This window comes from Stenotrophomonas sp. PAMC25021 (assembly GCF_004795795.1).
In the GTDB taxonomy this organism is placed as follows: domain Bacteria; phylum Pseudomonadota; class Gammaproteobacteria; order Xanthomonadales; family Xanthomonadaceae; genus Stenotrophomonas; species Stenotrophomonas muris.
This window is the reverse complement of the sequence record NZ_CP039255.1, coordinates 2,197,672-2,427,891: the sequence shown is the minus strand read 5'-3', so window position 1 is coordinate 2,427,891 and position 230,220 is coordinate 2,197,672. Positions and strand designations below refer to the sequence as shown.

Annotated in this window: 204 protein-coding genes and 2 tRNA genes (2 of these 206 cut by a window edge); 90 read left to right on the top strand and 116 right to left on the bottom strand. The window is 66.4% G+C overall.

The genetic code is table 11. The features are described from left to right. Both E5790_RS11370 and yidA read right to left on the bottom strand, forming a co-directional pair. Positions 1-127, bottom strand: partial view of a TonB-dependent receptor gene (locus E5790_RS11370; RefSeq protein ID WP_136191750.1) — the beginning only. 2,192 nt of this gene lie to the left of the window's left edge; only the first 127 of its 2,319 coding nucleotides appear in the window; the start codon lies at positions 125-127; the stop codon falls past the left edge of the window. A 580-nt stretch (positions 128-707) separates the two neighbouring features. Next, positions 708-1,541: a sugar-phosphatase gene (yidA, locus tag E5790_RS11365; protein ID WP_111205637.1), complete on the bottom strand. Its 834-nt coding sequence runs from the start codon at positions 1,539-1,541 to the stop codon at positions 708-710. A 149-nt stretch (positions 1,542-1,690) separates the two neighbouring features. On the opposite strand from yidA, the gene E5790_RS11360 reads away from it, so the two are divergent. Beyond that, positions 1,691-2,353, top strand: coding sequence for an exopolysaccharide biosynthesis protein (locus E5790_RS11360; RefSeq protein ID WP_032958795.1), 663 nt, complete (start codon positions 1,691-1,693; stop codon positions 2,351-2,353). Positions 2,354-2,484: 131 nt separating this feature from the next. Here E5790_RS11360 and E5790_RS11355 read toward each other — a convergent pair whose 3' ends face one another. From E5790_RS11355 to E5790_RS11345, 3 genes are all read right to left on the bottom strand, one after another. After that, complete coding sequence (locus tag E5790_RS11355) at positions 2,485-3,795, bottom strand: sorbosone dehydrogenase family protein (RefSeq protein ID WP_049441987.1); 1,311 nt, start codon at positions 3,793-3,795, stop codon at positions 2,485-2,487. Further along, positions 3,788-4,228, bottom strand: a complete 441-nt coding sequence (locus E5790_RS11350) for a DUF2231 domain-containing protein (protein WP_041863928.1) — start codon at positions 4,226-4,228, stop codon at positions 3,788-3,790. The genes E5790_RS11355 and E5790_RS11350 overlap by 8 nt, the downstream gene beginning before the upstream one ends. 108 nt (positions 4,229-4,336) lie before the next feature. Further along, positions 4,337-4,747 (bottom strand): hypothetical protein, encoded by a 411-nt coding sequence (locus E5790_RS11345; protein ID WP_075076244.1) that lies wholly within the window; start codon positions 4,745-4,747, stop codon positions 4,337-4,339. A gap of 248 nt (positions 4,748-4,995) precedes the next feature. Between E5790_RS11345 and E5790_RS11340 the strand changes: the two genes are divergently transcribed. Together E5790_RS11340 and E5790_RS11335 are read left to right on the top strand one after the other, a co-directional pair. Next, on the top strand, positions 4,996-6,762 hold the full coding sequence (locus tag E5790_RS11340) for a S8 family serine peptidase (RefSeq protein ID WP_111205638.1): 1,767 nt from the start codon (positions 4,996-4,998) through the stop codon (positions 6,760-6,762). Then, entirely contained in the window at positions 6,762-7,340 is a 579-nt protein-coding gene (locus E5790_RS11335) for a DNA breaking-rejoining protein (RefSeq protein WP_111205639.1), read from the top strand. The genes E5790_RS11340 and E5790_RS11335 overlap by 1 nt, the downstream gene beginning before the upstream one ends. A 259-nt stretch (positions 7,341-7,599) precedes the next feature. Here the strand turns inward: E5790_RS11335 and E5790_RS11330 are convergent, their stop codons facing one another. The 5 genes from E5790_RS11330 to cyoA are packed head-to-tail and all read right to left on the bottom strand — an operon-like array spanning position 7,600 to position 12,145. Next, positions 7,600-8,280, bottom strand: a complete 681-nt coding sequence (locus E5790_RS11330) for an SCO family protein (protein WP_014648727.1) — start codon at positions 8,278-8,280, stop codon at positions 7,600-7,602. An 11-nt stretch (positions 8,281-8,291) separates the two neighbouring features. Further along, positions 8,292-8,624: a cytochrome o ubiquinol oxidase subunit IV gene (gene cyoD, locus E5790_RS11325; protein WP_006399830.1), complete on the bottom strand. Its 333-nt coding sequence runs from the start codon at positions 8,622-8,624 to the stop codon at positions 8,292-8,294. A gap of 1 nt (position 8,625) precedes the next feature. Continuing rightward, positions 8,626-9,261: a cytochrome o ubiquinol oxidase subunit III gene (cyoC, locus tag E5790_RS11320; protein WP_014648729.1), complete on the bottom strand. Its 636-nt coding sequence runs from the start codon at positions 9,259-9,261 to the stop codon at positions 8,626-8,628. Next, the gene (gene cyoB / locus E5790_RS11315) at positions 9,258-11,234 is read right to left on the bottom strand and encodes a cytochrome o ubiquinol oxidase subunit I (RefSeq protein ID WP_032958781.1); all 1,977 of its coding nucleotides are present in this window, start codon (positions 11,232-11,234) and stop codon (positions 9,258-9,260) included. Before cyoB ends, cyoC begins: the two co-directional genes overlap by 4 nt. Positions 11,235-11,239: 5 nt before the next feature. Beyond that, positions 11,240-12,145, bottom strand: a complete 906-nt coding sequence (gene cyoA / locus E5790_RS11310) for a ubiquinol oxidase subunit II (RefSeq protein ID WP_111205640.1) — start codon at positions 12,143-12,145, stop codon at positions 11,240-11,242. Positions 12,146-12,327: 182 nt separating this feature from the next. Here cyoA and E5790_RS11305 point away from each other — a divergent pair, with 182 nt between their 5' ends. Genes E5790_RS11305 through E5790_RS11290 form a run of 4 tightly spaced genes read left to right on the top strand, consistent with a single transcriptional unit; the run spans position 12,328 to position 16,201 of the window. After that, positions 12,328-13,743, top strand: a complete 1,416-nt coding sequence (locus E5790_RS11305) for a PLP-dependent aminotransferase family protein (RefSeq protein ID WP_111205641.1) — start codon at positions 12,328-12,330, stop codon at positions 13,741-13,743. Positions 13,744-13,799: 56 nt separating this feature from the next. Further along, positions 13,800-14,078 (top strand): hypothetical protein, encoded by a 279-nt coding sequence (locus E5790_RS11300; protein WP_169411283.1) that lies wholly within the window; start codon positions 13,800-13,802, stop codon positions 14,076-14,078. Beyond that, on the top strand, positions 14,078-14,677 hold the full coding sequence (locus E5790_RS11295; protein ID WP_032958773.1) for a DUF6436 domain-containing protein: 600 nt from the start codon (positions 14,078-14,080) through the stop codon (positions 14,675-14,677). The genes E5790_RS11300 and E5790_RS11295 overlap by 1 nt, the downstream gene beginning before the upstream one ends. Before the next feature lie 9 nt (positions 14,678-14,686). Continuing rightward, a complete protein-coding gene (locus tag E5790_RS11290) occupies positions 14,687-16,201 on the top strand; it encodes a PLP-dependent aminotransferase family protein (RefSeq protein ID WP_111205642.1) in 1,515 nt (504 codons plus the stop codon). A gap of 367 nt (positions 16,202-16,568) precedes the next feature. Here the strand turns inward: E5790_RS11290 and E5790_RS11285 are convergent, their stop codons facing one another. The 3 genes from E5790_RS11285 to E5790_RS11275 all read right to left on the bottom strand — a co-directional run bounded on the left by E5790_RS11285 (position 16,569) and on the right by E5790_RS11275 (position 20,891). Beyond that, positions 16,569-17,870 carry an aminotransferase class V-fold PLP-dependent enzyme gene (locus E5790_RS11285; RefSeq protein ID WP_075076238.1) on the bottom strand — a complete coding sequence of 434 codons (1,302 nt, stop codon included), beginning with the start codon at positions 17,868-17,870 and terminating at the stop codon, positions 16,569-16,571. After that, positions 17,870-20,272 (bottom strand): TonB-dependent receptor, encoded by a 2,403-nt coding sequence (locus E5790_RS11280; protein WP_111205643.1) that lies wholly within the window; start codon positions 20,270-20,272, stop codon positions 17,870-17,872. The genes E5790_RS11285 and E5790_RS11280 overlap by 1 nt, the downstream gene beginning before the upstream one ends. A gap of 217 nt (positions 20,273-20,489) precedes the next feature. Next, positions 20,490-20,891: a hypothetical protein gene (locus E5790_RS11275; protein ID WP_111205644.1), complete on the bottom strand. Its 402-nt coding sequence runs from the start codon at positions 20,889-20,891 to the stop codon at positions 20,490-20,492. A 186-nt stretch (positions 20,892-21,077) separates the two neighbouring features. On the opposite strand from E5790_RS11275, the gene E5790_RS11270 reads away from it, so the two are divergent. Genes E5790_RS11270 through E5790_RS11260 form a run of 3 tightly spaced genes read left to right on the top strand, consistent with a single transcriptional unit; the run spans position 21,078 to position 23,724 of the window. After that, on the top strand, positions 21,078-21,905 hold the full coding sequence (locus E5790_RS11270) for an AraC family transcriptional regulator (protein ID WP_032958761.1): 828 nt from the start codon (positions 21,078-21,080) through the stop codon (positions 21,903-21,905). Between the two features lie 13 nt (positions 21,906-21,918). Further along, positions 21,919-22,998 carry an alpha/beta hydrolase gene (locus tag E5790_RS11265; RefSeq protein ID WP_049442000.1) on the top strand — a complete coding sequence of 360 codons (1,080 nt, stop codon included), beginning with the start codon at positions 21,919-21,921 and terminating at the stop codon, positions 22,996-22,998. Positions 22,999-23,052: 54 nt separating this feature from the next. Beyond that, positions 23,053-23,724, top strand: a complete 672-nt coding sequence (locus E5790_RS11260; RefSeq protein ID WP_111205645.1) for a VOC family protein — start codon at positions 23,053-23,055, stop codon at positions 23,722-23,724. A gap of 1 nt (position 23,725) precedes the next feature. Here the strand turns inward: E5790_RS11260 and E5790_RS11255 are convergent, their stop codons facing one another. The 3 genes from E5790_RS11255 to E5790_RS11245 all read right to left on the bottom strand — a co-directional run bounded on the left by E5790_RS11255 (position 23,726) and on the right by E5790_RS11245 (position 27,553). After that, positions 23,726-25,126 carry a TPM domain-containing protein gene (locus tag E5790_RS11255; protein WP_111205646.1) on the bottom strand — a complete coding sequence of 467 codons (1,401 nt, stop codon included), beginning with the start codon at positions 25,124-25,126 and terminating at the stop codon, positions 23,726-23,728. A 2-nt stretch (positions 25,127-25,128) separates the two neighbouring features. Then, on the bottom strand, positions 25,129-26,967 hold the full coding sequence (locus E5790_RS11250; RefSeq protein ID WP_111205647.1) for a M3 family metallopeptidase: 1,839 nt from the start codon (positions 26,965-26,967) through the stop codon (positions 25,129-25,131). 73 nt (positions 26,968-27,040) lie between these two features. Further along, entirely contained in the window at positions 27,041-27,553 is a 513-nt protein-coding gene (locus tag E5790_RS11245) for a hypothetical protein (protein WP_032958753.1), read from the bottom strand. 82 nt (positions 27,554-27,635) lie between these two features. Here E5790_RS11245 and E5790_RS11240 point away from each other — a divergent pair, with 82 nt between their 5' ends. Next, positions 27,636-28,262, top strand: coding sequence for a YiiX/YebB-like N1pC/P60 family cysteine hydrolase (locus tag E5790_RS11240; RefSeq protein ID WP_049408871.1), 627 nt, complete (start codon positions 27,636-27,638; stop codon positions 28,260-28,262). A gap of 54 nt (positions 28,263-28,316) precedes the next feature. On the opposite strand, the gene E5790_RS21915 is transcribed toward E5790_RS11240, so the two are convergent. Further along, on the bottom strand, positions 28,317-28,481 hold the full coding sequence (locus tag E5790_RS21915) for a hypothetical protein (RefSeq protein WP_005414774.1): 165 nt from the start codon (positions 28,479-28,481) through the stop codon (positions 28,317-28,319). A gap of 322 nt (positions 28,482-28,803) precedes the next feature. Here E5790_RS21915 and E5790_RS11235 point away from each other — a divergent pair, with 322 nt between their 5' ends. After that, on the top strand, positions 28,804-29,493 hold the full coding sequence (locus E5790_RS11235; protein ID WP_111205648.1) for an EcsC family protein: 690 nt from the start codon (positions 28,804-28,806) through the stop codon (positions 29,491-29,493). Between the two features lie 63 nt (positions 29,494-29,556). Here E5790_RS11235 and E5790_RS11230 read toward each other — a convergent pair whose 3' ends face one another. Together E5790_RS11230 and ubiA are read right to left on the bottom strand one after the other, a co-directional pair. Further along, complete coding sequence (locus tag E5790_RS11230) at positions 29,557-30,981, bottom strand: TIGR00366 family protein (protein ID WP_181454184.1); 1,425 nt, start codon at positions 30,979-30,981, stop codon at positions 29,557-29,559. A 188-nt stretch (positions 30,982-31,169) separates the two neighbouring features. Beyond that, positions 31,170-32,063 (bottom strand): 4-hydroxybenzoate octaprenyltransferase, encoded by an 894-nt coding sequence (ubiA, locus tag E5790_RS11225; protein ID WP_014648747.1) that lies wholly within the window; start codon positions 32,061-32,063, stop codon positions 31,170-31,172. Between the two features lie 150 nt (positions 32,064-32,213). On the opposite strand from ubiA, the gene E5790_RS11220 reads away from it, so the two are divergent. After that, positions 32,214-32,290: transfer RNA gene (locus E5790_RS11220), tRNA-Arg, on the top strand. Positions 32,291-32,417: 127 nt separating this feature from the next. Here the strand turns inward: E5790_RS11220 and E5790_RS11215 are convergent. From E5790_RS11215 to E5790_RS11160, 11 genes are all read right to left on the bottom strand, one after another. Next, complete coding sequence (locus E5790_RS11215; protein WP_032958744.1) at positions 32,418-32,867, bottom strand: hypothetical protein; 450 nt, start codon at positions 32,865-32,867, stop codon at positions 32,418-32,420. Then, on the bottom strand, positions 32,864-33,364 hold the full coding sequence (locus tag E5790_RS11210) for a hypothetical protein (protein WP_229653722.1): 501 nt from the start codon (positions 33,362-33,364) through the stop codon (positions 32,864-32,866). The genes E5790_RS11215 and E5790_RS11210 overlap by 4 nt, the downstream gene beginning before the upstream one ends. Before the next feature lie 892 nt (positions 33,365-34,256). After that, positions 34,257-34,754: a hypothetical protein gene (locus E5790_RS11205; protein WP_229653723.1), complete on the bottom strand. Its 498-nt coding sequence runs from the start codon at positions 34,752-34,754 to the stop codon at positions 34,257-34,259. A 545-nt stretch (positions 34,755-35,299) separates the two neighbouring features. Next, positions 35,300-35,689: an ankyrin repeat domain-containing protein gene (locus E5790_RS11195; protein WP_111205651.1), complete on the bottom strand. Its 390-nt coding sequence runs from the start codon at positions 35,687-35,689 to the stop codon at positions 35,300-35,302. Positions 35,690-35,828: 139 nt separating this feature from the next. Continuing rightward, a complete protein-coding gene (locus tag E5790_RS11190; RefSeq protein WP_111205652.1) occupies positions 35,829-36,194 on the bottom strand; it encodes a hypothetical protein in 366 nt (121 codons plus the stop codon). A gap of 287 nt (positions 36,195-36,481) precedes the next feature. Then, complete coding sequence (locus E5790_RS11185) at positions 36,482-36,703, bottom strand: hypothetical protein (protein WP_111205653.1); 222 nt, start codon at positions 36,701-36,703, stop codon at positions 36,482-36,484. A gap of 255 nt (positions 36,704-36,958) precedes the next feature. After that, positions 36,959-37,417, bottom strand: a complete 459-nt coding sequence (locus E5790_RS11180; RefSeq protein ID WP_111205654.1) for a hypothetical protein — start codon at positions 37,415-37,417, stop codon at positions 36,959-36,961. Then, the gene (locus E5790_RS11175; RefSeq protein ID WP_229653724.1) at positions 37,402-42,111 is read right to left on the bottom strand and encodes an RHS repeat-associated core domain-containing protein; all 4,710 of its coding nucleotides are present in this window, start codon (positions 42,109-42,111) and stop codon (positions 37,402-37,404) included. The genes E5790_RS11180 and E5790_RS11175 overlap by 16 nt, the downstream gene beginning before the upstream one ends. Positions 42,112-42,428: 317 nt before the next feature. Then, a complete protein-coding gene (locus E5790_RS11170; RefSeq protein WP_111205656.1) occupies positions 42,429-43,784 on the bottom strand; it encodes a Gfo/Idh/MocA family oxidoreductase in 1,356 nt (451 codons plus the stop codon). A gap of 65 nt (positions 43,785-43,849) precedes the next feature. Further along, positions 43,850-46,825, bottom strand: coding sequence for a TonB-dependent receptor (locus tag E5790_RS11165; protein WP_136191749.1), 2,976 nt, complete (start codon positions 46,823-46,825; stop codon positions 43,850-43,852). Between the two features lie 134 nt (positions 46,826-46,959). Then, the gene (locus E5790_RS11160; protein ID WP_111206575.1) at positions 46,960-50,319 is read right to left on the bottom strand and encodes a TIM-barrel domain-containing protein; all 3,360 of its coding nucleotides are present in this window, start codon (positions 50,317-50,319) and stop codon (positions 46,960-46,962) included. Positions 50,320-50,641: 322 nt separating this feature from the next. Here E5790_RS11160 and E5790_RS11155 point away from each other — a divergent pair, with 322 nt between their 5' ends. The 6 genes from E5790_RS11155 to E5790_RS11130 all read left to right on the top strand — a co-directional run bounded on the left by E5790_RS11155 (position 50,642) and on the right by E5790_RS11130 (position 57,971). Further along, positions 50,642-51,796, top strand: a complete 1,155-nt coding sequence (locus E5790_RS11155) for an SIS domain-containing protein (RefSeq protein WP_049405400.1) — start codon at positions 50,642-50,644, stop codon at positions 51,794-51,796. Further along, the gene (locus E5790_RS11150; RefSeq protein ID WP_111206573.1) at positions 51,789-52,727 is read left to right on the top strand and encodes an ROK family protein; all 939 of its coding nucleotides are present in this window, start codon (positions 51,789-51,791) and stop codon (positions 52,725-52,727) included. The genes E5790_RS11155 and E5790_RS11150 overlap by 8 nt, the downstream gene beginning before the upstream one ends. Before the next feature lie 16 nt (positions 52,728-52,743). Next, on the top strand, positions 52,744-54,078 hold the full coding sequence (locus E5790_RS11145; protein WP_111206572.1) for a D-tagatose-bisphosphate aldolase, class II, non-catalytic subunit: 1,335 nt from the start codon (positions 52,744-52,746) through the stop codon (positions 54,076-54,078). A 33-nt stretch (positions 54,079-54,111) separates the two neighbouring features. Continuing rightward, entirely contained in the window at positions 54,112-54,888 is a 777-nt protein-coding gene (locus E5790_RS11140) for a DeoR family transcriptional regulator (protein ID WP_014038836.1), read from the top strand. Then, the gene (gene nagA / locus E5790_RS11135; protein ID WP_046433040.1) at positions 54,885-56,000 is read left to right on the top strand and encodes an N-acetylglucosamine-6-phosphate deacetylase; all 1,116 of its coding nucleotides are present in this window, start codon (positions 54,885-54,887) and stop codon (positions 55,998-56,000) included. The genes E5790_RS11140 and nagA overlap by 4 nt, the downstream gene beginning before the upstream one ends. A 192-nt stretch (positions 56,001-56,192) precedes the next feature. Continuing rightward, positions 56,193-57,971, top strand: coding sequence for an MFS transporter (locus tag E5790_RS11130; RefSeq protein ID WP_111206570.1), 1,779 nt, complete (start codon positions 56,193-56,195; stop codon positions 57,969-57,971). 52 nt (positions 57,972-58,023) lie between these two features. Here E5790_RS11130 and E5790_RS11125 read toward each other — a convergent pair whose 3' ends face one another. The 6 genes from E5790_RS11125 to E5790_RS11100 all read right to left on the bottom strand — a co-directional run bounded on the left by E5790_RS11125 (position 58,024) and on the right by E5790_RS11100 (position 62,593). Beyond that, positions 58,024-58,494, bottom strand: coding sequence for a hypothetical protein (locus tag E5790_RS11125; RefSeq protein WP_032957521.1), 471 nt, complete (start codon positions 58,492-58,494; stop codon positions 58,024-58,026). Then, a complete protein-coding gene (locus E5790_RS11120) occupies positions 58,491-59,042 on the bottom strand; it encodes an HdeD family acid-resistance protein (protein WP_014648758.1) in 552 nt (183 codons plus the stop codon). The genes E5790_RS11125 and E5790_RS11120 overlap by 4 nt, the downstream gene beginning before the upstream one ends. A 58-nt stretch (positions 59,043-59,100) precedes the next feature. After that, positions 59,101-59,796: a ComF family protein gene (locus tag E5790_RS11115; protein WP_049442014.1), complete on the bottom strand. Its 696-nt coding sequence runs from the start codon at positions 59,794-59,796 to the stop codon at positions 59,101-59,103. Positions 59,797-59,889: 93 nt separating this feature from the next. Next, a complete protein-coding gene (locus tag E5790_RS11110) occupies positions 59,890-61,230 on the bottom strand; it encodes a chloride channel protein (RefSeq protein WP_014648760.1) in 1,341 nt (446 codons plus the stop codon). Between the two features lie 123 nt (positions 61,231-61,353). Then, positions 61,354-61,914, bottom strand: a complete 561-nt coding sequence (locus E5790_RS11105) for an HAD family hydrolase (protein ID WP_197607933.1) — start codon at positions 61,912-61,914, stop codon at positions 61,354-61,356. Between the two features lie 115 nt (positions 61,915-62,029). Further along, positions 62,030-62,593, bottom strand: coding sequence for a DUF3658 domain-containing protein (locus E5790_RS11100; protein WP_049442015.1), 564 nt, complete (start codon positions 62,591-62,593; stop codon positions 62,030-62,032). A gap of 160 nt (positions 62,594-62,753) precedes the next feature. Here E5790_RS11100 and bioB point away from each other — a divergent pair, with 160 nt between their 5' ends. From bioB to bioC, 5 genes are all read left to right on the top strand, one after another. After that, positions 62,754-63,797, top strand: a complete 1,044-nt coding sequence (gene bioB / locus E5790_RS11095) for a biotin synthase BioB (protein ID WP_049442017.1) — start codon at positions 62,754-62,756, stop codon at positions 63,795-63,797. 67 nt (positions 63,798-63,864) lie between these two features. Beyond that, entirely contained in the window at positions 63,865-65,088 is a 1,224-nt protein-coding gene (bioF, locus tag E5790_RS11090; protein ID WP_049405411.1) for an 8-amino-7-oxononanoate synthase, read from the top strand. Positions 65,089-65,106: 18 nt separating this feature from the next. Further along, entirely contained in the window at positions 65,107-65,886 is a 780-nt protein-coding gene (gene bioH / locus E5790_RS11085) for a pimeloyl-ACP methyl ester esterase BioH (RefSeq protein ID WP_046433055.1), read from the top strand. Positions 65,887-65,915: 29 nt separating this feature from the next. After that, entirely contained in the window at positions 65,916-66,695 is a 780-nt protein-coding gene (locus E5790_RS11080; RefSeq protein WP_111206568.1) for an SDR family oxidoreductase, read from the top strand. A 12-nt stretch (positions 66,696-66,707) separates the two neighbouring features. After that, positions 66,708-67,592, top strand: a complete 885-nt coding sequence (gene bioC, locus E5790_RS11075) for a malonyl-ACP O-methyltransferase BioC (protein WP_111206566.1) — start codon at positions 66,708-66,710, stop codon at positions 67,590-67,592. A 445-nt stretch (positions 67,593-68,037) separates the two neighbouring features. Here bioC and E5790_RS11070 read toward each other — a convergent pair whose 3' ends face one another. After that, on the bottom strand, positions 68,038-68,670 hold the full coding sequence (locus E5790_RS11070; protein WP_080281832.1) for a YdcF family protein: 633 nt from the start codon (positions 68,668-68,670) through the stop codon (positions 68,038-68,040). After that, positions 68,667-69,629, bottom strand: a complete 963-nt coding sequence (locus E5790_RS11065) for a pyridoxal-phosphate dependent enzyme (RefSeq protein WP_014648768.1) — start codon at positions 69,627-69,629, stop codon at positions 68,667-68,669. Before E5790_RS11065 ends, E5790_RS11070 begins: the two co-directional genes overlap by 4 nt. Positions 69,630-69,789: 160 nt before the next feature. Between E5790_RS11065 and E5790_RS11060 the strand changes: the two genes are divergently transcribed. Both E5790_RS11060 and mnmG read left to right on the top strand, forming a co-directional pair. Beyond that, the gene (locus E5790_RS11060) at positions 69,790-70,281 is read left to right on the top strand and encodes a hypothetical protein (RefSeq protein WP_032957537.1); all 492 of its coding nucleotides are present in this window, start codon (positions 69,790-69,792) and stop codon (positions 70,279-70,281) included. 547 nt (positions 70,282-70,828) lie between these two features. Further along, a complete protein-coding gene (gene mnmG / locus E5790_RS11050; RefSeq protein WP_111206564.1) occupies positions 70,829-72,718 on the top strand; it encodes a tRNA uridine-5-carboxymethylaminomethyl(34) synthesis enzyme MnmG in 1,890 nt (629 codons plus the stop codon). Positions 72,719-72,868: 150 nt separating this feature from the next. Here the strand turns inward: mnmG and smeC are convergent, their stop codons facing one another. The 3 genes from smeC to smeA are packed head-to-tail and all read right to left on the bottom strand — an operon-like array spanning position 72,869 to position 78,639. Further along, a complete protein-coding gene (smeC, locus tag E5790_RS11045) occupies positions 72,869-74,284 on the bottom strand; it encodes a multidrug efflux transporter outer membrane subunit SmeC (RefSeq protein ID WP_111206562.1) in 1,416 nt (471 codons plus the stop codon). Continuing rightward, positions 74,281-77,430 carry a multidrug efflux RND transporter permease subunit SmeB gene (gene smeB, locus E5790_RS11040; protein WP_111206560.1) on the bottom strand — a complete coding sequence of 1,050 codons (3,150 nt, stop codon included), beginning with the start codon at positions 77,428-77,430 and terminating at the stop codon, positions 74,281-74,283. The genes smeC and smeB overlap by 4 nt, the downstream gene beginning before the upstream one ends. 12 nt (positions 77,431-77,442) lie before the next feature. Next, positions 77,443-78,639, bottom strand: coding sequence for a multidrug efflux RND transporter periplasmic adaptor subunit SmeA (smeA, locus tag E5790_RS11035; protein WP_111206558.1), 1,197 nt, complete (start codon positions 78,637-78,639; stop codon positions 77,443-77,445). A gap of 128 nt (positions 78,640-78,767) precedes the next feature. On the opposite strand from smeA, the gene baeS reads away from it, so the two are divergent. The 10 genes from baeS (at position 78,768) to E5790_RS10985 (ending at position 89,341) form a co-directional block, all read left to right on the top strand. Next, positions 78,768-80,159: a sensor histidine kinase efflux regulator BaeS gene (gene baeS, locus E5790_RS11030; protein WP_111206556.1), complete on the top strand. Its 1,392-nt coding sequence runs from the start codon at positions 78,768-78,770 to the stop codon at positions 80,157-80,159. Next, positions 80,156-80,845, top strand: a complete 690-nt coding sequence (locus E5790_RS11025; protein ID WP_014648775.1) for a response regulator — start codon at positions 80,156-80,158, stop codon at positions 80,843-80,845. Before baeS ends, E5790_RS11025 begins: the two co-directional genes overlap by 4 nt. Before the next feature lie 135 nt (positions 80,846-80,980). Next, positions 80,981-81,802, top strand: coding sequence for a nucleotidyltransferase domain-containing protein (locus tag E5790_RS11020; RefSeq protein WP_111206554.1), 822 nt, complete (start codon positions 80,981-80,983; stop codon positions 81,800-81,802). Between the two features lie 141 nt (positions 81,803-81,943). Continuing rightward, positions 81,944-82,474 carry a gamma carbonic anhydrase family protein gene (locus tag E5790_RS11015; RefSeq protein WP_014648777.1) on the top strand — a complete coding sequence of 177 codons (531 nt, stop codon included), beginning with the start codon at positions 81,944-81,946 and terminating at the stop codon, positions 82,472-82,474. A gap of 123 nt (positions 82,475-82,597) precedes the next feature. After that, positions 82,598-83,287, top strand: a complete 690-nt coding sequence (locus tag E5790_RS11010) for an RDD family protein (RefSeq protein WP_014648778.1) — start codon at positions 82,598-82,600, stop codon at positions 83,285-83,287. Further along, positions 83,284-84,276, top strand: coding sequence for a stage II sporulation protein M (locus tag E5790_RS11005; protein WP_014648779.1), 993 nt, complete (start codon positions 83,284-83,286; stop codon positions 84,274-84,276). Before E5790_RS11010 ends, E5790_RS11005 begins: the two co-directional genes overlap by 4 nt. Further along, a complete protein-coding gene (locus E5790_RS11000; protein WP_049404932.1) occupies positions 84,266-85,882 on the top strand; it encodes a DUF4129 domain-containing protein in 1,617 nt (538 codons plus the stop codon). The genes E5790_RS11005 and E5790_RS11000 overlap by 11 nt, the downstream gene beginning before the upstream one ends. Further along, positions 85,879-87,063 carry a DUF4350 domain-containing protein gene (locus E5790_RS10995; protein ID WP_032957038.1) on the top strand — a complete coding sequence of 395 codons (1,185 nt, stop codon included), beginning with the start codon at positions 85,879-85,881 and terminating at the stop codon, positions 87,061-87,063. The genes E5790_RS11000 and E5790_RS10995 overlap by 4 nt, the downstream gene beginning before the upstream one ends. Continuing rightward, entirely contained in the window at positions 87,060-88,046 is a 987-nt protein-coding gene (locus E5790_RS10990) for a MoxR family ATPase (protein ID WP_014648782.1), read from the top strand. Before E5790_RS10995 ends, E5790_RS10990 begins: the two co-directional genes overlap by 4 nt. Then, a complete protein-coding gene (locus tag E5790_RS10985) occupies positions 88,043-89,341 on the top strand; it encodes a DUF58 domain-containing protein (protein ID WP_014648783.1) in 1,299 nt (432 codons plus the stop codon). Before E5790_RS10990 ends, E5790_RS10985 begins: the two co-directional genes overlap by 4 nt. 572 nt (positions 89,342-89,913) lie before the next feature. On the opposite strand, the gene E5790_RS10980 is transcribed toward E5790_RS10985, so the two are convergent. Genes E5790_RS10980 through E5790_RS10970 form a run of 3 tightly spaced genes read right to left on the bottom strand, consistent with a single transcriptional unit; the run spans position 89,914 to position 92,331 of the window. Beyond that, positions 89,914-90,573, bottom strand: a complete 660-nt coding sequence (locus E5790_RS10980) for a hypothetical protein (protein ID WP_032957033.1) — start codon at positions 90,571-90,573, stop codon at positions 89,914-89,916. After that, positions 90,573-91,751: a glutathionylspermidine synthase family protein gene (locus E5790_RS10975; RefSeq protein WP_032957032.1), complete on the bottom strand. Its 1,179-nt coding sequence runs from the start codon at positions 91,749-91,751 to the stop codon at positions 90,573-90,575. Before E5790_RS10975 ends, E5790_RS10980 begins: the two co-directional genes overlap by 1 nt. A gap of 7 nt (positions 91,752-91,758) precedes the next feature. Then, positions 91,759-92,331, bottom strand: a complete 573-nt coding sequence (locus E5790_RS10970; protein WP_005420172.1) for a DUF1190 domain-containing protein — start codon at positions 92,329-92,331, stop codon at positions 91,759-91,761. 409 nt (positions 92,332-92,740) lie between these two features. Between E5790_RS10970 and ilvD the strand changes: the two genes are divergently transcribed. Then, entirely contained in the window at positions 92,741-94,579 is a 1,839-nt protein-coding gene (ilvD, locus tag E5790_RS10965) for a dihydroxy-acid dehydratase (RefSeq protein ID WP_032959069.1), read from the top strand. A 105-nt stretch (positions 94,580-94,684) separates the two neighbouring features. Here ilvD and dinG read toward each other — a convergent pair whose 3' ends face one another. The 3 genes from dinG to aroE form a co-directional block, all read right to left on the bottom strand. After that, positions 94,685-96,787 (bottom strand): ATP-dependent DNA helicase DinG, encoded by a 2,103-nt coding sequence (dinG, locus tag E5790_RS10960; protein WP_049404916.1) that lies wholly within the window; start codon positions 96,785-96,787, stop codon positions 94,685-94,687. A 167-nt stretch (positions 96,788-96,954) separates the two neighbouring features. Further along, positions 96,955-97,308 carry a hypothetical protein gene (locus E5790_RS10955; protein WP_014648789.1) on the bottom strand — a complete coding sequence of 118 codons (354 nt, stop codon included), beginning with the start codon at positions 97,306-97,308 and terminating at the stop codon, positions 96,955-96,957. Between the two features lie 3 nt (positions 97,309-97,311). Next, positions 97,312-98,157, bottom strand: coding sequence for a shikimate dehydrogenase (aroE, locus tag E5790_RS10950; protein WP_032959067.1), 846 nt, complete (start codon positions 98,155-98,157; stop codon positions 97,312-97,314). 48 nt (positions 98,158-98,205) lie between these two features. Between aroE and E5790_RS10945 the strand changes: the two genes are divergently transcribed. Further along, positions 98,206-99,069 (top strand): PD40 domain-containing protein, encoded by an 864-nt coding sequence (locus E5790_RS10945; protein WP_111206068.1) that lies wholly within the window; start codon positions 98,206-98,208, stop codon positions 99,067-99,069. A gap of 120 nt (positions 99,070-99,189) precedes the next feature. Here the strand turns inward: E5790_RS10945 and E5790_RS10940 are convergent, their stop codons facing one another. From E5790_RS10940 to E5790_RS10925, 4 genes are all read right to left on the bottom strand, one after another. Further along, entirely contained in the window at positions 99,190-99,459 is a 270-nt protein-coding gene (locus E5790_RS10940; RefSeq protein WP_014648792.1) for a hypothetical protein, read from the bottom strand. 32 nt (positions 99,460-99,491) lie between these two features. Next, positions 99,492-100,481 (bottom strand): porphobilinogen synthase, encoded by a 990-nt coding sequence (gene hemB, locus E5790_RS10935; RefSeq protein ID WP_014648793.1) that lies wholly within the window; start codon positions 100,479-100,481, stop codon positions 99,492-99,494. A 19-nt stretch (positions 100,482-100,500) separates the two neighbouring features. Beyond that, complete coding sequence (locus E5790_RS10930; RefSeq protein ID WP_014038878.1) at positions 100,501-101,418, bottom strand: bestrophin family ion channel; 918 nt, start codon at positions 101,416-101,418, stop codon at positions 100,501-100,503. A gap of 122 nt (positions 101,419-101,540) precedes the next feature. Next, the gene (locus E5790_RS10925) at positions 101,541-101,789 is read right to left on the bottom strand and encodes a hypothetical protein (protein WP_005420185.1); all 249 of its coding nucleotides are present in this window, start codon (positions 101,787-101,789) and stop codon (positions 101,541-101,543) included. Positions 101,790-101,975: 186 nt separating this feature from the next. Here E5790_RS10925 and E5790_RS10920 point away from each other — a divergent pair, with 186 nt between their 5' ends. Beyond that, entirely contained in the window at positions 101,976-102,434 is a 459-nt protein-coding gene (locus E5790_RS10920) for a hypothetical protein (RefSeq protein WP_005420187.1), read from the top strand. A gap of 105 nt (positions 102,435-102,539) precedes the next feature. Here E5790_RS10920 and E5790_RS10915 read toward each other — a convergent pair whose 3' ends face one another. The 4 genes from E5790_RS10915 to E5790_RS10900 all read right to left on the bottom strand — a co-directional run bounded on the left by E5790_RS10915 (position 102,540) and on the right by E5790_RS10900 (position 108,026). Further along, positions 102,540-104,339 carry a DUF885 domain-containing protein gene (locus E5790_RS10915; RefSeq protein ID WP_053495951.1) on the bottom strand — a complete coding sequence of 600 codons (1,800 nt, stop codon included), beginning with the start codon at positions 104,337-104,339 and terminating at the stop codon, positions 102,540-102,542. A 67-nt stretch (positions 104,340-104,406) separates the two neighbouring features. Then, the gene (locus E5790_RS10910) at positions 104,407-104,922 is read right to left on the bottom strand and encodes a cytochrome c oxidase assembly factor Coa1 family protein (RefSeq protein WP_014648795.1); all 516 of its coding nucleotides are present in this window, start codon (positions 104,920-104,922) and stop codon (positions 104,407-104,409) included. Between the two features lie 25 nt (positions 104,923-104,947). After that, positions 104,948-107,173, bottom strand: coding sequence for a S9 family peptidase (locus E5790_RS10905; RefSeq protein WP_111206069.1), 2,226 nt, complete (start codon positions 107,171-107,173; stop codon positions 104,948-104,950). Positions 107,174-107,336: 163 nt separating this feature from the next. Then, positions 107,337-108,026, bottom strand: a complete 690-nt coding sequence (locus tag E5790_RS10900) for a glutathione binding-like protein (RefSeq protein ID WP_014648797.1) — start codon at positions 108,024-108,026, stop codon at positions 107,337-107,339. Between the two features lie 112 nt (positions 108,027-108,138). Here E5790_RS10900 and E5790_RS10895 point away from each other — a divergent pair, with 112 nt between their 5' ends. Next, positions 108,139-108,759, top strand: coding sequence for a TIGR00645 family protein (locus tag E5790_RS10895; RefSeq protein WP_041863948.1), 621 nt, complete (start codon positions 108,139-108,141; stop codon positions 108,757-108,759). 201 nt (positions 108,760-108,960) lie between these two features. After that, positions 108,961-109,974, top strand: coding sequence for an energy transducer TonB (locus tag E5790_RS10890; protein WP_014648799.1), 1,014 nt, complete (start codon positions 108,961-108,963; stop codon positions 109,972-109,974). Between the two features lie 83 nt (positions 109,975-110,057). Here E5790_RS10890 and E5790_RS10885 read toward each other — a convergent pair whose 3' ends face one another. Further along, entirely contained in the window at positions 110,058-110,312 is a 255-nt protein-coding gene (locus E5790_RS10885; protein ID WP_049442042.1) for a hypothetical protein, read from the bottom strand. 78 nt (positions 110,313-110,390) lie between these two features. Between E5790_RS10885 and E5790_RS10880 the strand changes: the two genes are divergently transcribed. Both E5790_RS10880 and E5790_RS10875 read left to right on the top strand, forming a co-directional pair. Next, the gene (locus E5790_RS10880; RefSeq protein ID WP_049442043.1) at positions 110,391-111,188 is read left to right on the top strand and encodes a helix-turn-helix transcriptional regulator; all 798 of its coding nucleotides are present in this window, start codon (positions 110,391-110,393) and stop codon (positions 111,186-111,188) included. A 99-nt stretch (positions 111,189-111,287) separates the two neighbouring features. After that, on the top strand, positions 111,288-111,998 hold the full coding sequence (locus tag E5790_RS10875) for a transposase (RefSeq protein ID WP_111206070.1): 711 nt from the start codon (positions 111,288-111,290) through the stop codon (positions 111,996-111,998). 24 nt (positions 111,999-112,022) lie between these two features. On the opposite strand, the gene E5790_RS10870 is transcribed toward E5790_RS10875, so the two are convergent. Genes E5790_RS10870 through E5790_RS10860 form a run of 3 tightly spaced genes read right to left on the bottom strand, consistent with a single transcriptional unit; the run spans position 112,023 to position 115,473 of the window. Continuing rightward, positions 112,023-113,207, bottom strand: coding sequence for an ABC transporter permease (locus tag E5790_RS10870; RefSeq protein ID WP_049404907.1), 1,185 nt, complete (start codon positions 113,205-113,207; stop codon positions 112,023-112,025). Beyond that, positions 113,204-113,950, bottom strand: a complete 747-nt coding sequence (locus tag E5790_RS10865; protein WP_049442045.1) for an ATP-binding cassette domain-containing protein — start codon at positions 113,948-113,950, stop codon at positions 113,204-113,206. The genes E5790_RS10870 and E5790_RS10865 overlap by 4 nt, the downstream gene beginning before the upstream one ends. Then, entirely contained in the window at positions 113,947-115,473 is a 1,527-nt protein-coding gene (locus E5790_RS10860) for an alpha/beta hydrolase (RefSeq protein WP_041863953.1), read from the bottom strand. Before E5790_RS10860 ends, E5790_RS10865 begins: the two co-directional genes overlap by 4 nt. 296 nt (positions 115,474-115,769) lie before the next feature. Here E5790_RS10860 and E5790_RS10855 point away from each other — a divergent pair, with 296 nt between their 5' ends. From E5790_RS10855 to E5790_RS10845, 3 genes are all read left to right on the top strand, one after another. Then, positions 115,770-116,297, top strand: coding sequence for a DUF1203 domain-containing protein (locus E5790_RS10855; RefSeq protein WP_111206071.1), 528 nt, complete (start codon positions 115,770-115,772; stop codon positions 116,295-116,297). 191 nt (positions 116,298-116,488) lie between these two features. Then, entirely contained in the window at positions 116,489-117,658 is a 1,170-nt protein-coding gene (locus E5790_RS10850) for a lytic polysaccharide monooxygenase (protein WP_111206072.1), read from the top strand. Between the two features lie 181 nt (positions 117,659-117,839). Next, positions 117,840-119,009 (top strand): lytic polysaccharide monooxygenase, encoded by a 1,170-nt coding sequence (locus tag E5790_RS10845; protein WP_111206073.1) that lies wholly within the window; start codon positions 117,840-117,842, stop codon positions 119,007-119,009. A 253-nt stretch (positions 119,010-119,262) separates the two neighbouring features. Here the strand turns inward: E5790_RS10845 and E5790_RS10840 are convergent, their stop codons facing one another. Continuing rightward, positions 119,263-119,532: a helix-turn-helix transcriptional regulator gene (locus tag E5790_RS10840; protein WP_111206074.1), complete on the bottom strand. Its 270-nt coding sequence runs from the start codon at positions 119,530-119,532 to the stop codon at positions 119,263-119,265. A gap of 120 nt (positions 119,533-119,652) precedes the next feature. Between E5790_RS10840 and E5790_RS10835 the strand changes: the two genes are divergently transcribed. From E5790_RS10835 to E5790_RS10790, 9 genes are all read left to right on the top strand, one after another. Then, positions 119,653-120,429: a hypothetical protein gene (locus E5790_RS10835; RefSeq protein WP_136191748.1), complete on the top strand. Its 777-nt coding sequence runs from the start codon at positions 119,653-119,655 to the stop codon at positions 120,427-120,429. A 68-nt stretch (positions 120,430-120,497) separates the two neighbouring features. Next, positions 120,498-120,953: an NIF family HAD-type phosphatase gene (locus E5790_RS10830; protein WP_111206075.1), complete on the top strand. Its 456-nt coding sequence runs from the start codon at positions 120,498-120,500 to the stop codon at positions 120,951-120,953. Between the two features lie 19 nt (positions 120,954-120,972). After that, positions 120,973-121,587 (top strand): cyclin-dependent kinase inhibitor 3 family protein, encoded by a 615-nt coding sequence (locus E5790_RS10825; protein ID WP_168708238.1) that lies wholly within the window; start codon positions 120,973-120,975, stop codon positions 121,585-121,587. A gap of 508 nt (positions 121,588-122,095) precedes the next feature. Then, positions 122,096-122,524, top strand: coding sequence for a periplasmic heavy metal sensor (locus E5790_RS10815; RefSeq protein WP_087948687.1), 429 nt, complete (start codon positions 122,096-122,098; stop codon positions 122,522-122,524). A gap of 14 nt (positions 122,525-122,538) precedes the next feature. After that, positions 122,539-123,102, top strand: a complete 564-nt coding sequence (locus E5790_RS10810; RefSeq protein WP_111206076.1) for a sigma-70 family RNA polymerase sigma factor — start codon at positions 122,539-122,541, stop codon at positions 123,100-123,102. Between the two features lie 87 nt (positions 123,103-123,189). After that, positions 123,190-124,413, top strand: a complete 1,224-nt coding sequence (locus tag E5790_RS10805; RefSeq protein ID WP_136191747.1) for a TolC family protein — start codon at positions 123,190-123,192, stop codon at positions 124,411-124,413. Then, the gene (locus tag E5790_RS10800) at positions 124,414-125,583 is read left to right on the top strand and encodes an efflux RND transporter periplasmic adaptor subunit (protein ID WP_111206077.1); all 1,170 of its coding nucleotides are present in this window, start codon (positions 124,414-124,416) and stop codon (positions 125,581-125,583) included. It abuts the gene before it with no gap. Then, positions 125,583-128,828: a CusA/CzcA family heavy metal efflux RND transporter gene (locus E5790_RS10795; protein WP_111206078.1), complete on the top strand. Its 3,246-nt coding sequence runs from the start codon at positions 125,583-125,585 to the stop codon at positions 128,826-128,828. The genes E5790_RS10800 and E5790_RS10795 overlap by 1 nt, the downstream gene beginning before the upstream one ends. A 97-nt stretch (positions 128,829-128,925) precedes the next feature. Then, positions 128,926-130,260, top strand: coding sequence for an MFS transporter (locus tag E5790_RS10790; protein WP_111206079.1), 1,335 nt, complete (start codon positions 128,926-128,928; stop codon positions 130,258-130,260). A 111-nt stretch (positions 130,261-130,371) separates the two neighbouring features. Here the strand turns inward: E5790_RS10790 and E5790_RS10785 are convergent, their stop codons facing one another. Beyond that, positions 130,372-130,695 carry a hypothetical protein gene (locus tag E5790_RS10785; protein WP_111206080.1) on the bottom strand — a complete coding sequence of 108 codons (324 nt, stop codon included), beginning with the start codon at positions 130,693-130,695 and terminating at the stop codon, positions 130,372-130,374. A 379-nt stretch (positions 130,696-131,074) separates the two neighbouring features. On the opposite strand from E5790_RS10785, the gene E5790_RS10780 reads away from it, so the two are divergent. The 9 genes from E5790_RS10780 to E5790_RS10740 all read left to right on the top strand — a co-directional run bounded on the left by E5790_RS10780 (position 131,075) and on the right by E5790_RS10740 (position 140,276). Further along, on the top strand, positions 131,075-131,725 hold the full coding sequence (locus tag E5790_RS10780; RefSeq protein ID WP_223224807.1) for a HupE/UreJ family protein: 651 nt from the start codon (positions 131,075-131,077) through the stop codon (positions 131,723-131,725). 19 nt (positions 131,726-131,744) lie between these two features. Beyond that, on the top strand, positions 131,745-132,395 hold the full coding sequence (locus E5790_RS10775) for a transmembrane anchor protein (protein ID WP_111206081.1): 651 nt from the start codon (positions 131,745-131,747) through the stop codon (positions 132,393-132,395). A gap of 129 nt (positions 132,396-132,524) precedes the next feature. Further along, the gene (locus tag E5790_RS10770; protein ID WP_111206082.1) at positions 132,525-132,890 is read left to right on the top strand and encodes a hypothetical protein; all 366 of its coding nucleotides are present in this window, start codon (positions 132,525-132,527) and stop codon (positions 132,888-132,890) included. A gap of 88 nt (positions 132,891-132,978) precedes the next feature. Beyond that, complete coding sequence (locus tag E5790_RS10765) at positions 132,979-134,229, top strand: TolC family protein (RefSeq protein ID WP_111206083.1); 1,251 nt, start codon at positions 132,979-132,981, stop codon at positions 134,227-134,229. Continuing rightward, the gene (locus E5790_RS10760) at positions 134,226-135,458 is read left to right on the top strand and encodes an efflux RND transporter periplasmic adaptor subunit (RefSeq protein ID WP_040006894.1); all 1,233 of its coding nucleotides are present in this window, start codon (positions 134,226-134,228) and stop codon (positions 135,456-135,458) included. The genes E5790_RS10765 and E5790_RS10760 overlap by 4 nt, the downstream gene beginning before the upstream one ends. Before the next feature lie 9 nt (positions 135,459-135,467). Continuing rightward, complete coding sequence (locus E5790_RS10755) at positions 135,468-138,605, top strand: CusA/CzcA family heavy metal efflux RND transporter (protein ID WP_111206084.1); 3,138 nt, start codon at positions 135,468-135,470, stop codon at positions 138,603-138,605. A gap of 29 nt (positions 138,606-138,634) precedes the next feature. Then, a complete protein-coding gene (locus E5790_RS10750; protein ID WP_008264906.1) occupies positions 138,635-139,333 on the top strand; it encodes a HupE/UreJ family protein in 699 nt (232 codons plus the stop codon). 16 nt (positions 139,334-139,349) lie between these two features. After that, positions 139,350-139,991 (top strand): hypothetical protein, encoded by a 642-nt coding sequence (locus E5790_RS10745; protein ID WP_111206085.1) that lies wholly within the window; start codon positions 139,350-139,352, stop codon positions 139,989-139,991. A gap of 39 nt (positions 139,992-140,030) precedes the next feature. After that, on the top strand, positions 140,031-140,276 hold the full coding sequence (locus tag E5790_RS10740) for a hypothetical protein (RefSeq protein WP_008267212.1): 246 nt from the start codon (positions 140,031-140,033) through the stop codon (positions 140,274-140,276). Positions 140,277-140,411: 135 nt separating this feature from the next. Here E5790_RS10740 and E5790_RS10735 read toward each other — a convergent pair whose 3' ends face one another. Beyond that, entirely contained in the window at positions 140,412-141,092 is a 681-nt protein-coding gene (locus tag E5790_RS10735; RefSeq protein WP_136191746.1) for a hypothetical protein, read from the bottom strand. Positions 141,093-141,501: 409 nt separating this feature from the next. Here E5790_RS10735 and dsr1 point away from each other — a divergent pair, with 409 nt between their 5' ends. Beyond that, a complete protein-coding gene (dsr1, locus tag E5790_RS10730) occupies positions 141,502-145,326 on the top strand; it encodes an anti-phage defense-associated sirtuin Dsr1 (RefSeq protein WP_136191745.1) in 3,825 nt (1,274 codons plus the stop codon). 42 nt (positions 145,327-145,368) lie between these two features. On the opposite strand, the gene E5790_RS10725 is transcribed toward dsr1, so the two are convergent. The 5 genes from E5790_RS10725 to E5790_RS10705 form a co-directional block, all read right to left on the bottom strand. Continuing rightward, complete coding sequence (locus tag E5790_RS10725; protein WP_136191744.1) at positions 145,369-145,875, bottom strand: hypothetical protein; 507 nt, start codon at positions 145,873-145,875, stop codon at positions 145,369-145,371. Then, positions 145,872-147,875 carry a hypothetical protein gene (locus tag E5790_RS10720; RefSeq protein WP_136191743.1) on the bottom strand — a complete coding sequence of 668 codons (2,004 nt, stop codon included), beginning with the start codon at positions 147,873-147,875 and terminating at the stop codon, positions 145,872-145,874. Before E5790_RS10720 ends, E5790_RS10725 begins: the two co-directional genes overlap by 4 nt. Continuing rightward, positions 147,875-149,872 (bottom strand): hypothetical protein, encoded by a 1,998-nt coding sequence (locus E5790_RS10715; protein ID WP_136191742.1) that lies wholly within the window; start codon positions 149,870-149,872, stop codon positions 147,875-147,877. Before E5790_RS10715 ends, E5790_RS10720 begins: the two co-directional genes overlap by 1 nt. A 2-nt stretch (positions 149,873-149,874) precedes the next feature. Further along, a complete protein-coding gene (locus tag E5790_RS10710) occupies positions 149,875-151,203 on the bottom strand; it encodes a site-specific integrase (RefSeq protein WP_136191741.1) in 1,329 nt (442 codons plus the stop codon). A 66-nt stretch (positions 151,204-151,269) separates the two neighbouring features. Beyond that, a complete protein-coding gene (locus E5790_RS10705) occupies positions 151,270-152,031 on the bottom strand; it encodes a ferredoxin--NADP reductase (RefSeq protein ID WP_075075814.1) in 762 nt (253 codons plus the stop codon). Between the two features lie 84 nt (positions 152,032-152,115). On the opposite strand from E5790_RS10705, the gene E5790_RS10700 reads away from it, so the two are divergent. The 5 genes from E5790_RS10700 (at position 152,116) to E5790_RS10680 (ending at position 156,996) form a co-directional block, all read left to right on the top strand. Beyond that, positions 152,116-153,084 carry an ABC transporter ATP-binding protein gene (locus tag E5790_RS10700; protein ID WP_005411567.1) on the top strand — a complete coding sequence of 323 codons (969 nt, stop codon included), beginning with the start codon at positions 152,116-152,118 and terminating at the stop codon, positions 153,082-153,084. After that, the gene (locus tag E5790_RS10695) at positions 153,081-153,872 is read left to right on the top strand and encodes an ABC transporter permease (protein ID WP_014038898.1); all 792 of its coding nucleotides are present in this window, start codon (positions 153,081-153,083) and stop codon (positions 153,870-153,872) included. Before E5790_RS10700 ends, E5790_RS10695 begins: the two co-directional genes overlap by 4 nt. Before the next feature lie 349 nt (positions 153,873-154,221). Continuing rightward, on the top strand, positions 154,222-154,989 hold the full coding sequence (locus E5790_RS10690; RefSeq protein WP_111205358.1) for a hypothetical protein: 768 nt from the start codon (positions 154,222-154,224) through the stop codon (positions 154,987-154,989). 187 nt (positions 154,990-155,176) lie between these two features. After that, positions 155,177-156,115 carry a 2-dehydropantoate 2-reductase gene (gene panE, locus E5790_RS10685; RefSeq protein WP_046433139.1) on the top strand — a complete coding sequence of 313 codons (939 nt, stop codon included), beginning with the start codon at positions 155,177-155,179 and terminating at the stop codon, positions 156,113-156,115. Further along, positions 156,112-156,996 carry an epimerase gene (locus E5790_RS10680; protein WP_049442054.1) on the top strand — a complete coding sequence of 295 codons (885 nt, stop codon included), beginning with the start codon at positions 156,112-156,114 and terminating at the stop codon, positions 156,994-156,996. The genes panE and E5790_RS10680 overlap by 4 nt, the downstream gene beginning before the upstream one ends. Positions 156,997-157,051: 55 nt before the next feature. Here E5790_RS10680 and E5790_RS10675 read toward each other — a convergent pair whose 3' ends face one another. After that, a complete protein-coding gene (locus E5790_RS10675; protein ID WP_046433165.1) occupies positions 157,052-157,849 on the bottom strand; it encodes a TatD family hydrolase in 798 nt (265 codons plus the stop codon). Positions 157,850-157,916: 67 nt separating this feature from the next. Here E5790_RS10675 and hrpB point away from each other — a divergent pair, with 67 nt between their 5' ends. Then, the gene (gene hrpB, locus E5790_RS10670) at positions 157,917-160,421 is read left to right on the top strand and encodes an ATP-dependent helicase HrpB (protein WP_111205359.1); all 2,505 of its coding nucleotides are present in this window, start codon (positions 157,917-157,919) and stop codon (positions 160,419-160,421) included. A 200-nt stretch (positions 160,422-160,621) separates the two neighbouring features. Further along, on the top strand, positions 160,622-160,996 hold the full coding sequence (locus tag E5790_RS10665; RefSeq protein ID WP_014648816.1) for a hypothetical protein: 375 nt from the start codon (positions 160,622-160,624) through the stop codon (positions 160,994-160,996). A gap of 93 nt (positions 160,997-161,089) precedes the next feature. Here the strand turns inward: E5790_RS10665 and E5790_RS10660 are convergent, their stop codons facing one another. Together E5790_RS10660 and E5790_RS10655 are read right to left on the bottom strand one after the other, a co-directional pair. Beyond that, positions 161,090-161,629 (bottom strand): pseudouridine synthase, encoded by a 540-nt coding sequence (locus E5790_RS10660; protein ID WP_111205360.1) that lies wholly within the window; start codon positions 161,627-161,629, stop codon positions 161,090-161,092. Positions 161,630-161,800: 171 nt separating this feature from the next. Next, positions 161,801-162,658 (bottom strand): class I SAM-dependent methyltransferase, encoded by an 858-nt coding sequence (locus tag E5790_RS10655; RefSeq protein WP_111205361.1) that lies wholly within the window; start codon positions 162,656-162,658, stop codon positions 161,801-161,803. 169 nt (positions 162,659-162,827) lie between these two features. Between E5790_RS10655 and E5790_RS10650 the strand changes: the two genes are divergently transcribed. The 4 genes from E5790_RS10650 (at position 162,828) to E5790_RS10635 (ending at position 167,264) form a co-directional block, all read left to right on the top strand. After that, the gene (locus E5790_RS10650; RefSeq protein WP_111205362.1) at positions 162,828-163,784 is read left to right on the top strand and encodes an aldo/keto reductase; all 957 of its coding nucleotides are present in this window, start codon (positions 162,828-162,830) and stop codon (positions 163,782-163,784) included. Positions 163,785-164,433: 649 nt separating this feature from the next. Beyond that, a tRNA-Gln gene (locus tag E5790_RS10645) sits at positions 164,434-164,506 on the top strand. A gap of 356 nt (positions 164,507-164,862) precedes the next feature. Further along, positions 164,863-165,987 (top strand): slipin family protein, encoded by a 1,125-nt coding sequence (locus E5790_RS10640; protein ID WP_014648820.1) that lies wholly within the window; start codon positions 164,863-164,865, stop codon positions 165,985-165,987. Between the two features lie 56 nt (positions 165,988-166,043). Next, positions 166,044-167,264, top strand: a complete 1,221-nt coding sequence (locus E5790_RS10635) for an RtcB family protein (RefSeq protein WP_014648821.1) — start codon at positions 166,044-166,046, stop codon at positions 167,262-167,264. Between the two features lie 95 nt (positions 167,265-167,359). Here the strand turns inward: E5790_RS10635 and E5790_RS10630 are convergent, their stop codons facing one another. Both E5790_RS10630 and E5790_RS10625 read right to left on the bottom strand, forming a co-directional pair. After that, positions 167,360-168,265 carry an NAD(P)/FAD-dependent oxidoreductase gene (locus E5790_RS10630; protein WP_049442056.1) on the bottom strand — a complete coding sequence of 302 codons (906 nt, stop codon included), beginning with the start codon at positions 168,263-168,265 and terminating at the stop codon, positions 167,360-167,362. Next, entirely contained in the window at positions 168,255-168,710 is a 456-nt protein-coding gene (locus E5790_RS10625; protein ID WP_014648823.1) for an Rrf2 family transcriptional regulator, read from the bottom strand. The genes E5790_RS10630 and E5790_RS10625 overlap by 11 nt, the downstream gene beginning before the upstream one ends. 183 nt (positions 168,711-168,893) lie before the next feature. Here E5790_RS10625 and E5790_RS10620 point away from each other — a divergent pair, with 183 nt between their 5' ends. Further along, positions 168,894-171,014, top strand: coding sequence for a methyl-accepting chemotaxis protein (locus E5790_RS10620; RefSeq protein ID WP_111205363.1), 2,121 nt, complete (start codon positions 168,894-168,896; stop codon positions 171,012-171,014). Positions 171,015-171,259: 245 nt separating this feature from the next. Continuing rightward, the gene (gene dkgB / locus E5790_RS10615; RefSeq protein ID WP_014648825.1) at positions 171,260-172,069 is read left to right on the top strand and encodes a 2,5-didehydrogluconate reductase DkgB; all 810 of its coding nucleotides are present in this window, start codon (positions 171,260-171,262) and stop codon (positions 172,067-172,069) included. 162 nt (positions 172,070-172,231) lie between these two features. Here dkgB and E5790_RS10610 read toward each other — a convergent pair whose 3' ends face one another. Beyond that, positions 172,232-172,939: an alpha/beta hydrolase gene (locus E5790_RS10610; RefSeq protein ID WP_032960593.1), complete on the bottom strand. Its 708-nt coding sequence runs from the start codon at positions 172,937-172,939 to the stop codon at positions 172,232-172,234. A 138-nt stretch (positions 172,940-173,077) separates the two neighbouring features. Between E5790_RS10610 and E5790_RS10605 the strand changes: the two genes are divergently transcribed. Further along, the gene (locus tag E5790_RS10605; protein ID WP_014648827.1) at positions 173,078-173,458 is read left to right on the top strand and encodes a YbjQ family protein; all 381 of its coding nucleotides are present in this window, start codon (positions 173,078-173,080) and stop codon (positions 173,456-173,458) included. A gap of 73 nt (positions 173,459-173,531) precedes the next feature. Here E5790_RS10605 and E5790_RS10600 read toward each other — a convergent pair whose 3' ends face one another. Continuing rightward, entirely contained in the window at positions 173,532-176,252 is a 2,721-nt protein-coding gene (locus tag E5790_RS10600) for a bifunctional acetate--CoA ligase family protein/GNAT family N-acetyltransferase (protein ID WP_111205364.1), read from the bottom strand. Between the two features lie 150 nt (positions 176,253-176,402). Then, positions 176,403-177,773 carry a magnesium transporter gene (gene mgtE, locus E5790_RS10595; protein ID WP_014648829.1) on the bottom strand — a complete coding sequence of 457 codons (1,371 nt, stop codon included), beginning with the start codon at positions 177,771-177,773 and terminating at the stop codon, positions 176,403-176,405. Positions 177,774-178,119: 346 nt separating this feature from the next. Here mgtE and E5790_RS10585 point away from each other — a divergent pair, with 346 nt between their 5' ends. After that, positions 178,120-179,898 (top strand): monovalent cation:proton antiporter-2 (CPA2) family protein, encoded by a 1,779-nt coding sequence (locus tag E5790_RS10585; RefSeq protein WP_014648831.1) that lies wholly within the window; start codon positions 178,120-178,122, stop codon positions 179,896-179,898. 190 nt (positions 179,899-180,088) lie between these two features. Here E5790_RS10585 and E5790_RS10580 read toward each other — a convergent pair whose 3' ends face one another. From E5790_RS10580 to E5790_RS22075, 28 genes are all read right to left on the bottom strand, one after another. Beyond that, the gene (locus E5790_RS10580; RefSeq protein ID WP_111205365.1) at positions 180,089-183,427 is read right to left on the bottom strand and encodes an ankyrin repeat domain-containing protein; all 3,339 of its coding nucleotides are present in this window, start codon (positions 183,425-183,427) and stop codon (positions 180,089-180,091) included. Next, the gene (locus tag E5790_RS10575; RefSeq protein ID WP_049404015.1) at positions 183,420-183,680 is read right to left on the bottom strand and encodes a YcgL domain-containing protein; all 261 of its coding nucleotides are present in this window, start codon (positions 183,678-183,680) and stop codon (positions 183,420-183,422) included. The genes E5790_RS10580 and E5790_RS10575 overlap by 8 nt, the downstream gene beginning before the upstream one ends. A gap of 160 nt (positions 183,681-183,840) precedes the next feature. Continuing rightward, positions 183,841-184,281 carry a hypothetical protein gene (locus tag E5790_RS10570; RefSeq protein WP_032960605.1) on the bottom strand — a complete coding sequence of 147 codons (441 nt, stop codon included), beginning with the start codon at positions 184,279-184,281 and terminating at the stop codon, positions 183,841-183,843. Positions 184,282-184,342: 61 nt separating this feature from the next. Next, on the bottom strand, positions 184,343-185,581 hold the full coding sequence (locus E5790_RS10565) for a beta-ketoacyl-ACP synthase (RefSeq protein WP_014648835.1): 1,239 nt from the start codon (positions 185,579-185,581) through the stop codon (positions 184,343-184,345). Continuing rightward, entirely contained in the window at positions 185,581-186,312 is a 732-nt protein-coding gene (locus tag E5790_RS10560; RefSeq protein ID WP_032960607.1) for a 3-ketoacyl-ACP reductase FabG2, read from the bottom strand. Before E5790_RS10560 ends, E5790_RS10565 begins: the two co-directional genes overlap by 1 nt. After that, the gene (locus tag E5790_RS10555) at positions 186,309-186,764 is read right to left on the bottom strand and encodes a dehydratase (protein ID WP_032960608.1); all 456 of its coding nucleotides are present in this window, start codon (positions 186,762-186,764) and stop codon (positions 186,309-186,311) included. The genes E5790_RS10560 and E5790_RS10555 overlap by 4 nt, the downstream gene beginning before the upstream one ends. After that, entirely contained in the window at positions 186,761-187,945 is a 1,185-nt protein-coding gene (locus E5790_RS10550; RefSeq protein ID WP_049442067.1) for a beta-ketoacyl-[acyl-carrier-protein] synthase family protein, read from the bottom strand. The genes E5790_RS10555 and E5790_RS10550 overlap by 4 nt, the downstream gene beginning before the upstream one ends. Beyond that, positions 187,942-188,499 carry a DUF3261 domain-containing protein gene (locus tag E5790_RS10545; RefSeq protein ID WP_014648839.1) on the bottom strand — a complete coding sequence of 186 codons (558 nt, stop codon included), beginning with the start codon at positions 188,497-188,499 and terminating at the stop codon, positions 187,942-187,944. The genes E5790_RS10550 and E5790_RS10545 overlap by 4 nt, the downstream gene beginning before the upstream one ends. After that, positions 188,487-189,737, bottom strand: coding sequence for an NAD(P)/FAD-dependent oxidoreductase (locus E5790_RS10540; protein WP_014648840.1), 1,251 nt, complete (start codon positions 189,735-189,737; stop codon positions 188,487-188,489). Before E5790_RS10540 ends, E5790_RS10545 begins: the two co-directional genes overlap by 13 nt. 52 nt (positions 189,738-189,789) lie before the next feature. Next, positions 189,790-192,144: an MMPL family transporter gene (locus E5790_RS10535; protein WP_032960614.1), complete on the bottom strand. Its 2,355-nt coding sequence runs from the start codon at positions 192,142-192,144 to the stop codon at positions 189,790-189,792. Then, positions 192,137-192,766 (bottom strand): outer membrane lipoprotein carrier protein LolA, encoded by a 630-nt coding sequence (locus tag E5790_RS10530; RefSeq protein ID WP_041863962.1) that lies wholly within the window; start codon positions 192,764-192,766, stop codon positions 192,137-192,139. Before E5790_RS10530 ends, E5790_RS10535 begins: the two co-directional genes overlap by 8 nt. Next, positions 192,763-193,194, bottom strand: coding sequence for an acyl-CoA thioesterase (locus E5790_RS10525; protein WP_032960618.1), 432 nt, complete (start codon positions 193,192-193,194; stop codon positions 192,763-192,765). The genes E5790_RS10530 and E5790_RS10525 overlap by 4 nt, the downstream gene beginning before the upstream one ends. Then, on the bottom strand, positions 193,181-194,731 hold the full coding sequence (locus E5790_RS10520) for an aromatic amino acid ammonia-lyase (protein ID WP_111205366.1): 1,551 nt from the start codon (positions 194,729-194,731) through the stop codon (positions 193,181-193,183). The genes E5790_RS10525 and E5790_RS10520 overlap by 14 nt, the downstream gene beginning before the upstream one ends. After that, positions 194,721-195,662, bottom strand: coding sequence for an acyltransferase (locus tag E5790_RS10515; protein ID WP_014648845.1), 942 nt, complete (start codon positions 195,660-195,662; stop codon positions 194,721-194,723). The genes E5790_RS10520 and E5790_RS10515 overlap by 11 nt, the downstream gene beginning before the upstream one ends. 1 nt (position 195,663) lies before the next feature. After that, complete coding sequence (locus E5790_RS10510) at positions 195,664-196,434, bottom strand: glycosyltransferase family 2 protein (RefSeq protein ID WP_014648846.1); 771 nt, start codon at positions 196,432-196,434, stop codon at positions 195,664-195,666. After that, positions 196,424-198,109 (bottom strand): AMP-binding protein, encoded by a 1,686-nt coding sequence (locus tag E5790_RS10505; protein ID WP_111205367.1) that lies wholly within the window; start codon positions 198,107-198,109, stop codon positions 196,424-196,426. Before E5790_RS10505 ends, E5790_RS10510 begins: the two co-directional genes overlap by 11 nt. Beyond that, a complete protein-coding gene (locus E5790_RS10500; RefSeq protein ID WP_046433259.1) occupies positions 198,102-198,653 on the bottom strand; it encodes a membrane protein in 552 nt (183 codons plus the stop codon). Before E5790_RS10500 ends, E5790_RS10505 begins: the two co-directional genes overlap by 8 nt. A gap of 22 nt (positions 198,654-198,675) precedes the next feature. Then, positions 198,676-198,933, bottom strand: coding sequence for an acyl carrier protein (locus tag E5790_RS10495; RefSeq protein ID WP_005411609.1), 258 nt, complete (start codon positions 198,931-198,933; stop codon positions 198,676-198,678). Positions 198,934-198,950: 17 nt separating this feature from the next. Then, positions 198,951-199,208: a phosphopantetheine-binding protein gene (locus tag E5790_RS10490; protein ID WP_005411610.1), complete on the bottom strand. Its 258-nt coding sequence runs from the start codon at positions 199,206-199,208 to the stop codon at positions 198,951-198,953. Then, entirely contained in the window at positions 199,195-199,992 is a 798-nt protein-coding gene (locus tag E5790_RS10485) for a lysophospholipid acyltransferase family protein (RefSeq protein ID WP_014038937.1), read from the bottom strand. Before E5790_RS10485 ends, E5790_RS10490 begins: the two co-directional genes overlap by 14 nt. Then, a complete protein-coding gene (locus E5790_RS10480; protein WP_014648849.1) occupies positions 199,985-200,728 on the bottom strand; it encodes a beta-ketoacyl synthase chain length factor in 744 nt (247 codons plus the stop codon). The genes E5790_RS10485 and E5790_RS10480 overlap by 8 nt, the downstream gene beginning before the upstream one ends. A 217-nt stretch (positions 200,729-200,945) precedes the next feature. Continuing rightward, a complete protein-coding gene (gene cydB, locus E5790_RS10475; protein WP_111205368.1) occupies positions 200,946-201,959 on the bottom strand; it encodes a cytochrome d ubiquinol oxidase subunit II in 1,014 nt (337 codons plus the stop codon). Position 201,960: 1 nt separating this feature from the next. Beyond that, complete coding sequence (locus E5790_RS10470; protein WP_111205369.1) at positions 201,961-203,358, bottom strand: cytochrome ubiquinol oxidase subunit I; 1,398 nt, start codon at positions 203,356-203,358, stop codon at positions 201,961-201,963. A gap of 213 nt (positions 203,359-203,571) precedes the next feature. Next, a complete protein-coding gene (locus E5790_RS10465) occupies positions 203,572-203,787 on the bottom strand; it encodes a hypothetical protein (protein WP_014648852.1) in 216 nt (71 codons plus the stop codon). Next, the gene (locus E5790_RS10460) at positions 203,784-204,437 is read right to left on the bottom strand and encodes a sigma-70 family RNA polymerase sigma factor (RefSeq protein ID WP_014648853.1); all 654 of its coding nucleotides are present in this window, start codon (positions 204,435-204,437) and stop codon (positions 203,784-203,786) included. Before E5790_RS10460 ends, E5790_RS10465 begins: the two co-directional genes overlap by 4 nt. 37 nt (positions 204,438-204,474) lie before the next feature. Continuing rightward, the gene (locus tag E5790_RS10455; RefSeq protein ID WP_005414880.1) at positions 204,475-204,804 is read right to left on the bottom strand and encodes a hypothetical protein; all 330 of its coding nucleotides are present in this window, start codon (positions 204,802-204,804) and stop codon (positions 204,475-204,477) included. A gap of 70 nt (positions 204,805-204,874) precedes the next feature. Then, positions 204,875-205,105, bottom strand: a complete 231-nt coding sequence (locus E5790_RS22080; protein WP_229653725.1) for a hypothetical protein — start codon at positions 205,103-205,105, stop codon at positions 204,875-204,877. 6 nt (positions 205,106-205,111) lie between these two features. After that, on the bottom strand, positions 205,112-205,327 hold the full coding sequence (locus E5790_RS22075; RefSeq protein WP_229653726.1) for a hypothetical protein: 216 nt from the start codon (positions 205,325-205,327) through the stop codon (positions 205,112-205,114). Positions 205,328-205,488: 161 nt separating this feature from the next. Between E5790_RS22075 and E5790_RS10445 the strand changes: the two genes are divergently transcribed. From E5790_RS10445 to E5790_RS10415, 7 genes are all read left to right on the top strand, one after another. Then, positions 205,489-207,858, top strand: coding sequence for a S9 family peptidase (locus tag E5790_RS10445; protein WP_111205370.1), 2,370 nt, complete (start codon positions 205,489-205,491; stop codon positions 207,856-207,858). Further along, entirely contained in the window at positions 207,855-208,274 is a 420-nt protein-coding gene (locus E5790_RS10440; RefSeq protein WP_111205371.1) for an NUDIX domain-containing protein, read from the top strand. Before E5790_RS10445 ends, E5790_RS10440 begins: the two co-directional genes overlap by 4 nt. Before the next feature lie 30 nt (positions 208,275-208,304). After that, a complete protein-coding gene (locus E5790_RS10435) occupies positions 208,305-208,865 on the top strand; it encodes a hypothetical protein (RefSeq protein WP_111205372.1) in 561 nt (186 codons plus the stop codon). Between the two features lie 34 nt (positions 208,866-208,899). Next, positions 208,900-210,012 carry a hypothetical protein gene (locus E5790_RS10430; RefSeq protein WP_111205373.1) on the top strand — a complete coding sequence of 371 codons (1,113 nt, stop codon included), beginning with the start codon at positions 208,900-208,902 and terminating at the stop codon, positions 210,010-210,012. A gap of 37 nt (positions 210,013-210,049) precedes the next feature. After that, positions 210,050-211,663, top strand: coding sequence for a hypothetical protein (locus E5790_RS10425; RefSeq protein ID WP_075075834.1), 1,614 nt, complete (start codon positions 210,050-210,052; stop codon positions 211,661-211,663). Positions 211,664-211,716: 53 nt separating this feature from the next. Beyond that, entirely contained in the window at positions 211,717-212,613 is an 897-nt protein-coding gene (hemF, locus tag E5790_RS10420; RefSeq protein WP_014648860.1) for an oxygen-dependent coproporphyrinogen oxidase, read from the top strand. 96 nt (positions 212,614-212,709) lie between these two features. Then, positions 212,710-214,230 carry a hypothetical protein gene (locus E5790_RS10415; protein ID WP_111205374.1) on the top strand — a complete coding sequence of 507 codons (1,521 nt, stop codon included), beginning with the start codon at positions 212,710-212,712 and terminating at the stop codon, positions 214,228-214,230. Positions 214,231-214,274: 44 nt separating this feature from the next. Here E5790_RS10415 and E5790_RS10410 read toward each other — a convergent pair whose 3' ends face one another. Together E5790_RS10410 and polA are read right to left on the bottom strand one after the other, a co-directional pair. Further along, entirely contained in the window at positions 214,275-214,754 is a 480-nt protein-coding gene (locus E5790_RS10410; protein WP_014648862.1) for a YetF domain-containing protein, read from the bottom strand. A 391-nt stretch (positions 214,755-215,145) separates the two neighbouring features. After that, positions 215,146-217,920 (bottom strand): DNA polymerase I, encoded by a 2,775-nt coding sequence (gene polA / locus E5790_RS10405; protein ID WP_111205375.1) that lies wholly within the window; start codon positions 217,918-217,920, stop codon positions 215,146-215,148. A gap of 97 nt (positions 217,921-218,017) precedes the next feature. On the opposite strand from polA, the gene E5790_RS10400 reads away from it, so the two are divergent. Beyond that, a complete protein-coding gene (locus tag E5790_RS10400) occupies positions 218,018-218,302 on the top strand; it encodes a DUF2782 domain-containing protein (RefSeq protein WP_111205376.1) in 285 nt (94 codons plus the stop codon). A gap of 170 nt (positions 218,303-218,472) precedes the next feature. On the opposite strand, the gene E5790_RS10395 is transcribed toward E5790_RS10400, so the two are convergent. The 9 genes from E5790_RS10395 to rpmB form a co-directional block, all read right to left on the bottom strand. Beyond that, the gene (locus E5790_RS10395; RefSeq protein ID WP_005411629.1) at positions 218,473-218,919 is read right to left on the bottom strand and encodes a universal stress protein; all 447 of its coding nucleotides are present in this window, start codon (positions 218,917-218,919) and stop codon (positions 218,473-218,475) included. A 301-nt stretch (positions 218,920-219,220) separates the two neighbouring features. Continuing rightward, positions 219,221-219,775 carry a hypothetical protein gene (locus E5790_RS10390; RefSeq protein ID WP_049442082.1) on the bottom strand — a complete coding sequence of 185 codons (555 nt, stop codon included), beginning with the start codon at positions 219,773-219,775 and terminating at the stop codon, positions 219,221-219,223. Between the two features lie 106 nt (positions 219,776-219,881). Next, positions 219,882-220,208: a low molecular weight protein tyrosine phosphatase family protein gene (locus tag E5790_RS10385; RefSeq protein WP_032960648.1), complete on the bottom strand. Its 327-nt coding sequence runs from the start codon at positions 220,206-220,208 to the stop codon at positions 219,882-219,884. A gap of 121 nt (positions 220,209-220,329) precedes the next feature. Continuing rightward, a complete protein-coding gene (uvrD, locus tag E5790_RS10380) occupies positions 220,330-222,522 on the bottom strand; it encodes a DNA helicase II (RefSeq protein WP_136191740.1) in 2,193 nt (730 codons plus the stop codon). Positions 222,523-222,531: 9 nt separating this feature from the next. After that, positions 222,532-223,953, bottom strand: coding sequence for an FAD/NAD(P)-binding protein (locus E5790_RS10375; protein ID WP_111205378.1), 1,422 nt, complete (start codon positions 223,951-223,953; stop codon positions 222,532-222,534). Positions 223,954-223,998: 45 nt separating this feature from the next. Continuing rightward, positions 223,999-225,417, bottom strand: a complete 1,419-nt coding sequence (gene cls / locus E5790_RS10370) for a cardiolipin synthase (RefSeq protein WP_014648869.1) — start codon at positions 225,415-225,417, stop codon at positions 223,999-224,001. Positions 225,418-225,542: 125 nt separating this feature from the next. After that, positions 225,543-225,791, bottom strand: coding sequence for a hypothetical protein (locus E5790_RS10365; RefSeq protein WP_032960654.1), 249 nt, complete (start codon positions 225,789-225,791; stop codon positions 225,543-225,545). A gap of 517 nt (positions 225,792-226,308) precedes the next feature. Continuing rightward, positions 226,309-226,476: a 50S ribosomal protein L33 gene (gene rpmG / locus E5790_RS10360; protein WP_169411268.1), complete on the bottom strand. Its 168-nt coding sequence runs from the start codon at positions 226,474-226,476 to the stop codon at positions 226,309-226,311. 10 nt (positions 226,477-226,486) lie between these two features. Then, complete coding sequence (gene rpmB, locus E5790_RS10355) at positions 226,487-226,723, bottom strand: 50S ribosomal protein L28 (protein ID WP_005411638.1); 237 nt, start codon at positions 226,721-226,723, stop codon at positions 226,487-226,489. A gap of 280 nt (positions 226,724-227,003) precedes the next feature. Here rpmB and E5790_RS10350 point away from each other — a divergent pair, with 280 nt between their 5' ends. Further along, positions 227,004-228,218: a glycosyltransferase gene (locus E5790_RS10350; RefSeq protein WP_111205379.1), complete on the top strand. Its 1,215-nt coding sequence runs from the start codon at positions 227,004-227,006 to the stop codon at positions 228,216-228,218. A gap of 13 nt (positions 228,219-228,231) precedes the next feature. On the opposite strand, the gene dnaQ is transcribed toward E5790_RS10350, so the two are convergent. Beyond that, positions 228,232-228,741 (bottom strand): DNA polymerase III subunit epsilon, encoded by a 510-nt coding sequence (gene dnaQ, locus E5790_RS10345; protein WP_049407177.1) that lies wholly within the window; start codon positions 228,739-228,741, stop codon positions 228,232-228,234. A 146-nt stretch (positions 228,742-228,887) separates the two neighbouring features. Continuing rightward, positions 228,888-229,781, bottom strand: coding sequence for a LysR family transcriptional regulator (locus E5790_RS10340; protein WP_111205380.1), 894 nt, complete (start codon positions 229,779-229,781; stop codon positions 228,888-228,890). A 108-nt stretch (positions 229,782-229,889) separates the two neighbouring features. On the opposite strand from E5790_RS10340, the gene E5790_RS10335 reads away from it, so the two are divergent. After that, positions 229,890-230,220, top strand: the 5' portion of a protein-coding gene (locus E5790_RS10335) for a RidA family protein (protein ID WP_014648873.1). Its footprint extends 59 nt past the window's final position; only the first 331 of its 390 coding nucleotides appear in the window; it begins with the start codon at positions 229,890-229,892; the stop codon falls past the right edge of the window.

Here is a 230,220-nt window from a genome sequence, read left to right as displayed (position 1 = left end):
TGACCTGCAGGGCGTTGAGCGTGGTGGGCGTGTCGAGCGCGGCGTCCTGCGTTTCTGCAGCGTACGCAGGTGCGGTGATGGCCGCGATGATGGCCAGGGCGAGGCGCGTCGTGGGTGGGGTGTTCATGGCAGTAGATCCAGGGTGCAGGGAGAGAGCCGCGCAGGCGCACGCCCAGCGCGTTGCAGCGCCGGTGTCGGCGCCCTGGCTGGCGGTGCGATTGCGTTGAGAGAGCGACGGCGCGGTGCGCGCCGGTCAGCAGAGGAAGACGATCATCTGCCGCAGGATTCGATGGCGTGATTTCGACGTGCGAAATTCTTGCATCGCGCTGCCGCATCCGCCATTGCGCGGTGGTACAGCGCCGATGGCGGTGGGGATGGGTGGGCTATACGTGGGTATAGACCCAGGTCGGCGCTGGCCGCCTGCGTGTGCCAACCAAGGTTGGCACCTGCCGGGGCGAATGGGGCCTGGTAGAGGCCGACCCTGGTCGGCGCTGGCCGCCTGCGTGTGCCAACCAAGGTTGGCACCTGCCGGGGCGAATGAGGCCTGGTAGAGGCCGACCTTGGTCGGCGCTTGCCGTCTGCGCGTGCCAACCAAGGTTGGCACCTACCGGGGCGAATGGGGCCTGGTAGAGGCCGACCTTGGTCGGCGCTTGCCGATTGTGTGTGCCAACCAAGGTTGGCAGCTACCAGAGCGTAGGGACGCGCGGTTACTGCAGGACGAAACGCTCGATCGCGCGCGCCACGCCTTCATCGGCATTGCTGCTGGTCTCAAACCGCGCCACCGCCTTCACCGCATCGATGGCATTGCCCATGGCCACGCTGGTACCGGCGTACTGCAGCATGGTGAGGTCGTTCTCCTGGTCGCCGATGGCCATCACGTTGGCGCGGTCGATGCCCAGGTGCTCGGCCAACTTCTGCAGGCTCGGCCCCTTGCCGGCGCGGTGGTCGAACACTTCCAGGAAGAACGGCGCGCTCTTCAATACCGCGAAGCGCTCGGTCAGCGCGCTGGGCAGGCGCGCGATGGCAGCGTCCAGCACCTCGGGTTCGTCGATCATCATCAGCTTGATGAAGGACATCGACGGGTCCATGTCTTCCACGCGGCGATACGACAGCGGCATCCGCGAAAGATGCGAGTCGGCCACGGTGTAGTAGCTGATGTCCTGGTTGGGCGTGTACATGCGCTGGCTGTCCAGCGCCTGGAAGTGCACGCCCAAGTCGCGGGCGACCTGCTCACAGAACAGGAAGTCGTCGAAGCTGAGCGGATACTCGACCACGGTTTCGCGCGTGCCGATGCGCTGCACCAGGCCGCCATTGCAGGCGATGCAGTAGTCGTCGTTGGCGGTGATGCCGAGCTCGTGCAGGTACGGCGCCAGGCCCGGAACCGGGCGGCCACTGGTCAGCACGATGTGCACGCCCAGCGCCCGCGCCTGCGCGATGGCCTTCCTGGCGCGGGGGGTGAGCTGGTGCGACGGGTCCAGCAGCGTGCCATCCATGTCGATGGCGACCAGTTCGATGGTCGATTGCCTGCGGCCCATGTCCATTGCGTTCAACTCGTGCGGGGCACGCCAGTTTACCCCCTCATGCCCGGTTCACCTCTTTGCCCACGTTGGCCAGGATACTGCAGGAGCCTGTGCGTCCCCCACCGCAGGACGGCCCGCTGACCGCCCTTCCCTGGAGAACCTTGCGACGCATGACCTACCGTGCCCCCGAAACCAACGACAGCGCCCCCCTGGCCCAGCAGATCGAGCAGATGATCGACGAGCTGCCCGGCGACCAGGTGAGCGTCGGCACCCTGCTCAGCGCGCTGGGCGATGAGGGCCTGCTGCTGGTCGTGATCCTGCTCTCGGCCATCTTCATCATTCCGGTGTCGATTCCCGGGCTGAGCACGGTGTTTGGCGCCTCAATCCTGCTGATCGGCCTGAGCCGGGTGCGCAACCGCCCGCTGTGGGTGCCGCAGAAGCTGGCGCGCCGCGGGATCGCCACCGACAAGCTGAAGGCCAACCTGGGCCGTGCGCTGAAATGGGTGCACCGCATGGAGCGGCTGTCGCGGCCGATGCGGCTGGCGGTGATGGTGCGCTCGAAGAAGATGATGCGCCTGAACAACCTGATGCTGGTGTTCGCGACCCTGCTGCTGATGGCGCCGGCCGGGCCGATTCCCTTCAGCAACACGCTGCCGGCGCTGGCGCTGATGTCGTTTGCGATTGGCTTCATCCAGCGCGATGGTGCGGCGGTGGCAGCCGGCTACGGCTTCGTGGTGGCCACGGTGGTGTACTTCGGCGTGCTGCTGGGCGGCGTGGGATTTGCCGCCGAATCGGTGTTCAGCGGGTTCCGCAGCAGTACCGCCGAACTGTAGAGCCGAGCCCATGCTCGGCTGCTGTTCGCTCGGTGCACGGAAACCCGCGCGCTGCGCGCGTAAGCCGAGCATGGGCTCGGCTCTACAAAGGCCGGATCCACAGCAGTCGAGCGTGGCTCGACGCTACACAGCTATTTCGCCGACACCCGCCACACCACGTCGCCCACGTCGTCGGCCACCAGCAGCGCACCCTCGGCGTCCATCGCCATGCCCACCGGCGCACCCATCAGGGTCTTCTCGTCCTTCGAGGTGAAGCCGCTGACCACGGTCTGCGGCCGCCCGGTCGGCTTGCCGTCCTTGAACGGTACGTAGACCACTTCGTAGCCACTCAGTGGCGAGCGGTCCCAGCTGCCGTGCTCGCCGATGAAGGCGCCGCCGTGGTACTGCGCCGGCAGTGCCTGGCCGGTGTAGAACAGCAGGCCCAGCGGTGCCACGTGCGAGCCGATGGCGTAGTCCGGCACGATCGCCTTGGCCACCAGGTCCGGCCGCTGCGGCTGCACGCGCTCGTCCACGTGCTGGCCGTAGTAGCTGTAGGGCCAGCCGTAGAAGCCATCTTCCTTCACCGAGGTGAGGTAATCCGGCACCAGGTCGGCACCGATCTCATCACGCTCGTTGGCCACGGCCCACAGCTGGCCAGTGCTCGGCTCCCAGTCCAGCCCGGTCGGGTTGCGGATGCCCGACGCGAAGATGCGGCTGCCACGGGTGGCTACGTCCACCTCCAGCACGACCGCGCGGCGGTATTCGACGGCCAGGCCATTTTCAGTAATGTTGCTGTTGGAGCCGACGCCCACGTACAGCTTGCTGCCATCGCGGCTGGCCAGCAGTTCCTTGGTCCAGTGGTGGTTGATGGTGCTGGGCAGGTCGGTGAACTCGCGGCCCTTGTCGGACATGCGGGTTTCGCCGGGCACGTAGTGGTACTGCATGATGTTGCCGGTGTTGGCCACATACAGCGTGTCACCGATCAGCTGGATGCCGAATGGCGAATGCAGGCCCTCGATGTAGACGTGCTGGGTCCAGGTGTTGGTGCCCGGCGAGCGGCGCAGCAGCGTGACGCGATTGCCGCCCTTGCCGGCCTTGCCCGAGCGCGCCTTCACCTTGCCGGCGATCCACTGCTTGGGTGTGGTGACCGGCTCTTCGCCGGGGCCATTGCCTTCCACCACCAGTACATCGCCGTTGGGCAGGGTCAGCAGCCGGCGCGGGTGCTGCAGGTTGGCGGCGATGCGCTCGATCTTCAGGCCTTCGGCCACCGTGGGGGCCTGGCCGTCGGCCCAGCCCACGCCCTTGGGCACCTGCATCGGCGGCATCAGGAAGTTGGCCGGCTTGGGCAGTGGCGGCTGCGGTCCCGACTGGTCGGCCGGATGGTATTCGGCCTTGCCGGCGCAGGCCGACAGGGTGACGGCCAGTGCCAGCGCGGCCACGGTGGGCAGGATGTGCTTAGCCATGACGACCTCCCTGCAGCACCGGTGGCTGCAATGACAACAGGATCAGGCCCAGGGCGATCAGGGCCACGGTCAGCGCCGACAGGATCGTGCCCGGCACAGCAACGGCATACGCATCGCGGCTGTGCACGAAGGCGTTCCAGATGGCCAGCACCACCGCGACCAGGTTGAGGAAGAAGTCGATGCGGTCGATGCGGGTGGCCGTGCCGTTGCGGCGCCAGACCGCGAACAGGTTGATCAGGCGCGGCACGATGGCGATCAGCAGGCCGAACGTGATCAGCCAAGCGGCGGCCTTGCCCCACATCACCTCGGCGCTGTTGAGATAGATCGCGTCGAAGATCAGTGCACCGACGAAGAAGCCGAAGGGTATCGGGTTCAACAGGCTGAACAGCGTGGTGCCGAGGCCGCGATGGGCCTGGGCGAGCGGATTGACCATCATCGTGCTCCGTGCGGAAGGGTGCACGGGCTGTAGTAGCACAGCGCGATGTGAGGGCGCGCGATGATGCCCCGGCGGCGCTGCCACACCCACCGGGCAGGCACCGCACTACGTGGGTTCGTCCTCGCGCACCTCGTGGAAGGGCAGCATCGTCTCGAAGCCGAATTCGTGTTCCATGCTGGTGCGGACCAGGCCGCCGATGGCGTAGTAGCTGGTATTGGCGTGTACATCGATGCCACAGGGACCATCCTCAGCCAGCAGGTGCAGTGTCTGCGCCCTACGCATCTTCACTCTTTCCTCCTGCAGCAGCGCGCGTCGGTGCCGCTTCATCAGCAAGCGCAACTGTTTGATCGTCGTGATATTGAATGTGGCGAGCGCCGGCAGCAGCTCGGCGATATCCGCATCGGTCCAGTAATCATGGCGACGGTGGTACATCGACAGCACCACCTTGCGGATGGCGGCAACCGAGAGCGGGGTCTGGTCTGCGCGCGCACGTGCACGCTGGCGTTCCTTCTTCATGTGTCTTCACCTGCATGTGGTTACCCGAGTTTCCCGCACCCGAAGCAAGCGCGCGAAGATGGCGTGAAGGCATTCGCGCGCCCTGTCATAACCTGACGTACTAAGTGTTTGTGACGCAATTTGCATATTCGTACATTGCGGATGTGAAGAGGTAGGGGGTTCTCCGTTGTGTCGCGTTTGGCTCGTTGCGATGGGGCAGTTCCGCCCCGCCGTCCTGCCATGCCGATTCACAACAGAAGGATTCGTGTATGAAGCGACACACGCAACGCTCCGCGCCACCGCGCTCTGCGCGCCTGGCCCTTGCCACTGCCCTGGTGCTGGGCAGCCTGGCCGCCACCGCGCAGGCCCAACAGGCCGATCCGCTGGCGGGTATCCAGTGGCACCTGCTCAACACCGGGCAGACCGTCCCGGCCGACACCCTGCCGGTGGCCGGCAACGACCTGAACGTGGATGGCCTGTTCCGCAACGGCATCCGCGGCCAGGGCGTCACCATCGCCATCGTCGACGATGGCCTGCAGATCGCGCATCCGGACCTGGCGGCCAACGTGGCCGCGGTGGCCGGCAAGAACTTCATCAACGGCTCGAACAACCCCACCCCGACCAACCCGGATGTCGACAACCACGGCACCATGGTCGGCGGCATTGCTGGCGCGGTGGGCGCCAACAACCTGGGCGTACGTGGTGTGGCGCCGGCGGCGACGCTGAAGGGCTTCAATCCGATTTCGCGCTCAGCCCTGGGCAACCAGCAGAGCAACATCGAGTACGCCTGGTGGGACGGCGCGGAGTCGGCCGACGTGCAGGTGTTCAACAACAGCTGGGGCGCCGGCCCGGGCAATCCGAACCTGCCGCTGGCGTACAGCGAAAACACGATTCGTTCGTATGAGCAGGCACTGTCTGGTACGCGCGGTGGCCGCGGCGGCATCTACGTGAAGTCGGCGGGCAACAACTTCAACAATGCCTCGATCAGCCAGACCCAGGATGTCTGCACCACCGACACCAAGAACCGCAACACCGGCTGCGTGCCGGCCGGACGCGATCCGCGCAACAACCTGTTCAACGTGATCACGGTAGGCGCGGTGCGTGCCGATGGCGTGCGCTCGTCGTATTCCTCCACCGGCTCGGCGCTGTGGGTGTCGGCCTTCGGCGGCGAATACGGCCTGCAGGCCCAGTACGCCCCCGGCCTGGTGGCACGCGCGTACGACCCCGCCATCGTCACCACCGACGTGACCGGATGCGCGCAGGGCAGCAACAAGAACACCAACCGCCAGAACACGCTGGACAGCAACCTGTCGGCCATCGACAGCACCTGCAACTACACCGCCAAGATGAACGGCACCTCGGCGTCAGCGCCGATGGTCTCGGGCGTGGCGGCACTGGTGCTGGAAGCCAATCCGAACCTGTCCTATCGCGATGTGAAGTACATCCTGGCCACCACCGCCACCCGCAACCACCCGAACCAGCCGGCGGTGACGCTGGCCGACGGGCGCACGCTGGTGCCAGGCTGGACGGTGAATGCTGCCGGCCGTGCCTACAGCAACTGGTATGGCTTCGGCGTGGTCAACGCTGCACGCGCGGTGCAGGTGGCCGAGAACTTCCAGTCGCTCGGTACGCTGGTCGACAGCGGCTGGCGCAACACCACGCGTACCGTGGCCATCGGCAACACCTCGGCCGCCGCTGCACGCCTGACCTTCCAGTTGGCCAACGGCGCGCGCAACATCGAAAGCGTGCAGCTGGGCTTCCGGGTCAACCACCGCAACACGCGCCAGCTGCAGTTCGTGCTGGTGTCACCCAGCGGTACCCGCAGCGTGGTGCAACCGGCGTTCACCGCGATCGGTTCGGGCACGGGTGGCGCGCAGAGCAACTTCACCAGCTGGGACCTGCTGTCCAGCAATGCCTTCCTGGATGAGAACGCCACGGGCACCTGGACGCTGGAAGTGACCGACATGGGGCAGGCCGCGACCGCTGCATCGCGTGGCAACCTCGAATTCTTCAAGATCCGCGTTCTGGGGCACTGATGATGAAGACCACCATTCTATTGAGCACGCTCGCCTTCGCGGCGATGACCTCCCCTGCCTGGGCACAGAGCTCGGGACAGACCCCTCCGGCCAGGACCCTGTCGACCGTGGATGCTCAGGAACTGAAGGCGTCCGCTACCGGCCGCTCGTTCGATGTGGGCGGCACGCGTTTCCAGCTGTCGCCCTCGGCAACGGTAAAGCAGGCCAGCGGCGGCCAGTTCACGATCACCCCGCAGGCGGCGGCGACCACCAGCGCGCGTACCAAGCGTTCGCTGGATGGCGCCGCGGCGGCGCCTGCTGATGCCGGTGCCGGCAAGTTCGCGGCGGCGGTCTCCCGTGACGGAGCGCCGGTGGTGGCGACCTCGCGGGTCAAGGTGTTCTTCACCGATGCAGCATCGGCCCAGCGCGCGGCTACGGCCACCGGTGGCACCGTGGTGAAGGTCTCCAAGGCGTCGGGCCAGGCGATCGTGGAGTACCCGTCGGTGAACGCGGCGCTGGATGCGAGCACCAAGCTGCTGTCCACCGCCGGTATCCGCGCCACCGAGCCGGACGTGGTGCAGTGGGAAGAGACCAAGTAAGGCGTTGAGCGGTGCCCCGGCCGGCTGGCTCTCCTGGCCGGCCGGGGATTGGTGTGAGGGTGTGCCGACCAACGGTCGGCACCTGCCGGGGCCGTGCGCGTGTAGAGCCGAGCCGATGCTCAGCTGCTGTCTACGGGGTGCCGCAGGCGCGGTGCGCGCGGCGCCGAGCATGGGCTCGGCTCTACAGCTGTGCCAACCAAGGCTGGCATCTACCAGGAGCAGATTCGGACGTGCCAACCAAGGTTGGCACCCACCGGCGTTACCGCGCGGCCAGTGTGCCGCTGTGCTTGAGGTGGCAGCTGGCCAGCGCGTCGTTGCCGGCGGCCGGGTGGCCGGGCTCGAGCAGCAGGCGCTGCACGTCCGAGAACAGCTTTTCCACCGGCATGCCGTACGGCGCGAACAGGCGCAGGCGGCCCTGGCGGTCGAACACGTAGCCGCCGGCAATGTGGCTCATGGTGTAGGTATCCGGTACCTGACCGGGTTCCTTTTCGTAGAACGCCTTGAAGTCGCTGGCCATCGCGGCCAGCTGCGCATCGTTGCCAACCAGCGCGATTGCCTTGGGATCGAACGCTTCCACATAGGTGCGCGCGACCTCGGGCGTGTCGCGGGCCGGGTCGACGCTGACGAACACCACCTGCAGCTGATCGGCATCCTTGCCCATCAGGTGCTTGACCTGGCTCAGCTCGACCATCGTGGTCGGGCACACGTCCGGGCAGCTGGTGAAGCCGAAGAACAGATAGGTCACCTGCCCCTGCAGGTCCTTCGGGCCGCGCACGGTGCCGTGGCTGTCGGGCATCGACCACTGCTGGCCGAGTTCTTCGCAGGCGATGTCCTTCGCATAGAAGTCCATGCGCGACTGCGCGCTGCAGCCGGCCAGCAGGCCGAGCAGCAGGCCTGCGGCCAGGCGCAGGCCACGATGGGGGAACGCAATGCCTTTCACGGTTCGCCAGCTCAGTTGATCATCATGTGGTAGTGCATGCTCCAGATGATCCAGACCGACAACGCGACGACGATGAACAGGATCACCAGGGTGAACACGAAGCTGGCCAGGTTCCAGCCACCTTCGGACTTGCGGTCCATGTGCAGGAAATAGACCAGCTGCACCAGGATCTGCGCCACTGCGAAGCCGACCAGCAGGAACAGCGTGAGCGGCCGCGACAGCACCGGATTCATCACCAGTGCGAACGGCACCACGGTCAGCAGCGCGCACAGCACGAAACCGATCAGGTAGGACTTGGTGGAGCCGTGCGCATTGCCGGCGCGCGAGGTTTCGACGTGGGCCATGTCAGAAGGCTCCGATCAGGTAGACGAAGGTGAAGACGCAGATCCACACCAGGTCCAGGAAGTGCCAGAACAGGCTCAGGCACGACACGCGGGTGATGTTGGTCGGGGTCAGGCCACGGCGGTAGACCTGGTGCATGACCACCGCCATCCAGATCAGGCCGCTGGCCACGTGCAGGCCGTGGGTGGCGACCAGCGCGAAGAACGCCGACAGGTAGGCACTGGTGCTCGGGCCCGCGCCTTCGTGGATCAGGTGCGAGAACTCGTAGATCTCCATGCCGATGAACGAGGCACCGAGCACGAAAGTCACGCCCAGCCAGCGCAGCACCGCCGAGGCATCGTGGCGATGCATGGCCAGCACGGCCTGGCCGTAGGTGATGCTGGAGACCAGCAGCAGGAAGGTCTCGGCCATCACGAACGGCAACGAGAACAGGTCCTTGCCGGTGGGGCCGCCGGCGTAGGCGGTGCTGAGCACCGCGTACGAGGCGAACAGGGAACCGAACAGCACCAGGTCGGACATGAGGTAGACCCACATGCCGAACACCTTCATGCCGCCCTGTTCGTGGCCATGGTCGTGCTCGTGGTGGTCCTCGTGCGCCTGCGTGTCGCTGGCCAGCTCCGGGCGGGTCAACAGGTTCATGCGCGTACCTCCTTCAGCTTGGCAAGGTTGGCCGCTTCGGTGCGCGCCACTTCTTCGGAACTGACGTAGTAATCCACGTCCTCGTCGTAGGACCGCACGATCAGGGTCACGATCATCGCGATGAAGCTGGCCGCGGCCATCCACCAGATGTGCCAGACCAGGGCGAAGCACAGCACCAGGATCCAGATGTTGAGGATCAGCGGCACGCCGGTGTTCTTCGGCATGTGGATGGGGGCGTACGTCTTCGGCGGCGGCGGCAGGCCGCGCTTCTTCGCTTCGTGGAAGGCATCCAGCTCATCGGCCTTGGGCACCACGGCGAAGTTGTAGAACGGCGGCGGCGACGGCGTGGCCCATTCCAGCGTGCGTGCGTTCCACGGGTCGCCGGTCAGGTCCAGGTTGCGCTTGCGGTCGCGCACGCTCACGTAGATCTGCACCAGCATCAGGATGATGCCCGCGAACACGAACAGTGCACCGATGAAGGCGGCGATCAGGTACGGCGTCCACGCCGGGTTGTCGTACTGGTTCATGCGGCGGGTCATGCCCATGAAGCCCAGCATGTACAGCGGCATGAAGGCCAGGTAGAAGCCGATCACCCAGCAGGCGAACGACCACTTGCCCAGGCGCTCGTTGAGGGTGAAGCCGAACACCTTCGGGAACCAGTAGGCGAAGCCGGCCAGGTAGCCGAACAGCGCGCCGCCGATGATGGTGTTATGGAAGTGGGCGACCAGGAACAGGCTGTTGTGCAGCAGGAAGTCCGCGCCCGGGATGGCCAGCAGCACGCCGGTCATGCCACCGATGGTGAAGGTGACCAGGAAGGCGATGGTCCACAGCATCGGTACGCTGAACTCGACGCGGCCGCCGTACATGGTGAACAGCCAGGTAAAGATCTTCACGCCGGTGGGGATGGCGATGATCATCGTCATGATGCCGAAGAAGGCATTGACGCTGGCACCCGAGCCCATGGTGAAGAAGTGGTGCAGCCAGACGATGAACGACAGGATGCCGATCGCCAGCGTGGCGCCCACCATCGACTTGTAGCCGAACAGCTTCTTGCGCGCGAACGTGGCGGTGACTTCAGAGAAGATGCCGAACGCCGGCAGCACCAGGATGTACACCTCCGGGTGGCCCCAGGCCCACACCAGGTTCACGTACATCATCGGGTTGCCACCCAACGTGTTGGTGTAGAAGTTGAAGTCCAGGTAGCGGTCCAGGGTGAGCGCACCCAGCGCCACGGTCAGGATCGGGAAGGCGGCGATGATGATCACGCTGGTGACCAGCACGGTCCAGGTGAACACCGGCATCTTCATCAGGGTCATGCCCGGCGCACGCATGCGCAGGATGGTGATGAACAGGTTGACGCCGGTCAGCAATGTGCCGATGCCCGAGGCCTGCAACGCCCAGATGTAGTAGTCCACGCCTACGCCCGGACTGAACTCGATGCCCGACAGCGGCGGATAGGCCACCCAGCCGGTCATCGCGAATTCGCCAACGCCCAGCGAGATCATCATCAGCGCAGCGCCAACCACGAAGATCCAGAAGCTGAAGGCGTTGAGGAACGGGAACGCCATGTCGCGTGCGCCGATCTGCAGCGGCACGATGATGTTCATCAGGCCGACCACGAACGGGGTGGCCACGAAGAAGATCATGATCACGCCATGCGCGGTGAAGATCTGGTCGTAGTGCTCCGGTGGCAGGAAGCCATCACTGCCTGGCCCGGCCGCGGCCAACTGCGCGCGCATCATCAGCGCGTCGGCGAAGCCACGCACCAGCATGACCAGCGCCACTACCACGTACATGATGCCGATCTTCTTGTGGTCCACGGTGGTGAACCAGTCGCGCCAGAGCACGCCCCATAGCTTGAAGTACGTCACCGCGCCAAGCAGCGCGAGGCCACCCAGCACCATGGCCGCCAGCGTGACCACGACGATCGGCTCGTGCAGCGGCACGGCCTCCCACGTCAATTTACCCAACATGTTCGTTACTCCTGGGAAACCTGGGCACCACCGGCAGCACCCGCCGGGGACGCAGCAGCGGTGTTCTCACCGACGCCGATGAACTGGTCGATGACCTTCTTGAACAGCAGCGGTTCGACGCTGGAGAAGTGCTGCACCGGCGCGTTCTTCGACGGTGCGGCCAGCGCCTTGAACTGGTTGAAGTCCAGCGCCTGTGGTGCGCTGCGTACCTCGGCCACCCAGCGCTCGAACTCCTCGTTGCTGCTGGCGGTGGCAATGAACTTCATGTTCGAGAAGCCATGCCCGCTGTAGTTGCCGGACATGCCACGGAACTGGCCTGGCTCGTTGGCGATCAGGTGCAGCTGCGTGCGCATGCCGGCCATCGCGTAGATCTGCCCACCCAGCTGCGGGATGAAGAAGGTATTCATCGTCGAGTTGGAGGTGATGTTGAACGCCAGCGGGCGGTTGGCCGGGAAGTTGAGCTGGTTGACCGTGGCGATGCCCAGGTCCGGGTATACGAACACCCATTTCCAGTCGGTGGCGATCACGTCCACGTGCAGCGGCTCACCGGCCACGTCCAGCGGCTTGTACGGGTCCAGTTCGTGGGTCGACTTCCACACGATCACGGCCAGGCCGGCAATGATCAGCAGCGGCACGCCCCAGACCACGATCTCCACCTTGGTGGAGTGCGACCACTCCGGCGTGTATTTCGCCTTGGTGCTGCCGGCGCGGAAGCGCCAGGCGAATACGAAGGTCAGCACGATGGCCGGTATCACCACGATCAGCATCAGGCCGATGCAGATCAGGATCAGGTCGCGCTGGGCGAGCCCGACCATGCCCTTCGAATCCAGCAGCACCCAGTCACAGCCCGACAGGCCGACGCAGGCCAGGGCGACCAGCGCCAGGCGGATGCGGTTCCAGCAGATATTCATTGGAGGTCAACCCTGTTGAAGAAGCGCGCTTGACCGGTTCGCCTGCGCGCAGCGCCCGGGCGTGGAGCGGCTACACTGTGGGTACGAGGTCGCCTACAAGAGAGCGATCCACTCCAATCAAGCCCATACAAGATACATCATTGTATGGACTTGTGCATCTGCACGTATGGAAAAACTGACCGATGACGCCACCTGCCGCCGGCCGCCGCCTGAAACACCCCAATCGCACCTGGGTTCGCCCCTTCCGCGAGGGCGCTGGCCCGCTGTACCTGCAGATCGCCCAGCAGGTGCGCGAGGCAGTGGATGACGGCGTGCTGCGTCCGGGCGACCGGCTGCCGCCGCAGCGCGACCTGGCCCAGCAGGTGGGCGTGGACCTGACCACGGTCACCCGGGCCTTTGCCGAGCTGCGCCAGGCTGGCCTGCTGGATGCGCAGGGCGCCGGCGGCACCTTCATCGCGCTGTCGGCCGGCAACCGCAGCACCTCGGTGGACCTGAGCATGAACATCCCGCCGCTGCTGGGCAGCGCGCCGTTCGCACAGGGCATGGAGGCCGGTTTCCAGCACGTGGGCCAGCAGCTGGGCCAGGGCGAACTGATGAGCTACCACGTCGGCGCCGGCACCCGCGAGGACCGCGCCGCCGCCGTGCAGTGGCTGTCACCGGTGCTGGGCACGGTGGGTGCCGACCAGGTGGTGATCTGCCCCGGCGCGCAGACCGCACTGTGCGCACTGATCCTGGCCCGCACACAGCCGGGCGAGCTGATCGCCGCCGAGCAGCTGACCTACCCGGGCCTGCTGGCCGCCGCGCGCGTGCTGCAGCGGGGCGTGGTGCCAGTGGCGATGGACGCCGAAGGCATGCTGCCCGACGCGCTGGAAGAGGCCTGCCAGCTGCGCCGCCCGCGCCTGCTGTACCTGGTACCGACCATCCAGAACCCGACCACGGCGACGATGTCGGCACAACGCCGGCAGGCCCTGCTGGCGGTTGCCAAGCGCCACGATCTGACCGTGATCGAAGACGATCCCTACTGGTTGCTGGCCGGGGACGCCGCACCGCCGCTGGCCGCCCACCGCGACGCCGGCTGCCCGGTGTATTACATCTCCACCCTGTCCAAGTGCCTGGCACCGGGCCTGCGCACCGCCTACCTGGTGGTGCCGGGCGGCGAACCGATGGAACCGGTGCTGGACGCCCTGCGTGCGATCGCGCTGATGCCGACCCAGTCAATGGTGGCGGTGGCGTCGCAGTGGATCCGCAGCGGCCAGGCCCAGGACATGGTGCAGCGCTTCAAGCAGGAGCTGCGCGAGCGCCAGGCGATTGCCGCGCAGTACCTGCCGTCCCGCGCGCGGGCGCACCCGGCCGGCCTGCACGTATGGCTGCCGCTACCGCCGCGGCTGGACCAGTACCGGCTGATCCAGGCCGCACAGGAACAGGGGCTGGGCATCGCCAGCTCGGACGCCTTCAGCGTGGAGGAACCGCCACCGGGCAACGCCATCCGCCTGTCGCTGGGCGGCGCAGTTGACCAGGATGCGCTGGCCGGGGCGCTGGCCAAACTGAACGAGATCCTGTCTGAGGCCCCCGGGGCCCGGCACAACGCCATCGTCTGAACCGGGCGCATGGCGCCTCATCCATACAATATGATATTTTTGTATGCAATGTATGGATGAAGGGACGTGCGTCGATGCGCGCCGAGAGACTGAAGTTCCACCTGGTAATGGCCGGCTGTGGTGGCTTTGTGGTGTTGATGCTGGCCGCGCTGGCCTGGGTCTGCCTGCAGCCGCAGACCGTGGATGTGCAGGCCGCCGAGCGCCACGCCATCGAGCAATGCGTGCAGCGCAGCGAGGATCCGTCGCGTAGCGAGATCCAGCGTCGCGCGCAGGCCGACTCCTGCCGCGAGATGCGCAAGCAGTACGTGCACAAGTTCGGCGGGGACGCGTCCTGATGGGCGCAGCCGCGCCGCGCCGCCGCTGGCTGCTGCCGACGATGATCGCCCTCGCCTGCCTGTTCATGGCCGGCGTGGCGGCTGCGCTGTGGCAGTACTTCGGCTACAGCGCGCAGTCGACGTTCACCGAACAGGCCATCGTCTTCGACGACTCGCAGCTGCGCCTGCCGTCCGATCTGGCCGGTGATACCGGCCGCATCCGCGTGGTGCACTTCTGGGACCCGGCGTGTGCCGTCTGCAACCGCGAAACCGGCGCACACCTGAGCTACCTGATCAGCATGTACCGCCGCGCCGGCATCGACTTCTATGCGATCCGCCGCCCCGGTACCCACGGCGAACTGCCTGAGCCGCTGCGCAACAAGGTGATCAACCTGCCGACCATCGACGGCATCGAACACATCCCGGCGAGCCCTGCCGTGGCGATCTGGGACCGGCAGGGCCACCTCGCCTATGCCGGCCCGTACAGCATCGGCATGGTCTGCAACTCGGCCAACAGCTTCGTCGAACCACTGCTGGACAGACTGGTGCGCGGCGAAACCGTGCGCCCGAAAGGACTGCTTGCCGTGGGCTGCTACTGCCCCTGGCAGGCCAAGCGCTGAGGACGCGCAATGACACCACTGACGCTGGCCGCTGTGGCCGCCACAAGCAACAACGGCGGTCACCTGTCCGAACCGACCGATGGTTATGGACAGGCTCCCGCCGTTGGAAGCAACGATACGCCCCGACATGCTCCGTACATGCCGCGACCGGATGTCGCAGCCCGCGAATGGGTGCAGGACGTGCTCGCGCACAACGGGCCGATCTACCTGCGCATCGTCAATTCGCTGGAGCGCACGGTACGTCGCGGTGGTCTTGCACCAGGACAACGCCTGCCCTCGCAGCGCGCGTTGGCGCAGCAGCTCGGCGTCGACCTGACCACGGTAACGCGGGCATTCGACGAAGCGCGCAAGCGCGGCCTGATCGAGGCGCGCGGGCCACAAGGCAGTTTCATCGCACCACCCAAGGCCGGCTTCGACCAGGTGGTGGACCTGAGCATGAACGTGCCGCCGGTGCCCGATGCCGATGCGCTGGCCGAGACCCTGCGCCGCGGTGCCGCCGCCGTGCTTGCGCGCAGCAACGCGCCGAACCTGATGACCTACCACCTGGGCGGCGGCAATCCCACCGACCGCCACGCGGCAGCGCGCTGGCTGCAACCGATGCTGGGCGCGGTGGAGGATGCCAGCCTGTTGCTGACCGAAGGCGCGCAGGTGGCGCTTGCCGCGATCCTGGTCAGCCAGGGCCGCGACGATGATGCGATCCTCTGCGATGCGCTGGTCTATCCGGGCCTGCTGCAGGCCGCCGCCGCACTGGGCCGGCGGCTGCTGCCGGTGGACAGCGACGAACACGGCATGTGCCCCGATGCGCTGGCCCGGCTGGCACGCGAAAGCGGCGCGCGGTTGGTCTATCTCAACCCCACCTGCCAGAACCCGACCGCGCTGACCCTGCCGCTGCAGCGGCGCGAAGCGCTGGCGCGTGTTCTGGAGAGGGAAGGCCTGCTGGCGATCGAAGACGATCCTTACTGGCACCTCGCCGAGGATGCACCGACACCGCTGGCGGCGCTGGCACCGCGCCATGTGTTCTACGTGGCGACGCTGTCGAAGGTGATCAGCCCCGGCCTGCGCACTGCGTTCGTGCAGTGCCCAAGCGCTGCGCACGCCGAGTCGATGACGGCTGCATTGCGGGCGACGCGGTTGATGGGTCATCCGCTGGTCTCGGCGTTGGCCAGCCAGCTGCTGCTGGATGGTTCGGCGCAGTCGCTGCTGGCGCAGGTGCGCAGCGAAGCGCACGAGCGCATGCGCATGGCGCGCTACCTGCTGGCGCCTTCGCTGCTGCTGCGCGCCGAAGGCCTGCATGCCTGGTGCCGGGTACCAGCGCCATGGACTGACGCCACCCTGGTGCGTACCGCACAGCTGCAGGGGCTGGCGATCGCGCCTTCATCGGCATTCTGCCCGCCGGGGGTGCAGCATCAGAACGGCGTGCGGCTGTCGCTGGGGCTGGCGGCCGATCGCCGGCAGCTGGAAAGTGCGCTGCAACGGATTGACCGGTTGTTGTTGTCGGACGCGTTGCCGGCGATCGAGCGGTAGCCCTGGAATGGGATGTGCCGACCAACGGTCGGCACCCACCCGACCGGTAGTGCCGGCCGCTGGCCGGCGGAAGATTCCTCAGCACGGTTGGAATGTGCCGACCAACGGTCGGCACCCACCCGACCGATAGTGCCGGCCGCTGGCCGGCGGAAGATTCCTCAGCACGGTTGGAATGTGCCAACCAACAGTTGGCACCCACCCGACCGGTAGTGCCGGCCGCTGGCCGGCGGAAGATTCCCCGGCACGGTTGGAATGTGCCAACCAAGGTTGGCACCCACCCGATCGGTAGCGCCGGCCGCTGGCCGGCGGAAGATTCCCCGGCACGGTTGGAATGTGCCAACCAAGGTTGGCACCCACCAAAGCAGGGTCAGGCCAAGGCGGAGAGCGCCTTCACCAGCGCATCCATCTGCTGCGGCCGGGTGAACACCGACGGCGTCACCCGCACGCAGGCGCCGGAGTCCAAGCCGTCGCGATGGGTGGTGAACACGCGATGTTCGTCCAGCAGGCGCTTCTGCAGCGCGATGTTGTCAGCCACGCTGGTGCGCCCGCGCAGGCGGAAGCTGGCCAATGCACTCGCCAACGCCGGATCCGGCGAAGACAGCACTTCGATGTGCGCCATCTGCCGCGCCGGCAGCGTCCAGCGCTCGCGCAGGTAACGCAGGCGCGCCTGCTTGTTGTCCGCACCGATGCGCTGGTGCAGGGCAATCGCCTCCGGAAGTGCCAGGTAAGCGGCGAAGTTGACCGTGCCGGTGTGTACGCGGCTGCCCACGCGGCCGTCGTCGGTCTCGCCCATGTACGGGTCGAGGTCCGCAACGCGGCCCCTGCGCACGTACATCGCGCCGACACCGACCGGTGCGCCGATCCACTTGTGCAGGTTGATGCCGACGAAATCGGCCTTGAGCTGCGGCACCGCGTAGTCGATCTGGCCGAACCCGTGCGCCGCATCGACGATCACGTCGATACCGCGTGCGCGTGCACGCTCGGCGATCTCGGCCACCGGCAGCACCAGCCCATGGCGATGGCTGACCTGGGTCAGCAGCACCAGCTTCAGGCGTGGCAGCCGCGCGAACGCGGCCTCGTAGGCCTGCAGGATCTGCGCATGGTCGGGCACCACCGGCAGCGCGATGCGCTCGACCTGCACGCCACGGCGCTGCTGCAGCCAACGCATCGCACCGATCATGCTGTCGTAGTCGATGTCGGCGTACAGCACCTGGTCGCCGGGCCGCAGGCGGTTGTAGCCACCGATCAGCGCCAGCATCGCTTCGGTGGCGCCACGGGTCAGTGCGATCTCGTCGGCGCCCACGCCCAGCAGTTCGGCCACCTGCCGCTGCACCGCCATGTACTGCACCGGGAACTCATGACGGCCGTACCAGGCGTTACCACGGTTCACCTCGGCGGTGTGGCGCTGGTAGCTGGCCAGCGTCTCGCGGCCCATCGCGCCCCAGTAGCCGTTCTCCAGGTGGTTCACTTCATCGGTGATGTCGAAGTGGCTGGCCACGGCGGCCCAGTAGCCTTCATCGCGGGCCAGCGCGTCCGGCGCTACGGTCGTTGCGGGAATCTGCATGGACGCAGCGTAACCCGCGGCAGCCATGGCGGGCAGTGAAGACAGCGCAGCTGCAGCCGGCAGCAGTGCACCGGCACGCAACAGGACGCGGCGGTTGCGGTCCATCAGAAGCTCAGCCGGTACTGTGCGTACAGGTTGGCACCGTCGGTGTCGTACGGCGCATTGCGCGAGTAGACCAGGCCGCGACTGGCCTGGAAGGTGGCTTCGTCCGGATAGCGGTCGAACACGTTGTCGGCACCCACGCGCAGGCTGTGATGTTCGTTGATGCGATAGCCGACGGCCAGGTCGAGGAAGCTCATCGCACCAAAGCGCTGGTAGATATCGCCCACCGCATTGCCGCTGGAATCGGTCCAGGCACCGTAGTAGCGCATGCGCGCCATCAGCGACCAGGCACCGATGTCCCAGCTGCCGGTCAGGCTGCCCTTGTGCTCGGGCAGGCGATCTTCGAACAGCACGCGCTGGGTCTCGTTGGTTGCCACCGAGGTGCTGCCGTTGTCCACGCGGGTGCGGTTGTAGTTGTAGGCCAGGGTCAGCGTCATGCGGCCCGCGCCGAGGTCGCGCAGGTAATTGCCGACCACGTCCACGCCGGTGGTGGTGGTGTCGAAGTCGTTGGTGAAGTAGTTCACCGAGGTATAGCCCAGCGGATTGGGCGTACCGGCCGGAATGGCGAAACTGGCCGACTGGCTGAAGCGGTCGGTGAGCTTGATCTGGTAGACATCCACCGAGCCGGACAGGCCCAGGTCGGTGCGCCAGGTCAGGCCCAGCGATGCGGTACGCGATTCTTCCGGCTTCAACGGCCTGGCACCGAGCAGCTGCGCCAGCGGATCGTTCGGCGACAGGCGGCCGCTGGTGAAGATCTGCAGCGTGCGCGTATCCAACCCCTGGGTGGTGCTGGTGGTGTTGAGCTGCGCCGGCGTCGGCGCGCGGAAGCCGGTGGACACGGTGCCGCGCAGGGCGACGTCCGGGGTGATCGCGAAGCGCGCCGACAGTTTGCCGTCCAGTGTGCTGCCGAAGCTGGAGAAGTCCTCATAGCGGCTGGCTGCACCGATGCTCCAGCGCTCGCCCAGCGGCACTTCCATGTCCACGTAGGCGGCCTTGCTGCGCTGGCTCCACTGCCCGGCCTGGCTGGCCGAGAAGCCCGGCGCGCCATTGGAGTTGGCCTCCAGGCCCCCGGCCGCGCCCGGACCCACCGCGTACGAGGCCGGATCACCGGCGCGCACCTGGTAGGTTTCCTGGCGGAACTCGCCACCGAAGGCGACGTTGATCGGCTTGGACAGCGCAGCCACGTCCCATTCGTAGTTGAAGTCGGCGTTGGCGTTCTTCTCGGTCTGGGTCAGGCGGCCGAGATCGAAGTCGGTCGGGCTGGCCGGGCCGAGCGAGGCATTGATCGAGTTCTTCAGGCGATAGTCGATGGCGTTGCGGCCATACGAGGCGCTGACATCCCAGCGCAGCTTCGGCGTGATCTCGCCGCGCAGGCCACCGACCAGCTGCAGGTCGTTCTGCACGTTGCCGTACTGCGGGCTGAAGCCGACCGGATACAGCGAGCGCAGGTTCCAGCCCGGGAAGATGGCGGTGGTGCGGTACGCGCCGGTGGTGGTGTCCGGGTTGCGCCAGTTGAAATCGCTGACGCCATCGCTGTGGCTGTACAGGCCAAAGGCATAGAGCTCCAGCGTATCGCTGGCGTTGGCCTTTACGTTGAAGCCGACGCGGCGGCTTTCCAGTTCCGGCTGGCCCCAGCGCTGCACCGGGTTGGGCACCTCCAGCTCCGGATGCGCGGCCTGGAAGGCGATGGCATCGGGGCGCTGGCGGGTGCGCGAGGTGGCGTCGGAGGTGGACGATTCGGCGAACAGCACCAGGCTGCCATAGTCGCCCAGCGACCAGCCGGTGCGCGCACTGAAATCGCGCGAAGCACCGTCGCCCTGCGCGTACTGCGAGTAGCCGGCGGTGATCTCGCTACCCGGCCCATCCTCCAGGATGATGTTGATGACGCCGGCGATGGCGTCCGAGCCGTACTGCGCCGACGCGCCATCACGCAGCACCTCGATGCGCTTGATCGCGCTGGTTGGAATCTGTGCCAGATCAGCGGCCTGTGCACCACGGTTGCCGAGCAGCGCGCTGCGGTGGAAGCGGCGGCCGTTCACCAGCACCAGGGTCTGGTCCGGCGACAGGCCACGCAGCGTGGCCGGACGCACGAACACCTGGCCGTCCGCCATCGGCAGGCGCTGCACCACGAACGACGGCACCAGCTGGGCCAGCACGTCCTTCAGGTCGGTGGATTCGACGGACGTGATGTCTTCCTTGGTGAACACGTCCACCGGCGCCAGCGTTTCGAACTGGGTGCGGTTGGACGCGCGGGTACCGGTGACCAGCATCGCGTCGAGCTGGGTGGGCGCGGCGCGGCTGCCGCCGGCGGCATCGACCGCATCGGCCTCCGTTGCGATCGCGCCTCCTGCGCTGGCCATGGAAAGGGCAAGGAGGATGGAACGCGAAAGCTTCGAACGATGCACGGCAGGGCTCCGGGAGGACGCGACAGGGCCAGCACCTGTGCGCACACAACAGGCCTGGACAAGGCGCGCAGTCTCGGCGCGATGTGTGAAGGAGGCATGACGTCAGTACGACAGCTTGATGCGCCAACCAAAGTTGGCCCCTGCCAGGGCTCATCCGTAGATCCACGCCATGCATGGGTGGCAATGCAGACCCACGCCCCATCCCCGCACACAGCGGCTAGCCGTTGGCGTCGTCGCCAAACCCGAATCGGGCCGGCCGTGCCGTTCGCAGCGGAACGAACATCATGGCGGCGAACACCACCAAGGCGGGGGTGGACATGATCCAGATGCCCCTGTTGCGAATCCCGATCCCCATGACGTCGACCTGCAGATCGCCGATCCATTGCAGCTGCGTCAGTATCATCACCAGCCCGCCGATAGTCGCGCACGGCAACCCACCGTGACCGGCCCCCAACAACGTCGGTGTCAGAAACCCGCCCAGCAACGCGAAGCCGACACGGTACACCCAGGGATTGCCGCGCCACCGTGGTGCGCCGAACAACATCAGCAGCATCAGCGCCAGGGTCAACAGACTGGGAAGTACCCAGAGGGCAAGCAGCATTTCGATCATCTCGATCATCGGCCGGGCTCCGCTGGCCTGGCATCCCCCGTCGTCGATCGCATCTCCCTGCCCCCCATCACGTCCATGAAGCGCGCATTGTTGCCGGTACGCAGGCAGACGCAAAGCCCCGGCAGCGCAAGAACTGCTAAACGCCGTGCCTGCCGATCCGCTACTGTGCCGGCATTGGATGCGGGGACCGGCAGGATGAGCGCGGCAGGCAAGGCGTTGTGGTACATCGAAACCCATGCGGACCAGCCATTGGCGCTGGCCGACATCGCCGCTGCGGCCGGCCTGTCGCCGTTTCATCTGTCACGCCTGTTCCAGGCCCGCACCGGCACCTCGGTGGTGCGCTACCTGCGCGGGCGCCGCCTGACCGCTGCCGCGCAGCGGTTGGCCAACGGCGCGGGCGACATCCTGCAGGTGGCGCTGGGGGCCGGCTACACCACCCATGCTGCCTTTACCCGTGCCTTCAGCGAACAGTTCGGGCAGACACCGGAACGGGTACGCGAACAGGGCACCGATGGGCTGACGCTGGTGCAGGCGATCCGCCTGGACGAGGCCCCGTCAGCCTGCATTGAAGCCCCCCGGCTGCTCGATACGCCCGCGTTCCAGCTGGCAGGCGTCGGCATGCGGCACACCCGCGACAGCAGCGGCGCGATTCCGGGCCAATGGGCCCAGCTCAACCGCGAGTGGCCGACGCCGGCACCGGTCAGCTTCGGCGTGTGCTGCAACAGTGATGACGATGGTGGCTTCGACTACATTGCGGCACTACCGGCAAGCACGGTGCCGAGCGTGCCTGCGCACTGGCGACGCGTGGACATCCCGGCGCGCCGCTACCTGGTGGCTTGGCACGGCGGACACATCTCGGCCATCCGCTCTACCTGGTTCTGGTTGCTGGATCACTACCTGCCCGGTTCCGGCCTCAGCCTGGCCGATGCACCCGATCTGGAACGCTACGACCTGCGTTTCGATGAGCACAGCGGCAACGGCGGCGTGGAGATCTGGCTGCCGGTGGAAGAACGTCCCCACTGACAAGGAGTTGAAGATGCGCATGACCGCTGCTGTGCTGGGAGGAATGCTGCTGGCGTTCGCGAGCGTCGGCGCCGCCCGCGAAAGCGGCGTCGCCGGCGAGCGCCACGGCACGACGACGCTGGCCAGCGCCGCCGTGCGCGACGCAGGGCACCGCGACGCGCTGCGCTACACGGTCTGGTATCCGGCACAGGCCGGCAGCCGCGAAAACGCGCTGACCATCGGTCCTCCCGACGCGCCGCTGTTCGACGCCGGCCGGTCGGCCAAGGATGCGCCGGTCGCGGGTGATCGCCTGCCGACCCTGCTGCTCTCGCATGGCAACGGCGGCAGCGCGCGCATGATGGGTTGGCTGGGCACGGCGCTGGCGCGGGCCGGGTATCTGGTGATTGCGGTGGATCATCCAGGCAACAACGGCGTTGACACCATGACCCTGCCCGGCAGCCTTCTGACCTGGTTGCGCGCCGATGACCTGCGTGCCGCACTGGCGGCCGTGCAAGCTGATCCGGTGCTGGGCCCGCATGTCGATCCTGAGCGCCTGGGGGTCGCCGGCTTCTCGGCCGGTGGCTACACCGCGCTGCTGGCAGCCGGTGCGCGACCGGACCTGCAGCGATTGCGGGACTTCTGCACCGCACATCCGGATGACGGCGTCTGCCAGCCCCAACAGGAGGCGGCAACGCACACGATGGAGGCGCGCGTTGCCGCTGCGGCGTCGCCCGAACTGTCGCCATGGATGTCCCACGCCAACGACGCACGCGCCATTCCCGGCGTGCGCGCGGTGTTCCTGCTGGCGCCGGCAATCGTGCAGGCCTTTGCGCCCGAGCAGCTCTCCTCGCTGAAACAGCCGGTGTCGATCGTGCTGGGCCAGGCGGACACGGTCGCGCCACCACAGACCAATGGCGAGGCTGCGCGTGCGGTGATTGCGGGCGCTGCACTGCAGGTGCTGCCCGGTGTCGGCCATTACGATTTCCTCGCCGCATGCACCCCGGCCGGACAACAGCGGCTGCAGGACCTGTGCAGCACATCGGTGCCGAAGGCGCAGACCCACGCGCAGGCAGCGGACGCGGCAATACGGTTCTTCAACCATTCGCTGCGCTAGTGGCCGCCGGGCATCGCCCGGCGCTACAGTGGGCGCGTCCACGGAGAATCGATCATGCGCCTGCTGCACCTCACTCTGCCGGTATCCGACGTCGCTTCCGTGGCCACATATTTCCACGATGTGCTGCAGCAGCGCGTGGTCGGCAACCATGTGCACATCGGCTGGAGCACCCTCGAACTTCAGCCTGCGGCGGGGCGTCCGGTGGGTGGCGTGCATCTGGCCTTCAACGTGCCGGACAACCGCTTCAGCGAGGCAATGACGTGGTTGCGTGAGCGCACGCCGCTGCAGCGCAATCCGGCGGGGCTGGACTACTTCGCGCTGGAGAGCAGCTGGCAGTCGCAGTCGGTGTACTTCACCGGCCCGGACGACCTGATCCTTGAACTGATCGGCCGCCGCCGCCTGCCGGCCAGCGCTCGCGAAGGCGTGTTCCATGGCAGCGAGCTGACCTGCCTGAGCGAAGTCGGCCTGCCCAGCCGCGATGTCGAGGCCGTACGCGAACTGTCCAACCAACGTTTCGGCCTGCAGCCGATCAGCCCGGCTTCGCCGCAGTTCGCACCGATGGGCGACGACGAGGGCCTGCTGATCGTGGTCGCGGCCGATCGACGGTGGTTTCCCGAGCAGAAGGACCTGCCCAATGCGCAGGGGCTGTTGCTGCAGGTGGGCGACGTGGCTGGCCCCGGTGTCGTGGAGGACGTTGTGCTCGGCTGGCGGGTACAGGCAGCCTGAACTACCAGCTGCCCGACGCACCACCTCCGCCGCTGCGGCCGCCGCCTCCGGACCAGCTGCTGGAGCTGCTCGCAGACGAACTTGATGACGGGGAGCTGGACGCACTGCGGTGGCCGACGGATGATCTGCGGCTGCCGCGTGCCTTCTCACCGGGCAGCATGGTGAAAATCCAGGCGAAGTACAGCACGACCGTGCCGGCACTCCACCCGATCGTCGCGGCAAGGCGTGCCACCGGGTCGGCGCGATCAATGGCCAGCAGTGCGAAGAGCACGTAGCCAGCGGTCAGCAGCAAGAGCACTGCGAACCTCACCCCGAAGCTGCTGCGGTCCTTGTGCCAGCGCGCGCGGCACGCCTGCACGAGGAAGAACAGCAGCATGGCTACGATGCCTGCCGCCAGGTCCAGCAACGTGTGCAGGGCCAGACTGGGCGGCAACTGGCCACGCAGCATCATCACCACCAAGAACCCCGAACTGACCCCGAGCATGCCGAGCAGCACCACGCGCACACCTCGGCTGCGGCGCCAGCACCAGCCAAGCAGGCTCGCCACCGGTACGCACAACGCCAATACGATGCAGACCGCTGCCAATGCCTGGCGTGGCGCCCACATAGCCGCCGACAGCAGACCCGCGGCTACCACAGCCGTCACCAGCAGCGGGCGACCCCAGGCCGGCAATCGCTTCGGGCGCGCCTGCGGCGTGGTGACCTCGCGTGGCGCTCCACGCTGGCGCTCGCGATGCCTGCGTGCGAGGTCGTCCGGCATCCTGGCCGCGGGCGCCGAGGGCGGTGAGCGCCACAGACCCGCAAGGAAGCCGGCCAGCAGCGTCATTGCAACCACGGAATCCGCGCTGCGCCAATCGGCCGGCAACACGTTGCGCATCGATGGCGCTTCCCAGGCCGGCAGGTCCTCGCCATCGATCAGCGCGACCACGACCTTCGTTCCATCCAGCAGGCCCTGGTCAAGGTCGCCATCGCGGAAACGCGGCACGATCGCCTTGTCGATGATGCGGGCGGCATAGGCATCTGGAATCGCGCCCTCCAGACCGTAACCGGTCTGGATGCGTACACGGCGGTCCTGCACGGCCACGAGCAGCAGCACGCCATCGTCAACGCCTTCCCGGCCAAGCTGCCACTGGTCGAACACCCGCTGTGCGTAGGCCTCGATGCCCTCTTCGCCAGCATGGTCGACCACCAGCACCTGCAGCTGCGCGCCGGTGCGCGCCTGCAACTTGAAGGCCTGCGTGCGCAGTATGTCGCGGGTATCCGCCGAAAGTGCGTTGGCGGCGTCCACCACCGGGTCATCCAGCGCAGGGACCGCAGCACCGGCCATCACCCTCATCGGCAACAGGCACAACAGCATCAACAGCCATGCCGTGACCCGGGTGCACGTCGTCCTGCGCAGCATCTTCACGTGCCCTGCCCTGCCTCGATCCGCGCATGCAGCGCCTGCAGCTGCGCGACCGCCTGGTTGAACACCTGCAGATCAGCATCAACCAGCGCCGGCCAGTCGGGCGCGTGCCCCAGCAACTGCGCCACCTGCTCGGTCGGCGCACGATCAAAGCCTTCACCCAGCACCGCGAGATAGCGTTCACGGAACCCTGCCGGGTCGCGTTGATCCTGCACGAACAGCTGCACGGCCAGCAGCCCTGCATAGAGGTAGTTCACCAGATAGTTGGGGTCGTCATACATCAGGCGCTTGCCGATCCAGCCGTTGCACAGCTGCGGATAGCGCTCCGGGTCCTGACCGAAGCGCGCCAGCACCCGGCCGGTCAACGCGTCCAGGTCATCGGCGGTACCCAGCGTGTTGTCCGCCACGCCCTCGTAGATCGACTGCTCCAGCTGCGCCTCTTCGGAAGACGTGAACAGCTGCAGCACCATATCGTCCAGCAGTGACTTCAGGTAATAGGCCTTGGCCCGCGGGTCCTCTGCCTGCTGGTACAGCTGGTCGCGGAAGCGCAGTTCGTTGTAGATGGCAAAGGCCTCGGTCAGCCACTGGCTGCCATTGCGCTGCAGCGGCGAGGCATGGCCGCGCTGCATCCACTCACCGTGCATGGCATGACCGGCTTCATGGGCGATCTCGACATCGCTTTCCAGATCACCACGGCGCACGCCAACGAACAGCATTGCCGGCACGCCGGGAGCGCTTACCGAGAACGCGTCCTGGCTGCGGTCACCACGTTCGGTGGCCAGATCCATGCGCCGGTTGGCCGGATCGAGCAGCGCACGCAGCTCACTGACGTATGCCGGCCCCAGGTGCTGCATGGCATCGGCGGCATTGTCGCGCAGCTGCGCCAGCGTCAGTACCGGCGGCATATAGCCGGCATCGGGCAACGTGGTATCCCAGAGCTGCGGCGCATCGATGCCTGAACGCGCGGCGTGGCGCAGCAGCATGTCCTGGTAGGCGCGACGGTCCCGTGCATGGCGTTCGATCGCCTGCAGCGTAGCATCCACCGCCGATGCATCCAGGCCCATGCGCTGGTAGCCCCGCGCCGGTGCAGAACCATCGCCCTGCAGGCGCGCGGCGGCATCGTTCACCTGCACCAGGCCCAGAAGCACCGAGGCCATCGGCTCGCGGCGCGAGTGCAGGCCCTGCCAGTAACCCTTCCAGCCCGCTTCCCGCAACGCGCGGTCCCGCTGCTGGGCCAGTGCCTGCTTGTCGTGCCCGGTGTCCCAGTGCCGACCATCACGCTCGATCTGCGGGTACTCGGCACTGCGCAGGATCTGCCCACGCAGCCGTGCGAAACTGTCCAGCGCCGGATCGGCCAGGGCCTCCACGGCCTCATCCAGTGCGGTACTGGCCGGTGCTGCGGCGTCCTTCAGCGCACGCGCGCGCAGGAAGGCATACGGTGCTGCCCACGCCGCGTCTGCGGGCGCTTCGCGCAGCGCCGCGCGGCCGGTGTGGGCGATGCGGCTGCACAGCCCCATCACCTGGTCCAGCGCCTGCGTCGGGCGATGGTCACGGGCGTTGCGTGCGGCCTGCAGATGCAGATAGCTGTGATGGCGCAGGCACTGCGCCTGCAGTGCCTCGGCCTGATGGAAGCGTTGCGCAGGTGCAAGCGCGGAAGCCTGCTGCAGGGCCTCGACACGCTTGCCCAGCTCGCCGCGCGCGGCCTGTTCGGCTGCCGCACTGGCGAAGTAGGCGCTATCGTCGGCCGGCAGCGACTGCGCCTGGACGCCGGTGAAGGGTGCCATTGCCAGCATGACAGTCATGGTGGCGGTGATGGTGCACATCCTGCGAGCCTGCATCGGCGTCTCCCTGCCTGGATCAGGCTCCGAGCCTAGCAGCCCCCGCCCGGCCGCGCCTGTGCCGGGACAGGCATCAGATCGACTCATCCTCGCGCTTGACCAGCGTCCAGCAGGGCGACTGCGCGAAGGTGTAGGTCTGCTGGTCGCTGCTGTCCGGCGTGCGGATCTGTACCTGTCGTTGCCCATCGGCCAGCGTGCTGACCTGCATCTCGCGGCCCTGCCCGGCCAACGCGGCGGGATCGGGCATCACCGGCCACTCGACATCGGCCAGCGCCAGGCGGCTTTCCACCTTGCGCGGTTCCGGCTCGGCCTCGGCATCGATGTAGCTGTCCAGCAGCGGATCGGCGGTGGCCTTTTCCTGCAGCGCGATCTCGTTGCCGAAGTGCTTCAGGAACGCATCGAACTGCGAGTAGGGGCATTCACCGCTGGCAGGCACCGGTGCGGGCTGGACCGCTGCCGCCGTGGACGACGGCGCGGGATGTGCAGGCGCCACTTCCGTGGGCGTCACCTGGGGCTCGGGCGTGCAGGCAACCAGGGCCACGCCACAGGCAAGCATCAGCACGGCAGCGGAACGGTTTCGACGCATGGGCTCATCCTGAATCCGGTTGGGTCGTCCCATGCTACCGCGCGCCCTACAATTCCGGCACTCCGCCTGTCCGAGACTCTCCATGCGTCGCCTCCTGCTCATGATCGGCCTGCTGTTGCCCGCCCTGTGGCCAGCGCTGGCGATGGCCGTCGATGTCCACGAAGGCGATCTGCTGTTCGTCACCGCCGGCCGCAGCGGCCTCAGTGCGGCCATCGACGATGCCACCGGCAAGCAGGGCGCGCCCAGCTTCGATCATGTGGCCCTGGTCGCTGTGGCGCCAAACGGCTGGGAGGTACTGCATGCGGACGAGAAGGGATCGCGTCGGCAATCGCTGGTCGAGTTCCGCCAGGACGCCCGGGCCAAGCAGCGGCAGATCGTGGTCTATCGCCTGCGGGCACCGCAGCAGGCGGCGATCAAGGATGCGGTCGCCACCGCGCGCATGATGCTGGGCAAGCCGTACAACACGTCGTATGTGTTGAACGAGGACAGCTACTACTGTTCCGACTTCATCGAGCGTGCGTTCCGTGCGCACCATGTGTTCGCGCTGCAGCCGATGAACTTCCGCAATCCGCAGACCGGGCAGATCGCACAGCACTGGGTCGATCTGTACCGCGGCATGGGCATGGAGGTGCCGCAGGATCAGCCCGGCACCAATCCCAATGACATGTCGGCCGCGCCGGTGCTGCAACGCATCGGCGTGCTGGAATAAGCGAAGCCCCGCGCGCGGCGGGGCTTCGGGGGGTGCCCAGGGTGGGTACCGACGTCACTCTTCCTCGTCCTGCCCACCTTGCTGCTGATTGCGCTGGTTGCGCTGCTGCTGTTCCTGCTGCTGTTGCTGCTGCTGGTCGCGGCCACGGCCCTGCTGCTGATCCTGCTGGTTCTGCTGGCCCTGCTGCTTCTGGTTCGGGTTCTGGTTCTGCTGTGCCATGTCCGATCTCCAAAGCCACGCGCGGAATGCGGTGGACGGGGCCATCGTCTGCAGCGAAGAGTTAATCGCGCGTTGGCGGACGGCTACACCTGTGTGTACGCGCGTGAATGAACGCGCGAAAGCCCTTGCGGCACAAGCCGCTGAAGGATTCATGCGGGTTCGGCATGTCCTTATGTGGTAATGACAGGAGCACGTATTCAGTGCTGTAGGGCGCACCGGAATGCGCGAGCGTTCGCTCAAGAATGGCTACCCGAAGCCGATAGGCTGCGGACGGGCTGCTATGGACGGCCCATCTTTCCAAGCATCAACAAGGAACGTCTAAATGAACGCCGTGGTTGCAGAAGCAAGTGACTCTCGCCTCCTCAAAGCGGTCGAGAGCATCGCGATCAGTCCCGCAGACGCGAAGACCCTCGTCGCCCAGTACAGGCGCCAGATTCTCTCCCGGGATCCAACACGCGGCCAGCACGAGGTTGCAGGGTTGGTGGCCGACAAGATCATCAGCCGTTATTGCCGGATGTCAGCCACCACGGGGGGAGCGACTGCTCTGACCGGGGTCATCCCGGGAATTGGTACGGCCCTGGCAATGGTTGGCGGTGGTCTCGCCGATGCAAGCATCAGCATGAAACTGCAGGTCGACATGACCATGTGCTTGGCTGAGGCCTATGGATGGGACGTGAATGGCGAAGACGCCAGGCACCTGGCTTTTCTCATCGCCGCAGGAGGTTCTCTGGAGAAGCTCGGCGTCGAAGCGTCGACTCGGATCGCCTCAAATGCTGGCGTAAAGATGGTCCGTCAGTACTTGAAGGGCGCCGTGTTGCAAGCTCTCAAGGAACTCTTCAAGAAGATCGGCATCACCTTTACCCGCAAGGCGCTGGAAAAAGCCATTCCGTTCGGCATCGGAGTCGTCATCGGCTCAGGGGCCAACTATGCGTTGACCAAGTATGTTGGCAATACTGCGCGAAGCTGGTTCGAAGCGGATGCCGCACTGGGCAACAAGCCCAATGAAATCTGAGCAGCGCGCGTTCTGGCCATGCGGCTTTCAAAGTAGGAAGCCGCATGATCCGGGGATACTGGACTACGGCATCACCGGTGGCACATACGCCAGGGTCATGCCCAGCAGCCACAACAGGCCCAGCACCAGCGGGATGTGCACCAGCAATTGGATGAAGGTGAAGCCCACGATGTCGCGTGCCTTCAGGCCCAGCACGCCCAGCAGCGGCAGCATCCAGAACGGGTTGATCAGGTTGGGCAGGGCTTCGGCCGCGTTGTAGACCTGCACCGCCCAGCCCAGGTGCGCCTTCAGTTCGTTGGCGGCCTGCATCACGTACGGCGCCTCGATGATCCACTTGCCGCCACCGGACGGCACGAAGAAGCCCAGCACGGCCGAATAGACGCCCATCACCAGCGCGAACGAATCGGTGCTGGCCACGTGCACGAACAGGCTCGACAGCCGGTGCGCCAGGGTCTGCCCGTCACCGCCAGCGGCGTGGGTGAGGATCATCGCGATGCCGCCGTACAGCGGGAACTGGATCAGCACGCCGGTGGTACTCGGCACCGCCTTGGCCACCGCGTTGAGGAAGCTGCGCGGGCGCCAGTGCAGCAGCAGGCCCAACGAGATGAACAGGAAGTTGTAGGTATTGAGGTTGGCGATGGCGGTGATCACCGGCTTGTTGGCGAACTCGTTGAACAGCCAGCCGAACGCCAGCAGCGAGAGCAGCACGGTCAGCAGCGGGCTGTATTCCAGCCATTCGCCCGGGCGCGTGCGTCGCTGCAGCGGTTCCGGCTCGGCCTGTGCAGCACCGGGGAACGCCTCGGCGGTACGCGCACTACCCGCCGCGGGTGCCGTCAGCCAGGCGATCAGCAGCGAGACCAGGATCAGCACCGAGGTCAGCGCGATCGACTGCCACAGGAAGATGGTTTCGGTGAACGGCAGCACGCCGGTGATCTCCACCAGCCCCGGCGGCATGCTGGCCGGGTTGGCCTGCAGCTGTGCGGCCGAGGAACTGAGCCCCATTGCCCACACCGCACCCAGGCCGAGGTACGCCGAAGCACCGGCGGCGCGGTAGTCCATGCGCAGTTCGGTACGACGGGCCAGCGCACGCACCAGCAGGCCACCGAACACCAGCGAGAACCCCCAGCTGAGCAGCGAGGCGAGCATGCTGACCAGGCCCACGTACACCACCGCACCGCGGCCGGTACGCGGCACCCGGGCGAGGAAATCGATGAAGCGTGCGACCACCGGCGCCGTCGCCACGGCGTAGCCACCGATGACCACGAAGGCCATCTGCATGGTGAAGGGAATCAGGCTCCAGAAGCCGTCACCGAAGGCGCTGGCGGTGGCCTGCGGGGTCGAGCCGAAGCCCATCGCGGCCAGCGCGACGATGACCACGCCCAGCACCGCGAACACATACGCGTCGGGGAACCACTTTTCCGCCCAGGCGGCCGAACGCAGCGCTGCGCGCGCCATCCAGCCGTCCTGTACTGCTGCCGTAGAGGCCATCGCCTACCCTCCCAGGTTCGATGGATCGATTCTGGGCGGTGGGGTGCGGGCTGTCAGCCACCTATTGGTCGTAGGTGGCGGGGTCGGATCCCTCTCCACAGGAGAGGGCTCTGACCCCGAGCCGGGTATCGGCGCGGCAGAAGGGTCAGAGCCCTTTCCCACAGGAAAAGGGATCCGACCCCGGGCAATCAACGCAGCGCCAGGTCCGCGGCGATGCCGGCAAACAGCGCGGCACCCACCCAGTTGTTGTGCAGGAACGCCTTGAAGCACGGGCCGCGTTCGCGGTTGCGGCAGATCCAGAACTCGTACACCACCAGCGCGGTGGCCACGGCCACGCCGGCCAGGTAGTACCCGCCCAGCCCGCCGCGCACGCCGACCAGCGCCATCGTGGCCAGGAACAGTGCGTACAGCACGCCCTGGATGACCAGGTCGAGATCACCGAACAGGATCGCGGTGGAGTGCGAGCCCATCTTCAGGTCGTCCTCGCGGTCGACCATGGCGTACCAGGTGTCGTAGGCGGTGGACCACAGGATGTTGCCGGCATACAGCAGCCAGCCCAGCATCGGCACCTCGCCCTGCACGGCGGCGAACGCCATCGGGATGCCCCAGCCGAACGACATGCCCAGGTAGACCTGCGGCAGATGGGTGTAGCGCTTCAGGTACGGATAGCTGGCAGCCAGGAACACGCCGATGAAGCTCAGGCCGATGGTCAGCCCGTTCAGGGTCAGCACCAGGCCGAACGCCACCAGCATCAGTACGGCGAACAGCGCCAGCGCGGCGCGGCCGCTGATCGCACCGGTGGCCAGCGGGCGCGCCTTGGTGCGCTCCACATGCGGGTCGAGCCAGCGGTCGGCGTAGTCGTTGATGACGCAACCGGCCGAGCGGGTCAGCCACACGCCGGCGGTAAACACGAACAGCGTCCACAGCGGCGGCAGGCCGCCCGCGGCCAGCCACAACGCCCACCAGGTGGGCCACAGCAGCAGCAGCGTGCCGATCGGGCGATCAGCGCGCATCAGACTCCAGTAATGCCGCCAACGCGGCGTCGCCGGCGACTGCGGCGAAGTGAGGGGGGTATCAGCCATGGCGATAGGATACTCCTGCCCCTCCCGGCACGGCTTTGCCCGTGGGGGGAGATTTGTTCGGCGAAACTGGATAGAATGCCGGTCCCGCACCGCTTCATGGCGCTGCGATGCCCGCCCCGGCACCGGCCGACGGCGCGGCGGTTCTACAACGCGCCCGTAGCTCAGCCGGATAGAGTAGTGGCTTCCGAAGCCATTGGTCGGGGGTTCGAATCCCTCCGGGCGCGCCATCTTCCCCTGTGTTGCCTGTACGCAGCGTCCCAACTGGGCGATGCTGCGATGTCGCGAGGAATCCGGCTCGCCTGCGGCGGAAGCTAGGGCGATGGTGGCCATGCATCCGGCACGCCACCAGGAACGTCAGGGAATGAACGTTGCCGAGCGATGCTCGCAACCGGCTGCATCCCTTACCACCATGGAGTACTCCTCACCCGCGCTGGATTGGCCGGGCAGGAACACGCCATCACCATCGAACAAAACGCTCTGCTGTTCACCCTGCCCGATCGACAGCCCGATCGCTCCCGGCGTGATTTCCTCAAGGATCACGTTGTAAGGCCGCCAGGCATCTCCGCCGGTTCGCCTCATCTCTGCGCGAGCGGTCCTTGAGTTCAACCTGCGTCTCTCATCCACCCACAGCTGAAGCGGCTGATCAGCATTGTGGGTGACCTGGAAGCGCCCGTAGGTCAGTCCGTCGACTCTCTCGGTGCCGACGTAGGTGAAATGGGCCGGTGGACACTTCGTGGTGCGGTTCGGATGCGCCGCACAGGATGTCAGTGCAACCACGAGGCAAAAGGCAGTCAGGCGCTTCATGGGTTCGAGGCCTGATGTGGGTTGTTGTCGCGGCGGCATGCGACGGTGAGGGCAACCAGCACTACGCCCCAGAGCGGCGTGAGCAGCACGACGCTCATCACCATCAGCGAAACCGCTACCTGCCAGAGCAGCGATGGCCTGAATCCGCTGAATCTATAGGCTTCCAGTACAAGCACCACGACCTGGGCCAGAAGGCCCGCGAGCAGCCCCAAGCCAGCCCCCTTGGCAAGCCGCCTGATCGTCAGGCGGCCAGCGGCGGGAACCCGTGCGCCAATTCCCAGCAACAGAAGGCTGACGGCCCATACAGCCAGAAGAAAACCTGATGTGAGTCGAAGGCGTAAAGCGCCCTGCCCACAAAGTGCAGGAACAGCCAGAGTGCTCCACACGACACCGCGTAGGCCAGCCCGTACCGAAGAATCTGCCTGGCTTTCATCTTGTACCTCTCCGAGGGCGTGCAGGCCGATCGCGTTCTTTGGTGGAGGAGCGCGGGAGCTCATGCACCTTGCATCCCGCTTGGCGCCCTACTCGCGCAACGCATCGCGCAGCGCTCGAGAGTACCTGCCTGCCTCCAGCGTTCGCAGCTGGGCCAGTGGAATCCGATACCTCCTGAACAGTGCGGCCAGTTCTCTTGCAAGCCCCTGGAGCGGAGCGCGTCGAACAATATTGATGAGACCTTTTCCAAGGTATCCAAATTCATCTTCATACTAGACGCCGAATTCGAGTTTCTTAAGGCCAGGCTGGCACTGAGAAGAAGATTGCGACTGCCGGCCCACAGCGGGCATCTGCGCCCCCCAACAGTGGAGGTCATACGGAGAATATCTGAAAATTACTATCTGCATATTTCCCGCGCCCTGCCGAGAACTGCCGCGCTTGCCCGTCCGACTTCGAGCTTCCGTATCAATCCAGCACATTCAGGCCGATCCCCAGTTTTCGCTCCATAGATCACGGGCTCACCCTCCCTATCTACTCCGTCCAAATAGAGCACTGCGCAATCACCAGCGATCGTACCAATGCGCACCGCACGAACCTTCTCGATACTGGCGTCTGGACCGGCTGCACCCTCGCACATCCCACCGTAATACGCACTACTCAGTTCCGCGTAGATGGGTTTCAGCTGCAGCTCCCCTAAGCGGTCATTCTCGCATGCGCTCAGGGCGAGCACACAGACGGACGCGACAGACAAAGCGCGCAGGAAGAAGCCTTTGGCATCGAGAGAACTCTTGAGCAACCCCGATTTCCTTTGACTGTTTTCCATTACCTCCCCAGAACGATCTGCTCGAACGCATTGGTCGCGCTGCGCCGATCTCCCTTGCGGTTGCCGAACGCGCCATTGGTCGCACACCTGGCGTCATCCGCCAGGCAGTAGGCGGAGCTCGGCGCTTCAGCGCACTATAGCGCCGCCGAGCATCGAGCGAATACGTTGGCGGGCTTCTCCCGAAGGCTCACGGCAACCACCCGTTGCTTCTGCTCACCGCAGCCCCCCATCACCCCGTACAGGATGAGAAGTCCCTTTTCGTTGACGTAACCGATGAACTTGCCCCTACCTTCATCCGAAGCGGCCCTGACGAAGTAGACGCTCTCCCCGGGCGCTGGCTTCAGGTCACTCAACGGCATTGGACCGATCTTCCCTTTAACCTCTGATGCCGATACCACGGCCAGCGAATGCTTCAACATCCACTCCGCAATGGCTGCTTCACTATCAGGATCAAGCGTGGAAATGCGGTCAAGCGGCAGAGTCGTTGAATTGCCAGGGAAAATCGCATCGGACGAAACATCTACCCAGTCCGACTTCCATTCCGTATGTTGAAACTGGTGAATGCTGCAGCCCCCTAGCATTGGCAAGAGCAGCACCGCTGCACGCAAGATACCAGCCTTCGGCATAGACATGAAAGCCCCAGAAAGGGCCGGCCAAATGCTAATTATCATCTGCAACCCGTTCTGCAAAATGATCTATGATTTGTACCTCGTGCCCAAGATGGCATGTCATTTCTTGACTTCCCTATCATGGGCTGGCGCTTGGCGTGTCGCTACTCTGCCCCGGGTTTGCGGCAGCGTGCGTAGTCGAAACACCCGGCCTGCGCGCATAACTGTAATCGGGATCCCGGCAAGCGCGCATGATCGGACTTCGTGCGTGCCTGATCGCGCCGGGGAACCAGCACAGCACCAGCACTACCAGACAGATCATTCCCAGCCGTGCCCATTCACCCGCGACACCGGCCCCGACCAGCGGCAATGCTGCCACCAGGATGATGACCTGTGTGTACAGAAGATAGAGCGTGTACGTGCCCAACCGCGGGTCTGAACGAAGCTCGACGCGACACCCTCGGCAGGACGTCTTCGATCGCAGGGGGAAGCTCTGTCCGCTAGCGCCACAAAGTGGGCAGATGAAGGTCATCAGGCGCATCGGTAGAACCTCTTTTCAGAAGTTTCCATCACCAGGCTCCATCTGCGGCGTCGACCATACGCACCGCATCATCAAACCTCGGGTCCTGGCACATCATTTCCAGTGGTGTCCGATCAAGCTCATTCCCTGCGTGCGGGTCTGCACCACACCAGAGGAGATAGGCCGCTGCCGCGACGCTGCCATGTGCCACCGCACTTGCCAGCGGCGTCAGATCAAGATCACCACGCACATCGATGTTGGTCACGAAGGGCATAAATGCGCTGAGGAGGGCCACATCGTTGTAATAGGCCACCACATGCAGGGGCGTGTCCTCATAGGCCCCTTGGGTCTCCGGACAAGTCAGCACCGCGTCGCCGAAGTCAGTGTCGACACCGAGCCGGGAAAGCAGTTCGCTGAGTACAGGATCGATGATGTTCATCGGGCTGCACGCACGGTAGAGCCCATTGCGTTGGCCCGATGGTGATCCGTCCTGTAATCCATCTCTCTGTCAGATCCCTGTCGACCTACAAGCCAGGCGGTGCGTGCGTCTTGGAGCGATGCATTCGACAGATCAAGAATCATGATTTGACCGGGATCAACCGGCTTTCCCAAGTCCCCTCTACTAGAAGTGCAATTTCTGCGCCGACAGAGGCCTCAATGAAGACCAAGGTGTCGCCATCGACAATTTCCCGGGCAGCCACTGGGTCTAGACCAAGGAGAAAGCAACACCGCTGGAATTCAAAGGAATCATCCTTTCGATGGAAGACCTTGAGATCGAGCACGACATTCTGGCTAGAGAAGCCATCAATGCTCGCCTTCCTGACTCGGCCAAAGACCAAATCATAGGATCCCTGCACAGAGTCATCAAACAGAGAAACAGTCACTCCGGACACCGGATCAAGACGAATTCCGGTCATCTTGAAATCATGGATAGTGATACCCATCGGCTCATCTCCTTGGCCAATCACTTGACGGATCCATACGTCGCGCGTGAACTTCCAGGTGGAATCTATTGATTGGATTTTACGTTCTTAAGAACAATTGCCACAAACATGCCGCAGATCAGGAGCGAACCCAGCGCCAGAGGCAACATTACAAAATAATCGCCCCTCTCAAGGTGACCAATCGCATACACCTTCAATGCGAGATAGGACGATGACCTCAGAAAAATTAGCGAAAAAAACACCAAACCGAGCCAATTCAGTATTCTATTGCGCATATGCATATCATCTCAATTATCTGCAATTGCACCCAGAAAAAACACGATCACAATCGAGAGAACCTGCGAAAGAAGCAACATCAACACCGGCCTATCCTTGATCAGCACGGCCGAAACTGTACTGGCAAGGAAGCAAAGGAAACCTTGCCCGATGGATTTCATCGCGAAGTCGAGGGTGAGGACGCCTTGCAAGTTCTGCGCCCCCACCAGGCCATCAGGATTACGGTCGAACACAGAGTCGCCAGAACGACCCTCTCTATGTAGCTCATTTCGGCTCGCCATTCATTGCCACGCTCTCCGAAACGACTGACGATTACCCACTCCTTCAGCGATACCAACGGATCGCTCTGCTGGGGCCACCCCACCACAGGGTCGGGTTTCCGATATTAGTTGAGGAAGGGGCCGCCAGAATTTTACGACTACTGATACGGGAAGCAGAACGGCAGCCCGAGAACGTTGCGCGCCAGCTTTGAATCCACCCAGTGCCAACTATTCTTCCCTCAAGAATTTCCTCGGCCGAGCTCCAAGCCTGATGATTTTTCGCGCAGGACCAAGATAGATATCACCGAATACAAATGAGAATGCGACAGCTGTATAGAAAACAAGTAGTGCACCAGGAATGGGAATCGCGCGAACGAAGCTATCGCATTCGAGGTTGCGGGCGACCAGCAACCCAATCATCAGCATCTCGGCCAGGAGCGCTATTGCGAACGCGAAACGCACCCGCCCAACCTCAATCGACAGAATTCCCCTTCTCGCCAGTTCGAACTTGGAATATACGAGCAACATCAGCAACGCGAAAAAAAGAGCAAACATAACTTCCGGAGAGTACCTAGCGACTGGACAGCGCATACTCAACATGGACGCGATCAGCGCGCAACAGATCCCCAGCGCTCCCGCCGCAGCTGCACCCTTCATGAACCTTATGAAAATCACTTCGCCGGACATTGGCATTTATTGTAGTTTGACCTGTAATTCACGATTGCTCCAAGGGGCCCCAGGATCTTCGACCCACCCCGCAAGAGATTGGCGTTCCCCGCATGCGCTGCAGCTCGATTAAGTCGACCGTTGGCAACCGAGTAGTGAATTCCGCGCTCTGCCGCCCCGCGCGTCCTTTTTGCCGCTTTGGCATCCTGACGCGACGCTGCTGCATCCAGCATGTGGCCCGCCGCTGCATACGGCGTCTTTGCGCCATACTCGCCAAAATGAACACCGGGATTCTCGTAGAAGTTTATGTCAACACCCACAGAATCCATTGCAAAGGACACCATAGAAGTAAGCGGAACGAGATCTATGAGCAGATCGGCAACAGCCTCCCGCTCACAATTGTTGGCGGGAACATAGCCGGTGACGTTATTCATTTCACCATTATTCCACGGCCCAATTCCCTCGAGCCCTTCTGGATCAATAGCCATTTGAGGATTGCTTCCAACATATGTGAACGTGCTGATTCCCCCTATCAGCCCAATCGGATCACTCTGTGTGTACCGCCCTACCCGTGACTCATACTCGCGCTGGTAGTTGTAGAACAACCCACTCGCATCCGTCGCCTGCTGGCCCGGGAAGCGGAGCGCCAGCTCGAACGCCACTCCATCACCATCCGGGTCGGTACTCGGAATCTGGTTGCCGAACACCTCGCTCTTGTTGCTCCACTGCCAGATCGAGACATTCCGTACCGGATCGATCACCACGCGCGGCGTGCCCAGATGATCCGGCTGCACGTAGGCCAGTTCAGGCACGCCGGTAGCCGGCATGTTGATCAACGCCACCGGGTAGTTGTCCAGCCAGATCGCCTGCTGCTGCGCCTGGCCCGTGGCCGAGTAGTTGCCCAGCCATTGCCCCGCCTCGTCATACAGGGTGATCTGAGCCGCGCCACCGGCCGGGGTACGCAGCACGCGCTCGCCGCGGTGGTTGTAACCGTAGCTTTCCAGCACGGCATCACCTTGCTTCACCGCGTTCATGCGGTTGGCATCGTTGTAGATGAACGACTTGCCGCCGATGCGGGTGGTGTTGCCCACCGCGTCATGGTCGCGCGCTTCGCCGTCCACGGCGGTCAGCCGGTGGCTGGTTGCGGGATAGGTGTAGCTGGCCGTGCCTGCCGAGGTGGTCAGCGCGGTGCGATTGCCGGTGGCGTCATAGGCATAGGTTTCGATCGGCGTGCCGGTCGTACCGTCCTGGGTCTGGGTCAGGCGACCCAGCGTGTCGTAGGCGTACTGGGCCAGCACCGTCGAGCCTGCGCCGTTCTTCAGCTCGGTGACCGAACCGACCGGGTCATAGCCGTAGCCCAGCGACAGGCCGCCTGCGGCTGGGTCATGCACCGCCTGCGGGCGGTAGTCGAGGTCCAACGGACGCTGCAGCTGGCGGCCGTTGCCGTAGGTCCAGCCGGTGGCCGGGCCGAAGGCCGCGTAGGTCACGTTGTTCACCACGATCTGGCGCGCCTGGCCGGGGCGGGTCAGGCCGATCTGACTGATGCGGCCCTGGGCATCACGCACGTAGTCGGCCACGCTGCCGTCGGGGTAGGTCAACGCAGTCAGGCGACCCGACTTGCTGTAGGCGTAGCGCAGCGTGCTGGCGACACCATTGATCGTCTGCACTTTACGGGTGACCTGGCCGAAGCGGTCGTGGCAGTACTGGGTGCTGCCATTGGCATGCAGCACCTGCCCAAGCCGTCCCTTGGCGAAGCGCTCGTCGGCGGCACAGGCGGCAGGCGCCACGTCATAGCTGTAGCCCACGTCCAGATTGGGGTTCGGATAGGCGATGCCGATCAGGCGGTTGAGCCCATCGTAGTGATAGGTGGCGGTGACGCCGCGTGCATCGGTGGCCGTCTTGCGGTTGCCGGCGGCGTCCACGGTGAAGCTGCTGGCGCCACTGTCCGGGCTGACCTGCCCGGTCAGGTCACCGAACCCGTTGTAGGCATAGGTCGTATGCAGGCCCTTCGGGTCGGTGACCTGGGTGACCTGGTCCAGCGCGTCGTACTGGCTGCGGATCTCCGCCGCGACGCCACCAACGTCCTGCAGGATTTGCGCCAGGCGGTTGAGCGGGTCGTACTGCTGGCTGGTCACGCGCTGCAGTGCGTCGGTCACCGTCTGCGGGTTGCCGTTGGCATCGTAGGTAAAGCCGGTAGCGTGATTGCCTGCGTCCTTCAGTGCGGTCAGCTGGCCGAGTGTGTTGAACGTCCGTGCCAGGGTACGGCGCAGCGTGCCGCCTGCATCCAGCGTGTCTTCCTTGAGGCGATTGCCGGCGTTGTCCAGCGCATAGTGAATGGTGTTGCCCGCACTGTCCGCGATATCCGTCAGCCGCTGGGCGGCGTCGTAGACATAGGTGACGCTGCTGCCGTCAGGCTCGGTGACCTGTTGCACCTGGCCGGTCGGCCAGTAGCTGATCTGGGTCACCCGATCCTCGGCTGTGGTGGCACCGCGCACGGTGACCGAGGTCGGCCAGCCGCGGGCATGGTAGGTGTAATCGGTGACCACGCCGTTGGCATCCTTGACCGACAGCGGCCTTCCGAAAGCGTCGTAGGCCAGGGTCTCAACCGTCTGGCCGAGCGCATTGGTCACACTGCGCAGGTCGCCCTTGCGATAACTGCAGGCACCATTGCCCGCGCATCCCGCGTCGTCCGCAGTGTAGTAGGCATAGGTGGAGACATCCGCCACATCACTGCGTGGGCCATCCACGCTACGCAGCAGTCCCACCAGCGGGCACTCCGGCCCTTCGGCCTCACAGTAGGTCTGCGTGGTGATGCGGGTATCACCGGTCACCCTGTCGCGCACGGTGATGGTGGTCGGCTGGAGGCGTGCATTGCGCGCGATGCGGATCTCACGGTTACCGACGGTCTGCTGCACCAGCCGATTGCTGTCCATGGCCACGCGCGTTTCGCTGACGCGCTGATCCGGAGTACCGGCCGCTTCGGTGGTGGTGGTCACGCTGACGGTGCCTGCGACAGCGTCGCTGGCCTCCGCATAGGCGTAGTTGGTGACGACACCACGGCGGTCGGTCGCCGACTGCAGCCGACGCCGGAAATCGGTGCCCTCGGGCAGATAGGTGCGAGTGATGCTGCCATTGCTTTCGGTGATGCCATTGACCTTGCGCGGAAGGCCACTGCTGCCGGTGGCAGTCAATGCGTACGTACTCTGCTTGCCCAGCGCGTCGGTGACGATGGTGGTGCCTGCCGGGGTGTACTCCAGGCGCACGCCATCAATGCCCACGTCGGCTTGACTGCAATCACCGGAATGGCGGCTGCAGCTGACCCGCCCCTTGGCGTCATAGCCAAACCAGCTGTAGCGCCGGGTGTCTTCGGCGGTCACGCCGGTCAGGTAGCCCGGGAAGCGTGTGTCCTCATAGTGGTATGTACGGCTGGCGCCGTCTGCATAGGTCGCAGTGGTCAGCTCGCCAGCAGGAGAGTACGTGTAGCTCACCACAGGCTGGCCGGCGACCACCAGGGCCGAGATCAGCGAATCGTCGCCCGGCGCGAGATACTGGACGTCTACGCGCCGACCGGTTGAATGGGTGATGCTGAGCAGGCGACCACGGCTGTCGTGTGCATAGGTCAGCGACGTTCCGTCTTCGAAATCGCGGCGCTGCATCAAGCCATCAGCATCAAAATGAATGCGCTCTCCGGCACGTGAAAGTTGCCAGTTGGTGCCCTGCTGGACCGCGCGATCGCCGCTTCCGTCCATGGCTTCGTAGCTTGCCCCCACTTTCTGGAATGCGGTCTGCCCGCCATCGGCGCCGATCAGCCCAACTTTCAGTTCGGGGCTGGGAGGGAAGGTGGAATCGTCTACGCCTGCGGTAAGCCGCAGATTGTGGGAATGGGTCCAGCCCGTGCCCAACGCGCCGCCCGCCGTGCTTGTCAGGGAGTGATAGTGGCGTTGGAAGCTCACCCATCCAAGGTTGAAATCCGGCTCAGGCTGGGATTTATCGCCAGTGGTCGGGTCACACGGGTTACCAACAGGACACTGCTGCGGCGGCAGCGGCGCGCTTGTGTAGGAGAGCATGGGCGACATGTGCGGCTCGTCCTGCTGGACCAGTGAGCACATCTGCAGGGCCTCATTCCACGTCAGGGACGGTCGATTCGGACAAAGCGCCGTTCTGGCCCGGCGCACACGCTCCCACCCCACTATCGACGAGCATTCTTGAGTGCTCTGATGATAGAAGTTCAAGGTGTAATGGAAATCCTTCTCCTCGTTGGTGACGCTACCGTCGTCGCCCCTGCCAAGTCCAAGGAGCTCCACCCAAGGATCCTCCGTGAGTGAAGTCGCCGGGCACTGCGGGTCGCTGACGCGGGTGGCGAGGATCACGCTACGAATCTGATCTTCGGAGGAGTACTCCTGCCCTGAGTGGATGTAGACCCAGTCGGTAGTAACGATCTTCTCGGGCCTCACCCGGTAGTCGTAGATGACCTTCTTTCCAAGGACGCGTTGGCGTTTGACATGCCAATCGAAGGGTTTGTCCTTTTCGTACTGGGAAAAGAGCAACTTGATGTCCTTCTGCACCGCCGCTTCGGTGGCTCGCGGCTGGCCCATCGACAGGTAGCTCTCCCACTTCTTCTGCACCTCCTGCGCCTGCGCAGCCCAAGGAGCCAAGCTCCCTAGCGCGATCATCGCCAGTGCGGCACACGAAATGGTCTTCAGTCGTTCCAACATCCCTGTTCTCCTTCCTGGACGAACACAGCTCCGGCGGGAACGAGAACGTGGGGCAGCTGTCTCACCACGTCATGCTTCGGATCGTCCCTGGTCCGGAATGCGGCCATGACCGCACGGGGAACGTTATCTCCGATGTGGTTTACACATTCAAGTCAGAAACTGTGGAGTGGGTCGGATTTCAGAGTTTTCTGATAAAGCGAGCGACCGACCGAACAAGCAGCCGGGCGTGGGCTCGGCTCTACAAGACGAATGCTTCCAGAAACAGAAACACCGGGCAGTGCCCGGCGTCTCCGTCACAGCGTGGAAGGGTGTAAACCTCAATACTTCCCGTCGAACGCGAAGATCGGCTTGCGCGTCTTCCACGCACCAGCAGTAAAGTCCGGGAACTCCAGCGTCTGGAAGCCGTTGGCGATCGACTGCTCGCTCAACGGGGTAATCGCACTCCAGGTCACCGCGTCGTAGATGTCGATCGGCATCGGTGCCTTGGCCTTCAGCGCTTCCACAAATGCATGGATGACGAACCAGTCCATGCCACCATGGCCGGCACTGGCGGCAGTGTCGGCATTCTGTTTCCACAGCGGGTGCTCGTACTCGTCCTGGTACTTCTTGAACTCTTCCCACTGGTGCGGCGGGCTGCGGCCTTCGATGTGGATCGAATGGTTCACGTCCATCCACAGGCCCTTGGTGCCTTGCACACGGAAACCCATTGAATACGGGCGCGGCAGCGAGGTGTCGTGCTGCAGCAGGATGGTCTCGCCGTTCTCGCAGGCCAGCGTGGTGGTGACGATATCGCCGAGCTTGAACTTCACCTTGGTGCTGGGGTGGGTGGTGCCGCCACTCTTGGCCACGGTGTATTCGTGCAGGCCGCGCGCCTTGGTCGCGAAGGCGTTGATGTGGGTGAAGCGGTTGCCACGGTTGATGCCGGTGTACATCGCGCACGGGCCGATGCCGTGACTGGGATACAGCTCGCCGTTGCGCTCCACCGAATGCTCGGTGCGCCAGCGTGCTTCGCTCCAGCCCTTGGGACCGAACTCCACGCCGCTGTCGTAGGGCTGGTTGGGATCGCCGGAATTGAACTTCACGCCGCGCAGGTCGTGCTGGTAGCCGGCCTGCAGATGCACCAGTTCGCCGAACAGGCCCTGGCGCACCATCTGCAACGCCGCCATCACGTCGCGGCGGTAGCAGACGTTCTCCAGCAGCATGTACGGGGTACCGGTGCTCAGTTGCGTCTTCAGCACGTCCCAGTGGTCCTGCAGGGTGATGCCAGCCACCACTTCGCAGCCGACGGCCACACCGGCCTGCATCGCGGCAATCGCCATCGGTGCGTGGTATTCCCACGGCGTGGCGATGATCACGCCATCGATGCCCTTCTGTTCCAGAAGTCGCTTCCAGGCGTTGGTGTCGCGGTCCTGGCCATAGGTCTTCGGCGCGGGCTTGCCGGCCTTCGCCACCATCTCTGTGGCACGGCCGAGCATGATCGGCTCGATATCGCAGACGGCAACCACTTCGACGTCGTCGCGACGCACCAGTTCCTTCAGCAGCACCAGCCCGCGCATGCCGGTGCCGATCATGGCCAGGCGCACCTTGCGCCCGCGTGCCCAGGCGGGGGTCTGCGGCAGCAGGCTGCTGGCGGCGACAGCGGCGCTGGCCGCGATGAATTCCCTACGCTTCATGGCAAACATCTCTCCTCTTGGCAGCGTGCCGGCCGCAGCCGGCACGCCAGGTCACGCAAACGGAATTACTTGAACCGGTAGCCGATGGTCACACTGTAACCACGGCCGAAGATGGTTGCGTAGTCACTGGAGTCACCCAGGAAGCTGTTCGGGTCGTAGAACGGCAGGCGGTTGAACAGGTTCTTGACGGTGAAGCTCAGGTTCCACGCATCATCCGGGCGCCAGGTGACGCTCATGTTGGCGGTCCACCACGACGGTGCACCATCGCACTTGCTCTTCTGCAGGGCCAGGTAGCCGCCGGTGCAGGTTTCCTTGTTGTTGCTCTCTTCGTCGATCTGGTCGGTGGCCCACTTGGTGCCGCCGACATAGTTGACGAACATGCTGGTGGTCACCTGCTTGTAGGTCCAGTCGGCATTGAGCGTGGCACGCAGGCGCGGGTTGTTGTAGTAGCCCACCACATCGCCGTAGTACCAGCCGTTCTCGGCATCCATGTAGAAGCGGTTGCGGTTGGCGATGGTGGCGGCCAGGCCGATGTTCAGGTTGCCCCAGTCACCCAGCGAGAAGCGGCTGCGCGCGTCGATGTCGAAGCCGTCGATCAGGGTCTTGCCGCGGTTCTTGTACTGGCCCACCACGCTGGCCACGTTGCCGGCGGAGTAGCCCGGCAGGTTCGCCGGGCAGCTCACACCGCTGGCCGGATCGGCGCACATCGCCGCCAGCTGCGCCAGGTTGGCGCGGTCACTGTCGGTGATCGGCGAGCGCGACATCGAGATGATGTCTTCCATGCGGCGATAGTCCGGCGCGACGATTTCATTGTTGCGGTAGATGAACCAGTAGTCGGCCGACACCGACAGCCAGCTGGCCGGCTCGTAGACGAAGCCGAGGGTGGCGATCTTCGCCTTCTCCGGCTTCAGGTCCTTGTTCGGCTGGGTCATGCGCGCCACGGTGCGGCTGCAGTCGACGTTCAGCAGGGTCTTGCCGAGGTCGACGTCACCCGGCCGCTGCGACTTCAGCAGCAGGTTGGCGATGGCGTTGGTCTCGCCGCAGCGCAGTTCGTCACGGAAGCCACCGAGCTGGGCGAACACGCCGCCGTTGCCGGACTCGGCCAGGCTCGGTGCGCGGAAGCCGGTGGAATAGGTGCCGCGCAGCATCAGCTGATCGAACGCCTGGTACTTGAAGCCGATCTTCGGCGCGATGTTGGCGCTGAAGTTCGGGTACTTGTCCACGCGCACCGCCGCATCCAGCTCCAGCTTGTCGGTGATCGGCGCCACGGTCTCGGCGAACAGCGCGTAGGTGTTGCGCTTGCCGTCGAACCACGAGCCGCCCTGCTGGGTGATCAGGCCATTGGCCGCATCGGCGTTGCCCGGGGTGTAGAAGGTCTCACGGCTGGCGTTGAAACCGAACGCGGCGCGCATCTCGCCGGCCGGCAGCTGGAACAGCGGTCCTTCGATCTTGCCGTCCAGGGTATGCAGGCGGGTCCACGACTGGATGTCGAAGGTCGGGAACGCTTCACGGATCAACGCGGCGTTGGCTTCGCTGATCTCGCCGAACTTGTACGCCGGATGGTCGGAGATGATCACCCGACCGGTACCTGGATCGATCGTGTACGGGCCGAAGGCCTTCTCGAAGCCCTTGGTGTTGACGTTGATCGTCTGGTAGGTGGTGGAGTGGGTACCCGCGCTGGCGAAGGCGGTTTCCCAGTTCCAGTCACCCCGGTTGCCACGCGCACCGGCCAGCACGCGGTAGCTCTTGTCGGTATTGCGCTGGCCGAAATAGTTCGGGCCGGCATCCTGCAGCAGGTAGTTCAGGCCGACCACCCCGCCCATCATCGCCTTCAGCTGCGGACTGGCATGGTTGTATTCGTTGTTGGGGCCCAGGAACGGGTACAGGAACTGGTTGACGGTGTTGCCGGTATTGCGCGAGAACCAGCTGGTCGGGTTGCCGGTGGTGGTGCCGTAGGTGCGCGGCGTGCCACCGTTGGCGCGCAGGTCGATGTCGGTGTAGGTCGCCTCGGCGAAGATCTCGGTGCTGTCACCCACCAGGAAGGTGCCGTTGAGGTAGGCGGTGTTGCGCTCGGACTTGGCACCGGCGTCGATCTCGTTGTTCATCCAGGTTTCCCAGACGCAACGCGGACCGGCCGCTTCACTGGTCAGCACGTTCCTGCAGCCCGGCGCAGCTTCCTGCACGCGGCGGCCGGTGACCGGATCGAAGGCGAAGTAGGTGCCCGGGTTGAACTCGCCCGGCTTGCTGCCCACGCCCAGGCGCAGGTTGTTGAGGTAGTTCGGGTTGTTGACGTAGTACTGGTCCGGACGCTTGTCGTAGAAATCGCTCAGCGGAATCGCGTCGCGGCGGTACATGTTCACCGCGCCGTAGATGTTGAAGCGGTTCTCGGCCAGGTCGCCGAAGCCGGCGGTGATGCTGGCCTGGCGTTCGCCATAGGAGTCGATGCGCGAGGAGGTGTCGTTGGTGAAGCTGATCTCGGCACCCTGGAAGTTGCGCTTGGTGATCACGTTGATCACGCCGGCCACCGCGTCGGTACCGTACACGGCCGACGCGCCGTCGGTCAGCACTTCCATGCGCTCGATGGCCGCCGCCGGGATCGCATCGATGTTGACGAACTGGGTCTGGAAGCCGGCCGGCGCACCGTAGTACGACAGGCGGCGACCGTTCAGCAGCACCAGCGTGCCCTGTGCGCCGAGCCCGCGCAGGTTGGCCTGCGAGGCACCATCGGAACCGGTGAACAGCGAGCGCGCATCCTGCTGCGCAGGGCGTGCGGCCGGCAGGTTGTCGAGCACCTGCAGCAGCGTGCGCGCACCCATGTTCTGGATGTCCTGCTTGCTGATCACCTGCACCGGCGAGGCGGTTTCAACGTCGGTGCGGCGGATGTTGGAGCCGGTGACCTCGATGCGGGCCAGGTCGGTGGCGTTGTCCTTGCTCTCCTGGGCGAAGGCAGGAGCGGCAAGCGAGAACAGCGCGCCGGCAATGGCCAGCGTCAGCGGAGCGATCGGGCGGCAGGGGGGGCGGTGGTGGCGGGCGGGCAACATCGGGGTTCTCTCCTGGCAAGGGTGCGGCGCAACTGAGTGAGCGCGTGGGCGTTCGGCGGGCAAAACGCTCCCGGGCCACGGCCATGAGGGCCGTAGTCGGGATGGGGCGGGGGAGGAGCGGTGTTACGTGGGGGTCATGGGGCGACGATGCTGGCGGAGTCGCCCTCCTGGCCGATCAGTACGGCGTTGGCCCAGTTGGCACAGACCTGGGCGGGTTGGCTGCCCTGCGCACCCAGCGTGCGCAGGCTCAGGGTGGAAAGGCCACGGATGTCCAGCTCCGGCTTGACCACGCCGGGCGCCTTCACCAGGCCGCTGTCGTACAGCAGGCGGTTGTCGCCCCAGACCTGGAACTGCAGGCCGCCGGCGTTGCGGCAGGCGTCGTCGATGCCGAGGTCGGCACGCAGCAGGTGCCAGCCGCCCTGCAGGCGCAGGTCGATGCGGCTGTTGGCGCCGACCCCCAGGCCACGGCGGAACTGCAGGCCGTTCATGCGCATGCCGGCGTCGCCACGGAAGGACTGGTCGGTACGCAGCTGGCTGGCCAGCGCGGCCGGCACCGGCAGCTCGGAGAGATAGCGCTGCCGGGCCGGTCGCTCCGGTTCCTGGTGTTCGAGAATGTGGAAGGTGGACAGGGCGATCGGGCCGACATCGCGCGGCTGCAGTGCATCGAACGCGCGGGCGCTGCCCTGTGCGGCGGTGACCATCGGGTCGGTGCTGCTGGCGCCGTCGCCTTCGGGGTTCTGCACGCTCAGCACGCGGAAGCGCAGCAGGCGGCCGGCGTGGGCCGGGAAGTCGATGCGCTGCACGCCTTCCTTCAACTGCAGGCGGCCACGGGCGATCGGCTCGCCCCACTCACCGTTGCTGTCGCCCAGGTAGACCTCATAGTCACGTACCTGCCCGTGCTTCCAGTTCTTGTCATTGCGTGGCGCGATGTCGATGCCATCGATCATCTTCCGCTCGCCGAAGCCGATCACCCACTCGTGGGCGCCGGTGCGCACGGCCTGGTTGCGCACGCTGCGGAACCAGGTGGCCGGATCGTCGTCGAAAGCATTTTCCAACGCATGGCCAGGCTCTTCGGCCGGGCGGTTGACCACCAGCAGGCTGTCGGCCGGCAGTTCGCGGCCCAGCACCGGTGCGGCCGGATAGGCATCATCGGTGGCTGCGGCAGCGACTGCGAAGTCCAGCTGCAGCTGCAGTGGCTGGCGGATGTCCTGGGTGGCAGTGCGCACATGCACGGTGCCGCGGCGGTCCTTGGCATCGAAGTACCAGCCCTCGTTGGCGCTGTTGAAGGCGGCAGCATCGGCCAGCGCCGGCAGCGCGCGGCCACCGGCCTGCACCGCACGTGGTGCCTGCCGGCTGAGTACGCGCAGGCCGTAGCGGCGCTGCGCCAGCTGGCCGTTGTACTGGCCCTGCACGGCGTCGATCTGCACCTGCACCGGGCCACTGCCCTGCGCCGGCGCCTGCACGCGGATTACCTGCGTGCTCGACTCGCCCTGCTGATAGCGGCGCGTGTTGCCATCGTCTTCGTACAACGTGTACTGCGAGTCGCCCTGCGGGTACAGGTCGAAGGTCACTTCATCGAGCGGTTTTTCGCCATCGAACAGCATCGACGGGTACATCGGCAGGATCGCACCGGCACGCACGAACACCGGCAGCGTGGCCAGGTCCACCTGGCGGTCGAGCTGGCGGCCATCGGCGGCGGCCTGCACGCGACGGCCATCCCAGTAGTCGATCCAGCCGCCGGCCGGCAGGTGGATGTCGCGGCGCCAGCCACGGCTGGCGGCCTGGCTGCGGTACACCGGCGCCACCAGCAGGTCGCGGCCGAGCAGGAACTGGTACTTGTAGGTTTCATCCTGCGCATGCGGATCGCGCGGGTTGTCCCACATCAGGCCACGCACCGGCGGTGCACCGGTCTGCGCGGCCTCGTGCACCAGCCCATACATGTATGGCGTCAGGCGCATCTTCAACTTCAGGTAGTCGCGGTTGATGCTGCGGTAGGGCTCGTCGTACCACCACGGGTGCTTGCGCGCGTTCGACGACCAGCCGCTCATGCCCATCAGCACCGGCGTGAACGCCTTCCACTGCAGGTCGCGGGTGAAGGTCTCGGCGCTTCCGCCGAAGATCGCATCCACATCGCCGCTGGCGTAGGCCATGCCGGACAGGCCCGAACCGACCAGGGTCGGCACGTGCCAGCGGATGTAATCCCAGCTGCTGCTCTGGTCGCCGGTCCATGCCACCGCGTAGCGCTGGATGCCGGCCCAGCCCATCACCGTCCACAGGAACGGGCGCGAATCGGAATTGTCGAGGATGCCGTTGAATGCCTGGCGGTTGGCGTCCATCGCGAACTGGTAGCCCTTGCCGGTCCAGGCCACGTCCAGCTTCTGCACGCGGCTGCCGGCCTTGCCCACTTCCCACGCGATCTTGTCGACGCCGTTCTCGGTCCACAGGCCGGTGCGGAAGCCATAGCCGGCCAGCCCCTTCACCGTTTCCGGCAGCTGCTTGTAGCCGCAGCCGTAGCCATCGTTGGGCAGGATCCAGCCACCGGGCATGTCGTGGGCGCGGTACTGCTTGGCCACGCTGTCGATCACATCGGGCGTGGTGCCGGTCGGGCCGTCGCTCCAGCCTTCGGGCACGGTGCCGGGCTTCCTGCTGTTGTCGCCGTCGTTGTAGCAATCGGCATCGCCGTAGGACAGCGCCCAGCGCGCGACCATGTTGGGGCGGCCGGTCAGCTGGGTGTAGCGTTCGATCAGCTTGGGCAGGTCGGCGCCCACGAAGTAGTACGCATCGAAGCGGTCTTCGCGATGCAGCAGCGTGGCCTGGTCGCTCTGGCGCAGGTCGTAGCTGCCATCGCTCCATGTATTGCGCAGCATGCCCCAGCCACGGCTGCTCAGCAGCATCGGCGCCGGGCTCGGCCGATCACCTTCTTCCCAGCCGCCGGAATAGGACACCTCCAGCTCGCGGCCCTTGAACTGGTAACGGCCGTTCTGCTGGCCACCACCGAAGTAGCCCTCATCGGCCTGCGAGGACAGCACCTGCACGCTCTGCGTGGCATCCAGGTCCAGCGGTTGCAGTTCCTGCCACAGCGCGGTGGGCTGGCCATTGTCCAGCCGTTCCAGGCGCAGGCGCAGCGGCTGCCGCTGTACACGCAGTACCAGTGCCTCGGTACGCACGCGGATTTCCTGTGCGTCTTCTTCCAGCTGCGCCTGCACGCTCGCCTTGGGCTGCGGCAGCACGATCGGCGCGGCCTTGTCGCCGGCGCCGGTCAACGTGCCGTTGCGGCCGGCCTGCACGCGGATGATGTCGGTCGCCGGCAGTTCAATGCGGATGCGCGCGCCCTTGTCGGTCTGCAGGTCCCAGCCCTGCACGCCGTCGCGGCTGGCGCTGGCGCGGACGGTACGCAGGTTGCCGACCGGCTCGGCGCGGGCCGTCATGGACGCCAGCATCAAGGCCGGCACCAGGGCCAGCATCAGCGGCGAGCGACGAACGCAGTTTTCCACGCGGACTCCCAACCCGTTCACCGGGCGTTTCGAAAGCGGTTGGGCCGACTCTAGGGCAGCGATTCGAAAGATGTCAACAAATTGAAAGGAAAAAGGAAGATATATTCCATTGAAACGAAAGTTGCTGCGCCGCAATACTTTGTGTAAACGCTTGCAGGTGCCTGTTAAGCATTGTGCGATACGGCATTCAGTCGGTCCTTTCGTTTTTCCCGGCATCGCGCGCAAGGCAAAGCCACCCACCTTTTTTCTTTCTTTTTACTTTCGATGTTTGACATTTCGAAAGAAAACGCAGATGGTGCGCTGGCCCAACTGGAACCTCCGAATGGACGTCACCCTGCTTTCCGATGTGTCCGCCTGGCAGCGCCTTGGCGGAGCCGATACCGCTACCGAAATCGCCCAGCAGCCTGCGCTGTGGGAAGCCCTGGCACAGGACCTGTCGCGTGCCCGCGACCGCCTGCAGGCCTTCCTCGGCGACAGCCTCAACGATCCCAACCAGCGCGTGCTGTTCACCGGCGCCGGCAGCTCCGGCTTCATCGCCGAAATGGTGGCCGACGCGATCAACGCGCAATGGCCCGCCGAGGTGCGCGTGGTGCACACCACCAGTCTGCTGACCCACCCGGCGCTGTACCTGCAGCGCGACCGTCCGACCCTGCTGGTCTCGTTCGGCCGCAGTGGCTCCAGCCCGGAGAGCGTGGCGGCGGTGGACCGCGTGCGCAGCGACGTGGATGACGCGCGCTTCCTCGACATCACCTGCAACGCCGATGGCGAGCTGGCCCGCCGTGGCGCCGGCCGTGCCGACACCTGCACCCTGCTGATGCCGTCGGCCAGCTGCGACCGCGCCTTCGCCATGACCAGCAGCCTGACCTGCATGCTGCTGGCCGCGCTGACCGTGTTCGATCGTTCGCCGTGGGATGCGCGCGTGACGCGCCTGAAGCAGATCGCCGCGCTGGCCCGCGAAGGCCTGGCGCAGTGGGATGCACCGGTGGCGACACTGGCGCAGCGCCCGTTCAACCGCATCATCTACCTCGGCAGCGGCCCGCTGGAAGCACTGGCACGCGAGTGCGCGCTGAAGGTGCTGGAGCTCACCGCTGGCCGCGTGCTGGCGCTGGCCAACACACCCCTGGGCTTCCGTCATGGCCCGAAGTCGACGCTGGATGGCAACACCCTGGTGGTGGTGCTGCGCAGCGTGCAGCCGCTGGCGCGCCGCTACGAACAGGACCTGCTGGAAGAACTGCGCCGCGACGGCGTGGCCGGCCAGGTGCTGGCGATCGGTCCGCATTCGGACATCGGCGCCGACGACGAATACACCCTCACCGTGCCGGCACTGGACGATCCGTGGCTGGCACCGGTGTGGCTGGGCTTTGCGCAGCTGTTCGCACTACAGCGCTCGGCCGCGCTGGGCCTGACCCCGGACAACCCGTTCCCGGACGGCACCGTCAACCGCGTCGTCAAGGGCGTCACCATCCACCATGGCTGAGCTGATCGCCCACGCCTGCTACGGCATCGACATCGGCGGCACCAAGATCGAGCTGGTGGCGTGCGATGTGGCGATGCAGGTTACCTGGCGCCGCCGCGTGGCCACCCCACAGGGTGACTACGACGGTTTCCTGCAGGCAGTCGTGGCGCTGGTCGCCGAGGCCGATGCCGCACTGGGCCGCAGTGATGCGGCGATCGGCATCGCCCTGCCCGGCGTGCGCGACCGCCGCAGCGGCCGCCAGCTCAGCGCGAACGTGCCTGCGTTGACCGGCCACAGGGTGGCCGCGGACCTGCAGGCGCGGCTGCAACGCCCGCTGCATTTCGGCAACGACCTGCAGTGTTTTGCCCTGTCTGAAGCACACGGCGGTGCCGCCGACGGCTACCCCAGCATGTTCGGCGCCATCCTCGGCACCGGTGCTGGCGGTGGTTTCTGCGTGCAGGGCCGCCTGCTGACCGGTTTCAACGGGCTGGCCGGCGAATGGGGCCACTGGAGCGTGCCCGGTCATCTGCTGCAGCGCCACGGCCTGCCGCTGATCGACTGCGCCTGCGGCCTGCAGGGCTGCGTGGAGCGTTATGTGTCCGGCAGTGGCGTGGCGATGATCGAGCGCCACCTTGGTGGCAGCGCCGCCGACGCCAGCGCGGTGATCGCCCTGGCCGAAGCCGGTGATGCCCGCGCGCGCAAGGCGCTGGACATCCATCGCGACCTGCTCGGCCACAGCCTGGCCGCGCTGGTGCTGGCGCTGGACCCGCACGTGATCGTGCTCGGCGGCGGCCTTTCGCAGTACGCGCCGCTGTACCAGCACCTGCCCGCCGCCATCGCCACCCACCTGTTCAAGGGTGTGCAGGTGCCACCGATCGTGCCGCCACGCTTCGGCGATGCCGGTGGCGCACGTGGTGCCGCCCTGCTCGCCTGCCAACCCTCCTTTTCCTGATGTCCGGAGCCTGACCATGTCCCCGTTGCAGACCCTGCTTGCTTCCCACCGCGCCGGTGCCAATGTCGGCCTGTACAGCGTCTGCTGCAGCAACGAGCAGGTGCTGCGCGCGGCCATGCACGTGGCACAGGCACATGGCACCGTGCTGCTGGTCGAGGCCACCTCCAACCAGGTCGACCAGTTCGGCGGCTACACCGGCATGACCCCGCCGCAGTACCGCGATTACGTCGGCGCCCTGGCCGATGAGGAAGGCTTCCCACGCGAACGGCTGATCCTGGGCGGCGACCATCTCGGCCCGAATGCCTGGCAGAAGCGCCCGGCGGCCGAAGCGATGACCCACGCGCGCGTGCTGATCGAAGCCTACGTCGCCGCCGGTTTCCACAAGATCCACCTCGACTGCAGCATGTCCTGCGCCGATGACCCGGTGCCGCTGCCCGATGCCATCGTCGCTGCGCGTTCGGCCGAGCTTGCCGAGATCGCCGAACGCACCGCCGCCGAACACGGCCTGCCGCCGCCGGTCTACGTGATCGGTACCGAGGTGCCGATTCCCGGCGGCGAAGCCTCGCTGGCCGAAGGCCTGCAGGTGACCACGCCGGCTGCCGCCGCGCAGACCCTGGCCATCCACCAGCAGGCGTTCGACACGCCACAGCTGCGCGATGCGTGGCAGCGCGTGATCGCGATGGTGGTGCAGCCGGGCGTGGACTTCGACCACAGCAGCGTGCATGAGTACAACCCGGACGCCGCCCATGCGCTGGCCGACTTCCTCGAGCGGCAGCCGCGCATCGTGTTCGAAGCGCATTCCACCGACTACCAGCGCGAAAGCGGCCTGCATGCGCTGGTACGCGACCACTTCGCCATCCTCAAGGTCGGCCCGGCGGCCACCTTCGCTTACCGCGAGGCGCTGTTCGCGCTGGCCGCGATCGAGGCCGAACTGCTGCCGGCCGCACAGTGCTCGCACCTGCCGCAGGTGCTGGACGAGGTGATGGTGGCGCAGCCGAAGTACTGGCAGTCCTACTACCAGGGCGATGCCGCCGCGCTGCGCCTGCTGCGCCGTTATTCCTTCAGCGACCGCTGCCGCTACTACTGGGGCGAGCCGGCGCTGGTACAGGCGGTGCAGACCCTGTTCGCCAACCTGGAGCAGCATGCGCCGCCGCTGGTGCTGCTCAGCCAGTACCTGCCGGAGCAGTACCGCGCCGTGCGCGAAGGCAGCCTGGCCAACACCCCCACCGCGCTGGTGCAGCACCGCATCGGCCTGTGCCTGGGTGAGTACGCCCGTGCCTGCAGCGCCAACCAGGCCGGACCCCGCACGCAGAACGCAGGTTCGGCTGCCGGCGTTCCTGCGAACGGCTAATCTCTACCTTTTCCCGCGAAACCGAGAATGGCCATGCGCAACACCCGCTCCCGCCGGCAACAGATCCTGCAGCTGCTGATCGAGCACGGCTCGGTGCAGGTGGCCGATCTGGTCGAGCGCTTCGGCGTGTCGGCGGTGACGATCCGTGCCGACCTGACCCACTTCGAATCGCAGGGCCTGGCCAACCGCACCCACGGCGGCGCGACCCTGGTGCGCACGCCGCCGCAGGAACAGGACATCCATGAGAAGGACGCGCTGAACCTGCCACTGAAGGAATCGATCGGTGCGCGCGCTGCGCGCCTGGTGCAGCCGGGCGACAACATCATCATCGATTCCGGCTCGACCACGATGACGCTGGCCCGCCACCTGCGCGCGCATCGCGACGTGACGGTGATGACCAACGGCCTGAACATCGCCTGGGAACTGGCCAATGCCGCGGGCATCACCGTGCTGCTGACAGGTGGCCTGCTGCGCCAGCAGTCGCTGTCGCTGCAGGGCAGCCAGGCCGAAGCCAGCCTCAACTCGTACAGCTTCGACACCCTGTTCCTGGGCGTGGACGGCCTGGACCTGCAGTTCGGCCTGACTACCCACGACGAGGCCGAAGCCCGCCTCAACCACCGCATGGTCGAGCGTGCGCGCCGCATCGTGGTGCTGACCGATGCCTCCAAGTTCGGCCGCGTCAGCCTGCACCGCATCGCCCTGCTGGACCAGATCCACGCCATCATCACCGACGCCGGCATCGACGATGCAACCCGCGAAGGGCTGCAGCGGCTGGGCATCGAAGTGATCATCGCCGAGCCCACCGCATGACCGACACCCGCACCCTGCATGGCCGCATCCTCACCCCGCTGGGCTGGCGGCGCGGGCACGTCCACTTCGATTCACGCGTGCGCCGGCTGCAGGTGGACGACCACAGCGGCGCCGACGACCTGCAGCTGCCGGTGATCCTGCCCGGCTTCGTCGACCTGCATGTGCATGGCGCGGCCGGCGTGGACCTGATGCAGGGCGGCGACGTGGCACGCACCATCGCCCGCACCCATCTGCGCTTCGGCACCACCACGCTGCTGGCGACCACCATGACCGCCGGGCTGGACGAGATCGAGCACGCGCTGCACGGCGTCGCTGCGGCAATGGCGGCGCCTGATACCGACGCCGCCAGCATCGTCGGCGTGCATCTGGAAGGACCGTTCATCAGCCCGCAGCGGCTGGGCGCACAGCCCAATCGTACGATCGAGGCGACGGTGGCACTGGTGCAGCAGCTGCACGCGCTGGCGCCGATCCGGGTGATGACGCTGGCACCGGAGATCGGCGAGCACACCGCGTTGATACCCGCGCTTTCGGCGATGGGCATCCGCGTGCAGCTGGGCCACAGCGCCGGCACCTACGAGGAGGGCGTGGCGGCGCTGCAGGCCGGTGCCTCCGGTTTCACCCATCTGTTCAACGGCATGACCGGCGTTGACCACTATCGCCCGGGCATTGCGGCGGCGGCGCTGGCGCATGCGCAGTACGCCGAGATCATCCCCGACCTGCAGCACATCCACCCCGGCGTTATCCGGCTGGCCGCGCGCGCGATCCCGCGCCTGTACGCGGTGACCGACGCGACTGCCGCCACCGGCATGCCCGACGGCGAGTACGCGCTGGGCGAGCAGCGCGTGCACAAGTGCGGCGGCTGCGTGCGCCTGGCGACGGGTTCGCTGGCCGGCAGCGCACTGACCATGGACCAGGCGCTGCGCAACCTGGTGCGCGTCGGCCTGGACCTGGCCGACGCCTCGCAGCGGGTTTCCACCTTCCCGGCCGACTATCTGGGCCTGGGCGATCGCGGCCGCATCGCGCCCGACGCCCGCGCCGACCTGGTGGTGCTGGACGCCGAACTGCGCCTGCAGCAGGTGGTCATTGGTGGGCGCGTGGTCGATCTGACCTGACGCAAGCGATGCGGCCCGGATGCCGCATGGGCTCCCTGTAGAGCCGAGCCATGCTCGGCTCACCGCGCGAAGCGCGGCATGGGGAACCTCGATATCGGAACGGAAAGCAGCCGAGCATGGCTCGGCTCTACAGAATGCACTCTGCGACGAACCGCCGCCGGGCCTGGCCCGGCGCTACCACAGGAACTGCCGATGACTGCAAGCACCGCCCCGCGCTGGCCCGTACGCTACCTGCTCTTCATCGGCGGCCTTGGCGGCCTGCTGTACGGCATCGACATCGGCATCATCGCCGGTGCCCTGCCCTACCTGGAGGCAACGGCCAGCCACGCCTGGCAGCTCAGCAGCCAGCAACTCGGCTTCGTGGTGGCGGCGGTACTGCTGGGCAGCGTGCTGTCCTCGCTGTTCGCCGGCATGGTCGCCGACCTGATCGGTCGCCGCGGTGCGATGCTGCTGGCCGGCCTGCTGTTCACCGCGTCGATTCCGATCATGGCGCTGGCCTCGGGCTACACGCCGCTGCTGCTCGGGCGGCTGCTGCAGGGCATCAGTGGCGGCCTGATCGGCGTGGTGATTCCACTGTACCTGGCCGAAGTGCTCAGCCCCGAGCGGCGTGGACGCGGTGCGGCGATGTTCCAGCTGCTGCTGACCATCGGCCTGGTGTTGGCGGCACTGATCGGGCTGTACCACGCACATGTGGTGGATGCCGCCGCCGAAGCCGTGCGCTCGCTGCCGCTGGCGCAGCAGGCGCAGGAACTGTTCACGGTGAAGGACCAGGCCTGGCGCACCATCTTCTGGAGCTGCCTGGCGCCAGGCCTGCTGTTCTGTGCCGGCATCTTCTGGCTGTCCGAATCGCCGCGCTGGCTGGTGCGCCGCGGCCGCGTCGATGATGCCCGCCGCAGCCTGCAGCGGGTGCTGCCTGCTGCCGACGTGGAACCCACCCTTGCACAGATCCAGGCGCCGGAATCGAGCAGCAGCGACGGCAAGCGCGACCCACTGCTCAGCCGACGCTACGTGGTGCCGTTCGTGCTGGCCTGCGTGGTGCTGGCCTGCACCCAGGCCACCGGCATCAATTCGGTGCTGGCCTACGCGGTGAACATCCTCAACCAGGCCGGCCTGTCCGGCTCGGTGGCCAACGGTGCCGACGTGGCGATCAAGCTGCTCAACGCGGTGATGACCGTGGTCGCGCTGCTGCTGGTCGACCGCAAGGGCCGCAAGTTCCTGCTGATGCTCGGCAGCGGCGGCATCTGCGTGGCCCTGCTGGCCGCCGCCACGCTGTTCTTCCAGGCCGAGCGTGGCCGCGCCGACGTGCAGCCGCAACTGCAGGCGGCGGTCAGCGCCGATGGCTTGCAGCTGGTGCTGGACGACGCACAGTGGCAGCGCCTGGGCGCCGGCATCGACAGCGAAGGCCGGCCGATGCAGCTGACCGTGTCGTACGCCTACGGTGACTTCACCAATGTGCGCGCCCTGCGCAGCGACAGCCTGACCGACCGCGAGCTGCGCATCGAGCGTGCCGGGACCGTGCAGCCGGACAGTGTGATCGGCGCGTTCTTCCGCAAGCTGCATCTGAACCCGTTCGCCGACCCGGCCAAGGCCGCACAGGCACCGCTGCGCATCGAGCAGGCCCGCATCGGCCCGGTGCCGCCGCCGGCGCATGGCTGGGCGGTAGCCGCCTGCATCCTGGTATTCGTCGCGTTCTTCGCGGTCGGCCCCGGCGTCTGCGTGTGGCTGGCACTGTCGGAACTGATGCCCAATCGCATCCGCTCCAACGGCATGAGCATCGCCCTGCTGATCAACCAGTTCGTGTCGACCACCATCGCGGCGATCTTCCTGCCCACGGTGGGCCACTACGGCTACGCCAGCATGTTCCTGTTCTGGGCGGCGTGCACGTTCGTGTTCTTCCTGGTAGCCGCGTTCTGGCTGCCGGAGACCAAGGGCAAGTCACTGGAGGAGATCGAGGCACGGTTCGCACGGTAGCGGTCGACCTTGGTCGACCTCCGCGCGTAGCGTGGTGGTGTTGGCGCGCCCGTCACTGACCGGTGATGTGCCTGGCCAGCGCCTGCGCCTCGGCAATGCTCGGCAGCCCGCTCAGCATCATCGATTCCCCGAAGGGGCCTTTCACCGTCGCCACCATCAGCACGCGGCCGTCCACGCTGATCGCCGCGCGCTGGCCCACCAGGGCCGAGGTGCCATCGTGGATGCGCTGATGCGCTTCTGGCCGATAGCGGATCTGCAGGCCTGGCTGCTTGGCATCGTCCAGCACGTAGCGCACATCGGCGATGTCCGCACTGCCGGCAATCGGCGGCTCGCGCAGGGCCAGGGTTTCACCTTGCCAGTGCGCCGGAGTGCCGTTGCCAGCCGCATCGACCGCGCTCAGGCGCACGTCCACGCCGGCGCGCGGCGCATGATCCTTGCCTGCCAGCGCACCGGGCGCGGCACCCGGCATGCATCCGGCCAGCACCAGCGCCGCGCCGAGCAGGAGCGGAAGCGCCCCCCTCATTTCAGCTTCCGCAGCTTGAACGCCACCAGCACCTGCAGCAGCCCGTACAGCAGGCTGCCAATGCCGATCCACAGCGTGGTCACCGCCACGCCTGCGTATGGATTGGCCGCGAACAGCAGCCCCAGCACCACCGCCAGCACGCCACTGAGGATCAGCAGCCACTCGCCCTGGATCTGCTTGCGCACGCGGATCGCGAAGACGATGCGATAGATGCCGGCTACCAGCAGCCACGCCGCCAGGAACAGCACCAGCACGCTGGCGGTGGCCAGCGGGTTGATCACCGCCAGGATGCCGAAGCCCAGCGAAGCGATGGCATACAGCGCCAGCCAGCCGCGCGAGGCGCCGCTGCCACCACTGATCAGTGCGAACAGGCTGATGACCCCTTCGATGATGGCCATCACGCCCAGCGTCCAGGCCAATGCCATGGCTGCGGACAGCGGCCAACCGATGGCGATGATGCCGAAGCCGAGCGCGACCAGGCCATACAGCAGCAGGATCCACCAGCTGCGGCCAACCGCTGACAACAAGGGAGACAAGGGGGAATTCATGGTCACTCCTTCGATCCGGAACCGGGTTCATCCTAGCCCGTTGCGATGAAGGGAGCGATCACGGCACCCGCGCGCACACCCATACCCGCACCTCTCTGGCGCCCACGCAGCGCAGGGTTTCGGCGATTTCCATCACCGTGCTGCCGGTGGTCATCACGTCGTCGACCACGGTCAGATGCGTGGGCACCGGCCCGTGGACATCGAACGCATCGAACAGGTTTTCCCTGCGCTGTTCGGCCGTGCGTTCGGACTGCGGTGCGGTGTGCCGCCGCCGGTACAGCCCCTGCCAGACCGGCAACGGCAGCAGCCGGCAGAGCTCGGCAGCCTGGTTGTAGCCGCGCTGGCGCAGGCGCCGGCGGTGCAGCGGCACCGGCACCAGCGGCGGGCAGGACCAGGGCGGTGGTGCGCGCTGCATCAACTGCGCCAGCAGGCGACCGGCCGCCAGGTCCTGATGGAACTTGTAGCGCAGCAGCAGCTGGTCCACCGGCGGCAGGTACAGCAGGCTGGCGTGCGTGGCCGTCTGCGGTGGTGCTTCCTCGCGGCAGCTGCCGCAGACGATCAGGGCCTCATCCGGCAACGGCAGTGCACACCGCAGGCAGGCGCGACCGGCCCAGGGCAGTCCGGCGAGGCAGGCGCGGCACAGATCGAGATCATCATGGCCCGGATCGCCGCAGACCAGGCAGCGCAGTGGCAGCAGGACACCCAGCAGTGCGCGGGAGACACGGGTTGCCGAATGCAGGAGATCAATACGCATTGCCCATGCTTCATCGCGCTGCCCATGTGCGGCCATCGGCGAAGCACCGATCGCAGTGTCGGGACTGCCCGCAACTGCAGAGGGTGCTGCCGATCAGGAAAGGCGTCCGCCCTGCCCAGGCCCGGTTGATGCAACGGCCGACGCCGTCAACACCTCCGCCAACCCACGATAGATCGGCACCCGGCATACCAGACCGGACACGCCCCGCGCGATCAGCACCGTGGCCAGGATCGGCAGGAGCAGATCGCCGCTGTCGGTCAGCTCTAGCGAGATCACCGCCGAGGTCAGCGGTGCCTGGGTGACGCCGGTCAGGTACGCGCACATGCCCAGCAGCACGAACGCGCGCGGATCCACGCCCGGCATCAGCACCGCCAGGTTGTGGCCCAGCCCCGCACCGACCGCCAACGCGGGCGAGAACAGGCCGCCGGGTATGCCGGCCACGTACGATGCCAGGTTGGCCAGCAGCTTCATCAACCCGAACTCGTGGCCGACCAACGCCTGCCCCTGCACCAGGCTGCGCGCCTGCTCGTAGCCGGTGCCGAACGCGCCGTCGCCGAACGTCAAAGCCAGTGCCACCACCGCCAGGCCGCAGCCTGCGGCCAGCAGCACCGGATGCCGCTGGCGCAGCTGGCCCAGCCAACGCGGGCGGCCCGCCGCACTGGCCAGCACCGCGCGCGCGAACAGGCCGCCCAGCAACCCGGCCACCACGCCGCACAGCAGGATCGCCAGCCAGCCCTGCCCCAGCGGCAACCGCGCGCTCACATGGCCGAAGTAGGTGTAGTTGCCGAGCAGGCCCAGCGACACCACGCCACCGACGATCACCGCCGTCAGCAGGGTGCCGGAGAAGCGATGCTCGAAACGGCCGCTGAGCTCCTCGATGGCGAATACGATGCCAGCCAGCGGCGTGTTGAACGCCGCGGCAATGCCCGCTGCACCACCGGCCAGCAGGAAGTGCGAGAGCTCGCGAGGATCCTTGAAGCCGAACCAGCGGCCGAACAGGTACATCAGGCTGGCACCCACATGCACCGTGGGACCTTCGCGTCCGACGGACGCGCCGCCGAGCAGCGACAACGAGGTCAGCAGCAGCTTGCCGGCTGAGACCGCAGGCGAAAGATTGGTCTTCCGGAATGGCTCATCGGGCTTGTCCAACGCAGCGATGACCTGCGGAATGCCGCTGCCCCGCGTGGGCTTCAGCACGCCACTGGTCAACCAGGCCAGCAGCGCGAAGATGCCCGGCGTGAGCAGCAGGGCCCACCACGGCGAGTGCGCGGTGATGCGCTGGAACAGATGGAAGGCCGCGTCGCTGGCCTTGGCGAACAGGATGGCCACCAACGCCACGGCCACCGCGCCGCCCCAGAGCGCGGCACGGCGGCGCCAGGCCTCGCTGAGAACCAGCGCGGTGATGCGGCCGCGGAGGCGATGGAGATCGGTCATGGGGCACAGTCTGCGCGCCAGCGCTTGCGTTGGGCAGCGGTTATTGTGGCTGCAGGCCTTGCAGGATGCGGTGAAACGCGCGAGTGCGGGTGCTCGCCGATAGCACCTGCCCTGTGCAGCTACCTATGCCTGCAGGCGCTCCCGCCACCGGCGCTTCTCCACCGCACGCACGTTGGGCTGCTGCCGCAGCCACTCCAGATACAGCTGCAGATGGGCCAGCTCGTCATCAGCCGGATCACCGGTGAACTCACGCACCGCGACCAGATTTCCGTAGTTTCTGGCGTACTTGCCGGGCGTGTCATCGATACCGATCATCTGCTCCAAACGGAAGCCGTGGCGCTTCAGCTTGCCCAGCCGCTTCTGCGAGGTGTAACCGCCGGTTTCCCAATCACGGGCCGTGCTGCACCGCGGCGCGGACCACAGGAACGCCAGCGGACGCCCCGGCATCAGCCGGTCCACCAGCGGTTCGGCGTACAGTTGCCCGGACGACGTCCACACACCCACCGTGAAATGGGCAAAGGCATAGTCGAGGAATGCCTGCAGATGGGGCCGCAGGTAGACGTGGTAGCCGACGAGGCGGAAATCTGCGGGTCGCTCCAGTTCACGCTCGCTGGCATGCACCAGCGTCTCATCCAGATCGAGTATCAGCAGCTTCCCGCCCTGCGGCATCGTGTCCGGTTCCATGCGCATCCTTCTTTCATTGCCTCGGCTGCCGCCATCTTCTGGATGGACTTCAGCATGTGTCCTTCCAGCAGGTAGATGTAAGCACAGTTCCAGCCAGGTCCTGGTGGGCGCAAGCCTACTGCCGGACGCGCACTTCGCAACAGCCCATCCGCGTGAGGTCGCCCTGTGCCTGCAACATGCCCCGTTCCACCAGCATGCGTACACGCCCTGCATAGAACACATCGGGAATTCCCGATCGGCACTTCGGCTGCAGCGACATGACCATGCCCACAATGTAGGCGATCTTTCGGAACTGCCCGTCGCAGAGGGAGAACAGCTGCTCATCGATCGAGGCGATGTCCTCGCTGGTCAGCGCGGCGATGTTCTGCCGCGCCAGGTCAGTGAGATGGGCATCGTTGTCGGAGCGCTCGTCCGTATCGCGCAGGCAGCCATTGATGGCCAACAGGCGAACCAGCACATAGTGTCCGAAAGCCTCGAGCTCCTCCTTGGGCAACGTCGCCGGATCGAGCTGCCCTGCCGGGTAGTCCTTGAAGGTCACGAAGACGTGGTTCTTCCACTGCCCTGGCGTGTCGGACTGGCGCAGATCATCCAGCACCACGCGCAGGCCGCCGTCGGGCAGCTCGGCAAGGCTGCACAGCACCGCGTCGCGGCGGATCGGGTAGGACTGGTAGCTGTTCATGGCACGTGCTCGCGCGTCCGTATGCAGCGATGAACTTACACCGTAGCGCCCATTCATGGCGGTCAACCAATGTAAACCAGATGAGAAACAGCCAAGTTGACAGGGCTCACCAACCCACCCACACTGCCGCCCTCGCTCCACTCGTACCCAAGGTCCCGCCATGGCTGCTGCCATCCGCCACGACTGGCAACACGACGAACTGCAGGCGCTGTTCGATCTGCCGTTCCCCGAGCTGCTGTTCCGCGCCGCCGCAGTCCATCGCGAGCACTTCGACCCAGCGCAGGTGCAGGTGTCCACGCTGTTGTCGGTGAAGACCGGCGGCTGCCCGGAAGACTGCGCGTACTGCCCGCAGGCACAGCGCTACAGCACCGGGGTCAACGCGCAGAAGCTGATGGACACCGACGCGGTGCTGGCCAAGGCACGCCAGGCCAAGGCTGCCGGCGCATCGCGCTTCTGCATGGGTGCCGCGTGGCGATCGCCGAAGGACCGCGACATCCCGAAGGTGGCGGCGATGATCGCCGGGGTGAAGGCACTGGGCCTGGAAACCTGCGCCACGCTGGGCATGCTCAGTGGCGAGCAGGCGCGTGCGCTGAAGGACGCCGGCCTGGACTACTACAACCACAATCTCGACACCGCGCCGGACTACTACGATTCGATCATCCACACGCGCCAGTACCAGGACCGCCTGGACACGCTGGCGCACGTGCGCGATGCCGGCCTGAAGACCTGCTGCGGCGGCATTGTCGGCATGGGCGAGACGCGCGCGCAGCGCGTGGGCCTGCTGCTGGCGCTGGCCACGCTGCCGGCGCATCCCGATTCGGTGCCGATCAACAAGCTGGTGCAGGTGGCGGGCACGCCGCTGCATGGCAGTGCCGAACTGGATCCGTTCGAGTTCGTGCGCATGATCGCGGTGGCACGCATCGCCATGCCGCGTTCGATGGTGCGGCTGTCGGCCGGTCGCGAGGCGATGAGCGACGAACTGCAGGCGCTGTGCTTCGTGGCCGGTGCCAACTCGATCTTCTACGGCGACAAGCTGCTAACCACCGGCAACCCGGAGAGCGAGCGCGACCTGGCCCTGTTCGCGCGGCTGGGGTTGCAGCCGATGGCGGTGCAGGTGGATGCCGAGGGCCACGACCACGGCGGCATCGTGCACGCTGATATCAGCGCCGATGCGCCCGCCTGTGGCTGCGCTCACGCGGCCTGAGACGGGCCGCAAGCAGGCGCCGCGGCAACGCGCTACCCTAGCCGCCCCGTCGCCGCATTCAGCCGCCATGGCCCGCCCCGACCTGACCGCCCGCCTCCACGCCCAACGCGCCCTGCGCGATGCCCAAGGCCGTCGCCGCACGCGGCGCACGGTCAGCCGTCGTGATGGCGTCCGCCTGGAGGTGGACGGCCAGTGGCTGACCGGCTTCTGCAGCAACGATTACCTGGGCCTGGCCCAGCAGTTCAGCGTGGTCAACGCATTGCAGGATGCGGCCGCACGCGAAGGCTCCGGCGCGGGCGCCTCGCATCTGGTCTGCGGCCACCACGCTCTGCATGAGGCACTGGAGCGCGAAGTGGCGGAGTGGCTGGGCTACCCGCGCGCGCTGCTGTTCGGCAGTGGCTTCGCCGCCAACCTGGCCGTGCAGCAGGCGCTGCTGAGCGAAGAGAACGATGTGTGCGTGCAGGACAAGCTCAACCACGCCAGCCTGCTCGATGCGACGCGGCTGGCGGGTGCGCGCCTGCGCCGTTATCCGCACCTCGACGCCGAAGGCGCGATGCGCCAGCTCAAGCACGCGCCCGATGGCGCGGCGATGCTGGCCACCGACGGTGTGTTCAGCATGGATGGCGACATCGCACCGCTGCGTGCATTGTCGCTGGTGGCACGCCTGCAGCAGGCGCTGTTCTATGTGGACGATGCGCACGGCGTGGGCGTGGTCGGTGATGGCCGTGGTGCCGTGGCCGCCGCCGGGCTGGGCGTGGACGATGTGCCGCTGCAGCTGGTCACGCTGGGCAAGGCACTGGGCGGTTCCGGCGCGCTGGTGCTGGGCCGCGACGACCTGGTCGAGCACCTGGCCGAAACCGCACGCCCGTACATCTACACCACTGCGATGCCGCCGGCGCTGGCCGCCGCAGCACTGGAAGCGGTGCGCCTGGCGCGCCGTGACAACTGGCGGCGCTCGAAACTGACCGATCTGATCGCGCTGTTCCGCGGCGAAGCCCGCCGCCATGGCCTGGACCTGATGGCCTCGGAAACGCCGATCCAGCCGCTGCTGTGTGGCGATGACCATCGCGCCGTGGCGATGTCCCAGGCGTTGGAACAGGCCGGTTGGCTGGTCGGCGCGATCCGCCCGCCCACGGTTCCCGAAGGCAAGGCGCGCCTGCGCGTCACGCTGTCCGCGCTGCACACCCCCGAGCAGGTGCGTGGCCTGGTCGAAGCCATTGCCAGCGCGCGCGATCGCGTCAACCTGGCCGCGCGTGAGGCCGCGCCACCGCCGCTGCCTGTCTTCGCCTGAGCCTGTTGCCGTTTCCCCATGCATATCGACGTCACCGGCCAGGGGCCGGACCTGGTACTGATCCATGGCTGGGCCCTGCAGGGCGGCGTGTTCGCGCCGTTGGTGCAACGCCTGGCCGATCACTTCACCCTGCATCTGGTTGATCTGCCGGGCCATGGCCACAGCCGCGAGGACACCACGCCGCTGCGCCTGCCGTTCGTGGTCAATGCCATTGCCGCGGCCACGCCGCCTGCGGTGTGGTGCGGCTGGTCGCTGGGCGGCCTGTTCGCGCTGCACGCCGCCGCGACACTGCCGAAGGTGCGCGGGCTGGCGATGATCGCGGCCACGCCGCGCTTCGTGCGTAGCGAAGACTGGCCGCATGCGGTGGAGCCGGCGGTGTTCGAGCAGTTCGGGCGCGAGCTGGCCACCGACTTCGGTGGCACCCTGGAACGCTTCCTGGCGCTGGATGTCATGGGCTCGGCACACGCCCGCGAGGAGCTGCGCACGCTGCGCCAGCGCCTGGTCGAGCGCGGTGCACCCACCGAACGCGCCCTGCTGGAAGGCCTGCGCCTGCTGGAAAGCACCGACCTGCGTGGCGCACTGCCGACGCTGGCCAAGCCCAGCCTGTGGATCGCCGGCCAGCGTGACCGGCTGGTGTCTCCGGCGGCAATGCAGGCCGCCGCGGCACTGGCCCCCGGTGCGCAGGCGCTGACCATCGCCCACGGCGGCCATGCGCCCTTCCTCGGCCATGCCGACGAGGTGGCCGCCGCCCTGCAACACTTCGTTGCCGGCCTGTCACCGGCCGATGGCGGACAATGAGCGCCTTCCTCATTCCGCAGGATTGATGCATGGATCTGGGTATCAACGGCCGCTGGGCACTGGTCTGCGGCGCAAGCAAGGGGCTGGGCCTGGGCTGCGCGCGTGCGCTGGTGCGCGAGGGCGTCAACGTGGTGATCGTGGCCCGTGGTGAGGCTGCGCTGCAGGCCGCCGCCGAAGCGCTGCGCGCCCTGCCCGGCGCCGCCGAAGTCCGCGTGGCCGCCGCCGACGTGACCACCGAGGCCGGTCGCTCCGCAGCGCTCGCCGCGTGCCCGCAGGTGGACATCCTGGTCACCAATGCCGGTGGCCCGCCGCCGGGCGACTTCCGCAGTTTCGAGCGCGACGACTGGATCGCCGCACTGGACGCCAACATGCTGGCGCCGATCGCGCTGATCCGCGCCACCGTGGACGCGATGATCGCGCGTGGCTTCGGCCGCATCGTCAACATCACGTCTTCGGCGGTGAAGGCCCCGATCGACATCCTGGCGCTGTCCAACGGCGCGCGCAGCGGCCTGACCGGCTTCGTCGCCGGGCTGTCGCGCCGCACCGTGGCACACAATGTCACCATCAACAACCTGCTGCCCGGCCAGTTCGACACCGACCGCCTGCGCGCCAACTTCGCCCACAGTGCGGGCAAGGACGGCAATGCTGCCGAAGTGGCCGAACGCCGCCGCCAGCAGATCCCCGCCGGCCGCTTCGGCACGGCGGATGAATTCGGCGCGGCCTGCGCCTTCCTGTGCAGCGCACAGGCCGGTTACCTCACCGGGCAGAACCTGCTGATCGACGGCGGCGCCTACCCCGGTACGTTCTAAGAGACTTTCGCAATGCCGTCCCACTTCGATGCCCGCCATGTCCGCCGCGCGTTCGCCCGCGCCGCCAACAGCTACGACGCCGCCGCCGCCCTGCAGCGCGAGGTGCAGGCGCGGCTGGTGGAATCGCTGGACTACCTGGAGGCACGCAAGCCCGAGGTAGTGCTGGACATCGGCGCGGGTACCGGCCACGCCAGTGCGCTGATGAAGAAGCGCTGGCCGAAGGCGCAGGTGATCGCGCTGGACCTGGCGCTGCCGATGCTGGACCAGGCCAAGCGCCAGGCCGGCTGGTGGAAGCCGTTCCAGCGCCTGTGCGGCGACGCCGCCGCGCTGCCACTGGCCGACAACAGCGTGGACGTGATCTTCAGCAACCTGTGCCTGCAGTGGGTGGACGACCTGCCGGCAGTGTTCGCCGGCTTCCGTCGCGTGCTCAAGCCCGGCGGCCTGCTGCTGTGCTCCACCTTCGGCCCGGACACGCTGGTCGAACTCAATGAGGCCTTCGCAGCCGCCGATGATCGCCCGCACGTGAGCCGCTTCGCGCAGATCGCCCAGTTCGGCGATGCGCTGATGATGGCCGGTTTCCGCGACCCGGTGCTGGACCGCGACCTGTTCACCCTGACCTACGACGACCTGCCCTCGTTGATGCGGGAGCTGCGCGCGATGGGCGCGACCAATGCGCGGGTGGACCGCCGCCACACGCTGACCGGGCGTGGCCGCTTCGCCGCGGCGGCAGCGGCGTATGAACCGATGCGACGCGCCGACGGCAAGCTGCCCAGCAGCTGGGAAGTAATCTACGCCCACGCCTGGGCACCGGACCCGGGCGCACCGATCCGCGAAGGCGGGCATGACGTGGCCTCGGTGCCGGTGTCGGCGATTCCGATCCGGCGCAAGCAGACCTGATCGTCTGGTCGTGCCGGCCGCTGGCCGGCAACCTCACGATTCCACGGTGGCCCTCTGCCGGCCAGCGGCCGGCACTACCGCATGCCACACCGTGCGCGAATCGCCCGGGTAGGTGCCGACCTTGGTCGGCACCCACCCAATCCGGGCGATGTCGGCGATCCCGATCCGGCGGAAGCAGACCTGATCGCCCGGTCGTGCCGGCCGCTGGCCGGCAACCTCACGATTCCACGGTGGACCTCTGCCGGCCAGCGGCCGGCACTACCGCATGCCACACCGTGCGCGAATCGCCCGGGTAGGTGCCGACCTTGGTCGGCATCCACCCAATTCGGGCGGTGTCGGCGATTCCGATCCGGCGCAGGCAGACCTGACCGGCTGGTAGTGCCGGCCGCTGGCCGGCAACCTCACGTTTCCACGATGGGCGTCTGCCCAGATCAGGTTTCCGCCCTCAGGTATTGGCCGGCGAACTCAGCGGCGGCCGCACCAGGTCGCGGTGGAAGAAATAGATTTCCTGCACCAGGAAGCGCCAGCTGGTGTGGAAGCTGCGGAAGCGCGTGCTGGGCGTGGACGAGGCCAGCGCATCGATGCCCAGCGCCTTGCTCAGGCGCAGCGCGCGCGCCATGTGCAACGGGTCGCTGACGATGATCACCCGGTGCAGGTCGCGCTGGTCCATCAGCCGCTTGGCCTCGACCAGGTTCTGCACGGTGTTGCGCGAGGCGGTCTCGATCAGGATCGCATCGTCCGGCACGCCATGCTTGAGCGCATAGCGCCGCGCCACCTGCGATTCGGAAAAGCGCGCGCCGGTGCCACCGTAGCCGCCGGTGAAGATCAGCAGTGGCGCGTACCGGGCTTCATAGAGATCCAGGCCATGACGGATGCGTTCTTCAAAGACCGGCGACGGCTTGGCGTCATAGGCCGCCGCACCGAGCACGATGATGGCGTCGGCCTTGGCTGCCTGGTCGCGCTCCCCCACCCAGACGATCCAGGCGGTCACGCCCAGCAGCCAGACCACCAGCAGCACGAACAGCCGCCACAGCCAGCCCAGCAGGCCGGTGCGGGGCCGGTGCCCGTCGCGGCTCAAGGCGCCCCCCAACGCAGCGCGGGCAGGTCGACATTGCCACCGGACAGCACCAGGCCCACCCGCAGGCCGGCGAACCGCTGCGGCTGTGCCAGCACCGCGGCCAGAACGGTGGCCGAGGACGGCTCGACCACCTGCTTGAGCACCTCCCACAGCAGGCGCATCGCGGCCATGGTGGCGGCGTCGTCGACCACGATCACCTCGACGCCGGCCGCGCGCAGCAGCGCGAAGTTGGGGGCGCCGATCAGGGTACGCAGGCCGTCGCAGATGGTGTCAGGGGTGAACGCGCCCTGGCGCTCGCCTGCGGCCAGCGAGCGCGCGGTGTCGTCGGCACCGGCCGGTTCGGCCAGCACCAGCCGGGTCTGGGGACTGGCGAACTGCAGGGCCCGGGCGGTACCGCTGGCCAGGCCGCCCCCTCCGACTGGGACTACCAGCACGTCGAACGGACCGTCGCTGTGCAGCAGCTCCAGGGCCGCGGTGCCCTGCCCGGCCATCACCGCCGGGTCCGCATAGGGATGGACCAGGGTCGCGCCGGTATCGGCCTGTACTTTGGCGCAGGCGGCCTCGCGGTCGGCGATGGTCGGCGGGCAGCGCCAGAGCGTGGCACCGTGGCGGGCGATGTTGGCCAGCTTGGCCGCCACCGCACCTTCGGGCACCACCACGTGGCAGGGAATGCCGCGGGTGCGCGCGGCCAGGGCCAGGGCAGCGCCGTGGTTGCCGGACGAATGGGTGACCACGCCGGCACGGGCGCGATCGGCATCCAGCGACCACACCGCGTTGCAGGCCCCGCGGAACTTGAATGCGCCGCCGCGCTGCAGGTGCTCGGCCTTGAACGCCAGCTGCGCGCCGGCCAGCGCATCAAGCGTGCGCGAGCGCAGCACCGGGGTCACGCTGGCGTGCGGCGCGATCCGCGCAGCGGCAGCCAGGACATCGTCGGCACGGGGCAACAGTGAATCGCTCATGACGCAAGATTAACGTATGGCCCCACGCTGGCGACCCCGGCACAGGTCATGCCAGCATGAGGGCCTTCACCTCCATTCATCCTGGGCAGTGAAGTTAAGGGCCGATTCAACGCCTGCGCACGAAGCTGACTGCACAACCCGTCCTCTGGGGGGACCCACCATGAAAACGCGCCTGATGCTTGCCGGTGGCCTGTTGCTGGCCCTGACCGGCTGCACCACCTACGACTATGTCGGCGGTGGCCGCAGCGGCAGCTACTACCACGGTGCGCCGTCGGTGGAGTACCGCTACCCGGCCGGCTATCCCTACAACTACGGCTACCCTTACTACGGCGGCTATGGCGGCTACTACGGCGGCTATGGCAATCCGTACTACTCGCGCCCGATCTACCGCCCGCCGCACAACCACCGTCCGCCACCGCGCCCGCCCGGCAACGGTGGCGAGAACCGTCCGCCGCCGCCGCCGCGGCCGTCGTACAACGGCGGTTCGCCGTGGCGGAACATGGACTCGATGCGTCGCCCGCCGCAGTCGAACATCCAGCCGTCGGCGCCGCCACCGCCGGCCCGTCCGACCCCGGCGCCGAGCGCGCCGAGGATGAACGGTTCCCCTTGGCGCAACATGGATCGTGGGACGCAGCGCACAGTTGAGCGCTGAACCGTATTGCATTTCACCCGGTCCAGGTTGCACTCTACGGAACCGGTGACGGCCCGCGTCACAAAGTGACAAAAAGCGAGACGGGCCGCCGCAAAAATCTCTACGTCGATATCCGACAGGAACATCTGGATCCCCCCTGTTCCGGCCCTGTCGGATGTCGGCACCTCTGAAGACAGACGGCCCCGCACTGCGGGGCCGTCTGTTTTGCCGGGTCGCCAACCGGAGAGAGCCCCAGCGTCGGTAGATCCACGCCATGCGTGGTCGGGCCTTTCCCGGCAATCCCGAAAAAACAGGGCCGGACAGTCCCCCGACTGCCGGCCCTCTGCTCCCCCACCGTGCGCCTGTACCGGCCCCTGTTCCAATTCCGGTCACGGGCGCCTGCGGCGCCAGCCACGGTGGGTGCTATTGGGTTATCTGCAATAATCCTGCCAACTTTAGGGCTGATTTCGACGCCGGCCGGCCGGCACCGACGCCGCGGCCCCGAATGGCGCTAAAATCGCCACCCCGGCGCCGCCCCGGCCGCGCCCGCCCCCAGCTGAACAGCCCCATGAACCCGTCCTTCCATCGTTACGACGTCATCGTCATCGGCGGTGGCCACGCCGGCACCGAAGCCGCGCTGGCCGCGGCCCGTACCGGCGTGCGCACCCTGCTGCTGACCCACAACATCGAAACGGTGGGCGCGATGAGCTGCAACCCGGCCATCGGAGGCATCGGCAAGGGCCACCTGGTCAAGGAAATCGACGCCCTGGGCGGTGCGATGGCGCATGCCGCCGACCGTGCCGGCATCCAGTGGCGCACCCTCAATGCCTCCAAGGGCCCGGCCGTGCGCGCCACCCGCTGCCAGGCCGACCGCAACCTGTACCGCATGGCGATCCGCGCCATCGTTGAAGGCCAGGCCAACCTGACCGTGTTCCAGGCGGCCGTCGATGACCTGGTCATCGAAGGCGACGCCGTGCGCGGGGTCATCACCCAGACCGGCCTGCGCTTCGATGCCGAGGCCGTGGTGCTGACCGCCGGCACCTTCCTGGCCGGCAAGATCCATGTCGGCCCGACCCAGTACGCCGCCGGCCGCATGGGCGACCCGCCGGCCACCACGCTGGCCGCGCGCCTGCGCGAGCGCCCGTTCCAGGTGGACCGCCTGAAGACCGGCACGCCACCGCGCATCGACGGCCGCTCGCTGGACTACAGCGTGATGGATGAGCAGCCCGGCGACTTGCCGCGCCCGGTGATGTCCTTCCTGGGTTCGGTGGACGAGCATCCGCAGCAGGTCAGCTGCTGGATCACCCACACCACCGAACAGACCCACCAGATCATCCGCGACGCGCTGCACCGCTCGCCGCTGTACAGCGGCCAGATCGAAGGCATCGGCCCGCGCTACTGCCCGTCCATCGAGGACAAGGTGGTGCGCTTCGCCGAGAAGGCCAGCCACCAGATCTTCGTCGAACCCGAAGGCCTGGGCATCGTCGAGATCTACCCCAACGGCATCTCCACCTCGCTGCCGTTCGACGTGCAGTTGGAGATGGTGCGCAGCATCCGCGGCTTCGGCAACGCGCACATCACCCGCCCCGGCTACGCGATCGAGTACGACTTCTTCGATCCACGCGGGTTGAAGGCTTCGCTGGAAACCAAGCTGGTCAACGGCCTGTTCTTCGCCGGCCAGATCAACGGCACCACCGGCTATGAAGAAGCCGCCGCGCAGGGCCTGCTGGCCGGCCTCAACGCCGCACGCCAGGTGCGTGGGCTGGACGGCTGGTGCCCGCGTCGCGACGAGGCCTACCTGGGCGTGCTGGTGGATGACCTGATCACCCACGGTACCAACGAGCCGTACCGCATGTTCACCAGCCGCGCCGAATACCGCCTGCAGCTGCGCGAGGACAACGCCGACCAGCGCCTGACCCCGGCCGGCCGCGAGATGGGCCTGGTGGATGACCAGCGCTGGAGCGCGTTCGAGACCAAGCAGGCCGCCGTCGCCGCCGAGCGCGCGCGCCTGGGCGCGCTGTGGGCGACCCCGGCCAATGCGCTGGGCCGCGAAGTGCAGGACACGCTGGGCGTGGCGGTCAGCCGCGAAACCAACGTGCTGGACCTGATCAAGCGCCCCGAGCTGGATTACGCGCAGCTGATGCAGGTGCCGTCGCTGGGCCCGGCCGTGGCCGACGCCAAGGTGGCCGAGCAGGTGGAGATCGGCGTGAAGTACGCCGGCTACCTGGACCGCCAGCGCGAGGAGATCGAGCGCCAGCAGCGGCATGAAGCCACGCCGATCGCTGAAGCCTTCGACTACGCCACGGTGCGCGGGCTGTCGGCCGAAGCCCTGCAGAAGCTGGAGCGCGTGCGCCCACAGACCATCGGCCAGGCGCAGCGCATCCCGGGCATGACCCCGGCGGCAATCTCGCTGCTGCTGGTGCACCTGGAGCGTGCACGCCGGGGCCGCGTGGCGTAGGCAGCACCGTCCGCTTCTGGTGGGTGCCGACTTGGGTCGGCACATGAATCTGCCTTGGTGGGTGCCGACCTTGGTCGGCACGAATCATCAGATCGCGACACTCCATGCTTCCGTGCCGACCAAGGTCGGCACCTACCAGAGCAGGGCGCGTTACCGTGCGTCTGCGCCACCGCCCAGCACCTTGAACAGCGTCACCCGGTTTCCCGCTTCCTGCTGCTGCAGCGCGATCAGGTCCTGCTGCGCGGCAAACAGGCTGCGCTGCGCATCCAGCGCCTGCAGATAGCCGTCCAGCCCGGTGCGATAGCGCGCCTCGGCCAGCGTGTAGCTGCGCTGGCTGGCGGCGACCAGTGCCCGTTGTGCCTCCATCTGCGCGCCCAGGTGATCGCGCGTGGCCAGGGCATCGGCCACTTCACTGAAGGCCTGCTGGATCGCCTTCTCGTACTGAGCGATGCCGATGTCCTTGCCAATCTTCGAGGCATCCAGTGAGGCCTTCAACGCACCGGCGTGGAAGATCGGCGCCGTGATGCTGGGCGCGAACGACCAGCCGCGGGTGCCGGCCGAGAACAGCGTCGACAACGCGGTGGAGCTGTGGCCGTAGTTGGCAGTCAGCGTCAGCGTCGGGAAGAACGCGGCGCGCGCGGCGCCGATATCGGCGTTGGCCGCCTGCAACGCGTGTTCGGCGGACAGCACGTCCGGACGCTGCAGCAGCACGCTCGAGGGCAGGTTGGAAGGCAACGGCGCCAGCGCCACGGTGCCGTCCAGTGCCTGTGCGCTGGGCAGCAATGCCGCGTCCAGCGGAGCACCCACCAGTAACTGCAGCGCATCACGATCCTGCGCCTGCTGGGTCTGCAGCCTGGCCAGCGCAGCGCGCGCGGCGTCCACACTGGTCTGCACCTGCGACAGGTCCAGGCCCGAGGCCAGGCCTTGTGCATGGCGGGCCTCGGTGCGCTGCAGGGTCTGCTGCTGACTGTCCAGCGTCTGCCGGGTGAACGCCAGCGACTGCTCGTCGGCCGCCAGCGCCAGCCAGGCCGTGGCCACTTCGGCGACGAGGCTGGTGCGCGCCGCACGCTGGTTCTCGGCACTGGCCAGCCAGTTCTGCAGCGCCTCGTTCTTCAGGCTGCGGATGCGCCCGAACAGGTCCAGTTCCCAGCTGCTGAAGCCCACCTGCACGGCATCGGATTCGGTCACCTGGCTGACGCCGATCTCGCTGTTGGCATCACTCACCCGCGAACGGGTCACGCTGCCGCTGGCATCCACCGACGGCAGCAGCGCCGCGCGCTGGATGCGGTACTGCGCGCGTTCCTTCTCCACCTGCAGCACCGCCACGCGCAGGTCGCGGTTGTTCTGCAGTGCCAGCGCGATGACCTGCTGCAGGCGCGGCTCCAGGAACACCTCGCGCCAGGCCGGCATCGCCAGTGCTGGCCCGGTCTCGCCGGTGGCGGCATTGGCGAACTGTGCCGGCACCGGCGCCTCGGGGCGCTGGTAGTGCGGGGCCATGCTCACGCAGCCGCCCAGCACGGTGGTCATCGTTGCGGCCGCCAGGGCGCGCAGCAGCATCGGCTTCATGGGCGTGCCTCCGGGGCAGTGGCGTCGGCCGGCGCGCGGCCCGGGAACAGGCGGCGCACCAGCAGGTAGAACAACGGCACGAAGAACATGCCCAGCACCATCGAGGCGACCGTACCGCCGGCCACGCCGGTACCCAGCGAACGGCGCGCGGCCGAACCGGCGCCGGTGGCGAACACCAGCGGCAGCACACCCATCAGGAATGCCAGCGAGGTCATCACGATCGGGCGCAGCCGCAGGTAGACCGCCTGCAGGATCGCGTCGCGGGTGCTCCTGCCCTGCTGCTCGAGGATGCGCGCGAACTCGACGATCAGGATGCCGTTCTTCGCTGCCAGGCCAATCGTGGTCAGCAGGCCGACCTGGAAGTACACGTCGTTGTTGAGGCCACGCAGGTTCATCATCAGCACGGCGCCGAACACGCCCACCGGCACTGCCAGCATCACCGCGAACGGTACCGCCCAGCTTTCATACAGCGCGGCTAGGCACAGGAACACGAACAGCAGCGAGATGGCATACAGCATCGGCGCCTGGTTCCCCGACAGCTGTTCCTGGTAGGCCATGTCCGACCAGGCATGGCTGAAGCCTTCCGGCAGCGTGCCGGCCAGACGTGCGATCTCGGCCATCGCCTCGCCGGAACTGACGCCCGGTGCCGGCTGGCCGGTGATCTCCATCGCCGAGACGCCGTTGTAGCGCTGCAGCGCGGCCGGCGCACTGGTCCAGTGCGCGCTGACCAGCGACGACAGCGGTACCATCTGCCCGGCCTGGTTGCGCACGCTCCAGCGCTCGATGTCCTGCGGCTGCATGCGGGCTTCGGCCGTGCCCTGGATGAACACCTTCTTGATGCGGCCCTTGTAGATGAAGTTGTTGACGAAGTCGCCACCCAGCGCGGCGTTCAAGGTGTCATTGATGTCCTGCGGATTGACGCCCATCGCCTGCGCCTTGGCGTCGTCCACCTTCACCGCGTACACCGGCGCGTCTTCCAGGCTGGCGTAGCGCACGTTGACCAGCTTCGGATCCTTGGCAGCGTCCTTCAGCAGCGTGTTGCGCGCGGCCACGGCGGCGGCATGGCCGGCACCGCCTTCGTCCTGCAGTTCCAGGGTGAAGCCACCGGCATCGCCGAGGCCGAGGATGGCCGGTGGCGAGGTGATGAACACCTGCGCATCGGGCACGCTGGCCATGGCCGCGGTCAAGCGCGCGGCGATGGTATCGGCATCGTCCTTGCGGTCGTCCCAATCCTTGAGCCGGATGAAGGCCTGGCCGACGTTCTGGCCACTGCCGCTGACACTGAAACCTGCGGTGGCCTGGATTGACAGTACGCTGTCGTCCTTCACCGCGGCGGCGCTCAGGCGATCCATCACGGCACGGGTCTGCTCCAGGGTGGACCCGGCGGGCAGCTTCACCAGCGCGTTGAGCATGCCCTGGTCTTCATCGGGCAGGAACGCGCCCGGCAGGTGCCACAACAACAGGCCGGTGGCCACGCTCAGCACCAGGTAGAACAGTACGCCCAGCGTGCGCCGGCCGAGGAAGCGGTCGACGCGATGGCGCAGTCGGTTGGAGGTGCGCTCGAAGCGATGGTTGAACCAGATGAAGAACTTGCCCAGCAGGCCCGGCTCGCCAGCGTGGTCGCCATGCGGATGGCCGCCCTTGGGAATCTGGTGCAGGATGCTGCCGCACAGCGCCGGGGTGATGGTCATCGCCACCAGCACCGACAGGATCATCGCAGCGGCGATCGTCACCGAGAACTGGCGATAGATCACGCCGGTGACACCGCTGAAGAACGCCATCGGCAGGAACACCGCGGTCAGCACCAGCACGATGCCGACCAGCGCGCCGGTGATCTGGCCCATCGCCTTCAACGTGGCTGGCTTCGGTGCCAGCCCTTCGAAGGTCATCACCCGCTCCACGTTCTCCACCACCACGATGGCGTCGTCCACCAGCAGGCCGATGGCCAGCACCAGCGCGAACATGGTCAGCGTATTGATCGAATAGCCGAAGGCGGCCAGCACGCCGAAGGTGCCCAGCAGCACCACCGGCACCGCGATGGTCGGGATCAGCGTGGCCCGCCAGTTCTGCAGGAACAGGTACATCACCAGCACGACCAGCGCGATCGCCTCGATCAGGGTGATCACCACTTCCTTCAGCGAGATGGTCACGAACGGCGTGGTGGTGAACGCCACGTGGTAGGTGTAGCCATGCGGCCAGTACTTCTGCAGCTGCTGCAGTCGTGCCTCGACGGCCTTGGAGACGGCGATGGCGTTGGCACCGGCGTTGAGCTCGATGCCCAGCGAGGCCGACGGCTTGCCGTTGAACGTGCTGATGCTGTCATAGCTTTCCGGGCCCAGGCCGATCGTCGCCACGTCGCCCAGGTGCACCACGCTGCCATTGGCATCGGCCTTGAGCACCACCTGCGCGAACTGCTCGGGCGTGTGCAGGCGGCTGCGCGCGGTCACGGTCGCGTCCAGCTGCTGGCCCTTCAGCGCCGGCTGGCCACCGAGTTCACCGGCCGACACGTCGGTGTTCTGCGCCTGCAGTGCGGTCTCGATGTCCGACGGCATCAGCGCGTACTGGCGCATCTTTTCCGGGTCCAGCCAGATACGCATGGCGTATTCCTGGCCGATCGGCTGGATGTTGCCGACACCGCTGACGCGGCTGATCTGGTCGTCGATGCGCGCTTCCATGAAGTTGGCGACATCGAAGTTGTCCATGCTGCCGTCTTCGCTGGTGAACGACAGCACCTCGAAGATCGAACCGCTGGACTTGGTGATGGTCAGGCCGTTCTGCTGCACCGCCTGCGGCAGCGTCGCCATCGCGGCCTGCAGCTGATTCTGCACCTGCACCTGCGCGGTGTCCGGGTTGGTGCCGGTGGCGAACACCAGGTTGACCTGCGCCGAGCCATCGGAAGCACTGGTCGAGGTCATGTACATCAGGTGGTCCAGGCTCTGCTGGGACTGCTCGATGACCTGGGTGACCGCGTTTTCCACGGTCTGCGACGAGGCGCCGGTGTAGGTGGCGCGGATGGTGATGGTGGGCGGGGCGATCTGCGGGTAGCGGTCCACCGGCAGGATCAGGATCGCGAGCAGGCCGAGCAGGCTGACCGCGATGGCGATCACCCAGGCAAAGATCGGCCGGTCGATGAAGAAACGAACCATGCGCGGCAGGCCTCAGTGCGACTTTTCGTCGGTGTTGCCGTTCGGGTCGACCGCCGGCATCGCCGCCAGCTGCGCCGTGGTGGCCGCCACCGCCTTCACCTGCTGGCCCAGCGCTACCGCACTGCCGTTGCTGACGATCACCCGCTCGCCAGCCTTCAGGCCCTGCGTGATCTGCCACTGGTTGCCCACCACCTGGCCGGTGCTGACCCGCCGCTCGACCACGCGATCCTCTGCGTCGAGCAGGCGCAGCAGCGGCTCGCCACGTTCATTGCGCAGCACCGCCTTCTGCGGCACCAGCAGGGCACGCGCATCGGTGGCCATCGGCAACACCGCCTTCAGGTACATGCCCGGCAGAAGCAGGCCCTCCGGGTTCGGAATGACCGCGCGCAGCACCACGTTGCCGGTGCCTGGATCGACTGCGCTGCCGACGAACTCCAGCGTGCCCTCATGGGCATAGGTGCTGCCGTCCTCCAGCAGCACCTTCACCTGGGCCTTGCCATCGATGGCCTTCACCAGGCCGGCGTCGAGCTGCTTGCGCAGCGCCAGCATCTGCGTGCTGGACTGGGTCACATCCAGATAGACCGGGTCCAGCCGTTGAATGGTCGCCAGCGCCGCGTCCTGGCCGGCGGCGACCAGCGCGCCGGCGGTGACGCTGGAGGTACCGATGCGGCCGTCGATCGGTGCGGTCACCCGGGTGTAGTCCAGGTTGATCCGCGCGGCCTGCAATGCCGCGCGCGCGGCAATCACGTTGGCCTGGGCCTGCTTCAGTGCCGAGGTGGCATCGTCGGCGTCCTGCTTGCTGGCCGCGTCCATGCCCAGCAGCGTACGGGTGCGCTCGGCCTTCGGCTGCGCCGACAGCACAGCGGCCTCGGCCTGCGCCAGCTGGCCACGCGCGGTATCGAAGGCGGCCTGGTACGGCGCCGGATCGACCTGGTACAGCAGCTGCCCGGCCTTGACCTGCTGGCCTTCGGTGAACAACCGCTGGCGGATCAGCCCACCGATCTGCGGCCGCACCTCGGACACCTCGAACGGCACCGCCCGGCCGGGCAGGGTCTGCTGCAGTGCCAGCGGTTGCGCGCGGGCGGTGATGACGCCGACTTCGGGGGTGGCCGGGGCCTCGGTCCTGCCCGCCGAGCAGGCCGCCAGGCCCAGCAGCAGGGGCAACAACAACGCACGGGGGGAGCGGAACAGCGGACGCAGGAGTGACATGGGGGGCGTGGGGGCCTTTCGTTGACCCGTGCACGCTGCCGTGAAAGTGTGCAGAGAATATGGAGATTGTGCGACCGGCTCAGCGGGCGCTTGCTTTCGGCGCCGCATGCGCCGCTAATGGCCCGGCGATGGCGAAGATTCGATTCAAATTCGGCCTGACCGCGAAGACCTTCCTCGCGATCTTCACCGCCTGCCTGCTGGTGCTGGCAGTGAACGGCATTGCCAGCCGCGTGGCGTTCCAGACCGGCTTCCTGGACTACCTCAACGACCAGGGCGACCTGCGCATGCAGCGCGTGATGCCACACCTGCAGCGCGAGTACCGCACGCACGGCGGCTGGGAGCATCTGCGCGGTGACAGTGACCGCTGGGCGCGGCTGCTGCGCCCGGACCTGGGCCATGGGCACGAGGGGCCCGTGCCGCCGCTGTCCGACCAGACCGGGGTTCCCTCGCGGCTGGGCCTGTTCGATGCGCAGCATCGGTTCGTGGCCGGCAACCCGGACGCGATCAGCGACGACGAGCCGCACAGTGTGCAGGTGGACGGACACACCGTCGGCTGGCTGGGCATGGTGCCGTTCCAGACCGTCATCGCTACCAACGACCTGAATTTCTACAACACCCAGATGCGCGCATGGTGGGTGATCGGCATCTCGCTGCTGCTGGTGACCGTAGTGCTGGCCTGGCTGGTGTCGCGCGCGCTGCGCCAGCGCCTGGCCAAGCTGGCCGCCGCCACCCACCGGCTCGCCGCCGGCGACTACGCCACCCGCATCGAGCGCACCAGCGATGACGAGCTGGATGCACTGGTCAACGACTTCAACCGGATGGCGCAGGCGCTGGACGACACCGAGCGCAACCGCCGCGCCTTCATTGCCGACATCTCGCACGAACTGCGCACGCCGCTGGCGGTGGTGCGCGCCGAACTGGAGGCGATCGAGGATGGTATCCGCCCGCTGGACCGCGCCAACCTGGGTGCCCTGCAGGGCGAGATCCGCCAGCTGGGCAAGCTGATCGACGACCTGCACGACCTGTCGATGACCCAGTCCGGCGGCCTGGCCTACCGCTTCGCCCCGCTGGACCTGGTGGCGCTGGTGCGTAGCGAGCTCAATGGCATGCGCGTGCGCTTCTCCACGGCGGGGCTGGCACTGGAAGAAGCGCTGCCCGCCACACCGCTGCAGGTCTCCGGTGACGAGCGCCGCCTGCAGCAGGTCCTGGCAAACCTGCTGGAAAATGCGCTGCGCTATACCCATGGCGGCGGCCGCGTGCGCGTGCAGGCTGCGCGCGTGCCCGCCGGCGTGCAGCTGATCGTGGAAGACACCGCGCCGGGCGTACCGGCCGACAAGTGCGCGCTGCTGTTCGAGCGCTTCTACCGGGTGGAGAGTTCGCGCAACCGCGCCAGCGGCGGCAGCGGGCTGGGCCTGGCCATCAGCCACAACATCATCCTCGCCCACCACGGCCATATCCACGCCGAGCCCTCGCCGCTGGGCGGGCTGCGCGTAGTCGTCACCCTGCCGGAGTCCGCATGAGCCTGTCCCCCGCCGCGTCCGCGAAGATCCTGATCGTCGAGGATGAGCCACGCCTGGCCTCGGTGCTGCGCGACTACCTGGCCGCCGCCGGCATGACCAGCGAATGGGTGGACGATGGCGGCCAGGTGATCGACGCATTCGCGCGCTACCAGCCCGACCTGGTGCTGCTGGACCTGATGCTGCCGCAACGCGATGGCGTGGACCTGTGCCGCGAACTGCGCGCCGGCAGCGACGTACCGGTGATCATGGTCACCGCGCGGGTGGAAGAGATCGACCGCCTGCTGGGCCTGGACATCGGTGCCGACGACTACATCTGCAAGCCGTTCAGTCCGCGCGAGGTGGTGGCGCGGGTGGTGGCAGTGCTGCGCCGTTACCGCCCGGACCCCGCTGCACGCGCCAACAGCGGGCTGCACATCGACGAACCGGCGGCACGCGCCACCTGGAACGGCAAGGGCCTGGACCTGACGCCGGTGGAATACCGCCTGCTGCGCACCCTGCTGGCCACGCCCGGCCGGATCTGGGCGCGCGATGAGCTTCTCGACCGCCTCTACCTGGACCACCGCGTGGTGGTCGACCGCACCGTCGACAGCCATGTGCGCAACCTGCGCCGCAAGCTGGCCGACGCCGGCATGGAAGGCGAACCGATCCGTTCGGTGTACGGCATGGGCTACAGCTACGAACCCTAGCCGGTAGTGCCGGCCGCTGGCCGGCAACCGCAGAATTCCAGGTGCGCCCATTGAGGTTGCCGGCCAGCGGCCGGCACTACCCGTGCGCAACTGCGCTACAGTCGAGCACGCTCGACATCAACGGATCACGACTGCATGGACGACATCCACCCGATCGCGCCGGGCAAGCGCGCCGCCATTCTTTCCAGCCTCGCCGACATCGAACGGCGACACGACGTGCGCGTTCTGCTGGCGTGCGAGTCCGGCAGCCGTGGCTGGGGCTTCTCTTCGCCGGACAGCGATTACGATGCACGCTTCATCTACGTGCATCGCCAGCCGTGGTATCTCACCGTCAACGAGAGCACCGGCCCCGGCGATGCGCAGCGGGACGTGATCGAACTGCCGATCGACGATGAGCTCGATGTCAGCGGCTGGGACCTGCGCAAGGCATTGCGCCTAGTTTCAAAATCCAATCCGACACTGATTGAATGGCTGCGCTCGCCGATCATCTACCAGCAGGATCACACCGCAGTGTCGCAGCTTTGGAAGGCAGCTGAGTCGTTCTATTCACCACTGGGCACGTGGTGGCACTACTTCAACATGGCGCGCTCGAACCATCGCGGTTACCTGCGTAGCGAAACGGTACGCACGAAGAAGTACCTGTACGTGCTGCGCCCACTGCTGGCCTGCCAGTGGATCGAGCACGAACAGACCCCCCCGCCGATGGCCTTCGAGGACCTGCTGGACCGGCTGCTGCCGCACGGCCCGGTGCGTGAAGCCATCGATGGCCTGCTGGCGGTTAAACGCGCCAGTGCCGAGGTCAGTGCCGGACCACGCATCGCGGCGATCAGCGATTTCATCGATCGTGAACTGGCCATCCGGACTGCGCAGGCGCCGCAGCTGCCCGCTGGACACGGTGATGCGGCATGGCTGGATGAGCTGTTCCGGCAGATGCTGGCCGAGCACGCGCCGATCTGAGCGGCTGCACCTGACTCGGGTAGTGCCGGCCGCTGGCCGGCAACCGCAGAATTCCAGGTACGCCCATGACGTTGCCGGCCAGCGGCCGGCACTACCACGCAGGTATCATCGCGGTGAACGCCCTGATTTCCGGAGACACCGATGAACCCGCTGCGCCCCTTCCGCGACAAGATGCCCGTCCTCGGCCAGCGCGTGTACATCGATCCGGCCTGCACCCTCATCGGTGACGTGGAACTGGCCGAGGACGTATCAGTGTGGCCGGGTACGATCATCCGCGGCGACGTCAATTACGTCCGCATCGGTGCGCGCACCAATGTGCAGGACGGCACCATCATCCACGTCAGCCACCACAGCCCGTACAACAAGGCCGGTTACCCGACCCTGATCGGCGAAGGCGTGACCGTCGGCCATGGCTGCATCATCCACGCCTGCACCATCGGTGATTACAGCCTGATCGGCATGGGCGCCTGCATCCTCGATGGCGCCCGTGTGGAACGCCATGGCTTCGTCGGTGCCGGAGCGGTGGTCGGCCCGGGCAAGGTGGTCGGTGAAGGTGAGCTCTGGGTGGGCAACCCGGCCCGCCCGGCGCGCACGCTGAGCGACAAGGAGATCGAGTCACTGCACTATTCGGCCGACCACTACGTGCGGCTGAAGGACGAATACCTGGGCTGAACGGCCAACGCCGCCATGCGGCTCTGCTAAAGTCTGGGCCCGACCAGGACCTGTCGAGACCCCCATGCCTGTGGCTGCCTGCCGGAGAGGACTCCGCCGCCCACAACGAAGGCCATCGCACTGATGGCCGCACCGATGCTCGATACCTACCGCGAGGTGGTGACGCCGGAGGGTGTGCCGCTGCAGTTGCCGGCGGCCGGCCCGGTGCCCCGGGCGATGGCCTGGCTGATCGATCTGGGCGTGCGCATCGCGGTGCTGGTGCTGATGTCGATTCCGCTGGCACTGCTGGATTCGTTCGGCTCCGGGCTCGGCCTGGTGCTGATGTTCCTGGTCTATTGGGCCTACCCGATCGTCTGCGAAGCGCGGTGGGGCCGCACCCTGGGCAAGCGCGCACTGGGCCTGCACGTGCTCGCGCGCGATGGCGCGCCGGTGGGCTGGATGGCCGCCATCACCCGCAACCTGCTGCGCACCGTGGACATGCTGCCGTTCGGCTATGCACTGGGCCTGATCAGCAGCCTGTTCGATTCCCACGGCCGCCGCCTCGGCGACCTGGTGGCCGGTACCGTGGTGGTGCATGCACCGGTGCTGTACCTGCCGCCTCCGCCCACCATCGACAGCGTGCTGGCCCCGCCGCAGCCGCTGCGACCGGAAGAACAGGCGGCGCTGATGGCCTTCGCCGAGCGCGCGCCGCGGCTGTCGGCGGCACGCCAGCAGGAACTGGCCGGCATTGCCGAGCCACTGACCGGCACCCACGGCCAGGTCGGCGTGCTGCGCCTGTATGCCATGGCCAACTGGCTGCTGGGGCGGCGATGAAGCAGGAACAGTTCGTCGCCCGCTACCAGCAGGAATGGCAGGACCTGGAACACTGGCTGCTGCTGCGCGCCGGTGCTTCGCGCCGCACGCGGCGCAAGGCCAGCGCGCTCGCGCTGGACGATACCGCCTTCCCGCAGCGCTACCGGCGCCTGTGCCAGCAGCTGGCGCTGGCCCGCGAGCGCGGCTACAGCCCGCAGCTGGTGCAGCGCCTGCAGCAGTTGATGCAGCAGGGCCACAGCGTGCTGTACCGCACGCCGCCGACGCGCTGGCGCGGTGCGCTGGAATTCCTGGTGGCCGACTTCCCGTTGCTGGTGCGCAGCCAGGCGCGCAGCATGTGGGTGGCGCTGGCGATGTTCGCGCTGCCGGCGCTGGCCTGCTTCGTGCTGGTGCAGGTCTATCCGGACCTGATCCACATGGTGATGGACAACCGCCAGATCGCCGAGATGGAGCGCATGTACGATCCGGCCGCCGAGCGCCTGGGACGCGACAGCGGCACCGACTGGATGATGTTCGGCCACTACATCCTCAACAACATCAGCATCGCCCTGCGTACCTTCGCCAGCGGCCTGCTGGCCGGCTTGGGCACGCTGCTGGTGCTGCTGTTCAACGGCGTGATCATCGGTTCGGTGGCGGGCCACCTGCAGCACATCGGCCATGGTGATCCGTTCTGGCGCTTCGTCGCAGGCCATGGTGCCTTCGAGCTGACCGCGATCGTGATCGCCGGCGGTGCCGGCCTGCAGCTGGGCATGAAACTGCTGGCACCCGGCCGGCGCAGCCGCCTGGATGCACTGGTCGAGGGTGGCCGCATCGGTGCGCGCCTGTGCCTGGGCGTGGCGTTCATGCTGCTGGTGGCCGCGTTCATCGAAGCCTTCTGGTCGTCGATTGCCGACGTGCCGGCGTGGGGCAAGTTCAGCGTGGCCGGCATGCTGTGGGCCGGCGTGCTGCTGTGGCTGTGGCGCGGCGGACGCGGAGGCGGCCATGCGCATTGACCACCTGGACGTGGTGCTGCGCGCGCGCAGCGGCTGGGAAGCAATGGAGCTGGGCAGTGCCCTGTCGCGCCGCCACGCACGCGCGGTATGGGGCAGCTGGCTGCTGGCCAGTGCGCCGCTGTTCGTGGTCTTCAACGCGCTGGGCTGGTGGCTGGATGCATTCGGCTGGGCGTGGCTGGCGATGTGGTGGTGCAAGCCGCTGTTCGAACGGGCGCCGCTGTACGTGCTGTCGCGTGGCATCTTCGGCGAGCCGGTCGGTACGCTGGCGGCCCTGCGCGCGCAACGCAGCTGGGGCAATGCAGGTTTCTGGGGCTACCTGGGCTGGCGCCGTTTCAGCGTGCTGCGCAGCCTGTGCCTGCCGGTGAACCTGCTGGAGGGCAATGCGCCGGCCCAGCGCGGTGCACGCCGCCGCGCTGTGGCCGCTGGTGCGGCGGGTGCCGCCGCCGTGCTGACCGTGGCCTGCATGGCGTTCGAAGCGGTGCTGGTGTCCGGTGCGATCGGCGCGGTGTTCATGTTCATGCCGCTGGAGCTGATGTCCGAATCATGGCGTGCCGCGTGGGACATGATCGGCCAGGACACACCCGCCTGGGCGCGGGCCGGCTTCAACCTGGCGTGCTGGCTGGCCTCGGTGCTGATCGGTCCGTTCTACGTCGGCGCCGGCTTCGGCCTGTACTTGAACCGGCGCACGCAGATGGAAGCGTGGGACGTGGAGATCGCCCTGCGCCGCCTGCGCGAGCGGCTGCTGCCGGCGGCATCGACGCTGGCGCTGCTGCTGTGCCTTGCCCTGCCGCTGGCCTCCGCGCCAGTGCATGCGCAGGACGCGCAGACGGCCGCAGAACAGGCGGACGATGCCGGAGAGGACGAGGACAGCGCGGAGGAACCGGCCACTGCGGCGAACGATCCGGCCAATGCACCGGCCATGATCTTCGGTGCAGCGCCAGTGGACACCGCTGGCTTCCGCCAGGCGGTTAACCGCGCCTATGAGGACCCGCTGCAGCGCCCGACCCGCCAGGTCACGCGCTGGAAGCCGATCGAGCAGGCCGAGGAAAAAAAGAAGGAAGACAAGCAGCTGCAGCGTGACACCAACAGCAAGGGTGAACGCAAAGCGCGCAAGGACGGCATCGCCTGGCTGGCACGCCTGGCCGAGTGGGGCCTGTGGGGCCTGCTGGGCGTCCTGCTGCTGGTGCTGCTGTTGACCGCACGGCTGTGGCTGCCGTGGCTGCGCGGCAGTGGCCGGCGCAAGGCCGAGGCCGCACCGCAGGTAGTGGAAGAACCGGTGGAACTGCCGGTCGTGCTGCCGCCGGACGTGGCCACCCAGGCCGGCCTGCTGTGGGACCAGGGGCGGCCGCGGCAGGCGCTGGCCCTGCTGTACCGCGCCAGCGTGCGCACGGTGGGCGAGCGCAGCGGCATCGCGCTTCCGCCCGGTGCTACCGAAGCGCAATGCCTGCGCGCGTCGCGGCGCATGCCCGATGCCACCGACCGTGACCTGTTCGCGCGCATCGTGCGCATGTGGCAGTACGCCGCCTACGGTGGCCGCCTGCCCAGCCGCGCCGATTTCGATGCATTGGCCGATACCCTGCGCCGGCAGTACAGGTGGCTGGCATGAGTCCGCGCCTGTTCTGGTCGCTGCTGCTGGGCGCGCTGGTGCTGTTCGGCGTGCCGCTGACGATCCTTTACCTGCGCACGCACGAACGCGTGACCGAGACCGTGCAGCTGCCGCCGCAGGGCGAAGCTGGCTACAACCCGCTGTACGTGCTGGGCCAGGCCCTGCGTGCCGATGGCATCGAGGTGCACTCGCGGCCGCGGCTGGACCTGCAGCAGATGGCGCTGGGCCCGCACGATACGGTAGTGCTGCTGCAGGACAGCAGCGAACTGCCGGCACCGGCGGCCAGGGCCCTGCTGGCCTGGGTTGATGGTGGTGGCCATCTGCTGGTGCGTACGCCGCCGCCCGCCGAGGACGACGCCAGCAGCACGCAGGGGCCCCTGCTGGACCAGCTGGGCGTGGACAGCCTGTATCAGCAGAGCGACTGCCAGCCATTCCACGTCATCGATGATCCCAGCCACGTCGAGTTCTGCGGCGGCCGTCGCTTCACGCTGGGCTTTGCCGCCAATGCGCGGGCCGAACGGCGCTGGGGCAACGAGCACAGCCTGGTGTTCGCACGCCTGCACCATGGCCAGGGCAAGGTGAGCGTGCTGGCCGACATGGAATTCATGCGCGGCGAGGTGGATTCGCCGGCGGCACGCCTGGCGTCGGCCGCGGGCAAGGCCAGTGATGGCCTGCACGATCTCTCGCACCGCGACCTGACCCGTTACCTGCTCGACCCGAATTACGGCAAGGGTGCGTTCTGGCTGGTCTATGCCAGCCGCCCGCCGTCACTGTGGGCGCGCCTGTTCTACCAGGGCTGGCCGCTGTGGGCGCCGCTGCTGCTGGCCCTGCTGGGCTGGTTGTGGGCCCGCTCGCAGCGCTTCGGCAGCCTGCTGCCGTCGCCGGTGCTGGAACGCCGCTCGCTGCTGGAGCACGTGCGTGCCAGTGGCGAGCTGCTGCTGCGCTTCGGCCACGGCACGCGCCTGTACGACGCCGTGTTCGCCCTGTTCCTGCATCGCCTGCGCCTGCGCGCACCGGTAGCCGCTGCACTGGACGGTGCGCCGCGCGATCAGGCCATCGCCGAGCTGCTGAAATGGCCGCAAGGCCGTGTTGCCAGCGCGCTCACGCCCCCGCCACCGCACGATTCCTCCGCCCTGCGCGAGCGCATCCGCTTGCTGCTCCAGATGAGATCCCTGCTATGACCGAAGTCCCCGAGCTGCCGGCGGCCGCCAACGCCCGCCTGATCGAACGCGTCGATGCCATCCGCACCGCCGTTGGACACGCCTTCATCGGCCAGGCCGATGTACTGGACCAGATCCTGGTGGCGCTGCTGGCCGGTGGCCACGTGCTGATCGAAGGCGTGCCCGGTCTGGGCAAGACCCTGCTGGTGCGTGCACTGGCACAGGCCCTGGAGCTGGACTACGGGCGCGTGCAGTTCACCCCCGACCTGATGCCCAGCGACGTCAGTGGCCACGCGGTGTACGACCCGAAGAGCGAGAGCTTCAAGATCCGTCGCGGCCCGGTGTTCACCAACCTGCTGCTGGCCGACGAGATCAACCGTGCCCCGGCCAAGACCCAGTCGGCCCTGCTGGAAGTGATGCAGGAAGGCCAGGTGACCATCGAAGGCAAGGCCTTCACCCTGGCGCCGCCGTTCATGGCGCTGGCCACGCAGAACCCGCTGGAACAGGAAGGCACCTACCCGTTGCCGGAAGCACAGCTGGACCGCTTCCTGCTGAAGGTGCTGATCGACTACCCGCAGCTGGAGGACGAGAAGCGCATGGTGACCGCGATCACCAGTGGCCGTGCCGCCAGCGATTTCGACCTGAGCCAGGTGCCGCGTGTATTGGGGGCCGGCGAGCTGCTGGAACTGCAGCGCGCGACCGCGGCGATCACCGTCGATGACGAAGTGATCGACTACGCGGTGCGGATTGTGGCGGCCACGAGGCAGTGGCCGGGCATCGCGGTCGGCGCTGGCCCCCGCGGCAGCATCGCGCTGGTGCGTGCCTCGCGCGCGCAGGCGGTGCTGGCCGGCCGTGACTTCGTCACGCCGGACGACGTGCGCGACATTGCGCGCCCGGCGCTGCGCCACCGCATTGCACTGGCCCCGGAGCTGCAGATCGAAGGCCAGGACGCCGACGACGTGCTGGGCGCGCTGCTGGCCAAGGTGGAAGCACCGCGCCGATGAGACCGGCCCCGCTGCTGCTGGCGCTGCTGCTGGCCTGGGCTGCCCTGGGCGGCCTGGTGCTGGGCGGGTGGCTGCCGCGCTGGAGCTGGGCGCTGGCAGCCGTCGTCATCGCGCTGCCCGCCTTGTGGGATCTGTGGCGGCAGTCGCGGCGTCCGTCGCCGCAGGTACAGCGCGAGCTGCCCGAAGCGCTGGCGCTGGGCGTGCGCCGCGAGGCGGCGCTGCGCCTGCAGGCCGAGCAATCGATGACGGTGCAGGTGTTCGACCTGGTGCCCGGCGGCTGGCCGCTGGAAGCGCTGCCGCAGCGCGTGCGCCTGCAGGCCGGTACGGCGTCCACCCTGCACTACCACCTGCAGCCGCTGCAGCGTGGGCACTTCCGCTTCGAGGGGGTGCACCTGCGCATGCGTTCGCCGTGGCGCCTGTGGTGGCAGCAACGCACGCTGCCGCCGGCGCTGGAGGTGCGGGTCTATCCGAACTTCGTGCCGCTCACCCGCTTCGCATTGTTCAGTGCCGACCAGGCCTCGCGGCTGGTTGGTGCGCACGTGAAGCGCCGCCGTGGCGAAGGCACCGATTTCCACCAGATGCGCGAGTACCGCATCGGCGACAGCCTGCGCCAGCTCGACTGGAAGGCCACCGCGCGTGCGCGCAAGCTGATCTCGCGCGAATACCAGGACGAGAAGAACCAGCAGCTGCTGCTGATGCTGGACAGTGGCCGGCGCATGCTGGCCAGCGAAGGCGGGCTCTCGCACTTCGACCATGCCTTGAACGCCTCGCTGGTGGTGGCTTACCTGGCGCTGCGCCAGGGCGACGCTGCCGGCCTGTACGCTGCCGGTGGCGAACGCCGCTGGGTGGCACCGCAGCGCGGCATGGGTACGGTCGAGCACCTGCTGCGCGCCAGCTACGACCTGCAGCCACGCGCGGTGGCCACCGATTACCTGGCCGCCGCCACCGAGGTGTCGCTGCGCCAGCGCCGGCGTGCGCTGGTGATGCTGGTCAGCAACGTGCGTGATGAGGACATCGAAGACCTGCTGGCGGCAGTGCGCCTGCTGCAGCGGCGCCACCTGGTGTGCGTGGCCAGCCTGCGCGAACGCGAGCTGGACGGCGCACTGGAGGGCGAGGTGCAGACACTGGAAGACGCCACCCAGGCCGGTGCCGCCGCGCTGTACCTGCAGCAACGCGCGAAGGCGCATGAGGCCCTGCGCAGCGAAAAGGTGATGGTGCTGGACGTGACCGCCGATGCCCTGCCCGGCGCGCTGGTGGAACGCTATCTGGCGGTGAAGCGCGAAGGGCTGCTCTGATACCCGCGATCGCTCTGGTAGGTGCCAACCTTGGTTGGCACGGAATCCACAGCGCCGACCAGGGTCGGCATCTACCAAAACCGGTTGCCGGCCAGCGGCCGGCGCTACCCCCTGCAACAACCGCCGCATCGCCTTGGTAGGTGCCAACCTTGGTTGGCACGAACCCACAGCGCCGACCGAGGTCGGCATCTACCAAAACCGGTTGCCGGCCAGCGGCCGGCGCTACCCCCTGCAACAACCGCCGCATCGCCCTGGTAGGTGCCAACCTTGGTTGGCCCGCCCACAGCGCCGACCAAGGTCGGCATCTACCAACGGCGGTTACCGGCCAGCGGCCGGCACTACCCCCTGCAACAACCGCCGCATCGCCCTGGTAGGTGCCAACCTTGGTTGGCCCGCCCACAGCGCCGACCAAGGTCGGCATCTACCAACGGCGGTTACCGGCCAGCGGCCGGCACTACCCCTGCGGCAACCGATGCATCGCCCTGGTAGGTGCCAACCTTGGTTGGCACGAAATCCACAGCGCCGACCGAGGTCGGCATCTACCAAAACCGGTTGCCGGCCAGCGGCCGGCACTACCCCTGAAGCAACCGACGTTGCAACCGCTCCACCGCACGCTGCAGCAGCACCCGGTTGCGGCCCAGCTTCATCCACTGCGGCAGGCGCGAGAACATCGAACCGTTGGTAACGCCCGCGCGCTCGCGCAGAGGCGCGGCAGCGTAGTCGTGCAGTGCCTGCAGATGGGCTTCGTTGTAGGCCCACAGCACGCCGGCCGCAGTCTTTTCGACCAGCCGCAGCGGCAAGCCAAAATGCGGATCGATCGCCTCATTGCCACGCCATCGCGACAACGTGACCTCCACCTCGCTGCTGCGTCCGCACTGACTGCAGTCCGCCGCCAGCGTCCGCAACGGCGACACTGCACGCGCACGGTGCAGCTCGGCGCGGACCCATTTGTGCCCGCAGTATCCGCAGGGACGATAGCCGCTGTAGCGCACGGGCCCGACCCAGTCGCCCGCGGCACAGCAACCGCAGCCGCATCCACTGTCGAGGGCTGCGCTGCAGCCCAGGCAGCGGAAACGTCGCGATTCCGGCGTCCGCACCACCCAGCCGGGCGTATCGCAGCGGTGGCAGCGCACCGCGATGCGGTCCGAATAGCGCCACAGGGCGTGGCCGTCATCCAGATGCCGGCCCGGCAGCGGCGCAGGCCGCAGGTCGCGATTGCGCCGCACCGTCATCAGACGTAGATCCGCGTCGGCGCCTCGTCGACGATCGCGTGCGGCACGAAGCGCGCACTGTCGCGGGTGATCGCGCTGTCATCCTCGCGGATGCCGATGCCGCAGGCATGGTCACCGATCACCCAGCTGCCGATCAGCGGATAGCCGCCTTCGAAGCGGGTGAGAGGATGCGCACGCTGGATGATCGCCGGGCCGTCGTAGGGACCGTCGCTGCGTTGGGTGCTGCCATCGGCCAGGTGCATCTCGATGTTGGCGCCTTCGCGCGAGAACAGCGGTTTGCGTACCCAGCCCGACGCCAGCGTGCTGCCGTCATCGAAATGCGCTTCCAGCAGGTTCGGATGGCCCACGTTGCGCTGCCACAGCAGCGGCAGGATGCCCTTGTTGCTCAGCACCGCCTTCCAGGCCGGTTCCAGCAGCTGCACGCCCGAACCGGGCAGCGCGCGGCCGAATTCCTCGGCCATCAGGTCTTCCAGCGGATACAGCTTGAACAGCGTGCCGATCACCGAATCGTCCAGCGCGGTGAAGCGTCCGTCCTCGGACAGGCCAATGTCCTCGATGGCGATGGCCTGGCCATGCAGGCCGGCCTGCGACGCACAGTCGCGCAGGTACTCGACCGTGCCGCGGTCTTCCTCCGAACTGCCGACCGCGCTGAAGTACAGCGGCGGCGGCAGCTGTGTGGCGAGGTCGCCGAAACGCTCGACCAGCGCTTCGTGGATGGCGTTGAACTGGTCGGCATGCTGCGGCAGGCGGCCGGCATTGCGCTGGTCTTCCAGCCACTGCCACTGGAAGAAGCTGGCTTCGAACAGCGAGGTCGGCGTGTCGTAGTTCAATTCGTACAGCTTGGCCGGGCCGGTACCGTCGTAGGCCAGGTCCAGGCGGCCATAGAGGTGCGGCTGGCGCTGGCGCCAGCTGTCGGCGATCCAGTCGCGGTAGTGCGACGGAATCGCCAGCTGGTCCATCAAGCGTTCGCTGCCGATGACATCACCGACCAGATCCAGCGCCATCTGGTGCAGCTCGGCGCTGGGGTCTTCGATGTCCTGTTCGATCTGGCGCAGGGTGAAGGCGTAATACGCGCGTTCATCCCAGTACGGCTGGCCGTCGATGGTGTGGAAGCGGAAACCCGCCTCTTCCGCGCGCGCCCGCCACTGGGCACGCTCGGCAATCCGGATGCGCTGCATGGGTTGATCAGCCGCCGTAGCTGCCGCTGGTGCTGCGGCGTGCGCTGGTGTTGCCGAAGCCACCACGGCTGGCAGTGACCGCACGGTTCGGCTCGCTGGTGACCGGGGCCAGGCCGGCCTTGCCAGCACCGATGCCGCTGGCGGTGTTCAGGCCACCGGTGCCGCCCGGTGCCGGGCGCGCCCAACCCGCATTCTTGTCCTGGTAAGCCGGTGCCGACGCCGGCGCCTGCGGGGCGAGGCCGCCGCGGTTGCTCAGCATCTGCGACATGAAGAAGCCCATCATCATCGGGCCGATGAACGAGGTACCGGCCGAGGTGTGCTGCTGCACGCACTGTTCCGGCTTGTAGTCCTTCTCGCAGGCTTCCTTGCTGGCGTACTTCGGCGCCGCATCGGCGGCCTGCTTCTGCGCTTCAGCGAACGCATTGCGGCACGACGACGGATCGCCGGTGGCCTCGGTGCAGGCCTCCACCGAGGTATACAGGCCTTCCTGCACCTTCACCTCCGGCTCCTTCTGGCAGGCGGTGAACAGCAGCGGCGCGGCGCTCATCAGCAGCAGCGCGGTGGTGCGGGAACGTTTCATGGCCTCATGCCCTGTCGACGGATCAATGCCCCAATGATGCCAAATCCGGGCCAGCAACCGGAATCGGCAAAGTGCGAAAGATGAACGGACTTTCATTTTCGTCGGCATTGGGGTCAGAGCCCATCGCGCCGCGATGGGATCCGACCCCAAGCGACGCACCGCTCTGGTAGGTGCCAACCTTGGTTGGCACACATCCCGCGGCGCCCGGTCATGCCCGGCGCGCGCAGCCAAGTCTCCGGCAAGAAGCCCCCTTGTTGTTCAAGGGGGGCGCGCCGAAGGCGCGGGGATAAGGGGAAATGCGCGGACCGCCAAGCCGCTGCAAGCGGTGAAGGTGGTTGCAGCAGCAACCGAAAAAATTGGCCATGATCGGCTGACCCCCACGTCGTACGGCCCGCCCGTTCCGCCCGCCATGCCCGAATACCGTTCCCGCACCTCCACCGCCGGTCGCAACATGGCCGGCGCCCGCGCCCTTTGGCGCGCCACCGGCATGAAGGACGGCGACTTCCACAAGCCGATCATCGCCATCGCCAACTCCTTCACCCAGTTCGTGCCCGGCCACGTGCACCTGAAGGATCTCGGCCAGCTGGTCGCGCGCGAGATCGAACAGGTCGGCGGCGTCGCCAAGGAATTCAACACCATCGCCGTGGACGACGGCATCGCGATGGGCCACGACGGCATGCTGTATTCGCTGCCCAGCCGCGAGATCATCGCCGACGCCGTGGAGTACATGGTCAACGCGCACTGCGCCGACGCGCTGGTGTGCATCAGCAACTGCGACAAGATCACCCCCGGCATGCTGATGGCCGCGCTGCGCCTGAACATCCCGGTGGTGTTCGTCTCCGGCGGGCCGATGGAAGCGGGCAAGACCAGGCTGTCCGAGCACAAGCTGGACCTGGTCGATGCGATGGTGGTGGCCGCCGATGACAGCGCCTCCGACGAGAAAGTCGCAGCGTTCGAGCGCAGCGCCTGCCCCACCTGCGGTTCCTGCTCGGGCATGTTCACCGCCAACTCGATGAACTGCCTGACCGAGGCGCTGGGCCTGTCGCTGCCCGGCAACGGCACCACGCTGGCCACCCACGCCGACCGTGAGGCGCTGTTCCGCCGCGCCGGCCGCCTGATCGTCGAACTCTGCCATCGCTGGTATGGCGGCGAAGACCCCAGCGCACTGCCGCGCGGCATCGCCACCCAGGCCGCGTTCGCCAATGCGATGACCCTGGACATCGCCATGGGCGGCTCCACCAATACCATCCTGCATCTGCTGGCCGCAGCACAGGAGGCGGAGGTCGACTTCGACCTGACCCACATCGACGCGCTGTCGCGGCGCGTGCCGCAGCTGTGCAAGGTGGCGCCGAACACGCCGAAGTACCACATCGAGGATGTGCACCGCGCCGGCGGCGTGTTCGGCATCCTCGGTGAGCTGGACCGCGCCGGCCTGCTCGATACCACGGTGCCGACCGTGCACAGCGCCAGCCTGGCCGACGCGCTGGAACGCTGGGACGTGGTGCGCAGTGACAACGACACCCTGCATGCCTTCTTCAAGGCCGGCCCGGCCGGCATCCCCACCCAGGAGGCCTTCAGCCAGGCCACGCGCTGGCCGACCCTGGACATGGACCGCGCCGAGGGCTGCATCCGCTCGCTGCAGCATGCGTACTCACTGGAAGGCGGCCTCGCCGTGCTGCGTGGCAATCTGGCCGTGGATGGCTGCGTGGTGAAAACCGCCGGCGTGGACGAATCGATCCACGTGTTCGAAGGCCCCGCGCGTGTCTATGAAAGCCAGGACGCCGCCGTCGCCGGCATCCTCGCCGACGAGGTGCAACCGGGTGAGGTAGTGGTGATCCGCTACGAAGGGCCGAAGGGCGGCCCGGGCATGCAGGAGATGCTGTACCCCACCAGCTACCTGAAATCGAAAGGACTGGGCAAGCAGTGCGCGCTGCTGACCGATGGCCGCTTCTCCGGCGGCACCTCGGGCCTGTCGATCGGCCACGTCTCGCCGGAAGCCGCCAGCGGCGGTGTCATCGGTCTGGTGGAGAACGGCGACCGCATCCGCATCGACATCCCGGCCCGCCGCATCGACCTGCTGCTGGATGAGGCCACGCTGGCCCAGCGCCGCGCCGACGCCGACGCGCGTGGCTGGAAACCGCGCGCGCCACGCCCGCGCAAGGTCACCAGCGCGTTGAAGGCCTACGCCCTGCTGGCCACCAGCGCCGACAAGGGCGCCGTACGCAACACCGCCCTGCTCGGCGATTGATGCCGATCCGGTAGTGCCGGCCGCTGGCCGCCATCTGGGAAAAGGGGACGGAGGGGATTAAGTCGTTTGTGCCTCAAACGACTTAATCCCCTCCGTCCCCTTTTTTCAGCCGATCACGCGCTTGAACGGGGGCAGCGCGTCGATGATGCGCTTGCCGTAGCGGCGGGTCAGCAGCCGCGAATCAAGAATGACCACGCGGCCGGTGTCGGTGGAGGTGCGGATCAGGCGGCCGGCGAACTGGGTCAGCGTGCGCAGCGCATGCGGAATGGCGATCAGGTTGAACGCGTTGAGCCCGCGTCCCTCGAACCACTCGCTGAGGGTGGCGGTCTGCGGGTCGGTCGGCACGGCGAACGGCACCTGGGTGATCACCACCGTGGTGCAGGCCTCGCCGGGCAGGTCGAGGCCCTCGCCGAACGAGTTCAGGCCGAACAGCACCGAGCCCTCGCCTGCCTCGACACGCCGCAGGTGTTCCTCGATCAGCCGGGTCTTGGACATCTCGCCCTGCACCAGCACCTGCTTGCGGCGCGCGGCCGGCATCAGCCCGGCCACCTTCTCCATCTTCCAGCGCGAGGTGAACAGCACCATCGAGCCCTTGGCCCAGTCCAGTTCGGTGTCCAGGTAGCGCGCCACTTCGCGCGGGTGGCCTTCGCGGTCGTCCGGCGTGACCGGGAACTTCGGCACGATCAGTTCGGCCTGGTTGGGCAGGTCGAACGGCGACGACAGCGAGACCATCTCGGCCTCTTCCGGAATGCCGTTGTCGATCGCCAGCGCCTGGAAGTCGCCACCGCCGGTCAGCGTCGCCGAGGTCATCACCACCGAGTCCACTTCATCCCACAGCAGCTTGCGCAGCACGTGCGCGGCCGACACCGGCGAACCGTGCAGCACCAGGTCGCCATCGCGGGTGGCAGTCACCCAGCGCGCCATCGGCGGCGCGCCGTCCTTGTCTTCGCGGCGCCACGCCTGCCACAGGTTGTACTGCTGCTCGATCATCTCCAGCGCCATGCCCAGGTTGCGCTGCAGGCGCTCGCGCGCGGCATCGTCCGGCTTGCCCTTGGCCACCTGCGTGGTGGCCGCATGCGCCCAGTTGTAGAGGCTGCGGGTATCGTCGGCCAGTGCCTCGATCGGCTCGCGCCAGGCCTCGGGCAGGCGTCCATTGGCCGCGCGCCACATCGGCTCTTCGTCCGCCGGCGCCGGCATCCACACCCGCTCGATGTGATCACGGAACGCGCGCAGCTGCTTGGCCACGTTGCTGGCGACTTCGATCGCTTCGTTGGGCAGCAGGTTGCCCAGCCGGTCCTTGTCGACCGCGCGGTACGCACCGGCGATCAGGATCTGCAGGCGGCCGGTGCGCTTGGCCATCTCGTCCAGCGCGAGGCTGGCCGCGCCCTGGTCGATCGCCACGTTGCCGATGTGATGGCCTTCGTCCAGCACCAGCAGCATGTCCGAGGGTGGCGCGATCAACGGCTGGCCGTTGTCGCTGTCACCGATCGACAGCGCCGACAGCAGCAGCGCGTGGTTGGTGACCACGATCTGTGCGTCGCGCACCGTATTGCGCGAGCGCAGCACCGCGCACTGCGCCGAATAGGCGCAGCGCCGCCCGGCACAACCCGAGGCCGGCGTGGTGATGCGGCTGCGCAGGCCGGGACTGATGGTCTCCGGCGCATTGTCGATATCGCCATCCCAGCTGCCGCTGGTGAAGGCGTCGGTCAGGCGTTTGGCGATGTCCATCTCGATCGGCGCCAGCGGCCGGTCGAACAGTGGCGCGTCATCCTCGAACATGCCGCCCTGCGAGCCCTCGCCCTGCGCCTCGGCGGCATTGCGCGTGCACAGGTAGCGGGTGCGTCCCTTGGCCAGCGCCACGGTCGCTTCCAGGCCGGTGGCCTTCAGGAAATTCGGGATATCGCGCTCGACCAGCTGCGACTGCAGCGCCACGGTGCCGGTGCTGATCACCAGCTTCTTCTTGGTGGCCAGCGCGATCGGCACGCCTGCGGTGAGGTAGCCCAGGCTCTTGCCGACGCCGGTCGGCGCCTCGACCACGCCAACGCCACCGCTTTTCGACAGCGCGCGCGACACCACGCCGATCATCTGGCTCTGCGAGCGACGGGTGGAGAAGCCGGGGGTGTTGGCCTGCAGCGTCGTGTACGCCTTGCGGATCGCGTCCTTCAAGGTGTCATCGAGCGTGCGCGGAGCGGCGACGGTTTCGGTCACGCCGGGAACTACCGTAGCTGGATCAGGCCGGTCATTGTCGCATGGCCGGCCGCGTTCACTGTTGCTGGCACCCTGAACGAGCCAGCGACGACGCCCGCCGGCGCGCACGGTCCGAAGCCCGCGCCGCACAGGGGCGAAACACGCCGGGCGTGGCCCGGCGCCAGCGCTCAGGCGACCGGGGCGGGACGGCTACGCAGCAGGCGCACCAGCGCCCACACCAGCAGCACCACGCCAATGGCCTCGACCATCGCCAGCGCGAAGTGCACCACGCCGAAGATGGCGCTCATGCCCGAGATGGCGCTGAAGTTGCCGCTGCTGACCAGCCACATCGGCAGCATGCCCGCCGCCAGGCCACCCAGGCTGGACAGCAGCAACAGCAGCAGGCCGACCAGCGCGCCGGTGCGGGTGGCATCGCGCGGCGCACCGACCACCCAGACCAGGCCGACGCACAGCGCGATCAGCACAGGCAGGCGCACGCCGACCATGCTCAGCACGGTCACCATCAGGGTTGTGCTGTCCATCGGTCAGTCCTCGCCGGCCAGCACGGCCGAGCCCTGGCGCAGCGACTGGTAGACCTCGCCGGTCTGCGGGCGCACGCCGTGCCACTGCAGGAAGCTCTCGGCGGCCTGCTCGACCAGCATGCCCAGGCCGTCGACGGTATTGCGGCACTGCGCCGCACGGGCCCAGGCCAGGAAGGCGATGGCCGCCTCGCCGTAGTTCAGGTCGACGGCAGTGGTCATCGAATTGACCAGCGACAGCGGCAGCTTGAACTCGACGTCGCGGTCGCGGCCAGCCGAGGTGGCATTGACGATCAGTTCGAAGTCGCCGAGGTCGCGCAGGTCTTCCCAGTAGCGGCTGATCGCACGGCCGGGCTCGCCCATCGCGTCGATCAGTTCGTCGGCGCGCTCCGGCGTGCGGTTGACCACCACCAGTTCGGTGATGCCGGCATCGAGCAGCGCCGGGGCGACGCTGCGCGCCGAGCCACCGGCGCCGATCATCAGCACGCGGCGGCCGCGCAGGTCCAGGCCGTGGCGGTCGGTCAGGTCGCGCACCAGGCCGATGCCATCGGTGGTGTCGCCGTGCCAGCGGTCGCCCTTGCGCAGCAGCGTGTTGACCGAGCCGGCGCGGCGCGCGCGCGCGGTCAGCGTGGTGCACACCGAGAACGCGGCTTCCTTGTGCGGCAGGGTGACGTTGGCGCCGACACCGCCCTCGGCGGCGAAGGCCTCCAGTCCGGCCAGGAACGCATCCGGGGCCAGGTCGATCGCGCGGTAGTCGATGGCGATGCCTTCCTGGCGACCGAACGTCGCGTGGATCTGCGGCGACTTCGAGTGGGCAACGGGGTGTCCGAAGACGGCGTAACGGTCGGTCATGGAATCCTCAAGCTGGCTAGACTGATGCTCTTTCGTGCTCGGAACCGGATGATGCGCATCACCCCGCCCCTGCTGGTGCTCGCCGCCAGTCTACTCTCTGCCCCCGTGGCGATGGCGTTGAACGAGTACGGCATCGAAGGCATGGGCGTGGTCTCGACCCGCGCCGACGAAGGCCGCGCCACGATCAGCGCCGATGGCCAGCGCATCGTCTTCGCCCGCCGCGGCGAGGCCGGCTGGGGCCTGTGGCAAGCACGCGTGGTGGACGGTCGCTGGCAACAGGCACAGGTACTGCCGGTAGGCGTGGACGGTGAAGCGCGCGATCCCTACTTCAGCCGTGACGGCCGCTGGCTGCTGTTCGCGGCCGGCCGCGAGGGCGCGCTGGCGCTGTACCGCGCCGCGTTGGCCGCCGACGGCCGGCTGGGCCCGGCGCAGCCGCTGGCCGGTGACGGTGGGCGCCGGGAAGAGCGCGGGCCGGCCCTGAGCGCGGACGGCAAGCAGCTGTTGTTTGCCCGCCAGCAGGGCCGTGGCGCCGGCTGGGACCTGTTCGTGGCGACGCTGGATGCGCAGGGCCTGCGCGGCCCGGCCAGCGCACTGAGCGCGTTGAACAGCGCCGACGACGAGACCGACGGCGACTGGCTGGGCCAGGACGGCGCCGTGGTGTTCAGCCGCGGCAATGGCAGTACCGCGCAGGTCTGGAGCAGCGGCTGTGCGTGGAGCGGTGTAGCGCTGCAGCCGCTGGGGCTGTCGTTCAACCAGGCCGGCGGCTGGACCGGTGCGCCGGTGGTCGACAACGCCAAGCCGGGCGAGATGATGGTGGCCAGCAGTGCAGCGAAGGCGCCGCGTGCCGGTGGCGTGGACGTGTACCGGTTGGCGGTGCCGAAGGTGGCGGCGGTGGCCGGGTGCGCGCGGTAGATCCACGCCATGCGTGGATGGCCGTTTGGGAGATGCCAACCTTGGTTGGCATACGTGAAAGCGCCAACCAAGGTTGGCGACTACCAGTAGATCCACGCCATGCGTGGATGAAACGCCCTGTCAGCGCGACAACACCTTGGCGCGCAACTGCTCGTACTCCATCTCGCTCAGCTGGCCGTTGTCCTTGCGCTGGTTCAACGCGGCCAGCTCGGCCTGCACGGTCTCCGGCAGCGCCTGCTCACGGGCCACGTGGCGGGCAGCGGAGAGCTGTTCCGGCGGGCGCTTGCCGGCCCGCCAGGCGGCGATGAAGACAGCGACGATGATGGCGCCGAACACCAGCGTACCGGTGCCCCAGATCAGCCATTGCACCCATCCCAGTTCGGGTCCCATCGCGCAGTCCTCCGTCTATCGTGGCGCTATTGTCAGCGCTCGCGCAGCCATCGCGCCACCTGCGGCGCGAAATAGGTCAGCACACCATCGGCGCCGGCCCGCTTGAAACCCAGCAGCGACTCCAGCACGCAGGCGCGTTCGTCCAGCCAGCCGTTGGCGAAGGCGGCCTTCATCATCGCGTACTCGCCACTCACCTGATAGGCGAAGGTCGGCACACCGAATGTCTCCTTCACCCGGCGCACCAGGTCCAAGTACGGCATGCCCGGCTTGACCATCACCATGTCGGCGCCCTCTTCCAGGTCCAGCGCGATCTCGCGCAGGGCCTCGTCGCCGTTGGCCGGGTCCATCTGGTAGGTCTTCTTGTCGGCCTTGCCGAGGCTGGCCGCGCTGCCCACCGCATCACGGAACGGGCCGTAGAACGCCGAGGCGTACTTGGCCGAGTAGGCCATGATGCGCACGTTGATGTGGTTGTCGGCATCCAGCGCACGGCGGATCGCGCCGATGCGGCCGTCCATCATGTCCGACGGCGAGACGATGTCCACACCGGCCTCGGCGTGCGACAGCGACTGCTTGACCAGCGCTTCGACAGTGATGTCGTTGAGCACGTAACCCTTGTCGTCGATGATGCCGTCCTGGCCGTGGGTGGTGTACGGGTCCAGCGCCACGTCGGTCATCACTCCCAGTTCCGGGAAGCGCGACTTCAGCGCGCGGATCGCACGCTGCGCCAGGCCGTCCTCGGCCCACGCCGCCGACGCGTCCAGCGACTTCAGCGACGGGTCGATCACCGGGAACAGGTCGATCACTGGAATGCCCAGTTCCAGCGCTTCTTCGGCCACCTTCAGCAGCTCTTCGATCGACAGCCGCTCCACGCCCGGCATCGACGGCACTGCGGTGCGGCCCGCACGTTCGTGCACGAACACCGGGTAGATCAGGTCGTCGGTGGTCAGCGTGTTCTCGCGCATCAGGCGGCGCGAGAACTCGTCGTGGCGCATGCGGCGCGGGCGGTAAAGCGGGTGGGACATGGCAGGCTCCGAGGAGTGGCTATTGCAACAGGTAGCCCTGCGGCAGCAGGGGTTCGGGCAACGGGCGTTCGCCGAGCGCGTCGAGCTGGTCGATCTCGATCGTGCGCACCAGCGCGTCCAGCGGCAGGTCGTTCGGCTCCAGGCCGAACGGGTCTTCCATTTCTTCGCCCAGCTGGTCCAGGCCGAAGAAGGCGTAGGCCAGCACCGCCGACAGCACCGGCGTGCCCCAGCCCAGCGAGCTGGCCAGGCCGAACGGCAGCAGCACGCAGAACATCCATGCGCAGCGATGCAGCAGCAGGGTGTAGGCGAACGGCAGCGGCGTGGTGAGGATGCGCTCGCAGCCGGCCTGGATCGACGACATCGCGTGCAGGCGCTCTTCCAGCTGGGTGTAGAGGATCGGGTCGAGTTCGCCGGCGCGCAGGGCCTGGGCCAGCTCGGCAGCGATCATCGACAGCAATGCGTCGGGCACGTTCTCGCGCTGGCCCAGCTGCTCGCGCTGTGGCTTGTCCAGCCACGGCAACGCCGCCAGGGCCACGATGCGCCCGCGCAGGCGCGCGGCCAGCGCATGGGCAAAAGCCGTAGTGAGGTAGGCGATGCGGCGGCGGCGACCGGCGTCATCGGCCAGCAGCAGGTTCACCTGGCGGGCCAGCGAACGCGATTCGTAGACCAGCTGGCCCCACAGCTTGCGGCCTTCCCACCAGCGGTCGTAGCAGGCGCTGTTGCGGAAACTGAGGAAGATCGACAGCACCAGGCCGAGCAGGGTGAACGGCGTGACGGAAACGCGCTCGATGCCGGTCGGCGGCGCCAGCTCCACCACCGCGGCCACCGCGATGGACAGGATCAGGATGGCCAGCACCTTCGGCGCGATCGCTTTTACGATCGAGCCGCGCAGGATGTACAGCAGTTGCCAGCCGTGGGGACGGGGTCGGATGATCATGGGGCAGCCGCGCAGGCGCGGATTCACAGGCACGCGGGGGGCTCGCGCAGCCGTTCATTGTACGCCCCTGCCCGGCCCGCGGCCGTGTACCTGCGACGCCCTGTCGCACCCGGCGATGCGGCTCAGATCACGCCGCCCCCCAAGCCCAGGCGCAGGATGCCGACCACCACCACGATGCCGTTCAGCACCAGCCCGGCCCAGGCCCGGCCGCGCTTGGTCGGGTGGGTGAACAGGATGCCCAGCGCGGCGATCACCGCGCCCACGGCGGCGAACGGGATCAGGAACCAGTTGCCCCAGCCCAGCAGCGGAATCAGCGCCAGGATCATCCACAACAGCGCCAGTACGCCCCACAACAGACTGATCACGCCCATTCCACTCTCCCGCAGTTGGTTCCTGTCTGTGCACCATAGTCGTTCCCGCCGTCGCCGCCTACTGCCGTTGGCGGGGCTGTCACCGGCACCGTGCTAGCGTGCCGCCGTGCCTGCTCTGGGCCGGGTGTTGGCGCCGATTCAGAGTGGCCCGCCGATGATCGCAACCAGTCCTACAGGGGTCGTGCCATGAACATCCGTTGGGCCGCGTTGGCGGCCATCCTGCTGGTCGCCGCTGGCTGTGCCAGCACCTCCAAGGTCATGCTGGGGCGCGCCCGCGCGCCGATCGATCCGGCACTGGTGCAGATCTATTCGACGCCGCCGGCCGGCTCCCAGGAAATCGCCCAGCTGGAATCGGCGTCTGCCGTGGGCTTCGGCACGCAGGGCCAGACCGATGCAGCGGTGGCGCGCCTGAAGCGCGAGGCCGCAGCGCTGGGCGCCAATGGCGTGGTGCTGATGGGCGTGGGCAGCAGCGGCTCACCGGTGGGCATGTCGGTGGGTGCCGGCACGTTCGGCTCGCATGTCGGCGGTGGCGTCGGCATCGGTATTCCGACCACGCAGAAGCGCGCCGCCGGCGTGGCGATCTGGGTGCCGAACCCGGAACCGCCGGCACGACTGCCGACGCAGGTGATCACCCCGCAGCGGTGACGCGGCAGCATCACCGCGGGTAGTGCCGGCCGCTGGCCGGCAACCTCAGAAATCCTCCCGACGTCAGGGGAATGCCGGCCAGCGGCCGGCACTACCGGGGGGTGTTCAGCGCTTGTACTTCGGCACGAACACCTTGTTCACCGCGTCGGCCAGCTGGTCCGGCGGCAGCAGGCCCTGGTCGAGCAGGAAGTTGTTGAACGCCAGGCGGTCGAACTTCGCACCCAGTGCCAGCTCGGTCTGCATGCGCAGTTCCAGGATACGGGTGTAGCCGTAGAAGTAGCTGCCGGCCTGGCCCGGCATGCGCACCATGTAGCGGTCCAGTTCCTGGGTGGCCATCGCCTTGGACAGGCCGACCTGCTCCATCAGCACGCGCTCGCCGTTGGCGCGGTCGGTCAGGCCGAGGTTGAGCATCGGGTCGAGCATCGCGCGTGCGGCGCGCAGCAGGCGGAACTGCAGGGCGATCATCTGCCCGTCCAGCGGCTCGTATGGCACCATCTCGGCCTCGGCATACAGCGCCCAGCCTTCCACGTTCACCGAATTGAACGCGAACATGGTGCGTGCCAGCGACACGCCACGCTCGACCATCGCGGTGAACTGCAGCTCGTGGCCGGGGCGGCCTTCATGCGCACTCAGCGTCCACGCCGCCGCACCGAAGTTGAAGTCGTCGTACTGTGCGCCCGGGCCCGCGGCCGGGTTGCCCAGCGGCAGCACGAAGGTGCCCTGCTGCCCGGTGTTGTTGACCAGCGGCGCAGGCAGGAAATGCGGGGCCGGGCTGGCCGCGCTCTCGGCGGCCGAACCCAGGCGCATCTGCATGGCGCGCTTGGGCACGTCGACGATGGCGTGCTCGCGGATCAGCGGATCGATCGCATCGATCACCTTGCGGTAGTGGCCTTCCAGATGGTCGTCGGCGATCTTGTCGGCCTTCAGCGCGCGGATCACCGCCACCGGGTCGCTCGGGTCGGCCACCTTCAGGCCCTTGTCCTTCACCACCAGCGGCGCCAGCTGCTGCATCGCCGAGCGGGTTTCCATGAACTCCAGCTGCGCGCGCTGCATCAGCAGCTTCGGGTCGATGTCGATGCCGACTTGCTTGAGCTGGTAGGCGTACAGCGGCGCCGGCAGCCGTGCGTCGGTGCGCGCCTTCGGCAGCACGGTCGAGCGCGTCCAGCTGGCGTAGTCCTTCATCTGCCCGGCCAGGGCTTTCATCGCTTCATCGGCGCCGGCGATCTGGTACTTCTTCAGCAGCGACTCGATGCCGCTGATGTAGGTCTCGACGTTGTCCAGCGACTGCTGCACTTCGATCTTCGTCGGCTGCAGCAGGCTGCTGTCCTTCAAGCGCTCTTCGTAGCGCTGGCGGGCCAGCGTGGTGAACGCGGTGCCGCCCGGCTGCAGGCCGGCGTAAGCCTTGAGGCGGTCGATCGCCTTGGCCCGGCGCTCGGCCGGCACCTGGTCGGACAGCAGCAGGTTGAGGCCGCTGAACACCGTCTGCGGCGCGTCACTCCACGGCAACAGGTACTTCTCGTTGAGCTCACTGCCTTCGATGTTCTGGTTGGCGGCGTGGATCATGATCTCCAGGTCCTGGCGGACGTTGGGATCCTGCTCGGTGGCCAGCTTCGCCTTCAGTTCGTCGCGGGCCTTGGCCATCGCGGCGCGGTAGCGCTTGCCGTTGTCCGCGCCGAGGTCGGCCACCTTGTCGTCGTAGCCGGGCACGCCGAAGAAGCCGGTTTCTTCCGGCTGGAACGGGCCCTGCGCATCGAGCAGGATCTGCGCCAGTGCGTTGCTGCGGGCGACCCAGGCCGGGCTGGCCGGTGTGGCGGCCTTGGCGGCGGGTGCCGCCAGCGCCGGCGGTGCGGACAGCAGCGGGGCAGCGGTCAGGGCCAGGGCAACGGCCAACGCGATCGGCTTCATGGTGCACTCCAGGACAGGGTTGCCCGCACCCTACGCGCTCAGCGCGGTGGCGACAATCGGCCGGAGGTCACAACGCTGCGGTCAGCGGGCATTCGCCGCGTTCGCGGCAGGCCTGCAGTTCGCATTCCTGCGCGGCCTCATCGTCATCCAGCGCAGTCAGGTCGAAGGTCTGCTTGTTCTCGCCCAGCACGTACATCACCGGGTAGTCCCACACGTCGTCACTGCGGGTGCCCTTCACGAACAACCGGCCGTGTGCGCGGGGGCCTTCCAGGGCCACGGTCAGGCCGACATCGCGCTGGCCGTTGAGCGCGGTCTGCATGCTGCCCAGCGGCATCGATTCGGTACGCAGCGGCTCGCCGAAGGCTTCCACCAGTTCGATGCTGCAGCCGGCGCGACGCATCGCCTCGCGCATCGGTGGGCTCTCGCGTGCCGCCTCACTCCAGCGCAGCACGCTCCAGGCCACCGTGCCACCGGCCCCGGCCAGCACCAGCAGCACGGCCACGGGCATCGCCCAGCGCCAGTGGCGGGACCACCAGCCGGCGGGCTTCGGGCCGTGGGTGGGAATCGGCGGCGGCAGTGTCATCGGCGGGCTCCTTCCCGTCTGTGTTTCAAGGCTTCAGGCAGCGCCCCAGGAAGGCTTCGGCCACACGGTAGCGATGCAGGGCATCGGCGCCGGACAGGCCATGCTTGGCACCCGGGTAGGTCATCAGCTCGAACGGCTGGCCGCGCTTCTGCAGCGCGCTCATCAAGCTGGTCGAATTGGTGAACAGCACGTTGTCGTCCGCCATGCCGTGGATCAGCAGCAACGGCGAGCGCAGCCCATCGATGTGGGTCAGCACGCGCGCTTCACGGTAACCGGCGTCGTTGCGCGCCGGCAGGTCCATGTAGCGCTCGGTGTAATGGCTGTCGTACAGGCCCCAGTCGGTGACCGGGGCACCGGCCACGCCGCAGGCGTACTGGTTCGACGCCTTGGCCAGCAGCATCAGGGTCATGTAACCGCCGTTGGACCAGCCCTGCACGCCGATGCGCGCCGGGTCCACCCACGGCTGCTGCTTGAGCCATGCCACGCCGCGCAGCTGGTCGGTCACTTCAACCGTGCCCTGCTTCCCGTACAGCGCACCACCGAAGTCGCGGCCGCGGCGCGGGGTGCCGCGGTTGTCCAGCGAGAACACGACGTAGCCCTGCTGGGCCAGGTACTGGTTGAACAGATGGTCGCCACGGCCGGGCCAGCTGTCGGTGACAGTCTGGCTGGCCGGGCCGCCATAGACATACACCGCCACCGGATAGCGCCTGGACGGATCGAAGCCGGCCGGCTTGATCAGGCTGTAGTGCAGCGGCGTCTTGCCGTCGGCGGCGGTGAGCGTGCCGAACTCGACCGGGCGCTGCGCGTCGCGGTAGCGCGCATACGGGTGCTTGGGATCGGCCAGGTTGTTTTCCACCAGTGTGGCGATCTTCTCGCCGTTGGCGCGGAACAGCTCGATCTGCGGCGGCGTGGTGCTGTTGGACCAGCTGTCCACATAGACGCTGGCATTGCGGGCGAACGTGGCGCTGTGCATGCCCGGCGCCTCCGACAGGCGCTGCGGCTCACCGCCCTGCAGCGATACCGCGTAGATCTGGCTTTCGCGCGGGCTTTCGATGCCGGCACGGAAGTAGGCCTTGCCGGCCGTCTCATCCACCGCCAGCAGCTCGTCCACCGGCCAGTTGCCGTGGGTCAGCGCGGTGGTCTTGCCGTTGCTGTCGATGCGGTACAGGTGCTGGAAGCCGGTGCGCTCGGACGACCACAGTACGCTGCCGTCTTCAAGGAAGCGCAGGCTGTTGTGCAGCGGTACCCAGGTCGGGCTGGTCTCGTGGGCGAGTACGCGCTGGCGGTTGGAGTCGAGTGCCACTTCCACCAGGTCCAGCTGCTTCTGGTCGCGTGACTGGCGCTGGAAGCTCAGGTGCTGCGGATCGCGCCAATCGACGCGGGCCAGGTAGATGTCCTGTTCCTTGCCCAGGTCGACCCAGCGCGGCTGCGCCTCGGCGGCCGGTGCGATCACGCCCAGCTGCACGCGCACGTTGGCGTCGCCAGCGGCCGGGTAACGCTGTTCGATCACATCGGTGCGGTCGGCGTAGACCTCGTAGCGCTTCTGCACCGGCACCGGTGCCTCGTCGATGCGCGCGAACGCGATGGCCGAATCGTCCGGTGCCCACCAGTAACCGGTGTGGCGGTCCATCTCTTCATCGGCGACGAACTCGGCCACGCCGTTGCCGATGGTGGTGCTGCCGTCGCGGGTCAGCTGCAGCTGCTTTCCACTGGCCAGGTCGATCACCCACAGGTTGCGGCCGCGGATGAAGCTGACGAAGCCGCCCTTGGGCGACAGCTTGGCGTCGGTGGCGAAGCCCTCACCGTGGGTCAGCTGGCGCACGGCCGCCGCCCCCTGCTGCTTCAGGTCGTACAGGTACAGCTCGCCGCCCAACGGGAACAGCAGGCGCTGTGCGTCCGGCGACCACTGGTAATCGACGATGCCGGTCATCGCGGCGATGCGCTGGCGCTCGCGGCGCGCCTTTTCCTCATCGCTGAGGGTCTCGGTGCCGGGCAGCACCACCTTGGAATCAACCAGCAACCGGGTCTGGCCACTGCCGATGTCGTAGGTCCACAGATCCAGCTGGTTGCGATCGCTGTCCTTGCCGCGCAGGAAACTGACCTGCGAACCGTCCGGCGCCACCTTGGGCTTCATCAGGGTCGGGCCGGACAGCGGCAGCGGGCCGGTGATGGCCTCCAGGGTCAGCTTTTCGGCGTGGGCGGCGGTACTGGTGGCGAGCATGAGGGCAAGCGAAGCGAACAGGTGGCGCATGGAGGATCCCGGCAAACGGCAGGTCCGCCCGGCGGCGGGCGCGGGGCGGTCGTTCCCCCATCCTAACCAAGCCCGTGCAGGAAGGCAGCATGACCTTCTGCCCATGCTGCGGTGCTGGGGTCAGGGCCCTTTGCGTTGCAAAGGGATCCGACCCCGCGGCGGGTCAGCGCTGGCCGAACAGGTGCTTGCGCTCTTCGTCGCTGAGCGGCTTGCCGGCGTTCGGGTTCACCTGCTGGCGCAGCGCATAGGCGCGCTGGGTGGCCGGGCGCGCGGCGATGGCCTCGTGCCAGCGCTTGAGGTTCGGGAACGCGGCGAAGTCCACCGGCAGCTTGTCGTAGGCGCCGATCCACGGGTAGCTGGCCATGTCGGCGATGGTGTACTCGTCGCCGGCCAGGAAGGCGTGCTGGGCCAGGCGCTTATCCATCACCCCGTGCAGGCGGCGCACTTCGTTGTCGTAGCGCTCGATGGCATAGGGAATTTTTTCTGGTGCGTACACGTTGAAGTGGCCCATCTGGCCACTCATCGGGCCCAGGCCGGCCATCTGCCAGAACAGCCATTCCAAGGTGGTCACGCGGCCGCGCGGGTCGCTGGGCAGGAAGCGGCCGGTCTTCTCGGCCAGGTACAGCAGGATCGCACCGGACTCGAACACGCTCTGCGGGGCACCGCCATCGGCCGGGGCGTGGTCGACGATGGCCGGCATCTTGTTGTTGGGCGAGATGGCCAGGAACTCTGGCTTGAACTGGTCACCCGAGCCGATGTTGACCGGGTGGATGCGGTACTCCAGGCCGGCTTCCTCCAACAGCAGGGTCACTTTGTGGCCGTTCGGGGTGGGCCAGTAATACAGGTCGATCATGGCGTCGGCTCGGGGTGCGGAAAGGAACCTGAAGTCTAGTGCGTGAGTTGGGTTGGCACCGTCATGGCGGGCCGGTAACCTCGCCTCTCCCCCGAAACGCAGCATCCCCCGCATGAGTGCAAACCGCCCGCCGCTCTCCCCGTTGTCCACGCTGATCTTCGCCTCGCGCTGGCTGCAGCTGCCGCTGTACCTGGGCCTGATCGTGGCGCAGTGCGTCTACGTGTTCCTGTTCGGCAAGGAACTGTGGCACCTGATCTCGCATTCCGCCTCGATGGGCGAGCAGCAGATCATGCTGATCGTGCTGGGCCTGATCGACGTGGTGATGATCTCCAACCTGCTGGTAATGGTGATCGTCGGCGGCTACGAGACCTTCGTCTCGCGCCTGCGCCTGGAAGGCCACCCGGACCAGCCGGAATGGCTGAGCCACGTCAATGCCAGCGTGCTGAAGGTGAAGCTGGCGATGGCGATCATCGGCATCTCCTCGATCCACCTGTTGAAGACCTTCATCGCCAGCGGTGCGCTGGGCGGTATCCCGCTGTGCACGCCGGAGCAGATGAGCGTGGCCGCCGCCAACATCGGTGTCGCCCGCTGCTCGATGCTGACCCAGGAAGGCGTGCTGTGGCAGACCATCATCCACTGCGTGTTCATCCTGTCGGCGATCGGCATCGCCTGGACCGACAAGCTGATGTCCAACGGCCACAGCAAGTCGCACGACAAGGCACACGACCACTGAGGTCGCCGCCGGCCACGACATGATCGCCGCGGCCTCACCCGGCCACCACCCCTTGTGCGGGGCGGTGGCCGGGATGCTAGATTGCATCATCGCCGTTGCCGGCGGTGGCGTCGGGAAACGCCACCCTGCCGCGCCTGGACCACGGGTCCCGGCCATGCATATCAATGATTTACGTCACGTCGTCTTCTAAAGGGGAGCAGGATGTCGCACGTCTCAACGATCACCGCCGCGCGCCGGTGGCTGCCGGTTGCCTTGGCACTGGCGCTGGCCGCCTGCTCGGGCAAGGAAGAATCCGCAGCACCGGCTCCGGCCGCCGCCCCCACCGCCGCTGCACCGGCCGCACCGGTGGTCGCCGCCAAGGTGCAGTCGATGGGCACCGAGCAGCTGCGTGAGTCGGCCAGCCAGGCCCTGCGCGAGAACCGCATGTACGCGCCGGCCGGCGACAACGCCATCGAGTACTACCTCGCCCTGCGCGACAAGACCCCGGACGACGCCTCGGTGAAGAGCGCGCTGACCGACCTGCTGCCCTACACCCTGATCGCCGCCGAGCAGCACCTGGGGCGCGAGGACTACACCGAAGCGCAGCGGCTGGTGGCGCTGATCGAGAAGGTGGATGCATCCGCGCCGGCCCTGCCGCGCCTGAAGGACGGCCTGGCCAAGGGCGTGCAGAACGCGGCCAAGCGCACCGAGGCCGAAGCCGAGAAGGCCAAGAAGGACGCCGAGGACCGCAGCAAGCAGCAGACCGAACAGCAGCGCCTGGCCGAGCAGCGTGCCAAGGAAGCCGACGCGGCCAAGCAGATCGCTGCGCAGCAGGATGCCGCCCGCCGCGACAACGAGCGCCAGGAAGCCGAGCGCCAGGCCGCCGCGCGCCGCGAAGCCGAACTGAAGCAGCAGCAGGCCGCCGCCCAGCAGGCCAGTGCCGCACGCCAGGCCGCGGCTCCAGCGGCCGCTGCGGCGCCGAACCTGCGCCCGGTCAGCACCCCGGCGCCGCGCTATCCGTCCGAGGCACTGCGTGCAGGCACCTCCGGCGAAGTGCTGGTGGAAATCACCGTCGGCACCGACGGCTCAGTGACCAACGCCCGCGTGCTGCGCGCAACACCGTCGCGCGTCTTCGATCGCGAAGCCATGAACGCGGTCAAGCGCTGGCGCTTCGAGCCGGTCAGCGCACCGGTCACCACCCGCCGTACCCTGGTATTCGCCCCGGGCGGCACCTGACCGCAAAAAGGGGACGGAGGGGATTAAGTCGTTTCCGCCCCCGCAATGAGGACACGGCCCGGCATGTCCGGGCCGTGTTCGTTTCAGGAGAGGCTGTCGATCAGGCGTTGCAGTGCCGGATCGCGCGCGGCCAGCACCTGGAACAGGCCCAGCGCATGCAGGCCCGGCAGCAGCCCACGCAGATCTGCTTCGGCGGTGGCCCGGGTGGCGTCATCGCTGGCGGGGTCCTGCCAGTCACGGACGCTGGCGAGGAAGGCGCCGACGCTGCCCTTGCGCACGGTGAGGCCGTTTACCTGTACTTCGTTCTGGTGGTCGGGAAGGATGTCCTGGGGCTGCATCGGGGCGGCTCGTGTTGAAATGGGCGCCCAGTGTGGCGCGCGCGGATCGGCGCTTCTGCCGTATAACTGCCAATGGATATGGCAGATCAGACACCGACCGGCTTGATTGATCCGGCATTGGCGGACGCCGACGACGGCCCCATCGTGCTGGCCGGCCAGCTGCGCGTGCCCGGGAGGCGGCGCACCGCCCGCCACCAACACCGGCGCGGTCAATTGCTGGGCGCCCATCAGGGCCTGTTGCGGATCGAAGCCGGGAATCTGCAGTGGCTGCTTCCGGCCGGGCACGTTGCCTGGATACCGCCGCTGCTGCCCCATGCGCTGCTCGGGGCAGACGGGTTCGATGGCTGGAGCCTGTACGTCCGCGCCGATGCCGGCCTGGATCTGCCCCCGCTGCCCCGTATTTTCCAACCCGATGCGCTGTTGCAGGCGGCGGTGACGCGCGCACTGCGCTGGCCGCATCAGGCACTGGACGCTGCGCAGGCACGCCTGGCCGGCGTCATCGCCGATGAGATCCGTGCCAGCACTCCCTTGCCATTTGCCCTGCCACAGCCGCGGGATCGCCGGTTGCGGCGGATCGCGGCGGCGCTGGCGCGTTCGCCGGACGACCTGCGCAGCGTCGAAGCGTGGGCAGCCGCCAGCGGACTGTCCAGCCGCAGCCTCGCCCGCCGTTGGCAGGCCGAAACAGGCATGACCTTGAGCCAGTGGCGGCAGCGCCTGCGCGTGCTGCTGTCACTGCCACGCCTGCTGGCAGGCGAACCGGTGATCAGCGTCGCCCTGTCGATGGGCTACGACACGCCCAGTTCCTTCATCAACGTGTTCAAGCGCGAGATGGGGGTAACGCCCGCGCGGTACGCAAAAGGGGACGGAGGGGATTAAGTCGCTTCTGACTCCTCCGATACGCCTGCGCGGCATTACCTGATGCCCTACGCCACGGTGCCGATGCCAGGCTGAGGCCCCCTTCGACCTGGGAATCCCATGCCCCGACAAGCGCGCCTGATGCTGGCCGGCCAGGCCTATCACGTGATCCAGCGCGGTGTGAACAAGGGTGCGATCTTTGTCGACGACATCGACCGGCAACTGTTCCTGCATCTGCTGCACAGCGCTTTCCTCAAGCACCGCGTCGCACTGCATGCCTACGTACTGATGGACAACCACATCCACCTGCTGGCCACGCCATCCACGCAGCGTGGGCTGGCCGATGCAATGCGCATGCAGGGCAACAACTATGTACAGGCTTTCAACCAGCGGCACGGCCGCACCGGTCCCCTGTGGCAGGGCCGCTTCCATTCCTCGATGATCGACAGCGACGCTTACCTGCTCAGCGTATACCGCTACATCGAACGCAATCCCGTTCGTGCCGGCATTGCGGTCAGTGCTGAAGATCATCCGTGGTCCAGCGTGCACGGCAACCTTCAACGACGCGATGACCCCATGCTGACCCCGCATCCCGCATTCAGAGCGTTGGCCGCGACCGCTCGCAACAGGACGACGGTGTATGCGCGATTCCTGCGCGATGTGAATGCGTCCGCCGATCTGCCCGCAATCCGCAGTCATAGCGCCAAACAGCGTCCGTTGGGGGATGCTGCGTTCCTGCGGATGGTAGAGAAGATGCTCGGGCGGCCGGTGGCGATGCGAAGACAAGGCCGCCCGCGCAAGGAGGGGACGGGAGGGGCAGAAACGACTTAATCCCCTCCGTCCCCTTTTTTGGGGTCAGCCGGAGATGGCCAGGCGCTCGTTGTGGTAGCGGCGCACGGCGGCGAACCACAGCACGGCGGCCAGGCCGAGGCTGGCACCAAGGTAGATCGCCCAGACCGTCGGGGTGATGGTCTCGTGGCGGATCACCTTCAGCAGCATCTGGTTCTGCGACAGGAACGGCACGGCGTACTGCCACATCTCGCTCTTCAGCGGGTAGGCCACCAGTGCGTAGCCGGGCAGCATCGGCAGCAGCATCAGCCAGGTCATGTGGCTCTGCGCTTCCTTCATGCTCTTGGCCGCGGCCGACAGGAAGGTCAGCAGCGAGGTACCGATCAGCAGCATCGGCAGCATCACCAGCAGCATCTGCAGCATCGAGCCGACGTTCATGTTGAACTGGCGGCCGATGTTGCCGGGTGCGATCTGCGCGCTCACCTTGAACGCGACCAGGGTCAGCAGCAGCGACACGAAACCGACCACGCAGGCGGCGGCGATCTTGCCGCTGACGATCGCGCTGCGCGAGCCCGGCGTGGCCAGCAGGGGTTCCAGCGACTGCCGCTCGCGCTCGCCGGCGGTGGCGTCCATCACCAGGTAGGCACCCCCGATGAACGAGGTCAGCGTCAGCAGTACCGGCAGCAGCATCGACAGGATCATGCCGCGCTTGGCTTCGGCACTGGCCAGGTCCTGGCGTGCCACGTCCAGCGGGCGTGCCACCTGTGCATCGATGCCGCGTGCCATCAGGCGCAAGGCACCGACCTGGCCGTTGTAGGTGGCCAGCGCCGCCTCCAGGCGTGCACTGGGTACCTCGGCCGCGCGACGCGTGCTGTCCTTGATCACCTCCACCAGCGCCGGCTTGCCCTCGGCCCAGTCCTTGCCGAAGTCCCCGCTGATGCGCAGCGCCACATCGATATCCTGGCTGCGGATGGCCTCGGCCAGGTCCTTCGGCGCCGGTGCGGCATTGAGGCCCTGTGCGGCGAGGAAGCGCACCAGGTTCGGCGCGTTCTCCGCGCCGATCGTCGGGATCTGCAACGGCTCCTCGATCTGGGTGCGCACCCGGCTCTCGGCCAGCTTGCCCATGCCCAGCAGCAGCACCGGGTACAGCAGCGGCCCGAACAGCAGGGTCAGCAGCAGCGTGCGGCGGTCACGCGACAGGTCGCGCAGTTCCTTGCGCATCACCGTCATCAGGGTCGACATCATGCTCATGCGTGCAGGCCCTCTTCGCTGCCGATCAGTTTCACGAACGCGTCCTCAAGATTGGCTTCACCGGCTTGTGCACGCAGTTCGTCGGCGCTGCCGGCGGCCATCACCGTGCCCTTGGCGATGATCACGATGTGGTCACACAACGCGCCCACCTCCTGCATGATGTGGCTGGACAGGATCACGCAGCGACCCTCTTCGCGCAGGCCCAGCAGGAAGCGGCGCAGCGCGCGCGTGGTCATCACGTCCAGGCCGTTGGTCGGTTCGTCGAGGATGACGTTGCGCGGATCGTGCACCAGCGCGCGGGCAATCGCGGTCTTGGTGCGCTGGCCCTGCGAGAAGCCATCGGTCTGCCGGTCGAGGATGTCGCCCATGTCCAGCGCGTGCGACAGCACCTCGATGCGTTCGCGGATGCGCTCGGCCGACAGGCCATGCAGCTCGCCGAAGTAGGCGATGTTCTCGCGCGCGGTCAGACGCTTGTAGACGCCGCGCGCATCGGGCAGTACGCCCAGGTGGCGACGTACCTCCACCGGATTGCCGGCGGCATCGATGCCATCGACGCTGATGCTGCCCTGGTCAGGGGTCATCAGCGTGTAGAGCATGCGCATGGTGGTGGTCTTGCCGGCACCGTTGGGGCCGAGCAGGCCGGTGATCTGCCCATCGCCGGCGCGGAAGCCGACGTTGGCGACCGCCTGGATGCGGCCCGTGCGGGTATCGAAGGCCTTGTGCAGGTTGTCGGCGACGATCATGGTTCCCATCCGTTGAACGAGGTGAACGCCGGCACGTAGCTCAGCGTGTCCAGGCAGCCGGCATCCAGCGCCTTGGCATCGGTCTTGTCGATGAACTGGCCGAGCAGCCGCGGCATGCAGCCGGCGGTCAACGTGCCATGGCCCTGGCCACGGGCGACCAGCGCACGGCCATTGGGCAGGCCCTTGAGCACCTGTGCGGCGTAGCGCGGGGGGGTCACCGGGTCCAGCTCACCGGACAGCAGCAGTGCCGGCACGTCGCTGCGCAGCGGCACGGCATCGGTTGCCGGCGCCGGACGGTGCGGCCACACCGGGCAGGCGGCGAAGAAGGCGCTGGCCACTTCGTTGCCGAACAGCCGCTCGGGATCCTCGGCCGGCGCGTGGTAGCGCGGCGCATCCTCGCTGCAGATCACCGACCACTGCATGCCGCGGTTGATCTGGAAATCCATGCTGCGGTTCGCGCCGCGCGCCAGCGATGCCAACGGGGCATAACGACCGTGCGCGGCTTCATCCAGCACCAGTGGCAGCAGCGAGGAATACTGCGGCACGTAGGAGAAGGCGAAGGCCAGGCCGACCACGCTGTCCGGCGTCAGGACATCCTGCCGCGGTGCGTTGGTACCCGGGTCGCGATACTCGACCGAGACCGGTGCACGGCGCAGGGTGTCGACCACGCTGCGCAGCTGCGCGCGGGTGTCGGTCGGGAAACGCTTGCTGCACGCGGCATCCTTGCGGCACTGCGCCGACTGCAGGGCGATCGCATCCTCGAAGGTGGTCGCGAAGTCGCCACCGACCACCAGCTCGTTCGGTACCACGCCATCGATGACGATGCTGCGGGTGTGCTGCGGATAGGCCCCGGCATAGCGCTGGGCCACGCGGGTACCGTAGGAGCCGCCAACCAGGTTCAGCTGGTCCACACCGAGCGCCGCACGCACCGCATCCAGATCGGCGATCGCCTCGGTGGTGGTGTAGAAGCGCGCATCGGCACGCCCCTGCAGCGATGCGGCGCAGCGCTGGGCGTAGTCGCGCAGCGATGCCTCGGAAGGCGCGGCATCCTCGTCCATCTGCAGCGGCTTGCCATCTGCGCCCAGACAGCTGAGCGGGTTGGAGCCGCCGGTGCCGCGCTGGTCGATCAGGAACACGTCGCGCTGCTTGCGCACCTGGCGCAGTGCGGTATCGACGATGACCGCCACCTCGCTGGCCGCCTGGCCGGGGCCGCCGGCCAGGAAGAACACCGGGTCGGGCTGGCTGGCGCCGCTGCTGCCCGATTCCAGCCAGGCGATGCGCAGGCCGATCCGGCGGCCATCGGGCTGGGCCCGGTTCTCCGGCACCTGCAGGGTGGCGCACTGCGCCTCCACGTTGGCGCTGGCGCCTTCGGTGGACAACGTGCAGGGCTGGAAGTCGATCGTGCCGAAGCGGCGGCTGGGTGCATCGCTGGCGCTTCCGGCGGCGGCCGGCGGCGGTTGGCTGCACCCGGCAAGCATCAGGCTGGCCAGCATCCCGGCCAGCGCGAGGTGGTGTCTTTGCATCGTGCTCGTTTCCCCTGGAGGACGTTCCTGTCGACCACGACGGGCTGCCGCGGAAGATGTGACCCAACTTACACGGGCAGCGCGCCGACGGCGATGGGCAATGACGAATCCGCCGCCGACGGCGCGCAGACCTGGCAGTCCCGCGCTCGGCCTTGGCCCGTGCAGGGCGGCATCGGCGGCGGCCAGCAGCACCCCAAGGGCCAGTGTTCCGGCCCGACGGCGATGCGGGGTCTGAAAACGGCGAGCACGGCGACCGGCGCATGCGCACAATCCGCGGAAAACCCAAGGAGACGCCCATGCACGCGTGGTACCTCGGCGGCATCGACCACCGACCTTTCCTGCACCTGTTCGAGATGAGCGACAGCGCGCTCGCCACGCTCGGCATCCAGCGTCGCTGGGCCGGCGCCAACGGCGGACATCCCTGCCGGATCAGCCTGAGCGACCCCGCGCTTGGCAGCGAGCTGCTCCTGCTGTCCCACGTCCATCTGCCGCTGCATTCGCCGTACCGCGCCGCCGGCCCGATCTTCGTGCAGCGCGGCGTGACCCGTTGCGTCCTGCCGCCGGGCGAGGTGCCCCCGTATGTGCAGCGCCGGATGATCTCGATGCGTGCCTATGACCACGCCGCGCTGATGTGCGGTGCCCAGGTCTGCGCGGGCACCGAGGTGGCCGACCACCTGGATGCACTGTTTGCCGACCCGTCGGTGGCGTTCGTGCAGCTGCACAACGCGGCGCATGGCTGTTTCTCGTGCCAGGCAGATCGCGTGGCTACCGGGACTGCGTCGCGTGATCTCCATGACGTGATCGATGCCACGCCGGTCACGTGACGTCCAGCGCATCCGTTCAGCCCTGCGTGAAGCCTGCGGGAAGGGCTTCACATGCGCAGTCACGGATCGGCACTGCGATGGTTCCGTCCCCTGCAGTGCGACTCGATACTCGCCGTGGTGCCGCCGAAAGTCCGCCGCGCAGCGCAGCTCCTGCGGTCACCGTTCCCTTTCGACGACCACAAGGATGCGCCATGTCATTCCGATCCACACCGCTGTTGCTGGCCACCTCGTTCGCCGCTGCGGGCCTGTGCCTGGCCGGCAGCGCGTTCGCCCACGGCACGATGACCACGCCGGTCAGCCGCGTCTATGCCTGCTTCCAGGGCAATCCCGAGAACCCGACCAACCCGGCCTGTGCCGCTGCAAAAGCGATTGGCGGTTCACAGGCGTTCTACGACTGGAACGGCATCAACCAGGCCAACGCCAACGGCAACCATCAGGCCGTGGTGCCCGACGGGAAGCTGTGCAGCGGCAACAACCCGACCTTCCGCGGCCTGGACGTGAACCGCAGTGACTGGCAGACCACGCCGATCCAGGCCGATGCCAATGGCAAGTTCACTTTCGTGTTCAAGGCGACCGCACCACACGCCACGCGCGACTGGCGCTTCTTCGTTACCCGCGAAGGCTGGCAGTCGGGAAGCCCGCTGCGCTGGGCCGACCTGCAGGAGTTCTGCACGCTGGGCAATACGCCGCTGTCGGCCGACGGCACCTACAAGCTTCAGTGCACGTTGCCGCAGCGCACCGGCCAGCATGTGATCTACAACACCTGGCAGCGCTCGGATTCGACCGAGGCGTTCTATACCTGCATGGACGTGCGATTCCAGGGAGGCGGAGGGACCGCACCGGCACCGCAATGGCAGGACGCCGGCCCGGTCACCGCACGCAGTGAGCTGCCGGTTGGCACGACGCTGGCGCTGCGCGTGTTCAACGCCAACGGCAATGACGTCGAACGTGTGGAGGCCACCCTGGCCAGCGGCCAGACCGCACCCGCGCAGTGGCCGTTGGTGCTCGCCCGCAAGGTCAATGGCAGTGCCCAGCACGCGCGCGTGGGCGTGCTTGCCAATGGCGTGATCACGCCGACCGCCTCGGCCACCGACAACCGCGTGTACCTGAAGGACGGCAACCGCTTCCAGCTCGATACCCAGGTGCCCGACCCGGGTACACCGTCACCGGGCGGTGATTTCGACCACGTGTACCCGGCGGGCATCGGCAGCTATGTGCCGGGCCAGACCGTGGTGAAGGGCAGCGACGGCAAGCTGTACGCCTGCCGCCCGTTCCCGGAAGGTGCATGGTGCAACGTCAACGCCGAGGCGTACCGGCCGGGTGTGGGTGCGGCCTGGCGCGATGCGTGGATTGCATACTGAGACCGGGTACAGGGAACGGTGGCAGAGCGCCGTTCCCTGCATAGCGTGAGACGCGCCAGCGTGTGAGTGGGAAGCCGTTCCCATATGCAACCACGCGATGCTTTTTTCAACGTAATCCGATGGATGCGGGCGGGTGGGATGTCGAGACTTCGCGGGGTTTCACCACCCTCAGGAGATCTCCATGCATCTGTCACACCGGACCGTCATCGCGCTGTCTGTGATCGCAGGCATTGCCACCTCTGGCAGCGCGTTCGCCCACGGCACCCTGTCCAAACCCGCCAGCCGTGTCTATGCCTGTTACCAGGGCAATCCCGAGAATCCGACCAACCCCGCCTGCGCTGCCGCCAAGGCCATCGGTGGTGCGCAACCGTTCTATGACTGGGCCGGGATCAACCAGGCCGAGGCCCATGGCAACCACCAGGCCGTCGTGCCCGATGGCGAGTTGTGCAGCGGCGGCAACAGCAAGTACCGCGGCCTGGATCTGAACCGCAGTGACTGGCAGACCTCGCCGATCCGTGCCGACGCCCGTGGCCGCTACACGTTCGAGTTCAAGGCCCCGGCCCCGCATGCCACCCGCGAGTGGAAGTTCTATGTCACCCGCGATGGCTGGCAACCGGGCAGCCCGCTGCGCTGGGCCGACCTGCAGGAATTCTGCACGCTGGGCAACGTGCCGGTCTCCGGTGACGTCTACAAGCTGGACTGCCCGCTACCCAAGCGCAGCGGCCAGCACATCATCTACAACACCTGGCAGCGCTCGGATTCGGGCGAGGCGTTCTATACCTGCGCAGACGTGCGCTTCGAGGGGGGCGGTGGTGTGACCCCGCCGCCGCAGTGGCAGGACGCGGGTCCGGTCACTGCCCGTGGTGCGCTGGACGTGGGCACCATCCTGACCCTGCGGGTCTTCAACGCCCAGGGCAACGATCTGGAAAGCCCGCAGATCACCCTTGCCGCCGGCCAGACCGCTGCGAACCAGTGGCCGCTGGCACTGGCCCACAAGGTCAATGGCACTGCGCAGCAGGCGCGCGTGGGGGTGATGAAGAACGGCGTGATCACGCCCGTCGCCTCGGCTACCGGGAACCGCGTCTATCTGAAGCCAGGCCACCTGTTCCAGCTCGATACCCGCGTGCCGGATCCGGTCGATCCGATCGATCCGCCGCCGGCTGACGACTACGACTTCGTATACCCCGCGGATATCGGCAGCTACACGCCGGGCCAGACCGTGGTGAAGGGCACCGACGGCAAGCTGTATGCCTGCCGCCCGTTCCCGGAAGGCGCCTGGTGCAACATCAATGCAGAGGCCTACCGCCCGGGTACCGGCTCTGCCTGGCGTGATGCCTGGATCGAGTACTGAAGGCAGGGCACCGGGGGCGGCGTGGGGTCGCCTCCGGTTTCCAGGGTTGCCGGTCAGCGGCCGGCACTACCGGGGTTCGTGCGGTTGCCGGCCAGCGGCCGGCACTACCAGGTTCGTGGGGTTGCCGGCCAGCGGCCGGCGCCAGCCGGACCTATTTGCTGCTGAAGGACTAAATAACAACGGATAACTTATTTAAAGCATATAAATCAATCAGTTATGCTTGACACAAGACTTTCGCCTTATGTGAGCCTTGTCAATTGATCCTCGGGACTCGCACTGCCTTTAGAGCCTTGCAGATCAGATCAGACACCTCAGCTGGAGAGACACCCAGCGCAGATGCCATTTGGCAGAATTCGAGAACGTCTAGACGACGTGATCCAGACTCTATTGAAGAAATGCGCTGTTGGGGCCACCCCAGATGGGCAGCAAGTTGAGTCTGACTGATGCCCAAGATCTCCCGATGCTCCCGAAGCTTTCCGACCAAACGGAGGTACGGGTTCTGATAGATCGTCTTCGTAGCCATCCGGTCCGCCTCAAGGAGCGGATGGAAATCTATGACCGAGGCACGGCATACATGAAAATCATGTAGACGACATCGTGCCGCCTTGGTAGCATCCGGACTGGTTAATTTGCCGGGGATCGAGTGATCTATGGCCGTAGCCAACAGACCCTCCTTCCTTCGTGGCCCGAGCTCGACTCACTTGTCGTATCGCTTGGTCCTTTCTACACCTGCGCCTGGTGTGCGCTTGAACGCTCGACTTCCGTTAGCGCGCCCGTTTCCTCAGACCCTGCTGTCGCCCAGCAACTCCTGCAATTCCTAAAAAGCGCAGGTGTTGTGACCGGTTCCAGTTCAGGCAACGGAGTCGTTAAGCGCTCTCTCTACGAACCGGTCAGTTGGTCCTACGTCGATGACCTGATTCTTCCTGATGACCTTGATGCAGCGCTCAAGCGGATGCTCGATGCTTGGCGCCCGACGCTTGATAAACACGCAAGACTTTGGATCTGGCGCCAGCTAGCGGATCGAGAGGCAAGCGCCTATCTCACATCATTGCTGCGCCGTCACCGTATCGGAGTGCACCGCGTAGATGAAATCCTGAGAAGTCAGGATGAGGAGTGGACTCGTCTGAGCCTGGGGCGGAAACGATACGTGCTCTGGTCATCTGTAAGGGGAGCAGCGAGCCAGTTCCTTAGTAGCGGTGGCAACGAGGACGCCGCACTAGAAGTGCTTTCCCGAGAGATGCGAAGGAGGACGCGCTGGCTGGTAGTAAAGGCGGCCGCGGGTGAACTTCGAAGAACCGACTATTGCTTCCTTCCTGACACAGGTTGGCGACGACCACTGATGATCGATGTAGCGCTGGAAAGCGTACTGAAGATAGGCGATGACTACTGGCTTGCAGCTCCATCCCTGGGCGACATCTAGTCAAAACAGAGGCCCTCGATTACCCACTTCCCTGGCTCAGCTGAACCAAGAATCACGAGACTTGATAGATGCGTCCAATCATTCTTGCACTGGACCTTGAGGGAACACTTATCTCCAATGCCGTCAGTCAAATACCCAGACCCGGCCTGATGGAGTTCCTGAACTATGCCAGCAGCACCTTCAATCGGATCGTCATGTTCACCTCTGTACCCCAAAAGGTTGTTGCAGAGATTACATCCCTCTTGGTGCTGGAGGGACGCGCTCCCGAATGGTTTCAACATCTCCCATACATCGAATGGGACGGTCCGACGAAAGACCTTCGATTCGTTTCGGCAGAACTTGGCGAGGCGCTGTTGCTGGATGATCACGGGGCCTACGTGCATCCCGGCCAACACTTCCTCTGGATTGAAGCCCCTCTCTTCGCTGCACCATATTCTGATGGAGACGACGGGCTGCAGCTGGTGATCCAGCGTATTGAGGAGCGCCTCAATCCAAGCAGCACAAAGCCCAAGGCGCGGCCTTAGTGGATGGAGTGTGCCGTGGATGCAATCTTCGGACGCCGCAGTGAGACACCGCCAGCCCCCAATACTCGAGGATCCTGTGCACAGAACTAGCTTGTCTCATCCGTTGCAGATTGCGGGACTTTCCGTCGGTGCCAACGGAGGAGCCATAGGCGTTACCTTTGCCCCCGGTAAGCATCAGAAGATTGCAATGACGGGCTCGTGGTGTAGAGATCTCGAGCTCGATCTAGCGTCCGTTTCAGCTTGGGGATGTCGCCATCTGCTTTCCTTGATTGAACCGTGGGAGTTCGACGATCTCGGGATAGGGTCGCTACCCGAACGCGCGCGCGCTCATGGCCTGCATTGGCATGGTCTTCCGATTCGTGATGGAGAAGCGCCGGATGCTCAGTTCTTGGACGAGTGGACACGATTAGGCCCCGTCCTCACTAACGATTTGCTCCGCGGTGACAAAGTAGTCGTTCATTGCAAAGGAGGGCTTGGCAGAGCGGGCACCGTGGCTTCGATGCTACTGCTCGAGAGCAGATCATGCCTAAGCGCTGAAGAAGCTATGGCCAGAGTTCGGAGTGCTCGTCCCGGAGCGGTGGAAACGGCGGAGCAAGAGCGCTTCCTTCTTCACTGGGCTTCTCGGATGCTCTAGAACCGTGTGCGCTGAAGCATCCGTTCTGAATTCTTGACACGGTACTGATCACGTCCAGACCTGTGAACCTCCCAGTGCCGGATCGGCTGCGCCCCGGTGCTTATCGGTGAATCTGAGAACCCGCGGGGAGGTCAGCAATCAGAGGTTTGAGGGGATCTCCCCACGGCAGGCGTATAAGTAGGGAAGGATGAGGAGATCTCCACATGAATGATCTAGACGATTGGCTGTCCAGAGCCTCGGCAGCTACAAGGCCAGACGGCCATGATCGGGCCACCGATAGCCTGGTCCGACGCCTGTCCCAGGAAGCTTCCCCTTCGCAATGGGCCGGTAAGCGAGAGTTCCGCCGGGCACTCGCATGCGCGGCGCTCGCGGCGGTGCTTACCTGCGGAGGAGTAGGCTCCGCCTTCTTTGTCACCCAGGCACCCTCGCGCCCGACATGGGTCGCGGCCCCAGCTTCCATGTCCCCATACGCTCTACTGGTGGAACGCTGATGGCAATCGGACCCCTCATGAGGCTGCCGCTGGCAACAATCGCTGGCGCCATCATTGGCGTCGTGTGCGCGCTGGCTATCGGCTGGACCTGGCACTCGCTCAATCCTGGGCACAGCGATCTCCATGAACGCCTTCACGCCGTGGTGCCGCTGGACGACTCGGAGAAGCAGATCCTCCAGGCCAAGGAACAGCTGTTCGCAACAAGGCGAGGTGAGATCGAAGCGCGCCTGCGGATTGCCAACCGCCAGCTGGCGGACGCCATCGCGGCTGACCCCAAGTGGAACCCCCAGGTGGAACGTGCAAGTCGTGAGGTGGAGCGGGCTGCGGGCGATCTCCAGCGCATCACGCTCGAGCATGTGTTCGAGATGCGCGAGGGCTTGAAACCCGAGCACCGGCCGGCCTACGACAAGGCACTCCTTGAAGCACTTCGCACCGACTCTCCCTGAGCCACACAAACGTTGTGACCATCGAGGACGACAACAACTGGGCAGTTGAAGCTGCGGCAGGTAATGCTGAGGCCTTCGCTCGCCTGGTCCGCCGTCACTCGCCAGCAATCAAGCAGATGGTTCGAGGCATGGGCCTGCCCGAAACCGACGTCGATGATGTCGTGCAGGAGACATTCGTTGCCGCTTGGCGAGGCCTGTCAGAGTACGATCCGACGCGCTCGGTACTTCCCTGGCTGATGCGTATTGGAATCAACAAGGTTCGTGATACGCAACGGTTTCGACGCGTCCGCCATTTCCTGTTCCGGGCCAAGCCTTTGGATGACGAGGAAGGACGCGCCCTGCATTCCGAGCAGGCCGGTCCAGAGCAGGTTGCCGGCTCTCAGCTTGAGCTCGCAGAAGTAAGAAGGGTTCTCAACTCGATCGACCCGAGCCTGCGTGAAGCCCTGGTTCTGACTGCCTTCGTCGGCCTTTCCCAGGTTGAAGCAGCTTCCGCCCTGGGTATCAGTCTCAAAACAATAGAGGGTCGCGTACTGAGAGCACGGGCCAAGCTGACAGATGCACTGAGCCGCGGGAAATAAATTTTCGCCGGATTCGAGGGGAAGGCCGCGCAGGCCGCGTAGTGCAGAAAGACGGCCGAGATTGCGGCCCCACTGCACCGGATCCTCATGAAACCATCATTGCTTGCCCTGACGGTGATGCTGGCCCTGACCAGTATCTCTGCGGCCTCTGCCTCGGATGCCCCGAACTTCAGCGCGTTGCTCGAGCAGAGCAGGGCCCAATCCCCCTTCCTTCAGGAAAAGGGGTTCGACACAGCTGCCGCTGCGGGCGAAGCCCGCCAAGCGCGAGCGCTACGTAACCCCACCATTGATGCCCTCGCAGAGAATCTCAACGCTCCCCCCAGCAATGGCGCGAGCCAGCGGCAGACGACCTACACCATCAGCCAGCCACTGGAGATCTTTGGCCAACGTGGGGCTCGAATCCAGGCGGGAGAGAAAGGGCTGCAGGCGGCCGAAGCTCGCCAGCACCAGGCACAAGTCGAATTCGCCGCAGCCTTGGCTGTTGCCTACGCGTCTTCCGAGGCTGGGCTGATACGGCGCAACATTGCTGCCGAAGATGTTGATCGCGCCAGAGGCGACCTGAAGGCAGCTCAGGCGCTGGTTGACGCAGGAAAGGAGGCCAGCCTGCGCGTAGCACAAGCCCAGGCCGGCTTGAGCTCAGCAGAAGCGATTGCCGCTTCAAGAGAGGCAGAGGCGGCTGCAGCTCTCGAGCAACTGTCAGTACTGGCGGGAAGAGCTGAACCCTACTCAGGCACGTCCGAGTCACTCCTGGTGCGCGAGTGGGTTGCGCCCGCAATTGCGAACGTCGATTCGGCATCTGTCCTGTCTGCGAAGGCAGACGTCGATGCGAGCGATGCGGTTCTGCGCACTGAACGCTTCAAGCGGGCACCGGACCTTAACCTCACCGCAGGCCGTCGCAACTTCGCCGCCGGTGGGGACGCATTGGTCGTCGGCGTGTCTCTGAGCATCCCATTGTTTGACCGGAACAGCGGCGGGATCAGCGCGGCTCGAGCACGGAGCGACGCCGCCCGTGCTCGATTGGATGCAGCACGCCTCCAGAGCCAGGCGGACCGTGCGACTGCGCTTGCGCGTGTTGACGCCGCCATGCGAGGACTGATCGCTGCCTCCAAGGGAGAGGAAGCAGCCACGGAAGCCTACCGAATGGCGCGCTTGGGATACGAGGCCGGTAGAACCCCACTGGTTGAGCTGCTGCTTAGCCGTCGCACGCTGACGGACGCGAGGCTGAGCGTGGTGGATGCACGACTCGCACGCGTTGCCGCCTACGCATCGCTCGCCGTGGCCAGCGGTCAGATTGCCTTTGGAGACATGTAGATGAAGAGAAGTATTCCGGCTGTTAACACCCTGACGATGATCGGCGTGGCTACCTTGGCGCTTGGCGCGGGATTTGGCATTGCACGCTTATCCGCCCCCTCAGAGACGGTGGTCGACCCCGCGAAAGACGAAGCCAGCGCCAGTGCGCCGGCGGAGGCGGCTCAGGAAGTCGCGATTCCCAAGGAGTATCTTGCCGCTGCGGGGATCTCGGTGGAGCCCGTCACTTCCGCTCAGGTAGCGGCGAACATCACCGCATCGGGTTCGGTCGTGGCAATCCCCGGTGGTGAGGCCGTCGTGGTGGCACGTGCGGCCGGTAACGTCACCGATGTCATCCGGCAGGTGGGCGACAAGGTGAAGAAGGGCGAAGTGCTGGCACGCGTAGCCAGCCCTGATGGGGCCCGTATTGCGGCTGACCTTCGTGTGGCCAGCGCCAGCCTCTCCCTCGCCGAAAAGAACGTCAAGCGCGATGAGTCGTTGCTCGCACAGGGCGTGCTCGCACGACAAGAGGCTGAGGCGAGTCGCGCCGCCTATCTCACAGCGCAAGCAGAAGCACAACGCGCTGCCCTGGTGGCACGCACCGCCAATGTGGATGGAGGAGGTAGCGTCAACGTCATCAGCCCTATCGATGGAACCATCAGCAGCTCGCAAGTGACTCTGGGCGCTTTCGTCGAGCCGCAGGCCTCCCTTTATAGGGTCACAGGTTCCAATGGCGTGGAGATTCAGGCCTCCGTTCGTGCGGGTGACACCGGTCGGATCAAGGCCGGCGACAGCGCGTCCATTACCCGCTCCGACGGAAGCGTCACCTCTGGCAAGGTCCGTTCAGTTGCTGCCGCCGTAGGTGGGCTGACAAGGGCTGCCACAGTCGTAATCACCCCGAGCGCAGAGGCGAACGGATTGGTTGTGGGTGACGGTGTGCAGGTCCGGCTGGTCACCGCTTCCGGATCGGGTGAGGGGCTGTCTGTCTCGGAAGAGGCGGTCCAGAACATCGACGGAAAAGACGTCCTCTTCGTCAGAACCAGTAAGGGGTTCACTGCACAGCCGGTCTTCATTGGCCTCCGTAGCGGTGGTATGGCGCAGATCCTTTCTGGCGTCACTGCGGGAACCCCGGTTGCTACCCGTAACGCGTTTCTGGTGAAAGCCGAGATGAAAAAGTCGGGCGGAGACGAGTAATGATCGAGCAAGTACTCACGGGTGCCGTACGGCACCGCTGGCTGGTTCTGTTCATCACACTGGTGATTGCGGTGATCGGCGGGTGGCAACTGAACCTGCTACCGATCGACGTGACTCCGGATATCACGAACAAGCAGGTCCAGATCAACACCGTCATCCCGACGCTGAGTCCAGTGGAGGTCGAGAAGCGCGTTACCTACCCGATCGAGACCGCGATGGCAGGACTTCGGGGCGTCGCGAACACCCGGTCGTTCTCGCGCAACGGCTTCAGCCAGGTCACGGTGATCTTCGATGAGAGCGCAGACCTCTACTTCATGCGCCAACAGGTCACCGAGCGTCTGACTCAGGCTCGGCCCCAGTTGCCGGAGGGTGCCGAACCGCTGATGGGCCCGGTTTCGACCGGGTTGGGCGAAGTATTCCACTACAGCGTTGAATTCACCCACCCAGATGGCAAAGATGCCCCGCGAAATGATGGTAAGCCTGGCTGGCAAAGCGACGGTTCGTTCCTGACTGATCAAGGGGAACGGCTGACGGACAACATGGCACGTCTGGCCTACTTGCGCACAGTCCAGGACTGGATTGTGCGGCCTCAGCTGCGCACGACGCCAGGCGTAGCAGACGTCGACAGTCTCGGCGGCTACGTCAAGGAGTATGTCGTTGAGCCCAATGCGAGCAAGCTCGCGGAGTACGGGTTCTCCTATACCGACCTGGCCGACGCGTTGCAGGATGCCAATCTGTCGGTCGGAGCAGACTACATCCAGAGGTCGGGCGAGTCCTATCTGGTGCGCGCAGACGCCCGCATCCGCTCCGTGGACGAGATTGCCCGTGCCGTTGTGGGCAATCGCAACGGAGTTCCCGTAACGGTGGGTGACGTCGCACGTGTGGTCGTTGACGGTGAGCTCCGCCGCGGTGCTGCCAGCCGCAATGGATACGAGACTGTCGTCGGCAGTGCACTCATGCTGGTTGGCGCCAACAGCCGAACTGTGGCGGCGGCGGTGGGTGACAAGCTGCAGGAGATCGGCAAGACCATGCCGCCGGGCGTGACGATTGTTCCCACCTTGGACCGATCCCAGCTGGTTGTCGCAACGATCAAGACCGTCGCCAAGAACCTGGCCGAAGGCGCTCTTCTAGTCGTGGTCATCCTGTTTGCATTGCTCGGAAACTGGCGAGCTGCTGTCATTGCTGCATTGGTGATTCCGTTGTCCCTGCTGATCACCGCGATCGGCATGAACAAGCTCGGGATCTCTGGCAACCTGATGAGCCTGGGTGCGCTCGACTTTGGCCTGATCATCGACGGCGCGGTCATCATCGTCGAGAACGCACTGCGCCGCCTGGCAGAGCGACAGCATGCACTTGGGCGCCCGCTCAATCTATCGGAGCGCCTGCATGAAACGATCGCCTCGTCCAAGGAGATGGTCCGCCCGACCGTATATGGGCAGGCGGTCATCTTCCTGGTCTTCGTGCCCTGCCTGACCTTCCAGGGCGTCGAGGGGAAGATGTTCTCTCCGATGGTCATTACCCTGATGCTGGCGCTGGCCTCTGCATTCGTGCTCTCCCTCACTTTCGTTCCGGCGATGGTGGCGGTCATGCTCAAGGGCCACATTTCCGAGAAGGAAGTACGGGTAGTAGCTGCCACCAAGAGCCGCTATCAGCCGATGCTTCGCAGCGCAATCCGCCAACCCATGCCCTACCTGGCCGGTGGTCTTGGCGTCCTGGTGGCCGGCGTTGTGGCCTTTGGCTTTGTGGGTCGGGAGTTCATGCCAACATTGGATGAGCAGAATCTCAACCTGTCCTCCGTTCGCATCCCGTCCACATCGATCGAGCAGTCCGTCGCCATCGACCTTCCTCTTGAGAAGGCACTGATGACGTTGCCGGAGGTACAGACGGTGTACTCCAAGGCCGGTACCGCAAGCCTGGCCGCAGATCCCATGCCGCCCAATGCGTCCGACAACTACGTGATCCTCAAGCCCAAGGACCAATGGCCGGATGGAGTGAAGACCAAAGAGCAGGTGATCGAGAGGATTCGAGAGAAGACAGCCTTTCTTGTTGGTAACAACTATGACGCCACCCAGCCCATCGAGATGCGCTTCAATGAGCTGATCGGCGGCGTTCGTAGCGACGTTGCAGTCAAGATCTATGGCGAAGACCTGACGGCACTTGCCGGCAGCGCTGACAAGATTGCGGCCGTCCTCAAGAAGATTCCGGGCGCATCGGATGTCCGTGTGGCGCAGACGGGAGGCTTCCCGACCTTTGACATGGCGTTCGACCGGGCCGCGATCGCCCGTTACGGACTGACCGTCAAGGAAGTGGCCGACACAGTGTCTGCTGCGCTGGCAGGTCGCATGGCGGGCCAGATCTTCGAAGGTGATCGGCGCTTCGACGTAGTGGTTCGTCTGCCCCGTGTGGACCGCAGCGATCTCGATGTACTGGGAGCCGTTCCGGTCATGCTGCCGCCAGGCAGTCAGGAAGGCCGTCAGTCTGTTCCGCTTCGTGAATTGGTCAGCTTCCGCTTCACGCAGGGTCTGAACGAAGTGAGCCGCGACAATGGCAAACGTCGAATCTATGTGGAAGCGAATGTGGTCGGGCGTGACCTGGGTAGCTTCGTTGACGACGCCAAGGCGGCTATTGGCCAGCAGGTGCAGTTGCCCACGGGTTCCTGGATCGAATGGGGCGGGCAGTTCCAGAATCTGCAGGCAGCAACGAAGCGACTGGCGATCATTGTGCCTCTCTGCTTCATTCTCATTGCGGCCGTCCTCTACATGGCGATTGGCAACGGTTTGCTGACAGGTACGGTACTGACTGCAGTGCCACTTGCTCTGGCCGGTGGATTCTTCGCATTGGCGTTGAGAGGAATCCCCTTCTCGATCTCCGCTGCAGTGGGCTTCATCGCGGTATCTGGTGTCGCGGTGCTCAACGGTCTGGTTCTGATCTCCGCGATCAAGAAGCGCCTGCACGAGGGGCTTCCGCCAGATGAGGCGGTCGAACTGGGTGCAATGGAGCGCGTCAGACCGGTTCTTATGACCGCGCTGGTTGCCTCCCTGGGCTTTGTCCCGATGGCGATTGCAACGGGTACGGGCGCCGAAGTGCAGAAGCCACTGGCTACAGTGGTTATCGGGGGTCTTGCCACCGCAACCGTACTGACGCTGTTCGTGCTGCCTGCGCTGTGCGGGCTGGTACTCCGAAGAACTGCGCGCAGGAAGGCCGCAGGCATTGAAGACCCCCTGCCAGTACCCGAAGTCGATTGAGCACAAGCCCCTTCCACGGCTTCACGTCCTGCCCTGCGGATCGGATTACGATCCGCAGGGCAGCGGCGCTTTCCATTGTTCCATCTAGAGGTGAGCCATGATCGAGGTCCTACGCTTTCCAACATTCAGGAACCTGTTCGCTGCGCAGGTTATCGCGCTGATCGGCACGGGCTTGGCTACCGTGGCGCTCTCTCTTTTGGCCTATGACCTAGCGGGGGCTGAGGCGGGTGCTGTGCTGGGTACGGCTCTGGCAATCAAGATGATTGTCTACGTGCTGCTGGCCCCTCTGTCCGGAGCAATCGTCCCGGCAAATCTACGCAAACCGGTGCTTATTGCACTCGACCTGGTGCGGGCGGGCGCAGCGCTTTGTCTGCCGTTCGTCAACCAGATCTGGCAGGTGTACCTGCTCATTGCCTTGCTGCAGTCGGCCTCGGCGTGCTTCACCCCTCTGTTCCAGTCGACGATCCCGGAAATCCTGAAGGAGGAACGCGACTACACCCGAGCACTGTCCCTGTCGCGCCTGGCCTATGACCTGGAGAGCCTGCTGAGTCCCGCGTTGGCCGCTGCTCTGCTGACGCTGATCAGCTTCCACGGCCTGTTCGCTGGTACGTCCGTAGGCTTCGTGATATCCGCCATCTTGGTGTTCTCAACTGCATTCCCCTTCGTTGCACCGTCCCTAAGAAAGGACGGTCCCTACGCCCGCGCGATTCGAGGAATGCGAATCTACCTGAAGACGCCCAGGCTGAAAGGGTTGCTTGCCCTTAATCTGTGTGCGGCCGCCGGCGGCGCCATGGTGTTCGTGAACACCGTCGTCGTGGTGCGCAACGTTCTCGGCGGAGCAGAGTCACAGGTGGCATGGGCGCTGGCAGCTTTCGGTGGCGGCTCGATGCTGACGGCGCTTGTCCTCCCCAAGGTTCTCGATCGGGTGGCTGACAGGCGTGTGATGCTCTCCGCAGCCCTTGCAATGTGCATCGTACTTGTGACCCTCGGTCTTACCTGGCTGCTCTCGCCCTCCTCCATAGGTTGGCCCATCGTGCTCACCGGCTGGGCATTGTTGGGGATGAGCTATGCGGGGCTGGTGACTCCTGGCGGCAGATTGCTGCGACGATCAGCGGAATCCACCGATCTGCCATTCCTGTTCGCAGCGCAGTTCTCTCTCTCCCACGTGTGTTGGCTGATTGCCTACCCTCTGGCGGGGGCCGTGGGTGCGAAGTTTGGAATGCCAGTGGCGATCATGGCACTGGCAGTAGTCGGCATCGCCGGATTCGTGTTCGCCTGGAGAATCTGGCCCGCCCATGACCCGGACGAGATCTCCCACGGTCACGACGATCTGGCTGCGGACCATCCCCACTGGGCGGAACACGCCTCTTCCAACGGCAAGCACTCACATCGGTATGTCATCGACGACGTGCACCCTCGTTGGCCTGGATGACGGAAACTTGAACAAGGGGCGCGAGAGGGCACTTTCACCGCTCGCGCCCGACGTTGTCATATCGACTTTGCCAGAACAAGCCTCTAGTCTTTGCCCGTGCGATCCCTTCGTCTACCAACCAGCGTTCTGTTGCGCAGCTGCATCTTCATGATGCTGGTGGCGAGCCTGTTCGTGCGACCCGTCCTGAATCATCTGGGTGAGCTGCACGGCTTGCAGCACATCGTGCAGGCTGCGGTGGAACATGGTCACCCCCATGTTGGGGTGAGTGATGCCGCAGACCGTGATCTTGAACACGCGGTTGGATTGCACAGCCTGTTGCACCAGGCCGATCTGACGGCTTCTGTAGGCATCTTGGCCAGCCTTGCTGGACCCGCTCGAGTTGATCTGAGCGATATCCATCCCTGGCACCAGCCAGCGGCAGAGCTTCAGCATCATCGCTCATCCCTGTTCAGGCCTCCTATCGCCTGAGACCCAGGCCTCGTGCTCGCACTGAGCAGAGGCTTGGCAGCGACCGTCCAGTCAATCCTTACTGGACATTCGTCGCTGCAAGAAATTATTGATTCGTTCCCCGCCCGGACCCCGCTTGCGCGCAGTGATCCGTGTGACGTGCCGTGCGCGCCTTCTGCGCACTCGTAGCACGTTGCGCCGGTTCCCAGTGTCGTAGCGGATAGCTTTGGCGGAGGTCCGCTGACCGCATTCGTAGATACTCATCATGATCCCCAGTTCTGAATCCGGGGCGCTCTCGCGCGTCCTTCTCCAACCCCCACTACGGTCGCACTGGCCGCGAACTCTACTCGCACTGCTTTCCCTGTTCATGCTGCTACTCACAGCTGACGGGGCGTTGGCTCACGCGATCGCCGAAGGCGACAAGGGCTACATCCAGGAAATATCTGGAGTAAATCTGATCGCATTCGCCTATCTGGGCGCGAAACACATGGCCACCGGCTATGACCACATCCTGTTCCTCCTGGGCGTGGTGTTCTTCCTGTACCGGATGAAGCATGTCGCGCTGTATGTGACGCTGTTCGCGATCGGGCACTCCACAACGATGCTGCTGGGTGTGCTGTTCAACGTGGGCATCAACAGCTACCTGATCGACGCGATCATTGGTCTGTCTGTGGTCTACAAGGCCCTGGACAATCTGGGCGCCTACCAGCGTTGGTTCGGCTTCCAGCCAAACACAAAGGTTGCGACGTTGATCTTCGGCCTGTTCCACGGCTTTGGTCTGTCAACCAAGATCATCGAGTACGACATCTCACCCGATGGTCTGTTGCCCAATCTGCTTGCGTTCAACGTCGGCGTGGAGATCGGCCAGATCCTCTCGCTTGGCGCGATTCTGATCGCAATGGGCTACTGGCGCCGCACGCCCAGCTTCTTCAAGCACGCCTACACCGCCAATGCCGCCATGCTCTGCGCCGGATTCATTCTGATCGGCATGCAGCTCACTGGCTACTTCGTTTCCTGACTTTCAAGAGATCCACATCATGTACAACAGTAAGCCCGCCGAAGGCGACCTCCCCACCAGCCGCCAGCTGGGACGCACCACCGCAATTGCCGCCGGCATCGCCATCGTCCTCCTGGTTGGAGTGGTGATGCCATCTGAGTACGGAATCGATCCCACTGGTGTTGGTCGGGTACTTGGTCTGAAGGAAATGGGGGAGATCAAGGAACAGCTTGCCGAGGAAGCGGCAGCTGACGCTGCGATGGACGCACCGGCCGCCGAAGACGAGGCAGCCGCCCTGCTGACGCAGGTGTCCACGCAGAACCGTAAGACCGTTGAAGTTGCTCAGAAGCCTGCCGCGAGCAATGCGGCCACCGCTGCCGAATGGCGGGACGAAGAACAGGTTGTCCTGGCGCCGGGCCAGGGCACCGAGATCAAGCTCGTCATGAAGGCGGGCGAGCGCGCCAGCTACCAGTGGTCTGTTGAAGGCGGCGTCGTGAACTTCGACACCCACGGAGACGGCGGCGGTCGAGCGATCAGCTATGAGAAGGGTCGAGGGGAAGCCACCAAGCAGGGGGTGCTCCTGGCTGCCTTCGACGGCAACCACGGATGGTTCTGGCGCAACAGGGGCGAGGAGCCCGTAACGCTTCTGCTCCGCACCGGAGGGGAGTACGAGTTGATCAAGAAGATGTAAACCGCAGCGGTTGGCGGTGGCCGGGTGCGCTTAAGGCCTGGTCACCGCCCTATGTGCGGTATTTCCGATGGGCTGCGCCCAGTTTCGGCCCCTCGACACCCCCAGCCAGCCCCGCTTAAGCTAACCCATATGCGTCTTTCCGCCCGCCACGGCCTTGCCCTCAGGATCAGCTTCTTTGCGCTGATGCTGTTGAGTGTCGTTGCGCGGCCGATGGTGATCCAGCTCAGCGAACTGCACGGATTGGAACATGACATCGCAGCAGCGGTGGATCATGGCCATTCACATGCGGGCGGTGGGGGCGACAATCTGGACCCGGATCACGCCACTGGCGCTCACGCGGTACTGCATCAGGCAGACGCGAGTTTCGCTGGAAGCTTGTTCACGCCCCACGTCTACCTGGCTTCACTACCGCTGGCCGGTGAAGTCCATGCTCTGCGACTTCTGAGGGTGCCTGCAGGGCACCCGGCGTCACCCTTCCGACCTCCGATCGTCTGACGACCCTAGCTGCGCTCTAGCAGCCTGAGCGCGCCTCCCGTGTAGCGGGACGCGGCGCGTCGTTCTGACTTTCTTTCCGGAGGCTTCCGTGAAATTCCGTAGTGTGTGGGCGCTGGCTGTTGCCGGCGCCTGCGGTGTGGCCGTTCCTGGCCACGCCGCCGAAGTGCTGCGCCTGGAGGATGCGGTTGCCCGCGCCCTTGGCACTCACCCAAGCGTGCAGGCAGATGCCGCACAAATAGAGGCGACAAAGAACCGTGCGGCGCGAGAGGGCTTAGCAGCCCCGTTGGTGCTCGGCGGAGAACTGGAGAACGTGGCCGGTAGTGGCAGCGTGCGAGGTATGGACGCTGCCGAGGCAACGTTCCGGGTATCCAAGATTCTGGAACTGGGTGGCAAGCGGGCGGCCCGCCAAGCGCTTGGCGGCGCGGAGGTGGATGCAGCCCAGCGAGAGGCTGATGTGACCCGGGTGGCCATCGCCACACGCACCGCTGGTCGATTCATCGACGTGCTTGCGGCGCAGGAGCATGTCGAGCATGCGGAAGAGTGGATTCGTATGGCCCGCGCGCTCCAGCGAGAGGTGGCCCGCTGGGTCTCTGCGGCACGGAACCCGGACTCAGACCTGAGGGCCGCTGAAATCGCCCTGGCCGATGCAGAGCTCAAGCGTGATCAAGCAGTCCAGCGGTTGGAGGCATCGCGCATGGCGCTTGCGTCTTCCTGGGGCTCTTTCACCGCTGACTTCGACACCGTCGCCGGCGATACAAACATCCTCCCCCCGCTGGATGACTACCAGACGCTGTCCGAACGCCTTCAGAACGCGCCACAGCAACGTGCCTTCGATGCCCAGTCCAGAATTCTTGCCGCGCGCCGCGATGTCGCCGTTTCCAGCGCGAAGCCTGACGTGAGTGTTGGATTTGGACTTCGCCGTCTTGAAGCAACGAAGGACAGTGGCTTGGTCATGTCGATCTCGGTTCCCTTGGGAACCCGGCGTCGATCAGCCTACTCGGTATCCGAAGTCGACTACGAACTGAGTGCGCTCAAGTCACGCCGTGAAGCACAAATGTTGGAGCTCAACCAGGAGCTGTTCGGAGTCTATCAACAGCTGCGCCAAGCGCAGTTGGAGGTCACCTCCGTTCGTGAGCGGCAGCTCCCCAAGGCGGAGCAGGCGATGAATCAGAGCCGTCGTGGCTTCGAGGAGGGTCGATTCTCCTATCTCGCATTGAGCCAGGCGCAGAAGACGCTGTTCGACCTTCGTGAGCGCGAAGTCGAGTCCGCCGCACTCTATCTCCGATTGCTGGTCGAGGCAGATCGCCTCACCGCCTCCGCCCAGGATGTCCGCCCATGAATCGTTACGCCCTTCTTATGTTGCTTCCGCTGGCACTGGCCGCCTGTGGCGGTGAAAAGCCGGTTGAGAAAGAAGCCGCAGAATCCACCGCCGCGGCCGGCGACTACGAGCGCGGCCCCAACCGCGGTCGCATGCTCCGCGATGGTGATTTCGCACTTGAAGTCACCGTCTATGAAACCAACACGCCTCCTCAGTTCCGCCTCTACGCCTATCGAAATGACAAGCCGATCTCACCGAATGAGGTGAAGGCAACAATGCAGTTGAAGCGCCTCGACGGTGAGGTCAATGATTTCACTTTCACCGCCGAAAACGACTATCTCGTGGGGAACGGCGAGGTCGTGGAACCTCATTCTTTCGACGTGAAGGCAGACGCAGTGGTAGGAGGAAAGACACACACCTGGTCCTATCAGTCCTATGAAGGCCGTACCACCATCGAGCCAAGCGCTGCCAAGGATGCGGGTGTGGTGGTGGAAGAGGCTACCGCTGGCACTATCCGCGATACGGTCACGCTGATGGGGAACATCGCGGTCAACACTGGCCGCCAGGCCGCCGTCAAAGCACGATTCCCAGGTATTGTCCGCAGCGTGTCGGTCGAGATGGGCCAACGCGTTTCGGCAGGGCAGACGCTGGCGACGGTTGAAGGCAATGACAGCATGCGCACCTACGCGGTGATTGCTCCCTTCAGCGGCATCGTTCTTGCGCGCAACACCAGTGTTGGTGATGTGGCCGCCGACAACACACTGTTCGACGTTGCCGATCTGTCAGAGGTCTGGGTCGATCTACGAGCTCTGGGCACTGACGCCGAGCGTCTCGCTCCAGGTCAAGCAGTGCGGATCCGTTCCGCCACGGGTGCCTTGGAGACTGAAGGTAGGCTCCAAAGCCTGCTTCCGCTGGCAAGCAGCGGCCAAAGCGTGGTTGCGCGCGTGAGTATCCCCAATGGTGACGGCAAGTGGCGTCCAGGAATGGCTGTCTCGGCCGAGGTCATCATTGCCGAGACACCTGTTCCACTGGCCGTCAAAGAGTCAGGGCTCCAGCGATTTCGCGACTTTACCGTCGTATTTGCGCAGGTGGGCGATACCTATGAGGTGCGCATGCTTGAGCTTGGAAAGCGTGATGGCGAGTGGGCAGAGGTTCTTGGCGGACTGAAGCCCGGAACGCGGTACGTCGCCGAGCAGAGCTATCTGATCCGTGCAGACATCGAGAAGTCTGGCGCCAGCCACGACCACTAAGGATCCATCATGCTAGAGCGAATCATTCGCGCGTCCATCGCGCATAGATGGCTTGTGCTGCTTCTGGTCCTGGCGCTGTCAGGCTTGGGCATCTGGAACTACAGCAAGCTGCCAATCGACGCCGTCCCTGACATCACCAATGTCCAGGTCCAGATCAACACCGAAGCACCAGGCTACTCTCCACTGGAGGCAGAGCAGCGGGTAACGTTCCCCGTCGAGACAGCCTTGGCCGGCCTGGCCAAGCTGGAGTACACGCGGTCCATCTCGCGTTATGGTCTCTCCCAGGTCACCGTTGTATTCGAAGACGGTACCGACATCTACTTCGCACGGCAGCAGGTGGCCGAGCGCTTGCAGCAAGCCGCATCCCAGCTTCCAACTGGGCTGAAGCCAACGCTGGGCCCGGTCGCCACCGGTCTCGGTGAGATCTTCATGTACACCGTGGAAGCCGAGAAGGGAGCTGAAGAGACTTGGACGCCGATGGCGCTTCGTACCCTCCAGGATTGGGTGGTACGCCCCCAGATGCGTCATCTGAAAGGTGTGACAGAGGTCAACACCGTCGGCGGCTATGTGCGGCAGTTCCACATCACGCCTGACCCGCGCAAGCTTCAGGCGTACGAGCTGACCATGCAGGATGTGATGGAAGCCGTGGCGCGCAGCAACGCGAACGTGGGTGCCGGCTACATCGAAAAGAGTGGCGAACAGTACCTTGTGCGCGTTCCTGGCCAGGTGGCGGACATGGACGGCCTGCGCAAGATCGTGGTCGCCAATCGCGATGGGCTGCCGCTTCGCGTCGGTGACCTCGCAGACGTTCACGAGGGGACCGAACTGCGAACGGGTGCAGCGACTAAGGATGGCAAGGAAGTGGTACTTGGTACCGCATTCATGCTCATTGGTGAGAACAGCCGCGAAGTCGCTCAGCGAACCGCAGCCAAGCTGAAGGAGATCGACGAGACGCTTCCAGAAGGTGTCCGCGCACATCCGGTCTATGACCGTACGGAGCTGGTCGACCGCACCATTGAAACCGTTAAGAAGAACCTGCTGGAAGGTGCCCTGCTGGTCATTGCGGTGCTGTTCCTTCTGCTCGGAAATCTTCGCGCCGCACTGATCACGGCCGCGGTCATTCCTTTGACCATGCTGCTGACCATCTCCGGTATGGTCCAGAACCGTGTCTCAGCAAACCTGATGAGCTTGGGTGCCCTGGACTTCGGTCTGATCGTGGACGGCGCGGTCATCATTGTTGAGAACTGTCTGCGCCGCTTCGGCGAGCGTCAGCACGCCCTGGGGCGTCTGTTGACCCGGGATGAGCGCTTTGCCTTGGCCGCAAGCGCCAGTGCCGAGGTGATCAAGCCCAGCTTGTTCGGCTTGTTCATCATTGCCGCCGTCTACATCCCGATCTTTGCGCTCTCCGGCGTGGAAGGAAAGATGTTCCACCCGATGGCCCTGACCGTCGTTATCGCGCTGACCGGTGCGATGGCATTGTCCCTCACGTTCGTTCCCGCTGCAGTTGCTCAGTTTGTCACGGGCAAGGTCTCAGAGAAGGAAACCAAGGCCATGCGGGGCGTGACCAAGCTCTACGGCCCGATGCTGGAACGGGCAGTCAGCGCTCGCAAACTGGTCGTGGGTGGTGCAGCCGTCCTCACCGTACTGGCGGGTCTTCTGGCCAGTCGCATGGGCACTGAGTTCATTCCGAATCTGGACGAAGGTGATATTGCGCTTCACGCGCTGCGCATTCCCGGCACGAGTCTGACGCAAGCCATCGGCATGCAGCGCCAGCTTGAAGCGACCATCAAGAAGTTCCCCGAGGTCGATGAAGTTGTCGCAAAGATCGGCACAGCGGAGGTAGCGACCGACCCCATGCCGCCGTCGGTCGCAGACACCTTCATCATGCTCAAGGATCGCGACCAATGGCCTGATCCCCGCAAGCCAAAGGCGCAGCTCATTGCTGAGCTGGAAAAGGCTGTTCGGGCAATTCCCGGCAACAATTACGAGTTCACCCAGCCCGTGCAGATGCGTATGAACGAGCTGATTGCCGGTGTGCGCGCTGAGGTGGCAGTGAAGTTGTACGGAGACGATCTGGACCAGCTGGCGCAGATCGGCAGCCAGATCGAGGACGCCGCGGGTGCCATCCCAGGAGCCGCAGACGTGAAGTTGGAGCAGATCAGTGGTCTGCCTCTTATGACCATCACGCCTGACCTGGATGCTTTGGCCCGCTATGGCGTTTCGATCGATGAGGTCCAGAAGACCATCTCGGTGGCGTTGGGCGGTGAGGCGGTCGGTCAGGTCTTTGAGGGTGATCGTCGCTTCGACATCGTCGTTCGTCTGCCCGAGAACCTGCGCCAGGACACCCGGACGCTCGCATCGCTGCCGGTAGCCGTCGCCGCCGGGGCCAGTTCCGGCGAACAGAGAGCGTTCGTTCCGCTGGGGCAGCTGGCCAAGGTTGAAGTTGCGCCCGGCCCAAATCAGGTCAGTCGCGAGAACGGCAAGCGTCGCGTCGTCATCACCAGCAACGTACGTGGTCGCGACCTTGGTTCATTCGTAGAGGAGCTGCGGGAGAAGGTTGGCCAGGAGGTGCAGTTGCCAGAAGGCTACTGGATTGAGTACGGCGGCACCTTCGAGCAGCTCATCTCTGCCAGCAAGCGGCTGTCCGTGGTCGTTCCGGTCGTGCTGGTGATGATCTTCGGATTGCTCTTCATGGCGTTCGGCTCGGGCAAGGATGCTGCCATCGTGTTCAGCGGCGTTCCACTTGCGTTGACCGGTGGCGTGGTGGCTCTGTGGATGCGTGACATACCCCTGTCCATTTCTGCAGGCGTGGGGTTCATCGCACTGTCGGGAGTCGCCGTGCTCAACGGCCTGGTCATGATCAGCTTCATCAAGAGCCTTAGGGAACAGGGCACTCCCCTGCACCAAGCGGTAACCGAAGGTGCACTGACCCGGCTGCGCCCCGTGCTGATGACGGCCCTGGTTGCCAGCCTGGGCTTCCTGCCAATGGCCCTGAACGTTGGGGCTGGCGCGGAAGTTCAGCGCCCGCTGGCGACGGTCGTTATCGGCGGAATCATCTCCTCCACGCTGCTGACCTTGCTGGTGTTGCCGGCGCTCTATCGCCTCATCCACCGCGAAGGGGATGAGCGGAAGGAGGACGCAGCGTGAACCCGTCCATCTCAACCCCTCCCAGGAACATGCAGTTGACCATTTCCAAACGAACCCAAGCGTGGCTCTACCTGCTTGCAGCCATCCTTCTGCCTTGCGTTGCTTGGGCGCATGGCGTCAGTGAAGGCGACCAGGCATTCCTGGAAGACAGTACCGGCCTGCAGCTCATCGCGTTCACGTACCTCGGCGCCAAGCACATGGTGACTGGATACGACCACCTCCTGTTTCTGTTCGGGGTGATCTTCTTCCTGTACCGGATGCGTGATGTCAGCATCTACGTGACGTTGTTCGCGATCGGGCATAGCACTACCTTGCTGCTAGGTGTCCTGGGCGGATTGCATGTGAATGCGTACCTGGTCGACGCAATCATTGGTCTGTCGGTTGTCTACAAGGCGCTGGACAACATGGGCGCGTTCAAGCGCTGGTTTGGGGTACAGCCCAACACCAAAGCCGCCGTGCTGATCTTTGGCTTCTTCCATGGCTTTGGTCTAGCGACAAAGCTGCAGGATTTCTCGCTCTCACCTGACGGGCTTGTTCCAAACATGCTCGCCTTCAACGTGGGGGTCGAGATCGGACAGCTGCTCGCGCTCGCAGGCATCTTGATCGTGATGGGCTTCTGGCGCCGCTTGCCGTCATTCCATCGGCAGGCGTACAGCATCAACACCGCCCTTATGTGCGCCGGCTTCGTGCTTGTTGGCATGCAGCTCACCGGCTACTTCGTTTCCTGAATCTACAGAGGTACTCATGTCCATCACGCTTTCCAATCAGCTGCCCAGCACTCGCAAGCTGCTGAAATCCACCGCCCTGGCCGCTGCCGTTGCAGGGGTGATTCTGCTCACCACCGTGCTTCCCGCGGAGTACGGAATCGACCCTACGGGCGTAGGCAAGGTTCTGGGTCTGGACGCCCTAGCCTCCACTGACCAGGCAGATGCCGTAGCTCCCCCCGTTCCGGCATCTGCTGGCAGCGCCGAAGCCGTCTCGGCGCTGTTCGAGAAGGCCAAGGTTGCCTTCGGGAGCAATGGCAAGCAGGCCTTCGAACCCGCCGCTGTCTCTCTCGCCAGCACTCCTCTACGGCAGGACTCACTGACGATCGAGCTTGCCCCTGGTAAGGGCCAGGAAGTGAAGGCCCATATGGCTCAGGGCGCAGGGATGGTCTTCAGCTGGAAGGCCACCTCTGATGTTGCCGTGGACATGCATGGCGAGCGTCCCGACGTGAAGGGCCCATGGACCAGCTACGCCGTTGAAGGCGCCCAGCGTCAGGCTGAGGGAACGTTCATTGCTCCCTTTGAAGGTACCCATGGGTGGTACTGGCAGAACCGCGGCAGCACCCCCGTGATCATCGAGGTGCAAATTACCGGCTACCAGGCCGACCTCTACCAGCCGTAACACCCGGCATAACGCCGAAATCAACCTAGGAGAAGCAACATGAAGAATCGTTTTGCCCTCATCAGCGTCCTTTTCGCTTCCATTGCAGCGTCCGCATCGGCCTTCGCACATGACCCGGCGCTTCATGCCGAGTCGGAAGTGAAGGAGGCGCCTAAGGCAAAGCCTGCTACGTGTGAACAGCTGGCTGACCGGACGAAGTTCAAGGTGGATCTTGCCGATCCTCAGACCAAGGCGCTGAAGGACCGGTGCGACGCTCAGGCGCAGTCCGCTGCCAAGAAGAAGTAATAGTCTGCGGCGAATGGTTCGGCTTGTGTGGAGCCGGACCATTCGTCTTTAGCCTTGAGTGAGACAAATAGCGGAAGCGCTGTCCTATCACTGTCAGTTGCGCAAGGTTCTGAATCGTACTTCATCATGTCAACGCTAATTTGAGCCTTGCGATCCGGTCTCCTGATCGGGGAATTCCAGCATCCTTACTGCTGAATCGAAGAATGCGGCCAGCTCTTCTGACAGCTCCAAGGTCCAGCCCCGGCAGCTACGGCTCTGCACATCTGGTACAACGAGATAGTGGCTACTCATAGGTTTCGATCGTCCTGTAACGCCCTCGTCCTGAAGTTCGAAAGTGAAGCCGAATTTCTCCCAGAAGCTGAGCCTACGCTTCATGGCCTCCGTATCGATCCTTCCAGTTCTTGGATCAACTACGTCGCTCCGCGCGAACGTAATGTGCTGCACCGGCCTCTCCGATATTAGCCTTGCCCAGATTACAACGATGGACTGCGCGACGGTTCCGAGACCCGCTCCACGGAGCTGCCGCGGCAACTCTCTTACGCCTCCACCAACGTCCACGCTTGCCGACCGATCAGCATCACCAGATTTCGTCTCTGCTGTACCAATCCATCGAGCGATATCTGCGGTTAGGATCGACGACAATGGCCCGTCGACGTACTCAATCGCCACTTCGATGCCGGAGTGCTCACCGGACCCTCCTTCTGGGTCGCATAAGTGGGTCACCTTGAGGCGAAGAGCGTGCTTCTTGCTATCGGCGTCAAAAAGAGTCACGCCGAAAGACTCTGAGTTTGGATGCCTCGGATTCACCGGTTCCATATGCGCCTCGTCCGTATGCTGCGGGTATCGGTATGCCATCCCGTCAACTGGAACAATTCAATTTCTAGTTTCCAATGGAGCACTGAATTCTCGGCTTCTACTGTGATTGACTGTAGCATTCACTAAAGCGGCGGAGGCCACAACCTCTTCGCGCCAACGTGTCCGGTGATTTGCCCATTCGAACTACAAGCCTGTCCATATCTGCATGGGGTCGAAGCTGTGTCTGCTGACAAATGATAGCTACTGCCGCAAAGAGGCTCCGAGCTCACTCAGGCATATCTCAGCACTTGGGACCATCGGAGTGCATCTGTACTGATTTCATAAGCAGAATTGTATCGGACGCTGCGAGTCGCCCATTCTTTCTGATTTGAACCTACACTCTGCTCGAGAGCATTCAGAGGAAGATGCAATGCAGTTCATAGTCGACGGACCGGACATCCCAGAAGCACTTCTGCAGGCACACGAAGAGGGGCGAGTAGTCTTCTTCTGCGGCGCCGGAGTCTCTTACCCTTCAGGGCTACCTGGCTTCAAAGGACTGGTTGAACAGATCTACGAATTGAATGGGACATCATTCACGGATATCGAGCGTGCCGCCTTCGATCGTTCAAAGTTCGACGCGACTCTCGATCTGCTTGAAAGGAGACTGCCTGGGCAGCGATTGGCAGTACGACGCGCCCTAGCGAGATCGTTGAGACCCAAGCTTCGTCGGAAGGGGGCAGTTGACACCCAAGCAGCGCTTCTTCGGTTAGCACGAAGCCGGGATGGCGCGTTGCGATTGGTGACTACCAACTTCGATCGAACCTTCCACGCGGCGGCGAAGCGCATGGGCCAACCATTTCCGGCCTATCCCGCTCCAATGCTGCCGATCCCTAAGAACAGCCGCTGGGATGGGCTTGTCTTTCTGCATGGCCTGCTTCCGGAGAGTGAGGATGATGCAGCACTCCATCGACTAGTGGCCACCAGTGGTGACTTCGGCTTGGCTTACTTGACCGAACGCTGGGCCGCGCGGTTCGTCAGCGAACTTTTTCGCAACTATGTCGTTTGCTTCATTGGATACAGCATTGACGATCCGGTCCTCCGGTACATGATGGACGCATTAGCAGCAGATCGAATGCTCGGTGAGGTTACCCCGCAGGCGTGGGCGTTCGGAGATTGCGAAGCCGGGAAAGAGCATCTGAAGACTCTTGAGTGGGAAGCTAAGGGCGTTAGACCTATCCTCTACAGGGTTCAGCCTGCTACCCATGACCACTCTGCGTTGCACGACACAATCAGGACTTGGGCAGATGTCTATCGCGATGGAGTTCAAGGTAAAGAGGCCATTGTTGCGAAGCACGCCATGGCCCAACCTCAGGACAGCACGCTCCAGGACGATTTTGTTGGACGAATGCTGTGGGCTCTTTCAGACAAGTCAGGCCTCCCCGCGAAGCGCTTCGCGGAGTTCAATCCAGTTCCCCCGCTTGAGTGGCTCCTCGAGGCATTTTCCCATGAGCGATTCTTGCAGAGGGATCTAGCCCGCTTTGGCTTCTCCTCGGTTAAGGAGGAGGATGCAGAACTCAGATTCAGTTTGGTTCGTAGGCCTGCGCCTTATGATCACGCTCCTCCTATGACACTGGCGTCTTCTGGAAGTATGGCCAGCCGATGGGATGGATTGATGTTCCAGCTCGCACGCTGGCTTGTGCGTCATCTGGACGATCCACGATTGATCATATGGATTGCAGAGCGTGGCGGGCAGATGGATAGTCGCTGGATCTCTCTAGTCGACTCCGAACTTGAGCGTCTGGCCACACTGGAACGGGATGGCAAAGTCTCGGAGCTGGATCTTATTCGCCTGGACGCCCCAAAGGGTGTGCCCGATCCAAAGATGCGAACTCTTTGGAGAATCGTGCTCGGTGGCCGACTCAAGACCCCACTGTCAGGGGGGCTGCTATATCGTTGGATCAAGCGTCTTAGACGTGAGGGACTGAACACGTCTCTTCGGATGGAACTTCGTAGCCTTCTCAGCCCAAAGATCACACTAAGGCGTCCATTTGTTTGGGACGGCGAAGTGGCCGATGGTGCAGACGAGACAGTGCGAATTAAGCAGTTGGTTGACTGGGACCTTGTGCTTGCGGAGGACAATGTACATGCGGTCCTCCAGGATCAGTCTAAGGGTGAGTGGGAGAAGGCACTCCCGCTCCTGTATTCGGACCTACAGCAACTGCTCTGTGACGCACTGGGCCTTCTTCGAGATCTAGGAGAGGCAGATGACCTTGTCGATAGATCCTACTGGGACCTTCCATCAATCACGCCCCATTGGCAGAACCGGTCCTTCCGAGACTGGGTTAGCCTGATTGAACTGCTACGCGACGCTTGGTTAGCAGTTCGAGCTACGGATGAGTCGAGATCCACGCTCATGGCTCAGGCATGGTTCGAGATCCCGTATCCCACGTTCAAGCGGCTGGCATTGTTTGCGGCCAGCCAGGACAACTGCATCGAGCAGGAGCAGTGGGTCGATTGGCTGCTACTGGATGAGGGGCGGTGGCTGTGGTCGCAGTGCACCGCACGCGAAGTGCTGAGGCTTCTTGTTCTCCAGGGGAGAATTCTAGACAACGCGTCTCAAGCACGCTTGGAGAATGGCATCTTGGCAGGACCTCCCCGCGAGATGTATCGCGATGATCTGGAGCCCGAACGCTGGGATCGCCTGGTTGCTCGCGCAGTATGGATTCGTCTAGCGAAGCTGGAGTCCTCGGGCCTACATCTTGGTGTGTCTGCAGCAAGGCGCCTAGCGGAGATATCCATCGCGCATCCTGAGTTGAGATTGGACCCTAACGAGAAGGACGAATTCTCACACTGGATGAGCGGCACCGGAGATCCGGATTTCGAGGACGGCAGAGAGGTCGACGTCGCCCCTCGCACTCGCAAGGAGCTAGTTGAATGGCTTGAATCGCCGAGGCCTGCCCATAGACCGTTCTATGAGGACACTTGGCGGGATGTCTGCCGTACTCGCTTCTTCCATAGCCTTGCCGCGCTCTGCGACCTCGCTCACCAAGACGTCTGGCCCGCAGTTCGATGGCGCGAGGCGCTTCAGGTTTGGTCGGACGATTCAATGGCAGCCCGCTCCTGGCAGTACGCATCGCCTTTGGTACTGCTAATGCCTGATGAAGTTCTGTCCGAGATCGCACCTGCTGTAGCGTGGTGGATGGAGGCCACTTCAAGAAGCGGCGCGAATCGCGAGAGCCTCCTATTGACTCTCACCGATCGAGTGCTTGCGCTTCCGATCCCCTTGAGTAGTGGCATGACAAGGAACGGCGAGCCAATCGATAACCCTGTCTCGGAGGCGATTAATCACCCCATTGGGCATGCCACGCGCGCCTTGCTCAATCTATGGTTCAAGAGGGCGCCCAACGATGGAGACCTACTTCCCCCTGAGCTTAAGGCGGCATTCTCCGCCATATGCGATGTTGAAGTAGATCGATTCCGCCATGGCAGGGTGTTGCTCGCATCTAGACTCATCGCCCTGTATCGCGTAGACCGGGCGTGGACCGAAGCGACGCTACTACCGCTCTTCGATTGGTCCAACCCTGTCGAAGCGAAAGCAGCCTGGGAAGGATTTCTTTGGTCACCGCGACTGTACCAGCCATTGATGGTGGCATTGAAGTCGCAGTTCCTATTGACGGCCGGTCACTACGCCGACCTTGGTGAACACCGAGGACAGTTCTCTGCTTTCCTAACGCACTCAGCCCTAGGGCCATTGGAAGGCTACTCTCGGGACGACTTTAGATCTGCATTGGGCAAGCTTCCACAGGATGGACTGGAGAAGTCCGCACAATCGCTCTCCCAAGCACTGGAGGCCGCAGGCGATCAACGCGAAGACTTCTGGAGAAATCGAGTCCAACCCTTCTGGCAGGAGATTTGGCCAAAATCGCGCAATCTAGCTACACCCAGCATTGCTGCCTCCTTAGCTCGACTCGCCATCGCGGCCCGGGATGAGTTCCCTTCCGCATTGAAGGCGGTACGTGACTGGCTTCAGCCGGTAGCGAATTCGGACAACATCGTCCATCTTCTACGAGAATCTGGCCTTTGTAGCCAGTCGCCAACTGAGGCTTTAGATCTGCTGGGTGCCGTTGTTGGATCCCAACAATGGGCGCCTCTAGGACTGAATGAATGCCTAGCTCAAGTAAGGGCCGCCGCTCCCGACCTAGAGCAAAACAACCAGTTTCATCGACTTGAGGAGCTGGTGCGAACGCGCTCCTAAGAGTTCTGGCGGGGCATCATTCGAAGCTTGCGAGATGCCCTATTACGAACTCGCTTTTCTCCTTCTCCCGCTCTCGATTCCAACCACCCTTGAGCCCGCCTCGCGCTGCTTCTTGATCTGTGACTTCAGCTCAGAAATCTCCTTCTTCAAGGCGGCGATCTTTGCATCTCGCTGCACCACCTCGATCGAGTACATGTTCTTGAACTGCGCAGAAATACCGTCGTACCTCTCTTTCCATCCCAGCCCTTGTGAGTAGGACTTTCGTCTGGCGGCCTTCACGCTCGTAGGAACGTCCACTCGAAGTTTCGTGAGCCAGGCCTGCACCTCGAGCTTTGTGGTGCCGGCATGCTTCTCTCCGTGCAGCGATACCGCTGTTACCTTTGCCCGCCGACACAGCTCTGCAACATTCAGCCGACCAGAGTTCCGTGGATACACTCCGTCGTTCTCCGATATCTCCCTGTCAATCTCGGCCATAGTTGATCGAAGGCGTGCAACGAACGCCTCCGTCCGCTCCTTTCCAAGCTCGGCAAGACTCTTCTTTTGTCTCATTTCAGAAGTACCACATTGGGTACGAGACGCGTCAGCAAACTGCTCTTCGAGAAGTATTCGTCCACCTTCTTCCACCTGCCGAGCACGGACTTGATCTGCCCCCGGAACTGAGCAATGAGCATAACGTCATCATCCACGAAAGCGTGCTCTAGCAACTCAAGATTGTACTGAACTGTCTCGATGGCCTGAACAACGCTTCTGGACGCCTTATCCTCGTCGTCAGGGAGAATCAACTGATTCTCACATGCAGGATGACAGTAGTGTGGATTAGCCTGACCATGCCCCTTGTTGCAAAGGCCTCCATCGGTGAAGTTCGTACACACTATTCCTGGTGCGACAACTGCCCAAGAAGAGCCCTCAGCAGTCATCGCGCGGGCGAACTCCCTGATGTTCTGCGGATCAAGGGCGGACTTACCCAGCCGGCGCGCGAACAGCGCCACACGCCCCCGTAGCTTCTCTGCGCCGGCCCCCTGAACCTCATCAGCCTTATTGATCGCCTCCACTCCCTTTAGAATAAGCATCTCACGTACAACTTGCTGTACTTCGGAAAGAATTCCTGGATCCGAAAGTATGTAGCGCATGATTGTCATTTGTTCATCCCTGTGCCCAAAGACATCCATCAAAATCTTTGGCGCATGGACAAGCGCTAGAGCAACAATTCGAGCGAGGGTTTTTCGGAAACGATGCGGGTTCATACCACCATCGGTGAGCCAGCGCTCCAGGCCAAGTATCTCCACGAAGCTATTGAACACATGCGCAAGGCTCGGCACCTTATCTGGATATCTTGGGGAAACCCACAGGCCGTTCCCCTTTAGGCCGTGGTGCCGTCGAAAAATGTTCGCTAGGCGCTCTTGCTGCAGAATCGCTTGAATGGCAATTGACGGCGCTGGCGCTTCACTCTGCCTCCCTCCGGGATTCTCAAACTTCCAGGTTCTGAACTCGTAAACACTGGAACCACCTCGCTTGCCAAGCGAGCCGATCTGCATCGTTAGCAGTTCACCATGTCGGGGACCGCCAGAAAGAGCCACCGGAAAAGCGTGTGCACCCTGTAGAACCACTATCAGGCGCAAGGCCTGGGGTAACGTCCGAGGCGGCCATGCGACGGTTTTTCCACTTCGCCCGGATTTCATCGAAAATTGAAGCGGGGCATCCATAAGCGGCTCCCCGTCAGGCCCCCGCCATTCCCATGACCGGATCACAGCATTGCTTACGCGAGCAGCTCGGCGACTGGGAGATGGCGAGGGACCGTCTTTCAGATCACGAGTAGTTTCAGTAGCGGCGAGTGCGGCCTCTACGGCATCCAACAAAGTAGGACCAACGACTTCGATCATCACCAGTGCCATCGAGCCTGCTTCGGAGACGAACTCATCTGAGTATGGCTGATGAGGTTTCGCTATGCTGACCGGGATTGTGTGCTCAGGTTCACCCGTTCGATCTCGCGCAGCCTTCATTCCATGAACCGTTGGACGCATGGGCGCGGGGCCATCGGGAAGACACCCCAGTCGGTGGTAGTACTCAACCACCCCAAGGCAGTCAGAGTACTTCTGCGTCAGGCCAGCGCGTTCGACCAGGCTCCAGAGTCTCTTGGAGCTTGGACGTACATTTGTACGCTGGATCGCCCTCTTAAGATTGGCAATGAGCGTCCGGATCGTTGTGTATCTATACACCTTCCCGGTTTTGCCTGGAATTATCGCCATCGTGATCGCCAGCCTCATAAGCTCTCGAACTACGAAGGGTGAGTGCTTCCCCTTGCACGTCTTGCCCCTTCCAGAATAGAGCCTTAGATCGAGATCAGAGGTCCGTAGGCCAGACTGATGTTCGTCGTCAATACGAAGAACGCCCCAGTTGTCCCCCATTCCAACAAGCTTCTGAAGCTGCTTCAGCTTTGCCTCCGGCGCCACCCTCAGCTCATTCGGACTAATCGACAGTAGCGACACCTCCACGTCAGGAGCTAGGAGTTCATGGTTGCCTGCTACTAGAGACCGGTTGACCATTTTCATCAGTGCTGCCCTGCGAAGTAGATTGGCATGTGCTCACCGGAGACTATCCTTGCCGCCCACTTATCAATGGCGAACTTCACTGCATCTGCTGGCCATTGAAGAACGGTTAGGCGAAGCCGCGCCAGGTCACTTGCATCTGATCCAGCATCGAACCGGACCATTCCTACGGAGGTCCGAACTGCCTCTAGCTCTGCCACACGCCGGCAGATGAAGTCCAGGCTGTCCGTGAACACAAAACAGTTAGGGCAGCCGCTGGAAGCACACCTATGCTGCTGGACGCATAGAGTGCATCCATCTCTCGGATTGCCTGGATCAATGACTGCTGGCGGGCTGTAAGGATCTGCACATCCGCTTCCATCGTAGGTCTTATGACGGCGTGCTTGATTCAGCTTTTCGATCTCGGCTTCACTGACGTCCAACTTTGCGAGCTTCGCCCTCGTCAAGGCTACGTCGAACACACGATTGACCCGAAGCTGGGAGAACAAGTCATCAATCACTTCGGACACAAGCGAGAAGGATTCCTCAAAAGAAGATCTTCGGTAGCCATAGTGCCTAGTGGTCATGAGGTTCTTGTGACCAAGTAGTACCATCATTACCCAGTTCGAGTATTGAGAATCCTTGAAGATCGCAGCCGCGGCGACATCTCTGAACTGTCCAATTGACATGGTCTCGGAAGCTGTACGGGTGCCGTCATCGAGTTGCTCTATCAGAGAGGCGAGCCAGTTGTTTGCAGTTCGAGTTGTGCGAGGATTTACTACATACACCCCTTGTCGCCGTCCGCGCACTGTTACGCCCACCCATGGACTACGAGCGACAACGTCTGGGAGAGGGCACAGGCGCGGGTTTCTTTCGATATGGCCTCGAAGCCCTTCTGTCCGCTTCAGAAGAAGCTCAACTAACGAATGACAGCCCGTCGCATCGCCTACCCGTGACACAGTCCATTGCGCGGCCCCCTTGGCCCGGTCCTTAGGCGCATAGATCCATGCATGCTGCTCATCATAGACTGCCGTCCAGTCGCTCAAGTTCAGGGATGCTGCGGTTGCGGGGTTCCAGGCGCTCCGCGCTACAAAGAGCAGGAAGAAAATTGAGACATCTGCGCTAGTAGGATAGGTTCCGGCAACCAGATCGTGCCAGCCGACCTCGCTTCCTGATCGTTCGTGGTCATCGGGGTAGTGCGCCCACCAGCTTGGGAGTCTTTTGATGCGCTTGCCGAAGATCGCCAACAACTGAGATCGCCGAGGCACTGGATTTCCCGTCAGCCTTATGAGCGCGCGATAGGTCGCGTGCGCATCCGCTTCCGTACATACGAAGTCGGGGGCATTCATGAACTCAGGATTCTCTCTGTACAACTCGATCAGATCGCGTCCTTGAGGAATGAGTCTGTCCGTTCTCCTCCACCGCTGTAGAACCTTCAGTGCCTCCGCTCGTAGCAACCTAATGACGGCCAATCCGTGCTCTTCGGATGGGGTCTCGCGGCGATTCGAGGCTATCCTGAAAACTGGAAGTACTAGCTCTGGAAGTTCATGGTAGCTAATCGCGGTCTTTATAATCGCGCGGACGACGGCAGCTCTGCTGTCCATAGTGGCATCCCAAGCACCCTCCGGACCCGGGCTTGTGTAGAGGGCAATGTGCCGGGATGTCAGATCGCGAAGTCTAACCACCCGTTTGAATGGAATTCCATTTGAGGCCATGTATCCCTCAAGTGCATCGAGGAATCTCCAGAAGGACACCAGTGCCCCCCTTCTTGCAGCTGCACCGTCTGATGCGATGCCTTCAATACTCGCGCTCAGCGTAGGCCATAGATCGCGCAGCAGCTCCGGCCTACCAGTGAATCCCCCCTTCCAGGAATGCCTGACTGCGGCAATGGGCGGGGCATCACTTGCACCAGTCGCCAGAATCGAGAAGTCATAGATCTTCCCCGTGCTAATGAGGTCCGGATGTGTACAGGGCACCACCCATTTCCCAGGCATTCCCCCTGTATCTTCACGCGCTCTCACGTCTATGCCTCGTCGATGATCGCATTCCAACGAATTGCTGGATGCCCTCGATCACGACCAATTTTGGCTACCGCAGCGCGCAGGTATTGCATCGTCGTGCGCTCATCAACGTGCCCCAGAAGCGGACTGAGAAGCATCTTTACCTGTCCGGCCATGAGCCCATGCAACCAACCGAAGTCAGCACCACTCAGCTCTGAGTTGCCTGCGAGGGCCAACTGCGCCCGCGTCAGGGCGCAGATCTTCTCCACCGCAAAATGGTGCCTTCCTGTATGAGGGTGCCATCCTTTGGGACAATGCCGATCGGAAGTCCAAATCCGGCGAAGCATCTCATTGCTCACAGGTCGGTTCACACCTTCTCCAAGCCACAGACGATCTGTCCGCTTGGTGTGTTTCCTATCACCAATGTGATATCTCGTCAGCTGGGTCGGTCGAATCACCGAAATGTAGTGCCAGATCCTTTCGGCAAGATCTAGTGGCACAAATACCGTACGCCATCTTGTGCCAAGGTCTGACCCAGGACTGACCTTGCCTCCCTTAGTGCCATACTTGAGCACTAGCGGAACCTCACCAGCCAATATCCAGTCGGGTTGCCAGTTGGTTCTCTCGCTCGTTCTTTTTGCTGGAAAACAGGTGACCCGTAGTTGATTGGCTTCCGAGATCCTGAGGCCAGAACGGATGATCAGCTCGAAGATCAGAATTTTTACGGGCGCACGCACCGAAATCGACTTCAACCACATCTCAACCTCCCTGTCAGGAGGGAGGATGATCGGAGCTTCCGGCGCAGTTAGAGAACCGATCCGCACAGTCTTTGAGCGCAGTGTTCCGCTTTGCGAGCTTGTGGGCGATATGTAGGTGTATGCAACTTTTCTTACAGGTATCTGCATGGGCAGGCGATAGCCGCGCTCGCTGGCCCAGGTCAGAAATAGACACGCCTCATTGACGTAGAGGTTAACTGTAGCGGGATCCAACTGCCTCCCACTCGGGGATCCGTCACCACTCAGGAGTGCCGGTTGATACTGATGAAGGATATTCTCGTTGTAGGAAATTTCTCGCCAATCAGTGGCTTGATCTATGCACCATTCGAGAAAAATAGAAAGCCTTGCGGCCATGTTTCTTCGCGAGCGCAAGGTTGGGATGGGCCCGTAAAAGAGCTCACTCTCAGCTTTTGCTTTTGATCGGTCGCGAGGAAGTTGCCATTCCCCGTTGCTGCGCTCATCGAGGTAGCGGTTGGCTTCAATTGGGTATGAGCCATCGTCACCGATCAGAATCGGTACATGCTGCAACTTAGGCGCGTGTGCAAAGGCTCCCTCAGGGGGCATAACCACTTGCATCGGATTGACTCCGAGCTGACCTGCAGCGGACGGTACGCCCGCTGTTCGCCAAGGTCAATAGGCCACTTAAGCCTTTGAAGGGGTTGAACTTACGTACTTCTCGCGGCGGATCTGCGGGTTGCCCAGGCCGGCGGCCTTCAGCAGCTCGGCGCAGGCATCCACCATGTCCGGGTTGCCGCACAGGTAGGCGATGTCCGTGGCCGGGTCCGGCGTGAAACCGGCCAGCGCCTGCTGCACGTAACCGTGCTGCACGTCCGGATGCGGATCGGCGGGCAGTTCGCGCGACAGGCATGGAACATAGCGGAAGTTCGGGTGTTTTTCGGCGAAGCTGTAGAAATCCTCGCTGTACAGCAGCTCGCCCGGGCTGCGCGCGCCCTGCAGCAGCACGATCTGCGCACCACGTTCGGCCATGGCCTTTTCCAGCAGCGGCAGCATCGAGCGGTACGGGGTAACGCCGGTACCGGTGGCGATCAGCAGGTAGCGGGCATTGTGGTCACCGGGATTCAGGCAGAAGCGGCCGTAGGGGCCTGATGCACTGATCTGGCCGCCGTGCTCCAGCGCCTCGAACAGCGCGGTGGCAGCGCCACCGGGCACGAAGCTGACCGCGATATCCACCGCCTCGCCCGGGCCCAGTGCGTGGTCGTGAATGGTCGCCAGCGAGTAGCTGCGCTTGGTTTCGGTGCCATCGGCGTAGCTGAAATGGACCTGGATGAACTGGCCGGGCTGGAAATCCAGCGGCTGCCCATCGTCACGCACGAACTGGTAGTGGCCGACGGTCGGGGCCAGCATGCGGCGGCCGACCAGCTTGAGGGGGAATTGAACAGGCACGACTTTTCGGGACAGTGTGTAGCCGGGGCAAGCCCTCGGGGTCTTCTATAATAGCCCCTCCCCGCCCCTCTCCAGCGCCAGCCCATGGGCGCGAAGGCTTCGAGCTTGGCATCCCAGAACGATACGGCGCCCGCCCTGCGCGTGCGCGACCTGCGCAAGACCTACGACAACGGCACCCAGGCCCTGAAGGGGGTTTCCCTGGAAGTGGCCCCGGGCGACTTCTTCGCCCTGCTGGGCCCCAACGGTGCCGGCAAGTCCACCCTGATCGGCATCATCAGCTCCCTGGTCAACCTCAGCGAGGGCCAGGTGGAGGTGTTCGGCAGCGACCTGGTGCGCAACCGCAGCGCCACCATGCGCCTGATCGGGCTGGTGCCGCAGGAAATCAACTTCAACCTGTTCGAAAAGCCCTTCGACATCCTGGTGAACTACGCCGGCTTCTACGGCGTGCCGCGCGAGGAAGCGGAGCAGCGCGCCGAAGAGGAACTGAAGCGGGCCCACCTGTGGGAAAAGGCGCAGGTGATGAGCCGCACGCTGTCCGGCGGCATGAAGCGCCGGCTGATGATCGCCCGCGCGATGATGACCCGCCCACGCCTGCTGATCCTGGATGAGCCGACCGCCGGCGTGGACATCGAGATCCGCCGCGACATGTGGCGCGTGCTGAAGGAGATCAACGCTGCCGGCACCACGATCATCCTCACCACGCACTATCTGGAAGAAGCCGAGTACCTGTGCCGCCACCTGGCGATCATCAACCATGGCCAGATCGTCGAGCAGGGGCCGATGCGCACCCTGCTGGCCAAGCTGGACGTGGAGGGCTTCCTGCTGGACATCGACGGTGACCTGCCGGCGCAGCTGCCGGTGATCGAGGGCGCGACCCTGACCGCGCCGGACCCGCACACGCTGGACATCGACATGCCGCGCGCAATGGACCTCAACCGCGTGTTCGCCACGCTCAACGAGGCCGGTATCCGCGTGCGTTCGATGCGTACCAAGAGCAACCGCCTGGAGGAGCTGTTCGTGCGCCTCACCGGCAACCTGGAGAAGCCTGCATGAGCACCACCGAGCTGACCGACGGCCAGCGCAACCGCATCGCACTGATGACCATCGTGCGCCGCGAAGTCGCCCGCATCATGCGCATCTGGGGCCAGACCCTGGTGCCGCCGGCGATCACCATGACCCTGTACTTCCTGATCTTCGGCAACCTGATCGGGTCGCGCGTGGGTGACATGGGCGGCTACACGTACATGCAGTTCATCGTGCCGGGCCTGGTGATGATGAGCGTGATCCAGAACAGCTACGGCAACATCAGTTCCTCGTTCTTCGGTGCCAAGTTCGGCCGCCACGTGGAAGAGCTGCTGGTCAGCCCGATGCCGAACTGGGTGATCCTGTGGGGCTACGTGGCCGGCGCCGTGCTGCGCGGCCTGATGGTGGGCGTGATCGTGCTGATCATCGCGATGTTCTTCACCCCGGTGCGCATTCCGCACCCGCTGGTGATGCTGACCACGGTGATCCTGGGCGCGACGATCTTCTCGCTGGCCGGTTTCATCAATGCGGTGTATGCGAAGAAGTTCGACGACGTGGCGATCGTGCCGACCTTCATCCTGACCCCGCTGACCTACCTGGGTGGCGTGTTCTATTCGGTGAAGCTGCTGCCGGGCTGGGCCGAAGCGGCCACGCACGCGAACCCGATCTTCTACATGGTCAATGCGTTCCGCTATGGCCTGCTGGGCAGCAGCGATGTGCCGCTGCCGGTGGCCTATGGGTTGATGATCGGCTTCGTGGTGGCGCTGACGGCGCTGGCGTTGTGGCTGCTGCGCCGTGGCGTGGGCATGCGCAGCTAAGGGTGGCCTGCAGGGCCTGCGGCCCTGCACCCGCCGAATCAACGTCAACTTCAACGGCAACGGCAAAAGCTGACTATCCGGGGGATGGCGGGGTGGGTCCGATTGCGGGGGACGCCGTAAACCCATCCCTGGGGGCTTGGCCGCGGCATCCATGCCGCGGACACCCCCGCAATCGGACCCACCCCGCCTTCGACAAATTCCGGCGATCTGCCGGGATGTCGTTCTCCGCTGCTGCTGGTAGGTGTCGACCTTGGTCGACACGATGGATCGACGCCATGCGTGGATGGAGCTTTCACGGCAAAGCCGATGTTCCGCTTTTCTCGTTCGGGATTGCAGCTAGGCTGTGGCGATGAAGATCACTTCCATTGCGCTGGACAAAGCCGTGTCGGACGGCCCCATCGATGCCTTCAGCCATGCGTTGCTGGGCGATTCACCCACGCTGGATGAGGTGCTGGAATACCTGGCCTCGCGGCACGCGGCTGATCCCCGGTATCGCTACCTGTGCACGCTCGATGATGCCGGCCAGTGCCGCTACACCAGCATGCACGCGTCAGACGACGCGCGCATCGCGCTCTACGAGAACGAAGACCCGGCAACCCCCGACGATGCGTTGGCGGCACGCGGGCGGTTGCTGGCGCATGTGGTCGCGCAGCTTGAGCATTCGACGCATCGGCTGGAATGGAGCACGCTGGCGGGCACGCTGATGTGCAATGACGCGGACATCGAGGCATTGGTCGCGGCCAATGCCGCACCGGATCTCATCGTCGACGAGGTGGTCTACGTGCAACAGGTGCCCGTGGATCGTGACGACCTGCTGATCGCCGCCCTGCCCAACGGCTACTTCAGCGCGGACTGGAACATCTTCCAGAACCACGCCCTGATCCGGCACCTGCAAGAGCATTACGACTACCGCCTGTTCGGGCTTGGCGCATCGTGGCTGGGCTTCCAGCGTGACAGCGCGCCGTCGCCTGCGGAAGCGGACGCTCTGGTCGCGGACCTGCAGCGCGTCTACGCTGCCGGAACGCACGACACCTGGTTACAACTGGCTGCAACGCTGTCCTCCCGCACCACGCTTCTATTGGGATACACCGAAGGCTTCAGCGAACAGCTGCCCTGAGCGCGGTTCTACACGCGCTCGCGCAGCGAGCGGCCCGCTTCCGCTCCTGATCTGTCTTCCGTGGTGGCCGCACCCGGCCAACCCCACTGAACCGTGCTTTCCGCGAACCACCACGAGTGGCACCGCCGTTGGCCGCGATCTCCGGCACAATCGAAATCCTGATTCCCCAGAACACGGTGAACGTGCAATGCGCATCCTGATCCTCGGCGCCGGCGGTACCGGCGGTTACTTCGGTGGTCGCCTGGCCCAGGCCGGTGTGGACGTGACCTTCCTCGTGCGCCCCGCGCGCGCCGCCCAGCTGGATCGCGACGGCCTGGTCATCCGCAGCCCGCTCGGCGATGCCAGCTTCCCCGTGCAGCATGTCACCGCTGATGCACTGCCCGCATTGGCCGCGCAGAAGCCGTTCGACCTGGTCATCCTCAGCTGCAAGGCCTACGACCTGGACAGCTCGATCGACGCCATTGCCCCGGCCGTGGGCGCAGGCACCACCGTGCTGCCGATCCTCAACGGCCTGCATCACTACAACGCACTGGACGCGCGCTTCGGCCGCGACGCCGTGCTTGGTGGCCTGTGCTTCATCAGCGCCACCAAGGCCCCCGACGGTGCGGTGCTGCACCTGGGCAAACCGGCCAAGCTCACCTTCGGCGAGCGCGACAGCGGCGCGGCCTCGGCGCGCGTGCGCGCCTTCGCTGCGGTCTGCGCGCAGGCCCATCTTGATCACCTGGCCAGCGAACACATCGGCCAGGAACAATGGATCAAGTACACCTTCCTTACCGCGCTGGCGGCGGCGACCTGCCTGCTGCGCGCCGACATCGGCACCATCGTTGCCACCGATGATGGCGAGGCGATCGTGCGCGGCCTGTACGACGAATGCCTGGCCGTGGCCGAAGCCGCCGGTGAACCGGTTCCCGTGGCCGCGCAGGACACCGCGCGCGACACCCTGACCCAGGCCGGCTCGGCACTGAAGGCATCGATGCTGCGTGACCTGGAAGCCGGCCAACAGGTGGAGGCCGAACAGATCGTCGGCGACATGCTGGCCCGCGCGCGCAAGGCCGACCAGGAAGCCCTGCTGCTGCAGGTCGCCTACAGCAGCCTGCAGGCCTACCAGGCACTGCGCGGCGCGTGAGCATCATCTCCGCCGCCAGTGCATCGCCCTCGCGGGTGCTGATCCTCGGGCTGGGCTGGAGTGGCGGTGCGATGGCCCGACATCTGCAGGCATTGGGCGCACACGTCGCCGGCACGGTACGCGATCCCGCATCGGCACCACGCGATGGTCTGCGTCGCCATCCGCTGGGTGCCGATGCCACGCCATCGCCCGCCCTGCTCGATGAGATCGCGCAGGCCGAGGCCGTACTGTGCAGTGTGCCACCCGACGCCGATGGCGATCCTGCACTGCGCCTGCTGTTGCCCGCGCTGCGGGCCAGCCCGGCATTGCGCTGGGTGGGCTATCTGTCGTCCACCTCGGTGTATGCCGACCGCGCCGGCGGCTGGGTCGACGAGCGCAGCGCAGCCGATGCCACTGAAGCAGCCGGCGTGCAGCGCCTGCGGGCCGAAGCGCAATGGCGTGCGCTTGCAGGAGAACGCGGCATCGCATCGGCAGTGTTCCGCCTGCCCGGCCTGTACGGGCCGGGGCGCAATGCGCTGCTGCAGCTGGCGCAGGGACGTGCCCGCCACGTAGTGCGTCCCGGGCTGCTATTCAACCGGCTGCACGTGGATGACCTGGTGACGGTCGTTATCGCGTCGATGCAGCGGCCGTGCGTGGATGGCCTGTATCTGCCGGCCGATGACGAGCCGGCACCGCCGCAGGAGGTACTGGCCTTCGCCGCGCAGCTGGGCGGGTTTGCGATGCCACCTGCCGTGGCATGGGACGACCCTGCACTCAGCCCGACCCTGCGACGCTTCTACCAGAGCAACAAGCGCATCGACAGCCGTGGCACGCGTGAAGCACTGGCGTGGGCGCCGCGGTTCCCCAGCTACCGTGAGGGCCTGCGCGACCTGCTCCGGTAGTGCCGGCCGCTGGCCGGCAATCAACCGTGTTGCCGGCCAGCGGCCGGCACTACCATCAACCTGCGCCGGGCAGGCGGAAGAACGTACGCGTCGCGGCCGTTGCATTCGCGGCGGTAACTGCCACGTCCTCGCCACGGTCACGCGCCAGTTCTTCCACGATGTGCGAGAGAAACATCGGTTCGTTGCGGCGGTCCTTCGGCATCGGCTTCAGCGTGCGCGGCAGCAGGTACGGTGCGTCGGTCTCGATCATCAGGCGGTTGGCCGGGATGTTCTTCACCAGTTCGCGCAGGTGCGCGCCACGGCGCTCGTCGCACAGCCAGCCGGTGATGCCGATGTACCAGTCCTGGTCCAGGTAGTCGAACAGCTCGTCACGCTCACCGGTGAAGCAATGCACCACCGCCGGGCCGATGCGGCCTTCGAAGTTCTTCATCTGTGCCATGAAATCGGCATGCGCATCGCGCTGGTGCAGGAACAGGGGCTTGCCATTGTCCGCGGCCAGCTGCAGCTGGCGCTCGAACGCGCGGTGCTGGGCCGGGCGCGGCGAGAAATCGCGGAAGTAGTCCAGCCCGCACTCCCCCACCGCCACTACTTCCGGGTGGGCATGCAGCGCGCGCATTTCGGCATCGCATTCCTCGGTGTATTCCACCGCGTGGTGCGGGTGCACGCCGGCGGTGGCGTACAGGAAGCCGGGGTGCTGCTGGGCCAACTGCAGGGCCAGTGGCGAGTGCTCGCGGCTGGCACCGGTGATGACCATCTGCACCACGCCGGCCTGGCGCGCGCGGTCCAGCACGGCATCGCGGTCGCGGTCGAAGGAGTCGTGGGTCAGGTTGGCGCCGATATCGATCAGGTGCATGGTCATCGCGGGGGAAAAGTGCCCGCGCATTGTACCTGCGCCTGCCGTGGCCCCTTATCCTTTGCATATGAACGCCCCGCTCTTCCCGATTTCCCCGCTGCTGCCGCAGATCCAGCAGCAGCTGGCCGTGCAACCACGGCTGGTGCTGGAGGCCCCGCCCGGTGCCGGCAAGACCACCCAGGTGCCGCTGGCGCTGCTCGACGCGCCGTGGCTGCAGGGCCGCAAGATCATTCTGCTGGAACCACGCCGGGTCGCCGCGCGCAGCGCGGCGCTGTTCATGGCACGGCAGCTGGGTGAGGAGGTCGGCGGCACGGTCGGCTACCGCATCCGCTCCGAGAACAAGGTATCCGCGCGCACCCGCATCGAGGTGGTCACCGAGGGCATCCTGACCCGGATGCTGCAGGACGACCCGATGCTGGAAACCGTCGGCGCGATCCTGTTCGATGAATTCCACGAGCGCCATCTCAGTGGGGATCTGGGCCTGGCGCTGGCGCTGGACGTGCAGGCGCAGCTGCGCGACGACCTGCGCCTGGTGGTGATGTCGGCCACGCTGGACGGCGAGCGGCTGGCACGCTTCCTCGATGCGCCGCGGCTGAGCAGCGAGGGCCGCAGTTATCCGGTGGCGATCAGCCACTTCCCGGCGCGCCGCGATGAAGCCCTGGAACTGCAGGTGCGCCGCGCGGTGCAGCAGGCACTGGCCGAGCACCCCGGTGACCTGCTGGTGTTCCTGCCCGGCCAGCGCGAGATCGCGCGCGTCCAGGCCGGCCTGCAGGAGTCACTCGATGGCAACGTCGAGGTGCTGGCGCTGCATGGCGAGCTGCCGGTCGAACAACAGGCGCGCGTGTTGCAGGCCGCCAGCGATGGCCGCCGTCGCGTGGTGCTGGCGACCAACGTGGCCGAGTCGTCGGTGACCCTGCCCGGCGTGCGCGTGGTGATCGACAGCGGCCAGGCGCGCGAGCCGCGCTACGACCCCAACAGCGGCTTCACCCGGCTGGACGTGGTGGCCATCGCGCAGGCGTCGGCCGACCAGCGCGCGGGCCGTGCCGGTCGCGTGGCCGAGGGCGTGGCCTGGCGGCTGTGGCCGCAGTCGCAGCGGCTGGAGCCGCAGCGCCGCGCGGAGATCGACCAGGTGGAACTGGCCGGACTGGCGCTGGAACTGGCCGCGTGGGGCAGCAGCGACCTGCGCTTCCTCGACCCGCCACCAGCCGGCCCGATGGGTGCGGCGCGCGAACTGCTGCAACGCCTGGGTGCACTGTCGGACTCGGGCGCGATCACCGCACTCGGGCGCCGTGTACTGGCGCTGGGTACGCACCCGCGGATGGCGGCGATGCTGCTGGCAGCGCCCGATGCCCGCGCGCAGGCGCTGGCCGCCGATCTGGCCGCCCTGCTGGAAGCGCGCGACCCGCTGCGCCAGGGCGGTGACGCGCTGGCGGCCCGCTGGCGCGCACTGGCCGCGTTCCGCACTGGCCGCGCGCCGGGCGATGCCAACCGCAGCGGGCTGGCCGCCATTGATGCCGCCGCCAAGCAGTGGCGTCGCCGCCTGCGCTGCGAGGCTACGCCGCCGGCCAGCATCGAGGCGCACGAACTGGGCGATCTGCTTGCACACGCCTTTCCCGACCGGATCGGTTTCCAGCATCCCGGCGATCCGCTGCGCTACCTGCTGGCCAATGGCCGCAGCGCGCGCCTGCACGAACTGAGTGACCTGCGCGGTGAGCCGTGGCTGGTGGCCAGCGAACTGCGCTTCGAGGCGCGCGATGCGCTGCTGCTGCGTGCCGCACCGGTGGATGAAGGCCAGCTGCGCAAGGCATGGCCGGAGCGCTTCGTCACCGAAGACGTGGTGCGCTGGGAGAGCGAGCGACGCGCCCTGGTGGCGCTGCGCGAGACCCGTTTCGACCGGATCGTGCTGGACAGCCGCTCGGCCGGCCGGGTCGATCCGCAGCACGCCGCGCAGGCGCTGACCGATGCGGTGGCCGAGCTCGGCCTGCAGGCGCTGCCGTGGACCGAGGGCCTGCGCCAGTGGCAGGCACGGGTGGAATCGCTGCGGCGCTGGATGCCCGAGCTCGGCCTGCCCGACTGCAGCGACGATGCCCTGCTGGCCACGCGCGCGCAATGGCTGCAGCCCGCGTTCGCCGGCAGGACGCGACTGGATGCGCTGGATGAATCCAGCTTCGGCGAGGCGCTGAAATCGCCACTGGAGTGGTCACAACGGCAGTTGGTCGAGCGTCATGCGCCGACCCGCATCACCGTGCCGTCCGGACTGGAGCGGCCGATCACCTATGCGCTGGACAGCGAGAGCGGCGATCCGCTGCCGCCGGTGCTGGCGGTGAAGCTGCAGGAACTGTTCGGCCTGGCCGACACGCCGCGCATCGCCGATGGCCGCGTGCCGCTGACCCTGCACCTGCTCTCCCCCGGCGGCCGCCCGCTGCAGGTCACCCAGGATCTGCGCAACTTCTGGGAAAGCACCTACGCCGAAGTGAAAAAGGAGATGAAGGGCCGTTACCCGCGCCACCCATGGCCGGATGATCCGTGGACGGCGACGGCCACGCACCGGGCCAAGCCGCGCGGAACCTGATTGGTAGTGCCGGCCGCTGGCCGACAGCCCCCTGGCACCAGGCGGAGAGCATTGCCGGCCAGCGACCGGCACTACCGGGTGCGGAGCCTGCCTGATCCTGAATGGCTGCGGTAAAGTCACACCACGTGCGTCCCCGACTGACATACCGTTTACGGGCAACACGCGACACTGGACTTCGACCCGAGGCAAAGGACCCCCGCATGAGCAAGCTGACCGTAATCACCGACCGCGCTCTGGAGCGCGCCCTGGAGCTGGCCCACACCGCCGGCGATGGCCTGAAGAGCGCCGGTGGCAGCCTGCGCAACGCGGACTGGATCAAGACCGGCGCCGCCCTCGGCGCAGTGAAGACCGGCGGCAAGGTCGCCACCAAGTTCGCCCGCCGCAACCCGGCCGTGACCATTGCCGCGGCTGCCGTCGGCGTCGGCCTGCTGGGCTATGCGCTGTACCGCAAGCAGCAGAAGAAGAAGGCTGCCAATGGCCACGTGGTGAATGGGCAGGCGCAGCGCATCCACGCACGCGACCGTCGCAACGACACCGTGGTGGACGAGCACAGCGATATCGGCAGCGACGCGTGAAGCTGCCCGGGTCAGAGCCCTTCCGCAGGAAGGGCTCTGACCCTACCAGCTACGAGAGGGCCGGATGCCGCGAGGTATCCGGCCCTTTCTGTTTCAACCGATCTGCCGCCACTGCCCCGGCTGCAGGTCGTCCAGCCGGTAGGGCCCCATCGCCACCCGCACCAGCCGCAGCGTTGGCAGGTTCACTGCCGCGGTCATCCGCCGCACCTGGCGGTTGCGGCCCTCGCGGATCGTGATCGCCAGCCAGGCATCGGGCACGGTCTTGCGGAAGCGCACCGGCGGATCGCGTGTCCACAGCGACGGCGCCGGATCGAGGCGCTCGATCTTCGCCGGCAAGGTCGGCCCGTCATTCAGCTCCACCCCATCGCGCAACCGTTGCAGCTGCTCATCGCTGGGCGTGCCTTCCACCTGCACCCAGTAGGTCTTGTCGGCCTTGTGCTTCGGGTCGGTCAACGTGTGCGCCAGCGTGCCGTTATCCGTCAGCAGCAGCAGGCCTTCGCTGTCATGGTCCAGGCGACCGGCGGCATACACGCGCGGCGGCAGGCCGAACCCGGACAGCGTCGGTCGCGGCGGTACGCTGCGGTCGGTGAACTGGCAGAGCACGTTGAAGGGCTTGTTGAAGGCGATCAGCATTGCGGGCACGGCAGTCGGCGGGTGGCGCATTGTCCCATGCCGCGCCACGCGCCACTCGGCTGTAGAGCCGAGCCCATGCTCGGCTCATCGCGCACAGCACGGCGGAACGCAACAGCAGCCGAGCATGGGCTCGGCTCTACAGAGTCAGCATGCGCCAGCCCGGCACCCCTCTTACGGCTTGATGAAGCGCAGGGTCATGCGGTCGCTTTCGCCGATCGTCCGGTACTTCGCATCATCGGCCTTGTCGTGCTGGTTGGTCGGCGGCAGCGTCCACACGCCGTTCGGGTGGTCCTTGGTGTCGCGCGGGTTGGCGTTGACCTCACTGCGCGCGTCCAGCTTGAAGCCGGCGGCCTCGGCCATCGCGATCACCTGCTGCTGGCCGACATAGCCGGTGTCATCGTCGTCAGCCACGTCGGCCTTGGCGCGGTGCTCGACCACGCCCAGCACGCCGCCCGGCTTGAGCACGTTGAAGAAGCCCTGGAACATGCCCTGCGCCTGGCCGGCCTTGCGCCAGTTGTGCACGTTGCGGAAGGTCAGCACCACATCGGCTGAACCGGCCGGGCCGAACACCGGCTTGGCCGGATCGTAGGCGACCACGGCAGTCTTGCCGAACTGTGCCGGTGCAGCGGCGTACTTCCTTTCCAGGCTGTCGCGGCTGCGCTGCTGGTAGTCACGGCCGCGGCCTTCGGGCACCGCCATCGGATCGACCACCGCAGCAACGTAGTGGCCCTTGTCGTGCAGCAGCGGCGCCAGGATCTCCGAGTACCAGCCGTTGCCGGGGGTGATCTCGATGACGGTCTTTTCCGGCGTCACCTTGAAGAACGACAGCGTCTGCGCCGGGTGGCGGAAACCGTCGCGCTTGACGTTGTTGGCATCGCGGGTGGGCGCCTTCACCGCCGCGTCGATGGCCGGCGACACCTGGATCTTCGCCGGCGCGACCGTGGCCGGTGCGGCAAACGCGGGAACAGCGGCAAGCAGGGCCGAAGCAAGCAGCAGGCGGCAACCACGCAGGGACGAAGCAGGCATCATCGGAGCGACTCCAGCGGAAGATGCGGCGAGACTAGCAGCCGCGGCGCCCCAGGTGTTCACAAAACGTTAGCCGCGTGCGTATCGCGGAACACTGTTTTGTGGTCGCCGCCGCAGCACGGTCACACTACGCGTTCTATTCTGGAGCACTTCCCCCAAGGAGTCCGTGCCCATGACGGCAACCCGCGAACTGGGCCGTTCCGGCCTGCATGTACGTCCGCTCGCCTTCGGTGGCAACGTGTTCGGCTGGAGCGCCGATGAGAAGGCCAGCTTCGCCCTGCTCGATGCCTTCGTCGACGCCGGCTTCAACCTGGTCGACACCGCCGATGTGTATTCGGCCTGGGTGCCGGGCAACGCCGGCGGCGAATCGGAAACGCTGATCGGCAAATGGTTCGCGCGCAGCGGAAAGCGCGACAAGGTGGTGCTGGCGACCAAGGTGGCCAAATGGGCCGAACGCCCCGGCCTGACCCCGGACAACATCAATGCGGCCGTCGAGGATTCGCTGCGCCGCCTGCAGACCGACGTGATCGATCTGTACCAGGCCCACGAGGATGATGAGTCGACGCCACTGGAAGCGACCCTGGCCGCGTTCGGCCGCCTGATCGAAGCCGGCAAGGTGCGCGCCATCGGTGCCTCCAACTACAGCGCCACGCGCCTGGCCGATGCGCTGAAGGTGTCCACCGACTACAAGCTGCCGCGTTACGAAACCCTGCAGCCGGAGTACAACCTGTACGACCGTGCCGGCTACGAGAATGAGCTGGAACCGCTGGTGCAGCGCGAACAGATCGGCGTGATCGGCTACTACGCCCTGGCCAGTGGCTTCCTCAGCGGCAAGTACCGCACACCGGCCGATGCGGCCAAGAGCCCGGCACGTGGCGAAACGGTGGTGAAGCGCTATCTGAACCCGCGCGGCCTGCGCATCCTGCAGGCGCTGGATGACGTGGCCAGCAAGCACAGTGCCAGCGCCGCACAGATCGCACTGGCATGGCAGATCGCGCGGCCGTCGATCACCGCGCCGATCGTCAGCGCCACCAGCGTCGAACAGCTGCACGATCTGCTGGCAGCGGCCAACGTGTCGCTGAGCGTGCAGGATGTCGCGCAGCTGGATGCCGCCAGCGCCGAAGCGTGAGGCCCGGTAGCGCCGGCCGCTGGCCGGCATTGCCCACGTGCCGAAGAAAACAATTGAACAAAATGGTTGCACGCGACTAAATCGTGGTTTATCGTGCGCACCTCGTTTCAACAACCTCTGGAAACTTCCCTTGAACGCGCATTCCGTCGCCATCGCCAAACTGCTGCCATGCCTGCGCATGGACGGGCTGGCGCGCGCGTTCGGCAAGGAAGACCAGCTGACAACGGCCTGATACCCGCCCTGCGGAGATCGGCCACCCCGATCTCCGAGGCCTGACGACGCCCTCGGAACGCAAGTCCCGGGGGCGTTTTCGTTTGCGTCGGCACAAGGACCCGCGATGCCAGAACTGCACCCCGCGCGGCAACCCGCCGCTCACTGACCCAGGTTTCTCCCGCCCCGCCGAAGGATTTACTTCGCGCGATCGGCTGCGCCAGGACATTATCTGCATCGCATCAAAACATTATCGCTCGTCGATAATGTCGGTGGCCTGCACCCTCGATTCTCCAACGGTCCCGTTTCCATCACGGGCTGGTGCGCGCGGCGTTGCCGTGGCGTATGCCGGAGGTCGCGGACATGCCATCGCCTGGATCGCCTGCTGGAGGCAGGCGCCGGTTCGCCGGTACGCGGTTCGATTCCGCGCGGTCCCCAACTGGATAGCTCAGCAGGGTAGAGCAACGGATCCTGATTCCGTCTGTCGTGGGTTCGACTCCCACTCCAAACCACATGACCTGTCACGTCATGACTTGAAGCAACACCCGGGGCGCAAGCCCCAGCGGCCATTGTCGCCGTCCACCGCCATCGCCTTCGGGCGGGGCGTGGAAGGCAACGGACCGCACGCCGGGCCCCGGCCCGCCGCCACTGCCAGCCACGTTCCGCCCCGGTGCTGCCTGCCGGGAACGGCGATGGCAGCACTGCCGGCGCACCGAAGGCTCCGCGCGCGGACCGTCCGCCGATGGCCGCCCTCTTCCGCTGCCTGCACGTGGTGTGCAGGCGGCCGCGCCACGACCTGATCGACCCGGGTCATGGCGATTCATCCGCAACGGGTCGAACCACCAGAGCCATACAAGGAGAGACTCCCATGTTCTGGACCATCAAGGTCGTGATCGGCGACGGCGAGCGCGGCCTGGTGTATCGCAACCGTCGTTTCCAGCAGATGCTGCTGCCGGGCGTGCACCGCCTGTCGCCGTTCGGCGGCCGCCCGCACGTGGACATCCACACCGCATCGAAGGGCGCGGCCTATACCGGCAGCGACCAGGACAGCCTGATCGAGGCACTGGGCGCGACGCTGGACACGCACTTCGTGCTGGCCAATGTCAGCGCCACCGAAGTCGGCCTGTTGCTGCGCAACGGCCGCATCGATGAAGTGCTGCCGCCGGGCAGCCGCCGTCTGTACTGGCGGGGTTCGGTCGACACCCAGGTACGCGTGATGGCGCTGGGTGACGAGCCGCGCATCCCGGCGGACGTGCAGCAACGCCTGGGCCAGCTGGGCGTGCTGCCGCGTGTGGCGGTGATCAGCACCGTGCCAAGCGAGTCGGTCGGCCTGCTGTTCATCGATGGCACGCTGCGGCAGACGCTGGACGCCGGCCTGCACGCGTTCTGGAACTTCAACGGCAACGTGTCGGTGGAGCGCGTGGAACTGCGTGCACGTTCGCTGGACGTGTCCGGCCAGGAGCTGCTCAGCCGCGACAAGGTGACCCTGCGGGTGAACCTGGCCGCGACCGTGCAGGTGATCGACCCGGTGCGTGCACACCGCACGCTCAGCAATGCCGATGAGTTCGTCTACCGGCAGCTGCAGTTCGGCCTGCGCCAGGCGATAGCCGCGCGCAGCCTGGACGAGCTGCTGGGCGACAAGGCGGCGCTGGACGGCGAGATCGCCGCCCATGTGCAGGCCGCGATCGAGGGCCACGGCGTGCGGCTGCTCGGCGTGGGCATCAAGGACGTGATCCTGCCGGGCGAGATGAAGGAGATCCTCAATGGCGTGGTGCTGGCCGAGAAGCAGGCCCAGGCCAGCGTGATCCGTCGCCGCGAGGAGGCCAACGCCACGCGTTCGCAGCTCAACACCGCAAAGCTGATCGAGGACAACCCGGTGCTGATGCGCTTGAAGGAGCTGGAGGCACTGGAGAAGGTCACCGAGAAGATCGACACGCTCACCGTGTTCGGCGGCCTGGATGGCGTGCTGAAGCAGCTGGTGACGATCAGGTAGGGGGTAGCGGCGGCGCAGGGACGCGCCGCCGGCCCATCAAGGACATACACGAAGACATGGACACTCAACACAACTATCAATGGCTGCACGCCGAGGGCACCACGCCGATCAAGGGCTGGGTCAACGGTGTGCCGCTGGAAGCGCAGGCGCATGAGCAGCTGCGCAACATCGCCGCGATCCCGTTCGTCGGGCCGTGGGTGGCCGTGATGCCGGACGTGCACCTGGGCAAGGGCGCGACCGTCGGCTCGGTGATCCCGACCCGCGGTGCGATCATCCCGGCCGCGGTCGGCGTCGACATCGGCTGCGGCATGGCGGCGGTACGCACCACGCTGCGCGCCAACGACCTGCCCGACGACCTGCGGCAGCTGCGCAACAGCATCGAGCGCAGCATTCCGGTCGGCAACGGACGCGGCGGCGAGCATCACCGCATGCCCGACAGCATCCACACGCGGCTCGTGCAGTCCGGGCTGGCCGCCGGCCTGGAGAAGATCAAGGACAGGCACCGCAGAATCCGCACCGACAAGCTCGACCGCCAGCTGGGTACGCTGGGTGGTGGCAACCACTTCATCGAACTGTGCCTGGACGAGACGGACACGGTGTGGGTGATGCTGCACAGCGGATCGCGCGGCACCGGCAACCTGATCGGCACCTACTTCATCGAGAAGGCGCGCGAGGAACTGGCCCGGCGCGTGCTCGGCTTCCACCTGCCGGACAAGGACCTGGCGTTCTTCATGGAAGGCGAGCCGCTGTTCGATGACTACGTCGAAGCCGTGTCGTGGGCGCAGGACTACGCCCGGCAGAACCGCGAGGCGATGATGTCGCGCGTGCTGGCCGAGATGCGCCACCGCTTGCCGAAGTTCCAGCTGGCAGCGATGGCGGTGAACTGCCACCACAACTACGTGCAGAAGGAGACGCACCACGGCCAGGAACTGCTGGTGACCCGGAAGGGGGCGGTGAGTGCGCGCGAAGGCGAGCTGGGCATCATTCCCGGCAGCATGGGCACGCGCAGCTACATCGTGCGCGGCAAGGGCAACGCCGACAGCTTCCACAGCTGCAGCCACGGTGCCGGCCGGGTGATGAGCCGTGGCACGGCGCGCCAGCAGATCACGCTGGCCCAGCACCGCGAGGCCACCGCGCACGTGGAATGCCGCAAGGACAGCGGCGTGCTGGACGAGTCACCGGCCGCGTACAAGTCGATCGACGATGTGATGGCCGCACAGCTGGACCTGGTCGAGGTGGTGCACACCCTGCGCCAGGTGCTGTGCGTGAAGGGGTAACGGAGCAGTGCCGGCCAAGGCCGGCCTCTACCAGAGTAGTACGTCACGTCGGGGGTCAGATCGCTTTCTGCGAAAGGGATCTGACCCCGGCACATTCAGCGCGGCACGCTGTCTTCGGCCACCAGCGCATGATGCACGCCGATGCCCGCGCGCACGCCTTCGGCCATGGCCAGGGTGATGTTGCCGACCGTCGTCGCATCGCCTGCGGCATACACGTTGGGCACCGAGGTCTGCTTCATCATGTCGACCTCGATCAGCACCCCCAGCGGGCTCTCGACCAAGGTGCAGCCAAGCTGCTGCACCAATGGCGTGGCCATCGCCTGGGTGGCCGGTACGAACAGCGCACGCTGGGCGATGCGGCGGCCATCGGCCAGCTCCACTTCCAGCCAGGTCGGCTGGTCGCCCTGCACGCCCAGCACCGGCGACGTCTCGATCTGCACGCCGCGCTGCTGCATGGCAGCCCGTTCCTCATCGGTGATCGGCAGGCCCTGGCTGAAGAAGGTGACATTGCCCCAGTCGGCAAACAGCGGCGCCTTGCCGGCGGACATCGGATGGCCGCCAAGCAGGCCGATGGCGCCGCCACCCACTTCGTAACCATGGCAGTAGGGGCAGTGCAGCACGGTGCTGCCCCAGCGCGCGGCCAGCCCGGGCAGTTCCGGCAGCTGGTCGGCGATACCGCTGGCCAGCAGCAGCTTGCGCGCGGCCAGCACCTGGCCATCGGCGGTACGTACTTCCACGCCCTCTGCGCTGGCGTTGGCCTGCACAGCCTCGGCATGCACCCAGCGCACGCTGGGGTAATCCAGCAGCTGCTGGCGCGCGGTCTTCAGCAGCTCGGCGCCGCTGATGCCATCCAGCCCTGGCACCCCGTGCGAATGGCTGGCGAAGCGGTTGCGCGGCGAGCCGGCGTCGATGACGGTGACCGGCCGCCGGGCGCGGGCCAGGATCAGGCCGGCGGCAATGCCGGCGTAGCTGCCGCCGACGATGAGCACATCAGGATTCATGAGGACCTTCCAGGGAACGGTGATGGGCGAGATGGCGGGCGAAGTCGGCGCCGAGCTGGTCCAGCGTGGTCGCCCGCAGGCGCGCCTCCAGCAACCGCTGTGCCTCGCGTGCCCCCTCCAGCAGCGCGCTGTTGACCAGCTGCTGGATCGGGCAGCCGCCGCCGGCGTCGCGGGCGCCGACCTGCACCAGCGGTGGTGCGCCCACGGCCAGATAGATGTCATGCAGGGTGATCGTTGCAGCGTCGCGGGCCAGCTGGCTGCCACCGCCATGACCGCGGGTGCTGCGTACCAAGCTGGCCTTGTGCAGCTGCGCCAGCAGACGGCGGATCACCACCGGATGGGTCGGCAGGCAGGACGCCAGCTGCCCGGAGGTGCGCGGGCCATCCTGGCCGACCAGATGCGCCATCACGTGCAGGGCGTCAGAGAGCGGGTTCGCGGATTTCATGTAACTACATTAGTTACATTTATATCCCCTGTCCAGGGTCCGCATTTGTTCCATATGGACACATTTGTCCTATGAAACACTTCCTTCACATCACTAAACGAAACGCTAATGTGATGTTCGTCGCACTTCAGCGGAAGCGTAGCGGGTCGATACCGCATTGCCCCTTCCCGAGAGTGCTTCCCGATGAATGCGTCTGTCCGTGCTCCGCGCCTGCAGTCCAAGCTGCTCGGCGCGGTTTCTGTTGGCTTGGCCGTGGTCCTGCTGTGCGCGCTGGCAGGCCTGGCCTCCGCCTGGTTGAAGTTGTCCACCGAGGTCCCGCCCGAAGTCGCGCACAGCCGCGATGCCGAACGCCTGCAGCGTGAGTTCCGTGGCCAGGTGCAGGAATGGAAGAACGTGCTGCTGCGCGGGCACGACGATGCGCTGCGCCAACGCCACCTGGATGGCTTCGACAGCGAAGGCCGCCTGGTCGGGCAACTGGCCAAGGGTCTGGCCACCAGCCCGGACCCGCGCACGCGTGAGCTGGCGCAGGCGTTCGTTGGCCTGCACGCGCAGCTGCAGCAGGACTATCACGCGGCGCTGCAGGCATTTGCCGCGGCCGGCTACGATCCCGCGGCCGGCGACAACCTGGTGCGCGGCAAGGATCGCCCGGTGGCGATGGCTCTGGATGCGCTGAGCACGCACGCCACGCAGGTGGCTGAAGCGGCGCTGGCGGCACGTTCGCAGCAGGCCCGGCAGACCCTGCTGCTGTGCGCGGCGCTGACCGTGCTGGCCGCCGTGCTGCTGCTGATCGGTCTGGCCTGGTGGCTGCGGCGTGCGGTGGTGCAGCCGGTGCTGGCAGTGGAAGCAGCGGCGCGCGCGGTGGCCGCCGGTGACCTGCAGCACGCAGTACAGGTGCGCAGCCGCGACGAGCTCGGTCGCCTCGCGCAGGCCATGCAGGCGGTGCAATCCACGCTGCGCAGCGTGCTGGATGCACAGGCCGCGATGGCGCAGGCGCACGAAGCCGGCACCATCAGCCATCGCATGGACGCCGCTGCCTTCCCCGGCGCGTTCGGCACCATGGTGGCCGACTGCAACGCACTGGTCGATGCGCATATCCGGGTGAAGATGCGCGCGATCTCGATCATGGGCCGCTACGCGGTCGGCGACCTCAGCCAGGACATGGAACGCCTGCCCGGCGAGAAGGCCGTGATCACCGAAGCGCTGGATATGGCCAAGCACAACCTCGGCCTGATCAATGGCGAGATCCGCCGCCTGGCCGAGGCGGCGGCCGCCGGTGACTTCAGCCAGCGCGGCGACACTGCCCGCTTCGAGCATGATTTCCGTGCAATGGTCGAAGGCCTGAACCGCCTGATGCAGACTACCGAACTGAACCTCGGCGAAGTCTCGACGATGCTGCGCGCGATCGCCGATGGCCGTCTCGGCGCGCGCATGCACGGTGATTTCCAGGGGGTGTTCGCCCGTATCGCCGGCGATGCCAATACCACCGCCACGCAGCTGGCGACCATCGTCACCGACATCAAGCACGCCTCCGGCAACATCCACACCGCCGCCGCGGAGATCGCCGCCGGCAACAATGACCTGTCGCGCCGCACCGAGCAGCAGGCGGCCAACCTGGAGGAGACCGCGGCATCGATGGAGGAGCTGACCTCCACCGTGCGCCAGAACGCCGAACATGCGCGCCAGGCCAACCAGCTGGCGATCGGCGCCCATACGGTCGCCTCGCACGGTGGCAGCGTGGTCGGCCAGGTGGTGGCGACGATGGGCGCGATCGAGACCTCGTCGCGGCAGATCGCCGAGATCATCAGCGTCATCGATGGCATCGCCTTCCAGACCAACATCCTGGCGCTGAATGCCGCGGTGGAAGCGGCACGCGCCGGAGAACAGGGCCGCGGCTTCGCGGTGGTCGCCAGCGAAGTGCGCACGCTGGCGCAGCGCTCGGCGGCAGCCGCGAAGGAGATCAAGTCACTGATCGAAGCCTCGGTGGAACAGGTTGGCCATGGCGCACAGCGCGTGCGCGAGGCAGGCGACACCATGGCCGAGATCGTTGCATCGGTGCAGCGCGTGACCGACATCATGGCCGAGATCTCCGCGGCCTCGCAGGAGCAGAGCGCGGGCATCGAACAGGTCAGCCAGACCGTGATCCAGATGGACGGCACGACCCAGCAGAACGCCGCGCTGGTGGAAGAAGCCAGCGCCGCCGCGCGCAGCCTGGAGCAGCAGGCCAACCGCCTGATCGATGCGGTGGATGTGTTCGACCTGTCGACCACGGCGGCGGCGAAGGGCGGGCTGGCACGCGCGGCTTGATTGATCCGGTTGCCGGCCAGCGGCCGGCACTACCGTCGAGCGCAGACAGGGGGAGTGCCGGCCGCTGGCCGGCCGCGTCCAACGCTGCATGGGTGGCGGCATGAACAGTGCGGACCAACGGTCCGCACCCACCACCACCTGCCGTCGTACACGTCGATGCAATGCACCGTTGCCGGCATGCACACGGCCGCTGGCCTACCCTTTCGTGGATATTCCCGCCTCCCTCCCCCTCTGCTGGAGCCCCCATGACTGTCCCCGCCTTCGGTCTCGGTACCTTCCGCCTGAAAGACCAGACCGTGATCGACTCCGTGCGCAACGCGCTGGCGGTCGGCTACCGCGCCATCGATACCGCGCAGATCTACGGCAACGAAGCCGAGGTCGGCCAGGCCATCGCCGATTCCGGCGTGCCGCGCGACGACATCTACCTGACCACCAAGGTCTGGATCACCGCGTTCAAGCGCGATGCGCTGCTCGCCAGCCTGCGCACCAGCCTGGAAAAGCTGCGAACCGAGTACGTCGACCTGGCGCTGATCCACTGGCCATCGCCGAACGACAAGGTCGACGTGCCGATGGAGGAGTACCTGGCCGCACTGGCTGAAGCCAAGGCGCAGGGCCTGACCCGCGAGATCGGCATCTCCAACTTCACCATCGCGCAGACCCGCAAGGCGATCGGCATCCTCGGCGCCGGTGCCATTGCCACCAACCAGATCGAAATCCACCCCTACCTGCAGAATCGCCTGCTGGTGAAGTTCCTGCAGGACAACGGCATCCACATCACCGCCTACATGAGCCTGGCCTACGGCGAGGTGATCAAGGACCCGGTGATCCAGGCCATTGCCGGACGCCACCAGGCCACGCCGGCGCAGGTCGCGCTGGCCTGGGCGCTGCAGCAGGGTTTCTCGGTCATTCCGTCCTCGACCAAGCGCGAGAACCTGGCGAGCAACCTGGAAGCGGCAGCGATCCGCCTGACCGACGAAGACATGGCACAGATCGCCAAGCTCGACCGCGGCCATCGCCTGGCCAACCCGGAAGGCATCGCCCCGGCCTGGGATTGAGGCAGTGGTGCTGTAGAGCCGAGCGCACGCTCGGCTGCTGCCTCCCCGGAACCGAGCATGGCTCGGCTCTACAGGTAGGTGCCGACCTTGGTCGGCACTGAGCCCTGATCGATCGTTGGAACACCGTGCCGACCAAGGTCGGCACCTACGAGAGGGTGGGGATCATCCCCTGCCCTGCAGCAACCACCCACGCATCGCCGCACTGACCTCGTCCGGCTTCTCCATCGGTGCCAGGTGCCCGCAGTCAGGCACCACCACCAGCTGCGAGTGCGGCACCATCGCGTGCATTTCCTCGCTCACCGCCAGCGGCGTGATGCGATCGTTCGCGCCGCACACGATCAGCAGCGGATCGCGGTAGCCGGCCAGCACATCATGGCCATCGCGGCGTTCCAGCGCGCTCTGGCGCAGGAACACGTCCGCGCCCAGGCGGGCGGTCATGTCGCGCACGCGCTGCACCAGCACGTAGTCATCCAGCCGCGACGCATCGATGTAGCTGCGCATCAGCACATCGCCGAAGCCGTGGAACTTCCCCGGCAGGCGCACGCTGGCACGTTGGCTGCGGCGCTGCTCGGCACGTTCCGGTGAATCGGCGTGGATCGAGGTATCGATCAGCGCCAGCTGCAGCACGCGCTCCGGCGCAATGCGCAGGATCTGCTGGGCGACGAAGCCGCCCAATGAGAAACCGGCCAGCGCAAAGCGCTCCGGTGCCTGTGCGAGTACGTCCTCGGCCACCGCCTGCAGGGTCTCGCCACGGGTCTGGTCGCCTACTGTGCAGTCGGCGATGTCGGCCAGGTCGGCCAGCTGCGCGCGCCACAGCTCGGCATCGTTGAGCAGGCCGGGCAGCAGCAGCAGGGGAATACGGTCGGTCATGGGGGTATTGTCGCGCCAGCACGGTGACGGAACCATGCCGCAACAGGCGGTTGCGTTGTAGGGTCGCGCCATGCTCGACTGCTGCACGGCCCGTCGAGCATGGCTCGACTCTCAGAAGGCAGCGATACGGACGCGACCATGGCAGACCCCTACAACAGCGGCACCCCCACCCCACCCGCGCTCCGCTTCGATGATGCGCTGGTCACCACCGCCTTCGAGCTGCCTGGGCACCGCGTCGTGCGCAACCTCGGTGTGGTGCGCGGCATCACCGTGCGCTCGCGCTCGATCGTCGGCAACTTCCTCGGCGGTATCCAGACGCTCTTCGGTGGCAACATCACCATCTATACCGAACTGTGCGAACAGGCCCGCGAGGAAACCTACCGCGACATGGTCAAGCATGCACGGCAGCTGGGTGCCAACGCCATCATCGGCATGCGCTACGACGCCACCGATGTGATGACCGGGCTTACCGAAGTGCTGTGCTATGGCACGGCGGTGGTGGTGGAACCGATGCGTTGAAGCTGTAGAGCCGAGCCCATGCCCGGCTCAGGCGTGCCCGTGTGATGCAAGGCAGCCGAGCGTGGGCTCGGCTCTACAATGGCACGTCGGGCACCTCGACCTGCTGCACCGGCAGGGTCACCATCATCACCGTCGGGTCGTCCGGGTCCAGCTTCGTCTTGAAGCCCAGGCTCTGGCACATCGCCAGCATGGTGCTGTTCTCGCGCAGCACCTGGCCTTCGACCACGTCCAGGCCCAGCCACTTGGCGTACTCGATCATGATCGCCATCAGCCGCCAGCCGATGCCGTGGCCCTTCAGGTCCGAGCGGATCAGGATGCCGTACTCGCCACGGTGGTAATCGGCATCGGCGTGCAGGCGCACCGCGCCCAGCATCTCGCCGCTGCGCGGTTCGATCGCCACCAGCGCAATCGAGCGCGCGTAGTCGAGCTGGGTCAGGCGCGCGATGAACTCGTGGCTGAAGTGCTTCACCGACTGGAAGAAGCGCAGGCGCAGGTCCTCGTCGCTGACGCGGGCGAAGAACGCACGGAACAGCGCGTCGTCCTCCGGCCGCACCGGGCGCACGAAGGCACGGCCGCCATCGGACAGTTCGATGGTGCGCTCCCACTCCTTCGGGTACGGGAACACCGAGAAACGTGGATGGCCGCGGCCCTTGTGCAGGATGCGCGACGGCGCCACCGCTACGCGGGCGTCGAGGGCGAGGATGCCCTTGCCGTCGACCAGCAACGGGTTGATGTCCAGCGTACGCACTTCGGGAATGTCGGCGGCCAGTTGTGCCAGCTTCACCAGCGCCAGCGCCAGTGCGCGCTCGTCAGCCGCCGGCACGTCACCGTAGGCCTTGAGGATGCGCGAGGCGCGGGTCTGGCCAATCAGCTCGTGGGCCAGGCGCAGGTCCAGCGGCGGCAGCGCCAGCGCCTTGTCGTTGATCACTTCGACGGCAGTGCCGCCGCGACCGACCACGATCACCGGGCCGAACGTCGCGTCATCGGCGATGCCGACAATCAACTCGCGCGCCTTCGGACGCACGATGGTCGGCTGCACCAGCAGGCCGTCGGTACGCGCATCCGGCCGCAGCTGGCGTGCGCGCGACAGGATCGCGTTGGCCGCGCTCTGCACCGCCGGCAGCGTGGACAGGTTCAGGCGCACACCATCCACTTCCGACTTGTGCGGAATATCCGGCGAGAGAATCTTCAGCGCGACCGTGGCACCGCGTTCCAGCAGCGGCTGCGCCAGGTCCATCGCCTCGTGCGCATCACGCGCATGCATCACCGGCGCGGAGGGAATGCCGTAGGCCTTGAGCAGTTCATGCGTAGCCAGCGGGTCCAGCCACTGCTGGCCGTTGGCCAGCGCGGCATCGACCAGTGCGCGCGCGGCGGCCGTGTCGACGCTGAAGTCCTGCGGCAGGCTGGGCGGCGTTTCCATCAACGCGTTCTGCGCTTCGCGGTAGCGCACCAGATGCTGGAAGCCACGTACGGCTTCGGCCTCGGTCGGATAGGTCGGCACCCGCGCCGCGTTGAGCGTGGCGGTGGCCTGGTCGTCGTTGCCCAGCCACACCGCGAACACCGGCTTGTCGCGGTGGTGGCGCGGGCGCAGGCCGAGCGTGCGGGTGAGTGCCTGCGCGGCGTCCGCCGATGAGGTGAACGCGGTCGGCACGTTGACCACCATCACCGCGTCATTCTCGTTGTCGGCCAGCAGCGCTTCGATGGCCGCGGCATAGCGGTCACCATCGGCGTCGACCACGATGTCGACCGGATTGCTGCGCGACCAGCCCTGTGGCAATACCGCATCGAGCTTCTGCACCGTGCTGTCGGACAGGGTGGCCAGCGTGCCACGCAGCGCGATCAGCTGGTCCACGGCAAGGCGGCCGACGCCGCCACCATTGCTGAGAATGGCCAGGCGGCGGCCAGGGAAGGTGCCCAGCCGCCCCAGTGATTCGGCGGCGGTGAACAGCTCGTCCAGCGCACCGACGCGCAGCAGCCCGGCGCGGTTGAAGGCCGCACCGTACACATCATCGGCGCGGGCCAGGGCCTGCACATGGGTATCGCGGCTGCCCGGCTGCACGCGCTCGGCGCGGCCGGACTTCACCACCACCACCGGCTTGGCGCGGGCGGCGGCACGCGCGGCCGACATGAACTTGCGCGCGTCCTTGATCTGCTCGACGTAGAGCAGGATGGCGCGGGTACGGTAGTCGGTGGCGAAGTAGTCGAGCAGGTCGCCGAAGTCGACGTCCATCGTATCGCCCAGCGAGACCACGGCGGAGAACCCGACCGAGCGCGCCACGCCCCATTCCACCAGCGCGGCGGCAATGGCCGAGGATTCGGAGATCAGCGCGAGGTCGCCGGCCTGCGGAAAATGTGCGGCGATGCTGGCATTGAGCCGCGCGTGCGGCGCGATCACGCCCAGGCAATGCGGCCCGAGGATGCGCAGGCCATGCTTGCGCGCCACCGCCTCTACCTGTGCAGACAACGAACCGGGGCCTTCGCCCAGGTGCGCGGTGAGGATGATCGCCGCCTGCACGCCACGTTCGGCGGCAGTGCGCACCACCTGCGGCACGATCGCCGCTGGTGCGGTGATCACCACCAGGTCGGGCACCCAGTCCAGGTCCTTCAGCCGCTTGACCGTGCGGATGCCATCGATCTCGGCATGCCGCGGATTGATCCACGCCACCTTGCCGGGGAAGCCGGTGCCACGCAGGTTGCGCATCACCGCGCGCCCGGCCGAACGCTCGCGCGGGCTGCCGCCGATCACCGCGACCGACTGCGGACGGAACACGGACTGCAGGTGGTAGGTACTCATGCGCCTACGGTACCCAAATTCCGTGGCGATGGGGTCGGAGGCGGGGTCGGACCCCTTTTCGCAGGAAAGGGCTCTGATCCCCTGCTGCGGATATCCGGGGTCAGAGCCCTTCGCTGCGCGAAGGGATCCGACCCCGGCGTGCACGTTTTGTTACAGCAGCGTGCCGTGCAGGATCATCGCGGCGATGCTGAAGTAGATCACCAGGCCGGTCACATCCACCAGGGTGGCCACGAACGGGGCCGAGGCGCTGGCCGGGTCGAAGCCGAGCCGCTTCAGGATGAAGGGCAGCATCGAGCCGGACAGCGAACCGAAGGTGACGATGCCCACCAGCGCGGCGCCGATGGTGATCGCCAGCAGGATCCAGTGCTCGCCGTAGTCGTGCAGGCCGCCCAGCTGCCAGATCACGATGCGCACGATGGCCAGGCAGCCGAGGATGGCGCCCAGCACCATGCCGGTCGGCACTTCGCGCAGGGCCACCTTCCACCAGTCGCGCAGGCGCAGTTCGCGCAGTGCCAGGCTGCGGATCAGCAGCGAGGTGGCCTGCGAGCCGGAATTGCCACCCGAACTCATGATCAATGGGATGAACAGGGTCAGCACCACCGCGCGCGCCAGTTCGTCCTCGTAGTGCTGCATCGCGCTGGCCGTCAGCATCTCGCCCAGGAACAGCACGCTCAGCCAGCCGGCGCGCTTGCGCAGCATCTCGAAGAAGCCGATCTGCATGTACGGCTTGTCCAGCGCTTCCATGCCGCCGAACTTGTGCGCGTCCTCGGTGGATTCCTCGATCAGCGCATCGAGCACGTCGTCCACGGTGACGATGCCGAGCATCTGCTGCTGCGCGTCGACCACCGGAATCGCCAGCAGGTCGTGGCGGCGGATCAGCCGTGCCACCTCTTCCTGGTCCATCAGCGCATCCACTGTTACCGGCGGATTGACCTGGGCCACGTCCAGGATCGATTCCTCGGGCAGGCCGGTGATCAGCCGGCGCATGGTCACCACCTGCTGCAGCTGCTGGCTGGCCGGCTCCAGCACGTAGATCGCGTACACCGTCTCGCGGGTGCGCTCGACCTGGCGGATGTGCTGCAGGGTCTGCGCCACGGTCCAGCTGGCGGGCACCGCCACGTACTCGGTGGTCATCAGTGCGCCGGCGGTGTTCGGCGGGTAGCTGAGCAGCTTCTGGATGACCTGGCGGGCGTCGGTGCCCAGCAGCGGGATCAACCGCGCGCGCTCTTCCTCATCCAGCTCGTGGACGATGTCGGTGGCGCGGTCGTCGGCCATCAGGCCAAGCAGCGCCGCAGCCCGCGCGGGTGGCAGCGCGGCCACCAGCTCACCGCTGCGGTGCAGCTCCGGCGCTTCGAGCATCTTCACTGCACGCGGCAACGGCAGCGCAGCCAGCGTTTCCGCGGCGCGGGTCAGGTCCAGCGTGTTGAGGAATTCCACCGCGTCGGCGGTGTTGTAGTTCGCCAGCGGTGCGGCCAGTGCGGCGGCATCGGCCACCGGGCGCAGCAATTGCTTCTGGTTCATCGGTTTTGCCTTGTGGGGATGCGACCTCGCGCAACGCCAACGCAGGCAAACCGTCCCGGTGTCAGGCGGTGGCCATCGCTGGCGTCGAACGAGGTCGACTTCTACTGTCGCTGGACATGGGTTGGGGACTCCGGGATGCGTATGCCAACGGACGCGCCGCCAGCGGCGGGCAGTCTGGACCCGTGGGCCATGCAGGTCAACCTGGGCGCCCCGCGCTGGGTGGCCGCCCGGCCGGTTGTTCTCGTGCATACACAGGCCGGCGCGCATAATGTCGTGGTGGCGCTCGCCACGCCCTCCCCCATCCGAACGGACGCACAGCGGGCTCCCCCGATGACCAGGTATTCCCATGCATAGCGGTGGTCTGGAACTGGCCCTGGTGCTGCTGCTGGCGGCGGTCATCGCCGTGCCGGTGTTCAAGAAGTTCGGCTTCGGCGCGGTACTGGGCTACCTGGCGGCCGGCGTGGTGCTGGGCCCGGACGGGCTGGGCTTCGTGCAGGACGCCGACCGCATCCTCGGTGCCGCCGAGATCGGTGTGGTGATGCTGCTGTTCGTGATCGGCCTGGAGCTGTCACCGGCACGCCTGAAGGTGATGCGGCGCTCGGTGTTCGGCGCCGGCGCGGCGCAGGTGGCGTTGTCCGGGCTGGTGCTGGGCGGCCTGCTGCTGCTCGATCACTTCCAGTGGAAGAGCGCGCTGGTGGTCGGCGTGGCGCTGGCGCTGTCGTCCACCGCGGTCGGCCTGCAGCTGCTGTCCGAGCACAAGGCGATCAACAGCGACCATGGCCGGCTCGGGTTCGCCATCCTGCTGTTCCAGGACCTGATCGCGATCCCGCTGCTGGCGGCCATCCCGCTGCTGGGCGGAGTGAAGAACGAGACCCTGCGCTGGGAAGATGCGGCCGTGGCGCTGGGTGCGCTGGCGGTGGTGATCCTGTGCGGACGACCGGTGCTGCGCAAGGTGTTCAGCATCATTGCGCGCACCCGCAGCCCGGAAGTATTCACTGCCACCGCCCTGCTGGTGGTGCTGGGCACCGCCTGGTTCATGCAGGAAGCCGGCCTCAGCCCCAGCCTCGGCGCGTTCCTGGCCGGCGTGCTGCTGTCCGATTCGGAGTTCCGGCATGAGCTGGAAGCGCAGATCGAACCATTCAAGGGGCTGCTGCTGGGCCTGTTCTTCATCGCAGTGGGCATGGGCATCGACCTGGACCGCATCGCCGCCGAGCCGTGGCTGATCGCCGCGGGTGTCGGCATCCTGCTGGTGGTCAAGTTCAGCCTGCTCTACGCGGTTGGACGTGTCGCCCGGCTCAGCTCGCGGCAATCGCTGCTGCTGGGCAGCGTGCTGTGGCTGGGCGGCGAGTTTGCCTTCGTGGTATTCAACGAGGCACAGCGCGCGCACCTGCTGGGCAACGCCAACCACGACCGGCTGGTGGCGATCGTCGGCCTGTCGATGGCGATCACGCCGCTGCTGATGATCGCGCTGCTCAAGCTGCTCGGCCAGGAAAAAGCCGCACCACGCGCGGCGGCCGAGGCTGACAAGGTGGCGCCGGACAACCGGCCCAAGGTGCTGATCGCCGGCATGGGACGCTTCGGCCAGGTGATCGCGCGCCTGCTGACCGCGCAGAAGGTGCCGTTCGTGGCGCTGGAGGCGAACCCGGACACCGTTGCCGACCTGCGCCGCTTCGGCAACCAGCTGTACTACGGCGATCCGACCCGGCCGGAGATGCTGCGTGCGGCGGGGGGCGAGCACATCGATGTGTTCGTGATCACCGTGGATGACCCGGAGACCAACCTGCGCGCGGTACGCATGGTGCGCCGGCTGTACCCGGACGCGACGGTGCTGGCGCGTGCACGCAACCGCCAGCATGCGTGGCGCCTGATGGACATGTCGGCCGAGCCGTTCCGCGAAGTGTTCGGCACCAGCCTTGAGATGAGCGGACGCGTGCTGACCGCGCTGGGCGTGGCGCCGGACGTGGCCGAACGCCATGTGCAGCGCTTCCGCGAGCACGATGAGCAGCTGCTGCGCGACCAGTATCTGGTGTACGACGACGAGGCAGCGGTGATCCAGACCTCGCGCGACGCACGCAACGACCTGATGCATCTGTTCGAGGCCGACGCGGAAAGCGACGGCAAGTAGGCGTGCCGACCAACGGTCGGCACCCACCGGGGGCACGATCGGCACCCACCGGGGGCAGGGTTGGCACCGACCCGATCGATGGCGGACCCGGTAGTGCCGGCCGCTGGCCGGCAGCCTCGGTATCCCGGAGGTCTCAGCAGGTTGCCGGCCAGCGGCCGGCACTACCCACTGCGGATTCCGATCCCGGTGCTCAACCGTTGTCGCGCAGGAACCGCGCCATCGACGAAACGCCCGGCACGCGCGGTTCGAACTCGCCAGCGACGTCGATGAAGCCGCGCATCACCGCGATCTCGCGCGGGCTGCGGTTGAGGCTGTCGCGCACTTCCGGATCGGCACCGGCGCGCAACAGGCGCTGCACCAGCAGCGGCAGTCCATGCAGGGCGGCCAGATGCAGCGGGCCGAAGCCGCGCGGATCGCGCACGTCCAGGCTGACGTCCTCATCCAGCAGGCGCTCTACCGCCGCCATCACCACCTGCTCGTCGCAGGCGGTACCCGGCTCGGCGCGTGCGCCCAGCAGCAGCAGCAGCGGCGTGACCGAACCGGCGGCGGCCTGGTCCGGCTCGGCGCCCGCCAACAGCAGGGTGTCGAGCAGGGCCAGCAGGCGCGAGCGGTCGCGGGCACTGAAACCGTACAGCGCGGCACAGTGCAGCGGGCCCAGCTGCTGCGCGTCACCGGCATGCACGTCGGCACCGGCAGTGAGCAGGCGCGCGACGATGTCCGGCAGGCCCAGCGCCGAGGCCAGCATCAGCACGGTCACCCCGCCCGGCAGGCGATGTTCCAGCTTGGCGCCGGCATCGAGCAGGGCCGAAACGATGTCGACCTGGCGCATGCTGACCGCCGCCGACAGCGGCGTCGCACCGCTTGCAGCGGCGTGCTGCGGATCGGCACCGCGCGCCAGCAGCAGGTCGGTCACGGCCAGGTGGCCACCACCGGCCGCACGCAGCAGCGCGGTGCAGCCCTGTGCGTCGACCGCGTCGACGGCAAATCCCAGATCGATCAGGCGGCGCACGGCGTCCACATCACCGGCCATCGCAGCGGCCGGCAGATCGGCCTCGCGCAGGGTACGGCGTGGCAGCGGCCACACCCGCCAGTCCAGCCAGTCGGCCAGGTCACGGCGACCGATCGACAGCGCCACGCCCAGTGGCGTCTGACCGTCGGCGGCACGTGCTTCCGGCGAGGCACCGTGCTGCACCAGCAGCTTCAGCGCGCCTTCGCGGGCCAGGGCGGTGGCCAGATGCAGTGCGGTCATGCCATGGCTGTCGCGCGCTTCGCGATCGACACCGGCCTTGAGCAGGGCCTGCTGCAGGCGCAGCCAGCCCAAGCGTACCGCCAGCGACAGCGGTGGGTCACCGGCCGGCGAAGCGGCGAACGGATCGGCGCCACGCTCCAGCAGTTCCAGCGCCAGTTGTTCCAGGCCGCGGGCGGCCTGGTCGTGCTGTGCGCAGGCGGCCAGGAAGCGTGCCAGCCCACCGCGCCCGGCCGGCGACAGGCCGCGCTGCAGCATGACCTGCAGCGCCGGCACCGCGTCGATGCCGCGCGACAGCAGCGCGAACATCGGCGTATCGGCGCAGGCGTCGCGCACATAGGGATCGGCACCGTGGGCCAGCAGCCAATCGACCGCGCGCGGCTCCAGGGCCAGCTCCGGATCGAGCAGCAGGCCGCCCAGTTCTTCCGGCTGGCACAGCCTGGCCAGCGCGGCCATGCCATCGGTGTTGCCGAAGCCCAGCGCTTCGCGCAGCAGGGTCAGCGGCGGACGGTCCGGCAACAGGCCGCTGGCGCTGGCCGCTTCACCGCGCTCGGCCAGGCCATCACTGACGGCTGCCGGCAGCGGATAGGACGGGTCCAGCAAGGCCACGATCGCCCAGCGGCCCGCTTCGGCCGCATAGTCCACCGCGCGGCGGCCAACCGGGTCGGTGGCGTCGGCGGCGATGCCCAGTTCCATCAGGCGCTTGATCAGCAGCGGCGAGACATCCTCGGCCATCACTGCCAGCTGCACCGCATTGCGGCCTTCGCCGTCCACCGCGACCAGGTCCGGCTTGTGCGGCAGCAGGTGCTCGACCACGGCGGCACGGCCGGCACGGGCGGCTTCCAGCCACGGCGTGCGGCCCAGTGCATCGCGCGCTTCCAGGTTGGCGCCGGCGCCCAGCAGCACGCCGATGATCTCCACGTGGCCGGCCAGCGCTGCCTCGTGCAGCGCGCTGCGGCGCTGGCGATCACGCGCGTCGGCGCGTGCCTTGTGCTTGAGCAGCAGCTGCACGCCGGCCGGATCGTCGTCCTCGGTGGCGGCGGCGGCCAGCAGCACCGGGGTGCCGTCGGCCGGTTCGCTGCGTGCACCGCGCTCGAGCAGGAAGCGGGCCAGGCGCCAGTTGCCGACCTGGCAGGCCACCGCCAGCGGCGACCAGCCCTCGCGGTTCAGCGCATCGACTTCGGCAGCGGCATCGCGCAGCAGCGCGGCAACGCCCGGGTCGGAACTGCGTGCGGCATGGTGCAGCGGGGTGTTGCCATCGCTGTCGGTGGCACGTGAATCGGCGCCGTTGGCGAGCAGGGTCATCACCGCTTCGGGGCGGCCATGCCAGCTGTCACGGGTGGCGGCCAGCAGCGGGGTCATGCCCCGGTGCGGCGCGTTCACATCAACGCCGCGGGCAATCAGCTCGCGCAGCAGGCGCAGGTCCGGCAGCACCGCCGCCAGCACCGCCAGGCTGCGCTGGTCACGCCAGTTCGGGTCCGGCAGCGCATACGGATCAGCACCGGCCTGCAGCAGCTGCAGGCCGCGGTCGACGCGGCCCTGGCGCGCGGCCTCATACAGGGCCGGTGTCAGTTCCTGCGGCGCCATCGCCTCCAGCGGCGCGGTTTCGGCCGCAGCGGGGAACATCGGTTCCTGTTCGCTGCTGGCAGCGGCGAACGGGCTGGGGCGCAGCGACACCAGCGGCGCGGGCGCGACCCGCTGCAGCAGCAGGTGCAGCGCCGGCGACAGCAGCACGACCGCCAGTGCGGCGGGCCAGCGTGCGCCGTCCGGCAACAGGCCCGGCCAGGCCGGCAGCACCACCAGTGCGGCCAAGGCGATCACCAGCGCCGCCACGCCAAGACCACGCCAGGCGGTCAGGTCGCGGCCGGCCAGCGCCTGCCAGTGCTGGGCCAGGCTGCCATCCAGGCGTTCGACATCGTTCCACAGCGGCCAGGTGCGCCAGGCCGCCAGCAGGCCGGCACTGACCAGCACGCTCAGGCCCAGCACCGCCGCCAGGCTGCCGCTGTCACGCAGGGCCGCCAGCGGCCAGGCCAGCAGCAGCGCCAGCAGCAATGGCGCGGCAGCCCACAGCGCCAGCAGTGCGGGCAGGTCCTGGCGTGCGACCACCTTCAGCGGCAGCAGCGCACGGCTGCGACGCCACCACGACACGCCCAGCGCGAACGCCGGCTGCGCCAGTGCGGCAAGGATGGCACCCGGCACACCGCCCACCGCAGCGCCCAACGCCAGCATGGCACCCACGGCGAAGGCGATCGACAGGGCACGCGGACGGGAGGTGTCAGTCATAGTGTCGCGGCATCAGGCTGGCCACCGACGGCGGTACCTGCAGGTAGAACCCGCGTTCGCTCATTTCGCTGCGGACCTTTTCAGGATCGGCCTGGGCCAGGCGGCGCTGGACATCCAGGGCCACCTCCAGGACGAAGGTGAGCGTCCCCAGCGAGGTGAGCAGCGGCGCGGGTAGCGCGCTGAAATCATCGCGTCGGGGAACGTAGACGTAGGTGTCCGGCTTGAGTTGGCTTTTATAGACGTAGGCGTGCATGTCCGCGGGACGATAACCCGGGAAGAGCCATGATTGTGTCGGAAAGCCGACACCGGGGAAAGCCGTCAGCCGACGATGGCGGCGCGATCGGCGGCGTTTCCCTTGCGAGGTTCAGCAATGTGGCGGCGACGTTCAGCCAACGCCGCCGCCACACGGGCGCTTACTTGACCTTGGCGTAGGTGCCCTTCAGCGCGACACCGGCGAGGATGGTGCCGGCATAGCACTCGTAATTGGTGCTGCTCTTGAACTCGTTCTTCTTGTAGTAGCTGACGATGTCGACCACGGCGTTGGCGCCGCGCGACCTGGCGCCGTCCTGCAGCGCGCGCAGCGCCGACAGCGCGACCCAGCGGCAGGCCTCGGCATCGCTCTTGTTGGCGGCGTTGGTCTTCTTGTTGGTCACGTCTTCACCCAGGCGCTGCTGCACGCTGACCGGCTGGCCGGCCAGGTAGAAGCGCACGCTGCCGTCGATGCCGGCGTCCTTGGCAGCCTGCGAGCTGACCAGCTCCTGCAGGGACTGCTCGACGCGGGTATCGCGGGCAGAGGCGGTGGAGGTCAGGGCCAGCAGCGCGGTGGCAGTGGCGATCATGAGAGTGCGGCGCATCGAAACTTCTCCTTGTCAGGGGTGCGGGTGGATGGCGGAAACAGTGCGGTGGGGCGGTGGATCACTCGCTCCAGCGGCGGAACACCAGTGAGGTGTTGATGCCGCCGAAGGCGAAGTTGTTGCTCATCACGTACTCGGCCTGCAGTTCGCGGCCCTGCCCGGTGATGAAGTCGAGCTGGCCACAGCGCGGGTCGACCTCGGCCAGGTTCAGGGTCGGCGCGAACCAGCCGGCGCGCATCATCTGGATGCTCAGCCAGGCCTCGAACGCGCCACAGGCACCCAGCATGTGGCCGACATAGCTCTTCAGCGAGCTGATCGGCACGCGGTTGCCGAACACCTGCGCGGTCGCCTGGGTTTCGGCGATGTCACCGTGGTCGGTGGCGGTGCCGTGGGCGTTGACGTAGTCGATCTGCGCCGCGTCCAGGCCGGCATCCTCCAGCGCCAGGCGCATGGCCTGGGCCATGGTGTCGGCGCTGGGCTGGGTGACGTGCTGGCCATCGCTGTTGGTGCCGTAGCCGACCACCTCGGCAAGGATGGTGGCGCCGCGCGCCTGCGCGTGCTCCAGGTCTTCCAGGATCAGCGTGCAGGCGCCCTCGCCCAGCACCAGGCCATCACGGCCGGCATCGAACGGGCGCGGGGTGGTCTGCGGCGCATCGTTGCGCACGCTGGTGGCGAACAGGGTGTCGAACACCGCCGCTGCGGTGGCATCGAGCTGCTCGGCACCGCCGGCCACCATCACCGTCTGCTTGCCACTGCGGATCGCTTCATAGGCCGCACCCACGCCCTGGCTGCCGGAGGTGCAGGCACTGGAGGTGGTGTACACGCGCCCGGACAGGCCGAAGAACACGCCGATGTTGACCGGCGCGGTGTGGCTCATCATCTTCAGGTAGGTGGTGGCACTGATGCCATCGGTGGTGAACTCGTTGAGCATGCGCCCGAATTCGCCGGTGGCCTCGTGGCTGCCCGAGGACGAGCCGTAGGCCACGCCGGTACGGCCGCTGCGCAGCACCGGATGCTCGTGCAGGCCGGCTTCACGCAGTGCCACCTCAGTGGCGCGCACCGACATGATCGCGACCTTGCCCATCGAGCGGGTGGTCTTGCGGTTGTAGTTCGGCGGCAGCTCGAAATCCTGCGCCGGCGCGGCCAGCTTGGTGTTCAGCCCGGCATAGACATCCCACTCGGGCATCGCACGCACCGCATTGCGGCAGCTGCGCAGGTGTGCCTCGATGGTCGGCCAGTCGTGGCCGAGCGGACTGATGGCGGCGGCACCGGTGACCACCACGCGACGATCAGCGGCCATCAGATCATGCCTCCGTTCACCGAGATCACCTGGCGGGTGATGTAGCCGGCCGGCTCGGACAGCAGGAACGCCACCGTGGCCGCCACTTCGTCGGGACGACCGACGCGGCCGGCGGGAATCAGCTTGAGCGCGTGTTCAACCACTTCATCGTTGAGCATTTCGGTCTCGATCAGGCCCGGGGCCACGCAGTTGACGGTGATCTGGCGGCTGGCCAGTTCCAGCGCCAGGGCCTTGGTGGCACCGATGATGCCGGCCTTGGCGGCGCTGTAATTGACCTGCCCGCGGTTGCCGGCCAGTCCGGACACCGACGACAGGGTGATGATGCGGCCAGGCTTGCGCCGGCGCACCATCGGCATGATCAGCGGATGCAGTACGTTGTAGAAACCGTCCAGGTTGGTGTGGATGACCTGGTCCCAATCCTCCGCTGACAGTGCCGGGAAGGCACCGTCACGGGCGATGCCGGCGTTGCAGACCACGCCGTAGTACGCGCCGTGCGCTTCGACATCGGCCTCCAGCACAGCGCGTGCGGCCTCGCGATCAGCCACGTCGAACATCAGTACGCGGGCCTGCTGGCCCAACGCGTGGATCTCGGCCATCACGGCCTGTGCCTCATCCAGGCGGCTGCGGCAATGCACCACCACGTCGAAGCCGTCACGCGCGATGCGCAGCGCGATGGCCCGGCCGATGCCCCGGCTGGCGCCGGTCACCAGCACGCTTCGATTCCCTGTCATGCCTGTCCACTCTCCAGATAGGCCATCGCATCGGCCGGTTCGAACACCGACACGTTGGCTGTCGCCCATTCGTCCTCGCCTGCCAGGATGCGGCAGGCGAACATCCCCAATCCATTGTCACCCAACAGCTCGCAGCGCGCCTGTACGCGCAGCCGCGATCCGCTGGGAAAGCTGCTGCGCGGGCTGCTGTAGCGGCGGCTGCCAAGCAGGAAGCCCAACTGCGGCGGCTTGCCCGCCGCACGCGCACGGCAACCGGCCCAGGCCGCGATGGCCTGCGCCATGTATTCGATGCCGACCCACGCCGGCACCTGGCCCTCCTCGACGAACAGGCCCGCGTCGGGCACCACCAGTTCGGCCTCGATGGTGTCCTGGTCCCAGTGCGTGATGCGCTCCAGCAGGCACATGTCCTGGCGGTGCGGCACCACCTCTTCGATCGCGTACAGCGTGTTCATCGACGCTCCAGCGCCAGCACGGCATTGCTGCCGCCGAAGGCGAACGAATTGCTCAGCACCCGCCGCGGTGCCTGTGCCAGGCGGGTGGCCGGTGCGACCAGCGGCAGTGCCGGCAGCGCGGGGTCTGCCACGCCGTCCCACCAGTGCGGTGGCAGCTGCTGCTGCGGGTTCCCGGCCAGCACGATCCAGCACAGTGCAGCTTCGATCGCGCCTGAAGCACCCAGCGTATGGCCGGTCAGCGGCTTGGTCGAACTGGCAGGCACCTGGTTGCCCAGCACCTGCGACACCGCCAGGCTTTCCATCGCATCGTTGTGGCCGGTGGCGGTGCCATGCAGGTTCACGTAGTCCACTTCATCGGCCGCCCAGCCGGCGCGCTGCAGCGCCTGCTGCAGGGCATCGATGGCACCCAGGCCCTGCGGATCGGGGGCGGACATATGGTGCGCGTCGGCCGATTCGCCCCAGCCGGCCAGGCATACCGGGCCGGGTTCGCGGGTGAGCAGGAACAGCGCGGCACCCTCGCCGATGTTGATGCCGGCACGGTGCTGCGAGAATGGATTGCAGCGCAGGGCCGACACCGATTCCAGCGCGCTGAAGCCGGCCACGGTGAAGCGGCACAGCGAGTCCGCGCCACCTGCGATCACGGCGTCGACGATACCGGCCCGCAGCATGCGTGCCGCCGACATCAGTGCCTTGGCACTGGACGAGCAGGCGGTGGACAGGGTCCACGCCGGCCCCTGAGCGCCGCTGCGCTGGCGCACGAACTGCGCGGCAGTACCCATTTCCTGCTGGGCGTAATCGAACCCGGGCGGCCATTGGTCCTGTTCGGCATGGGTGCGCAGGGCCTGCTCGGATTCACCGATGCCCGAGGTACTGGTGCCCAGCACGACCGCCACGCGTTCGGCGCCGTGGCGGGCGATCGCGGCGGCCACCGCCGGTGCGATCTGCGCCAGTGCCACGTCCAGCAGGGCGTTGTTGCGCCCGCGCAGGGCGGCCGGCAGTTCTTCCAGCGTCGGCAGCGGTGTACGCACCTGCCCCAGCGCCAGGGTGTGCCCCGGCAGCAGGGTATCGTTGTCGCTGAGCCCGCCCGGCACGCCGGCGAACATCGCCGAAGCCACCGCGTCGCGGCCATCGCCGAGCGCGCAGACCACGCCCAGATCGTTCAGGTAGATCGGTGCACTCATCGATCCGGCCCGGCCATGTCGATCGATTCGATGCGCAGCGCATAGCCTTCGGCGCGGTTGTCCAGCTGCACGCTGCCATCGTCCAGGCGCTGCAGCTGCAGCCACACCGTGCCGTCGCGCGACAGGCTGCGCTGATGGCCATCGTCACGGACCTGCCAGCCGGCTGGCAGCGCGGCCGCGATGGCTGCGGTCGGCCACAGCGCGAACTGCAGGTCATCCAGCACGCGCTCGGCGCGCACCTGCGGCGGCAGCCACGGCGCGCGCTGCTGGGTCAGCTGCCGGCCGTCCCACTGCAGGCGCACGCCGGTCTGGCCCATCGCCTGCACCGCCAGCTGCACCTGCTGCGCATCGGCTTCCAGCAGTGCATCCAGGTCGCGCTCATGCGTGCCGAACCGGAAATGCAACTGCTGCTGCAACGCCAGCGGCGCCGGCAGGCTGGCCGGCGACAGGCGCAGCGGCGGCAGTTCCACCAACGGCTTCGGCATGCGGCCGGCGCAGGCCACCAGCAGCAGGCTCAGCAGCAGTGCTGTCGCAGGGGCGATCAGGCGCCGCACAGCTGCTCCAGCACGCGCATGCGGCGGCCACTGTCATCGGCCACGTACGGGTTGTTGGTGTCCCAGGCGTAACCGGCCAGGATGGAGCTGATCATGTCGCGCACTTCGGGCTGCTGCTGCGGGTGGTAGATGATCTTCTGGAAACCGCCTTCGTACCAGCTTTCGACAAAGCGGCGGAAGGTCTTCACGCCCGCCCGCAGCGGGACCGAGAACTCCGCTTCCCAGTCCACGGCTTCGCCGGCATAGCGGCGCGCCAGGCATGCACTGGCCAGCTGCGCGGACTTGAAGGCGATGGTCACGCCGGACGAGAACACCGGGTCGAGGAACTCGCCGGCATTGCCCAGCAGGGCATAGCCCGGCCCCCACAACGAACTGACATTGGCCGAGTAGCCGGTGATGCGGCGCACCGGCAGCACCGCCCATTCGGCATTGGCCAGCAGCCGGGTCAGGTTCGGGTCCTCGCCGACGATGGCCTGCAGTTTCTGCAGGTCGTCGCCCTCGTAGCGCTCGAAGAACGACGGTTCGGCGACCACGCCCAGCGAGCAGCAGCCGTTGGAGAACGGGATTGTCCAGTACCAGACGTCGACGTGCTCGGGATGGGTGGTGATCAGGATCTTGTTGCGGTCGAAGTCCGCTTCGGCCGGAATGTTGTCGCGCACGTGGCAGAAGATCGCCCCGCGCACCGGGAAGTTGGACGGGGATTCCAGCTGCAGCAGGCGCGGCAGCAGGCGTGCGAAGCCCGAGGCGTCGAGGATGAAATCGGCCTCGATGCGGTACTCACTGCCGTCCGGGCGGCGCACCGTCACCGCCGGCTGCTCGCCGGCTTCGACCGACAGCACTTCATCACCGAAACGCAGCGTGGCCCCCATGCGCTCGGCACCGCGCGCCAGCACGTTGTCGAAGTCGGCGCGCTGCACCTGGTAGGTGGTGCCCCAGCCCGGCGAGAACTTCTTCCTGAAGTCGAATGCGGTACGCGCTTCGCCGTGCACGAAGGCCGCGCCGTTCTTGTGCTGGAAGCCGGCTTCGACCACGTCCTGCAGCAGGCCGGCGGCCTCGATGTACTCCATGCTCTGCGGCAGCAGGCTTTCGCCGATGGAGAAGCGCGGGAACTGCTGGCGCTCCAGCATCAGCACCTGGCGGCCCTGCTGGCGCAGCATCGCCGCAGCCACGGAGCCGGCCGGGCCGGCACCGATGATCAGGATTTCAGTACGTTCGACAGCATCCACAGCAGTATTCATCGGTGCGTCCTTGTTGCTCGATCAAGTGGAAAGAAGGAAGTCGGAAGCAGGCTCAGGCCCGCGGCAGATCATGCGGCGGCGGCCGGAACAGCGGCGAGATCAGCCAGACCAGGCCGATGCCGAACAGCAGGGTCAGGCCGAACGCGCGCAGCGCCGGGGTCTGCGACAGTCCCAGCAGGCCGAACGACAGCCAGGTGCTGGCCGCGCCCACGCACACCGCCAGCCAGGCACTGGCATCGCCGCGGTGCTCGATCAGGAAGATGCCGTAGTCGATGCCCATGCCCAGCAGCAGCATCAGTGCCAGCACGTTGAACAGCTGCAGTGGCTGGCCGAACAGGCCCAGCAGGCCCAGGGTCAACGCACCGGCAATCAGGGTCGGCGCGAACACGCGCCAGGCCTGGCGGCGGTAGCGCAGCCACAGCGCGCCGAACACCAGCACGATGCCGACCAGCAGCAGCCCCCCCATCAGCTTGCGGTAGTGGCCCAGCAGCTGCGAGAAGTCGGCGGTGCGGTCCACCCAGCGCACGCCGGGCAGGCCTTCGGCCGCCCCGCGCAGGGTCGCCAGCGCATCGGCGCGCGACAGGTCATCGACCATCACCACGCTGATCATCTGCCCACCGACCTCACCCACCCACAGGTGGCGGAACGGCTGCGAGGCCGGCGAGGCCAGGAACGCCTCCGCGGTCAGCGGCGTGGTGGCGAAGTCGGGGCGCGGCAAGGGTTCTCCGACCGCATCGGACACGGCCTGCAGCACGCCCGGTTCCACCTTGGCGGTCAGCGCCGCATCGGCCTGCTGGCGTGCCGGCGACGGCAGCCAGTCACTGATCGCGCGGTAACCGCCGATGCGCTTGTCGTTGGCCAGTACACGCAGGCGTTCGGTCAGTGCTTCTTCGCGCTGCAGCAGCTGTGCAGCGTCACTGCCCTGCACCAGATAGAACTGCGCCGGGCTGGGCATGCCCAGCAGCTGGCTCAGGCGGATCTGCTGGGCCATCAGTGCCGGCGGTGAGGACTGCAGGCTGCGCAGGTCGTCATTGCTGTGCAGGCGGGCGATGCCGATGGCAGACAGCGCCAGCGTGATCACCACGAACACCGTCACCGGCCGGCGGCCATGCAACCGCGGGAAGCGCTCCAGCGTGTTGCCCAGCCACTGCGAGAAACGGGTCTGGCGGATCTCGCCGCCATCCAGCCACGGGAACCAGAAGATCACCGTGAGGAAGGCGGCGGCCAGACCGACCACCGAGAACAGCGCCATCTGGCGCAGGCCCGGGAACGGGGCCAGGCCCAGGGCCAGGTAGGCCAGCGCGCTGGTCAGCAAGGCCAGCCACAGGCCCGGCAACAGGTGCCGCAGCAGCTTCCAGCGGCGATCGGCCGGCTCGGCCTGGCGCGAGGCAAACCAGTGGATGCCGTAATCCTCGGCCACGCCCACCAGCGACGCACCGAACACCAGGGTGAGCACGTGCACCTTGCCGAACACCAGCACGGTCACCGCCAGCGCCACGCCACAACCGATCAGCAACGACGCGGCGACCAGCAGGATCGGCCGCAGCGAACGGAACGCCAGCCACACCAGCAGCAGCACCGCGGCCAGCGAGCCCCAGCCGATCGTGTTGATTTCCTGGTTGGCCTGCACCGCGGCCGCCTCGGCGTGCAGCGGCACGCCGGCATGCAGGATTTCCAGCTCCGGTGCTGCCGCCCTGGCAGCCCGCCCGGCACGTTCCAGCAGGCCGTCGAGATGACGCTCACCGTCGAGCTGGAACGCCGAACCCGGTGTATCGAACTGCAGCACGGCCCAGTGCCTGCCCTCGGCTTCGAGCAGGCCGTCATCGCCCAGCCGCAACCCCGACCCCTGCGCCTGCTGCTGCCACCATTGCGGCCACAACGACAACGGGTCTTGCCGCCAGTCGGTCAGGCGCGGAGCGCCCATCGGGCCGTACAGCGCGGCCAACGCCTGCTCGGCCAACGCGCCCGGTTCGCTGCCCTGCAGCTGCTCGCGCTGGGCCGGCGTCAGCAGGCGGTCGCGGTACGGCGCGTAGAACGCGCGCGCCTCATCGAACCAGCCTTCGATCGAACCACTGGGCACCAGCAGGGCTCGGTCAGTGTCCTTGGCCATGGCCGCGGCAAAGGCCGCCTGCGCACGCTTGGCGGCAGCGCCGTCCCTGCTGCCCAGCAGCACCACCACCTGCCGCGAGCTGCCGTCGGCGATGCGCCGGGTGACGTCGCTCAACAGGCGGTCATGCGCATCCTGCGGCAGCAGCGCGAGGATGTCGGTGTCGATCCGCGATTGCTGGCTCCACAGGTGCCACTGCTGCGCGCCCAGTACCAGCAGCAGCAACAGCCAGGCGATGCCCAGCCAGTGCCACCAGCGCCGCAGCCGCTCCGGTGCGTTCGATGCGACGGCCTCACTCAAAGCGGCGTGCCTCGTCGGCGGTGAGCGTGGCCGGCGCCTCGCTCAATGCACTGAACTGGATCTGCGTGCGGTCCTTGTTGGCCTCGACGATCTCGACCTGGCGCACGTAGCGGTCACCCTGCAGGGTCAGCGACTGGAACGCCTTGGCCAGCATCGCCGACTTCGGCGTCAGCCGCAGCCGCCAGCCCTGCCCTTCACGGCTGGCCGCCACGTTGAACTGGCTGGACAGCGCCTGCACGTCGCCACTCATCAGCGCGAACATGATCGCGTTCACCGAACGCATCGCCGGCTGCTGCCGTGCATCGAGCTCGACACGGGTGCTGCCATCGCGCTGGCGGCTCAGGATGCGGTCGGCGGTGACCACCACTTCGGAAGGGAACGGCTTGAGCGTGGCCCAGATCACGCCGTGCTGGCGCGCGACCACGAACTGGCCCTGCGAGCGCAGCGGGTTCCTGAAGCCGCTGACCTGCTTTTCCTGGCTGAACTGGCCACGCAGCACATCCGGCCGCGCCACCGCCTGGGTGATCGCATCGATGGCGGGGTCGGCCGCCTGCACCTGCGGTGCGGCAACGAAGATCAGCGCGCACAGGAGCACGCTCGAAAGACGGACAAGGGGGTTCACGGCGCAGGCACTCCCAGGCGTTCCCACAGTACCGGCGGGCACTGGTACAGCATTTCCTTGCTGGCCGCGTCCACCGCGACCTGGATGGTCATCGCGCGGGTCAGCACCTGGCCGCTCTGCGCATCGAGGATTTCATACTCGATCTTCAGCCGGTTCTCCCATTCCACGATGCGCGCGACCACGCGCAGCGCCTGGTTGAACAGCAGCGGGCGCACGTACTTCACCCGCGCATCGACCACCGGCCACAGGTAGCCCGATTCGAGCATCTGCGGGTAGTCGTAGTCGTAGCGCCCGAGCAGCGCGCAGCGCGCGATCTCGAAGTACTTGAAATAGTTGCCATGCCAGACCACGTTCATCGGATCGCAGTCATGGAAGGCAGGGGTCAACGCAATTTCGCCAACCCGTTCGATGGCCTCATTCACCGGCATACAGCTCCCAACGTTGCGCGCGGATCTCCACCAGCAGTTCCCGCAGTTCTCGATCCAGCGCGCGGTCTTCCTGGACCAGGGCGATGCGCTGCCCCAGGTCGGCGTACATGTCGGCCAGACTGCCATGCAGCTGCGCATTCAGGCCAACCCGCTCACGCAGCGCCAGGCCCTGGCGCGCGGCGATCAGCATTGCCGCCACCACCTGTTCGGTCAGCTCGATCACGCGCAGGCAGTCGCGCGCGGCGATGGTGCCCATGCTGACCTTGTCCTGGTTGTGGCACTCGGTGGAACGCGAGAACACGCTGGCCGGCATGGTCTGCTTCAGCGCTTCGGCAGTCCAGGCCGACACGCTGATCTGCAGCGCCTTCAGGCCATGGTTGATGGCCGCGCGCGGGCCGGTGGCCGCCGACAGGTTGGCCGGCAGGCCATGGTTGTAGCGGGCATCCACCACCAGCGCCAGCTGCCGGTCGAGCAGGTCGGCAACGTTGGCCACGGTGTTCTTCAGGGTGTCCATCGCCAGTGCGATGTGGCCGCCGTAGAAGTGGCCGCCATGCAGGATGCGCTCGCCGTCGGCGTCGATCAGCGGGTTGTCGTTGGCACTGTTCAGTTCGGTTTCGATCAGCTGGCGCAGGAACGGCAGGCTGTCTTCCAGCACGCCGATGACGTGCGGCGCGCAGCGCAGCGAATAGCGGTCCTGCAGGCGCTGTTCGTTGCGCGGCGGGCGTTCGCTGTGCAGGTCGCTGCGCAGGCGCGCAGCGATGCGGCCCTGGCCCGGGTGCGGCTTGGCGGCGAACAGGGTTTCGTCGAAGTGGTGCGCGTTGCCGTCGCTGGCCAGCACGTTGAACGCGGTCAGGCGCGTGGCCATGCGCGCCAGGTAATCGGCGCGCTGCCAGGCCAGGCAGGCCAGGCCGGTCATCACCGCGGTGCCGTTCATGATCGCCAGGCCTTCCTTCGGCCGCAGCTTCAGCGGGGTCATGCCGATCTTCGCCAGCACTTCGGCCGCCGGCTGCACGCGGCCGTCATGCAGCACCTCGCGCTCGCCGCACAGCACCGCCGCCACGTACGACAGCGGGGTCAGGTCGCCGCTGGCACCGACCGAGCCTTCGGCCGGGATCATCGGCAGCACGTCGTGCTGCAGCAGCGTGGCCAGGCCTTCCAGCAGCGGCACGCTGACGCCGGACATGCCGCGCACCAGCGACGCCAGGCGCGCGGCCAGCACCGCGCGGGTCTCGACCGGGTCCAGGTAACGGCCCAGGCCGCAGCCGTGGTAGGTGTACAGGTGGTGCGGCAGTTCCGCCACCAGCGCCGGCGGGATGTTCACCGTGCACGAGTCGCCGTAGCCGGTGGTCACGCCGTAGATCACGCCGTCCTCGCGCAGCAGGCGGTCGAGGAAGTCGGCACCGCGCTGGATGTGCGCGCGGAACGCCGGCGCGTCGCTCAGTGCGGCCTCGCACTGGCGCTGGGCCAGGGCAACCACGTCTTCGATGGTCAACGGTGCGTCGCCAAAGCGGCACACGGGTACGGCGTCAGTCGTCATGCGGAGCCTGATCCCAGAAGGGGAAGAAATTGAACCAGTCCAACGGGGACTGGATGACCTGGAGTTCCAGCCAGCGCGCGAAGCGCTGTGCCTGTTCGGCCAGCGCGGCGTCGCGCGAGCCACGCGGCAGCACGATGCGTTCGGCGAACTGTTCGAATGCCACCCGATAGCCGTCGCCCTCGTGCAGGCAGGCCATGGTGTAGACCGGGCAGCCCAGCGCCGCGGCGAGCACATAGGCGCCGATCGGGAACGGCGCGCGGTGGCCCAGGAAATCGGCAGTGACGCTGCGGCCACCCTGTACCGGCGTGCGGTCGCCGACGATGGCAACGAAGCCCCCCGCCGCCACGCGCTCGGCCAGCATCACCGCGGTGGCCGGCCCCATTTCGGTCACCTGCACCAGTTCCACCGCCGCCAGCGGGTCCAGCCGCTGCAGCAGGCGGTTGAAGCGCTGCGCATGCGCGGTGTGCACCAGCACGGTGATGCGGAACCCCGGCACCTGTTCGGCCAGCACCTGGCACAGCTCCAGGCAGCCGATGTGCGCGGTGAGGATCAGCCCGCCCTCGCGGCGCGCGATCTTCTGCAGCACCAGGTCACGATGCAGGTGGATGCGTTCGGCCGGGTAGCGCCCGCCCAGGCCGAGGATCTTGTCCAGCATCGTATCGGCGAAGGCGAAGAAGTGGCGCAGGCTGTCACGCCGTGTCGGCGCGCGGCCGAGCACGCCGCTGTGCGCCTGCAGCCGCTGCAGGTACTGCATCGAAGCCTGGCGCCCTATACGGTTGCCCAGCCAATGGCAGGCCACCACCGGCCACACGCACAGGCGGAACGGCCAGCGCCCGAACCAGCGGTGCACCCAGCACAGGAACAGCACGCCGGCCACCGACGTCGATTCGCCGATGTCGGCCCAGTGCGGGGCACCCTGCGCGGCCGCCATCTCAGCGCTGCCCCCGCAGGCGGCGCCACAGCAGCCGCGGCGCACGCCAGAGCATGCCGAAGAACAGGCGGGTATGCATGCGGCTGATGCGCACGTTGTCGCGCCACACATCGAAGTGCGACACGCCATCGGATGGATAGGTCACACGCGTGGCCAGGTGCTCGACCGGCAATTGCCGCCAGTACAGCCGCACCATCACTTCGGTATCGAAATCCATGCGCCGGCCGATGGTCTCTTCACCGATCAGGCGCAGTACCGGCGGCAGCGGATACACGCGGAAGCCACACATGGTGTCGCGCAGGTGCAGCGACAGCGTGTTGATCCAGACCCAGATGTGGGTGGCGTAGCGGCCATACAGGCGCGCCTTGGGAACACTGGCGTCGTAAGCCGGAATGCCGCAGATCACCGCCTCGGGATGGGCGCGCGCGGCTTCGATGAAGCGTGGCAGGTCAGTGGTATCGTGCTGGCCGTCGGCATCGATCTGCAGCACGTGGCTGTAGCCACGCGCGCCGGCCTCGGCAAAGCCGGCCAGCATCGCCCCGCCCTTGCCCTGGTTGACGTCCAGGCGCAGCAGGTCGACGCCCTGGCGCTGTGCCAGCGCGCGCAGCACCGCCGCGCACCCATCGTGCGAACCATCGTCGACCAGCAGGCAGGGCAGTCCCGCAGCCTGCACGCCATCGACCACCGCCGCGATGGCGTGCTCGTGGTCGTAGACAGGGATCACCACCAGTGGCGCGAATGCGGCACCGGCAACGGCCGGGTCAGTCCGCATCAGCGAAAACCACCCTGCCGCTGGCATGCACACCGTGGCTGGAGGTGTAGCGGAAGGCCAGCACGTTGCGTGCGGCATCCCAGTCCAGCTGCAGGGTCAACTCGTCACCGGGGCGGGCCACGTGCTGGAATTTCACCGCATCCATGCGCACGAACGCGCCCCGCATCACAAACGCCTGGCGGGCGAAGCGCACCGCCCAGTCCAGCTGCGCCACGCCGGGCAGGATTGCCGCCTGCGGGAAGTGGCCCTGGAACGGCCGCAGCGCCGGGTCCAGGGTCATGCGCAGGGTGGCGCTGGCGGCATCGCGGTGATCCCACGCCGGCACCGGCATCAACGGCTGGAACAGCGCCGCCAGCGCGGCCTGGGTCACCTTGCCCTGCGCATTGATCGGCAGCGCCTGCACCAGGCGCCAGCGACGCGGCCGGGTCACTGCGTCATGCGCATGCGCCAGGCGGGCGCCAAGGCGCTGGCCCAGCGCCCGCCGCGCAGCGTCGCCGCCCTCCAGCAGCGCCGGATCGGCCGGCACCACCACGGCGGCCAGCTGCTCGCGCTGCCCGGGCAGCACCAGCACGCGCGCGTCATCCACCTCGGCGTCTTCGCGCAGCGCGCGTTCCAGCGCATCCAGCGACACCCGGCGTTCCTCGATCTTGACGATGCGGTCGGCCCGGCCCAGCAGGCGGAAGCGGCCGTCGGCCAGGGCTTCGACACGGTCCTGGGTGCGCCACCAACCGGGGGTGTCCAGGTGCGCCGAGGCCACCGCCAGGCAGCCATCGTCGATGCGCCACTGCACGCCCGGCAGCGGCTGCCACGGCGGCAGGTCGATATCCCAGCGGCGCCAGGCGATGCCGCCGGTCTCGCTGCTGCCATAGACCTCGGTCGGGGCCACGCCCAGCCACTGCCGCACCTGCCGCGCTGCGTCTTCCGGCAGCGGACCACCGGAGGAGAACACCGCGCGCAGGCGGCCATGCAGGCTGGCCCAGTCGAGCTGCCCGGGCAGGCGCTTGAGGTGGGCCGGCGTCGCCACCAGCACCGTATCGGTACCGGCCAGCGCACCCACCAGGTCTTCGTGGAAGAACCGGCGCGGATGAATCAGGCGGCCGGCGGCCAGCGGCCACAGCACGCGGAACAGCAGCCCGTAGATGTGCTGGTGGGACACCGTGCCATGGACCTGCACACCCTCCATCTGCGCACCGAACGCGGCCTGCAGCGCCTCCACCTCGCGCGCCAGCTGGTCCAGGCGCTTGCCGATCGCACTGGGCTGGCCGGTGCTGCCGGAGGTGAACACGCACAGCTCGCAGGCGCGCTCGTCCAGCGCCTGCAGCTCATCGTCCAGCGCGGCGTCCAGCGCCACCAGCGAGCGGTAGTCGGCGGACACGTCGCCTGCGAAGCCGCTCACCTGCGGCTGCAGCGCCTGCAGCGTGGCTGGCAGGTTGTCGGCGGCCAGGAACACCCGCTTGCCGGCATGCCAGGCACCGAACAGCGCGGCGGCAAAGGCCACGGCATCATCGAAGTACAGGGCCCAGTCGCGGCCTTCGGCGGCCGCAAAGGCGGCGCGCCAGGCCAGTACGCGCTGGCGGAAGCCGGCATGGTCGATCACCTCGCCGTCGCACAGGCCGACGCTGCGCTGCGGCCGTGCCTCCAGCAGCAGCCGGTCCAGGGCAATCCACTCAGCCATGCGCGTGCGCCGCCTTCACCTGCCGCCGCACCAGCCACTCCCCTGCGAACAACACGCCCATCATCACGTACGCCAACAATCCGTTGTAGAGCATCCAGACCCGGTCCGACGCGTACAGCGCGGTCAGCAGGGCCAGGCTGCCGTTGAGAACGAAGAAGCCGCACCACACCTGGGTGACGCGGCGGGTATAGGCCACCGCGAACGGCGGCAGGTCCGGCTCCTGCAGCCGCGCCAGGCGCTCCACCAGCGGTGGGCCGAAGCGCAGGCTGGTGCCGAACACCGCCAGCATCACCACGTTGACCAGCGCCGGGTACAGCTTCAGCGGCAGGGCCTGGTTGAGCACGGTGGCCAGCACCGCCAGCAGGCCGGTGCCAGCGGCGGCGGCCCACCACAGCGGCTGTCGCGTGCTCAGTGCACGCAGCAGGGCCAGGGTGAACAGCAGCAGCGACAACCAGCGCGGCTCGAAACGGCCCATCGCCAGGTACACCAGCAGCGGGTAGGCAAGCGAAATCGCTGCCACCACGACGGTACGTGCGCGAGCCATGGCGAAGCCGCCGGCGCTGCAGTCAGGCGGCTGCCTGGTCCGGCAGCAGTCCATGCACGACATCGACGATGTCCTGCACGGTGCGCACGGCCTTGAACGCTTCCGGCTGCAGATTGCGGCCGAGCAGCGGCTTGAGCTGCACGATCAGGTCGACCGCATCGATGCTGTCGATGTCCAGGTCGTCGTACAGGCGGGCCTCGGGGGTGATCCGGGCGGTTTCGATCTCGAAGCTGTCGGTCAGGATGCTGACGATGCGTTCGAACAGTTCATTCTTGGTCATGGCAATTCCTGGCGCCGTTACGACTGGCGGGCGGCGACGAACTCGCCGAGCGCGCGCACGCTGGAGAAATGGCGACGGGTTTCTTCTGAATCGGCCGAGAGGCTGACACCGTACTTCTTCTGCAGCGCCAAGCCCAGTTCCAGCGCGTCGATCGAATCCAGGCCGAGGCCCTCGACGAACAGCGGCGCGGTCGGATCGATGTCCTCCGGCGTGATGTCCTCCAGCGAAAGGGAGGAAATGATCAATTCCTTGATCTCGTGCTCAAGTGCTTGCACGGGGCGGATCTCCAGACAGGTCGAAATAACGAGAAAGGTGCTCGGTGACGCGGCGTGCTGCCAAGGCATCCCCCCTTGGCGAGTCGTCATCGGCCAGGAAGGGCGCGATCGGGATATCTTCGCCGATCTGCAGCCGAACGTGAAAGCGACGTGAGGGGACACGATACCACTTCTGTCCCTTGGTCAACGTGGGCGGGGTGCAGGTGATCCGTACCGGGGTGATGTCCAGCCGGCCGCGGACGGCGATGTTGGCGGCCCCGCGCTGCAGCCGCGGCGGTTGGCCCGGCACGCTGCGGGTGCCCTCCGGGAAGATCACCAGGGTACCGCCGGCATGCACCGCCGCTACGCAGTCGTCGACCAGGCCGGCCCCGTCATCGTTGGCGATGTAGCCGGCCGCCCGCACCGGGCCGCGCATGAACGGGTTGCAGGCCACGGCCCGCTTCACCACGCAATCGGCGTTGGGCAGCAGCGAAATCAGGCAGACCACGTCGATCAGGGTCGGGTGATTGGCCAGAACCAGCAAACCGTCGCGCTGCAGGCGTTCCCCGCCCTCGATCTGGTAGGTCATCACCCCCAGCGCACGCATCAGGCGCAGGTGGCTGGCAAAGGCGACCTGGACCACGCGGCGGGCCCGGCGGCGGCGGACCACCGGGTCGCGCATCAGCAGCAACACCGGCATCACCAGCACGCCCAGCAGCAGGCCGCCCACGCCAAATGCGGCGAAGCTCAGGCCGGTGCCGAACACCCGCCAGGCATGATCGAGGCGGCGCAGCGCCTCAGCCACGGCGTCCCCAGCGCCAGCGCTGGCCCTGGGCCACGTGCTCCAGCGCCGGCGCGCCAGACAGCAGGAAGCGGTGCAGGTCCAGCGCGTGCGGCAGCGTGCCCGGGGCGGTGGCGGTGGCCTCCGGCGCCGCCTCCCATTGCAGCGAGAGCGTCGGCTGGCCCGCTGTCGGCGCGGTCAAACGCCAGCACCAGGCAAAGAACGGGTCGGGTTCGTCGGCAAACGTCGCGTAAATTTCAGGAAGCGGCGACTCATAGACCACCACCCGCACTTCGCGGGCACCATCGGCCAGCAGCCCGGCGGCCTCCAGGCAGGCGGTCTCGACCGTGGCCTGGCCGGCGGCCAGCGCCAGGTAGTTGCCGCGGTGGCCGCGGGCGATCGAGTACAGCGCCGCGATCGCGTTGTGCACCGACAGGCCGAACCCGGTGGGGGACAGGGGCTGATCGCTGGCCAGCGCCCCCAGCAGGTCCATCGAACGGGCCACGTCGCCGTGGCGGCTGGCGAACACCAGCGGCACCTGGCTGTCAGCGCCCTGCCCGTCCTCGCACCAGCAGGCAGCCTGGATCGCCATCCGGCCCAGCCGCTCGATGCGGCGGCGCTGCATCGCCGGGATCTCGGCCAACGCCGGCGTGTCTTCGCCCTGCGGCGGATACGGCGCATCGGCCCAGCCCAGCCACTGGCTACGCTCGCTCAGGCCGGGCGCCCAGGCGGCCCAGTCGACGATGGAGAATTCGATCATTTAGCGATGGTGCTTCAACGGGAGAACGATAGGCACGAGCCATTACGGCGACGCGCGGCGGCCCCCCATTCCTGCAGCCGTGCGTCCGTCCAGGACGTCGCCGGCTGCCCCCCTGGCCGCCGGAAAGGAGCGCACGCTAGCACGTCCTGCGCGGGGTGTGCAGGTTTCACATTCCCCAACGCGGGGGCCGGCACCGGCCGGCCCCGCATTCAAACGATCAGTGGTAACCGGTGTCGGCGTGCACCTTGCCGCGGAACACCCGGTACGACCACGCCGTGTAGCCGAGGATGACCGGCAGCAGAATGACCAGCCCGACCAGGGTGAAGCCCAGCGAGGAGGCCGGCGCGGCGGCCTGCCACAGGGTCATCGACGGCGGCAGCAGGTAGGGCCACATGCCCAGCACCAGGCCAAGGAAGCCGAGCACGAACAGGGCCAGGCTGAGCAGGAACGGCGGCAGGTCGCGGCGCGGATGGGCCGCGCTGCGCCACAGCGCGGCCGCCACCGCCAGGGTCAGCAGCGGGACCGGCGACAGCCACCAGAAGTTGCCGTCGCTGAACCAGCGGTCCATCAACCGCGAATCGAGGAACGGCAGCCAGCTGCTCACCAGGCCCATCGCCGCGATCACCGCCACCACCAGCGGGCGGGTCATCTGCCGCGCCAGCGCCTGCACGCGCCCTTCCGTCTTCAGGATCAGCCAGGTGCTGCCCAGCAGCGCATAGCCGGCCACCAGCGCGGCACCGGTCAGCATCGCAAACGGGCTGAACCAGGCGAACGCGCCGCCCTGGTAGGCACCGTCCACCAGCGGGATGCCCTGCACCAGCGTGCCCAGGATCACGCCCTGGGCAAAGGTGGCCAGCAGCGAGCCCAGGCCGAACCCCACGCTCCACAGGCGGCGCGAACGATGTGCCTTGAAGCGGAACTCGAACGCCACGCCGCGGAACACCAGCGCCACCACCAGCAGCAGCACCGGCAGGTACAGCGCCGACAACAGCACCGCATAGGCCTTCGGGAACGCCGCCAGCAGCCCGGCGCCGCCCAGTACCAGCCAGGTCTCGTTGCCGTCCCAGATCGGCGCGGCGGTGTTCATCATCAGGTCCAGCTGTTCCTCGTCCTCGGCGAACGGGGCCAGGATGCCGATGCCGAGCACGAAGCCGTCCAGCACCACATACATCAGCACGCCGAAGCCGATCACCGCGAACCACGCCACCGGCAGCCAGGTCATCAGGTCCATGTCAGCGGTCCTCCAGGGGTTCGTCGGCCGCCGACAGCGGGCGTGCCGGCGTATGGCTGCCATGGTCCAGCGACGGCCCCTCGGCGTACGGCTGCGGCCCGTGGCGCAGGATCTTCACCAGGTACCAGATGCCCCAGCCGAACACGAAGGCATAGCCAACCACATAGACGCCCAGCGACAGCGCGGTCATCCACGCACTCTGCGGGCCCACCGCATCAGCGGTGCGCAGTACGCCATACACCACCCACGGCTGGCGCCCCATCTCGGTAACGAACCAACCCGACAGCAGCGCGATGAAACCGCTGGGCAGCATCCAGTTCCAGCCGCGCAGCAGCCACGGCGAATCCAGCAGCTTGTTCCGCCACAGCTGGAAGGCCGACACCCAGGCCAGCAGCAGCATCAGCGTGCCCAGCCCGACCATGATGCGGAAGGCGAAGAACACCGGCGTCACCGGCGGCCGTTCGCTGGCCGGTACCGAGGTGAGCGGATCGAAGGTGCCGTCCAGGCTGTGGGTAAGGATCACGCTGCCCAGCTTCGGAATGGCCACTTCGAAATCGTTGCGCTCTTCCTTCTCGTTCGGCAGCGCGAACACCACCAGCGGCACGCCCTCGCCTTCTTTGGTTTCATGCCAGTGCGCTTCCATCGCCGCGATCTTCATCGGCTGGTGCTTGAGCGTGTTCAGGCCATGCATGTCGCCGACGAAGATCTGCACCGGCACGGTCAGTGCGGCGAACGCCACCGCCGCGATCAGCATGCGCCGGCCCGCTTCCACGTGCGTGCCCCTGCGCAGGTACCACGCACCGACGCCACCAATCACGAAACAGGTGGTGATGAACGAGCCCAGCGCCATGTGCGCCAGGCGGTACGGGAACGAGGGGTTGAACACCACCTGCCACCAGTCCACCGGATGCACGATGCCGTTGACCATCTCGTAGCCGGCAGGCGTATGCAGCCAGCTGTTGGACGACAGGATCCAGAACGTGGAGAACAACGTGCCCAGCGCCACCATGCAGGTGGACAGGAAATGCAGGCGCGGCGAGACCCGGCCCCAGCCGAACATCATCACGCCGAGGAAGCTGGCTTCCAGGAAGAACGCGGTCAGCACCTCGTAGGTCAGCAGCGGGCCGATGACCGTACCGGCCACCTCGCTCAGCCGCGGCCAGTTGGTGCCGAACTGGAAGGCCATGACGATGCCGCTGACCACGCCCATGCCGAACGACACCGCGAAGATCTTCTGCCAGAAGAAATACAGCTCGCGCCACACGGGCAACTTCGTGCGCAGCCAGCGCCATTCGATGAAGGCCAGCCAGCTGGCCGTGCCGATGGTGAAGGCCGGGAACAGCACGTGGAAACTGATGACGAATCCGAACTGGATCCGGGACAACAACAACGCGTCCAAGGGACGCCTCCTGCCTGCGACCGGTGGGATACCGGACCACTTTAGGAGGATTTCGTTAAGGTGGGATGCGACCGGGTGACGCGCTGCTTCACTTTGTCGCAGGGGTCAACCGTTCTGGTAGCTGCCAGCCTTGGTTGGCACACACGCCCAAACGCCGACCCAGGTCGGCATCTACCAACGGCGACTGGAACGGCCCACCGCCCGGAGGGCGCCTCAGAGCCAGAAATACCAGGCCGCTGCAGCCAGCAGCGCGCCAAACAACAGCACCTGCACCACCACATAGCCCACGCCACCGTCGCGCGACTCAGCGGCAATGCGCTTCTGCAGCGCCTCGCTCACATCCGGCGTTGCTTCCTGCTGCGCCTGCTCGCGCAACGCCTGTGCCAGCACGCGCGCTTCCGCATCGCGAGGATCGGTGGGTGGGTTCACAGCAGCTCTCCGGCAGTGGCATGCCGCGTCAGTTCCTGCTTCAGGACCTGGCGCGCGCGGTGCAGGTGGCTCTTGATGGTACCGCGTGCCAGTCCGGTCACCTGCTCGATCTCGGCCAGATCGAAATCCTCCAGGTAATGCAGGCCGACGATCAGGCGCTGCGGCGCGCTCAGCCGTTCCAGTGCCGCGCCGAGCTGGCGCCCGGCCTGCAGCGCCTCGCTCAACTCGGCGGGCCCGGGGCCTTCATCGCCGATCCCCAGTTCCTCCGGCACCTCCACCGCCACCATCCATTGCGCCTCCAGCCGCCGCCGGCGCAGGTGCTGTAGTGCAGTGGTGTAGGCCACCCGCGAAACCCAGGTACGCAACGAAGATTCAAAGCGGAACCGGTGCAGCTGGCGGAACACGGCCAGGAAGGTTTCCTGCAGCAGGTCAGCCACCTGGTCGCGGTCGCCCACCATGCGTCCGATCACATGCGCGCAGGTGCGCTGGTGGGCTTCAACCAGTTGCGCGAAGGCCGACTGCGAGCCATCGATGATGGCCCGCACCAGGGCCTGGTCCGCGTCCAGCGCTTTGGCGGGAGCCGCCGTCGCCGCCGTATCCTCGCGGCGACGGCCCCGCAGTGCCGACAGCGCTTCGCCGAGCAGGCTCATGCGCGGGGCGCCCCCTGTGCCCGTGGCATGCGCCGGCTCAGCCCTTGCGTGCGGCAGGACGGGTGAAGTGCCAGGCCAGCAGCTGGCCCAGGCCGGCACTGCCGACCAGCGCGGCAGCGGCACCGAAGGTCAGGTCACGCGCACCGATGGCCTCCAGCAGGGCCATGGCCAGGGCCAGGCAGACCAGGCTGATGCCCCAGCGCAACGCCCCCTGGCGGCGCCGCTCTTCTTCCAGCACGGCCAGCGAGCGGATCACTTCCTCCGGCACGTGCGGGGCCACCAGCTTGCTGCGCGCGCGCGCATCGGCAATGGCATGGATCGCGTAGGCGATGCAGATGAAGAGGGTGATCGGGATCAGTTCCTGCATGGTCGGGCTCCTGTTCGATGGATGATGCGGGTTCAGGAGAATGGATGCGCGACCACGGCAACCGGTTGCACTAGCTGCCTGCCACCTCGTCGCTGGCGCCGGGCGTGTCCGCCGGGTCCGGGAAATAGGTCTCCACCTGGAAACCCAGCTGCAGGTCCGCCAACAGTCGCAGCAACTGCTGATCCAGCACAAAACCCGCCCATGCGGTCTTTCCAAAGATGCCGACACGCACGCCGATCGAAGCCCCCTCCTGCAGCAGTTCCCCGATCACATCGGCGCGTGCCCGCAGGAGATCGACCAACGCCGGCTAGGCATCCATCAGCCAGTCGTCCTTGCCCCTCTCCAGTACGAACACCACGCGGGTCTCCGCATGCCCGCTGATCAGGCTGCCGTCGCGATCCCGGTATCCGGTTCCGACGTCTCGGGAAAACGCCGGTTCCAGATCCAACCGGGCGGCAATCCCGGCGCCGGCCTCTGTTGGGTGCTGCACGCGCAGCGAGATCCTGTAGTCGTAGCAGTACATATCGGTTCCATCCGAACGGAATGGCCATCATGCCGCACACGCCGTCGCAGCGACCTGGAGGGGGCCATTTTGCCGATTCCGCTGCCATGACCTGTGGCCCCTGCCCCGGGCCCGTGCGGCTGCTACGCTTGCCCGGTTTCCTCTACTGGTGCCGTCCGCCCATGTCCCGAGTGCTGCCCCTGTCCCTCCTGCTGTCGGCCGTGCTGGCCGCACCGGCTGCGCATGCCGCGCCGACGCCGATCACCATCGAACAGGCCATGGCCGACCCGGACTGGATCGGTCCGCCGGTCGAGAAGGCCTGGTGGTCGTGGAACAGCCAGCAGGTGGAGTACCAGCTCAAGCGCAACGGCAGCCCGGTACGCGATACCTTCCGCCAGCCGGTGGCCGGTGGCGTGGCCGCGCAGGTGGCCGATGACCAGCGCGGCACCCTGGACGTGGCCGAGCCGGTCTACGACCGCAGCCGCAGCCGCAGCGCCTTCGTGCGCAATGGCGATGTGTTCGTGCGCGACCTGCGCAGCGGCGCGCTGACCCAGCTCACCCGCAGCAACGAGCGCGCGGGCAACGTGAACTTTGCCGCCGACAACGGCGTGATCTGGCGCGTCGGCCAGAACTGGTTCCACTGGACCGCCGCCAGCGGCGTGCAGCAGGTGGCCAGCCTGAAGGCCGAGAAGGACCCGCGCACGCCGCCGAAGGCCGACGTGCTGCGCGACCAGCAGCTGCGCACGCTGGAAACCCTGCGCCGCGACCGCGACCAGCGCGAGGCATTGAAGGACCAGGACCAGCGCTGGCGCCAGGCCGACCCGACCCGCGCACCGGGCCCGGTGTACCTGGGCGCCGACGTCGAGATCGGTGACAGCGTGCTGTCGCCGGACCTGACCCACCTGATCGTGGTGACCAAGCCGAAGGACTTCGACGACGGCCGCACCAGCAAGATGCCGCTGTACGTGACCGAGTCGGGCTACGAGGAAACCGAGGACACCCGCACCCGCGTCGGCCGCAACGGCTTCGAGCCACACACCCTGTGGTACGTGGACGTGCGCACCGGCAAGGCCGAAAAGCTCTCGCTGGCCAGCCTGCCGGGCATCAGCACCGACCCGCTGGCCGAACTGCGCCGCAAGGCCGGCAAGGATGCGCTGAAGGGCGAGCGCAGCGTGCAGGTGATGAGCGACTTCATGGGCGGCGGCATCCGCTGGAGCGCCGACGGCCAGCAGGCCGCGGTGATGCTGCGTGCCAACGACAACAAGGACCGCTGGATCATCAGCGTCAATGCCGCCGACGGTCGCGTGCAGAACCGCCACCGCCTGACCGACAACGCCTGGATCAACTGGGGCTTCAACGATTTCGGCTGGATGGCCGATGGCCGCACGCTGTGGCTGCTGTCCGAGGAATCGGGCTTCTCGCACCTGTACACCCAGGCCGGCACCGCCAAGCCGCAGGCGCTGACCAGCGGCAAGTGGGAAACCTCGGCACCGGTGCCGTCGGCTGATGGCAAGGGCTTCTATTTCCTGTGCAACCAGCAGGCGCCGCATGACTACGAAGTCTGCGCGGTCGACACCGGCAACCGCCAGGTACGCGAGCTGACCAGCCTCAATGGCGTGGAAGACTTCTCGCTGTCGCCGGATGGCCAGCAGCTGCTGGTGCGTTACTCCGGTGCCTACCTGCCGCCGCAGCTGGCGGTGCTGCCCAGCACCGGCGGCCAGGCACGCGTGCTGACCGACACCCGCACCGCCGACTACAAGGCACGCCAGTGGATCCAGCCGAAGCTGGTCGCGGTACCGTCCAGGCACGGTGCGGGCGTGGTCTGGGCCAAGTACTACGAGCCGGAAAACAAGGAACCGGGGAAGAAGTACCCGATCGTGATGTTCGTGCACGGCGCCGGCTACCTGCAGAACGTGCACCAGCGCTACCCGGCCTACTTCCGCGAGCAGATGTTCCACAACCTGCTGGTGCAGAAGGGCTACATCGTGCTGGACATGGATTACCGCGGCAGCGAGGGCTACGGCCGCGACTGGCGCACGGCCATCTACCGCAACATGGGCCACCCGGAACTTGAAGACTACAAGGATGGCCTGGACTGGCTGGTCGACACCCAGCAGGGCGACCGTGACCACGCCGGCATCTACGGCGGCTCCTACGGCGGCTTCATGACCTTCATGGCGCTGTTCCGTGCACCGGGCACGTTCAAGGCCGGCGCCGCGCTGCGCCCGGTGGTCGACTGGCACAACTACAACCACGGCTACACCAGCAACATCCTCAACACCCCGGACATCGATCCGGAGGCGTACCGCGTGTCCTCGCCGATCGAGTACGCGCAGAACCTGCAGGACAACCTGCTGATCGCCCACGGCATGATGGATGACAACGTGTTCTTCCAGGACTCGGTGAACCTGACCCAGCGCCTGATCGAACTGCACAAGGACAACTGGTCGATCGCACCGTACCCGCTGGAACGCCACGGCTACGTGCGTGCCGATTCCTGGCTGGACCAGTACAAGCGCATCCTCAAGCTGTTCGAGCAGAACCTGAAGTGAGCAACGCCGCGGCCACGATCCGGATCGTGGCCGCGGTCATCCTGGATGACCGCGGCCGGGCGCTGCTGGTGCGCAAGCACGGTGCCCGCCGCTTCATCCAGCCCGGTGGCAAGCCCGAACCCGGCGAAGCACCGCTGCTGGCGCTGGCCCGCGAACTGCACGAGGAACTGGGCGTGCAGCTGCGCGCCGAGACCGCCATCGCGCTGGGCACCTTCGAGGACTGGGCGGTGAACGAGCCCGGCCACCGCGTGCAGGCCCAGGCCTGGTGGGTGCAGGTGGACGGTACGCCACAGGCGTGCGCCGAAATTGCCGAACTGGCCTGGGTGCCGCTGCAACCACCGCATGGCCTGCCCTTGGCACCCTTGAGCGAACACCATATCCTGCCGGCGGTCGCCACCCGGGTGACGGCCCGCTGAGCAGGCGGGCGCCGACTGCAAGGACATCGGATGTCAATGTCGATCCCGTCGATCCCCTCGCTGCCTCCCCCGGCCTATCACGCCTGGGTGCGTCCTGTCGCACAGGCCTCGTTCTGGCTGTCACTGGTGCTGACGATCTACTTCGTGCTGCAGGGACTGGTGCTGTGGCCGTTGCACAACCTCGCGCTGTGGCGCCTGGTGGAAAGCGAAGTGCAGCACCAGCAGCTGCACAGCCTGATCTGGCTGCTGGCGCACCCGGTAGCCGCATCGATGGTCGTCGCGCTGTTGTGCCTGGCCTCGACCGTATCCAGCTGGGGCCTGCTGCGCGAACGGCGCTGGGGCCTGTGGAGCTTCGTGGTACTGCTGCTGCTGAGTGGCCTGACCAACTTCGCGGCCGCCTGGTGGCTGGACCTGTTCATGGGCGACTTCATTCCGCTGCTGGCCAATGACCCGGCCCTGCTGCAGGAGCTGCAGCTGAAACGCTGGCTGATCACGCTGACCGTGGTCGGCATGTCGTTCGTGCTTCTCGGCCTGCAGGGCTGGCTGGCCTGGCGCCTGCTGCGGCCGGATGTGCGCTCGCGCTTCCACTGAGTTCTACCGATCCCCGTTCGACAAGGACTGTCGCATGCGCTTGCTGATGCTTCTTCCCGCACTGCTGTTCGCCGCGCTGCCTGCCAGCGCCGACGCGTTGCAGTGTGGCGAATACCGCAGCGCCGATGGCGGCACGGCGCTCGTGTTCACCACCCCCAGCAGCGGCTACCGCCACAACGACATCCGTGAACGGGAGCCACTATGGGTCGATCGCAGTGCGGCGCAGACCCGGTTGGTCATGCTCGACGATGGCGTGGCGCAACCGATCCGGATCAGCGCCGATGGGCACCGCATCGAGGACGACGTGGTGACCTACACGCTGAGCCACTCCCGCGCCTGCGCCATCGAACCCAGCGTGATGGACGGCAGCTGTCGCGCCGCCGGCAGCCACTGCATCGCGCAGCTGCCCACGGCCTCACCCGGCCAGGCCCTGCGCGCGTGCAATGAAGGCGTTGGCGCAGGCTGCTCGACGCTGCTGCGACAACTGCGCGAGAACAGCGCAGCAGTAGCCAATGACACCGGCCCGGCCCGCTTCGAGCGCCCGGGCATCTGCCGCGAACCCACACCTGGGCATGATCCGGAGGCCTGCGAGACGCAAACCAGTGATGCGCTGGCTGCCGCCATGCAGCAATTGGGCGAACGTCTGCAACAGGTAGACGAAGACGCGCTGGATTCGCCGCTTCCGGGCGCTGCACGTGATCGTCTGCAGCAGCTGTGCCTGCAACACCGTGGTGGTCGCTTCTGCACCGAGGTTGCCGAGCAGCAGTTGATCGCGCTGGAACCCGCGCTGGCCGTGCAGGCGCTGCAGGTCATCTGCGATGCGGGGCGCGCCAATGCCTGCGAACGTAGTGCGCCATTGCGTGAACTCGGCACCGATCTACGCCTCGTGCCTCTCCAGCAAGTGCCCTGTGGCCGCTATCAGGCCGATGGCGGCGCGATCGACAGGCTCGACTTCGGCGATGGCACGCGCGGCCGACTGGAAGACGGCGCCATCCACCTTCAGCAGGACGGCGAAACCCTTGTCCTGCGCCAGCTGGGCAACGGCGACCTGCTTGGCATGGATACGCAGACCGGTTACCAGCGCTACCAGCCGGTGCCCGGCACGGCACAATGCACGCCCCCGCGCGAGGGCCGTGATTCGCCGTAGCGCCTGGAGTTTCCCGTTCGATCGTCAAGGAGACGACATGCATTCACCCGCACCGCGCCGCCGCTGGCTGGTCTGGGCGCTGCTGCTGGCCGCGCCGATGGCCGCCGCACAGTCACCGCAATGCGGCCTGTTCAAGGCCGACGAAGGCAGCGGCACGCTGCGCATCAGCTCACCGAACCGCGGCGAGCAGAAGCACTTCGGCAGTGCGCCGTCTCCGGTCGCGTTCCAGCAGATCGACGGAAAGCTGCAACTGGTGAACCTGGAGTACGGCCTGCCCAGCGCGTTGCAGGTGCGCGATCGTGGCCGCACGGTCGAGGTGGATGGCACGGTCTACATCCTCCAGGCCCCCGCACAGTGCGCCGCCGCAGCCAGGCCGGCTGAAGGCAGCTGCCTGGCCGATGCGGCGGCGTGCCTGGACAACCGCCGTGAAGCGCCCCCGGCCGCGCTGGAAGCAGGGTGCCGGGAAGGCGTGCCCGGCATGTGCCTGCAGCTGGCCGATCGCTGGCATGACGAGGCCAGGGCGCCGGCCACGCCGGATGAGGCGCAGCAACAGGCCATCCTCGATACCGCACTGGCCGGCATCGAACTGCCTGTGCCGTGCCGGAATGGCGGCTTCAGCAACGAGACACCGGCCTGTGCAGCGGCGCTGGAAGCGGATCCGGCGCTGCAGGATCAGATCGTCAAGGCCGCGATGGGTGCGGCGATGGTCGAAGCCGTGAGCTCCGTGCTGTCACCCTCCACGCCGGTGGTGGTGCCGGCCGCGCAGCGCCAGCAGCTGTTGCAGTTGTGCCAGCAGGTCGGCCATGGCGGCTTCTGCAGCCGCGTGGCCGAGCTCTCGTGGGAATCCGGCGACCCCTTGCAGGCGGTGCAGGCACTGACCACAGCGTGCGCGCCCGGTAAGGAAAGCGCCGCCTGCGAGCGCCTGCCTGCATTGCAGGCGCTGGGCGCCTCGTTGCGGCCTCAGCCGGCTACGGCGCTGCCCTGCGGCACCTTCCGCGCCGCGGGTGGCCTGATGGATACGCTGGACTTCGGCGATGCAGGACGGGTCGGCATCGGCTGGGACAGCCAACTGCGTGCTCGTGTCGAAGACGGCGACATCCGCATCCGCCACGACAAGGGCGGCGACTTCGTGCTGCGGCCGTTGCCCGGGGGCCAGCTGCTGGGCCTGGACACGTGGACACGCTTCCAGGTGTTCGTGCCGACCGGCGAGGGCGCGAGCACCTGCAGCCCGCCGAAACACTACACGGTGCTGCCGCTGCCTCAGGACTGCCCGCAGGCGCTGGCCAGCGGCGGTGCCGAAGCCTGCTGCGCGCAGGGTAAGCTGCAGGGCTGCAACATTCTTGGCAACCGTCTTGCGCTGTCCGGCCAGTGGCGGCAGGCGGCAGAGCACTACACCACCGTGTGCCGTGCCGGCGTGCGCGAGGGCTGCGAAAACCTGGTCGCAGCGCAGGGCCGCAGCAGCGACATCGACGCCCATGCGACGCTGGAGCGGCTGTGTGCCGCCGACCGCAGCGGCCGCCACGTCGCCTGCGACGTGCTGGACACCGGAAACTGGAGCGCCCTGGAGCTGGGCCGTGTCCTGCAGGAGGCGGTGGACGAAGCGACGGCCGAGGACACTCCGGCGCCGCGCGCTTCCAACCGCAAGCGATGAGCCGGCCAAGGCCTGCCCGCAGCTTCGGGCGGGCCCTGCGGTAAAGTAGCGCCATGAACGAATTCGAGCGCGTGCGCACCTACCTCACCGACCTGCAGGACCGCATCTGTGCGGCGATCGAGGCCGTCGATGGCCAGGCCCGCTTCCAGGAAGACCTGTGGCAGCGGGCCGAGGGCGGTGGCGGGCGTACCCGCGTGCTGCGCGACGGCGCGGTGTTCGAGCAGGCCGGCATCGGCTTCTCCGACGTGGCCGGCAGCCGCCTGCCGCCGTCGGCCTCGGCCAACCGCCCGGAACTGGCCGGCGCCTCCTGGCGCGCCACCGGCGTGTCGCTGGTGTTCCACCCGCTCAATCCCTACGTGCCGACCACCCATGCCAACGTGCGCTTCTTCCAGGCGCAGCGCGACGGCGAAGTGGTGGCCAGCTGGTTCGGCGGCGGCTTCGACCTGACTCCGTTCTACCCGTTCGACGAGGACGTGCAGCATTGGCACCAGGTCGCCCGCGACCTGTGCACACCGTTCGGCGACGAGCGCTATGCCGCGCACAAGCGCTGGTGCGATGAATACTTCTTCCTGCGCCATCGCAATGAAACGCGCGGCGTCGGCGGCCTGTTCTTCGATGACCTGCACGGCGATTTCGAGCGCGATTTCGCTTATCTGCGTGCGGTCGGTGATGGCTTCCTCGACGCCTACCTGCCGATCGTGCAGCAGCGCAAGGACGCCGCATATGGCGAGCGCGAACGCGAGTTCCAGCTGTACCGCCGCGGCCGCTACGTGGAGTTCAACCTGGTCTACGACCGCGGCACCCTGTTCGGGCTGCAGAGCGGTGGCCGCAGCGAAAGCATCCTGATGAGCCTGCCGCCGCGGGTGCGCTGGGAGTACGGCTTCACCCCGGAAGCGGGCAGCGCCGAGGCGCGCCTGGCCGACTACCTGGTGCCACGCGACTGGCTCTGATCGTCCGGCGCCACGCCTGATCCGTGGCGCCTTCTTACGCCTGTGGTGCGCCCCGCGCCGGACAGGCCCTGCACTGCCTCCTTCAAGGATGACCCCATGCCTGCTGCTGTTCCCTTCCGCCCCCGCGCCGCGGGCTGGCGCTCCCTGCTGTTGCTTGCATTGGCCTCGGCCAGCCTGCCGGCCGCCGCGCAATCGATGGCCTGCGGCACCTACAAGGACGTCGACGGCAACACCACGCTGACCATCGAAAGTGAAGGCCATGGTTTCCTGTCCGGCCCCTACCAAGCCACCGAGCAGCTGCGCATCGCCCGCCAGGAGGACGTGCTCGGCACCGGCAACCTGTCCACCGGCCGCCTGGAAAACTGGTACTTCTCGGACAACGATCGCACGATCAGCACCCCCTATCGCGAATTCACCCGCGAGCACACCGCCGTCTGCAAGACGATGCCGGAGCCCATCGAGGGCGGCTGCGTAATGAACACCTCCGAGTGCCTGGAGGCGTTGCCGGAAGCCGAACCGCTGAAGCTGCATGCCTGGTGCGCCGAAGGCGTGGGCGCGGCCTGCATGCAGCTGCTGGAGACCTACCAGCGGCAGGCCAAGGACGCAGCGCCGGCGCCTGCACGTTCCGAGCCGCCGATGCCGGAGATCTGCAAGGAGGATTCGGCGTCGTTCAATGCCGAGGGCTGCAGGGCGATCGCCGAGGTGGTCGGCGCCGAGATGATGGGCAAGGCCGTGCTCGGCCTGCAGCATTCGAACGACCCTGTCTTGCCGTCCGCGCAGCTCGATGAACTGGCCGCACTGTGCCGGCAGCAGCACGGCGAGGCGTTCTGCGCCGACGTTGCCGAGGCGCTGTGGAGTGGTGGGCGCCTGTTGCAGGCCCATGACGCGCTGCAGCTGTCGTGCGCCCAGCGCGCGGAGGGCGTGGCCTGCGGCCGCGCCGAGGCGCTTGCCCGACTGGCCTCGGTACCGGCCGCCGCACTGGCCCCGGTGCCGGCTTCCGCGCTGCCCTGTGGGAGCTATGAAGCGGAGTACGGCGTGCTCTCGCAGCTGCGCTTCCTCGATGGTGGCCTAGTGGAAGCCGGGGGCCGCGACCAGCGCCTGCGCGCGAGCCTGCAGGACGGGCGCATCCTCATCCATCGCGACGTCGGCAGCGACTTCGTACTGCAGCCGCTGAAGAACGGAAACCTGGCCAGCGTCGACGGCGGCAACCGCTTCGCCTACTACGAGCGCAAGCCGGGCTCAGGCAATGCCAGCTGCGCACCGCCGGTGGCCTTCGTGGAGATCCCCCTGCCGCTGGACTGCCCGACCCTGGACCGCAAGGACGGCGCCAAGGCCTGCTGCACCGATGGCAAGCTGCTGGGCTGCAAGGTTGCCGGCGAGGCACTGTTCAAAAACGAACAATGGGCCGCATCGCTGTCCTACTTCCAGACGCTGTGCAGCGCGGGTGTGCGCGAAGGTTGCCTGGCAATGGCGGCGGTGTATGCGCATACCGCGGATCCGAAGATTCCGCAGGCCATGGCTGCGATCTGCGCGAAGGACGGCAAGGGCACCCACGTCGCCTGCGATGTGGACGCGACGCGCAACTGGCCGGCGCTGAAGGCTGAAGCCGCTCCCTGAGGCCAGGCACCTGTTGAGCCGGGCATGGGCCCGGCGCTACGAGGTCAGGTGCTCTTCCGCGCGATGATCGTGATGTGCCCGGTCGTCTCCAGCAGGGCGATCTGCACGTCCTCGATCCGCAGGCCGCCCTGTTGGCGCAGCGCGGCATCGAAATCGGCCCGGCTGATCAGTTCGCGGCGGAGAACGCCCTCCAACAGCCGGCCATCACGCGCGATCACGGTGGGCTCTCCTTCGATCATCCGCTCCATGCGCCGATTCCGGGTGGTCAACCAGCCCACCCCGTAGTTCAGCACGATCAGGGTGGCCGCCAGCAGCAGGCCACCGCCCAGCGAGGTGTCGGTGCCCAGCAGCGCGTTCTGCACCGCGTTGCCCAGCAGCACGATCAGCAGCACGTCGAAAGGCGTGATCTGCCCCAGAGCCCGCTTGCCGCCCAGCCGGACCATGCCCAGCACCACGACATAGACCACCACCGCGCGCAGGATGAATTCCCACCACGGCATGGCCAGGGCGAACAGGTCGGGCATGGTCTTCCCCTGCGGAACGGTGGCCCAGCCTAGCACCTGGGGTCAGATCCCTTTGCCCGGCGGGCAAAGGGATCTGACCCCCAGTGTGAAGGGATCTGACCCCCAGTGTGTGTTCCGTTGGCGCAAATAAAAAGCCCCGCTGACCAGGGGGAGGTCAACGGGGCCGGGGAACGGGCACTTGGGGAGGAGTCCCCGTTCCGAGATCTGCTCCAGGGGATGGGAGAGATCCACAACAGGCGTTGCGCCTGTCGGGAGTTATAGAAGCACTTCGAACACTAACGGTTCGTGAAGGGGCCCCATTTAATGAATTTCAATAGGGGCAACATTCATGGTCGAGTCAGAAACACCCGACTCATGAACAAATTCACGTCGTTTTCGGCCTGAAACACCGTCAGTGCGCTTCGTCCCAGTTGTTGCCGACGCCCGTGTCGACCACCAGTGGCACCCGCAGTTTGGCCGCTTGCGACATGCGCTCCACCACCTGCAAACGCAGGTCCTCGACGAAACTGCTTTCGGTTTCGAACACCAGTTCATCGTGCACCTGCAGGATCATCCGTGCCGGCGCCCCGCTGTCACGCAGCCACTGGTCCACATCCACCATCGCGCGCTTGATGATGTCGGCGGCAGTGCCCTGCATCGGCGCGTTGATCGCCGCGCGTTCAGCACCGGCACGCAGGCCCTGGTTGCGGGCGTGGATGTCGTTCAGGTACAGGCGACGGCCGAACAGGGTTTCCACGTAGCCCTGGTCACGGGCCTGCTGGCGCATCCGCTCCATGAAGTCGCGCACGCCCGGGTAGCGGCTGAAGTACAGCGCCACGTAGTCCTGCGCCTGGCCACGGTCGATGCCCAGGTTGCGGGCCAGGCCGAAGGCGCTCATGCCGTACATCAGGCCGAAGTTGATGGCCTTGGCGGCGCGGCGCTCGTTCGGGGTCACCTCCTCCAGCGTGCGCCCGAACACCTCGGCGGCGGTGGCACGGTGTACGTCGGCGCCCTGCTCGAAGGCACGCACCAGGCCCGGGTCCTCGGACAGGTGGGCCATGATCCGCAGTTCGATCTGCGAATAGTCGGCCGCCAGCAGCTGGAAGCCTTCCGGGGCGATGAACGCGCGGCGGATGCGGCGGCCGTCCTCGGTGCGGATCGGGATGTTCTGCAGGTTCGGGTCCGACGAGGACAGGCGGCCGGTGGCGGCACCGGACTGGTGGTAGCTGGTATGCACCCGGCCGGTGTCCGGGTTGACCATCTCCGGCAGCTTGTCGGTGTAGGTGCTGCGCAGCTTGGCCAACCCACGGTAGTCCAGGATGACCCGCGGCAGCTCATGCTGGTCGGCAATCGCCTCCAGCGCCTCTTCATTGGTGCTGGGCTGGCCCTTCGGGGTCTTCACCACCGCCGGCAGCTTCAGCTCGTCGAACAGCACCGCCTGCAGCTGCTTGGGCGAATCCAGGTTGAAGCTGCGCCCGGCCAGCTCGGTGGCCTTCTGCTGCGCGGCCAGCATGCGCGAGGACAGGTCCTGGCTCTGCCGGCGCAGTTCGTCGGTGTCGATCCGCACGCCATTGGCTTCAATGCTGGCCAGCACCGGCACCAGCGGCATCTCGATGTTGCGGTACACGCTGTCCAGCGCCGGCTCGGCCAGCAGCTGCGGCTGCAATGCGTGGTGCAGGCGCAGGGTGATGTCGGCGTCCTCGGCGGCGTAGCGGCTGGCTTCGTCGATGCCCACCTGCGAGAACGGGATCTGCTTGGCGCCCTTGCCGGCCACGTCCTCGAACTTGATGGTGCTGTAGCCCAGGTAACGCAGCGCCAGCGAATCCATGTCGTGGCGGGTGGCGGTGGAATTGAGCACGAAGCTCTCGAGCATGGTGTCGTCGTGGTAGCCCTGCACCGCCACGCCGTGGCGGCGCAGCACATGCAGGTCGTACTTGCCATGCTGGCCCAGCTTCTTCTTCGCCGGGTCCTGCAGCGCCGGGCGCAGTGCGTCCAGCACCTGCTGCATGGGCAGCTGGGCCGGCGCACCCGGGTAATCGTGGCCGACCGGAATGTACGCCGCCCTGCCCGGCTCGACGGCCAGGCTGATGCCCACCAGGCGCGCGCGCATCGCGTCCAGCGCATCGGTCTCGGTATCGAAGCTGATCAGTTCGGCCTGCTGCAGGCGTTCGACCCAGGCCTGCAGCTGCTCGGCGGTCAGCACGGTCTCGTACTCACCCGGCGCGGACAGTGCCGGATCCAGCGTGCCAGCGGCGGGCGCCTCGACGCTGCCACGGGCGAAGCCAGCGGCGGTGCCACGCAGGCTCGGGGTCGCCTCGCTGGCGGCCACCGGTGCCGGCACCGGCGCGCCCAGCTCCTTCAGCGCCTGGGTGAAGCCATAGCGCGTATACAGCTCGGTCAGCGCCGGCACATCCTGCTCGCGCAGGGCCAGCGTGGTCGGGCTGGCGTCCAGCTGCACGTCGGTACGGATGGTCACCAGCTCGCGGTTCAGCGGCAGCCGCTCCAGCGCGGCGCGCAGGTTCTCGCCGATCTTGCCCTTCATGGCCGGCGCGGCCGCCATCACGCCGTCCAGGTGCTGGTACTCGGCCAGCCACTTGGCGGCGGTCTTCGGCCCGCACTTCTCCACGCCCGGCACGTTGTCGACCGCGTCGCCCATCAGCGCCAGCAGGTCGATGATCTGGTCGGCGCGCACGCCGAACTTCTCCATCACCGCCGCATCCGAATCCATGCGGCTGCCGGTCATGGTGTTGACCAGCTCGATGCCCGGGCGCACCAGCTGGGCGAAGTCCTTGTCGCCGGTGGAAATGGTCACCTTCAGGTCCTGCGCCAGGCCCTGAAGGGCCAGCGTGCCGATCACATCGTCGGCCTCCACGCCGGGGATGCGCAGGATGCTGATGCCCAGCGCTTCGACGATGCGGCACATCGGCTCGACCTGGCTGCGCAGCTCATCGGGCATCGGCGGGCGGTTGGCCTTGTACTGGTCGTACAGGTCGTCACGGAAGGTCTTGCCCGGCGCGTCGACCACGAACGCGACGTAGGCCGGGCGCTCCTTCAGCGTCGAACGCAGCATGTTGACCACGCCGAACAGCGCGCCGGTGGGTTCACCCTGTGCATTGGACAGGGGCGGCAGCGCGTGGAACGCGCGGTACAGGTAACTGGACCCGTCGATCAGGACTAATCTGCTCATGTGCCGATTCTACGCGCCCGTGCCTGCACCGCGGCGACACGGCCCGTACACCGCGATGGGGCATAATCAGGGCTCTTTCCAGGCAAAGGCCCCGCCGATGAAGACCCTGATGCTGGCTTCCCTGCTCCTGCTCGCTGGCTGCGCCAGCATGGGTGGCGCGGGCGCTCCCCCGGTGGACGTCAAGGGCGCGGATGTATCCAAGCGCACCATGGACAACGGTGACACCATCGAGGAATACCGCGTGTCCGGCCAGCTGCGCATGGTCAAGGTGACCCCGTCGCGCGGTGCCCCGTTCTACATGTACGACAAGAACGGCGACGGCCGCATGGACAACGACAGGGACGGCGTGTCGCCGGTCTACTGGAAGCTGTACAGCTGGTGAGGTGACCGGGGTTGTGACCGGGGTCGGATCCCTTTCCACAGGAAAGGGCTCTGACCCCCTCGAAGCCACCGGCACGGCCCCGATCCCCCCACAAAAAAACAACGCCGGCGCGCATCCTGCGGCCGGCGTCGGGTCCCCTCCCCGGGAACGCTTGAATCAGCGGGTATGGATCAGCGGATGACCAGCACCGGCAGCGTGCTGCGTGCCAGCACTTCGGCGGTCTGGCTGCCCAGCAGTACACGGGTCACGCCGCGGCGGCCGTGCGAGGTCATCACGATCAGGTCGCTGTTGCGCTCACCGGCGGTCTCGATGATGCCGTCGGCCGCATAGCGGTCCAGCACGTGTACCGGGTTGGCGGTGATGCCCTGCTCGGCGGCCTTGGCCAGCGCCGGCTGCAGCACCTTCTGCGCGCCTTCCTCGCGGTCGGCCTTGTATTCGGGGCTGTTCATGTAGCCCACGCTCCAGCCCATGGCGTCGTACATGCCGACGGCCCACGGCTCGGAAACAGTGACGATATCGACCTCGGCGTTAAGGTCCTTGGCCAGCTCCAAGCCCTTGGCCAGGCCCTTGTCGGCCAGTTCGGACCCGTCAGTGGCAATCAGGATGCGCTTGTACATGGTGGGGCTCCGTGGCGGTCTGCCAGATGGGAACGACACCATTGCACACCGTATGTGCAGGCGGCGCCTTGAGCAGGATCAATCCGGCGCCGCGCAGCGGCGTGTGCGCACCGTCACGTGGTCCGGGGGACAGGCTCGGCCCGCCCTCTTCTGTAGAGCCGAGCCCGTGCTCGGCTGCTTCTGGCGGGAAGAGCAGCCGAACATGGGCTATGCCGGTCGTCCTGACCGGCACCCTTCGGGCCGTCGCAAGCGACGTTGGCAGCGGCTCCTGCCGCTACCTTCGGCTCTACAACAATGTCGCTCAGGCGATCTGCACGATGCGCGCGTTCTGGCACAGCGGGTAGCTGGCCACGAACTCGTCAATCGCATCGCGCATCGCCTCGAACGATTGGCCGTACATGTACAGCGCGGTCTCGGTCGGGCCCTGCCACCAGCTGCAGATCTCGCCCAGGCCGTCGATGTTCCCGGACAGCTGCTCGAACACGTGGTTGGAATCGCACTGCTCGTAGACCTCGTCCGGCAGGTTCAGGCCATCCAGGTAGATGCCCAGGCCTTCGGTCACGCCGAAGCTGCGATCGGCCTCGCCTGCGCCCTGTATCTGCGAACCCTTCGGTGCACCCAGCTGCTCCAGCAGGTCGATCAGCTTCGGCACGCCCGCGGCATCGACCAGTGCCACTTCGATATCGCCGTATTCGACCTCACCCAGGTCGGACATCGCGGTGCCGCCGCCGGTCAGCTCGCCCACCTGGGCCGCCTGCAGCAGCGCGTCGAGCGGATCCTCGAACAGTTCGTGGCGGTGCTCCGGCTGCAGCCGGGCGTTCAACTTCACGGTGACGTGCAGCGTGGGTTCGGTCATGGGGGCGTTCCTGGAAGAAGTGCCACCTATTGTAGAGCCGAGCCCATGCTCGGCTGCTTCTGGCCGGAAAAGCAGCCGAGCATGGGCTCGGCTCTACAACAGCCTGTCAACGCAGGAACGGCGTGACCTTGCGCTTCAGCAGTTCCACCAGCACCGGGTCCATGTACTCGTAGTCATCCGGAATATCCAGGCAGATCACCCGCTTGCCGTTCAACCAGGCCTTGTAGCGGCTGGACAGCCGATTGCGGTGGGCGCGCTCCATCACGAACACGATATCGGCCCACTGCAGCAGCTCGGGGCTGAGCACTTCCTCGGCGTCGGCCAGCAGCCCGGCCGAGGCGGTCTCGATGCCCGGCCAATCGGCGAATACCTGCTCGGCCGTCGGGCTGCGCAGGCGGTTCTGGCTGCAGAGGAAGAGCACATTGCGGGTCATGAGCGCAGCCTAATGGGGGCAGAGCCCTTTTCCAACGGAAAAGGCTCCGGCCCCAACCACGTGCATTCCGCGATGGGGTCAGAGCCCTCCCTGCGGGAGGGATCCGACCCCTCGACGGCGATCAGATCACCGTCAGGTTGGCGTAGGCCATCACCAGCCACTTGCTGCCGGCATCAGCAAACTCGACCTGCACGCGGGCGTGCGCGCCGCTGCCTTCGTAGTCGGTCACCATGCCTTCGCCGAACTTGGGATGGGTAACCAGCGCACCGAGCTTGACCGGCGGCGCCTCGATCGAGGCATGGCCCATCACCCGGCTGGCGCCCATCGAAGCCGGGCGCGAGACCTGCACCTTCGGGCGCACTTCGTGCAGCAGTTCGCGCGGAATCTCGCGCAGGAAGCGTGACGGCAGGCTGTAGTTGTCCTGGCCGTGGATGCGGCGCGATTCGGCATAGCTCAGCACCAGCTTCTGGCGCGCGCGGGTGATGCCGACATAGGCCAGGCGGCGCTCTTCTTCCAGCCGCCCGCTTTCCTCCAGCGAGCGTGCGCTGGGGAACAGGCCTTCTTCCAGGCCGGCCAGGAACACCAGCGGGAATTCCAGGCCCTTGGCCGAGTGCAGGGTCATCAGCTGCACGCCCTCTTCGCCTGCCTGCGCCTGGCCCTCACCGGCCTCCAGCGCGGCATAGGCCAGGAACGCGACCAGCTCGTCCATGTCCTCGCCCACTTCCTCGATGTCGTCGGCCCGGCGCACGAAGCGCGAGGCCACCGAGACCAGTTCGTCGAGGTTGTCGGTGCGCGACTCCGAGTCCAGCGCATTGCGGCTTTCCTTGCTCCAGTGCTCGCGCAGCTGCGAGCGGGCCAGCACGTGGTCCACGCGCTCGGCCAGGGTCATGTGCACGGTCTGCGCCTGCAGCTCGTTGACCAGCCCCAGGAAGCCGGCCAGCGCATTGCGCGCGCGTGCGGCCAGCGCGTTGCCCTGGGTGACCAGCATCGTTGCTTCCCACAGCGAGATACCCTGCGCGCGTGCCTCGCGGCGCACTTCGTCCAGCGTGCGGTCGCCGATGCCCCGGGTGGGCGTGTTGACCGCGCGCTCGAACGCGGCGTCATCGTTGCGGTTGGACAGCAGGCGCAGGTAGGCCAGCGCGTCCTTGATTTCGGCACGCTCGAAGAAGCGCATGCCGCCATACACGCGGTACGGCACCTGCTCGCTCAGCAGCGCTTCTTCCAGCGCGCGCGACTGCGCGTTGCTGCGGTAGAGCACGGCCACTTCGGTGTAGCTGCCACCGTCGCGCACCCACTGGCGGGCACGCTCGACGATGTAGCGTGCCTCGTCCATCTCGTTGTACGCGGCGTACAGGTCGATCGGCTCGCCGTCACCGCTGTCGGTCCACAACTGCTTGCCGATGCGATCCGGGTTGTGCGCGATCACCGCGTTGGCAGCGCCGAGGATGTTGGCGGTGGAGCGGTAGTTCTGCTCCAGGCGGATGGTCTGCGCGCCCGGGAAATCGCGCAGGAAGCCCTGCACGTTCTCGACCTTGGCACCGCGCCAGCCGTAGATGGCCTGGTCGTCGTCGCCGACCACGAACACGTGGCCGGAATCGCCGGCCAGCACGCGCACGAAGGCGTACTGGATGGCATTGGTGTCCTGGAACTCGTCCACCAGGATCTCGCGGAAGCGGGCGCGGTAGTGCGACAGCAGCGCCGGGTTGTCGCGCAGCAGTTCGTGCGCGCGCAGCAGCAGCTCGGCGAAGTCGACCAGGCCGGCGCGGTCGCAGCGCGCCTGGTACTCGATGTAGGCCTGGCGCATGGTCTCCAGCCACGCGTCGTGCGGTTCGGGCTGGATGTGCTGCGGGCGGCGGCCCTCGTCCTTCTGCGCGTTGATCCACCACGATATCTGCTTGGGCGGGTACTTGCCGTCGTCCAGCTCCAGCGCCTGCACCACGCGCTTGACCAGCCGCAGCTGGTCGTCCGAATCCATCACCTGGAAGCCTTCGGGCAGCTTCGCGTCCTGCCAGTGCAGGCGCAGCAGGCGGTTGGCCAGGCCGTGGAAGGTACCGATCCACATGCCACGGCTGCCATGGGGCAGCTGTGCGTCGATGCGGTGGCGCATTTCGCCGGCCGCCTTGTTGGTGAAAGTCACCGCGAAAATGCCGTGGGTCGGCACGCCGTCGACTTCATGCAGCCAGGCGATGCGGTGGGTGAGTACGCGGGTCTTGCCGGAACCGGCACCGGCCAGCACCAGGTGGTGGCCGGGGGGAGCGGAGACGGCTTCGCGCTGGGCCGGGTTCAGGCCATCAAGCAGGTGGGAGACATCCATGCCCCCATTTTACGGCATCGCCGTCGCGGCTCCTGCGACCACCTGGGTGGCCAGTGCCTGCGCCTGCTGACGCAGTTCAGGCACCGCCAGGCTTTCCCACAGGCTGCCGATGCGCAGGCTGCCGAGTACGCCCAGCCGCGCCTGCGGCTGGCCACCGGCGGCACGCAGGCGGTCGCCCGGCACTGTGCTGTCCAGGCCCAGCCCGTGCGGGCCGGGGCGGGCCAGGCCATCGCTCTGCAGCTGTTGCAGCAAGGGATTGCGCAGCGCGCTGGCGCGGGTTTCCACGCCGGTGGCGTTGATCACGCCGCCGATTGTCCAGTGCTGTTCATTGCCAGACGGAGCGCGGCCAGAAAGCCGCAGCGCTTCGCCTTCGCGGCCGACGCGTTGCAGGCGGGACCGGTGAATACGCAGTTGGCCGCTTTCGATCAGCGCCTGCAGCTGTGCGTCGACCTCTTCGGCGATGCGGTGGCGATGCACGTCCCAGTAGCGCACCACATGGCGCAGGAAGCGGCGCTGGTCGGCCGCGTCGAGGCTGCACCACAGTGCCTGCCCGTGCGGACGGATGCGGTCCATCACCCCCTGCCACGGCAGACCATCGGCCTGCGCCTGGCGCGCGAACCCGCGCAACGCGCGCAGGCGCTGGCGCAGGCTCATCGGCAGCAGCGCAGCCGGGTCGAACGCGGGCAGGCCGCCATGCGCATGCGGCAGCGGCAGCAGGCCATGGCGCGAGATCACGTGCAGCGGGCCGGTGTGGCCGGCAGCAACCAGCGCCAGCACGGTGTCGGCCATGCTCAGGCCGGAGCCGACGATGGCCACGGCCTGCTCACCGGCCAGGGTGCGTACGCCGTCGTAGTCCCAGGCCTCGATCACGTCATCGGCAGGCAGCGCATCGGCACCGGCCACCGGCAGCGGCCGCATGCTGTTGCCGGTGGCCAGCACCGCCTGTGCGGCGTGCAGCGTCTGGCCATCGCCCAGCAGCAGCCGGTAACCATGGTCATCCGGCTGCAGGCCCAGCACCGGCTGCGCGATCACCTGCAGCTGCGCCGGGCTGGCTGCGGCAGCCTCCTGCAGGCGCTGCTGCAGGTAGGCCGCAAAGTGGTGGCGGCACACGTAGCGCTCGCCCAGCACCTCGCGCGCCTCGCCCGGGTAGGCATTGGCGGCCATCAGGTAGTCGAGGAAGTCGCCGGGCTGGTCGGCAAACGCACTCATCTTCGCCGCCGGCACGTTCAGCAGGTGCTCCGGCCACGGCGTGGCATAGGCGATGCCCTGCGCCAGCTGCGAAGCCGGTTCGAAGATGGCCAGCGCCAGCGGCGCCTGGGCCTGGCGCAACACCTGGATCGCCACCAGCACCCCGGCCGCACCACCACCGATGATTGCCAGGTCCAGTTCGCCATTACGCGGTGAATCAGTCATGCGCCGATTGTAGGCCATCGGCGATGACGGGCCGGATTGCCGAAGCGGGCGGTTGCCGCCGTTTCACATCAACGCATCGGCCAGCCGTGCGATGCCTTCGCGGCTGCGCCGCCACGTGGGACGGCTGCGCCACTGCTGCAGGTCCAGCTGCCGCGACTCGCGCAGGTAGCCATCCTCGATCGCGCACAGCTGCTGCACCAGCGCACGGTCGTAGCAGACCAGGCCGATTTCGGCATTCAGCGCGAACGAGCGGATATCCATGTTGATCGAGCCGAGCACGGCGATGTCCTCGTCCACGCTCATGTGCTTGGCGTGCAGGAACTGCGGCTCGTACAGCGCGATGCGCACGCCACAGCGCAGCAGCTCGTCGTAGTAGGCCTCCTGCGCCCACGACGTCAGCCGCTGGTTGTTGCTGGCCGAGAGGATCAGCTGCACCTGCACGCCGGACAAGGCCGCAATGCGCAAGGCGCTGAGCGTGGCTTCGTCGGGCACGAAATACGGGGTGACCATCACCAGCCGGCGCCGCGCCAGGTGGATCAGCGCCGCCACCGCATCGCGTGCGTTGCTGTAGGGATAGGCGGGGCCGCTGGGCAGCAACTGTGTGGCGATGTCGTCGCTGCACTCGGGCACATCGGCGATCACGTCCAGGCGCTGGCCGGTTTCCATGTACCAGTCGCTGGCGAACACCGCTTCCAGATGCGCCACCGCCGGGCCGCGCACGCGCGCCACCAGCTCGCGGTTCGGGTGGCCAGGCACGAACTGCGGGCCGGCCAGGTTCTGCGAACCGACATAGGCCACTTCGTTGTCGATCACCGCGATCTTGCGATGGTTGCGCAGGTCCATGCGCCCGCTGCGGCGCCAGCGCAGGCCACCGGGCAGCATCGCGCGCACTTCGATGTCGCGCGCCTGCAGGCGCTTGCGATAGGCACGCAGGCCGCGCTTGGCGCCCACCGCGTCGAGCAGCACGCGGCACTGCACGCCACGTGCAGCCGCACGCTGCAGGGCCTCGACGATCGCCTCGCCCACCGCGTCGTCGAACATCAGGTAGTACAGCAGGTGCACGCGGTCTTCGGCCTGGTCGATGTCGGCGATCAGCGTGTGCAGTGATTCGTCGTAGTCGGTCAACAGATCGACGGCGTTGCCGTGCACCGGCATGAAGTCGCCCTGGCGCTGCACCAGCGGCACGATCTCGGCGCTGGCGGTGTCCGGCTGCGGTGTCCAGCGCAGGCGATGCTGCAGCGCCTGTTCCTCGCGGATGACCTGCGAGGCCTCGGCCTGGCGGCGGATGCGCTCGCGCGACAGCCATGGGTGGCCGAACAGCAGGTACAGCGGCAGGCCCAGCAGCGGCACGAAGCCCACCAGCAGCAGCCAGCTACGCGCCGCCCCCGGCGTGGTGCGGGTGGGGATCCAGCACAGTGCAACCAGCCGGATCAGCCAGTCGATCAGCAGCAGGTACGAACCCAGCAACCACTCGAACAGCATCGTGTCGCCCGTCGGGAGGTGATGGGCCATTCTGCCCACCGGCCCTTGTGGAGTCGAGCCGCGCTCGACGGCCTTCCGGTCCGACCGCACAGCAGCCGAGCGTGGGCTCGGCTCTACAGGATGGATCAATGCCGCACCGGCACCTCGCACAGCTGCCGCACCGCGTCGGCATGGCGGCGGCCGTTGAGCGCCATGCAGGCGATCGCCTGTGCGGCCCGCTCCAGCTGCGCCTCCGGCAGCGGCGACGGCGCGCCGTTGGCCAGTGCCAGATGGTGGTCGCACAGCAGCAGCGCCATGCCCTCGATGCCTTGCAGCATGCGCTGCAGGCGCAGCCAGCCCAGTTCCAGGTCCTGCCGGTGTGATGGGGTGTTCATGCAACCTCCTTCAACGGATCTGGCCACCGTGAAGGTGGCGGACGATGCGTGGTTGCAATACCGGGAAGCAATCAATCAGCAAACGAACCGGCGGGCGCAAGGCCCCCTCGCACCGTCCGCCATAGAGGCGGATAGGTCACCAACCGTCGCCGGAGGGATCTCCGGCGACGGCGGGCGAGTCTACTGATTGATTGACTTCACGGGATTGCAAGCCCGACCGCTGCAACCGCAGCGGCTCACCATCATGGGCACGGCCACGCCCGTCGTTCCAATCGATTTGAACCGTGCGAGGCGCCGGAACCGGTAGGAACAATCACTTATCGCATTCGGCCCTTCGCTCCAGGCATGGCGCCATTGGCGACAGCGTGCGCAGGAACTGCCCAGTGCCGACCAACGGTCGGCACCCACCACCACCACAGCAGCATCGGAACGGTCGGTATCCACCAGGTAAACGCAGGGCATGAAAAAACCCGCCACAAGGGCGGGTTTCTTCGCGGGGACCAGCAATCCGTGCGGATTACTTGATCTTGCCTTCCTTGTACAGGACGTGCTTGCGCACGACCGGATCGTACTTCAGGAATTCCATCTTCCCCGGGGTGTTCTTCTTGTTCTTGTCGGTCGTGTAGAAGTGGCCGGTACCGGCCGAGGAAATCATACGGACCTTATCGCGCTTGCCTGCCATGATGCTTTACTCCTCAGACCTTTTCGCCGCGCGCACGCAGCTCAGCCAGAACGGAATCGATGCCGTTCTTGTCGATGGTGCGCAGTGCATGCGCGGAAACACGAAGCTTGACCCAGCGGTTCTCGCTGGCCACCCAGAAACGGCGCTCGTGCAGATTCGGCAGGAAACGACGACGGGTCTTGTTGTTGGCGTGCGAGACGTTGTTACCCGTCTGCACTCGCTTGCCGGAAACCTGGCATACGCGGGACATTGCGCACCTCGATAGTAGTAGTTGTCAGCCCGTAGCCCGGGCGACGGCGGCCTCGATGGTTGCCCACCACACGTCAAGAGAATCAAAGGGTTACGCTGGCGTTGGGCGGCCGGGGACGTGCTCCCGGGGGCGCCGCCCGGTAGAAAACCGGACACAGCGAGCCGCGCATTATGCACGGGTTCAAGCACTTGCGCAAGTTACCCACAGGCGGGGACTGGACCGGCGGGGCGGGGGGACTTCGCCAACCGGCATACTGGCCCGGATCACTGCGGAGCTTTCCATGCGGCTGCTGGCCCTGACCTACGGAACCGAAGGCGATACGCGTCCGCTGGCCATGCTCTGCCATGGGCTGATCAGCGCAGGCCACGCGGTGACACTGCTGGCCGATGGCGGCACCCTGGGCAGCGCGCAGGCCCTGGATGTGCCCCACGCGGCCCTTGAGGGTGACATCCATGACGAAGTGGTCGCCCTTGTCTCGCGGGGCAACGGTGTTGCCGCCGCCAGTACCGGTCTGGCACGGATGGCGCTGCAGCATGTCAGCGGCTGGATGCGCCAGGCCGATGCCGCCGCCGAAGGCTGCGATGCGATTCTGACCGGCGGACTGGCGGCCCTTGTCGGCATGAGCGTGGGCGAACGTCGGGGTCTGCCGGTCATCGGCACCGGCATGATTCCGCTGACCCCGACGCGGGCCTTCCGCTCTCCGTTCCTGCCGCCCGGACGCTCGCCGGGCTGGTTGAACCGGGCCAGTTACGGATGGGTCAACGGCCTGATCTGGCGCCAGTTCCGTCGGCCGATCAACGCGGCACGCCAGCAACTGGGGCAATCGCCGCGTCGCGCGCTGTGGTCCGGCCTGCCGATGCTCTATGGCATCTCGCCGCAGCTGCTGCCGCCACCGGCGGACTGGCCGGTCGACCACATCGCCTGTGGCCAATGGCGGCTTCCTGATGCGCCCTGGACGCCGCCAGCCGATCTGCAGGCCTTCCTCGATGCCGGGCCGCCGCCGGTCTATCTGGGCTTTGGCAGCATGACCGGATTCGATCGCGAGCGCGTGCTGCCAGCCCTGCTGCAGGCGCTGGCACCGCGCCGGGTGCTGCTGTTTCCAGGGTGGGCCGGATTGCCGACGGGTGCGCTGCCAGCAGATGTGTTCGTGCTCGGCCCGACGCCACACGAAGCACTGTTCCCGCATTGCGCACTCGCCATCCACCATGGTGGCAGCGGCACCACGCATTCGGCCTGCCGCGCCGGCATTCCCTCGCTGGTGATGCCGTTCGCCGCGGATCAGTTCTTCTGGGCCGATCGCCTGTATCGGTTGGGCGTGGCACCGGCACCGTTGTCACCGAAGCGACTGGATGCAGCAACGCTGGCGGCAGCCATCACCTTCGTTGAAACCGACGCAACACGCGCACGCGCGGCGACCCTGGGCGTGGCGATGAGCCATGAGGACGGGGTGGCCTGTGGCGTGGCGATGATCGAGCGCTGGTTACGGCCGGTGTAACAGCGGCCAGGCCTCAGCGCAGGTGCGAAATCACCTGCGCCAGCAGATGGGCATCCTTGAGCGCGCCGTGCAGGCCGCGCTGGCTGGGAATGCGCAGGCGCTGCAGCACATCATCGAGCTTGTTGCCTTGGCCCGGCCAGCGCCCGCGCGCCAGCTTCAGGCTGCAGGTGATGCGGCAATGCTGGGCCAGCGTGCCGGGAATACCGGACAGACGCAGCTCGTTGTCCAGGAAGCCCACATCGAAGGTAGCGTTGTGCGCGACCATCTCGCTGCCGCGCAGGAAGTCCAGCAGTTCGGCGGCCTTGCTGGAAAACAGTGGCTTGCCCACCAGCATCGCATCACTGATGCCATGCACGCGCTGTGCACCCCAGTCGACCCTGCGCTGCGGCTGCAGGTAGGTGTGGAACTGGCGGCCGGTGAGCTGGCCATCGATCAGTTCGACGGCACCGATTTCGATCACCCGGTGCCCCAGGCGGTGGGAGATGCCGGTGGTTTCGGTATCCAGTGCGACGATGCGACTCATGCGTGGCGATGTTTCCTGTTACGTGCTGTGGTGATTTTCGCATGCCGGTAGAGCCGGGCCCACGCTCGGCTGGCGCGCGTAGCGCGGGCTTGGTGATGCCAGAAGCAGCCGAGCGTGGGCTCGGCTCTACAGATGCGCGCGCGCGATCAACCCAACGCCTCCACCACCCAATCGATGAACACCCGCAGCCGCTGGCTCATGTGCCGGTTCGGCGGGAACATCACATGCATCGGCATCGGCGGCAGCTGCCAGTCCGGCAACACCGGCAACAGCTCGCCGCGCGCCACGTGCGGCTCGGCCATGTAGCTGGGCAGCGCCACCACGCCCAACCCCGCCAACGCAGCGGCCAGATAGGCGTTTCCATCATCGAAGCCGACCGTATAGCGGCCCTGCACCTCAACGCGTTCATCGCCGCGCTGTGCAACGAACACGCGTGCGCGGCCACCGCGCGGGCTGAGGAAGCCGACCATGTGGTGGTCGGGTCCTTCCAGCGCGCGCGGATCGGTCGGCAACCCGAAACGCTGCACATAGCCGGGGCTGGCGTGGAAGCCGATCGGCAGCGCCGCCAGCGGCCGCGCCACCAGTGCCGGGTCGGCCGGGGTGCCACCCCGGATCACGCAGTCGACGTTGTCGGCGATGACATCGACCTCGCGGTCACTCACGCCGATGTCCAGCTGGATCTCCGGGTAGCGCGCCTGGAAATCCGGCAACGCCGGCACCAGCCGCAGCCGCGCGTACGGCCCGGGCACATCCACGCGCAGGCGTCCGCGCGGCTGGCTGGCCGCGTCACCCAGCCCGCCTTCCACTTCTTCCAGCTCGGCCAGCAGGCGGGCGATGCGCGGGTAGTAGGCCGCGCCGTCGGCGGTGACGCTGACCCGGCGCGTGGTGCGGTTGAGCAGGCGCAGCCGCAGGTGTGCCTCCAGCTGCTGCACCAGCTGGGTGGCCGTGGTGCGGCTGATCTGCAGGGTCTGCGCGGCGCGGGTGAAGCTGCCGGTTTCCACCACCCGGGCAAAGGCCCGCATCGCCTCGAAACGGTCCATGGCGGGCCATGATTGTTTGGAATTGACAATCAATCTAGGCCGATCATCGCGGTTTATCCAGACAGCGCTGACGGGGAGGATGGCGTTCTCTCCCACGGGATCTTCCCCATGTCACAGCGTGATGTCGTTTTCCCCGCCGGCCGCCAGGCCCTGTACGAGCGCAACCGCTACTCGCCTGCGATCCGTTCCAACGGCTTCCTGTTCGTATCCGGCCAGGTCGGCAGCCGTGAGGACGGCTCGCCCGAGCCAGACTTCGAAACGCAGGTGCGCCGCGCTTTCGAGAATCTCAATGCGGTGTTGGCTGCTGCCGGCTGCACGTTCGATGACGTGATCGACGTGACCGTGTTCCTGGTCGATCCAGAGAAGAACTTTGAGAAGGCCTGGGCAATCGTGCCGGAGTATTGGGGCGAGGCGCCGCACCCGACCCTGACCGGTATCG

Bases quoted from the DNA above. Each gene is read 5' to 3' on its own strand.
- yidA (WP_111205637.1), bottom strand. From the start codon at position 1,541: ATGGACATGGGCCGCAGGCAATCGACCATCGAACTGGTCGCCATCGAC.
- E5790_RS11360 (WP_032958795.1), top strand. From the start codon at position 1,691: ATGACCTACCGTGCCCCCGAAACCAACGACAGCGCCCCCCTGGCCCAG.
- E5790_RS11355 (WP_049441987.1), bottom strand. From the start codon at position 3,795: ATGGCTAAGCACATCCTGCCCACCGTGGCCGCGCTGGCACTGGCCGTC.
- E5790_RS11350 (WP_041863928.1), bottom strand. From the start codon at position 4,228: ATGGTCAATCCGCTCGCCCAGGCCCATCGCGGCCTCGGCACCACGCTG.
- E5790_RS11345 (WP_075076244.1), bottom strand. From the start codon at position 4,747: ATGAAGAAGGAACGCCAGCGTGCACGTGCGCGCGCAGACCAGACCCCG.
- E5790_RS11340 (WP_111205638.1), top strand. From the start codon at position 4,996: ATGAAGCGACACACGCAACGCTCCGCGCCACCGCGCTCTGCGCGCCTG.
- E5790_RS11335 (WP_111205639.1), top strand. From the start codon at position 6,762: ATGATGAAGACCACCATTCTATTGAGCACGCTCGCCTTCGCGGCGATG.
- cyoD (WP_006399830.1), bottom strand. From the start codon at position 8,624: ATGGCCCACGTCGAAACCTCGCGCGCCGGCAATGCGCACGGCTCCACC.
- cyoC (WP_014648729.1), bottom strand. From the start codon at position 9,261: ATGAACCTGTTGACCCGCCCGGAGCTGGCCAGCGACACGCAGGCGCAC.
- cyoB (WP_032958781.1), bottom strand. From the start codon at position 11,234: ATGTTGGGTAAATTGACGTGGGAGGCCGTGCCGCTGCACGAGCCGATC.
- cyoA (WP_111205640.1), bottom strand. From the start codon at position 12,145: ATGAATATCTGCTGGAACCGCATCCGCCTGGCGCTGGTCGCCCTGGCC.
- E5790_RS11305 (WP_111205641.1), top strand. From the start codon at position 12,328: ATGACGCCACCTGCCGCCGGCCGCCGCCTGAAACACCCCAATCGCACC.
- E5790_RS11300 (WP_169411283.1), top strand. From the start codon at position 13,800: ATGAAGGGACGTGCGTCGATGCGCGCCGAGAGACTGAAGTTCCACCTG.
- E5790_RS11295 (WP_032958773.1), top strand. From the start codon at position 14,078: ATGGGCGCAGCCGCGCCGCGCCGCCGCTGGCTGCTGCCGACGATGATC.
- E5790_RS11290 (WP_111205642.1), top strand. From the start codon at position 14,687: ATGACACCACTGACGCTGGCCGCTGTGGCCGCCACAAGCAACAACGGC.
- E5790_RS11285 (WP_075076238.1), bottom strand. From the start codon at position 17,870: ATGGACCGCAACCGCCGCGTCCTGTTGCGTGCCGGTGCACTGCTGCCG.
- E5790_RS11275 (WP_111205644.1), bottom strand. From the start codon at position 20,891: ATGATCGAGATGATCGAAATGCTGCTTGCCCTCTGGGTACTTCCCAGT.
- E5790_RS11270 (WP_032958761.1), top strand. From the start codon at position 21,078: ATGAGCGCGGCAGGCAAGGCGTTGTGGTACATCGAAACCCATGCGGAC.
- E5790_RS11265 (WP_049442000.1), top strand. From the start codon at position 21,919: ATGCGCATGACCGCTGCTGTGCTGGGAGGAATGCTGCTGGCGTTCGCG.
- E5790_RS11260 (WP_111205645.1), top strand. From the start codon at position 23,053: ATGCGCCTGCTGCACCTCACTCTGCCGGTATCCGACGTCGCTTCCGTG.
- E5790_RS11255 (WP_111205646.1), bottom strand. From the start codon at position 25,126: ATGCTGCGCAGGACGACGTGCACCCGGGTCACGGCATGGCTGTTGATG.
- E5790_RS11250 (WP_111205647.1), bottom strand. From the start codon at position 26,967: ATGCAGGCTCGCAGGATGTGCACCATCACCGCCACCATGACTGTCATG.
- E5790_RS11245 (WP_032958753.1), bottom strand. From the start codon at position 27,553: ATGCGTCGAAACCGTTCCGCTGCCGTGCTGATGCTTGCCTGTGGCGTG.
- E5790_RS11240 (WP_049408871.1), top strand. From the start codon at position 27,636: ATGCGTCGCCTCCTGCTCATGATCGGCCTGCTGTTGCCCGCCCTGTGG.
- E5790_RS21915 (WP_005414774.1), bottom strand. From the start codon at position 28,481: ATGGCACAGCAGAACCAGAACCCGAACCAGAAGCAGCAGGGCCAGCAG.
- E5790_RS11235 (WP_111205648.1), top strand. From the start codon at position 28,804: ATGAACGCCGTGGTTGCAGAAGCAAGTGACTCTCGCCTCCTCAAAGCG.
- E5790_RS11230 (WP_181454184.1), bottom strand. From the start codon at position 30,981: ATGGCCTCTACGGCAGCAGTACAGGACGGCTGGATGGCGCGCGCAGCG.
- ubiA (WP_014648747.1), bottom strand. From the start codon at position 32,063: ATGGCTGATACCCCCCTCACTTCGCCGCAGTCGCCGGCGACGCCGCGT.
- E5790_RS11215 (WP_032958744.1), bottom strand. From the start codon at position 32,867: ATGAAGCGCCTGACTGCCTTTTGCCTCGTGGTTGCACTGACATCCTGT.
- E5790_RS11210 (WP_229653722.1), bottom strand. From the start codon at position 33,364: ATGAGCTCCCGCGCTCCTCCACCAAAGAACGCGATCGGCCTGCACGCC.
- E5790_RS11205 (WP_229653723.1), bottom strand. From the start codon at position 34,754: ATGTCTATGCCGAAGGCTGGTATCTTGCGTGCAGCGGTGCTGCTCTTG.
- E5790_RS11195 (WP_111205651.1), bottom strand. From the start codon at position 35,689: ATGAACATCATCGATCCTGTACTCAGCGAACTGCTTTCCCGGCTCGGT.
- E5790_RS11190 (WP_111205652.1), bottom strand. From the start codon at position 36,194: ATGGGTATCACTATCCATGATTTCAAGATGACCGGAATTCGTCTTGAT.
- E5790_RS11180 (WP_111205654.1), bottom strand. From the start codon at position 37,417: ATGTCCGGCGAAGTGATTTTCATAAGGTTCATGAAGGGTGCAGCTGCG.
- E5790_RS11175 (WP_229653724.1), bottom strand. From the start codon at position 42,111: ATGTTGGAACGACTGAAGACCATTTCGTGTGCCGCACTGGCGATGATC.
- E5790_RS11170 (WP_111205656.1), bottom strand. From the start codon at position 43,784: ATGAAGCGTAGGGAATTCATCGCGGCCAGCGCCGCTGTCGCCGCCAGC.
- E5790_RS11165 (WP_136191749.1), bottom strand. From the start codon at position 46,825: ATGTTGCCCGCCCGCCACCACCGCCCCCCCTGCCGCCCGATCGCTCCG.
- E5790_RS11155 (WP_049405400.1), top strand. From the start codon at position 50,642: ATGGACGTCACCCTGCTTTCCGATGTGTCCGCCTGGCAGCGCCTTGGC.
- E5790_RS11150 (WP_111206573.1), top strand. From the start codon at position 51,789: ATGGCTGAGCTGATCGCCCACGCCTGCTACGGCATCGACATCGGCGGC.
- E5790_RS11145 (WP_111206572.1), top strand. From the start codon at position 52,744: ATGTCCCCGTTGCAGACCCTGCTTGCTTCCCACCGCGCCGGTGCCAAT.
- E5790_RS11140 (WP_014038836.1), top strand. From the start codon at position 54,112: ATGCGCAACACCCGCTCCCGCCGGCAACAGATCCTGCAGCTGCTGATC.
- nagA (WP_046433040.1), top strand. From the start codon at position 54,885: ATGACCGACACCCGCACCCTGCATGGCCGCATCCTCACCCCGCTGGGC.
- E5790_RS11130 (WP_111206570.1), top strand. From the start codon at position 56,193: ATGACTGCAAGCACCGCCCCGCGCTGGCCCGTACGCTACCTGCTCTTC.
- E5790_RS11125 (WP_032957521.1), bottom strand. From the start codon at position 58,494: ATGAGGGGGGCGCTTCCGCTCCTGCTCGGCGCGGCGCTGGTGCTGGCC.
- E5790_RS11120 (WP_014648758.1), bottom strand. From the start codon at position 59,042: ATGAATTCCCCCTTGTCTCCCTTGTTGTCAGCGGTTGGCCGCAGCTGG.
- E5790_RS11115 (WP_049442014.1), bottom strand. From the start codon at position 59,796: ATGCGTATTGATCTCCTGCATTCGGCAACCCGTGTCTCCCGCGCACTG.
- E5790_RS11110 (WP_014648760.1), bottom strand. From the start codon at position 61,230: ATGACCGATCTCCATCGCCTCCGCGGCCGCATCACCGCGCTGGTTCTC.
- E5790_RS11105 (WP_197607933.1), bottom strand. From the start codon at position 61,914: ATGGAACCGGACACGATGCCGCAGGGCGGGAAGCTGCTGATACTCGAT.
- E5790_RS11100 (WP_049442015.1), bottom strand. From the start codon at position 62,593: ATGAACAGCTACCAGTCCTACCCGATCCGCCGCGACGCGGTGCTGTGC.
- bioB (WP_049442017.1), top strand. From the start codon at position 62,754: ATGGCTGCTGCCATCCGCCACGACTGGCAACACGACGAACTGCAGGCG.
- bioF (WP_049405411.1), top strand. From the start codon at position 63,865: ATGGCCCGCCCCGACCTGACCGCCCGCCTCCACGCCCAACGCGCCCTG.
- bioH (WP_046433055.1), top strand. From the start codon at position 65,107: ATGCATATCGACGTCACCGGCCAGGGGCCGGACCTGGTACTGATCCAT.
- E5790_RS11080 (WP_111206568.1), top strand. From the start codon at position 65,916: ATGGATCTGGGTATCAACGGCCGCTGGGCACTGGTCTGCGGCGCAAGC.
- bioC (WP_111206566.1), top strand. From the start codon at position 66,708: ATGCCGTCCCACTTCGATGCCCGCCATGTCCGCCGCGCGTTCGCCCGC.
- E5790_RS11065 (WP_014648768.1), bottom strand. From the start codon at position 69,629: ATGAGCGATTCACTGTTGCCCCGTGCCGACGATGTCCTGGCTGCCGCT.
- E5790_RS11060 (WP_032957537.1), top strand. From the start codon at position 69,790: ATGAAAACGCGCCTGATGCTTGCCGGTGGCCTGTTGCTGGCCCTGACC.
- mnmG (WP_111206564.1), top strand. From the start codon at position 70,829: ATGAACCCGTCCTTCCATCGTTACGACGTCATCGTCATCGGCGGTGGC.
- smeC (WP_111206562.1), bottom strand. From the start codon at position 74,284: ATGAAGCCGATGCTGCTGCGCGCCCTGGCGGCCGCAACGATGACCACC.
- smeB (WP_111206560.1), bottom strand. From the start codon at position 77,430: ATGGTTCGTTTCTTCATCGACCGGCCGATCTTTGCCTGGGTGATCGCC.
- smeA (WP_111206558.1), bottom strand. From the start codon at position 78,639: ATGTCACTCCTGCGTCCGCTGTTCCGCTCCCCCCGTGCGTTGTTGTTG.
- baeS (WP_111206556.1), top strand. From the start codon at position 78,768: ATGGCGAAGATTCGATTCAAATTCGGCCTGACCGCGAAGACCTTCCTC.
- E5790_RS11025 (WP_014648775.1), top strand. From the start codon at position 80,156: ATGAGCCTGTCCCCCGCCGCGTCCGCGAAGATCCTGATCGTCGAGGAT.
- E5790_RS11020 (WP_111206554.1), top strand. From the start codon at position 80,981: ATGGACGACATCCACCCGATCGCGCCGGGCAAGCGCGCCGCCATTCTT.
- E5790_RS11015 (WP_014648777.1), top strand. From the start codon at position 81,944: ATGAACCCGCTGCGCCCCTTCCGCGACAAGATGCCCGTCCTCGGCCAG.
- E5790_RS11010 (WP_014648778.1), top strand. From the start codon at position 82,598: ATGGCCGCACCGATGCTCGATACCTACCGCGAGGTGGTGACGCCGGAG.
- E5790_RS11005 (WP_014648779.1), top strand. From the start codon at position 83,284: ATGAAGCAGGAACAGTTCGTCGCCCGCTACCAGCAGGAATGGCAGGAC.
- E5790_RS11000 (WP_049404932.1), top strand. From the start codon at position 84,266: ATGCGCATTGACCACCTGGACGTGGTGCTGCGCGCGCGCAGCGGCTGG.
- E5790_RS10995 (WP_032957038.1), top strand. From the start codon at position 85,879: ATGAGTCCGCGCCTGTTCTGGTCGCTGCTGCTGGGCGCGCTGGTGCTG.
- E5790_RS10990 (WP_014648782.1), top strand. From the start codon at position 87,060: ATGACCGAAGTCCCCGAGCTGCCGGCGGCCGCCAACGCCCGCCTGATC.
- E5790_RS10985 (WP_014648783.1), top strand. From the start codon at position 88,043: ATGAGACCGGCCCCGCTGCTGCTGGCGCTGCTGCTGGCCTGGGCTGCC.
- E5790_RS10980 (WP_032957033.1), bottom strand. From the start codon at position 90,573: ATGACGGTGCGGCGCAATCGCGACCTGCGGCCTGCGCCGCTGCCGGGC.
- E5790_RS10975 (WP_032957032.1), bottom strand. From the start codon at position 91,751: ATGCAGCGCATCCGGATTGCCGAGCGTGCCCAGTGGCGGGCGCGCGCG.
- E5790_RS10970 (WP_005420172.1), bottom strand. From the start codon at position 92,331: ATGAAACGTTCCCGCACCACCGCGCTGCTGCTGATGAGCGCCGCGCCG.
- ilvD (WP_032959069.1), top strand. From the start codon at position 92,741: ATGCCCGAATACCGTTCCCGCACCTCCACCGCCGGTCGCAACATGGCC.
- E5790_RS10955 (WP_014648789.1), bottom strand. From the start codon at position 97,308: ATGGACAGCACAACCCTGATGGTGACCGTGCTGAGCATGGTCGGCGTG.
- aroE (WP_032959067.1), bottom strand. From the start codon at position 98,157: ATGACCGACCGTTACGCCGTCTTCGGACACCCCGTTGCCCACTCGAAG.
- E5790_RS10945 (WP_111206068.1), top strand. From the start codon at position 98,206: ATGATGCGCATCACCCCGCCCCTGCTGGTGCTCGCCGCCAGTCTACTC.
- E5790_RS10940 (WP_014648792.1), bottom strand. From the start codon at position 99,459: ATGGGACCCGAACTGGGATGGGTGCAATGGCTGATCTGGGGCACCGGT.
- hemB (WP_014648793.1), bottom strand. From the start codon at position 100,481: ATGTCCCACCCGCTTTACCGCCCGCGCCGCATGCGCCACGACGAGTTC.
- E5790_RS10930 (WP_014038878.1), bottom strand. From the start codon at position 101,418: ATGATCATCCGACCCCGTCCCCACGGCTGGCAACTGCTGTACATCCTG.
- E5790_RS10925 (WP_005420185.1), bottom strand. From the start codon at position 101,789: ATGGGCGTGATCAGTCTGTTGTGGGGCGTACTGGCGCTGTTGTGGATG.
- E5790_RS10920 (WP_005420187.1), top strand. From the start codon at position 101,976: ATGAACATCCGTTGGGCCGCGTTGGCGGCCATCCTGCTGGTCGCCGCT.
- E5790_RS10915 (WP_053495951.1), bottom strand. From the start codon at position 104,339: ATGAAGCCGATCGCGTTGGCCGTTGCCCTGGCCCTGACCGCTGCCCCG.
- E5790_RS10910 (WP_014648795.1), bottom strand. From the start codon at position 104,922: ATGACACTGCCGCCGCCGATTCCCACCCACGGCCCGAAGCCCGCCGGC.
- E5790_RS10905 (WP_111206069.1), bottom strand. From the start codon at position 107,173: ATGCGCCACCTGTTCGCTTCGCTTGCCCTCATGCTCGCCACCAGTACC.
- E5790_RS10900 (WP_014648797.1), bottom strand. From the start codon at position 108,026: ATGATCGACCTGTATTACTGGCCCACCCCGAACGGCCACAAAGTGACC.
- E5790_RS10895 (WP_041863948.1), top strand. From the start codon at position 108,139: ATGAGTGCAAACCGCCCGCCGCTCTCCCCGTTGTCCACGCTGATCTTC.
- E5790_RS10890 (WP_014648799.1), top strand. From the start codon at position 108,961: ATGTCGCACGTCTCAACGATCACCGCCGCGCGCCGGTGGCTGCCGGTT.
- E5790_RS10885 (WP_049442042.1), bottom strand. From the start codon at position 110,312: ATGCAGCCCCAGGACATCCTTCCCGACCACCAGAACGAAGTACAGGTA.
- E5790_RS10880 (WP_049442043.1), top strand. From the start codon at position 110,391: ATGGCAGATCAGACACCGACCGGCTTGATTGATCCGGCATTGGCGGAC.
- E5790_RS10875 (WP_111206070.1), top strand. From the start codon at position 111,288: ATGCCCCGACAAGCGCGCCTGATGCTGGCCGGCCAGGCCTATCACGTG.
- E5790_RS10870 (WP_049404907.1), bottom strand. From the start codon at position 113,207: ATGAGCATGATGTCGACCCTGATGACGGTGATGCGCAAGGAACTGCGC.
- E5790_RS10865 (WP_049442045.1), bottom strand. From the start codon at position 113,950: ATGATCGTCGCCGACAACCTGCACAAGGCCTTCGATACCCGCACGGGC.
- E5790_RS10860 (WP_041863953.1), bottom strand. From the start codon at position 115,473: ATGCAAAGACACCACCTCGCGCTGGCCGGGATGCTGGCCAGCCTGATG.
- E5790_RS10855 (WP_111206071.1), top strand. From the start codon at position 115,770: ATGCACGCGTGGTACCTCGGCGGCATCGACCACCGACCTTTCCTGCAC.
- E5790_RS10850 (WP_111206072.1), top strand. From the start codon at position 116,489: ATGTCATTCCGATCCACACCGCTGTTGCTGGCCACCTCGTTCGCCGCT.
- E5790_RS10845 (WP_111206073.1), top strand. From the start codon at position 117,840: ATGCATCTGTCACACCGGACCGTCATCGCGCTGTCTGTGATCGCAGGC.
- E5790_RS10840 (WP_111206074.1), bottom strand. From the start codon at position 119,532: ATGGCTACGAAGACGATCTATCAGAACCCGTACCTCCGTTTGGTCGGA.
- E5790_RS10830 (WP_111206075.1), top strand. From the start codon at position 120,498: ATGCGTCCAATCATTCTTGCACTGGACCTTGAGGGAACACTTATCTCC.
- E5790_RS10825 (WP_168708238.1), top strand. From the start codon at position 120,973: ATGCAATCTTCGGACGCCGCAGTGAGACACCGCCAGCCCCCAATACTC.
- E5790_RS10815 (WP_087948687.1), top strand. From the start codon at position 122,096: ATGAGGCTGCCGCTGGCAACAATCGCTGGCGCCATCATTGGCGTCGTG.
- E5790_RS10805 (WP_136191747.1), top strand. From the start codon at position 123,190: ATGAAACCATCATTGCTTGCCCTGACGGTGATGCTGGCCCTGACCAGT.
- E5790_RS10800 (WP_111206077.1), top strand. From the start codon at position 124,414: ATGAAGAGAAGTATTCCGGCTGTTAACACCCTGACGATGATCGGCGTG.
- E5790_RS10795 (WP_111206078.1), top strand. From the start codon at position 125,583: ATGATCGAGCAAGTACTCACGGGTGCCGTACGGCACCGCTGGCTGGTT.
- E5790_RS10790 (WP_111206079.1), top strand. From the start codon at position 128,926: ATGATCGAGGTCCTACGCTTTCCAACATTCAGGAACCTGTTCGCTGCG.
- E5790_RS10785 (WP_111206080.1), bottom strand. From the start codon at position 130,695: ATGATGCTGAAGCTCTGCCGCTGGCTGGTGCCAGGGATGGATATCGCT.
- E5790_RS10780 (WP_223224807.1), top strand. From the start codon at position 131,075: ATGCTGCTACTCACAGCTGACGGGGCGTTGGCTCACGCGATCGCCGAA.
- E5790_RS10775 (WP_111206081.1), top strand. From the start codon at position 131,745: ATGTACAACAGTAAGCCCGCCGAAGGCGACCTCCCCACCAGCCGCCAG.
- E5790_RS10770 (WP_111206082.1), top strand. From the start codon at position 132,525: ATGCGTCTTTCCGCCCGCCACGGCCTTGCCCTCAGGATCAGCTTCTTT.
- E5790_RS10760 (WP_040006894.1), top strand. From the start codon at position 134,226: ATGAATCGTTACGCCCTTCTTATGTTGCTTCCGCTGGCACTGGCCGCC.
- E5790_RS10755 (WP_111206084.1), top strand. From the start codon at position 135,468: ATGCTAGAGCGAATCATTCGCGCGTCCATCGCGCATAGATGGCTTGTG.
- E5790_RS10750 (WP_008264906.1), top strand. From the start codon at position 138,635: ATGCAGTTGACCATTTCCAAACGAACCCAAGCGTGGCTCTACCTGCTT.
- E5790_RS10745 (WP_111206085.1), top strand. From the start codon at position 139,350: ATGTCCATCACGCTTTCCAATCAGCTGCCCAGCACTCGCAAGCTGCTG.
- E5790_RS10740 (WP_008267212.1), top strand. From the start codon at position 140,031: ATGAAGAATCGTTTTGCCCTCATCAGCGTCCTTTTCGCTTCCATTGCA.
- E5790_RS10735 (WP_136191746.1), bottom strand. From the start codon at position 141,092: ATGGAACCGGTGAATCCGAGGCATCCAAACTCAGAGTCTTTCGGCGTG.
- dsr1 (WP_136191745.1), top strand. From the start codon at position 141,502: ATGCAGTTCATAGTCGACGGACCGGACATCCCAGAAGCACTTCTGCAG.
- E5790_RS10725 (WP_136191744.1), bottom strand. From the start codon at position 145,875: ATGAGACAAAAGAAGAGTCTTGCCGAGCTTGGAAAGGAGCGGACGGAG.
- E5790_RS10720 (WP_136191743.1), bottom strand. From the start codon at position 147,875: ATGAAAATGGTCAACCGGTCTCTAGTAGCAGGCAACCATGAACTCCTA.
- E5790_RS10710 (WP_136191741.1), bottom strand. From the start codon at position 151,203: ATGCAAGTGGTTATGCCCCCTGAGGGAGCCTTTGCACACGCGCCTAAG.
- E5790_RS10700 (WP_005411567.1), top strand. From the start codon at position 152,116: ATGGGCGCGAAGGCTTCGAGCTTGGCATCCCAGAACGATACGGCGCCC.
- E5790_RS10695 (WP_014038898.1), top strand. From the start codon at position 153,081: ATGAGCACCACCGAGCTGACCGACGGCCAGCGCAACCGCATCGCACTG.
- E5790_RS10690 (WP_111205358.1), top strand. From the start codon at position 154,222: ATGAAGATCACTTCCATTGCGCTGGACAAAGCCGTGTCGGACGGCCCC.
- panE (WP_046433139.1), top strand. From the start codon at position 155,177: ATGCGCATCCTGATCCTCGGCGCCGGCGGTACCGGCGGTTACTTCGGT.
- E5790_RS10675 (WP_046433165.1), bottom strand. From the start codon at position 157,849: ATGCACCTGATCGATATCGGCGCCAACCTGACCCACGACTCCTTCGAC.
- hrpB (WP_111205359.1), top strand. From the start codon at position 157,917: ATGAACGCCCCGCTCTTCCCGATTTCCCCGCTGCTGCCGCAGATCCAG.
- E5790_RS10665 (WP_014648816.1), top strand. From the start codon at position 160,622: ATGAGCAAGCTGACCGTAATCACCGACCGCGCTCTGGAGCGCGCCCTG.
- E5790_RS10660 (WP_111205360.1), bottom strand. From the start codon at position 161,629: ATGCTGATCGCCTTCAACAAGCCCTTCAACGTGCTCTGCCAGTTCACC.
- E5790_RS10655 (WP_111205361.1), bottom strand. From the start codon at position 162,658: ATGATGCCTGCTTCGTCCCTGCGTGGTTGCCGCCTGCTGCTTGCTTCG.
- E5790_RS10650 (WP_111205362.1), top strand. From the start codon at position 162,828: ATGACGGCAACCCGCGAACTGGGCCGTTCCGGCCTGCATGTACGTCCG.
- E5790_RS10640 (WP_014648820.1), top strand. From the start codon at position 164,863: ATGTTCTGGACCATCAAGGTCGTGATCGGCGACGGCGAGCGCGGCCTG.
- E5790_RS10635 (WP_014648821.1), top strand. From the start codon at position 166,044: ATGGACACTCAACACAACTATCAATGGCTGCACGCCGAGGGCACCACG.
- E5790_RS10630 (WP_049442056.1), bottom strand. From the start codon at position 168,265: ATGAATCCTGATGTGCTCATCGTCGGCGGCAGCTACGCCGGCATTGCC.
- E5790_RS10625 (WP_014648823.1), bottom strand. From the start codon at position 168,710: ATGAAATCCGCGAACCCGCTCTCTGACGCCCTGCACGTGATGGCGCAT.
- E5790_RS10620 (WP_111205363.1), top strand. From the start codon at position 168,894: ATGAATGCGTCTGTCCGTGCTCCGCGCCTGCAGTCCAAGCTGCTCGGC.
- dkgB (WP_014648825.1), top strand. From the start codon at position 171,260: ATGACTGTCCCCGCCTTCGGTCTCGGTACCTTCCGCCTGAAAGACCAG.
- E5790_RS10610 (WP_032960593.1), bottom strand. From the start codon at position 172,939: ATGACCGACCGTATTCCCCTGCTGCTGCTGCCCGGCCTGCTCAACGAT.
- E5790_RS10605 (WP_014648827.1), top strand. From the start codon at position 173,078: ATGGCAGACCCCTACAACAGCGGCACCCCCACCCCACCCGCGCTCCGC.
- E5790_RS10600 (WP_111205364.1), bottom strand. From the start codon at position 176,252: ATGAGTACCTACCACCTGCAGTCCGTGTTCCGTCCGCAGTCGGTCGCG.
- mgtE (WP_014648829.1), bottom strand. From the start codon at position 177,773: ATGAACCAGAAGCAATTGCTGCGCCCGGTGGCCGATGCCGCCGCACTG.
- E5790_RS10585 (WP_014648831.1), top strand. From the start codon at position 178,120: ATGCATAGCGGTGGTCTGGAACTGGCCCTGGTGCTGCTGCTGGCGGCG.
- E5790_RS10580 (WP_111205365.1), bottom strand. From the start codon at position 183,427: ATGACTGACACCTCCCGTCCGCGTGCCCTGTCGATCGCCTTCGCCGTG.
- E5790_RS10575 (WP_049404015.1), bottom strand. From the start codon at position 183,680: ATGCACGCCTACGTCTATAAAAGCCAACTCAAGCCGGACACCTACGTC.
- E5790_RS10570 (WP_032960605.1), bottom strand. From the start codon at position 184,281: ATGCGCCGCACTCTCATGATCGCCACTGCCACCGCGCTGCTGGCCCTG.
- E5790_RS10565 (WP_014648835.1), bottom strand. From the start codon at position 185,581: ATGGCCGCTGATCGTCGCGTGGTGGTCACCGGTGCCGCCGCCATCAGT.
- E5790_RS10560 (WP_032960607.1), bottom strand. From the start codon at position 186,312: ATGACAGGGAATCGAAGCGTGCTGGTGACCGGCGCCAGCCGGGGCATC.
- E5790_RS10555 (WP_032960608.1), bottom strand. From the start codon at position 186,764: ATGAACACGCTGTACGCGATCGAAGAGGTGGTGCCGCACCGCCAGGAC.
- E5790_RS10550 (WP_049442067.1), bottom strand. From the start codon at position 187,945: ATGAGTGCACCGATCTACCTGAACGATCTGGGCGTGGTCTGCGCGCTC.
- E5790_RS10540 (WP_014648840.1), bottom strand. From the start codon at position 189,737: ATGAATACTGCTGTGGATGCTGTCGAACGTACTGAAATCCTGATCATC.
- E5790_RS10525 (WP_032960618.1), bottom strand. From the start codon at position 193,194: ATGCCGGTGAATGAGGCCATCGAACGGGTTGGCGAAATTGCGTTGACC.
- E5790_RS10520 (WP_111205366.1), bottom strand. From the start codon at position 194,731: ATGACGACTGACGCCGTACCCGTGTGCCGCTTTGGCGACGCACCGTTG.
- E5790_RS10515 (WP_014648845.1), bottom strand. From the start codon at position 195,662: ATGGCGGCCGCGCAGGGTGCCCCGCACTGGGCCGACATCGGCGAATCG.
- E5790_RS10510 (WP_014648846.1), bottom strand. From the start codon at position 196,434: ATGCGGACTGACCCGGCCGTTGCCGGTGCCGCATTCGCGCCACTGGTG.
- E5790_RS10505 (WP_111205367.1), bottom strand. From the start codon at position 198,109: ATGGCTGAGTGGATTGCCCTGGACCGGCTGCTGCTGGAGGCACGGCCG.
- E5790_RS10500 (WP_046433259.1), bottom strand. From the start codon at position 198,653: ATGGCTCGCGCACGTACCGTCGTGGTGGCAGCGATTTCGCTTGCCTAC.
- E5790_RS10495 (WP_005411609.1), bottom strand. From the start codon at position 198,933: ATGACCAAGAATGAACTGTTCGAACGCATCGTCAGCATCCTGACCGAC.
- E5790_RS10480 (WP_014648849.1), bottom strand. From the start codon at position 200,728: ATGATCGAATTCTCCATCGTCGACTGGGCCGCCTGGGCGCCCGGCCTG.
- cydB (WP_111205368.1), bottom strand. From the start codon at position 201,959: ATGGACCTGATGACCTGGCTGCCGGTGGCGTGGTTCGCGGTGATCGGC.
- E5790_RS10460 (WP_014648853.1), bottom strand. From the start codon at position 204,437: ATGAGCCTGCTCGGCGAAGCGCTGTCGGCACTGCGGGGCCGTCGCCGC.
- E5790_RS10455 (WP_005414880.1), bottom strand. From the start codon at position 204,804: ATGCAGGAACTGATCCCGATCACCCTCTTCATCTGCATCGCCTACGCG.
- E5790_RS22075 (WP_229653726.1), bottom strand. From the start codon at position 205,327: ATGTACTGCTACGACTACAGGATCTCGCTGCGCGTGCAGCACCCAACA.
- E5790_RS10445 (WP_111205370.1), top strand. From the start codon at position 205,489: ATGTCCCGAGTGCTGCCCCTGTCCCTCCTGCTGTCGGCCGTGCTGGCC.
- E5790_RS10435 (WP_111205372.1), top strand. From the start codon at position 208,305: ATGTCAATGTCGATCCCGTCGATCCCCTCGCTGCCTCCCCCGGCCTAT.
- E5790_RS10430 (WP_111205373.1), top strand. From the start codon at position 208,900: ATGCGCTTGCTGATGCTTCTTCCCGCACTGCTGTTCGCCGCGCTGCCT.
- E5790_RS10425 (WP_075075834.1), top strand. From the start codon at position 210,050: ATGCATTCACCCGCACCGCGCCGCCGCTGGCTGGTCTGGGCGCTGCTG.
- hemF (WP_014648860.1), top strand. From the start codon at position 211,717: ATGAACGAATTCGAGCGCGTGCGCACCTACCTCACCGACCTGCAGGAC.
- E5790_RS10415 (WP_111205374.1), top strand. From the start codon at position 212,710: ATGCCTGCTGCTGTTCCCTTCCGCCCCCGCGCCGCGGGCTGGCGCTCC.
- E5790_RS10410 (WP_014648862.1), bottom strand. From the start codon at position 214,754: ATGCCCGACCTGTTCGCCCTGGCCATGCCGTGGTGGGAATTCATCCTG.
- polA (WP_111205375.1), bottom strand. From the start codon at position 217,920: ATGAGCAGATTAGTCCTGATCGACGGGTCCAGTTACCTGTACCGCGCG.
- E5790_RS10400 (WP_111205376.1), top strand. From the start codon at position 218,018: ATGAAGACCCTGATGCTGGCTTCCCTGCTCCTGCTCGCTGGCTGCGCC.
- E5790_RS10395 (WP_005411629.1), bottom strand. From the start codon at position 218,919: ATGTACAAGCGCATCCTGATTGCCACTGACGGGTCCGAACTGGCCGAC.
- E5790_RS10390 (WP_049442082.1), bottom strand. From the start codon at position 219,775: ATGACCGAACCCACGCTGCACGTCACCGTGAAGTTGAACGCCCGGCTG.
- E5790_RS10385 (WP_032960648.1), bottom strand. From the start codon at position 220,208: ATGACCCGCAATGTGCTCTTCCTCTGCAGCCAGAACCGCCTGCGCAGC.
- uvrD (WP_136191740.1), bottom strand. From the start codon at position 222,522: ATGGATGTCTCCCACCTGCTTGATGGCCTGAACCCGGCCCAGCGCGAA.
- E5790_RS10375 (WP_111205378.1), bottom strand. From the start codon at position 223,953: ATGGCCTACAATCGGCGCATGACTGATTCACCGCGTAATGGCGAACTG.
- cls (WP_014648869.1), bottom strand. From the start codon at position 225,417: ATGCTGTTCGAGTGGTTGCTGGGTTCGTACCTGCTGCTGATCGACTGG.
- E5790_RS10365 (WP_032960654.1), bottom strand. From the start codon at position 225,791: ATGAACACCCCATCACACCGGCAGGACCTGGAACTGGGCTGGCTGCGC.
- rpmB (WP_005411638.1), bottom strand. From the start codon at position 226,723: ATGTCCCGCGTATGCCAGGTTTCCGGCAAGCGAGTGCAGACGGGTAAC.
- E5790_RS10350 (WP_111205379.1), top strand. From the start codon at position 227,004: ATGCGGCTGCTGGCCCTGACCTACGGAACCGAAGGCGATACGCGTCCG.
- dnaQ (WP_049407177.1), bottom strand. From the start codon at position 228,741: ATGAGTCGCATCGTCGCACTGGATACCGAAACCACCGGCATCTCCCAC.
- E5790_RS10340 (WP_111205380.1), bottom strand. From the start codon at position 229,781: ATGGACCGTTTCGAGGCGATGCGGGCCTTTGCCCGGGTGGTGGAAACC.